Consider the following 230,686-nt stretch of genomic DNA (forward strand, 5'->3'; position numbering starts at 1 on the left):
GTCGAAGTTGTACCGGGCCACCAGGCCGGCCGGGGGCACCTCACCCGGCGCGGCGACCGCGGCCGGGGCGGCGAGGGCCGCGACGGAAGCCGGCACGGCCAGCAGGGCCAGAATCGAGTAGTTGAGGATCCTCATGCAGAAAAAGATCGCTCATTCCCACCGGAATACGGCATAACACCCCGGTGAAGTCGACCGTTCGGGGGTCAGAGCACTGCGGCCTCGACCGCGATCAGGCAGACGCCGAGCAGCCGCAGCAGCGACCACTCCGCGTCCAGCCACGCGGCGGCGGTGACCGGGGCCTCCCCCGGCGCCGGCAGGGTCCGGCCCATCCGGGCGACGCCGGCCGCGATCGACCGGGCGTACGCGGCCAGCCCCTCCGCGTCCACCTCCCGGTCGGCGCCGGCGAGGGCGTCGCGGACCGCGGCGGCGTGCTGGTCGACCCGGGCCAGCAGGGCAGGCGAGGCGAACGCGGCGGCAAGGCCGTCGACACCGATCCGGGCCATCATCTCGTCGAGGTGGACACCGGCCGGGCGGACGGCGACAGCGGCGGCGAGCGGGGCGACAGCGAGGTTCTCGTTCGTCATGCGGAGGACACTAGGGCCCCGTGACCAGCAAGGACAGGTGGGTAACCGAACCGCACCCGGTGCGCACCGACCCTGCTAGAGAGGCAGCGCGTCCATCGCCTTGTAGATCCGTTTGTCCGATATCGGGTACGCGGTGCCGAGCGTCTGCGCGAAGTAGTTGATCCGCAGCTCCTCGATCATCCAGCGGATCTCGCGCAGCCCCTCCTCGGCCGGTCCACCCGGATGCGCCTCGGCCCGCAGCTCGCGGTACTCCGACTCGATCTCGTGGATCTGCGTGGTCAGCTGCCGGTCCCGCCCGAGCCCGCCGCCGAGCCGGTCCAGCCGGTAGACGATGCCCCGCAGGTACCGCGGCATGTGGTGCAGCTGCCGCCACCCGGTCTCGGTCACGAACCCCGGATGCACCAGGCCCTTGAGCTGCTGCCGGATGTCGGCGAGCGCGGGCAGCAGGGCCGGGTCGCGCAGCGTGCGCACCCGCTGCTCGACGTCGTACGCGGTGGCCAGCACCGCCTGCACCTGGGTCACCACGTTGGCGACCGCGTCGACCAGGTCCTGCCGGACGTGGTCGCGCAGCGACGCGAACTCGACCGACGACCAGACCGGGCCGCCGTTGTCGGCGACCAGCCGGTCGACGGCGGCGCCCGCGCAGTCGTCGAGCAGATCCGCGATCGACCGGTACGGGTTGGCGCGGGACAGCTCCAGCTTCGCCTTGTTGTCGAGCCGGCCGCCCAGGTACTTCGCGGCCGGGGGCAGCGTGAGCAGCAGCAGGCGGCGGGTGCCGGCGATCATCGCGACGCGCTGTTCCGGCTCGGTCTCGAAAACCTTCACGGCGATCGAGGTGCCCTCGTCGACGAGCGCCGGCCAGACGTTCACCTCGTACCCGCCGCGGGTCTGCGCGACCTTGCGGGGCAGCGCGCCGAAGTCGTTCGTGGTGATGCCGCGGCGTTCCAGGTTGCCGGCCGCCCGGGAGATGGTGGCCTGCACCTTGGGGGCGAGTTGCCGGCGCAGCACGTCGACGTCACGGCCCTCGGCGACCACCTCGCCGGCCTCGTTCACCACCCGGAAGTTCATCCGCAGGTGCTCGGGCACCTGGTCGGGGCGCCACGCGTCGGCGGGCACCACGGTCCCGCTGAGCCGGCGCAGCTCGGCGCCGATCGCGTCGGGCAGCGGGCCGCGCCGGGCCGGCACCCGGTCGAGGACCGCTTCGGCCCAGTCCGGCACCGGGACGAACGACGTGCGCAGCTGCTTGGGCAGCGCCCGGATCAGCGCGATCACGACGTCCTTGCGGAAGCCCGGCACCGACCAGCCGAAGTCGTCGGCGTCGATCTTGTTGATCAGGTCGAGCGGCACCTTCACCGTGACGCCGTCGGCGTGCGAGTCGGGATTGAACTCGTAGTGCAGCGGGAGTTTCACCCCGCCGGCCAGCCAGGCGTCCGGGAACGCGTTCGGGTCGACGGTGTCCCGGCCCGCGTTGACGACGTCCTCGCGGGTGAACGTCAGCAGATCGGGATCGTCCCGCCGCGCCTTCTTCCACCAGCCGTCGAAATGGCGCGACGACACCACGTCGGCCGGGATACGCGCGTCGTACAGCGCGTAGACCGTCTCGTCGTCGACCGCGATGTCCCGCCGCCGGGCGCGATTCTCGATCTCGGTGATCTGTTTCAGCAGCCGGTTGTTCTCGGCGTAGAACTTGTGGTGGGTCTCCCAGTCGCCCTCGACCAGGGCGTGCCTGATGAACAGTTCCCGGGAGACGACCGGATCCACTTTTCCGTAACCGACGCGGCGGCGCGGCACGATCGGCAACCCGTAGAGGGTCACCTTCTCGAAGGCCATCACCGCGCCCATCTTGCGGTCCCAGTGCGGTTCCGAATAGGTGCGCTTGACCAGGTGCGGAGCGAGTTTCTCGGCCCATTCCGGCTCGATCCGCGCGTTCACCCGGCCCCAGAGCCGGCTGGTCTCCACGAGCTCCGCGGACATCACCCAGCGCGGCTGCCGCTTGAACAGCGCCGATCCCGGGAAGACGGCGAACTTGGCGCCCCGGGCACCGAGGTACTCCCGTTTCTCCGGATCCTTGAATCCGATATGGCTGAGCAGGCCCGCGAGCAGGGCGGTGTGCACCGGCTGTGCCGCGACCCCCGCTTCCCAGTCCTCTTTCACCGACAATCCGAGGGTACGGGTGACCTGCTTCAGCTGCGCGTAGATGTCCTGCCATTCCCGGACCCGCAGATAGTTCAGGAATTCGCTGCGACAGAGCCGCCGGAACTGATTGCCGGACAGTTCCTGCTGTTTCTCGCGCAGATAACGCCACAGGTTCAGGTAGCTGAAGAAGTCCGATTCCTTGTCGGTGAACCGGGCGTGTTTCTCGTCGGCCTGCTGCTGTTTGTCGGCCGGGCGCTCACGCGGATCCTGGATCGACAGGGCGGCGGCGATCACCATCACCTCGGCGACGCACTCCTGCCGGTCCGCCTCGATCACCATGCGGGCCAGCCGGGGGTCGACCGGCAGCTGGGCGAGCTGGCGGCCCAGCGGGGTGAGTTTGCGGTCGGTGAGGGCGCCGAGCTCCTCGAGGAGTTTCACGCCGTCGGTGATGTTGCGCCGGTCCGGCGGGTCGATGAACGGGAACTTGGCGAGGTCACCGAGACCGAGATTGGTCATCTGCAGGATGACGCTGGCCAGGTTGGTCCGCAGGATCTCCGGCTCGGTGAACTCCGGGCGCTGCTCGAAGTCCTCCTCGGAGTAGAGCCGGATGCAGATGCCGTCGGAGGTCCGCCCGCAGCGGCCCTTCCGCTGGTTCGCCGACGCCTGGGAGACCGGCTCGATCGGCAGCCGCTGCACCTTGAGCCGGTTCGAGTACCGGCTGATCCGGGCGGTGCCGGGGTCGATCACGTATCGGATGCCGGGAACGGTCAGCGACGTCTCGGCGACGTTGGTGGCGAGCACCACCCGGCGCCCGGTGTGCCGCTCGAAGACCTTGTGCTGCTCGGCCGCGGAGAGCCGGCCGTAGAGCGGGACGATCTCGGTGTTGCGCAGGTCCCGCTTGGTCAGCGCGTCCGCGGTGTCCCGGATGTCGCGCTCGCCGGAGAGGAAGACCAGGATGTCGCCGTCGGTGGGGAGCTCGTCGACGGCCGCCGCGATGCCGTCGATCTGGTCGATCGGCTCTTCGCGGATCTCCTCGTCGTCCCCGATCAGCCGGGTGGTGACCAGCGGCCGGTACCGCACCTCGACCGGGTAGGTGCGGCCGGAAACCTCGATGACCGGGGCCGGCGTCCCCGCGGCGTCCGCGAAGTGCGCGGCGAACCGCTCGGTCTCGATCGTCGCCGAGGTGATGATCAGCTTGAGGTCGGGGCGCTTCGGGAGCAGCTCCCGCAGGTACCCGAGGATGAAGTCGATGTTGAGGCTACGCTCGTGCGCCTCGTCGATGATGAGCGTGTCGTAGCGGCGCAGCATCCGGTCGTTCTGGATCTCGGCGAGCAGGATGCCGTCGGTCATCACCTTGATCATGGTGTCGTCGCTCACCTGGTCGGTGAACCGCACCTTGTAACCGACGGTGGCGCCGAGCGGCCGGTCCAGCTCCTCGGCGATCCGCTCGGCCACGGTGCGCGCCGCGATCCGGCGCGGCTGGGTGTGGCCGATCTGCCCGCGCAGGCCCCGGCCCAGCTCCAGGCAGATCTTGGGGATCTGCGTGGTCTTGCCGGAGCCGGTCTCACCGGCCACCACCACGACCTGGTGGTCGCGGATCGCCGCGGCGATGTCGTCCTTGCGGCCGCTGACCGGCAGCGCCTCCGGGTACGTCACCCGGGGCACCCGCGCGATCCGGGCCTCCAGGCGCAGCCGGGCCTGATCCACCTCGGCGGCGATCTCGGCGAGCGCGCCGGATCGGGCGGCGTCGTCGCGGATCCGCCTGGTCCCCTCCAGCCGGCGCCCAAGGCGGTGTTCGTCGCGGGGAAGGAGCTCGGAGATCCGGGAACGCAGCTCGGCTACGGCCGGAGTGGCAGGCGAAATCGACATGGCGTGGCAAGAATAGGCGGTACCGGTGCCGAACGCCCGGTGATTAACGCCGCCTTCAGGAGCCCGGCGCCGCCTGTCCGGGGTTCTCGGCCAGCCACTGCTGCACGGTGTCGTCGGCGACCGCCTTGAACAGCGACACCGACAGGTCCGGGTCGAGCTCGACCGCGCTGCCGGCCGGGGTGTCCAGGCTCGCGCCGGTGTCCGGGACGGTCAGGTAGTCGATGTTGTCCGGCCGCAGGTCGCGGACCTTGAAGGCCAGGTCCCGCAGGTCGAGGCGGTCGTCCACGGTGAGCGCCTCGGCCGCGATGCCGAGCAGGCTGTCCAGCTTGAGCGGGTTGGTCATCGCACCGCTGGACTGCACCTTGGCGACCAGCGCCTTCACCACGAGCTGCTGGTTGCGCATCCGGCCGAAGTCGCCGCCCTCGACGCTGTAACGCTGGCGGACGAAGTCGAGGGCCACCTCGCCGTTCATGTCGTGGCAGCCCGGCTCCCAGACCCGGCCGGTGTGCAGCGACGTCACCTTGGCGTAGGTGCAGACGTTCACCCCGTTCACGGCGTCGACCATCTCGCGGATGCTGGCGAAGTCGGCGATCATCGCGCCGTCCAGCGTGATGCCGGTCAGCTTCGTCACCGTCTCCGCGGTGAGCGGCGCCCCGCCGAAGGCGAACGCAGAGTTGATCTTGTTCTTGCCGCCCTTCCACGAGCCGCCGGCCGGCACCTCCACGTAGCTGTCCCGCGGGATCGACATGAGCGTCGCGTGGTCCCGGTTCTTCGAGATGTGCAGCAGCATGATGGTGTCCGAGCGCTCGCCGATCGGGCTGGTCTCGTCCGGCTCCTCGGCCCGCGAGTCGGAGCCGAGCAGCAGCAGGTTGAGCGGGCCGGAGTCCCAGTTCTCCTCGGACCTGGCGACGTCCTCGGCCGACCGGGAGGGCAGCAGCGACTCACGGGAGACCTTGTTGTCGTACCGCTCGTAGAGGTAGAAGCCGGTGCCGGTCAGGCCGCCGGCGATCACGAGCAGCAGCACCCCCAGAACGATCAGCGCCTTCTGCCAGCCGGCCAGCTTGCGGAAACCCGCGAATCGGCGGGGCTTCACCGGCTCAAGATCGTTCTCTGCGTCCACCAGGACACCCAACCGAAGGGCTGAGCGAAGGTCATCAACCGTTCAGGTGGAACTCGCCAAGAAGCGGTGGAAATCGCCGTTTCCCGGCGCGCCCTGGCTCGGTATCCCCACCGACAACGAAGTCGGCCCCTACGCGGGTGAACAGGGAACGAGGCGCGCTGTGATCGTAGTCGCGGAGGATCACGAGGACATCCGGTACGTGCTCAAACGGTCCCTGGAGCGTGCCGGTCACCGGGTCGTCGCGGCCGCCGACGGCGCCGCCGCCCTGGAAGCGGTCCGCGAGCATCGGCCCGACCTGGTCGTCACCGACGTGGACATGCCCCGGATGACCGGCCTCGACCTGTGCCGGGCGATCCGGGCCGACGACGACCTGCGGCACATCCCGGTGGTGGTGGCCAGCGGGTCGCTGCTGCCCGGCGACGAGTCCGCCGAGGCCGCGGGCGCTTCGGCGACGCTGCTCAAGCCGTTCGTGCCGGCCCAGCTGCTCGCCCTGATCGCCAGGCTGCTCGATCCCGCCCCGAGGGCCTGACCCCGCGCGACCTGAGCACCACCGCGCGACCTGAGCACCACCGCGCGACCTGAGCGCTGCCGCGCAACCCGGGACCGCCGAGCGACCTGAGCACCACCGCGCGACCTGAGCGCTGCCGTTCAGTCCTGGTGCTGGCGCTCCTGGCGCGGGGCGCGCCGCGGGCGTTCCTCAGCCGGGTGCGGCGCCAGTCCGAGGCCGGGCAGCTGCGCGGCCTCGATGATCGCGGCGCGTTCGGCGAGAGCCCGCTCCAGAGCCGCGCGCACGGCGGCGTCATCGCCGTCGTCGTGGTGAGATGTATCGGTCATGTCCGCCTCCTCGGCGTGCGGCAGGGTGAAGTAGAAACGACTCCCCCCGCCCGGGTTGTCGGTGACACCGATCTCGCCGCCGTGCCGCTCCACGATGCGGCGGCAGATCGCCAGGCCGAGGCCGGTGCCGGCGTATCCGGCCGCCTCCTCGGTCCGGTGGAACGTCTCGAAGACCTCCGCCCGGTCCTCCTCCGGGATGCCGATGCCGTCGTCGGCGACCTCCACCCGTACCCAATGGCCGGGGGTGAGGGAACCGGTGACGTCGACGCGCGGCACCGTGCCGGGACGGACGTACTTGATCGCGTTGCCCACCAGGTTGTCCAGCACGTGCCGGACCATCCGGGCGTCGGCCCGGACGCACGGCAGCGATCCGACCGACCAGCGCACCTCCCGATTCCCGGCCCGTTCCTCGATCACCTCGCGGGCCAGCGGCTCGAGGTCGACGGCGGCGAGCCGCAGTGGCGCGTTGCGGGCCGTGGTGTACGCGAGCAGCGTCTCGATCATGGTGTCCATCCGGTCCGCGGCCTGCACCATGCGTTCCAGGCGGGACCGGGCCGGGCTGTCGGCGGGCAGCTCGTCGAGCGCCAGCTCGGCGTGCCCGCGAGCCGCCGCCAGCGGCGCCTTCAGGTCGTGCGCCACCACGCCGGCGAAGACCCGCAGATCCGTCTCGTAGCGGCGCAGATCGGTGATGTCCCGGAACACGGCGACCGCGCCGCGCAGACCGGCGCTCGGGTCGAGCGGCCGACCGTCCACGCTGATCAGCACCCCTTCGGGCCGCTGGGCGTTCCGGATGACGATCTCCACGCCGTCGGAGGACTCGCCGTTCAGGGCGCGGATCAGCGGCATCTCCTCGACCGGCAGCGGCGTGGTCCCGTCCGGCCGGAAGGCGCCGTAGTGCTGCTGCCACTGCTGCGGATGGTCGTTCGCCTCGGTGGTGCCCATCAGCCGCTTGCCGGCCGGGTTCTCCAGCAGGTTCCTCCCGTTCTCGTCGACCACGCTGACCCCGTCGCTGATGCTGGCCAGCACCGCGCCGAGCAGCCCGGCCTGGCGGCGGCTCTCCGCCTCGGCCGCGCTCAGCTCCGCGGTGGCGACCGCGACCTGGTGCCGGGCCCGGGCACGGCCGGTGGCCAGCACGTGGACCAGCCAGGACAGCAGCGAGGTGAGCACCAGCCCGCCGACCAGGATGAGGACCGGAAGCTGGCCGCCGGCGCCCGGCAGCCGCCCGTAGTCGGCCCGGGTGACGAGCGTCCACGTCCGGTCGCCGACCGGGAACCCGGAGCTGCGCCGCAGGTCCGGATCGCCCGGCACCGACCAGTCGGCGATGGTGACCTGCGATCCGTCGCTGTCGGTGGCGATCAGATCCCCGGAGATCTGGCCCTGGCTGATCGTGTTCAGCACACCGGAGAGGAAGTTGCGCCCGCGCAGGCCGAGCACCATCCAGCCGCGGAACTCCGGCGTGTTGGCGCGGGTCCAGATCGGGGCCACGAAGACGAACGACTGCTGCTGGGCGGAGACCGGCTTGTCCCGGTCACGGAGCAGGACGTACGTGTCGGAGACCGTGGTGGCGTGGATGCGGCGCGACTCCTCGAGGGCGTCCATCAGCTCCGGAGCGTTGCGAAGGTCCACGCCACCCGGCGTCGCCGTGGCGTCCGCGAGAGGGCGTACGAAGATCGAGAAGAAGTGCTCGGGGCCGCCGCTCTCCGGATGCAGGGTGAGCCCGTCCGCTCCCCGCGCGCGCCAGAGGCGCTGCGCGGTGGCGATGTCGGCGGTGCGGACCGGCGCGACGAACGCCATCGCCGCCGCGCCGAACAGCTCGGCGTCCTCCAGCGGCGCGCTGGCGACGTCGAAGTCCTCCCAGGTGAGCTCGTTCTGGGTGGCGACGCCGGCGGCGAGCGCCTCCAGCAGCTGGCGGTACCGCCCGATCTCGGTCCGCACCGCCGCGAGGGCCATCGCGTGCCGCTGATCCATCACGCGTTCGGCCCGGTCCCGCTGCGCCGCGTGGAGCCCGGCCGCCACCAGCACGGTGACCAGCAGTCCCGTGAGCAGCATGCCGGTGGCGAGGAGCGGGCCGGCCACCCGGCGTTCTGAACCCCAACGTCGCCCCACCAGGAAAAGCGTAGGACGCGGGCCGGGGTTCGGTGCCTACTTCCAGGTGTCGTACCGGTAGAGGTCGTAGGTCTTCATGATGCCGGTGACCTTGGCGACGTACTTCGGGTCGGTCGCGTACCCGGCCTTCCAGATCTGCTCGATGAACTTGTCGGCGTTCCGGGTGTGGGCGAACGCCGGGGTGTACCGCTTGTTGACCTTCAGGAAGTGGCCGTGGTCGCGGAACGAGCGGGCCATCGTGCTGTAGGTGCGGAACGCGTCGGCGGTCTGGAAGCACTTGCCGGCCTTGGTGCACTCGGTCGTCGTGTAGACGTGGCAGCCGGTGGCGTGCGGGCCGTACGCGCCGTTCTGGCACTTGATCCCGAAGAAGTTCTTGTCGGCCGACGACAGGCCGCTGCGGCCCCAGCCGGACTCCAGGATCGACTGCGCGATGGTCACCGACGGCGGCACGCCGTAGTCGCGCCAGCCCTGCTGCGCGCCGGGCGCCGCGGCCGCGATGAACTCGGCGGGCGTCAGGATCGGAGCGGGCGCGTCCGGGCACGCCGTCAGCGTTCCGGACAGCATGTACGCATGCGAGATGTACCGCCCGTCGGACAGCCTGTCCCACTGCGCGGTGGTCCGGACCGTCCCGGTGACCTGGGTGCCCTGCGCGGAGCAGACCAGCTGCACGACGGTGTTGTTGGCCAGCATGCCGGCCGTGGCGTACGAGGTGAAGGGGCCGCTGCGGGTGTTCACCGGGCCGTCGGTGGTGCGGACCGTGCCGGTGACGGTCTTCGGCGTCTTCGGCGTCTTCGGCTTTTGAGCCGACGGCGGGCACGCCGGGATCTTGGCGCTGGTCCGCACGTAGCTGTGCGAGATGTAGGCGCCGCTGGTCAGCCTGTCCCACACCTTGGTGGTGCGGACCTTCCCGCGTACGGTCGTCCCGTTCACCGCGCAGGCAACCGAGATCTTCGCGCCGTCCTTGACCGTTCCGACGATCGTCGCGGCGGTGCTCGGTGCCGACCGGGTCTTCAGGGTGCTGCTCACGTCGACGGTCGCCGGGAGCCCGCCCGCGTACGCGGCGCCGGGCGCCATGCCGAGCCCGGTCCCGGCGGCGAGCACCAGCGCGGCGCCGGTGAGCAGTCGTCGGGTCGTGTGCCTCATGGAAACGTCTCCTTCGTAGCGGGCGGCGTCCGTACGAAGGTCCCGGCCTCGTGGTGCGGGCCCGGATTCCATCAGGGTGCGGCTGCGTTGCCGTGATGTGCCGTGAGTCCTCTGTGGCCGGGGTGACAGGTGTGCTTGAGAACCCGCGCGACGGGGAAAGCCGTGTCGGCATCACCCGCCGCACTTGGAGGTCCCGTTGACGACCGTCGCGCCGCAGCCGGCACGGACCGCCGTGGCCGCGCCCTCCCGCAGCCTCCGGCACACGGTCACGCCGCTGCTCGTCAGCGTGCTCGCCGCCGCCGGGGTCGCGGTCACCTACTACACGTTCGTCCGGACCCCGCTCGGCCAGGCCGTCGACACCGCCGTGATGTCCGGCGGCGACGTCGACCACCCGCGGGTGGCCGACGTGCTGAGCAAGGCCCTGCAGTACACCCACCTCACGCTGCTCGCCCTGGTCTGCGTGCTGGCCGCCGCGTTCGGTGTGCTCCGGCGCCGCCTCGACCTGTCGATCGGCGCCGCGTTCGTGGTGGGTGCCGCGAATCTGACGACCCAGTACCTCAAGTCGCACCTGACCCGGCCCGACCTGGACGGCCTGGCGATGCCGAACTCGTTCCCCAGCGGCCACGTCACCGCCGCCGCCTCGGTCGCGTTCGTGCTGGTGCTGGTCTTCCCCCGGGCGCTGCGCGGCACCATCGGCCTGATCGGCGCCGGCTACGTCACGCTCGTCGCGATCGCCACCGTCTGGGCCGAGTGGCACCGCCCGAGCGACGCCGTCGCCGCGCTGCTGATCGTCCTCGCCTGCGGCGGCGTGGCCGTCTGGGCCGTCCGGATGCGGCGGGCCGGCGCGCCCCGCCCGCTCCAGCTGCCGAACATGCTGGTCATGGCGGTCCTCGCGGTGACCGGAGCGGTGACCGCCGCGGCCGGCCTCCTCGGCCTGCTCGCCGTGGCCCTGGCCGAACGCGGCTCCCCCGGCTTCGTGTCCGAGCGGTTCGCGTTTCTCACCGGCAGTGCGGGCATCGTGGCCTGCGTCGCCGGTACGTTCATTCTCTGGGTGCGGCTCACGGCGGACGAACCGCCGGCCGGCCGGCCCAACCTGGGAGGCACCAAATGACACTGCCGTCGAACGATCCGACCACACCCGCACCCGGCGTTCCCGGTCCGGGCGCGCCCGCCGGCGGCTCGGTTCCGCCCGGGCCGGCCGGTGTGCCGACGCTGCCCGCACAGACCCCGGCCGCCGCGGCGCCGGCCGGTCCCACCGTGGTGGTCGGCACCTACCCGGAGTACGCGCAGGCCCAGCAGGCCGTCGACCACCTGTCGGACAACAAGTTCCCGGTCGAGCGGGTCTCCATCGTCGGCACCGACCTGCGCCTCGTCGAGACCGTGCTGGGACGGCTCACCACGGCCCGGGCGGCGGCGGCCGGCGCGGCCAGCGGCGCCTGGTTCGGCCTCTTCATCGGCCTGCTCTTCGGGATCTTCAGCGACAGCGGCTGGCTGGGCGTCATCCTCACCACGGTGATCATCGGCGCGATCTGGGGCGCGATCTTCGGCGCCATCGCGCACGCGGCCACCGGTGGGCGGCGCGACTTCTCGTCGCGGAGCTCGCTGCAGGCGGCGCAGTACGCGGTGATCGCCGACGCCGAGGTGGCGGACGAGGCACGGCACCTGCTGGTGCAGCTGAACTGGCGGGCCAGCGGGGCGCAGTGAGTCATCGGGGTTGCCGGGCCTGAGCGGCCCGGCACACTAGATCTCGCCGTCCAGCTGACGCCGCAGCTTCGTCAGCGCCTTGGTCAGCAACCGCGACACGTGCATCTGCGAGATCCCCACCTGGTCGGCGATCTGCGACTGGGTGAGATTGCCGTAGAACCGCAGCGTCAGGATCCGCTGCTCCCGCTCGTCAAGCATCGCCAGCGCCGGCCCGAGCGCGACCCGCGTCTCCGCGATCTCGTACTCGTGGTCCTCGCACCCGAGGGTGTCCCCCAGCTCGGTGTTCCCGTCGGCGGAGATCGGCGTGGACAGGCTGGTGGCGTTGTAGGCGCGGGCGCCCTCCAGCCCTTCGAGCACGTCCTCCTCGCTGATCCCGAGATGGCCGGCTATGTCCGGCACGGTCGGCGAGCGTCCGAGAGTGTGGGTGAGCGTGCTGTTCGCCTCGGTTATCGCCAGCCGCAGCTCCTGCAACCGGCGCGGCACCCGCACGGACCAGGTCCGGTCCCGGAAGTGCCGCTTGATCTCCCCGATGATCGTCGGGATCGCGTAGCCGGCGAAGTCGACCCCACGCTCCGGGTCGAACTTGTCGACCGCCTTGATCAGGCCGACGGTCGCGGTCTGGATCAGGTCGTCGGTGGGCTCGCCGCGACCGGAGTACCGATGGGCGAGATGGCGGGCGAGCGGAAGCCAGGCCTCGATGGCCCGGTCCCGCAGAGCCGCTCGGGCCGGATCGCCGGCCGGCACGGCCGCGAGGGCGGCGAGCCGGTCGGCCGCGCTGGTCGGCGCGGTGTCCAGAACTGTCATGTCAGGTCCTCCATCACAGCGGGCAGAGAGCCGTGCCCGCGAGCGGCGACCGTTCTGAAGTGCAACGCTATCCGAGAAGCCTACTCGCGCCTAGCCGAAAGGATGAGTGACGTTGCGTGAATGCGGGAACACCGGAACGAATTCATCCGGACGAGCCCGGAAAGCTCACCCGGAATCCGCGTGGTAGACACGCAACGGCAAGCACCTGAGCGGGAGAAGGAAGACGGATGACCATCCTCGGCATCGACATCGGCGGCTCCGGCGTGAAAGGCGCCCCGGTCGACACGGTGCGCGGTGAGCTGCTCGCTGAGCGGTTCCGCGTGCCCACCCCCCAGCCGGCGACCGTGGAGAGCGTCGTGGAAGCGGTGGCCGAGGTCGCCGAGAGGTTCGGCGACTTCGAGCGGGTCGGCATCACCTTCCCCGGCGTCGTCGTCGACGGGGTGACCCGCAGCGCGGCGAACGTGGACAAGTCGTGGCTCGACGCGCCCGCCGCCAAGCTCTTCACCGAGCGGCTGGGCAAGCCGGCCACCGTGCTCAACGACGCGGACGCGGCGGGCGCCGCCGAGGTGGCGTTCGGCGCGGGGCGTGACCAGTCCGGCCTGATCATGATGGTCACGCTGGGCACCGGCATCGGCAGCGCGCTGTTCCTGGACGGCGTGCTGATCCCGAACACCGAGCTGGGCCACCTGGAGATCGACGGCAAGGACGCGGAGCTGCTCGCCTCGGACCGGATCCGGGAGCAGAAGGAGCTGTCCTGGGAGCACTGGGCGCCGCGGGTGGAGAAGTACCTGCGGCACGTCGAGATGCTGCTCTCGCCCCGGCTCTTCGTGATCGGCGGCGGCGTGAGCAAGAAGTCGGAGAAGTTCTTCCCGCTGATCGACATCCGGACCCCGATGGTCGCGGCCACCCTGCTGAACAACGCCGGCATCATCGGCGCGGCGGTCAGCGCCGAGCAGGCCGCAGCCGGTCCCGGCGGGCAGGACCCCGGTGCGATCCAGGTGGATGCGGCGGCGCAGGCCGCCAAGAGCTGACAAACCGAGGGGGTACGGGGTAATGGCGCGCACCATCGCGACGAACAACCGGGTCGGCCGGGACGAGCTGCTCGCATTTCTGCGGCATCGGCACCACGCGATCCTGATGACCACCCGCAAGGACGGCCGCCCACAGTCGTCGCCGAACACGTGCGGCGTGGACACCGAGGGCCGGATCGTCATCTCCAGCTACCCGGAGCGGGCCAAGGTGGCGAACGTCCGCCGCGACCCGCGGGTCAGCGTCTGCGTGCTGTCGGACGAGTGGAACGGCGCGTGGGTGCAGGTCGACGGGGTGGCCGAGGTGATCGACCTGCCGGACGCGGTCGAGCCGCTGGTGGAGTACTTCCGGGTCATCTCCGGCGAGCACCCGGATTGGGACGAGTACCGCCAGGCCATGCGCGACCAGGGCAAGTGCCTGATCCGCGTGACGATCGAGTCGTGGGGCCCGATCGCCACCGGCGGCTTCCCGCCCCGCCTGGCCGACGACTGAGACAACCAAGCAAGGCCGGCACCCCAGGAGGACAGGAGGATGCCGGCCTTGCTCGTTCATGGGGTCAGCGCAACCCGAGTCGGATCGCGCCCGCCGGTGTCGAGGGCTCCGAAATCGGCGAGGCGGAGCCGTGGTCGATTTCGGCGCCCTCGACACCGGCGTCAGAGGGCGCGATCCCCGCCGAGCGGAGCGAGGCCAGCAGGCTCAGCGTCGAGCAGGTACAGCAGCGAGTCGCGGTGCATCGCCGCGATCGGCTCCAGCAGGTCGGGGTGGCGCAGCAGCACGGCGGCCTCGCGGTCGCGGGCGTCGGGCTGCAGCAACCGGCGGAACTCGTTGGGCAGGCCGCCGCCGCGCCGGGCGTGCGGGCGGGGCCGCGGGTCGGGGATGGCGGGCAGCGCGGCGATCACCGAGTCGACGCCGCGGCGGGCCAGCATCGGGTCGGCGAGCAGGCAGGCGGCCCAGCTGACGACGACCTCGTCGACCCAGGTGCGCCAGCCCTCGCCGTCGGCGTACTCGTCCTCGGGCTCGCTGCCGGCCTTCCAGTCGAGCAGGGCGGAGCCACCGGGGCCGGCGATCGCGACCAGCGCGGCGTCGATCTCGGTGGGGTAGCGCAGCCACGCGGCGACCGTGACGGCCTGGCGGGCCTGGAGCTCGGCGAGGGTGCAGGCGACCGTGTTTGACTCACCGCCGGGGTAGGCGCGGGCCAGCCAGTGGGTGCTGGCGGCGATCACCGGGGACAGTGCGGTCGACGGTCCGGCCACGTGTTGCTCTCCTCCCTCAGGCGCCTGCCGGGTCCGGCTGGCGTCAGGGGTATAGCTCGGGTGCCCGGGCCCGCTCTTGAGTAAGGTTCCTCGATGGCAACGCACGGCAACCGAGGCGCTCCCCTGGTCGTGACGGTGGCGTCCGGGCAGGCCGAGCTGCGGCCCGATCCGGCGCGTCCGCAGGGCTGGACGCTGCTGGTCAACGACGTGCCGCAGTCGTATGTCGATCTTGCTGACCCGGAGCGCCTGGAGTTCCCCTACGTGCGTCAGATCGGTCGCGCGCTGCGGGCGTGGAGCGCCTCGGGCCGGACTGCTTCCGGCGGGACTGCTTCAGGCGTACCCAATCGGATCCTGCATCTGGGTGGGGGTGCGCTGACCGTGCCGCGCCTGGCGGCCCGGTGGTGGCCGGGCGTCGCGCAGAAGGTGGTGGAGCTCGATCCCCTGCTCGTCGATCTGGTCCGGCGGGAACTTCCGCCGCCTCCAGGGGTGGAGATCGAGGTGGGCGACGCGCGCGCGATCCTGGAGACCGAGGACCCGCGGGGGTACGACCTGATCGTCGCGGACGTGTTCGACGGCGCCGCCACGCCGGTCTCCGTGGCGACGCTCGGATTCGCGTCCGCGGCGGCCCGCGCGCTGCGCCCCGGCGGACTTCTGATCATGAACGTGACGGATGTCCCACCTCTGGCGTGGACGCGGATCCAGGTGGCGACCGTGCGCGCGGCGTTCGACCGGGCCGGACTGCTCGGACCGGCCGCTGTGCTGCGCGGACGGCGGGCCGGCAACGTGGTGCTGCTGGCCGGCGCTGTCCCCCGGGTGCCTACCGAGCGTGACGAGCGCCTGTTGCGAGCAGGTGAACTTGTCGTGTTTTCCGGCGGCGCGCGGCCGCGTCTGGATGCGCCGCGGTAGGTGTGCTCCGGTAGGTTGAGACGCATCGGCGATCGGCCGGTTTCATCTCCTCCACTGCGGAGAAGTCATAGAGACGCCGGCGGTGGTTTTCCCGGTCGCCGAGTCCTCCCGCGCCCCTCTGACTACGGTGGAGATCATGACCGGACGCTTCCCGATCGAAGACGTGACACCGGCCGTTTCCGGTGGCCGCTACCCCGCGAAGGCGGTGGTCGGCGAAGTGGTCCCGGTTTCCGCCGTGTCCTATCGGGAAGGACACCACGCGCTCGGCGTGAACGTGGTATGGCGCGGCCCGGACGGCGAGACCAAGCCGTTCACCCGGATGGCCCCGGGCGCGCCGGGCCTGGACCAGTGGCACGCCACGATCCGCCCGGACCAGGTGGGCCGGTGGACGTTCACGGTGGAGGCGTTCGACGATCCGTACCGGACCTGGCGCAACGCCGTGGTCAAGAAGATCGAGGCCGGGCAGGGCCTGGAGGACCTGGCGAACGACCTGGCCGAGGGCGCCGAGATCCTGGACCTCGCCGTGAAGATCGTGCCGGCCGAGGACGAGGAGCGGGTCCGCGAGGCGGCCGCCGCGCTCCGTGACGAGCAGCGGTCGCTCTTCGCCCGGGTGACGCCCGGCGTGGAGCTGGAGGAGCTGCTCTGGCACAACCCGGTGCGGCAGCTGGTCACCACGACCCGCTCGTTCGCGCTCTGGGTGGACCGCAAGCGCGCCCTCTACTCCTCGTGGTACGAGTTCTTCCCGCGCTCCGAAGGCGCCGAGATCGGCCCGGACGCCACGCCGATCAAGCACGGCACCTTCCGGACCGCGGCCGAGCGCCTGCCGGCGGTCGCGGCGATGGGCTTCAACGTGGTCTACCTGCCGCCGATCCACCCGATCGGCAAGATCAACCGCAAGGGCCGGAACAACACCCTGGTGGCCCGCCCGGAGGACGTCGGCTCGCCGTGGGCGATCGGCTCGGACGAGGGCGGCCACGACGCGATCCACCCGCAGCTCGGCACGCTCGACGACTTCCGGTACTTCCGGGAGCGCACCGAGGAACTGGGCATGGAGGTGGCGCTCGACCTGGCGCTGCAGGCCGCGCCGGACCACCCGTGGGTCAAGCAGTACCCGCAGTTCTTCACCACCCGCGCCGACGGCACCATCGCGTTCGCCGAGAACCCGCCCAAGAAGTACCAGGACATCTACCCGATCAACTGGGACAACGACTACCGCACGCTGCGCGACGAGGTCTACCGCGTGGTGATGCACTGGGTGAACAACGGCGTGAAGATCTTCCGCGTCGACAACCCGCACACCAAGGCGGTCAACTTCTGGCAGTGGCTGATCCCCAAGGTCAAGGAGAGCGACCCGGACGTGCTCTTCCTGGCCGAGGCGTTCACCCGCCCGGCCATGATGAACGGGCTCGGCAAGATCGGCTTCACGCAGTCCTACACGTACTTCACCTGGCGCACCACCGCCTGGGAGATGCGGGAGTACATGGAGCAGCTGCTCACCACGCTCGACTGGATGCGGCCGAACTTCTGGCCGAACACCCCCGACATCCTGCACGAGTCCCTGCAGCACGGCGGCCCGCCGATGTTCAAGATCCGCGCGGTGCTGGCGACGATGCTGACCCCGTCCTGGGGCATGTACTCGGGATACGAACTGTTCGAGCACGTCGCCCGCCCCGGCGCCGAGGAGTACATCGACAACGAGAAGTTCGAGCTGAAGCCCCGCGACTGGGCCGGGGCCGAGCGGGCGGGACGGTCGCTCGCGCCGTACCTGACCCGGCTCAACCGGATCCGGGACGAGAACCCCGCCCTGCACTGGCTGCGCAACCTGCGCTTCCACGAGGTCGACAACGGCGCGATGCTCTGCTTCTCGAAGCGGGACGACGAGACCGGGAACACGATTCTGGTGATCGTCTCGTTCGATTCCAGCAACGTGCAATGGGGCAACACCACACTCGACATGGCGGCGCTCGGCCTCGGCTGGCACGACCGGTTCACCGTGGTCGACCAGATCACCGGGGCGACGTACGAGTGGGGTCAGTTCAACGCGGTCCGGATCGACCCGTACGTCGAGCCGGCACACATCTTCGTCGTGCAGACGGGGTAGGGGGAACACGATGGAGTTGACGAGCGAGCACGATCCGGTCGAGGGGAGCCACACCGAGGACGGTGTGGTCGAGCACCCGACCTCCGACGACTTCGGCCACGCCCGGGCGCTCCCCGCCGACCGCACCTGGTTCCAGCGCGCGGTCTTCTACGAAGTGCTGGTGCGCGCGTTCTACGACTCGGGCTCGGACGGCGGCGGCGACCTGCGCGGCCTGATCGAGCGGCTGGACTACCTGCAGTGGCTCGGCGTGGACTGCCTCTGGCTGCCGCCGTTCTACGACTCGCCGCTGCGCGACGGCGGGTACGACATCCGTGACTTCTACAAGGTGCTGCCCGAGTTCGGCACGGTCGAGGACTTCGTGGCGCTGCTGGACGCGGCGCACAAGCGCGGCATCCGCGTGATCACCGACCTGGTCATGAACCACACCTCGGACTCGCACCCGTGGTTCCAGGCGTCGCGGCACGACCCCGACGGCCCGTACGGCGACTTCTACGTCTGGAACGACACCAGCGACAAGTACAAGGACGCCCGGATCATCTTCGTCGACACCGAGGAGTCGAACTGGACGTTCGACCCGGTCCGGCGGCAGTTCTACTGGCACCGGTTCTTCTCGCACCAGCCGGATCTCAACTACGAGAACCCCAAGGTGCAGGAGGCCATGATGGACGTCCTGCGGTTCTGGCTGGACCTCGGCATCGACGGTTTCCGGCTGGACGCGGTGCCCTACCTCTTCGAGGAGGAGGGCACCAACTGCGAGAACCTGCCGGCCACCCACGCGTTCCTCAAGCACTGCCGCAAGGTGATCGACGACGAGTTCCCCGGCCGGGTGCTGCTGGCCGAGGCGAACCAGTGGCCGGCCGACGTGGTGGAGTACTTCGGCGATCCGCGCAGCGGCGGCGACGAGTGCCACATGGCGTTCCACTTCCCGCTGATGCCGCGCATCTTCATGGCGGTCCGGCGCGAGTCGCGGTTCCCGATCTCGGAGATCCTGGCGAACACGCCGGCCATCCCGGACAACTGCCAGTGGGGCATCTTCCTGCGTAACCACGACGAGCTGACGCTCGAGATGGTCACCGACGAAGAGCGCGACTACATGTACTCGGAGTACGCCAAGGACCCGCGGATGAAGGCGAACGTCGGCATCCGCCGCCGGCTCGCCCCGCTGCTGGAGAACGACCGCAACCAGATCGAGCTGTTCACCGCCATGCTGCTGTCGCTGCCCGGCTCGCCGGTGCTCTACTACGGCGACGAGATCGGCATGGGCGACAACATCTGGCTGGGCGACCGCGACGGTGTGCGTACCCCGATGCAGTGGACGCCGGACCGCAACGCCGGCTTCTCCACCGCCACACCGGGCCGGCTCTACCTGCCGGTCAACCAGGACCCGGTGTACGGGTACCAGGCGGTCAACGTGGAGGCCCAGCGGGACAGCGCCACGTCGTTGCTGAACTGGACCCGGACCATGCTGGCGGTCCGCCGCCGGCACGAGGCGTTCGCCGTGGGCACGTTCCGCGAGCTGGGCGGCTCCAACCCGTCGGTCCTGGCGTACCTGCGCGAGTACGGCGACGACGTCGTGCTCTGCGTGAACAACCTGTCCCGCTTCCCCCAGCCGATCGAGCTGAACCTGCAGCACTGGAACGGGTACACACCGGTCGAGCTCACCGGGCACGTCAACTTCCCGCGGATCGGGCAGTTGCCGTACCTTCTGACCCTTCCGGGACACGGCTTCTACTGGTTCCAGTTGTGCGGGTCGGAGGAGAAGCAATGACGCTGCCTTTCGCCGAGTGGTTGCCGAAACAACGCTGGTACGCGGGGCGCAGCCGGGTGCTCGCGTCCGTCAAGGAGGCGTCCGCGACGCCGCTGGGCGAGGAGCTGGACCTGGTCCTCGTCGACGTGGAGTACACCGACGGCAGCTCCGAGCGCTACCAGGTGATGGTCGGCTGGGGTGACGGCCCGCTGCCCGAGTACAGCACGATCGCCTCGATCGGCACGGCCGACGACGGCCGGGACGGCTACGACGCGCTCTACGACCCACGGGCCACCCGCCACCTGCTCGGGCTGGTCGACACCTCGGCCACCGCCGGCGACGTGACGTTCGAGAAGGAGCCCGGCGTCGAGCTGCCCCTGGAGGCGTGGCCGCGGGTCTTCGACGCCGAGCAGAGCAACACCAGCGTGATCTTCGACGAGGACGCGATCCTCAAGCTGTTCCGGCGGGTCACCTGCGGCGTCAACCCGGACATCGAGCTCAACCGGGTGCTCGGCCGGGCCGGCAACCCGCACGTGGCCCGGCTGCTCGGCTCGCTGCAGTCGGCCGACGACAGCGGCCCGTGCTCGCTCGGCATGGTCACCGAGTACGCGGCGAACTCGGCCGAGGGCTGGGCGATGGCGACCGCGTCCGCGCGGGACCTGTTCGCCGACGCGGAGATGCGCGCCGACGAGGTGGGCGGGGACTTCCAGGGCGAGTCGTACCGGCTCGGCGAGGCGGTCGCCTCGGTGCACCGGACCCTCGCCGAGGAGCTCGGCACCGGTCCAGCGCCGTTCCCGCTGGACGCCGTCCTGGCCCGGCTGCGCACCGCCGCCGCCGCGGTGCCGGAGCTGCAGCAGTTCGTCCCGGCGATCACCGCGCGGTTCGAGGCGCTGACCGGCGCGGAGGTGGTCGTCCAGCGGGTGCACGGCGACCTGCACCTCGGCCAGGTGCTGCGCACCCCGGAGGCCTGGCTGCTGATCGACTTCGAGGGCGAGCCGGGCCAGCCGCTCGACGAGCGCCGGATGCCGGACTCGCCGCTGCGCGACGTCGCCGGCGTGCTGCGCTCCTACGAGTACGCGGCCTACCAGTTGCTCGTCGACCAGGACGACGACGAGCACCTGGCGGCCCGCGCCCGCGAGTGGGTGGACCGCAACCGGGCCGCGTTCTGCGACGGGTACACCAACGTGGCCGGCGCCGACCCCCGCGAGCAGGGGGCGCTGCTGTCGGCGTACGAGCTGGACAAGGCGGTCTACGAGGCCGCTTACGAAGCCCGGCACCGCCCGGGATGGCTGCGGATCCCCCTGCGCTCCATCACCCGGCTCGTCGGATGACCACCCCGGAGGACAGAACCACCATGATCGGGAACACCACCTCGCGCCTCGCCGCCGACCAGCGCGCCATGGACAGCGTGATCTCCGGGGCGACCCACGATCCGCACGCCATCCTCGGCGCCCACCCGCACGGCGGGCACACCGTGATCCGGGCCCTGCGCAAGGGAGCGACGACGGTGGCGGTCCTGCACGACGGCGAGCGCACCGAGATGACCGCGGTGCACCCGGACGGCATCTTCGCGGCCGAGCTGGCCGGCACCGTGCTGGACTACCGGCTGGACGTGGACGGGACCCAGTGCGACGACCCGTACCGGCACCTGCCCACCCTCGGTGAGCTGGACCTGCACCTGATCGGCGAGGGCCGGCACGAGAAGCTCTGGAAGGTGCTCGGCGCGCAGCCGCGCGGCACCGGCGTGGCGTTCGCGGTCTGGGCGCCGAGCGCGCAGGGCGTCCAGGTGATCGGTGACTTCTCCGGCTGGGGGCCGTACGACGGGTGGCCGATGCGCTCGCTCGGCTCCAGCGGCGTCTGGGAGCTGTACGTCCCGAGCGCGCACATCGGCTCCAAGTACAAGTTCAAGATCCTCGGCCGGGACGGGGTGTGGCGCGAGCACGCCGACCCGGTCGCCCAGCACACCGAGGTGCCGCCGGCCACCGCGTCGGTGGTCTACCAGTCGTCCTACTCCTGGCACGACGAGCAGTGGATGCGCGAGCGCGCCCGCAAGTCCTGGCACCAGGAGCCGATCAGCTGCTACGAGGTGCACCTGGGCTCGTGGCGGCCCGGCCTGACCTACACCGAGCTGGCCGAGCAGCTGGTGGAGTACGTGCTGGAGATCGGCTTCACGCACGTCGAGCTGATGCCCGTCATGGAACACCCGTTCGGCGGCTCGTGGGGTTACCAGGTCACCGGCTACTACGCGCCGACGTCGCGCTTCGGCAGCCCGGATGAATTCCGGTTCTTGGTGGATAAATTGCACCAGGCCGGCATCGGCGTGATCCTCGACTGGGTGCCGGCGCACTTCCCGAAAGACGAGTGGGCGCTGGCCCGCTTCGACGGCACCCCGCTCTACGAGCACGGCGACTGGCGGCGCGGCGAGCAGCCGGACTGGGGCACCTACGTCTTCGACTTCGGCCGCAAGGAGGTCCGCAACTTCCTGGTGGCGAACGCCCTCTACTGGTGCGAGGAGTTCCACGCCGACGGCCTGCGGGTCGACGCGGTCGCCTCGATGCTCTACCTGGACTACTCCCGCAAGGACGGCGAGTGGACCCCGAACCAGTACGGCGGCCGGGAGAACCTGGACGCGATCAGCTTCCTGCAGGAGATGAACGCGACCGTCTACAAGCACCACCCCGGGGTCATGACGATCGCCGAGGAGTCCACCGCGTGGCCGGGCGTCACCCGCCCCACCCACCTGGGCGGCCTCGGGTTCGGCTTCAAGTGGAACATGGGCTGGATGAACGACACCCTCTCGTACATCGAGAAGGAGCCGATCTACCGGCAGTGGCACCACCACCAGATGACGTTCGCGACGGTCTACGCGTGGAGCGAGAACTACATCCTGCCGATCAGCCACGACGAGGTGGTGCACGGCAAGGGCTCGCTCACCGGCAAGATGCCCGGCGACACCTGGCAGAAGCTGGCCAACACCCGCGCCCTGCTCGGCTTCATGTGGGCGTTCACCGGCAAGCAGCTGCTCTTCATGGGCGCCGAGATGGGCGACGAGAAGGAGTGGAACGAGAGCGGCGGCCTGCACTGGGACCTGCTCGAGGACCCGCAGCGGGCCGGCGTGAAGACGCTGGTGAGCGACCTGAACCGGGTCTACCGTGAGTCGCCCGCGCTGTGGAGCCAGGACACCAACCCGGCCGGCTTCCGGTGGATCACCAGCGAGGACTCACAGCACAACACGTTCTCGTTCGTCCGCTTCACGCCGAACGGCGACACCCTGGCCTGCATCGTCAACTTCGCCGCGGTCCCGCACGAGGGCTACCGGATCGGCCTGCCCCGGGCCGGCCGCTGGACCGAGGTGATCAACACGGACAGTGAGATCTACGGCGGCTCCGGCGTCGGCAACATGGGCGCCGTGGAGGCCGAGCACGTGCCGTGGCACGGCTTCGACGCCTCGGCCGCGCTGCGCGTGCCGCCGCTCGGCGCGCTCTGGCTGCGCTACGAGGGCTGAGGTTCCTTCTGCTCGCCCCCGAGCCACTCGGGGGCGAGCAGGCCGTAGAGCAGGTCGTCGGTCCACTCCCCCTTGATGAACGTCTGCTGGCGCAGCCGCCCCTCCCGCTGGAAACCCAGCCGCTCCAGCAGCGCCGCCGACGCCGTGTTCCGCGCGTCGCACTCCCCCATCACCCGGTGCAGGCCCTGCTGCCGGAAGAGCCGGTCCAGCACCGCGCTGACGGCCTCAACACCGAAACCCCTCCTCTGGTACGGGGTGTCGACCGTGAAGCCGATCTCGGCCTGTCTGAGGTTGTCGTGCAGGCGCACGTAGACGTCCCCGATGAGCACCCGTTCGGCGGTGAGCTCCACCGCGTACTGGAAATGGCCGGCCTCGTCCGGTGAGCCGGCGGCGAAGTTGCGCACCGCGACCTCCGCCCGGTCGAGGGGGAACGGCGCGTCCCACGACTGATAGCGGGCCACGAGCGGATCCGACCGGTACTCCGCCAGCCGCGGCGCGTCGGACGCCCGGAAACGCCGCAGGGTGAGCCGTTCCGTCGCCATCAGCACGGGCACGACAATAGCGGCATGCCGACAGTGACCGACCGGGTGCGGGCGATCTGCCTGCGCCTGCCCGAGGCCGCCGAGCGCCCCAGCCACGGCGCCCCGGCCTTCTTCGTCCGCGACCGCAGGCAGTTCGTCATGCTCTGGCCGGACGGCCACCACGACCACGACTTCCCCCACCTGTGGTGCGCGGCCCCGCCCGGCGCCCAGGAGGAGCTGATCGCCGCCGACCCGGCCCGCTTCTTCCGCCCGCCCTACGTCGGCCACCGCGGCTGGCTCGGCGTCCGCCTCGACGCCGGCCCGGACTGGACCGAGATCGCCGAGCTCTGCACCGACGCCTTCCGCACCGTGGCCCCGAAGTCCCTGGTCACCCGCCTGGAGGAGACCTCGCAGCAGTGAGTCAGGCCTCGACGACGTCGGCGACGATGACCGTCACGTTGTCCGGGGCGCCGTTGTCCAGCGTCCGCTGCACCAGCCGGCCCGCGCACTCCTTGCGGTCGGCCACCTCGCGCAGCGTCTGGGCGATCACCGCGTCCTCCACGTAATCGGACAGGCCGTCGCTGCAGAGCAGATAGCGGTCACCCACCCGGGCCGGGATCATCCGGCCGGCCGGGCGGAACGGACCGCCCTGCACGGCCTGCGTCACGAGGGCGCGCTGCGGGTGGCGGCGGGCGTCGTCCGGGGTGAGCACGCCCTGGTCGACAAGCGCCTGGACGTAGGTGTCGTCCCGGGTGAGCTGCTGGAATTCGCCGTCGCGCAGCAGGTAGCAGCGGGAGTCGCCGACGTTCAGGGCGGCCAGGCGGTCGCCGGAGAGCAGCAGGGCGGTCACCGTCGTACCCATGCCGTCGCGCGCGTCGTCGTCGGCGACGGCGGCCTCGATGCGCTGGTTCGCGGTCTGCAGCGCGGCGATCAGATCCTGCAGCGGCTCGCCGGTGTCCGGCGAGGTGTCGACGGTGCTGAGCGTCTGCACGAGGATGTCGCTCGCCAGCTCGCCGGCGGGGAGCCCGCCCATGCCGTCCGCCACCACGAAGAGTCGATTACCGACGAAGACGGCGTCTTCGTTGTTGGACCGGACCAGGCCCTGATCAGTGGCGGCGACCGCCCGGACAGCAAGCGTCATGGTGCTAAGAGTGCCAAAGCCCAATTCCGTTGTCTCTAGTACCTCCTACGTAGTGTGCGCTGATGACGGCGGTGACACTGGTGGGTCGCGCACCGCCGCCGGACGGGCGCCGGCGCGCCGGTGCCCGCGTGCGCACCCGGGTGACACCGGTGATCGTGCTGGTCAGAGGCGATCAGGGGACCGGGAGTAGCGCGTCGGCGGGGGCTTTCCCGCGCGCCGGGGAGCCGATCGGGCCGCTGTCCGGCGGGGCACGGGCGCGTCCACCGGCGCCCGGCGACGGGGCCGGGCGCGGCCCCGGCCGATCGTGACATTCGCGACATCGGGGTACGCGAGGACGCTCCCGCCCGGTTCGAACCCGATCCCGGCGTCCCCCGCGAGCGGTACACGCCGGTGCGGCCGCGCACCGGGGTGGCGCCCCGCGCGATCCGCCACGACGCTCTACCACATCCGGGCGCGCCGGGCTCCCGGACCCTGGCGGCGTCGTCCGCGCGGTGACCCTCGAGAGCCCTCCGCGCGGGGCGGCGCGACAACGCACAGCGGCCTCGGTAACAATCGTCGGCGTGACGACAGCTATCCATCAGCGCATCGCCTCGGAACTCGGGGTCCGGGAAGGACAGGTCACCGCGGCCGTCGAGCTGCTCGACGGCGGCGCCACGGTGCCGTTCATCGCCCGCTACCGCAAGGAGGTGACCGGCACCCTCGACGACGCGCAGCTGCGCACGCTCGAGGAGCGCCTCGGTTACCTGCGGGAGCTGGAGGACCGGCGGGCCGCGGTGCTGGAGTCGATCCGCTCCCAGGGCAAGCTCGACGACGCGCTCGAGCAGCAGATCCTCGAGGCCGACACGAAGGCCCGCCTGGAGGACATCTACCTGCCGTTCAAGCCGAAGCGGCGGACCAAGGCGCAGATCGCCCGGGAGGCCGGCCTGGAGCCGCTCGCCGAGGGCCTGCTGGGCGACCCCTCGGTCGACCCGCGCGCGGCCGCCGCGGCGTTCGTGGACGCCGAGAAGGGCGTCGCCGACGCACAGGCCGCCCTGGACGGCGCCCGGGCCATCCTGATCGAGCGGTTCGCCGAGGACGCCGACCTGATCGGTGACCTGCGCGAGCAGATGTGGCGACGCGGCCGCCTGGTCGCCAAGGTGCGGGCCGGCAAGGAGACCGACGGCGCGAAGTTCTCCGACTACTTCGACTTCGCCGAGCCGTACGCGAAGCTTCCCTCGCACCGCATCCTGGCGATGCTGCGCGGCGAGAAGGAGGACGTCCTCGAGCTCACCATGGAGCCGCACCCGGAGGAGGACGAGGGCTACTTCGAGGGCCGCATCGCCGGCCGCAACGGCATCAGCGACCACGGCCGGCCCGGCGACAAGTGGCTGGTCGACACGGTGCGGTGGGCGTGGCGTACCCGGATCCTGATCCACCTCGGCGCCGACCTGCGGGTGCGGCTGCGCGAGGCGGCCGAGGACGAGGCGGTCCGGGTCTTCGCGGCGAACCTGCGGGACCTGCTGCTCGCCGCACCGGCCGGCACCCGCGCCACGATGGGCCTGGACCCGGGCTTCCGGACCGGCGTGAAGGTGGCCGTGGTCGACGCGACAGGCAAGGTGGTCGCCACCGACACGATCTACCCGCACGTGCCGCAGAACAAGTGGGACGAGTCGATCCACCGGCTGGCCGCGCTCGCCTCGAAGCACAACGTCGAGCTGATCGCGATCGGCAACGGCACCGCGTCCCGGGAGACCGACAAGCTCGCCGCCGACCTGATCAAGCGGCACCCGGAGGCGAACCTGACCAAGGTGGTCGTCTCCGAGGCCGGCGCGTCGGTCTACTCGGCGTCGGCGTACGCCTCGCAGGAGCTGCCCGGCATGGACGTGTCGCTGCGCGGCGCCGTCTCGATCGCCCGCCGCCTGCAGGACCCGCTGGCCGAGCTCGTCAAGATCGACCCGAAGTCGATCGGCGTCGGGCAGTACCAGCACGACATCTCCGAGGTGAAGCTGGCCCGGTCGCTGGACGCGGTCGTCGAGGACTGTGTGAACGGCGTCGGCGTGGACGTCAACACCGCCTCCGCGCCACTGCTCACCCGGGTCTCCGGGATCACCGCGGGCCTCGCCGAGAACATCGTGCTGCACCGCGACCAGAACGGGCCCTTCAAGAGCCGCCAGGAGATCCGCAAGGTGCAGCGGCTCGGCCCGAAGGCGTTCGAGCAGTGCGCGGGCTTCCTGCGGATCTCGGGCGGCGAGGACCCGCTCGACTTCTCCAGCGTGCACCCGGAGTCGTACCCGGTGGTCCGGACCATCGCGGCCGACGCCGGCGCCGACATCGCGACGCTGATCGGCAACAGCCCGCTGCTGAAGGCGATCCGGCCGGAGAAGTTCGTGACCGACACCGTCGGCCTGCCGACCGTCACGGACATCCTCAAGGAGCTGGAGAAGCCCGGCCGCGACCCGCGCCCGGCGTTCACCACGGCGACCTTCGCCGAGGGCGTCGAGAAGATCGCGGATCTTTCACCCGGCATGATCCTGGAGGGTCAGGTCACCAACGTGGCGGCGTTCGGCGCGTTCGTCGACATCGGCGTGCACCAGGACGGTCTCGTGCACGTCTCGGCGCTCTCCGACAAGTTCGTCCAGGACCCGCGCGAGGTGGTCAAGTCCGGTGACGTGGTGAAGGTCCGCGTCCTGGAGGTCGACCCGGTCCGCAAGCGGATCTCGCTCTCCATGCGTCTGCAGGACGACCCGGCGAAGGCCCGGGGCCCGCGCGAGGACCGGGGCGGCCAGCGCGGCGGCCAGGGCAGCCGAGGTGACCGGCAGGGCGGTCAGGGTGGTCAGGGTGACCGGCAGGGCGGTCAGGGCGGCCGTCAGGGCGGTCAGCAGCGTGGTGGGCAGCCACGCCAGCAGGGCGGCCAGCGCGGCGGTCAGGGTGGACGTCAGGGCGGCGGGAACAGCTTCGGCAACAGCGCCATGGCCGACGCGCTGCGCCGGGCCGGGCTGACCCGCGACTAGGAAGCGGTGACGATCGGGGCCGTCAGCCGGCGGCCCAGATCTTCACATCGGTGAACGCCACCTCGTAGGGGCCCTTCCGCGCGGCGTCGCGCTCGGTGAAGATGCCCAGCACCACCTGACCGCCGGTGATCTTCTTGTCGGTCAGCGTGGCCGAGCCGAGCAGCGTGCCGTCGCGGAACACCTCGAAGTAGTCCCCGGTGTAGGAGATCCCGATCCGGGTCGGCGCGGCGCCCAGCTGGATCCGCGCGTCCGCGATCGGGAACGTCTTCAGCACCTTGATCTTGCCGTCCCGGTGCACCCCGAGATAGACGTTCCGCTCGCAGATCCGCAGCTGGTACCCCACGTAGTCCTGGAAGCGGAACCAGATCGCCGCGCAGCTGTCCTTGGTGACCAGCCGCACCCCCACCTCGGCGCGCAGGTCGGCGGGCATCGCGTCGAGCGGGCCGCTGCACCGGTAGGTGCCCTCGATCTCCCGGTGCACCACCAGGGCGTCGTCGAACGAGCAGCTCGCCGTCTCGCTCGGCATCGTGGTCGGCCGCCAGAACAGCTGGCTGCGCAACCCGTCGTCGATCAGCGCCTGCCCCGGCGTGATCCCGCCGCCCGGGGTGGCGCCGTCGCCGTCGCCGCCCGGGTGGCGCAGCGACAGGGCCAGCATCACCGCGCCGGCCACCACCGCGGCGACCAGCACGGCGACACCGACGGGCAGCGCCCAGCGGCGGCCGGCCCGCGGCGGCGGCTTCGGCCCGGCCGGCGCGCCCACCATGGTCGGCGCCTCCGAGATCGGCACCGTGACGATCGAGTTCTCGTCGTAGCCGACCATCCCGGGCGGGATGCTGAGCAGCGGCGCGTACCCGGTCACCGACTGCGCCTCGACCGCCGCGGCCTTCAGGTCCGGCTGGTCGGCGAAGGCGGCCGCGGTGGCGGCCGGCCGCTCACCGGAGGAGACCAGCAGGTCCAGCAGCTCCCGGGCGCTCGGCCGGTTCGCCGGATCCTTCTCCAGGGCGTGTGCCACCAGGTCCCGCAGGGGTCCGCTGAGGCCGTCCAGCCGCGGCGGCTGGGTGAGGATCCGGGCCGCGGTGGCCGGCGGCGAGTCCGCGGAGAACGGCGTCCGCCCGGTGCCCGCGTACGCCACCACGCTCCCCCACGCGAACACGTCCGCGGCCGGGGTGACCGGGGCGTCCGCGTCGGTGCCGAACCGCTCCGGCGCCATGTACGCCACCGTGCCCACCATCTGGTCGGTACGGGTGTTCGCGCTCGTCGCCTCCATGGCCCGGGCGATCCCGAAGTCGATCACCTTGGGGCTGCCCGGCGCCAGCAGCACGTTGCGCGGCTTCAGGTCCCGGTGGATCACCCCGGCGCCGTGGATGGCGGTCAGCGCGGTGGCCACCCCGATCGCGACGCCGTGCAGGTTGGCGCTGGTCAGCGGCCCGCGCTCCTCGACCACCTCGGCCAGGGTGGGACCGTCCACATACTCCACGACGAGATAGGGGTGCTCGTGGTCGGGGTCGGCGTCGAGCACCTCGGCGGTGCAGAACGGCGGCACCTGCCGGGCCCGGTTCACCTCGCTGCGGAACCGGCGCCGGAACTCGTCGTCGTGCGCCAGGTCGGCACGCACCATCTTGACCGCGACGAGCACACCGGCGGCGGTCTTCGCCAGGTAGACCGTGCCCATCCCGCCCTCGCCCAGGCGACCCACCAGCTGGTAGTCGCCGAGGCTTTTCGGATCCCTCGGCCGCAGCGGCGCGGTCCGTTCCCCCGGCAGTGTTCCATCGACCATCGCAAACGCCCCCCGGCCGCTCTTTGTCGCCGGCTGCACTGTATAGGGCGGGATCTCCCGCGTTCCTCCCGGAGCCCTCTCCCCGGTGTCCCGGAGCAGTCTCTCAGGGTCGGATCCGGGCATCGCCGGATGGTTACGGCGGCCGGCGGGGCGCACGCTTGGTGCACAAGCCACTACCGGAAAGCGAGACCCACCATGAACGCCGTGCACGACTCGATGGCCCGCCAGGGCCTGGTCCGCCCGCAGGACGGCCGGATGATCGGCGGTGTCTGCGCAGGTCTGGCCCGCCGGTTCGGCCTGGACCCGTGGATCGCCCGGCTCCTCTTCGTACTGATCCTCTTCGTGATCCCGGGCAGCCAGATCCTGATCTACCCGGTCCTCTGGCTCCTGATGCCGGCCGAGAAGCCCGCCTGGTCCCCCACACCCACCCCGCCCGCCTCCTTCTGACCCCAGGCCCGACGTTGCCCGGCCCGCCCCCAGCGGCGGCCGGGCGAACCCGAGCGCCCGATATCCAGGCATCCGGCGCTGCCACGAGACGGCGAGGATCGGAGCTCCGGGTCGTGGTAGTCGTGTACCTCCGCGATCTCCTTGCCGGGCGCAGCGCGGACGACCCGCCCGGCACATCGGATCAGCAGGGCCGGCAGCGGCAGGCGGAGGAATGAGCCGCCGCTAGCGGTCCCCGTAGTGGTGACGACAGGACAGGATCTCGATCTGGCCGCGGGAGTCGGTCACGCGATACACGAGCCGGTGCTCATCGGTGATACGCCGTGACGCCCAGCCGGACAGGTCCCCCTCGATCAGCTCCGGCTTGCCGATGCCACCGCCATCACCCCGCTGGATGTCCCTGATCAGCGTGTTGATCCTTTTGAGGACCTTCCGGTCGCCGGACTGCCAGCCCACGTACTCGTCCCGCGCATCCGGGTGCCAGACGAGCTTCACGCGGCGCCTTGCTCTTCCGGTTCCACCAGATCGTGCTGGACGTGCGTGCCCTCCTCCATCTCCGTGATGCGGCGGCGTAGTTCTCGGCCGTTGGCGCCGCGGGAGAGATACTCCGTCTCGCGCCATGCGTCGTAGTCGCTCTTGGGCATCACGACCATCGGTTCGTGTCCGCTGCGTGTGACGACCAGGTGTTCCGCGTCATTCTCGATGGCGTCGAACACGTTCGCGAGGTTCGCCCGCAGGTCAGAAGCGGTGATCACCTTCATGGCCCCTCCCCATTTGTACGTCATATCGCACAACGGCTCCGCCGAGGCTGAATCGCTCGCCGAGTCTCGCCGATCCCGGAGCCGCCGCATCAGAATGACGGGAAAGACCGGACGCACGGAGGCGGCGATGGCCAAGATTCTGATTCTGACCGGTGACGCGGCGGAGGACCTGGAGGTGATGTACCCCTACCAGCGGCTCCTCGAGGAGGGGTACGAGGTGGACATCGCCGCGCCGGCGGCCCGGAAACTGCAGTTCGTGGTGCACGACTTCGTGGACGGCTTCGACACGTACACGGAGAAGCCGGGACACACCTGGCCCGCCGACGTCGCGTTCGCGGACGTCGACCCGGCCTCCTACGCCGCGCTGGTGCTGCCCGGCGGGCGCGCCCCGGAGTACATCCGCAACGACGAGCACTGCCGGCGGATCGTGCGGCACTTCTTCGACGGCGACAAACCGGTGGCGGCGCTCTGCCACGGTCCGCTGGTGCTGGCCGCCTCGGGGGTGCTGGCGGGACGCACCGTGAGCGCGTACCCGGCCTGTGCCCCTGATGTGCGTGCCGCCGGCGCCACGTTCGCGGACAGCGAGGCGCAGGTGGACGGCGTCCTGGTCACCGGGCGCGCCTGGCCGGACCACCCGGCGTGGATGCGCGAGTTCCTGACCGTGCTGCGGGCGAAGGCGCCGGGTGCCCTCAGCCGGGAAGACCAGTGATCTCGCGGACCTTCGCGGTGAGCTGCAGGTCGTCGAGGTAACCGCGGTGCACGATGGTGCCGTCCGGGTCGACGAAGACGTACCAGCTCTGCTGCGCGATCCCGAACCGCTGCCAGATCTTCCCGGCCGGGTCGCTGAGGTGGGTCACCGCCCCGACCTGCATCTCGTCCACGAACTCCTGCATCGCCTCGGTCGTGCCGAGCCCGCCGATGCCGAGCATGCCCAGCCGGTCGCCGTACTCCTCGTGCAGGTCGGCGACCGACTGGGCCTCACTCGCGCAGGTGGCGCACCAGGGCGCCCAGAACCAGAGCAGCGCGGGCTTGCCGGCCAGGCTCGCGGCGTCGAACGCGACGCCGCCGAGCGTGGTTCCGGTGAAGGCCAGCGCCTGCGGGACGCTCGCGGCGGCGGACGGCGCCGGCGCGCCCGCCTTCGGCAACGCGGTCTTCGCGGTGGAACAGCCGGCCGCGGCGGCAAGCGCCACGATCATGGCAAGAACCAGCGTGGGTACGCGCAAAGCCCGCTCCCGTCTCACTTGACAGCTGTCGGCTCGGTCAGTCGCAGCGCCAGTGCCGGGCAGACGTTGACGGCCTTGCGGGCGCCGTCCTCGAGCCACGGCGGCAGCGGTGTCTGCGGGAACGCCGGGAAACCGTTGTGGTCCAACCGGATGATCTCCGGGGCGACCGCGGAGCAGAGCCCGTGCCCGTCGCACCGGGACCAGTCGAGCGCCAGTTTCCGGGCGCCCTTCTCGGCCGTGTACGGCAGCGGCAGGATGCCCCGTACCTGTTTGCCGCAGCCCTCGCCGTTGGTGTGCGCCCGCACGTCCTCGGCGAAGACCTCCAGCGCGGAGAGCGCGAACCGGGAGGTGCCGTCCGGGTGGCTGCACGCGCCCCGGCCCTTGACCAGGCCGGCCGCCTGGCGCACGTTCTCCACCGCGTTGCCGCCGAGCGACACCAGGGTGACCGCGCGGGCCAGGTCCGGCAGGCCGATCCGGCACGGGCCGCACTGACCGGCGGACTCGCCGGCCAGGTACTGCACGACCTGGGCGACCTCGCCGAGAGGGCAGGTCTTGGAGCCGATCGGGATCAGCATGCCGGCGCCCAGGGTGCCGCCGACCTTGGCGAACCCCTTGCGGGAGATGGTGATGTTCTGCGCGGCCTCGGCGCTCACCCACTTGCCGTGGTAACCGCCGACCAGCAGGCCGGGGCCGAGGTCGGCGCCGCACATGTTCAGCACGTCCATGAGCGGGGTGCCGCTCGGCGCCTCCACCACGGCGGGCGCGGTGGCCGAGCCGCCGACGGTGAGCATGACCGTGCCGGGCTCCTCCGGGATGCCGACCGAGTTGTACTCCCACGGCCCGATCCGGGCGGCGATCGCCAGCTGCGAATAGGTCTCGGCGTTGGAGAGCAGGGTGGGCAGGCCCATCACGCCGTTGTCGCTGGACCGGACCTTGCGCCCGGGCGGGATGTGCGCCTCGCCGTTGATGCCGCGGACCAGCGCGCCGCCCTCACCGGAGATGAACCGGTGCGGCACCGTGACGATCCGGGTGGGGCACGGCATCTTCCGCTCGGCCAGCGCCTCGGTGATCGAGTTCAGGCCGACGCCGTCGTCGGCGACGCCGATCACGATCTCCTCGGCGTCCAGGGCGGCCGCCGCGAGCGCCGCGCCGTCGAGGATGAGGTGCGGGCCGCGGGTGAGCACGGCCTTGTCCTTCCAGGACGGCGGCTCACCCTCGGTCGCGTTGACCACGATGACCGGCGGCAGCTCCTGCCGGCGGCAGGAGTCGATCACCGCGCGGACCTTGCGGGCGAACGGGAAGCCCGCGCCGCCCCGGCCGCGGAGCTCGATCCGGTCGGCGAGCCCGACCAGCTCACCGGAGGAGAGCGCGGCGAATCCGCCGTGCACCTCCTGATGCGCGATGAGGTCGAGGCGGCCGTACTCGTCGAACCCCGCCGTGATGCGTGGCGTTCCGATCGCCGTGACCGGTGGAACCTGTGCGGTACTCAATTCGCTTCCCTGACGTCACCACGGAGCTGGGAGAAGTAGGACTCGTCGTCGTCGCGTCCCCGGCGGCTGCCACGGCTCTCCCGCTCCAGCGGGGCGGCGCGGCGGGACCGGCGGGACGCCATGTCGACGAGGGTGGGCGAGTCGTCGGGCTCGCCCCACTCGCCGTCGGCGACGTCGACGAATCCGCTGCGGCTGCTGTGCCGGCCGTCGGCGCGGCGGCGCGGCGGCTCCTCGTCGGCGTACCGGCCGCGCGGCTCCTCCTCGTAGCGGGCGGAGCGCTGACGGGGCACCTCGTCGTAGTCGTCGTCGCGGCGGCGGCGCGGACGGTCGTCGTACTCGGGCTCGCGGCGGCGCACCGGCGGCTCGTCGTCGGCGTGACGCCGCATCCGGGTTCCGGTGTCCTCCAGGTCGTCCCGCCGCATCCGGGTCCCGGTCGAGGCCGGGTCGTCGCGGCGCATCCGCGTGCCCGTGGACTCGATGTCGTCGCGGCGCATCCGCGTGCCGGTGGACTCAAGCTCGTCGCGGCGCATCCGCGTGCCGGTCGCGGCCGGGTCGTCGCGGCGGGAGCGGGGCGCCGGCTCGTCGTCCTCGAACCGGCGGCCACGGCGCGGGCTCTCGTCGTAGATCTCCTGCGACCGTCCACCCCGGGAGCGCGGGGCGGGCTCGTCGTCGTACCGGTAACGCTCGTCCTCGATGTCGCGCCGCGACATCGCCCGTGTCGACGTGTCGTAGCGGTCGTCGTCCTCGACGGCGCGCCGCTGCCGCGGGGCCGGGGCCTCCAGCTCGGCCTGCGGGTATCCCATCGGCGCCGGGCTGACCGGGTAACCGGTCGGCGCCGGGCTCACCGGGTAACCGGCCGGGGCCGGGCTCACCGGAGCGGCCGGGGCCGGGCTGACCGGGCGGGACACCGGCGGGGCGGGCGGCGCCGGCGGAGCGGCCGGCGTCCAGGACTGGGTGACCGGGGCGGCCGGGGCCATCAGGTCCACGGCGGGCTCACCACGCCGGCCGGGACGCCGCTTGGGCGCCGGCGAGCCGGTGGGCACCAGCTGGCCGACCGGCTTCAGGCCGGTGCCGGCCGCCGACGAGAAGTCCTTCTTGCGGTTGAGGCTGACCGTGAGGCGCACGGCCAGGCCGACCAGCACGCCGAGCACGCAGACGACGTAGCTGACGGTGACCCAGGTGGCCGCCGGGCGGCCCGCCGACAGGCCGTGGACCAGGGCGATCGGCCACATCAGGTACGAGATCGAGTGGATACCGCGCCACATCCACGGCTTGCCGCGGCCGATGAACTTCGACCGGGCGATGCCGGTCCACATCACCAGCATCATGATCCAGCCGGAGATGGTGCCGAGGCCGACGTAGAGGTTGTTCCCGGGCAGCAGGAACGGGATCGCGATGTCGATGAGCCGGATGTGCTCCTCGGCGTACTTCGTCCAGACGTGCACGACGAGAGCGGTCACCGCGATCAGGCCGGTGGTCCGGTGGGTGGACTGGAGCAGAACCCGCTGGCGGATGCTGAGCACCAGCCGGTCGGTCGCCACCAGGCCGACCATGATCGTGACCGAGAGCGACACCAGGCTGATCACGCCCATGTAGAACTCGGCGTAGATGAAGAAGTAGTAGTAGCCGACTCGGCCGGGCTTCGTCATCATGGCGACGGACCAGAGTGCGGCCAGGACGCTGAGGACGAGCAAGACGATCGCGGTTCTCGAGGCCGGTCGCGTGCCGGTGGATCCGACGTCGACCGCCACCCGACTGGCAGCTCGCTGATTGTTCTTCGACCGGGCCATTGACTCCTCGTTTTCCTTGCGTGCGGGCACGTCCCGTGGGCGGTGGGACGCGGCGTCCGTGGGGGACGCCCCGCGCTCAAGCTCTGCCGGACCCGATCCGTGGCCGTGCTTTCCCCTGCCGTGCCCCGGTCCGTGTCCTCCCCGGATTACGTGGGCGGCCAGGGTTCGGATGAACACCGTCGGAATTTTTTCCGTAGTCACCCCGCTACCCTTCGCACACGGCAGCTGAGCTGCCGAAACGGCGAGAAGGTTGCTCTGTTAAGGAAGATTTAAGGAATCTCGTGCGGGTGACCCGGGACACCGGATGAACCATTCCGGCGCCGCGGGCGAACTAAGTAGTGCGGGCGCGGAGCCCGCCCTGCCGGGAAAGGGGTCACCCATGCGTCACTGGACTGCACGGAGAGGTGCCAGCCTCGTCGGTGCGGTGCTGGCCGGCGCCGCGCTGAGTACCAGCCTCGAAGCGCCGGTCCGCGCCGACGAGCCGGGATTCAGCGTACGGGTGACAGCGCCGGACACGTTCACCGCCGGGCGCTCGGCGCAGACCGTCACCGCCGTCGTCACCTCGGAGAACCGCCGCTGCCGGAAGGTCCGCTGGGCGCTGCTCGTGCACTCCGGCCTGCAGGACGACCAGCTCCGGGTGGTCCGGGTCGAGGAGGACGGCGCGTTCCGGACGACCACCAGCACCGAGGGCGTCACCACCACGATCCTCGACGCCCAGCTCGACCCCGGCACGCTGTGCCGGGGGCGGACCGTCACCGGCCGCTGGCAGATCGCCTTCACCGGCCCGGACGCCGGCCCGGTGCAGTTCGAGGCGCGGGCCTTCGACGCCCGGGACACCCTGCTCACCGCCGGTGGCGCCACCACGCAGGTGGAGAGCGACACGCCCGAGTCGCCCGCACCGCCACCGTCGCGATCCGCGTCCCCGGCGCCGCAGCCGGAACAGGACGAGGAGTCCACCGAAGCGCCGGTCACCGAGGCCCCGGCCGCCGGCGCGGACGGCACCGAGTCCGGCGATCCGCAGGCCGCCCTGGTCTCCGAGGACTCGTTCCTGCTCGGCCCCGGCCTGATCGTCGGCGGCGTCTTCGTCTTCCTCGGCGTGCTCCTGCTCCTGCGCATCCGGTCCCGGTCGCGGGCCGCCCGGCTGCGGGCCCAGCAGGTGCCGACCGGCTTCTACACGATGCCCGGATCGCCCCGGTAGGTGACTTCCTGCGGGTGATTTCCCGACTGAACGGGCCGGTACCCGCAGGCGGCCCGTTACGGTGAGGCCCGGTGACACCGTCCACTGGGGAGGGCCTCGTGACCAGCCGTTCTGTGAAAATCTTCGGCGCGTTCGGCGCCATCGCGCTCGTCGCGGTAGCGGCGCCGGCCAGCGTCTCGTTCGCCGCGACCGAGGGCCTGCCCGCGGCGGCGCCGGCCACGGCCGTCCGGGCCGGTCAGGTCTCCGCCGGTGGCGTTCCCGCCGCGCCACGGGTCCCGCCCGAGCTGGCACCGCCGGCCGGCCACGTCGTCAACGCGGTCCTCAAGGCCCGGGGCGTGCAGATCTACGGGTGTACGGCGGGAGCGTGGACGCTCATCGAACCGGCCGCCACGCTGACCGGGATGCGGCTGCAGCCGCAGAAGAAGGTGACCGCCCTGCACTACCGCGGGCCGAGCTGGCAGTCGGACCAGGACGGCTCGCTCGTCGAGGGTGACGGCGCGTCCGCGGTCCGGGCGCCGTCGACGCACCCGGACAGCATCCCGCAGCTGCGGATCACCGCGAAGTCGACCCGCGGCGACGGCGTGTTCGGCGCGGTGACCTACATCCAGCGGCTGGACACCGTCGGCGGGATCGCGCCGGCCGGCTCCTGCTCCGGCAGCGCGACCACGGCCGTACCGTACCGGGCGGTCTATCGGTTCTTCGTCGCGAGAAAGTAGAACCCGGCGGACACAGAGCAACCGGCCGGCGCCCGAGATGACGCCGGCCGGTTGCCGGATGGGGAACGTGGATCAGAGAGCCGGGTAGGCGTTCGCCATCAGCTCGGCGAACTGCGCCGGGAACCAGGCGCCGGAGATCGGCGCGCCGGCCAGCGCACCCGACATGCTGTTGCCGTTACGGGCGTTGCCCGTGTAGGTCGGGTCGCACATCCGGTCGAAGCCCTTGCCCTCGTCGTTCGGGATCAGCGTGGACGAGCCGTCCGACTCGCCCGGGGGCTTCACCCAGACGTAGGCGTCGATACCGGAGGCCGGAGCCGCGGTCGGACGCTCACCGAGGCCGGCGCCGGCCTGGTTGCACCAGTTGCCGGCGTGGATCCGCCGGTCGACGCGGGACTGGTTGACGAAGGTGTTGACGTCGGTCGAGGTGCTCGCCGCGGTGGGCCGGGCCGAGCCGCCCCAGCCGTTGCGGGAGGTGTCGATCAGCATGCCGATGCCGGAGTCGAAGCCGATCGAGACCAGCTTGTTCCGGAACGCCTGAGCGAAGGAGAGCTCATCGGTGTACTGGTTCCAGTCCACCCACTTCGACTGCCGCACGCTCTGGCCGCCCACCGTGGTGGTCGGCTGCACGAACGGCTCCCGCAGCGCCGAGTAGTTCGCGGTGTTGGTGATGAAGCCGTGCACGTTCTTCACGTTGCCGGACGCCTTGGCGGCCTCCAGCATGATGTCCGCGGACGGGCCGAAGTTGGAGTCCCAGCCGATCCAGCCGTGGTGCGCCGCGTCCACGTAGTTGTAGACGTTGCCGAGCGCGCCCAGCTTCTGCAGCGCGTACCCGATGCCCTGGACGTATCCGCCGTTGGCCTTCATCGTGTCGCACATCGCGGTGCCGCCGGCCTGGCCGGAGGTGTTGGTGACCAGGTTCGGCAGCGAGTCGATCTCGACGATGTTGATGATCCGCAGGCTGGCGTACTTCGGGTCGCCCTGGATCGCCGCGATCGGGTCGATGTAGTCGGTCTTGTACTTCGGCAGGTCGTTCGGGCCGAGCTCACCGTTGGAGGCGAGCGCGGCGCAGTCCCGGCCGGGCAGGTTGTAGACGACGAACTGGATGTAACCGGCGCCCTGCGCGAGAGCCGCGTCCAGGTGGTCACGCACGCCCATGGAACCGTTCGAGCTGCTGCCCGTGGTGCCGTTGATGGCGGCGATCCGGTCGATCCAGACGGCGGTCGGGTTGTTGGAGACCCGGCTGCCACCGGTCACCGACTCGGCCTTCGCCTTCCACTCCGGGTTCACGTAGCCCTTCGCCCCGGCGTACGGGTTGTCGGCCTTGGTGCCCGGCTGCTGCGGGGACTGGGAGGTCGACGGGGACGTGGACGGGGAGCTGGACGGCGACGACGACGGGCTGCTCGACGGGCTGGTCGGCACGTTGCCGGTGCAGACCGTGCCGTTCAGGGCGAAGGAGGCAGGCGCGGTGTTCGTACCCGAGTAGTTGGCGTTGAAGCCGAAGTTGGCGGTGCCGTTCGTGGCGAGCGACGCGGCCCACGTCGGGTTGGTGGCCGTGACGTTCTGCCCGGACTGGGTGATCGTCGCGCTCCAGCCCTGGGTGACCGTCTGGTTGCCGGCGTAGGCCCACTTCAGGTTCCAGCCGCCGCTGATCGGGTCGCCCAGGTTGGTGACGGTGACGTTGGCGGTGAACCCGGAGTTCCACTGGTTCACCGAATAATCGACGCGACAACCGGCCGCCGCACTGGCGCTACCGGCCACTGCGACGGCACCGGCGCCGGCCACGATGCTCACGGCAGCGGCCGCCGTGAGAGCCCGGGCACGGGTGGGGATGGGTCTCATGAGGACTCCTCGAGACGGGGGCGGCGCAAGCGCGCCAGGGAACGGCGGCCAACACATCGGTGGGGATCGCTGGCCGATGGGGACAGCATTACATGGGAGCGCTCCCAGCGCAATGATCCGGAAACAGAGCGGCAATAGGCAGTTCACGCCGGATTTCGCGGCCGTCATCACCGCCCCGCCGACGGCCCGGGGTCGCGGGAAACATCAACCGGGCCGCACCTGAATTGCGACCCCGCGGCGCGGCCGGCGGCTCAACCGGCGCGGCGCGGTGCCGACCCTAGGACCATGACCGCAGGCAGCGCAGTGGACACAGCCGGACTCCCGATGGGGATCCCCGGCGAAGCGGCCATGACCCCGGACCGGCAGAGCCTCCTGCTCGCCGAACTCGTCGCGTTCATGACCAGGGACACCCCCTCGGTCCAGCACGTGCTCGACCTGACCGAACCGCACCTGCGGGAGATCGCCGGGCTGACCGCGGCCACCGTCTACGAGCTGGACTCGGAGACCGGCATGATGACCGCGACCGCGCAGGTCGGCGAGCCCGGCCGGCGTGACCAGATGGTCGCCGGCAAGGTGTTCCGCACCCCGGCCGGCGGCAAGCCGGTGGTCAGCGGCGAGCAGATGGCGATCCGGCTGCGCATCGGCGGCCAGACCGTGGGCGTCCTGCTGCTCACCGGTTCGGCACTCGGCGAGCTGCAGCAGGACACCATCGCGACGATGGCGCTGCACTTCGCCACCACCCTGCAGGGACTGGCCGCGGAGAAGGAGCGGCAGTTCGTCGCGCACAGCAGCGCCACCATCCAGGGGCTGTTCGAGCAGGGCATGACGGCCGGCAGCGTGGAGGCCGCCGCCGAGCTGCTGGCCCGCGCCGCCACGGCCGCGTTCCGCACCGAGCACGCCGGGATGCACCTGATCGACGGCGAGGGCCGGATCCGGTACGTGCACGGCGTCGGCTTCACGCCCGAGATCCGCGAGGGCCTGGTCGACAGCCTGCTCGGCAAGGCGGCCACCGACTCCCCGCTGTGGCGCGCGGCCGCCGAGGCGGGCGAGCCGCTGCTGGTCGCCGACGCAGCCGGTTCCAAGACCCGGTCCAACGGGTTCGTGCAGTCGATCGGCATCCGGTCGTTCATCGCGATGCCGCTGATGTCACGGACCGGCGCGGTCGGCATCGTGGTGTGCGGCGACTCCAGCACCAGCCGGGAGTGGAGCGCCCGGGACCGGATCCTCGCGCAGCAGCTGGCCGCCGAAGGCGCACTGATCATGGACAGCGCCCGGATGCGGCAGGCCGCCCAGGTGCACGTCGACGAGCTCACCCACCACGCCTTCCACGACTCGCTGACCGGCCTGCCCAACCGCAAGCACCTGCTGGACCGGGCCGAGCAGGCGGTGGAGGCCGCCTGCACGACGGGCACCCGGATCGCACTGCTGCTGCTCGACCTGAACGGCTTCAAACAGGTCAACGACACCGTCGGGCACCACGCCGGCGACGTGCTGCTGCAGCTGGTCGGCAAGCGGCTGCAGGACTCCGTCCGCGGTCCGGACCTGGTGGCGCGCCTCGGCGGCGACGAGTTCGCGGTCCTGCTCACCGGCGGCCCGGACGAGCACGCCGCGGTCGCCGCCGGTGAGCGGATCTGCGAGCGGCTGCGCGAGCCGTTCGACATCGAGGGCCAGGAGGTGCGCATCGGGGCGAGCCTCGGGGTGGCCCTCTGCCCGGACCACGCGACCGATTTCGGGGCCCTGATGCGCGACGCCGACGCGGCCATGTACGAGGCCAAGCGCGGCGGCGGCGGGGTGCGCGTCGCGGCCCGGTGACGCGCCGATCATGACCAACAAATCCGGATAAATCAGGTTGAGGGTGATAACTTCGGGCGGCAACCGACCCGGAAGGACCGCGAGATGTTCGGGACCCACCTGTTAGTGGCCGCCACCGTGCTGGCCACCGGAGCGCCGGCCCCGGCACCGCGCGGCCCACTGACCGCCCCGGCGCCGCTGGGCCCACTGACCGCCCCGGCGCCGCTGGGCCCGCTGACGGCTCCGGCGTCGCGCGGGCCGCTCACCGAGATCGCCTTCGCGATCTCGCCGGATCAGGTCACCCAGGGGTCCCGGGTCGTCCTTGCCGGTTACGCCGGCTCCGGGGACAGCGGCAACGCGGCCCCGGTCGACGTCTACTTCCGCAAGACCGAGAACGATCCGTACGTCCGGATCGCGCGCACGGCCGCGGCCAGTTCGGGACGGTTCAGCACCACGGTGACGGCGGTGGCGTCCGGTGACTACGAGGTGCTCTACCGGGGCAACAAGCGGCGCGGCCCGGCCTCCGCGAGCGACTACCTGGCGGTCTACACGACCCGTACCGTGACGCGGCTGGTCTATGCCTGGACCGCTACCCGGCTGCAGTGCCACCCGGTCTGCCGGACGCACGGCCCGGAGCTGACGCTCGGCACCGGGCCGGTGCATCTCAGCTTCCAGCGGGACTGCGGGCCGACCCGGTCCGGCGGCAGCCTCGGCTTCACCCGGGACCCGTGGAACAAGCACGCGGCCGGTGACCCGGGCTGGCGCGACTTCAAGGACGGCGCCGGGCCGGTCGAGTTCGACCTGGCGCCGCCCGAGCGGAACGGGCACTTCTATCTGACCTGGTCCAGCGTGCAGCGCGCGCGCGGGCAGGCCACCCTCTGCGACCTCAGGTTCACCGCCACGCAGACGGCCAACGAGATCACCTACGTCTGAGCGGGCTCAGACGAACGCGCCGTGGCCGGTCACCGCCCGGCCCACGATCAGCGAGTTGATCTCGCGGGTGCCCTCGTACGAGTAGAGCGCCTCGGCGTCCGCGACGAACCGGCCGATGTCGTAGTCGAGGACGATGCCGTTGCCGGCGAGCAGCTCCCGCGCCCAGCCGACGACCTCGCGCATCCGGGTGGTGCAGTACGCCTTCGCCAGCGCCGAGTGCTCGTCCTTGTAGACGCCCTCGTCCTGCAGCTGGGCCAGCCGCACGCACATCCCGAGCGACGCGGTCACGTTGCCGACCATGCGCACCAGCAGGTCCTGGACCAGCTGGAACTTGGCGATCGGGCGGCCGAACTGCTCCCGTTCCTTGGCGTAGTCGAGGGCGATCTCGTAGGCCGCCAGCATCACGCCGACCGCCTGCCACGCGACGCCCGCGCGGGTCTGCCGGAGGACCTTCGCGGTGTCCTTGAACGAGTTCGCCCGCTGCAGACGGTCGGCTTCCGGTACCCGTACCCCGTCGAGGGTGATGTCGGCGTTCTGCACGATGCGCAGCGCGATCTTGTTCTCGATCTTGGTGGCGGTGAGACCCGGCGCGTCACCGGGCACCACGAACCCCTTGACCTGATTGTCCGAAGTATCGCGGGCCCAGACCACGATCAGGTCGGCGAACGTGGCGTTGCCGATCCAGCGCTTCGCGCCGTTCAGCACCCAGGTGTCCCCGTCGCGCGCGCAGGTCGTGCGCAATCCGGCGGCCACGTCGGAACCACCCGTCGGCTCGGTCAGCGCGAACGCCCCGATCTGATCAAACGCGGTCATTGCCGGCAGCCACCGTTCCTGCTGCTCGGGCGACCCGCAGGTCTGGATGCTGCCCATGGCGAGGCCGGCGTGCACGCCGTAGAACGTCGCCATCGACGCGTCCGCGTGCCCCATCTCCAGCGCGAGCCATCCGTTGAGCAGCGAGGACCGTTCCACCCCGGCCAACCCGAGCCCGGCGAACCGCTTGACCAGGTGGGTCGGGAACTCGGCTCTGGACCAGTATTCGTTCGCGATCGGCGTCACCTCGGACGCCAGGAAGTCCCGCACGCGCTGAACGATTGCGGACTCGTCGTCCGTCAGAAGGCCCTGAAAGGCGTAAAGATCTCCGGCAAGCATGTTCGGTTCGTACCCCCGCGACGCCGCACCTAGACTTCGGTCCCATGCTCACCATGCAGGACGCGCTGGCCCGGTTGACGGCGTATTGGACAGATCAGGGCGCGCTCGTCGTCCAGCCGATGAACACCGAGGTCGGCGCCGGCACCCTGAACCCGGCGACGTTCCTGCGCGTGCTCGGCCCGGAACCGTGGAAGGTCGTCTACGTCGAGCCGTCGGTGCGCCCCGACGACTCCCGGTACGGCGAGAACCCGAACCGCCTCCAGACGCACACCCAGCTGCAGGTCATCCTCAAGCCCGACCCCGGCAACCCGCAGGAGCTCTACCTCGGCAGCCTCCGCGCGATCGGCATCGACGTGGCCGCGCACGACGTGCGGTTCGTGGAGGACAACTGGGCCTCCCCCGCGCTCGGCGCCTGGGGCCTGGGCTGGGAGGTCTGGCTGGACGGCCTGGAGATCACCCAGTTCACCTACTTCCAGCAGGCCGGCGGGCTGAACCTCGACCCGGTCAGCGTCGAGATCACCTACGGCATCGAGCGCATCATCATGGCGCTGCAGGACAAGACCCACTTCAAGGAGATCGAGTACGCGACGGGCGTCAGCTACGGCGAGGTGTTCGGCCAGTCCGAGTACGAGATGTCGCGCTACTACCTCGACGACGCCGACATCGAGGCCAACCGGAGGCTGCTCGACCTCTACGCCGGCGAGGCGCAGCGGATGATCGACGCCGGTCTGCCCGTCCCGGCGCACACCTTCGTCCTGAAGTGCTCGCAGGCGTTCAACGTCCTCGACGCGCGCGGGGCCGTCTCCACCGCCGAGCGGGCCGCCGAGTTCGCCCGGATGCGCCGCCTCGCCGGCGACGTCGCGAAACTCTGGGTGGCCCGCCGCGCCGAACTCGGCCTTCCCCTCGGCACGACGCCGGCCCTCGACCCCGCCCGGCCGGCGGCGAGCACGCAGACCAGCGACGACGCGCGCACCCTGGTCTTCGAGATCGGCACCGAGGAGCTGCCGCCGGGCGAGCTCCGGTCCGCCCGGGCACAGCTGTTGCGGCTGGTCACCGAGGGTCTGGCCGGCACCCGGCTGGCCCACGGCGAGATCCGGGTCTACGGGACGCCACGCCGGCTCATCGCCGTCGTTCCCGGCGTCGGGGCACGCGAGGACGATCACGTGCGCCTGGTGAAAGGACCCAAGACCACCGCCGCGTACGGCGGTGACGGCGCACCGACGAAGGCACTCGAGGGCTTCGCCCGTTCTCAGGGGGTTTCCGTCGACGCGGTCACGACCGTGGAGCTCGGGGGCGTACCCCATGTGGTCGTCGAAAAGCACGAAGCCGGCGGCGCGGCGCCCGCCGTGCTCGCCACCGTGCTCGCGCAGGTGGTCACCGGGCTGCGGGCCGCCAAGAACATGCGGTGGAACGACCCGAAGCTCTCGTTCAGCCGGCCGATCCGCTGGCTGACGGCGCTCTGGGGCGACGACGTGGTGCCGGTGACCGTCTCCACGCTCGCGGCCGGGCGCACCACCCGGCTGCTGCGCACCGCCGCCGAACCGGTGATCGCCATCGAGTCGGCCGAGACGTTCCTGGAGACGCTCGGGGTGAACGGCATCGTCGCCGACCACGAGGACCGCCGGGAACTCATCGTGATCGGCGCGCAGGATCTCGTCTACCCGGACGGGAAGATCGACGTGAAGGGCGAGTCGTCGCTGATCGACCAGGTCACCGACCTGGTGGAGCAGCCGTTGCCGCTGCTCGGGACGTTCGACGAGGGATACCTGGACCTGCCGGACGCGGTGCTCACCACGGTGATGCGCAAGCACCAGCGCTACCTGCCGGTGCGGGACGCGGACGGCGCGCTGCTGCCGATGTTCGTGACCGTGGCGAACGGGCCGGTCGACGTCGAGCTGGTCCGGGCCGGCAACGAGGCGGTGCTGCGCGCACGGTACGAGGACGCGGCCTTCTTCTACCGCGCCGACCTCGCGACCTCGCCGGCGGACATGCGGGCGCGGCTGGATCGGCTGACGTTCACCGACAAGCTGGGGTCGATGGCGGATCGGGCCGCACGGATCTCCTCTCTCGCGCATGCCCTGGCTGCGGATCGCGGAATCTCGTCGGGTGTGCTGGAGCGGGCCGCGGCGCTGGTGAAGTTCGACCTCGGGTCGCAGCTGGTCACCGAGATGACCAGCCTGGCCGGGGTGATGGCGCGGGACTACGCGCTGCGCGCCGGTGAGGACCGGGCGGTCGCCCAGGCCGTGTACGAGGCGGAGCTGCCCCGCAACACCGGGGACGAGTTGCCGCGTACCGTCGCGGGCGCCCTGCTCTCGGTGGCCGACCGGCTCGACGTGATCGCCGGGCTGGCCGCCACCGTCGGGCTGCCCACCGGCAGCAGCGACCCGTTCGCGCTGCGCCGCGCGTTCCTCGGGCTGATCGCCGTGCACCGGGCGACGCCGGCGCTGGCCGGGCTGGACCTGGTGGAGGCGCTGCGGATGGCCACGGCGGCGCAGCCGGTTCCGGTGGCGGACGACGTGGTGCCGGCGTGTGCGGAGTTCCTCGCGAAGCGGCTCGAGCAGGTGCTCACCGAGGAGGGCCAGCCGGTGGACCGGGTCCGGGCGGTGCTCTCCGCGGAGAGTCGGCCGGCGCGGGTGGACCTCCTGCTGGCGCAGTTGAACACGGCGGTCGGCGACCCGGGTTTCCGGGCGGTGGCGGCGGCGATTCAGCGTGCCCGGCGGATCGTCCCGGCGGGCACCGAGGCGTCGTACCCGGCTGCGGCGTTGAAGGAGCCGGCTGAGCTGGCGTTGCACGCGGCGGTGGGTGAGGTCTCCGCTTTCACGGACATCTCCGGATTCGTCGGGGCGACGCGGGGGCTCGTCGCGCCGCTGAACACGTTCTTCGACGAGGTGTTCGTGATGGCCGACGACCCCGAGCTGCGGGCCGCCCGGCTGGGCCTGCTGGCCACCGTCCGGGATCTCGGTGACGGGCTGCTCGACTGGTCCCACCTGCGCCTTCAGTAAGTGTCGTACCCCCGCTCTAGGTTGTCGGGCATGGCTCTCACCTGGGCGGGGTTCGACAGGCTCGTGCACGAGGGGGACACGCGTGGCGTGTTCACGATGCTGCTCGAGGCGGACGAGGCGCAGCGCCGCGCGTTCGGGGCCGAGCTGGAGTCGCGGATCCGCTCGGCCGCGCCCGCCGGGCGCGGCTGGGGCCGGCAGGAACCGGGCTGGTCCCCCGCGTCCTATGCGCTCGCCGTCATCGCGTGCGCCCCCACGGCGGCCCGCGCCGCCGCGCTGCTGAGCCGGCGCGAGATGCGGCAGTGGCACACCATCCACGTCGACCGGTTCCTGGAGCTGGCCCGGGCCCGGCAGCTGCCCTGGGTCGGCGAGCTCGGCGTGCGGCTGGCCCAGCGGTCACGTCCCGGCGACATCCGGCTGGTGACCGAGTGGGAGTTCCTGGCCGCCCTGTTCGACGAGGGCAAGGCCGACCCCCCGGTGACCGAGGCCGTGGTCGCCAGCTGGCTCCGGCAGATGCACACCGGCCGGCCCGCCGCGCTGCTGAGGAACCTGCGCGCCTCCCCGTTCCTGGACCGGCTGCTCCCCGGCGTCTTCGCGATCGACGGCCTGGGCGCCCACGTGCGGCTCACCCCGTGGGACGGCGAGCCCGCATCGGTCTTCTCCGTCGCCGTGGCCCGGCTCTGCGCCGAGGGCCGCCTGGACCGCACGTCGATCCTGGCCGCCACGGTGGACCGTCTGCTGCGCGGCGACCGCCCGGCCGCCCTGCGCCCGTTCGCCCGCCTGCATGAGGAGCTGGCGCCGGCGCCGTCCGAGATGGTTCCGCTCGCGACGTCCTACCTGCGGCTGCTGGCCGCCGCGCCGTCGCCGGTCGCCGGTCTCGCGCAGCGGGCGTCGCGCAGTGCGTGGGAGTCCGGGGAGCTGGAGTGGGAGCGGGTGCTGGAGGTCAGCGGGGAGGTGCTGGCCCGCCCGGAGAAGGCGCTGGTGAAAGCGCAGCTGTCCTGGCTGGACAGGGTGGCGCGGCGCGATCCGGCAGCAGCGGGTGATGTGGTGGCGGTGGTGGAGGCGGCGTCGGAGAGTCCCGTTCTGGACATCCGGGAGCTGGCCCGCGCGGTGGCCGAGCGTCACCGTCCCGCGCCGACGGCGGCCAGTCCCGCCCTTCGCGCACCGGTCGCGGGCGAGGCGCAGCCGGCTTCGTCCGCCACGCCCCTCGTGTCCGATGTCCACCGCAGTTCGCCCGCCGCGGTGATCCCTGCGGCGATCGGGAGTGCTGCTGAGCTGGCGGAGGAGTTCGTGGCGCTGCTGCGGGAGCGGACGGCGGTGCGCTGGGAGCGGGTGATGGCGGCGCTGGTCGGCCTGCCCGCGGAGGGGCTCGGCGAGGCGCTGGAGCCGGTGCTGAACCGCAACGACCGCACCGGACGCACCCGCTTCACGGCCCTCGACGCGGCGATCCGGGCCCTCGACGCGGCGATCCGGGCCCTCGACGCGGCGATCCGGGCGCGCGCCGGGCTGCCGTTCGACCCGCACGAGCAGCAACGCCTGCACGACGTGGTCCAGCATCCGAGGTCCCTCGTCCACACCCCGGCCGACCTCCTCGATCTCCGGCTCGCCGAGATCGCCGTCCGGGTGACCCGGTCACCGATTCCCGAGCTGCTGGCGACGCCCACCCACCTGACCGGCAGCCTCGACGCCGGCGTGCTGATCGACAGGCTGACCCGGCTGGAGGCGGCCGGGGCCGAGCCGTGGCCGCTGGACTTCCAGCAGGCGCTGCTCCGGGTGGCCGTTCCGCAGCCGGAGCGGCCGGCGGAGGATGCCGGGATCCTCGCCCGCGCCGACGCGCTGACCGGCCCGCACGGCCGCCGGCTCGCCGCCTGGCTACGTGCCGGCGGCCTCCCCCAGCCGATCAGCATCCGCTTCGAGCAGCGCCATCCGCTCAGCCCCGACCGTCGCGTGGTGGTGAACCTGCAGCCCGGCCCGGGCGATCTGAGCGGCCTGGGCGACCTCACCGGGCTCAGCGGTCTCAGCGGTCGCCCGACTTTCGGCGGCCTCGGCGGCCTCGGGCGAGCCGGTGACTTCCCGGAGGACGGCGATCGCGGAGACCCAGAGGTTCCCGGCGGGCTCGAGGATCTCGATCTGGAGGACGCCGTGGTGAGCCTGTCCAGGGCGGCCGAGCCGGATTACCAGGGATGGCTCACCTACCGGCCGGACGTCCTCGCGATGGTGCTCCCCCACCATCGGGAGGCCGCCGCGGCCTGGGCACTGCCGGACCTGGCCGCCCTGGCCGACCAGGACGACCGCGACGCCAGCCTGCTTCCGCTGCTGGCCGACGCGGGAGGTCCGCCCGGCCCGGCCGTGGCGCTGGCCGTCGCGTACGGACTGGGCGCCCGCCACGCGGCGGACCGCGTCGCGGCGATCGACGCCTTCCTGGCGCTGACCGAACGGCCCGGCGCCGTCACGGTGGCAGCCGGCGACGTTCTGCCGTCCACCGGCCCATCCGCTGCGGGATTCGCGGCGGCTGTCGGCGCGGAGCTGGGTGATCTGTGCTCGGACGGGACGGTCAAGCTCGCCCGCGTGGTCGAGGCCCTGACCGACGCCCAGGTCGCGGGTGCCACCGGAGCGGTCTGGCAGCTCTTGACGGCGGCCCTGCCCCGGTTGCTGCCCGCCGGCCCGCGCGGGCTGCCTGACATGCTGCAACTGGCCACCCTCACCGTTACCGCCGGGGCCGCGGAGACCGGCGGTGGCGCCACTGCTGCGGACATTCCGGGGCTGGAAGAACTCGCCCGGCGTTCAGGAGGCTCTCGCTTGCTTCGCGAAGCAAGACGTCTGGTCGCAGCGCTCGGCAAGACCTGACAACCGTCGCGCGGCCGCCGGGGGGCGACTGACCGCCGCAGAGCGGGACGCGCCAGGCCGCGACGCCGCAGAGCGGGACGCGCCAGGCCGCGACGCCGCAGAGCGGGACGCGCCAGGCCGCGACGCCGCGGAGCGGGAGCGGGGCGCCCCAGGCCGCGACGCCGCGGAGCGGGAGCGGGACGCCGCAGGCCGCGACGCCGCGGAGCGGGACGCCGGACCACGCTGACGGGCGCGACGCCCATGCGGATCGCCGCAGCTGATCGCCTGATTCATCCCGGTTTGCATCCCCACGTGGGGACGGGCGTCTGCGTAGGCTCCGCGGGACGAGTTCAGGAGGGCGAGAGGGGCGGTTACCCGTACCGCAAATGATTCTCCTCGTTCATGAGGGCTTCTCTCTCCCGACGAATCGGTCACCTGGACTTTCGGCGGACAGTTCGGCGGCACGCGCCGGACCGGAGAACTTCGTGGAGGAGAACGTGGCAGATCGCCGTCAGGTGCTGCGCATCGGAGTCGCGGCCGCCGCCGCTCCCGCGCTCGCCGGCACCGTGGCCGCACCCGCGCTGGCCGGACCCGGTGAGAAGGCCGCGCAGACCGGGGCCGCGCAGACCGCGACCACGCCGGCCGGCAACGGCCGGAAGGCCGCGCTGCTGATCGTCGGGCACCGGGGCGCCTCCGGCTACCGGCCGGAGCACACGCTCGCGTCCTACGAGCTGGCCGCCCGGATGGGCGCCGACTACATGGAACCCGACCTGGTCATCACGAAGGACGGCGTGCTGGTCTGCCGGCACGAGCCGGAGATCGGCGGGACCACCGACGTGGCGTCGCGGCCGGAGTTCGCCGACCGCAAGCGGACTGTGGTGCTCGACGGGGTCAGCGTCACCGGCTGGTGGACGCACGACTTCACCCTGCCCGAGCTGAAGACGCTGCGGGCGACCGAGCGGATCCCGGCGATCCGGCAGCAGAACACGCTGTACGACGGCCGGTTCGAGGTGCCGACGTTCCAGGAGGTCCTGGACCTGCGCAAGCGGCTGTCGAAGGAGCTCGACCGGGAGCTGGGCGTGTTCCCGGAGACGAAGCACCCGACGTACTTCAAGAATCTGGGTCTTGCTCTGGAGGGGCCGCTGGTGCGCACGCTGCGCCGCAACGGCCTGGACCGGCGGGGCGCGAAGGTGTTCGTGCAGTCGTTCGAGGCGACGAACCTGCGGGAGCTGGCCGACCGGTACCGCATCCAGGTTCCGCTGGTGTTCCTGACCGGCGCGTCCGGCGGGCCGTTCAACGACCCGCGCAGCTACGCGGACTACCTGACCCCGGCCGGGCTGCGGGAGCTCAACGACTACGTGAGCGGCCTCGGCCCGGAGAAGGGTCAGATCATCCCGCGGAAGGCGGACGGCACGCTCGGCACGCCGACCAGCCTGGTCCGGGACGCGCACAGGGCGGGGCTGAAGGTCATCCCCTACACGTTCCGGGCGGAGAACTCGTTCCTGCCGGCGGAGCTGCGGGTGGGTGCCGACCCGAGCGCCTACGGCAAGGCGATCGACGAGCAGGTGACGTTCCTGCGTACCGGAATCGACGGCCTTTTCACCGACAACCCGGACGTGGGCGTCCTGGCTCGCACCCTGGTGTAAGAGAAAGGGCCCGGCAATGCCGGGCCCTTTCCGAGTTATTTAGCCACTAATGTCGGGAAGAATCCCGAGAAGTCGAGCTTGTAGCCGAAACCGCTCGACACGATGAAGAGCAGGCCGAGCAGCACGCCCAGCACCACGACGGCGAAGAGCAGGTACCCGATCACGGTGCCGAGCGGGCGGCGGCTACCCGCCACGGTGACGCCGCTCTCGCTGACCCTGGCCTCGCCGGCGCCCCAGGCGAGCGAGCGGATGCCGAGGGCGAAGAGCACCGGCAGGCCGGCGCCGAGGACCAGACCGGCGAGGAGTACCCGCCAGGCGCCGTCGAGGGCGAATCCGAGGTTGTGCATGGTCGCCTCTCTCAGCTGGCCGGAGCCGGGACGGGCTTCTCGGAGATCGCGGGGATCTCGCTGCTGTCCCACTCGTCGTTGACGTTGTCGGCGTCGACCCGGCCGGACCGCGAGCGCATCCACATCGCGACGGAGACCAGGACGAGCAGGGTGAACACCACGAGCGCGCCGGCCATCCCGCCGACCGCGTCACCGATCCACCACATCAGCGCGCCGACCAGGCCGGCCGCGGGCAGCGTGATCATCCAGGCGGCGACCATGCGTCCGGCGACCGCCCAGCGGACCGTGGCGCCGGGGCGGCCGAGGCCGGAGCCGAGCACCGAGCCGGTGGCGACGTGCGTGGTGGAGAGCGCGAACCCGAGGTGGCTGGACGCCAGGATGACGGCGGCGGCGCCGGACTGCGCGGCGGTGCCCTGCGGCGGGCTGATGTCGGTCAGACCCTTGCCGAGGGTACGGATGATCCGCCACCCGCCGAGGTAGGTGCCGAGCGCGATGGCGAGGGCGGCGGACACCTTGACCCAGAGCGGGATGTTGTCGGTGTCGCTCCAGTGGCCGCTGGCGATCAGGGCGAGGGTGATCACGCCCATCGTCTTCTGCGCGTCGTTGGTGCCGTGCGCCAGCGAGACGAGCGAGGCGCTGCCGATCTGGCCCCACTTGAAGCCCTTGTCGGTGAAACGCGCCGCCACACCCGCCGTGATCTTGAAGATGATCCAGGTGCCGACGGCGGCGACGAGGGCCGCGATGACCGGGGACAGCACCGCCGGCAGGAGCACCTTGCCGACCACGCCGTCCAGCTTCGAGCCGTCGCCGTTCCAGTTCACGCCGCCCCAGCCGAGGCCGGCGATGGTCGCGCCGACCAGGCCGCCGAAGAGCGCGTGCGAGGAGCTGGAGGGGAGGCCGACCAGCCAGGTCAGCAGGTTCCAGACGATGCCACCGACCAGACCGGCCAGGATGATCAGCAGGAGGCCGCTGCCGCCGTCGGCGAGGAGCTCGGTCTTCGGCGCGCCGGTCTTGTCCTGGATCTTCACTACGGCGTTGGTGACGGTGAGCGCGACCTCGACGGAGAGGAAGGCGCCGACCAGGTTCAGGATGCCGGAGAGCGCGACGGCGGTTTTGGGCCGTAGCGCCTTCGTCGCGATGGAGGTGGCCATCGCGTTCGCGGTGTCATGGAACCCGTTGGTGAAATCAAAGGCCAGTGCCGTGAGGACCACCAGCGCCAAGATCACGGATGTTTCTGTCACGCCGTGATCGTGACCGACGCACCTGGGCGGCGGCCAGAGGGTGAGCGTCACATGTACAAGGTTCCGCTCGCGTTTACCTCTCGTTTTCCAAACATGGACACAGAGTGAGCGAATGGGCAGCGCTCTGTGATGTCAACGCACGACGCATGAACATTTCTTTATGTACGTTCGGACAGCAACGCAACACCGGCCGGACCTCACGGTCCGGCCGGCATCGACGAGCAGCGATCACTCAGTGGGTTCCAGGACCACCTCCGCGGTGCCGGTCTGCGGCGGGGTGCCGGTGTCCGTGTACGAGGCCACGAAGACCGCCGTCAGTCCCTCCGCCCCGGCGTGACCCGGGTCCACGAACGTGGTGATCGATCCGGTGCAGCCGGCCGACGTGGAGAGCGGGTGCCCGTGCTCGGCATGGCCCAGGATGTACGTCACGGTCACCCGCGCGCAGTCCACCGGCTGGTCGTCGGTGACCTGGACCTCGTAGTTCACCGTGTCACCGAACTGGAACGGCTGCCCCTCGACCGGCGTCACGAACTCGACGGCCGGGGCGAGCGTGCCGACCGGCAGGATCACCTCGGCGGACGCGGACCGCCCGGTGCTGTCGGTGACCTTGAGAACCGGCCGGTAGTTGCCGTTCTCGGTGAAAGTGTACGTGCCGTTCGGCTGCCGCGAGTCGACCCGGCCGTCGGCGTCGAAGTCCCACGCGTACCGCAGGGCGTCGCCGTCCGGGTCGACGGTGCCGGCGCTGGAGAAGGAGACGGTCAGCGGCGCCTCCCCCGAGGCGGGCGTGGCGGTGATCCGCGGGATCGGCGTCCGGTTGCCGCGCACGAAGTCGAACCGGGAGAGCTGGGCGTCCGGGTTCTCGGCGAAGTACCCGTCGCCGTACTCCAGGACGTAGAGCGCGCCGTCCGGGCCGAACTCCAGGTCCATCGGGTTGTCGAAGACCAGCTCCGGCAGGACCGGGTCGATCTGGGTGACCTGGTTCCGGCGGTCCAGGTGGAACGCCTTCACGTAGTCACGGGTCCACTCGGCGAACAGCGGCAGCCCGTCATATTCGGCAGGCCACTTGATCGGCGACCGCGACCACCTGTTGTAGTCGTAGGCCGGCCCGCCCATCGGGCCGATGCCACCGGTGCCGAGCTCCGGCCACTGCGCGCTGGCCCCGTACGAGTAGATGACCTCGGCCCGCTCCACCGGAGGCAGGTTGCGCAGCCCGGTGTTGTTCGGCGACTCGTTGACCGGCGCCGCGCAGTTGAACGGCGCGCCGGAGACCTCGGTGGCGAAGTCGAAGTCGACGTAGGGCATGTCCGGCGCCACGCAGTACGGCCAGCCGTAGTTCGCCGGCTTGTCGATCGCCATCCACCGCCCGTGGCCGGCCGGTCCGCGCGCCGGGTTGGGGTTCTGCGCGTCCGGCGAGTAGTCGGCCATGTAGATCACGTTCGTGTCCGGGTCGACGGTGAACCGGAACGGGTTGCGCAGGCCCATCGCGTAGATCTCGGGCTTGGTCTTCGGCGTGCCCGGCCTGAACAGGTTGCCCTTCGGCACGGTGTAGCGACCGTTGTGACCGACCTTGATCCGCAGCAGCTTGCCGCGCAGGTCGTTGGTGTTGCCGGAGCTGCGCTGGGCGTCGAAGACCGGGTTGCGGTTCGCCCGCTCGTCGATCGGCGTGTATCCGCTGGAGAAGAACGGGTTGCTGTCGTCACCGGTGGAGAGCAGCAGGTTGCCCGCCCGGTCGAAATCGATCTTGCCACCGACGTGACAGCACTGGCCGCGGTCGGTCGGCACCTGGAGGATCTTCTGCTCGGTGTTCAGCTTCAGCGTGTTGCCGTACAGCTTGAACCGGGACAGCTGGAGGTGACCCTTGAACGGCGCGAAGTCGGCGGCGGTGCCCTCCGACGGCGCGTCGCCCTCGTTGACGCCGGGGGTGGCCGGGTCGTCGGTCGGCGTGTTCAGCACCGGCGAGTAGTAGACGTAGACCCACCTGTTGTGCTGGAAGTCCGGGTCGATCGCGATGCCCTGCACGCCCTCCTCGTCGTGCAGGTAGACCGGGATCTTCGCGGCGAGGACGTTGCGGCCGGTGGAGGGCTCGTGGATGCGCACCTCGCCGGTGCGGGCGGTGTGCAGCACCCGCCGGTCCGGCAGCACGGCGAGCGCGATCGGCTCGCCCGGGAAGTCGTCGAGGGTGACCTTCTGGAAGTCGGAGGACGGCGGGAGGTCGTGCCCGGGATGGGCGGCGGCCACGGACGGGGCGACCAGGGCGGCCGCTCCGGCGATGGTGAGAACTGCGAGTCGGCGCAACATCAGAAACGAAGCCCCTTCAGGTACGCGTATCCGCGCTCAGCGGTGACCAGGGCGTCGGCCGGGGTCCGGGGCGGCGAGCCGGCGTCGTCGCGCTCCACGATGTACTCGACCAGCCCCGCCTCACGGGAATGCTCGAAGATCCGGCCGAAGTCGATCAGGCCGTCACCGGGGTCGGCGAAGCTGGCGTTGGCGTCCAGGTCCTTGACGTGGACCTGGCGGATCCGGCCGCGATGCTCCCTGATCAGGTCGACCGGGTCGCTGGCGCCCCGGTACGCCCAGAACAGGTCGACCTCCAGGTGCACGAGACGCGGGTCGGTCTCGCCGGTGAGGATGTCGAAACCGGTCACCCGGGTGCCCGGCCTGACGTTCTGGGTCTGCGGGAAGAACTCCGCGTGGTGGTTGTGGTAGCCGAAGCTCAGCCCGGCCCGGCGGGCCAGCGCGCCGGCCTTGTTGAGGTCGGCGGCGAACGCCCGGTAGACCGCGGCGTCCCGGATCGGGCCGTTCGGGCCCTGGCCGAAGAACGGGTGGACGATGAACTTGTTGCCGACGATCGCGGCGTCCTCGAGGGCACGCTTCCAGGTGTCGGCGTCGAACGGCTGCGGGATGCCGACGTGCCCGGAGGTGGCCCGGATGCCGGCGTTGTCGAGGGCGGCGCGGAACTGCGCGGCGGTGCGGCCGACGAAGCCGGCGTGCTCGATGCGGGTGTACCCGATCTCGGCGAGCTCGGCGAGGCTCCCCTCCAGGTCGATGGCGAGCTGGTTGCGCAGCGTGTAGAGCTGCACGCTGATCTGGTCACGTGGTACGCGGCTGAGCCGTCCGTGTCCCCCGGAACCGGCCGTGGCAGCGGCCGCGGGTGCGGCGAGCGCACCGGCGGCGCCGGCCGCCGCGGCGGCGCCGAGCAGCCCGCGACGACTGAGTGACTGCGGCATTGCGGTCCCCCTCTAATCGATCCATCTACATGAATCGAGAGGTTACCGAGGTGTTTCGTCCACAGTGAAGCTAAGTTTCTTCAGATCAAGCAAAAGTTCCCGCACACACAGCAAAACCCCGCAGCGCCGCTGCGGGGTTCACCGTCTCTGATCAGGAGATATGCGCTTCCGCGTCGGTCGCGGTGATCGCGTCGGTCAGCACGGAAAGGCCCGTGCGGGCCTCCTCCTCGGTCAGAGTGAGTGGCGGGCCGATCCGGATCACGTTGCCGTGGAGGCCGCCCTTGCCGACCAGCAGACCGCCCTCCCGGCACCGATCGAAGACCCGCAACGTGGCGGCCGGGTCCGGCTCGGTGGTGCCGGGACGGACGAACTCGATGCCGATCATCAGCCCGCGCCCGCGCACCTCGCCCACGATCGCCGCGTCCAGCGAGCGCAGCCCGCCGAGCAGGATCGATCCGACCCGCTGCGCGTTGCCCTGCAGGTCGTGGTCGAGGACGTAGTCGAGCACCGCGTTGCCGGCCGCCGCGCTGACCGGGTTGCCGCCGAACGTGGAGAAGCTGATCGCCGGCACCGCGTTCATCACCTCGGCCCGGCCGACCACGCCGCCGAGCGCGAACCCGTTGCCGATCCCCTTGGCGAACGTGATCAGATCCGGGGTGACGCCGTGCGCCTGGTACCCCCAGAAGTGCTCGCCGGTGCGGCCCCAGCCGGTCTGCACCTCATCGGCGATCAGCAGGATGCCGGATTCGGCGAGGACCTTCTGGTACGCGCCGAGCAGCCCGTCCGGCCCGTGGACGAACCCGCCGACACCCTGGATCGGCTCGGCGATCAGCGCCGCCACGTCCCCGGCGGTGACCGTGGCGAGCACCTCGCGCAGGTCGTCGACGGCCGCGTCGAGCAGGTCCTCGGCGCCGAGCCCGGCCATCCGACCGCGCAGCCGGTCGGCGGACGACAGCCAGTTCACCGTGAGCGGGCTGAGCGAGCTCGACGACCAGCTCCGGTGGCCGGTCACCGCCATCGTGGCGAACGTCCGGCCGTGATAGCTGTTCTTGATCGCCAGGATCTGGTTGGAGCGGCGCACGTTCGCGGCGAAGAGCAGCGCCGACTCGTTCGCCTCGGACCCGGAGTTGGTGAAGAAGACCCGCGCGTCCGGGATGCCGGAGACCCGGGCGATCTTCTCGGCGAGCTCGACCTGCTGGCGGATCAGGTAGAGCGTGGAGGTGTGCGCGACGCCGGTGCCGATCTGGCGGCGGACCGCGTCGCTGATCTCGGCGATGTCGTAACCGATCATCGTGGTCAGGACCCCGCCGAAGAAGTCCAGGTACGTGCGCCCGTCAGCTCCCGTGACGTGACGACCACTTCCGGACACGATCTCGATCGCGTCGTCGCCGTAGTACACCGGCATCCAGCCGGGCATGACCGCTCGGTGCCGATCCAGCAGACTCATCGAGGGCTCCTTTTCACGAGTTCTCAGCGCCAGCCGCGGGGGTGCCCCTGGCCGCGCCGGCCGCTGCCGCGGCTGGCCTGGTAGGCGGCCGAGGCGAGCACCCCGGCCAGGTCGTCGTAGCCGCCGGCGACCAGGCCGGCGGTGATCCGCAGGTGGTCGTCGGGAAGCGGGCCGACACAGAACGGCGCGCCGGGCGCCGCCGCGACCCCGTGCGCGGCCAGCGCCACCATCGCGTTCTGCTGATCAGGAACGGTCATCCACATGTTGATTCCGTCGGCCGCGGTGGCCTGGACGCCGCGGGCGTGCAGCACCGCGAGCAGCGCGGCGCGCCGCGCCGCGTAGGTCTCCCGGGCGGCGGCGACCTGGGCGATCACCCGCCGGTCGGTGAGCAGATCCAGCAGTACGCCCTGGAGCAGCCGGCTGGACCACCCGGGACCGAGCAGCCGCCGGTCGCAGACCGCGTCGATCACGTGCGCCGGCCCGCCGACCGCCGCGAGCCGCAGGTCGGGGCCGTGACTCTTGGAGAAGCTGGCGACGTGCACGGTCCGGCCGGGCAGGTGTGTGCCGATGCTGACCGGCGGCGCGGTGGCGATGTCGCCGGCATGGTCGTCCTCGACGACCAGGAGACTCGGCGCGTGCAGCAGGATCTCGGCGAGCGCCCGCGCCCGGTCCGGATCCATGCTCGTGCCGGTCGGGTTCTGGGCGCGGGGCTGGAGGAAGAGCGCGACCGGCCGGTACTCGCGCAGCATCTGCCGCAGCGCTCCCGGGTCAAGTCCGGCGGCGTCCAGCGGCACACCGATCACGGTGGCGCCGACCGCCTGGAGCAGGTCGAGCAGCGGCGCGAACGCGGGGTTCTCGACGAGCACGTGGTCGCCGAACCGCAGCGTCGCGCCGGCGATCCGGTCCAGGGCGTCCATCGCCCCGTCCACCACGGTGAGGCGCTCCGGAGGGTACGGCCAGCGCTCCCGCAGCACCGATTCCAGCTCCGGCAGGACCGGGTCGTCGAGATAGCTGCCGGCCCACCGCCCGTCGCCGATCCGGCGCAGCGCGCCGCTCAGGTCGGGCAGCAGCGCCGGGTCCGGCACGCCGGTGGAGAGATCCTTCGGCAGGGTCACGTTCACCCCGCTGAGCTGGGTGTACCGCAGGCGCTCCCGCGGCGGGAGCGGACCCGAGACGAACGTGCCCGACCGCCCGCGGGTCTGTATCGCCCCGGCCAGGATCAGGTTGCGCCACGCCTCGCTCACGGTGGTGGGGCTGACCCCGAGCTCGGTGGCGACCGAGCGCACGGTGGGCAACCGGATCCCGGCCGGCAGCCGGCCGGCGGTGATCAGCCGGCTCACGGCCGCCGCGATGCCGCGCGCGCTGCGGTCCTGAACCGCCCCGCTGATCAGAGTCAGCAAATTATCCTCTCCGAAACATTCCGTAACGTTCGGGCAATTGTTCGCCTCAATGTGTGTCGTTAGTGTCCTACGGCATCCGGCACTGAAGAGCAACCCCTGGCGCCGGACACCAAACGAGGAGTAAACACACGATCACAGGCGCTTTTCCTGGCGCACTGCGCGTGCCAAAGATCAATATGAGAGGGGCCGCCATGACGACCGGATTCGTCCGCGCCGCCCTCGTCCAGACCACCTGGACGGGCGACAAGGAATCCATGATCAAGGCGCACGAGGATTACGCTCGTGAAGCCGCCGCCCAGGGCGCGAAAGTGATCTGCTTCCAGGAGCTCTTCTACGGCCCGTACTTCTGCCAGGTGCAGGACGCGGCGTACTACGAGTACGCGGAGTCCATCCCCGGTCCCACCACCGAGCGGTTCCAGGCCCTCGCCGCCGAACTCGGCATGGTGATGGTCCTGCCGATGTACGAGCAGGAGCAGCCCGGCGTCCTCTACAACACCGCGGCGGTTGTCGACGCCGATGGAAAGTATCTTGGCAAATACCGCAAGAACCACATTCCCCAGGTCAAGGGATTCTGGGAGAAGTTCTACTTCCGGCCCGGCAACCTCGGTTATCCGGTATTCGACACCGCGGTCGGCAAGGTCGGCGTCTACATCTGTTACGACAGGCATTTCCCGGAGGGATGGCGGGCGCTGGGCCTGAACGGCGCACAGATCGTCTTCAATCCGTCGGCCACGAGCCGGGGCCTTTCCTCGTACCTCTGGCAGTTGGAACAACCGGCGAGCGCGGTGGCGAACGAGTACTTCGTCGGCGCGATCAACCGGGTCGGCGTCGAGGACCTCGGTGACAACGACTTCTACGGCCAGACCTACTTCGTGGACCCGGAGGGCAAGTTCGTCGGCGACGTCGGCGACACCCACAACCCGGAGCTGATCGTCCGTGACCTGGACCTGAGCCTCCTCGAAACGGTCCGCGACCGCTGGCAGTTCTACCGGGACCGCCGGCCGGACGCCTACGGGGACCTGGTGCGGCCATGAGCAAGCTGATCAAGGGCGGGACGGTCGTCGGGCCGACCGGCGCGATCCTGGCCGACGTGCTGATCGACGGCGAGACGATCGCGGCGATCTACGCGCCGGGCCGCGGCCCCGAGGGGGTGGAGACGATCGACGCGACCGGGAAGTACGTGATCCCCGGAGCGGTCGACGCGCACACCCACATGCAGCTGCCGTTCGGCGGCACCGCGGCGAGCGACACCTTCGACACCGGCACCCGGGCGGCTGCCATCGGCGGGACCACGACGATCGTGGACTTCGCGGTGCAGCGCTACGGCGAGGTGGTGCAGGACGGGCTCGCCGCCTGGCACGGCAAGGCGGACGGCAACTGCCACATCGACTACGCGTTCCACATGATCCTCGGCGGGGTGGACGACGAGTCGCTCAAGGCGATGGACCACCTGGTCACCAACGAGGGCATCAGCAGCTTCAAGCTGTTCATGGCGTACCCCGGCGTGTTTTATTCGGACGACGGCCAGATCCTGCGCGCCATGCAGAAGGCCCGCGACAACGGCGCCATGATCATGATGCACGCGGAGAACGGGCCGGCCATCGACGTGCTGGTCAAGCAGGCCCTGGAACGCGGCGAGACCGACCCGGTCCACCACGGCCTGACCCGGCCGCAGGAGCTCGAGGCGGAGGCGACCAGCCGGGCGATCTGGCTGGCCAGCGTCGCGGCGGACTGCCCGCTCTACATCGTGCACCTCTCCGCGTCGAAGGCCCTGGAGCAGGTGGCCGAGGCCCGCGACCGCGGACGCAACGTGTTCGCCGAGACCTGCCCGCAGTACCTCTACCTGACCCTGGAGGACCAGCTCGGCGCGCCCGGATTCGAGGGCGCCAAGTGGGTCTGCTCGACGCCGCTGCGCAGCAAGCACGAGAGCCACCGGGCCGACCTCTGGCAGGGCCTGCGCACCAACGACCTGTCGGTGGTCTCGACCGACCACTGCCCGTTCTGCTTCAAGGATCAGAAGGAGCTCGGCCTCGGCGACTTCTCCAAGATCCCGAACGGGATCGGCACCGTCGAGCACCGGGTCGACCTGATCTACCAGGGCGTGGTCGACGGCAAGCTGTCGCTGGCCCGCTGGGTGGAGACGATCGCGACCACCCCGGCCCGGATGTTCGGCCTCTACCCGAGGAAGGGCGTGATCGCGCCCGGCTCGGACGCCGACATCGTGCTCTACGACCCGAACGGGCGGACCCGGATCAGCGTCGAGACGCACCACATGAACATGGACCACTCCGCCTGGGAGGGCTGGGAGATCGACGGCAAGGTCGACACGGTCATCTCCCGCGGCGCGGTGATCTCCGCCGGCGGCGAGTACACCGGCCGGGCCGGCCGCGGCCGGTACGTCAAGCGCGGCCTCAGCGACTACCTGGTCTGAAGGAGGCTCTGCTTGCCCCGCGGCGGAAAACCCATGGAAAACCGGAGTTGAACGTGGACATCGGAGTGGTATTACAGAACGATCCACCGGCCCTCGCGCTGGTGGACTGGGCGAAGAAGGCCGAGGCGGCCGGGTTCAGCCACTTCTGGACCTTCGACTCGCACGTGCTCTGGCAGGAGCCGTACGTGGTCTACTCGGCCATCCTCGGCGCCACCGAGCGGATCGTGGTCGGCCCGATGGTGACCAACCCCGGCACCCGGGACTGGACGGTCACCGCCTCGCTCTTCGCCACGCTCAACGAGATGTACGGCAACCGGACGGTCTGCGGCATCGGCCGCGGCGACTCCGCGCTGCGGGTGCTCGGGCTGACCCCGCAGACCCTCGGCCAGCTGCGCGAGAGCGTGCAGGTGATCAAGGGTCTCGGCAACGGCGCGAAGGTGACCGTCCGGGGCAACGAGATCCAGTTCGCGTGGGCGGCGGACAGCCGCCTGGAGGTCTGGGTCGCCGCGTACGGCCCCAAGGCCCTGGCGATCACCGGTGAGGTGGGCGACGGGTACATCCTGCAGCTCGCCGACCCGGACATCGCCGAGTGGATGATCGGCACGGTCCGCAAGGCCGCGAAGCGCGCGGGACGGGACCCCGACGCGATCAAGTTCTGCGTCGCGGCGCCGGCCTACGTCGGCGACGACCTGGACCACCAGCGGGAACAGACGCGCTGGTTCGGCGGCATGGTCGGCAACCACGTCGCGGACATCGTGGCCCGCTACGGCGGTGAGGGGACCGTGCCGCAGGCGCTCACCGACTACATCAAGGCGCGCGAGGGATACGACTACAAAGAGCACGGGCGGGCCGGCAACAGCCACACCACGTTCGTGCCCGACGAGATCGTGGACCGGTTCTGCGTGCTCGGCCCGGTGGAGAGCCACCTGACCAGGTTGCAGCAGCTCAAGGAACTGGGCGTGGACCAGTTCGCGGTCTACCTGCAGCACGACGCCAAGGACGAGACCCTCGCCGCGTACGGCGAGAAGATCATCCCGGCGTTCGCATGAGGAGAGTCCTCTCGGTACTGGCCGGGCTGCTGGCAGCGGGACTGCTCTGGGAAGGCTACAAGGCAGTCGGCAACCCCGAGGGGACGGTGCTGTTCGGCGTGCGGGTGCTCCCGCGCGCCGACGACCTCTCCATGCCGCACCTCTGGACGGTCGCCGACCGGCTCGGATCGCCCGAGCTGGCCGGCGGCCGCCCGGTCTGGCAGGTGGTCCTCGACGCCTGCGTGTTCACGCTCGGCATCACCGCCGCGGGCTTCCTGGCCGGCGCGCTGATCGGGCTCGTCCTCGCCGTCGCGATGCAGCGCTTCCGGATCGTCGAGCGCGGGCTCCTGCCGTACGTGATCCTGTCCCAGACCGTGCCCCTGGTGGCGCTCGCGCCGCTGATCGCCGGCTGGGGCGGCGTGCTCATGCCGCCCTGGGCGACGGTCGCGGTGATCGCCGCCTACCTCGCGTTCTTCCCGGTCGCGGTGGGCATGCTGCGCGGGCTCCAGTCGCCGTCCGCCAGCGGCGCCGAGCTGATGCGCAGCTACGCCGCGGGGTGGTGGCGCACGCTGGTGAAGCTCCGCTTCCCGGCGGCGCTGCCCTACCTCTTCCCGGCGCTGCGGCTGGCCGGCGCGGCAGCCGTGGTCGGCGCGGTGGTCGGCGAGATCTCCACCGGCACCCGCGGCGGCATCGGCCGCCTGATCATCGAGTACTCCCGGGAGGCCACCTCGGATCCCGCCAAGGTCTACACGGCCATGCTCGGCGCGGCGCTGCTCGGCCTGCTCGTGGCCGGGGCCGTCAGTCTCCTCGAACTGCCGCTGATGCGGCACCGGCGCCACGTGGAGGTGGTGACACTGTGACCGCTGTTCACGTGGAGAACGTGACAAAGGTGTTCAACCAAGGGCGGAGTGACGAGGTCACCGCCTTGTCCGACGTCGACCTGTCGATCGGGCAGGGCGAGTTCGTCTCGCTGATCGGGCCGTCCGGCTGCGGCAAGAGCACGCTGCTCCGCCTGATCGCCGACCTGATCCCGCCCACCACCGGCACGGTCACCGTCGCCGGGAAGCCCGCCGCCGCGGCGCGCAAGGAGCAGGCATACGGCATCGCGTTCCAGCAGGCCGGCCTCTTCGAGTGGCGGACCGTCCGGAGGAACGTCGAACTGCCCCTGGAACTGCGCGGCGTCGGCCGGGCCGAGCGCAGGGCCAAGGCCGAGGAGATGCTGGAGCTGGTCGGTCTCGCCGACTTCGCCGCCCACTATCCCGGGCAGCTCTCCGGCGGCATGCAGCAGCGGGTCGCGATCGCCCGGGCGCTCGCGGTGCAGCCGCCGCTGCTGCTCATGGACGAGCCGTTCGGCGCGCTCGACGAGATGACCCGCGAGCGCCTGCAGTCCGAGCTGCTCGCCATCTGCGCCACGACCGGCACCAGCACCGTCTTCGTCACCCACTCGATCTCGGAGGCGGTCTTCCTCTCCGACCGGGTGGTGGTGATGTCGGCCCGTCCCGGCCGGATCACCGCGGCGATCGACGTCAAACTGCCGTCGCGGGACGAGGCAGGACGGCAGGCGCCGGCCTACTTCGAGAAGATCACCGAGGTACGCAAGGCCCTGCGCTCATGAGGAGGGTGCTGCCGCCCGTGATCGTCGGCGTCCTCGCCCTCGTGCTCTGGGAACTCGTCGTCACGCTCGGCCGGATCGCGCCGTTCATCCTGCCGGCCCCCTCGGCGATCTGGCGGGAGCTGGTCACCCAGCGGACGAACGTGTGGGAGGCCGCCCTCGCCAGCGGGACGAACGCGCTCGTCGGCCTGGTCTGCGGGAGCCTGCTCGCGATCCTGGCGGCGCTGCTCACCAGCCGGTCCCGGATCCTCGGCGAGATCTCCGTCCCGTTCGCCGCCGTGATCAACGCGCTGCCGATCATCGCGCTGGCCCCGATCCTCAACAACATGTTCGAGTCGACGAGCAGCGTGCCGCGCCGCCTGGTCACCGCGATCGTGGTCTTCTTCCCGGTCTTCCTGAACCTGCTGCGCGGGCTGCGCGAGGTGAACCCGGTGCACCAGGAGCTGATGCGCACGTACGCCGCCTCTGGCTGGACGTTCGCCCGGAAGGTGCGGTTGCCCGGCGCGCTCCCCCATCTCTTCACCGGCCTGCGGCAGGCGTCGTCGCTGGCCGTGATCGCCGCGGTGGTCGCCGAGTACTTCGGCGGCCTGCAGGACGGGCTCGGCGCGCGGATCACCTCCGCCGCCGCGTTCACCGCGTACCCCCGTGCCTGGGCCTTCGTGGCCGGCGCCTGCCTCCTCGGACTGACCTTCTACCTCGCCACACTGCTGCTGGAACGGCTCGCCATGCCGTGGCGGCAGCAGCTCATCTCCTGAGAGGTTCCCCTATGCGCCTTGCTTCCCTCGTCGCCGCCTCGGTCCTGGTGCTGGCCGGCTGCGGCACCGCCGACGCTCCCACCACCGCCACACCGGGCGCGAGCGGCGCGCTCACCCCGATCAAGCTTCAGCTCCAGTGGTTCTACCAGGCGCAGTTCGCCGGTTACATCGCCGCCGTGGACCAGGGGTTCTACTCCGAGCAGGGACTCGACGTCGAGCTGCTCGAAGGCGGCGTCGACATCGTGCCGCAGACCGTGCTCGCCCAGGGCAAGGCCGACTACGCGGTGGCCTGGGTGCCGAAGGCGCTGGCCTCCCGCGAGCAGGGCGCCGGGATCACCGACGTCGGGCAGATCTTCGCCCGCTCCGGCACCTACCAGGTGGCCTGGGCGGACAGCGGGATCACGACGGCCGCCGATCTGAAAGGCAAGAAGGTCGGCAACTGGGGCTTCGGCAACGAGTTCGAGCTCTTCGCCGGCATGACCAAGGCCGGGATCGATCCAGGCAAGGACGTCACGCTGGTCCAGCAGCAGTTCGACATGCAGGCGCTGCTGAAGAAGGAGATCGACGCCGCCCAGGCGATGAGCTACAACGAGTATGCGCAGCTCCTGGAGGCGAAGAACCCGGCGACCGGCAAGCTGTACACCGCGGACGACTTCTCGATCATCGACTGGAAGACCGAGGGGTCGTCGATGCTCCAGGACGCGGTCTGGGCGAACACCGAGAAGCTCGACGACCCGGCGTACCAGCAGCAGACCGTGAAGTTCCTGACCGGCACCATCAAGGGTTGGGCGTTCTGCCGGGACAACGCCGAGAAGTGCCGTGACCTGGTCGTCGCGAAGGGCTCGAAGCTCGGCAAGAGCCACCAGCTCTGGCAGATGAACGAGGTCAACAAGCTGATCTGGCCGTCCACCGGGGGCATCGGCGTGATCGACGAGGCGGCCTGGAAGCAGACCGTGGACATCTCGCAGACCACCAGGAATCAGACCGGCGACACCGTGCTGACGAAGGCCCCGGAGGGTCTCGCCTACACGAACGACTACATCACTCAAGCCGTCGCCGCCGCGAAGGCGGCCGGCGTGGACGTCACGGGCTCCGGCTTCCAGCCGGCGACGGTGACCTTGGAAGAGGGCGGCGCGTAAAGAAGGGCCGGGGCGACGGTGAAGGCGTCGCCCCGGCCCTTTCGGTCAGAGGAATGGATCAGAGGGGGATCAGGCGGGCGGCGAGGGCCACCGCGGTGAGGTCGCCCTCGCGGAGCAGCTGGGCGGCGTTGCGTTCGTCGAGGGTCTCCAGGCGGGTGGCGGACGCCTCGATCAGCGCCGCCTCACCGGCGAGCAGCCGCCGCGCGATGCGGGCCTGCGCCGGGCTCAGCTCCGCGTACGCGCACCTGTCGAGGGCCTCGACCGTCTGCTCGTCGAGCCGGCCCTCCATGGCCCGGTCCCGCACCACCTTGGTGAGCCAGCTGGGCCACCAGCTGTACCGGCCGACCACCGAGCCCGAGGCGAGAGCCACGCCCGGGGAGTGCCCGGCCGCGAGCATCCGCACCGCGAGGTCGTTGTCGAAGCGCTCCATCCGCAGCGCGCCGACGAAGACCCGCAGGATCTGCTGCGTCGTGAGGAAGTCCTCGGCCTCCGACGCGGCGTCGGCGACCCGGCCCTCGAGCAGGTGGCAGGCGGCGTGCGCCGCCGCCAGCTCGAACGCGTCGCCGGAGCGCTCCTCCAGGCGCTGCACGGTCTGGACGAGCCGGTCGACGGCCTTGTCGGACCGCTCGGTCAGCTCGGCGCTGTTCGGCTTGTTCAAGTGACGGACAACGATGTCCGTGGCTATCTCGGCCTCGCGGCGCAGCAGCGGCGACGCGATCTTCGCGTTGATGAGATCGCCGAGTCCCTCGGTGAGGAACGCGGTGTCGAAGCGCTCGGAGGCCTCGTGGAACTGCGCCCACCACGACGCCGGGTGTCTCCGTTGTTCAGTCACGCCACTAAGCGTGACTGATCAGTAACGGACTGACAACTCCGTTGGCGGTGCGACTTTTCACGCCGCCGAATCCTCAGACCGAACGCCGCGACCCCAGGCTCGCCGGGTTCAGGAAACCGGCCTTGACCAGGGTGCGGCTCATCGGGCGGGTAAGCTCGGCAAGACGCAGGCAACCCGTCTCCCCGAGCACGCGATAAGCGGACTCGGCCAGCCGATCGGTGCGCTCCTCGATCACGGCGCGCAACTGCCGGCCCGCGTCGGAGAGCCCGTCGCCCTCCAGCAGGCCCCGGGCGCGCAACCCGTCCGCGGCCGCCGCCCACGCGTCCCGGCTCCAGCCCCGGGTGCCGCGCAGGAACCGCTCGTCGATCTCGCCGCTGGCCACGTGCAGCACGATCGCCTCCAGTCCACTGATCTCCGCCGCCAGCAGCGCCGCCACGTGCCCGTCCCCGCGGAACTCGCGGAGCAGCATCTGCGCGTGGAAGAGCACCAGGTGCGGCTCGTCCGGCCACGGCAGCTCGGCGTGCGCGGCGAACAGCGGCCGCCCCTGCGGCATCGCGGCCGCCGCCTCCGCCGCGGTCCGGGCGAGCGCGGCCGCCTCGGCCACCTCCGGGCCGGCGATCGTCGCGGCGCCCAGGCCGCGGGTCAGCGCCGCGCCGGCCGCCTCCAGGCGGGCCGCCAGCATCGCGGCCGGGGTGGTCTTCGCCCAGACGGCGGGCAGGACCTTGGCCACGAGCGCCGGGTTGAAGTTGTAGAAGGTGGCGGCGACGATGCCGGGACCACAGGCCCCGAAGACGGCGCCGCGGGACGCGAAGTACCCGGCGTTCGGATCGTCCAGCCCCGCCCGCTCGTACGCCTCCGGCGCCTCCGGCACGAAGTAGACCATCGCGTGGATCGGCTCGGTGACCCGCCAGGCCAGCCGGTAGGGGCTCTCGGTCATGTCTCCTCCAGGGGCAGCTCCGCGACGTTACCGGAGAGTAACGTCTCGGAGTGCCGCGGCGCAGGCCGGTCCGCGACGGTGTGCCACCGGCCGGAGCGGCGAGCCGCCTCCCGGGTCACCAGATGCACGGGCAGCGGCGGGGGCGGGAACGGGCCGGCGCCCCACCGGACCCAGATGGCGAGACGGCCCGCGGCGGCCTCGGCGAGCAGCTTGTCGACCGTACGCTGACGGTCGGTGCGGTCCACCTCGATCGCGATCGGCGGTCCGCCGGGGCGCGCACAGGCCACGTCGAGCACCGAGTTGCCGCGCAGCGGTGGCGGCAGCGGGAACACGCTCGGGGCACGCCGGTAGACCCGCCACCCCTGCTCCTCGCCCCACTCCGCGATCGCGTCCACGATCCGCGCCGTCGCCTGGCTCTCGGTGAGGTCGGCGAAGGTGAGCCGCTCCAGCCGGGCCGCGAGCGATCGGGCCGTGCCGGTGCCGTCGTCCGCCGTGTCCATCGCCGTACCTTAGACCGGCACGGGCCGCGGGCGGTCAGGAGGCGTAGGCGCGTTTCTCCTCGTACATCCGGAGGTCGGCGGTGTTGAGCAGGTGGTCCGGGTCGCAAGCCGGGCCGCACGCGACGCCGATGCTGGCGCCGACCGTCACCGGCTTTCCGTCGATCGTGACCGGGCGGGTCAGAGCCGTGCGCAGGCGCGCCGCGAGCAGATCGGCCGCCGGGCCGCCGCCGCGGACCAGGACCGCGAACTCGTCACCGCCGAGCCGGGCCGGCACGTCGTCCGGGTCGGCGCATTCGATCAGCACGGCCGCCACGTGCCGGAGAACCGCGTCGCCGGCGGCGTGCCCGTACCCGTCGTTGATCTGTTTGAAGCCGTTGAGGTCGATCAGGAGCACCGCCGCGTCACCCGGCACCCCGGCGGTGGCCGCGGTGAACTCGCGCCGGTTCGCGAGCCCGGTCAGCTCGTCGTGGCCGGCCTGGAAGCGCAGCCGTTCGTGCAGCTCACGGGACTCGGTGATGTCCCGGGCATTGCAGATCACGCCGCCGATGCCGGGCTGGTGGCTGAGGTTGACGGCATGCACCTCCAGCCAGCGCCAGGTGCCGTCGGACCGCCGGTACCGTCCCTGATAGGTCATCTCGGCGCCGGGCGTGCGGTACAGGTGATCGAGGCCGGCGCCGAGCCGCTGCTCGTCCTCGGCGTGCAGGATCTCCCGCGACGACCGGCCCAGCACGGAGCCGACCGGCAGCCCCAGCAGCCGTTCCACGGCCGGGCTCACATAGCGGAACGTGCCGTCCTCGCCGGCTATCGAGATGATCTCGCTGGAGTGCCGCAGCATCGACTCGAGCAGCTTCTCGCGCCGGCGGATCTCGTCGACCAGGCGGTTGTTCTCGCCGAGCGACACGATCTGCCGGGCGACCACGAGCGCCACGTTCAGCACCAGACCGATCAGCGCGCCGGTGGTCCCGGTGAGAACAAGAGCAACGACACAGACCACCGTTCCCAGGTACGGCAGGAGCAGGTGCCACCGGCGGCCCGGCGGCACGTCGTCACGTGCCCGGTCCGCACGCTCGCCGCCGCGCAGATGAACGCGCGCGACCGCCGCGGACAGCAGGGACGGCGCGAAGATGAGGACGTACTGCAGATGGGGGTGCCCGGCGCCCGTCGCCGACACCAGGGCCGTCGCCATGACCTGCACGAGCACGCTCGCCACCAGCAGGACGGCGGCCGGGGTGGACATCGGGCTGTGACCGCTGACGCCCATCCGGACCACCAGGAAGACCGCGCAGAACAGCAGGCCGGAGCCGAGGGCCACCGGCAGGTAGAGGTCCCGGCCGCCGCCGGTGGCCAGGCACCAGGTCACCGTGGCGGCGGCAGTCGCCACGATCCCCGCGTCGAGGGCGAACCGGATGCTCGCGGAGCTGGTCCAGGACGCCGCCGGATAGCGCAGCGCCGCCACGCAGACCAGGAGCATCCCGATCAGCGCGGCGGCGCTCTGCACCGGATGGAAGGTCAGGCCGTCCGACTGCGGAGCGGCGATCAGCACCAGGCACTGCACCGTGTCGCCGCAGAGGAACACCAGGCCGGCGGCGGCCAGAGCCCACCAGAAATGCCGGGCCGGTCGGGGCAGGCCGGGAGTGCGGGCCACCGTCCGGGACCACAGGAACAGCAGCAGGTCCATCACCGGGAGGACCAGCCAGGCGACCAGGGCCTGTGCCCGGTGGCCGCCGAGGTCCAGCGCGTAGGCGCCGGTCAGCAGCGTGCCACCGAGCAGGAGCAGGAGGAGAACCGGATCCCGGCCGCGCATGTCCGTCCCCCTTTTGCCGCGTGTCTCTGCCAGCGATCGGCGGGGAGTGGCGCGGTCTTAGATTTTCGCTACGCGGTGACTTCCGGCTCCGGGGTCTCGGTGAGGGCCGGCGTGGCCGGCGTCTCGGTCGGCTCGGGCGTCGTGGGCTCGGGCGTGGTCGGCTCGGGGGTGGTGGGCTCGGGGGTGGTGGGCCCGGGCGTGGTGGGGGTCGTGGGCGTGGGGGTCGGCGTCGGCTTCGGCTTCGGCTTGGCGGTGGCCTTCTTCTTGCCGGTCACCACGATCTTCCCGGCGGTGTACGCGGTGTCCACCCGGGTGCCGGTCACCTGGATCTTCTGCGGCGCGCCGAGGGCGCTCAGCGCGGCCTTCTTGCCGTTCAGCTTGATCGCCACGCTCGACGGGACGGTGATCGTCACGGTCTTGCCCTTGACGTCCTTGGTGCCACTGGTGACCTTGACGGTGACCGTGCTCTTCGCGGTGTCCACGGCCGTGACCGTGCCGAGCGCCGAGAAGCTGACCTTCTTCGCGGGCTTCTTTGCCGGAGCCTTGGCGGGGGCTTTGGTGGGTGCCTTGGCCGGGGCTTTGGTGGGTGCCTTCGTCGGGGACTCGGTCGGCGTCGTGGCCGGCTGCTTCGCCGCCGGCTGCTTGGTGGCCGGCTTCTTCGCGTCCGGCTGCTTCTTCGTGGCGGCGACCGACGCGGCCGGCGCGGCGGCGGTGGCGGCCACGCTCGTGCCGGCGGCGGTGACGGTGACGGCCGCGACCATGACGACGGCGGCGGCAGTGCGGCGCATACGCATGAAACTGAACTCCTCGGTTCTGGGGAGTTCCCACGATCGGTAGACCGGGGTTCAGTCCGGTAGCGGTCCCGGTTGCGAGCCGGTTGCGGTCCTTTCCGGCCCCGCGGTGCCCGTAGCGGTTGACATGTCCGCCCGACTCGGCGAATGTCCTGGCATGCACGATGTCTGGCCGGCCCCGGGGATCCTCCTCGCCTCGCGGTACCGCCTCGTCACCCTGCTGGAGACGGGCGGGATGGCCCAGGTCTGGCGGACCACCGACGAGCTGCTCGACCGCCCGGTCGCGGTCAAGCTGCCGGCCGGCGACACCCGGGCCGCCCACCTGGCCTGGCGGGAGGCGCGGCTCGCGGCCCGGCTGTCGCACCCCGGCATCGCCGCCGTCCACGACTACCGCGAGGCGGTCCGCCCGGACGGCTCGGTCGCGCCGTTCGTGGTGATGGAACTGCTCAGCGGCGAGACCGTCGCGGCCCGGCTGACCGACGGCCCGATACCGTGGGGCGAGGCCGTCTCGATCGGCGCCGCCGTGGCCGAGGCGCTGGCCGCCGCGCACGCCGCGGGCGTGGTGCACCGCGACATCAAGCCCGGCAACGTGATGCTCTGCCCGGGCGGGGTGAAACTGCTCGACTTCGGGATCAGCGCGACCGCAGGCGAGCCGGACGACGACGACACCGGGGCCACGTTCGGCACCCCGGCCTACGCGGCGCCGGAGCGTCTGGACGGCAAGCCCGCCGAACCCGCCACCGATCTGTACGGGCTGGGCGTGCTCCTCTTCGAGATGGTGGCCGGTGAGCCGCCGTACTCGGTGGACACCTGGGAGGAGCTGGCCGCCGCACAGGCGCGCGGCCCGGCGAGGCTGCCCGACACGCTCCCGGTGCGGCTGCGGGACCTCATCGGCCAGTGCCTGGACGACGACCCGTACCGCCGTCCCTCGGCCGCCGAGGCGCGCCGGGCCCTCGCCCGGCTGATCCCCTCGACCGGCAGCCGGCGGACCATCCCGCTGCCCGGCCCGCCACCGACCGGCAGCGCCCGCGTCGTCCCCCGGCTGACCGGCGACCCCGCCGTGAACCGCCGCCGGATAGCGGTCGGCATCGGCCTGGCCGTGGTCGCCGGATCGTTCGTGGTGCTGGTCAACTCGGTGCAGCAGTCCGGCGGCGACGACGCCCAGTTCGCCGCGCCGCCCAGCGCGTCACCCGTGGTCAGCAGCCCGGCACCGGCCACCCCCGCCCCGGAGCCGCCCGCGCTCAGCCCGTCCGCCCTCAGCCCGTCCGCGAAGGCGTCGGCGCTGACCGTCGAGGCGGCGGTGAGCCGGGTACGCGACGCCGTTCAGGAAGGTGAGCAGGCCGGTGAGATCAGGCCGGACGTCGCGCTCGACTTCCTCAACCTGATCGGGCAGCTGGACGGAGTGTCCGGGGTGGACCTGGACGATCGGGCCGACCTGCTCAGCCGCAAGGTGCGCCAGCGGCTCGGCGAGGGCGGGCTGACCTCGGACCAGGCGGCGGTGCTGCAGGACCGGCTCACCGAGCTGAAGGGCGCGGCGGCCTGAGATCTCCCCCGGGCCGGGCGGCGCCGCCCGGGGTCTCACCCACGGATCAGGCGGATCCGCGCAGGATCAGCCGGGTCGGCAGCACGGTCTCCCAGTCGGCCGCGTCCTCGCCGTCGATCTTGTTAAGCAGCAGCCGGACCACCTCCTGACCCATCTGCTCGATCGGCTGGTAGACGCTGGTCAGCGGCGGGTCGGTGTGCCGGGCGATCACCGAGTCGTCGAAGCCGATCACCGCGACGTCCTGCGGCACCCGGCGGCCCGCGCGGCGCAGCACGCGCAGCGCACCGGCCGCCATCATGTCCGAGGCCGCGAACACGCCGTCGATCTGCGGGTACTGCTGGAGCAGCCACTCCATCGCGGTGGCGCCACTCAGCTCGCCGAAGTCGCCGCGAGCGGCCGGGCCGTCGCCGACCACGTCGCGGTACCCGTCGTACCGCGCGATGCCGGCCGCCATGTCGAGCGGGCCGGTGATCGTGGCGATGCAGCGGCGTCCCTGCTCGCGCAGGTAGGTGACGGCCGCGCGGGCGCCGCCCCGGTTGTCCGCGTCGACGAAGCTCACCGCTTCCGGGTGGGCCGGGCGGCCGACGCGCACGGTCGGCACGCCCCGCTCCTCCAGCACCGTGGGCAGCGGGTCGTCGCCGTGCAGCGAGAGCAGCAGCGCGCCGTCGACGTGCTGGCGGGTCAGGTATCCCTCCAGCTGACGCCGCTCCTCGGGCGCCTGCGCGATCATCAGGACCATCTGCAGGTTCCGGGCGACAAGCACCGAGGAGATGGACTGCACGATCCGGCCGAAGAAGGGCTCGGCGAAGAACCGCTCACCGGACTCGAAGATCACCAACGCGATCGAGTCGGTCCGCTGGGTGACCAGCGCGCGGGCCGCGCGGTTCGGCACGTAGCCAAGCGCTTCGATAGCGTCCTGGACCGCTGCCCGGGCCCGTGGGCTCACCTGCGCCGACCCGTTGACGACACGCGACACCGTGCCCCGGCCGACGCCGGCCCGGGCCGCGACCTCCTCCAGCGTCGGGCGCCCCGTGGAGCGGCTCCGTTCGTCCCGCATCGCCGGCCGTCCTTTCCGCGTCGCCGCACGCAACCGACACACGGTACACGTGCATATGCGTCACGAGGGTAGTCCGGTTGGCGGGATCCTTGCGTACCCTGTCCTCCCCGCCAGTTCCGTGGCGTGACCCGGACCGGCAAGGTGGAGACGTGACCGGAAATCCCATCCCACCGCCCCACCCACCACCCATGAAGCGGACTGAAGGCCATAAAATCGCTGTCCTGGTGCTCCCGGGCGCCGCCCCGCTCGACGTCGGCATCACCTTCCAGGTGTTCACGCCCCGCGACGGCGTGCCGACCTACCAGCTGACCCACTGCTCCCTGGCACCCGGCCCGGTGCCCGGCCGCGACGGTCTCGGCTTCACCGTCGAGGCCGGCCTGGAGGCGCTCGCCGACGCCGACACCGTGATCGTTCCCGGCTACCGGTTCCCGCTGCGCCCGCTCGACCAGCGTGTTCTCGACGCGCTGCGGGACGCCGCCTTCCGCGGCGCCCGGATGGTCTCGATCTGCACCGGCGCGTTCGCGCTCGCCGCGGTCGGCCTGCTCGACGGCCGGCGCGCCACCACGCACTGGCGGATGGCGCCGGCCCTGGCCCGCGAGTACCCGAAGGTGCAGGTCGACGGCAGCGTCCTCTTCGTCGACGAGGGGCAGGTGCTGACGTCCGCCGGGGTGGCCGCCGGGATCGACCTCTGCCTGCACATCATCCGGCGCGACCACGGGGTGCAGGCGTCCAACGCGGTGGCCCGGGTGCTCGTCGCGGCGCCGTACCGCAGCGGCGGGCAGTCGCAGTACGTGCCGCGCACTATCCCCGAGCCGCTCGGCGACGTGTTCGCGGCGACCCGGGAGTGGGCGCTGCAGCATCTGGACGAGCCGCTCACGCTCGCCGCGCTGGCCCGGCACGCCCGGGTGTCCGAGCGCACGTTCGGCCGGCGGTTCGTCGAGGACACCGGGTACACGCCGATGCAGTGGATCCTGCGGGCGCGCATCGACCTGGCCCGGGAGCTGCTCGAAGGCAGCGAGCTGAGCGTGGACCAGGTGGCCGGGCGGGTGGGACTGGGCACCGGGGCGAACCTGCGGCTGCACTTCCAGCGGGTGCTGTCGACGACGCCGACCGAGTACCGGCGGACGTTCCGCTGGCGGGATCCTGCCGCTTCCTGACGCTCCACCACCTTTATCCGTCTTTATCGTGATCGGAGGATGAAGGCATGACACGAGTTGCCATCAACGGCTTCGGCCGCATCGGCCGCAACGTCCTGCGGGCCGCCGGAGACCTCGAGATCGTCGCCGTCAACGACCTCGCCGACACCCGCACCCTCGCCCACCTGCTGCGGTACGACAGCACCCTGGGCCGCTACCCCGGAACGGTGGAGGCCCACGACGACCATCTGATCGTGGACGGCCGGCGGATCGACGTCCTCAGCGAGCGCGACCCGGCCCGGCTGCCGTGGAAGGATCTCGGCGTGGACGTGGCAGTCGAGTCCACCGGCCGGTTCACCGCGGCCGCCGACGCCCGCGCCCACCTCACCGCCGGCGCCCGCAAGGTGCTGGTCAGCGCGCCGTCGAAGGGCGCGGACATCACCATCGCGTACGGGCTGAACCACGGTGACTACGACCCGGCCGTACACGATGTGGTGTCGAACGCCTCGTGCACCACGAACGGACTCGCTCCGGTGGCGGCCGTCCTCGACGATCTGGCCGGGATCGAGACCGGATCGATGACGACCATTCACGCGTACACCCAGGAGCAGAACCTGCAGGATGCCCCGCACCGGGACCTGCGGCGCGCTCGCGCCGCGGCCCTGAACATCGCGCCCACCACGACCGGCGCGGCGACCGCGATCGGCGCCGTGCTGCCCCGGCTCGCCGGCCGCCTGACCGGGTACTCGGTGCGCGTGCCGGTTCCGGTCGGATCGCTTGTCGAGCTGAACGCGCTGGTCGAGCGCCCGGTCACGACCGAGGAGATCAACAGCGCGTTCGAGGCGGCGGCGGCCGGCCCGCTGCGCGGCATCCTGGAGTTCTCCGCGGACCCGCTGGTCTCCACCGACATCACCGGCAATCCGGCGTCGTCGATCTTCGACTCGTTGCTCACCGCCGCGCAGGGGCGGCTGGTCAAGGCCGTGGCCTGGTACGACAACGAGTGGGGCTTCGCCAACCGGGTCGTGGACACGCTGCGTCTTCTCGGCCGGGGATAATCTCTAGACTGTCCCGATGGCGGTCACCTTGGCAGATGTGGCCCGGCTCGCCGGGGTCTCCCCCGCGACCGTTTCCCGCGTCATCAACGACAGTGCGAAACCGGTCAACGAGGATCTCCGCGAGCGGGTCCTGGCCGCCGTCGCCGAGCTGCACTACGTGCCGAACGCGCACGCCCAGCACGTGGCCCGGCCCCGGCAGGCAGCCGTCGGCGTGATCGTCCACGATGTCTCCGACCCGTACTTCGCGGAGATCACCCGGGGGCTGCAACGACAGGCCGCCGACCACGGCCGGCTGCTGGTGATCTGCAACAGCTACCGGGTGCCGGAACGCGAACTGGCCTACGTCGCGCTGCTCCGCGCCCAGCAGGTGCACGCCCTGATCCTGGCCGGCTCCGGCTATCACGACGACGCGTTCACCGCGACGCTCAACGCCGAGCTCGCCGCCTACCAGCACTCCGGCGGCCGGGTCGCGGTGATCGGCCGGCACCGGCTGGTCGGCTCCGCGGTCCTGCCGGCGAACGAGGCCGGCGCGCACGCCCTCGGCCTGCGCATCCTCGGCCTCGGTCACCGGCGGGTCGGCGTGATAGCCGGCCCGCGCACGCTCACCACGACCACCGACCGGCTGACCGGATTCCGTCAGGCCTTCGACGAGTGCGGCGTCGAACTCCCCGCGCGCCGGGTCGTGCACGCCGACTTCACCCGCGACGGCGGCGTCACCGCCACGACCACCCTGCTCGACAGTGATCCCACGCTGACCGCCCTGGTGGCGCTGAACGACTCGATGGCCGTCGGCGCCCTCGCCACCCTGCGGGAGCGGGGCGTGCGCGTCCCCGAGGACATCTCGGTGACCGGTTTCGACGACATGCCGATCGCCCGGGACGTGACGCCGGCCCTGACCACGGTCCGCCTGCCGCTGGTCGAGATGGGTGAACGCGCGATGGCGCTGGCGCTGGGCGACGATTCGAGTCCCCGAACCGAGCCTGCGCCGGCCACCATCGCCTGGCGCGCCAGCTGCGCCCCGCCCACCCCCTGACCCCGCGTGCGGATCTGCGGCGCGTTCCACACACTCCCCGGCGTGTTGAGTTCCGGCGCGCTCCGCACCCCCACTCCACACACTGCCCGGCGGCACCCTCAGCGTGTTGACTTCCGGCGCGGTCAGGTGTCCAGGTGGACCCGCTCGCCGTCGTGGTCGAGGATCGCTATCACCTCGGCCGGGCCGCCGCGCGCGCCGAACGCGTGCGGAACCATCGTGGAGAACGCGGCCGCCTGACCCGCCTCGACGAGGATCGTCCGGTCGCCCAGGATCAGCTCGACGGTTCCGGAGAGCACGGTGAACCAGTCCCGGCCCGGATGCACCCGCAACGCGTCCGGCCCGCGCTCGGCCGGCTTGGTGACACGCATCCGGGCGACGGTCATCCCCTGCCGCCCCGGCTCATGGGTGAGCACCCACGTGGTGATCCCCCGCTCCGGATGGTGATGCGGCGTGATCACCACTTCGTCGCCGGGCGTCTCCACCAGCGAGTCGAGGCTGGCGCCGAGCGCGCGGGCGATCGCTGTCAGCTGATCGAGGCCGATCCGCCGATGTCCGGTTTCGATCCGGCTGAGCGTGGACGGGCTGAGGTAGCACCGCGCCGCCAGCTCATCCAGCGACCACCCCTTGGCGATCCGAAGTCCGCGGATTCGTGCCCGGACGAGAGCATCCACCTCAGCATCTTGCGTCATACGCAAGAGTGTATGCGCTTCGAGCAAGAGCGACGTATGGTCGACTCATGCCACACGATCACGACCAAGCCTCCGTCCACGACCACGCCTCCGCCCACGGACACGGACACGGACAGGGACACGGAGACGGACACGGCCACGGGCACGGGCACGGCCACGGCGGGCATCACGGCGGCGACATGCTTCCCAGCCTTCTGGACATCGACGCCGAGGTGGCCCGCCCGCAGATCGAGGCCCTCACCGCCCACATCGCCGAGATCGCCACGAACCACCCGGTGAAACACATCCTCGATGTCGGCAGCGGCACCGGTACGGGCACGTTCGCCCTGCTCCGCCGCTTCCCGGACGCCACCTCCACTGCCGTCGACACCTCCGCCGACATGCTGCGTCACCTCACCGGCGCGGCCCGGCAGCACGGCTTCGGCGATCGTGTCCGCACCCTGCAGGCCGACCTCGACGCGGGCTGGCCCGCCGTCGGCCCCGCCGACCTGATCTGGGCCTCGTCCTCGATCCACCACATGGCCGACCCGGACCGCGTGCTCCGTGAGATCCGGTCCACCCTCGCGCCCGGCGGCCTGTTCGTGATGATCGAGATGGAGGCGATGCCGTACTTCCTGCCGGCCGGCCACGCCGACGGCCTGGAGGGTCGCTGTCAGGCAGCCGCCTCGGAGGCCAAGGCCGAGCACCTCCCGCACATCGGCTCGGACTGGCCGGCCCGCCTGGAGGCCGCCGGTCTGTCCGTCCTGGAGGCGCGCCTCATGACCGTCGAACTGCCGGCCCCACTGTCCGAAAAAGCCCAGCTGTACGCCGCCACGGTGCTGGGCCGTTACCGCACCACCCTCGCCGACCGCCTGTCCGTCGCGGACCTCGCCGCCCTGGACGAGCTGCTCGCCCCCGGCGCCCTGGCAGCCCTGCCCGGAGTGACGGTCCGCAGCACCCGGGACGTCTACTTCGCCCGCTGACGCAACCGGTCCCGAGCAGCCGGTCCCGAGCAACCGGAACCCGCGCGACCCGAACCCGCGCGACCCGAACCGAGCAACCGGAACCCGCGCGACCCGAACCGAGCAACCGGAACCCGCGCGACCGGACCCGAGCAACCGGGACCCCGTCAGGAGACGGGGACTCCCAGGCGCTCCTCGAGGATCGCCTTGATCCGGTCGGCCTGCACGCGGCTCTTGACACCGGTGATCGACTGAACGCGGTTGCGGGTGATCCGGCCGTTCGCGCGGAGGTACTCCTCCAGCTGCCCGCCGTAGACCTCGAGGATCTCCTCGTCCGTGGCCGAGCGGGTGCTCCGCGGGCGGGGCAGCAGGTGCTGGTACGGCTGCGCACTCCCGGAACCGCCCTGCCCGCTGAGCGCGAGCACGTAGTCCCCGATGAACGCGCGGATCGTGTCCTCGTCGAGGCGGGGCGCGCTGGGTGCGAGGAGTTCGGCCAGCTCGTACGGGTCGGCGGGCAACTCGTCCTGGTTGAGCTCCTCCTCCAGGGCGTTGCGCAGCTCCTCGATCGCGGCCAGCCACGTGGCGGACCCGGGCGTGGCGGTGGCCGGCTCCGGCAGGAAGTCACGCCACGGGTACGCCACGTCGCCGTACTCACCGTTCAGCTCGCGGATGTAGTCGTTGACGAACGCCTTGATCACGCCCTCGCCGAGCTCGGAGTTGCGGGCGGCGAGGTTGCGGACGAGCTCGGTGACGCGCGGGTAGGTCATGTCGGGCAGGTCCTCGACGCTGATCTCCATGGCCACCTGCTTGCTGAGGCGGTCCACGGCGAGACGCCACCACGGCGAGCCGACGATGCTGACCGCCGGCCGGGCGCCGGTGCCGATCGACGCCCAGGCCGGGATGGCGGGAGCTGGGGAGACCGGTGCCGCCGGGGTGGCGCTCACGACAGGCGAGAACGACTCGACGGCCGGCGGCATCGCAGCGACCGGCGGCGCGGGCACAACGGCAGGCACGGGACTGGCGGGCACAGGGCCGGCGGGCGCGAGGCCGGCAGGCACAGGACCGGCAGGCGCGAGGCCAGCGGGGCCGGCGGACGCGAGGCCAGCGGGGCCGGCGGGCACAGGACCGGCCGGCGCGAGGCCAGCGGGGCCAGCGGACGCGGGCGGAACGTCGTCGGCCGGGCGGCGCTGCATCGGCACGCCGGCCGACCCGTTGCGCTGCGCCGCGAGCGCCTCCGCGATCGCCTCGGTCACCAGATCGTCCGGCGCGTCGGCGACCACCGGCGGCACGAAGCGAACCTGAGGAGCGGCCGGTGACACCGGCGCCGGAGCCTCCGGCGGTGCGGCCGGCGCGGGCGCCGCAGTGCTGGGGGCCGGCACGGGGAGCAGGGCGGGCGCCGCCGGCTGCTCGGGCGGAACGGCGAGCCGCACCGCGCCCGGCACCAGCAGGTCCATCACGCGCTGGATCCGGTTCAGCTGCTGGACCACGTCCGCCACGACCGGCTCACCGGCGGTGCGCGCGTCCTTGAGCAGCCGCGACTTCCACCACGCCTTCGGCCAGCGGCCGCCGCTGACCCGGTGGTAGTTCACGACCATCCGCCGCACCTGCCGCTCGGACGCCATCCGAACCAGGTCGGGGTCGTCGTCGGGGATCAGCCAGCCCCAGCGCTCGGCCATCCGGCGCGGGCTGTAGGCGAAGCGACCGCGGCGCACCCGCTGACCGGCGGCGGTGAGCGCCGCCCACCACATCAGGAAGATCACACAGGGTACGGCCAGACGCAGCAGCTTCTCGGTGCCGGTGACGGCGTTGCTGGCCACGATGATGCCGGAGATCGCGGCGATCAGGGCGGCGATGTAGAGCATCGGACCGGGGTGACCGGGCGTGAGGATCTTGCCGTCCGGGCCGTAGACGGTGGTGCGCCGGTACTGCTCGGCGGCGAGGGACGTCGCGGTCAGGAAACAGATCTCGAAGACCGCGAAGACCAGCACCGCGAAGATCTTCGGCAGCTTGAGCTGGTCGACCGCGATGACCCACATGCCCTCGGCGTTGAGCAGCAGGGCGAGGTTCATGCTGAACGCGAGCGCGATCGGGCGCAGCGGCTTCTGTGACTTCTTGGCCCAGATGAAGAGCCCGATCAACGCGATCACGCCGAGCAGACCGCCGCCGAGCAGCACCAGCGCGGCGTAGTCCTGCCAGAACTCCGCGACCAGGTCGTTGAGCTGCTTCACGCGGGGTGCCCCTCTCGTACAACGTCGCCGCGCTTTCTACCACGCGGATGTGACATGCGGCGACGAACGCTACCGGACGCCGAGTGGCGGGAACGAATTGATCACCTTACGGTCGGGAAAAGGGGAAGGATCGAACGAATGGGATGGACCCTCGTGGTCGCCGCCGTCGTCCTGGCCGCGTTGCTCGGCGGCTGGGTGATCGCCAAGACCCGGCCGCGGACGGCGGGAACAGCGGAGATCGGGACACTGCCGGAGGATCGGGGAGCGGTGGCGGACGAGACGGAGGCGGAGGCGGTCCGGGCGGCGGCGGAGCGGGCCGTGGTGGCGGCCGACGAGGCGCGGCACCGGGCGGAGCACGTGGAGCGGCTCACCGAGGAGGCCGAGCAGCGCTATCTCGCCGCCCAGTGGGAGGCCCGCTCGGCGGCCGGGAACGAGTCGGACCGGCTGGTGCAGCGGGCGGCTCTCGATGCGTACCGCCGGGGTGATCTTGATGTGTCGCAGCTGAACACCATCTGGGAGCACGCGGGGGCGTCCACGGTGGAGCCCGACCCCGGGCGGGTGGACGCGGCACGCGACGAGTACGACCGGGCGCTCGCCGCCACCGCGCAGGTACGCCAGGAGGCGCACGTCGCCGAGGTGGCCGCCGAGGCGCTGGTCGAGGAGACCCGGATCGTCGCGACCGAACGGCCCCGGACCGGCCTGGACGACCTGCTGAGCTGACGGCCCGCCCGCTCACACAGCGCGAAACAGCCCGGTCACGGCCGTGACCGGGCTGTTTCACAGGACTCAGTTCACGCGTTCAGGGTGCACGGGGCGAGACCCTCGGCGTTCAGGTTCGGCTTCGCGGCGGCGCGCCCGATCGCCGTCTCCATCCGGTTGATCGCGGCGACCCGCTTGTCCTCCAGCGGGCCGAGGATCGCGTTCTGGATGAAGTTCGGCCCACCCTGACCCTGCGTGCTCACGATCCGGGCGTTCGCCTCCCGGATCTGGGTCTGCAGCAGCTCCAGGTTGCGGGTGATCTCGGCCTGCGCGGACGCCGGGATCGCCACGCCGATGTTCACGGCCGGGCAGTTCACGGTCGGGACCGCGGCGTTGCCGTTGCCGGCGTTGCCGCCGCCGTTGCCCGGGTTCGCGGTGGCCACCGCGGTGGGCTGGGCGGCCGAGGCGCCGCCGTTCTGGTTGAGGCTGCACGTCGAGAGTCCCTCGGCGTTCAGGTTCGGCTTCGCGGCGGCGCGCCCGATCGCCGTCTCCATCCGGTTGATCGCCGCGAACCGCTTGTCCTTCAGCGGGCCGAGGATCGCGTTCTGGATGAAGTTCGGCCCGCCCTGACCCTGCGTGCTCACGATCCGGGCGTTCGCCTCCTGAATCTGCGTGTTCAGCAGCTGGAGGTTCCGGGTGATCTCGGCCTGCGCCGACGCCGGCACCGCGACGTTGATGTTCACCGTCGGGCAGTTCACCGTCGGCACACCGGCAGCGTTGCCGCCGCCGTTGTTGTTACCGGCGTTGTTGTTGCCGGCGTTGTTGTTGCCGGCCGCGGCGCTGGGTACCGCCGTCGGCTGCGGGCGGGACGCGCCGCCGTTCTGGTTGAGGCCGCACGTCGAGAGTCCCTCGGCGTTCAGGTTCGGCTTCGCCGCGGTCCGCCCGATCGCCGTCTCCATCCGGTTGATCGCCGCGAACCGCTTGTCCTTCAGCGGGCCGAGGATCGCGTTCTGGATGAAGTTCGGCCCGCCCTGACCCTGCGTGCTCACGATCCGGGCGTTCGCCTCCTGAATCTGCGTGTTCAGCAGCTGGAGGTTCCGGGTGATCTCGGCCTGCGCCGACGCCGGCACCGCGACGTTGATGTTCACCGTCGGGCAGTTCACCGTCGGCACCGCGGTGTCCGCGGCCGCCGCCACGCCGAGTCCGACTCCGACCAGGGCCACCGCGACACCCGCCACGCCGGCCACGCGCCAGCGCCGGACGTTCGTTCCCCCGTTGCTCCGGTAGCTCCGGTAGCGCCTCATCTTCGTGCCTTCCTGTCGGACCGCCTTCTCGACGGTCCATACGGGAACGCTCCCAGGAGGGATCGAAATAAAGCGAAACTTAAGGTTCGACGGGCTGCCCTCTTAAGAAACCTGTCCGTTCCTGATCAGCCCGCGGGGCTCTCACCAGCTACTTCACGATCATGGGCCCCCGCCGCGTGCGCGAGAGCCCATGACGAGCGGTGCCGGGTCAGATCCGGCCGGCGCCGGCTCCCGCGGTCACCACGGCGGGCACCAGCGCGGTCGGGGTGACCGGACCGGCGCGCAGGACCGGGGTCCAGCCGGCGTCCGTGCCGAGGTCCGGGTCGTGGGTCGCGTTGTACTCACCGAGCAGGCTGACCGCGCGGACCGGCCCGGTGCCGACCCGGGTCAGCGTGCCGATCTCGGTCATCGCCGTGCCGCCCCAGTCGTAGACGAACTCGTCCAGGTCGATGTCGGCGCTGCGCAGCAGGAAATTGTTCTCCGCGTAGATCGCCGAATAGACCCCGGCACCCCAGGAGTACGAATAGGAGTCCTCGTCGGTCAGGTAGTAGTAGTTGTTGTAGACGTCCACCTGACCGAACCGCACCCGCGGAACCCGCTGCCCGACATTGGCGAACCTGTTGTGATGAATCGTCACCCGGAGCTTGCCCGCATCGGCGCCGACCGTGTTGGTCGAGCCGATCAGCATCGTCTTGTCGTGCTCCTGGAAGACGTTCCAGGAGACCGTGACGTAGTCCGAGGCCCGGATCACGTCGAGTGCCCCGTCGTGCACCTGGTACGGCCGCCCGAAATAGCGTGGCTGCGTCGCGTCCACGTTGTTCCCGTCGCTGAACGTGTTGTGATCCGCCCAGACGTGGGTGGCGCCGGTGAGGGTGATCAGGTCGTAGTTCGAATTCCAGTTGCCGGCTGATCCGTCGGTCGGATCCCAGAGCGGGAAACAGTCGGCGGCGTCCTCCAGGCGCAGATTGCGCACGATGACGTTGTCGACGTTCTGGATCAGCAGATTGGCGCCGACGAGGCGGGCGTTCGGCAGGCCCAGAATGGTGGTGTTCGCGCCGACGCGCAGCTGGATCCGCGCGGCCTGGTTGCGCGCCGAACGCACCCGGGCCTCCTCGAGGGGTCCGCTCGGGCGGGTCGCGGTGCCCCACACGGCCGGGTCGTAGGCCGCCAGGTAGGCGTCCAGCGAGTACGCCGGGTCGGCGTAGTCGGCGCAGGTCAGCGTGTTGCCGGCGTCGTCGGTGTTGGCGTTGATGGTGCCCGCGACCAGCACGATCCGCGGCGTGGGATCGGTGCCGCCGGCGAGGGCGGCGGCCAGTTCGGCGCGGGTGCGCACGACGAAGACGTGCGCGTCGTCGGCTGCGGAGCCGCCGGTGGTGCCGGTGGTGGCGGCGGCCCATCCGTCGTTCGCGGGCAGCGCCTGCCGGGCGGCGGCGGGAAGAGCCGCGGCAGTGCCGGCGACGGAGAACGGGGTCGCCGAGGACAGGGTCGCCGAGGACAGGGCGCCGGACGGGAGAGCGGCGGACGCCGCCGGGGAGAACGGGACGGTGGTGACCGTGGCGGCGAGGACGATGCCGGCGGCAGCAGAGAAAAGGGAGCGCATCATGGGCTTACTCGACCGGTTCCGCGGTGACCGGCTCGAGGTGCATCCACGTGAAGACCAGCGGGTCGGTCCCCCGGCTGATCAGATGGTGGTCCTCCCCCGGCTCGAAGACGATCGCCTCCCCGGCCTCGAACGTGTCGACCTCGGCGCCCTCGATCTCGATGACGCCGCTGCCCTGCACGATGACGAACACCTCGGGAACGGTGTGCACGTGCCGGCCTGGCTCGTCGTGGGTCCGGAAACCGGGCTGGGCGTAGACCCGGAACCCGCCCCGCTGCACGACGTGCCCGGGAAGAACACTGGTGAACGTGGCTCCCCGATGATGGTCCTGCAATTGTTTGACGGCTAATTTGCGCACGGACGATCCTCCTCTTGATCTCTCACAGCGGGATGAGCTGAGCCCGGGACGCCCAGCCGGCGCCGAGCTCGGAGGGCAGTTCACCGGTGGTGGCGACCTGCCGGACCAGCTCGTCGATGCCGGGCAGCACCGATCCGCCGCCCTCGGGATGCGCGACGAGCCATTTCGATCCGATCTCGATCGGTGGCGCCGACCCCACGATCGCCGCGCCGACAGCGGTGAACGTCGCGGTCCGGGCCAGCGGCGCGAGCAGCGGCACGGCGGGGTCCGCGCGGTGGTCGAGCAGGTTCTCCAGGAGACCGGTCCGGCCCGGCACCTCGCGGGACGTCTCCTCGCCGGGCAGCCGCAGCCGGTCGGTCGGGTATTCCAGGGCCGCCCCGCCGACCCGGATCTCACCGGCCAGGAAGACTGCCGACGCGAGCGTCACGCCCACCGTGATCCGGCGGCCGTCCCCGGCGGTGACCCGCAGGAACGTGGTGTCGTCGGTCTCGATGTCCCGGGTGCGGTACGCCTCCAGCTCCAGGTGGCGGGGCCGGAAACCGGGACCGGCGACGACCAGCGCCTGCATCAGCGCGTGGGCGAACGGGTTGACCAGGGCGCCGTCGAAGACCGGGCGCCCGCCGACCGACCGGCGCCCGGCCCAGGGCGCCCGCCGGTAGTAGGTGTCCGGTCGCCACCAGGCCCCGAACACGCCGATCGGACCCGCCGGGGCGGCGTCCACCAGCCGGGCCAGGGCCGCCGATCCGAGCGCCTGGAAACCCACCTGGCAGAGCCGGCCGGACTCGGCGACCGCCGCGGTGAGCCGCCGGTGCTCGTCGAGAGACATCACCGGCGGCTTCTCCAGCAGCAGGTCGGCGCCGCAAGCCAGCGCGTCCAGGGCGATCGGCAGGTGGGTGTGCGGTGGCGTGCAGATCACCACCACGTCCGGGCGGACCGCGGCGAGCAGCGCGGTGTGGTCGGTGAAGAACGGCACGCCGTCCAGGGACGCCGCGTCGTCCGGGGCGAACGGCTGCCTGTCGCAGAGGCCGGCCACCTCGATCCGGCCGGCGTCCCGGAGGCGGCTCAGCACCCGGCGGTGGGACAGGCCGTGCCCGCCCGCGCCGATCAGTGCGACCCGGGGCGTCATCGTCCCGCCTCCCGGATCGTGGCCGCGGCGCCGTGCCGGTCCAGCTCGCCGTACCAGCGCACCACCTCACGCCGCAGCACGTCGTCGCCGGCCAGCCCGGGTGGGAACACCTCGCTGAGACCGGTCAGCGCGCTCGTCACACCGTTCGGCGTGTCCGGCATCGCGGCGAGCGCCTCCCGGATCCGCCCGCTGAGTGGATCGTCCAGCGGCAAGCGGGCGCCGCTGTCGGCGTACCCCCGCGCGAAGCGCATCCACGCGGCCAGGAACAGCCCCGCCCAGCAGGGGTTCCCACCCTGATCGCGCAGGTCCTGGATGGTGCCGAGCAGGCGGTGCGGCAGTTTCTGGGTGCCGTCCATGGCGACCTGGATGTTGCGGTGGCGTAGCTCGCGGTTCGCGAACCGGGTCAGGACCGTCGCGCCGTACCCGGTGACGGTCACGCCGGGCGGCGGGGTGACCGTGCGCGCCACCTCCTCGGCGAGGAACCGGCGCAGCACCTCGCTCATGCCGGGCATGTCGAGCGAGTCGGCGATCAGCTCGTGCCCGGCGAGCGCGCCCAGATAGGCGAGGGCCGAGTGGACGGCGTTGAGCGCCCGCAGTTTGAGCGTCTCCCACGGGGTCACGTCGCTGGTCAGGACCACGCCGGCGGACGGCCAGTCGGGACGCCCGCCGGGGAACCGGTCCTCGATCACCCACTGGGTGAAGGGTTCGGCGACGACCGGGACGGCGTCGTCGGCGCCGAGCGCGAGCGCCGCCCGCCGCCGGTGGTCCGCGGTCGTGGCCGGGACGATCCGGTCGACCATGGTGGCCGGGAACGCCACGTCGTCCGGCAGCTGTGCGCCGGCCACCTCCAGGGCCCGCGCGACGAGGGCACGGATCCGCGGGCCGTTGCCCTGCAGGTTGTCGCAGCACAGCACGGTGAGCGGGCCGGCGCCGGCCGCGCGGCGGGCGAGCAGGCCACGGGCGAGCAGCGCGGGCACCGACACCGGCGGGGCGTCGCCGGTCAGCTGTGCCCGCATGTGGTCGTCGCCGGTGAGCCGGTACGCCTTCTCGGTGACGGTGAGCGAGACGATCCGGATGGCGGGGTCGGCAATCGCGGCCAGTACCCCGTACGGGTCGCCGGCGGCGTGCCCGAGCCCGGACAGGATGCCGACCGCCCGGGCCTCGTCGGCGTTCCCGCCCACGGTGAGCACGCTGTAGAGCCGGTCCTGCTCGCGGAGCCGGTCCACGATCTCGCGGGAGCGCGGCGCGATCCCGACGATCCCCCAGTTCCCGCCGGAGGCCGCGACCGCCGCCTCGGTGTAGACGGCCTGGTGTGCCCGGTGGAACGCGCCGAGTCCGAGATGGACGATGCCGGGACGGACCTCGCCCGGCCGGACCAGCGGGCGGGCGGCCGCGGGAAGCCCGGCGGCCGCGGCGAGGCCGAGCCGATGGGTCACCGCCATGCCGGGCCGTCCGGGAAGCGGAACCGGGCCGTCGAGGCGGCATACCCGATCATGACCGGTCCAGGCGGAAGACGCGTTTCGGCAGGTGGTAGGCGAGATCCGCGATCGTCTCGGCCGCCTCGTCGAGCGGCAGCCGGTCCTCGGCGACCAGGCGGGCCAGGAAGCCCGCGTCGATCCGGCGGGCCACGTCGTGCCGGGCCGGGATCGAGCAGAACGCCCGGGTGTCGTCGGCGAACCCGGCGGTGTTGTAGAAGCCCGCCGACTCGGTGACCGCCTCGCGGAACCGGCGCAGACCCTCCGGGCTGTCCAGGAACCACCACGGCGCGCCGAGGTAGAGGGCCGGGTACCCGCCCGCGAGCGGCGCCAGCTCCCGGGTGAACGTCGTCTCGTCCAGGGTGTAGAGCACGATCCGCAGGCGGGGGTCGTGGCCGTACGCGTCGAGCAGCGGCCGCAACCCGTGGACGTAATCGGTCGCGGAGGGGATGTCGCCGCCGACGTCCCGGCCGTGCCTGCGGTGCAGCGCGCCGTCGTGGTTGCGCACCGAACCCGGGTGCAGCTGCATGACCAGGCCGTCGTCGAGCGACATCCGGGCGAACTCGGTCAGCATGTGCGCGCGGAACGCCTCGGCGTCCCGGGCGTCCGTGCCGCCGCCGAGGGCCTTGCGGTAGAGCACCGCCGCCTCGCCGTCGTCCAGCACCAGGGTCGCCGCGGTCGGGTGTCCGTGGTCGGAGCTCGTCGCGCCGGCCGCGACGAAGAGCTCGCGGCGGGCCCGCAGGGCGTTCAGGAAACCGGCGTACGTGCCGACGTCGGTCCCGGTGAGCGCGCCCAGCGCCGCCACCCGGTCCGCCCAGCCCGGCCATTCCGGGTCGACCAGGTTGTCCGGGCGGAAGGTGGTGATCACCCGGTCGCCCCAGCCGTCGGCGGCGAGCTTGGCATGGGCGGTCAGCTCGTCGAGGGGACTCTCGGTGGTGGCGAGGACCTCGATGTTGAAGCGGGTGAAGAGGGCGCGGGGGCGGTAGTCGGCCTGTCGCAGCTTGTCCGAGATCTCGTCGTAGATGGCGTCGGCGGTCTCCCTCCGCAGGCGTTTCTCCACGCCGAAGACCTCGCGGAAGACCTTCTCCGTCCACAACCGCGACGGCGTGCCCCGGAACAGGTGCCAGTTCTCGGCGAGGAGCCGCCAGATCGCCCGCCCGTCGGTCTCCACCGGCGAGCCGTCGATGCTCGGGACGCCGAGCCGGCTCTGCGGGATGCCCTGGCTGGCCAGCATCCGGGTGACGTAGTGGTCGGGCACCACGAAGAGCCGGGCCGGATCCGGGAACGGGGTGTCGTCGGCGAGCAGCGCGGGGTCGACGTGGCCGTGCGGGCTGATCAGCGGCAGGTCCCGGGCGTGCCGGTAGAGCTCGCCGGCGATCTGCCGCTGCGCCGGGTCGGAGGGGAAGAGGTGGGTCAACGGATCTCCTCGATGTTCAGGACGTCCTTCACCGGCACTGCCGCGCCGGTCCTGATCGACTCGTTGGCGGCGAGGCCGGTCAGCAGGGCGCGGGCGCCGTCGCGCGCGGTGGCGCTGCGGCCCAGCGGATCCTCCGGCCGGTCCGGCCGGATCAGGTCCGCGAGCATCCGGACGTCACCGCCGCCGTGCCCGCCGCGGGACAGGCCGTCGACGACGACCTCCCTCGGCGGGGACCAGTACGGCCGTACCAGAAGGCGCTTGAAACCCTGCTCGGCGGTGGACTCGGCGCCCGGCTCGCCCTTGACCGCGCCGGCTGCCGCGGGCGCGACGTGGTCGCTCTCCACCACCTCCAGCTCGAGACGGCCCCGGCTGCCGTTGATCATCATGCGGTAGCCCTCCCACGGCGCGTACGCGGTGAGGTGATAGCTCATCGACGCGCCGCGGGCGTAGCGGACCAGCACCGCCATGTCGTCCTCGATAGACACGCCGGGGGCGAAGACGTTCTGGTCGCGGTGGTAGCCGTCGTGGTGCTCGGCGTCGAGATAGAGCTCCTTGAGCCCCGGTTCGTCAGCCAATTTCAGGGCAAAGGGGTCATCCAATGCTTTATCCGACAAATGCGCACGCTGGTAGTCACGTGCGTAACCGTGCCGTGCGCCCTGATCACCGTAGAAGAAGAGCCGCCCGGCCGCGAAGACCTGCTCCGGCTCGTCGTCCAGCCACCAGTTCACCAGGTCGAAGTGATGACTCGCCTTGTGCACGAGCAGCCCGCCCGAGTTCGCCTTGTCCCGGTGCCAGCGCCGGAAGTAGTCGGCGCCGTGCCGCACGTCGAGCAGCCACTCGAAGTGCACCGAGCCGACCTCGCCGATCTCCCCGCCGCGGACGATCCTCTTCACCGCCTCGTGCAAGGGGTTGTAGCGGTAGTTGAAGGTGACGCGCACGTCGCGGCCGGTCCGTTGCTGCGCCGCGAGGATCCGCCGGCAACCGGCCGCGTCCACCGTCATCGGCTTCTCGGTGATCGCGTCACAGCCGGCCTCGAGAGCCGCCACGACGTACTCGTCGTGGTAACGGTCCACGGTGGTGACCAGGGCGACGTCCACCCGCTCCCGCTTCAGCATCTCGGTGAAGGCGTCCGCGTCGTAGACCGGCGCCGGTGGCACGCCGAGGCGTTGCAGGCGGGCGTTGTGAACCTCGGCGCGGGCCGGGTTGGTGTCGGCCAGGGCCACCAGCTCGGCCACGTCGGCGTGGTCGGTGGCGAGCGCCCGGAGAAAGAGACCGGCCCGGGCGCCGGCGCCCACGAGGGCGTAGCGCCGGCGGGGTGGTTGCGTCATTCCGTCGCCTCCAGTGTCCGCGAACGATGGCATCGGCAAACGTTTGCAGCAGGTTACCGGCCTCGTCTCGATGAAAGTCAATATGCTGTCGGTATTTGCCCGCATTCATGGCGGTTGTGTAACCCCGCCGCCACAAGATCGACATAGATGGGCGTTGACACCTCAGCAACCGTTTGCATTAATGGCTTCCACCGGAGAGATCCGGGTCACATTGAGGGAGGCATCGTGGCAGTCACGATCCGGGACGTCGCCCGAGCGTCCGGAGTGCACATCTCCACGGTGTCGCGCACCTTCTCGGCACCGCATCTGGTCAACCCCGAGACCCGTTCCCGGGTGCTGGCCACCGCGGAGCAGCTCGGTTACCGTCCCAACCGGGCGGCCCGGGCACTGATCACCGGACGTACCCACAACATCGGCCTGATCGTGGCCGACATCGCCAACCCGTTCTTCCCGCCGCTGATCAAGGCGGCCGAGACACATGCCCGGCGGCGGGACTACCACGTCTTCGTCGCCGACACCGATGAAGACCCGATCGTCGAGGCCGACCTGGTCCAGGCCCTGGCGAAACAGGTCGACGGGATTCTGCTCTGCAGCCCCCGGATGAGCGACGACCAGATCGAGCAGCTCCGGCGCGAGGTGCCCCTGGTCGTCATCAACCGCATGATCACCGGCCTGCCCGCGGTGGTCATGGACGTGGGGCAGGGCGCCCGGTCCGCCGTGCGCCACCTGCTCGACCTGGGTCACCGCCACCTGGTCTACCTGTCCGGACCACGTGGCTCGTGGACCAACCGGGAGATCCGCCGGGCCGCCGGGGCCACCGCCCGGGCAGCCGGCGCGGATCTCACCGTCCTCGGTCCGCACCAGCCGGTCACCTCGGCCGGCGCCGCGGCCGCCGAGGCCGTGCTCGCCACCGGCGCCACCGCGGTGCTGGCCTACAACGACCTGATGGCGATCGGCCTGCTCCAGGCGCTCCAGGACCGGGACGTCTCGGTTCCCGGAGAGGTCAGCGTCGTCGGCATCGACGACATCGCGGCAAGCGAACTGGTCCGCCCCCAGCTCACCACGGTGGCGAACCCGACCGCGGCCGCCGGACGGGCCGCCGTCGACATGCTCCTGCAGCAGGGCGACGACGGCTCCACCGGACAGATCAACCTGCACACCGACCTTGTCATCCGCAACTCCACCGGTCCGGGCCCCTTCCTTCCGGCCGGTGCGACCACCGCTGAGGTCGCCGCATACGTCAAGGAGTGACGACTAGCCATGACCGCAACGCACCCGCCCCGGCGCCGTTTCCTGCGCACCCTCGTCGCCGGCATGCTCGCCCTTCCCCTGGTCCTCGGCGCCTGCGGCGGCGACGACTCGGGCGGTGACGACGGCAAGACCGAGCTGAGCTTCTTCTGGTGGGGAGGCGAGGCCCGGGCCGAGCTCACCGCGAAGGCGCTCGACCTCTACACCGCCAAGCACCCGGACGTCACGTTCAAGAAGACCTGGCAGGCCAACCAGGGCTACTTCGACAAGCTGGCGACGCTCACCGCCGGCGACGACGCGCCGGACATCTTCCAGATCGACGACAACTTCCTCTCCGAGTACGCGACCCGCAACGTCACGCTGGACCTCACCTCGTACCAGTCGGACGGCAAGCTGGACACCACGAAGTTCCCCGAGGGCCTGTGGAAGTACGGCGTCGTCGACGGCAAGCTGGCCGGCCTGGCGTTCGGCGAGAACACCCAGGGCCTGGTCTATAACAAGTCCAAATTGGAGGCTGCCAAGCAGCCGCTGCCGAAGACCGGGATGAGCTGGGAGGAGCACATCGCCTGGGCGCAGAAGGCGGGCCCCGCGACCGGGCTGGCCGGGACCCAGGACCCGAGCGCCGACTACAAGGCGTTCTGGGTGTGGCTGCGCCAGCAGGGCAAGGAGATGTACAACGGCAACCAGCTCGGCTTCACCGCCGCCGACGTGCAGGCCTGGTTCGAACTGTGGAAGGGCGCCCGGGACGGCAAGGCCACCCCGTCCGCCGACGTGATCCACGAGGGCAACCAGACCGACATCACCAAGCAACTGGTGGTCACGAACAAGGCGCTCACCTCGTGGGTGTGGGCGAACCAGATGCCCGAGCTGCAGAAGAACACCAAGGACGAGCTCGGCGTGGTGGCGTACCCCGGTGACGCCAGCAAGCAGTGGCCGCGCGCCTCGATGTACTTCTCGGTCTTCCGCGGCACCGAGCACAAGGACATCGCGGTCGACGTGATCAACTTCCTGGCGAACGACCCGGAGGCCGGCAAGATCCTCGGCACCGACCGCGGCCTGCCGTCGAACCTCGACGTCCGCGCCTCGGTGGCGGCCTCCACCGACAACGCGTCGATGAAGCAGACCATCGCCGCCATCGACGAGCTCTCCAAGAACTACGGCCCGTCGCCGTCCGTCCCGCCGCGCGGCCACAGCACGGTCCGCAGCGAGCTGATCAAGGCGGCCGAGGAGGCCCAGTACGGACGCGCCACCCCGGCGCAGGCCGCCGAGCAGTTCTTCGCCGCCAGCCAGGCGGCAGTCAGCCGGTGAGTCCCGTGGCAGTAACCCAGGCGCCGTCGCCAGCGCCGCCCGCCGGTCCCGCCGCCCCTCGGCGGCGGGGCCGGCCCGCCCGGCACAAGTCGGACGGCGCGGCCGGCTACATCTTCCTCTCCCCCTGGCTGCTCGGCTTCGCCGTCATCACGGCGATCCCGATGCTGATGTCGCTCTACCTCAGCTTCACCAACTACGACGTGCTCAGCGACTGGTCGTCGACCGAATGGGTCGGGCTGGACAACTACCGCCAGATGTTCACCGAGGACCCCTCGTTCTGGCACGCGGTCCGGGTCACCATCACGTTCGCCCTGATCGCGACCCCGCTGAAGCTCGCCGCCGCGCTCGGTGTCGCGCTGCTGCTGAACCGCTCGTTCCGCGGCGACGGCCTGTTCCGTGGCCTGTTCTACCTGCCGTCGCTGCTGGGCGGCAGCGTCGCGGTCGCCATCGTCTGGAAGAGCATGTTCAACGGCGACGGCTCGTTCAACGCGTTCCTCGGCTGGTTCGGCATCGAGGGCAAAGCCTGGGTGAACGACCCGGACTACGCGCTCGGCACGCTGATCCTGCTCGCGGTCTGGCAGTTCGGCGCCCCGATGGTGATCTTCCTGGCCGGCCTGAAGCAGGTGCCGCAGGAGCTCTACGAGGCGGCGTCGGTGGACGGCGCCGGGCCGGTACGCCAGTTCTTCGCGGTGACCCTGCCGATCCTCTCCCCGGTGATCTTCTTCAACCTGGTGCTCGAGACGATCAACGGGTTCCAGGGCTTCACCTCGGCGTTCGTGCTCTCCGGCGGCACCGGCGGCCCGGTCGACTCGACGCTCATGTACACCCTGCACCTCTACAACAAGGGCTTCACCGAGTACCAGATGGGCTACGCGTCCGCGATGGCCTGGGTCTTCCTGCTCTCGATCGGCCTGGTCACCGTGCTCATCTTCCGCACCGGCAAGTTCTGGGTGCACTACTCGGACGGGGACGACTGATGCGTCGCTCTGTGGTTCTGGTCGTGCTCACCGCGATCGTCCTCTATCCCCTGGTCTGGATGCTGGGCAGCTCGCTCAAGGCGCCGCAGGAAGTCCTCAACAACATGTCGGTGTGGCCGCAGGAGTTCACCCCCGGCAACTACACCGACGGGTGGAGCCACTTCGACGTGGTGTTCGGGCGGTTCTTCCTGAACAGCGCGATGGTCGCGGCGCTCACCGTGGTGGCGAACTGCGTCTCCTGCCTGCTCGCCGCGTACGCCTTCGCCCGCCTGCGCTTCCGCCTGCGCGGCTTCTGGTTCGCCATCATGATCGGCACGCTGCTGCTCCCCGGCCACGTGCTGATCGTCCCCCAGTTCGTCATGTTCAAGACGTTCGGCTGGGTCGGCGGCGACTGGCCGTACGCCCCGCTGATCGTCCCGCAACTGCTCGCCACCGAGGCGTTCTTCGTCTTCCTGATGGTCCAGTTCATGCGCGGCGTCCCGCGCGAGCTCGACGACGCCGCGAAGATCGACGGCTGCACCGCCTACGGCGTGTTCCGCCACGTGATCCTGCCGCTGTCCCGCCCGGCCCTGGTCTCCACCGCGATCTTCTCGTTCATCTGGACCTGGAACGACTTCTTCCGCCAGCTCGTGTACCTATCCGACCTGGAGAAATACACCGCACCGGTGGCGCTGACCCTGTTCATCGACTCCAGCGGCCAGTCCGCCGTCGGCCCGATGTTCGCGATGTCGGTGCTGTCGCTGGCACCGGTCTTCCTCTTCTTCGTGGCCTTCCAGCGCATGCTCGTCGAGGGCATCAACACGACCGGCCTGAAGGGATGAACTGGCCGGTCGAGCACCATGTCGTCCCCCGCCCGGACTGGCGCGAACGCCTCGCGCTGGGCACCGACATCGCCCTGATCGGCATCGTCACCACGGTGGTCGCGCTGCCGATCCTGACCGCCCCGGCGGCCCTGGCGGCGGGTTCGGCGGCGGTCCGGCACCGCTACACCATGGGCGGTCTCCCCCGGATCGCCCCGCTGCTCCGGCAGTTCCGGCACGGCCTGCCCCGAGGCCTGCCGGTGGTCCTGGCCACCGCGGTGCTCCTGCTCGACCTGACCGCCGTCGGCCGCGGCTGGGTACCCGGCGGCCCGCCGCTGCTCCTCGTGACGGCGCTCGCCGCAGCCTGGCTGGGCGGCCTGGCCGGCCTCACCCTGGCGCTCCTGGGCCGCGAACCCGCGCTGCCCTGGCGCCGCGCCGCCCGCACCGCCTGGGAACGCCCCCGCGCCACCGCCGCCATCGCCGCCACCGGCGCCCTGGCGTTCTTCCTGTCCCTCACGATCCCGGCGACGATCCCCCTGCTGGTGGGCCTCCAGCTGTTCGCCGCCCATATCCTCACCGACCGCTTCCGCTGACCCCCGTTCCCCACCCCCGTCCCCCGCGGCTCTTTCCCACCGCCGTTTCCGCAGTCCCTCCCGCCGTCGTTTCCGCAGTCCCTCCCGCCGTCGTTTCCGCAGTCGCCGTCCCCGCCCAGCCGCCGCGCGAGGCCGTTCCATCCCGGCCCCGTGCGGCGGCTTCCTCTTCCCCATCGGGTACGCGGCGCCGGCACTCCCCAGCCCCACCCCCGCAGTCCCCACCTTTTCCGGGCGACTGACGACCACGGTCCGGCGCGACCCGCCGCCGGCCCCGGCGCCACCCCAGCCCGGCCCGGCCCGGCCCGGCCCGCCGGCCGTCGCCCATACCGGTCTCACCACCGTGATCACGTGCCTGAACTACGGCCCGCACCCGCCAGCCGTCGCCCACGCAGGCAAAACCAGCGTGATCACACGCCTCCGCTACGACTCACGCCCGCCGGCCGGGGCGGCCTCAGGCGCCTCTTCGGTGCTCGAAGATCAGATAGGTCTCGGTGCCGGCGACCAGCCGGGTGCTGCTCAGCCGCTCGGTGATCACGTTGCGCAGGTCGTCGACGTCGGCGGCCGCCACGTGCAGCAGGAAGTCGTAGGAGCCGGAGACGAAGTAGACGTCGCGGACCGCGGGGATCCCGGCGAGCGACTCGGCGAACTTGCCGATCCCGTCGCGGGCGTCGGACCGGATCCGGACCGCGATCATCGCCTGGATGGGCCGGCCGATCCAGGCCGGGTCGACGTCGGCGTGGAACCCGCGGATCGCGCCGATCTCGCGCAGCCGGCGCACCCTGGTCAGGCAGGTCGACGGGGCGATGCCCACCCGGTCGGCGAGAGCGTTGTTCGGCATCCGGCCGTCGGCGCGCAGCAGGCTGAGCAGTTCCAGGTCGATCTGGTCCAGGCCTCGAACATCCTTCGGCAGATCGGTCATCGGGACGGCTCGGCGCGCAGAATCTGCCCCTGACACGTTACAGACAGAATCATCTTCGCTCGTCTTGCCCGATCCCTGCACATCGTTCCACCCTATCGCCACAGCTACGCGACAGTGCCGTCGGAAGGAAGTCCCCCCATGCGCATCGGTGTGCCGACAGAGGTCAAGAACCACGAGTACCGGGTGGCCATCACCCCGGCCGGCGTGGTGGAGGCGGTGCGTCACGGCCACGAGGTGCTCGTGCAGGCCGGCGCGGGGACGGGTTCGGCGATCACCGACGAGGACTACGTGGCGGCCGGCGCGCGGATCGCCCCCGACGCCGACGCCGTGTGGGACGCCGCCGACATGATCCTCAAGGTGAAGGAGCCGATCGCCTCGGAGTACCACCGGCTGCGCGCCGGGCAGGTCGTCTTCACGTACCTGCACCTCGCGGCCGACGCCGAGGGGACGAAAGCGCTGCTGGAGAGCGGCACGACCGCCATCGCGTACGAGACCGTGCAGCTCCCCGACGGATCACTTCCGCTGCTCGCCCCGATGTCCGAGGTCGCCGGGCGACTGGTGCCGCAGGTCGGGGCGTACAGCTTGATGCGCAACAGCGGCGGCCGCGGCGTGCTGCCGGGCGGGGTGCCAGGCGTCGCCCCGGCCCAGGTCACCGTGATCGGCGGCGGCGTCTCCGGGGTGAACGCGGCGACCATCGCGCTCGGTCTCGGCGCCGACGTGACGGTCCTCGACCTCAGCATCCCGCGGCTGCGCCAGATCGACGCCCAGTTCGGCGGGCGGGTCAAGACGCTGGTGTCCAGCTCGTACGCGATCGAGCAGTCGGTCCTCGCCGCCGACCTGGTGATCGGCGCGGTGCTGGTGCCCGGCGCGAAGGCTCCCACCCTGGTCAGCAACGACCTGGTGAAGCGGATGAAGCCGGGCTCGGTGCTCGTCGACATCGCGATCGACCAGGGCGGCTGCTTCGAGGACTCGCGCCCGACGACCCACCAGGACCCGGTCTACACGGTCCACGGATCGGTCTTCTACTGCGTCGCCAACATGCCGGGCGCGGTGCCGAACACATCGACGTACGCCCTGACGAACGCGACCCTGCCCTACGCGCTGCGGCTGGCCGACCTCGGGTGGCGTGAGGCGCTGCGCGCGGACCCGGCCCTCGCCGCGGGCCTGAACGTGCACGACGGCGTGCTGACCAACGAGTCGGTCGGCGCCGCGCTCGGCCTGCCCACCGAGACGGTCTCCTCGATCCTGGCCTGATCCTCGCCCGATCCGGCCGCACCCCGCGCCCTCCCGCCGCTCCCCCGGCGCGGAGGGCGCACCCCTTCCCTGGCTCAGCCTCCGGTCCCTGGCTCAGCCGCCGGCGGGGATGGCGATCTGCTGGGCCTCGCTCATCGCGGACGCGGGGCGGCCCTCGGAGGCCGACCAGGTCGTCCGGGCGGATGCGGGGTGGCAGGGCGCCGAACGCCGCCTTGCGCTGGGCTTCGATCACGGCTTCGTCCTGGCGGCTCGCCTCGTCCATGGCGTCAGTATGCGCCGGGCATGCCCGCGACGGAACTGAGAGGAAAGGGGCGCGACCACGCACGCGGGCCGCGCGGTGTGTGGCCCGCGGTCCGGACGCGCCAGCGGCCGGCGGGCAACGCCGCGCCCTCGGCGGGAGCGACGGTCCGCACCCACCACCCCGATGCGACATCTGGATTTTGATCTTGCGGGTCTGCCTTTTCTGTTAGGAAAGTTTGCTTTATATTTCTGTCACATCCATCAATCGACAAGCGTCATTGGAGAGTGACATGCGGAAGTTGCTCGCCCTGCTCGCGGTCTCCCTGGTCGGCGCCGCCGGATCGCTGCTGGCGGCGTCCCCGGCGGCGGCACACGGGTACGTCTCCTCACCGCCCAGCCGACAGGCGCTCTGTGCACAGGGCGTCATGTCGTGCGGGCAGATCAAGTACGAGCCGCAGAGTGTCGAAGGACCGAAGAACCTGCGGACCTGCAACGCGAACGTGCCCCAGTTCGCGGAGCTCAACGACGACAGCCGGGGCTGGCCGGCCACCAGCGTGGGCACCTCGCTGACGCTGACCTGGGTCAACACGGCGCGGCACGCGACGGCGAACTGGGAGTACTACATCGGGAACACCCGGGTCGCGTCGTTCAGCGGCAACAACCAGCAGCCGCCCGCGACGCTGTCACACACGGTGAACCTGAGCGGCTTCTCCGGGCGTCAGAAGCTGCTGGCGATCTGGAACATCTCGGACACCGCGAACGCGTTCTACTCGTGCATCGACATCAACATCGGCGGCGGTGGCGGTGGGACCACGCCTCCGCCGACCGGGAACTGCGGCGGCGTCGGCGCGTGGGCGAGCTCGACGGTGTACGTGGGCGGCAACATGGCCACCCACAACGGCCGCAAGTGGCGCGCCCAGTGGTGGACGCAGGGCGAGACACCCGGCGCGGCAAGCGTCTGGGTGGACCAGGGCGCCTGCTAGACCGACAACCCGGTTGAAGCGCAAGGCAAGTCGCATTGCGCCCGCCGACGAGTTGAGCCCCGGAAACGACCACGCTTCGCTAGCCGTTTCCGGGCTCAACTCGTCGGCCCCGAAGGGCGCAATGCCGCCGAGCGCAGCGAAGGCAATCTAGAAGGCGGCGAGCACGGAGCCCTGGTACTTGTCCTCGATGAACTTCTTCACCTCGGCGGAGTGCAGCAGCTTCTCCAGCTTCACCACCCGGGCGTCGGTCTCCTCGCCGGTGCGGACGACGACCAGGTTGGCGTAGGGGTTGTCCTCGCCGGTCTCCAGCGCGAGCGCGTCGGTGGCCGGCTTGAGGCCGGTCTCGATAGCGTAGTTGCCGTTGATCACGGAGATCGCGGTGTCCTCGAGGCTGCGCGGCAGCTGCGCCGCTTCGAGGGCCTTGAACTGCAGGTTCTTCGGGTTGGCCGTGATGTCCTTCTCGGTCGCCTTGACGCCGACGCCGTCCTTCAGCGTGATCAGGCCGTTCTTGGCGAGCAGGTTCAGGGCGCGGCCCGAGTTCGACGGGTCGTTCGGGACCGCGACGACGCCACCGTTCGGCACGTCGGCGATCGCCTTCACGGTCTTGGAGTAGACGCCGAGCGGCTCGATGTGCACCGGCTTGAGCGCGGTGAACTTGTAGCCCTTCGACGCGACCTCCTCCTCCAGGTACGGGATGTGCTGGAAGTAGTTGGCGTCGATCTGCTTCTCGCTCAGGGCGACGTTCGGCTGGATGTAGTCGTTGAACTCGACGATCTCCAGCTTGAGGCCCTCGGCTGCGGCGAGGTTGTCCGCGACGTACTTGAGGATCTCGCCGTGCGGGACCGGGCTGACGCCGACCTTGAGGGTGTCGCTGCTGGCCCCGGAGGAAGAGTCGTCGGAACCGCAGGCGGCGAGGCCCCCGAGGAGCAGCGAGGCAGCGGCGAGCACGGCGAGGGAGCGGCGGCGCATGATCAAAAGACCTTCCTGAACTATCGGTGCGAAAGCCGGCGGACGAGGACGTCGCCCACCATCTGTACGAGTTGGACGAAGACCACCAGGGCCACCACGGTGGCGATCATGACCTCGGTCTCGAAACGCTGGTAGCCGTACCGGATCGCCAGGTCGCCGAGACCGCCGCCGCCGACCGTGCCGGCCATCGCGGAGTACCCGATGATCGCGATCACGGTGATGGTCAGGCCGGCGATCAGGGCGGGCAACGCCTCGCGGAGCAGCACCTTGCCGACGATCTGCCGGCGGGTGGCGCCCATCGCGACGGCCGCGGACACCACGTCGCCGGGCACCTCCCGCAGGGCGGCCTCGACGATCCGGGCGAAGAACGGGATGGCGCCGACGGTGAGCGGGACGATCGCCGCGTCGGTGCCGATCGTGGTGCCGACCACGGCCCGGGTGAACGGGATGATCGCGACCAGCAGGATGATGAACGGCAGCGACCGGCCGACGTTGACGATCAGGCCGAGGACCGCGTTCACCGGGGGCGCGGCGAGCAGCCCGCCCTTGTCGGTGAGCACCAGCAGGACGCCGACGAGCAGGCCACCGATCGCGGTGAGCAGCGTGCTGACGCCGACCATCCAGGCGGTCTCCTGGAATCCGGTGCCGAGCAGTTCGAGGACTTCCGACCAGGTCACGCGTGCACTCCCACCTGGGCGCCGGATTTACGCAGGAAGTCCAGGGCGGCCTCGTTGTCGTCGCCGTCGAGCGCGAGACGCCACCGGCCGGCGCGGGTGGTGGCGAGCGTCTCGACGTGCCCGCCGAGGATCCGCACGTCGGTGTCGAAGCGGCGGGCCAGGTCGGCCAGCAGCGGCCGGTCCGCGTCCTCGCCGCTCACCGTCACGTCGACGACCGTCGCGCCGGGCACCGACGTCGGCGCGTCGATCGGGAACAGGTCACGGGCCAGCTCGGAGTCGCTGCGCAGCAGGTCGGCGACCCGCCCGGACTCGACGAACCGGCCGTCGCGCATCACCGCGGCCGACGTGCAGATCCGCTTCACGACCGTCATCTCGTGGGTGATCAGCAGGATGGTCAGCCCGAGCCGGCGGTTCAGATCGAGCAGCAGGCGCAGGATCGACTCGGTGGTCTCCGGGTCGAGCGCGGAGGTCGCCTCGTCGGAGAGCAGCACCTTGGGCCGGGCGGCGAGCGCACGGGCGATGCCGACGCGCTGCTTCTGCCCGCCGGAGAGCTGGGACGGGTACGCGTCCGCGCGGTCGGAGAGCCCGACGAGGTCGAGCAGTTCCGCGACCCGCGCCGCGCGCTGTGACCGCGGCGTGCCGGTGACCTCGAGGGCGAACGCGACGTTGCCCGCCACGGTCCGCGACGACAGCAGCGCGAAGTGCTGGTGGATCATCCCGATGCCGTGCCGGGCGACCCGCAGCCGCTTGCCGCTGAGCCGGGTCAGGTCGACGCCGTCGACGGAGACCGTGCCGGCGTCCGGGCGCTCCAGCATGTTGACGCAGCGCAGCAGCGTGCTCTTGCCGGCGCCGCTGCGGCCGAGAACGCCGTAGACCTCGCCCTCGCCGACGGTCAGGTCGACACCGTCGACGGCGGACACGGAACGCTTGCGTGAGCGGTACGTCTTGCGAAGACCGCTGATTTCTATCACGTAAAACACCCTGGTCAGCCGATGTGACGAGCGTCGCAAAACCTACTCATCCGATGGGTTTTGCACCGCGGCCAAACATAGCGTTCAGGGTGCCGGGACGCCAATCGGTGTAATCACCCTCACCTTTGCCGGGCCTCGTGCACCAGGATCGCCACCTGCACCCGGTTGGCGCAGCGCAGTTTCTCCAGCAGCCGGGAGACATATGCCTTCACGGTGGGGACGCTCATGTGCAGGTCACGGCTGATGTCGGCGTTCGACGCCCCGGTGGCGACGGCCTCGGCGACCTCGCGCTCGCGCGGGGTCAGCACCGCCAGCGGATCGGCGCCGCCGGTGGACGTGCCCCGGCCGACGGCGTGCTGGATCAGCCGCGGCACCACGGCCGGCGCGAGGATCGACTCGCCCGCCGCCGCTTTCCGGACCGACTTCAGGATCTCGGTGGGCGCGATGTCCTTGAGCAGGAACCCGTTCGCCCCGAGCCGCAGCGCGCCGAGGAGGTGCTCGTCGGTGTCGAACGTGGTCAGCACGACGATCGCCGGCTCCGGCCCGTCGCGGCGCAGCTCGGCCGTCGCGGCGAGACCGTCCATCCGGGGCATCCGGATGTCCATCAGCACCACGTCCGGCCGCAGGCGCCGGGCCGCCTCGACCGCCTCGGCGCCGTCACCGGCCTCACCCACCACCCGCAGGTCGGACCCGGCGCCCAGCACCAGGGAGAGCCCGACGCGCACGAGCGGGTCGTCGTCGGCGATCAGCACACGGATCAGGTCGGCCACGGCAGCCAGGCTTCCAGATCGAAGACATTCCCGAGGTCCGGGTCGGCGCGAATGCCGTGCCGCAGCCGGCCGCCGACCAGCTCGACGCGCTCGGCGAGGCCGAGCAGACCGGCGTGCGACCCGGGGACCCGGCTCGTGGCGCCGGTGACCGCGTTGGAGACCAGCACGTGCAGCTCGCCCTCGCCGGTGCGCTCCAGCAGCAGCCGGACCGGGGCGCCGGACGCGTGCTTGCCGGCGTTGGTGAGCCCTTCCTGGACGAGCCGGTACACCGTGCGGCCCAGCGACGGCGCCACCGGCGTCCCGTTCAGGTGGTTCTCCGCGCGCACGTCCACCCCCGCGCCCGTCGCCTCGGCGATCAGGTCGCCGAGGTGGCCCAGATCGGGCTGGGGGCGCAGGCCGGGCTCGGAGCGCGGATCGCCCTCGCCACCGCCGGCCCGCAGCACGCCGAGGATCTCGCGCAGGTCCTCCAGCGCGTGATGGGCACTGTCCCGGATCGTCGCCGCCGCTTTCGCCACCTCGTCGCGGGTGAGGTCGGGACGGATCTGGAGGGCGCCGGCATGCAGGCTCACCATCGAGATGCGGTGGGCCAGCGCGTCGTGCATCTCGCGGGCGATCCGCTCCCGCTCCAGCGCCCGCAGCCGCTCGGCGCGCAGCCGGGCGTGCGACTCGGCCTGGTCGGCGCGCTGGCGCAGCGACTCGATCAGGTCGTGCCGGAAGCGCACCGCCACGGCGACGGCGATCGTCACCACGATGAAGCCGCCCGTGATCATGAGTTCGCCGGCCAGCGGGAGCTCCGGGTCCGGGCGGCGCCACGAGTACACCCCCGCGGTGACCAGGCTCAGCGCCACCATCACCGCGACCGCGCGGGTCCGGCGCTGGACCACGAGCGTGTAGAGCAGGGCCACCCCGGTGTAGGCCGCGGCGTCGGTGAACGCGCCGACCGGCGCCAGCAGGATCATCATGGCGACCGGGTGGGTGCGGCGCCACCAGAGGGTGAGCGACGCGGCGCAGCCCGCGACGACCGAGAAGAACGTCTGGTCGGCGCTGAGCCGGCCGGCCGACTCGGCCTCGCCGGCCAGGACCAGGGCGCAGAAGCAGGAGATCACGATCGCGGCGACGTCGAGCAGGCGATCCCGCAGCCAGGGCCTCTCCGGCTGCCGTTGCCGGTGCTGCGTCACGATCGGACCAGGGGACGCCAGAACTGCTTGTCGCCGTCGTCGCGCACGGTGTACCCCAGGTTCTCCACGATGGCGCGCAGCTCGGCGGCCTCCTTCGCCGCCTTCTTCCGCAGGGCCACCTCGCGGGCCGACAGCACGGCGGCCACCTCGGCCGGCAGCACGCCGGAGTCCGGCAGCCAGCGGTGGTAGAGCTCGCCGAACGGATCCTCGTCGTGCCACGGATAGCCGTGCCGGCGGAACGCCTCACCCAGCCTGTCGCGGCTCGCGCCGGGCTCGCCGTGGAAGAGGTGCCGCGAGTCGCGGTCGAGCAGGATCAGCAGGTCGCGCTCCGGGTAGAGCGCGCCGATGTCGAGCCGGGCGAAGGTCCGCCGATCGCCCGCGGTGCGCAGCTCCACCTCGTCGTCGGCGACCGTGATCCGGGTGACCCGGTGCAGGATCGCGGCGCTCGCCAGCGCGCCGACGGTCATGAAGATCGCCGCCTGCACGGCCAGCTGCCACCCACCGCCGACGCCCGCGGCAGCCCTGACGACGAAGCCGAACGGCACCGGGCCGCCGAAGCCGGCGAGCCAGCGCGCGACCGGCGGCAGGATCAGCGCGAGGAGCAGGCCGAGCACCGCCGGGCCGCACAGGATCAGCACCCGGTCGGTCCGGGAGAGGGCGAGGACTGTCGGTTCGCTGGTCACGGGAACGACGGTATGCGCGGCGGAAAACGGGGGCCAGACGACTTTGGTATATGACTTAGGACTCGGGCACGGCCAGAGCGATCGTGAGCGCCAGTACCCACTCCGGGTCCTTCAGCCGCTCGCCGTAGAGCTCGCGCAGCCGGGCCATCCGGTACCGGACCGTCTGCGGGTGCACGAACAGATCCGCCGCCACGTCCTCCCGCCGGCCGTGGTGCAGCAGCCAGCTGCGCAGCGTCTCGACCAGTTTCGCGCCGCTCGCGCCGCGCTCACCGGCCAGCGGCGCGAGCGCCCGGGCCCGCAGGTCGGCGAGCGCGCTCGGATCGGCGGTCACCACCACGCTGGCCAGGTGGTCCTCGGTGTCGACCACACCGCCGCCGCCCGGCCGGCACAGCTCGTGGACCCGGATCACCCGGTCCACCGAGCTCTTCGCCTCCATCCACGGCCGGGCCGGTCCGATCGTCGCGCTGTGCCCGGTCAGCAGCCGGAACAGCAGCGGGCGGGAGGTGCCCTGCGGGTCGGGGACCAGCAGCACGGTCATTCCCGGCAGCTCCGGCACGGCGTCGACGAGGTGCAGCGTCCGCGGATCCAGCAGGTCGATCACCCAGCGCGCCGCGCGTTCCGGCAGGATGATCGCGGTGAGCGTCTGCGGCGGCGTCCACTCGGCCTGCTCGGCCGCGGCCTGCACCACGTGCGGCGGCTCCCCGGCGACAAGCATCTGGGCCAGCTCCTGCAGGTGCCGCAGCCGGATCCGGCCGGAGGCGGCGAGCTCGTCGGCGTGCCCGGCCACGCTCGCCGCGGAGAGCTCGTCGATGTAGGCGAAGACCAGCTCGGCGAAGTCGGCGATGATGGCGGCCGGCTGCCCGGTGCCGACGCTTATCGCGGCCAGCTCCCGCCAGGACACCCGGGCGCCCACCCGGTACGCCGCGAGAAGCGCGTCCAGGCTGCGGCCGGAGCGCGCCTCGCCCCGGCCCAGCGCGTACGCCCCGTCGAGCGCCGCCTGCAGCGGGGTGCCCGGATCACCGCCCGGACGGGACACCAGCTTGAAGAAGGTCCCGAGCGCGGCCTGCACGGCCCGCTCGATCTTGTGCCCCAGCTCGCCGGCGAACGCCTCGGCGTACGCCGGGACCTCCATCGTGATGGCCGCGATGGTCTGCACCGCCACCTCGGGCAGCCCGTTCAGCAGCGGGACGACGACCTCTTCGGGAAGGCGGTACGACCGCACGTCGCGCAGCGGCTCCTTCACGCGAGTTCCTCTCGTTTAAAGTCCATCCCTTGTCCCCGCCGAACAATTATGCGGCTCCGGATTCACTTCTCCTGGTCATGCTTTCGCCCGGTTGAGGTAGCAGGCTTGGTGACGTGCCAGTAACTCAGACATTGCGCAACGGCGCATGGCGTGTCGTCGAGCTGCTCACCACTCCGGTGGTGCCCGCCGACTATCTCGACGTCATCGCGCCCCTCCGCAATCCCGACGTCCTGCGCGCCCGGATCGAGGCGGTTCGTCCCGAGACGGCGAAATCGGTCACCCTGGAGCTGCGTCCCGGCCGCAACTGGCAGCCGCACCAGCCCGGACAGTATGTCCGCCTCGGCGTCGACGTCGACGGCGTCCGGCTCTGGCGCGCCTACTCGGTGAGCAGCGCGGCCGGCCGCCCCGGTGGCACGTTCACGGTCACCGTCAACGCGGTGGCCGACGGCGTCGTCAGCTCCTACCTGCTGAACCACGCCCGGCGCGGCATGATCCTCACGCTGGATCTGCCGACCGGCGACTTCGTGCTGCCGGCCCGGCGACCGGGCAAGGCGCTGTTCGTGACCGCGGGCAGCGGCATCACCCCGGTGATGGGGATGCTGCGGACGGCGGCGCACGAGCTGCCGGACGCGGTGGTGGTGCACTCCGCCCGTACCGAAGAGGACGTGGTCTTCGGGTCTGAACTGCGTGACCTGCACCGGCAGGGCAAGATCCGCCTGATCGAGCGGCACACCGGCGCCGACGGGCGACTCAAGCCCGCTGACCTGTCCGAGCTCGTCCCCGACCTGTTCGAGCGGGAGACCTGGGCCTGCGGGCCGGGCGAGATGCTCGACGCCCTGACCGAGCACTGGGCCGACGCGGGTGCCGAGGACCGCCTGCACGTCGAGCGGTTCCGGCCGACCGTGCTGGTCGCCGGCGACGGCGGCACGGTCGCCTTCGAGCGGTCCGGGATCTCCACCGAGGCGCCCGCCGGCGTCACGGTCCTGGACGCCGGCGAGGCGGCCGGCCAGCTCATGCCGTCCGGCTGCCGGATGGGCATCTGCTTCAAGTGCGTGCTGCCGATGCGCGAGGGCATCGTCCGCGACGTGCGCGACGGCTCGGTCACCACCGTCACCGAGCTTGACGAACCCGTCCTGATCCAGACGTGCATCTCGGCCGCCGCCGGGCCGTGCCGCCTGGACGCCTGATCGACCTCCCCCCGGAAAGACCAGAGAAAGACTGAGGAACACCGTGACCACTCTGCAGCGCAAGGATGTCAACCCGATCGCCCACCTCACTCCGGAGGACATCGAGGCGATCGGCCGTGAGCTGGACGCGATCCGCGACGAGTTCATCGCCAAGCGCGGCGAGAAGGACGCCACGTACATCCGCAACATGATCAAGGTGCAGCGCCGCCTGGAGGTGGGCAGCCGCGCCGTGCTGCTCTTCTCGCTCTTCCCGCCGGCCTGGATCATCGGCACCCTCGGCCTCTCCATCTCCAAGATCCTGGAGAACATGGAGATCGGCCACAACATCCTGCACGGCCAGTACGACTTCATGCGCGACCCGAAGATCCACTCGACCACCTGGGAGTGGGACTCGGCCTCCCCCGCCGAGCAGTGGAAGCACTCGCACAACGAGCTGCACCACAAGTACACCAACGTGATCGGCCGCGACAACGACCTCGGCTACGGCATCATGCGCGTCGACGAGCAGCAGAAGTGGGTGCCCGCGCACCTGGGCCAGCCGCTCTACAACTTCATCAACGCGATCTTCTTCGAGTACGGCATCGCCGCGTACGACCTGGAGCTCGGCCGCAACCTGAAGACCAAGAAGCGGCGCAGCAACCCGGCCTTCCGGGCCGCTCTCCGCCAGGTCGGCCGCAAGATCCGCAAGCAGGCGGCGAAGGACTACCTGGTCCACCCGCTGCTCTCGGTGCCGGTCGGCCTCGCCTTCGGCAACCCGCTCGGCGCGTTCCTCGGGACCCTGAGCGCGAACGCGGTGGCCAGCGTGGTCCGCAACCTGTGGAGCCACTCGGTCATCATGTGCGGCCACTTCCCGAAGGGCGTCGAGACCTTCGAGCGCACCTCGATCACCGGCGAGACCCGCGGCGAGTGGTACCTGCGTCAGATGCTCGGCTCGGCCAACATCTCCGGCAGCAAGCTGATGCACATCATGACCGGCAACCTGTCGCACCAGATCGAGCACCACCTCTTCCCCGACCTGCCGGCCAGCCGGTACGCGGAGATCGCCCCGCGGGTGCGGGAGCTCTTCGAGAAGTACGACCTGAACTACGTCTCCGGCCCGCTGGTCGTGCAGGTCGCGTCGGCGTGGTCCAAGGTCTTCCGGCTGGCGCTGCCGAACCGCAAGCCGGCCAACGACATCGACCACAGCATCCCGCCGCGCCCGGCCCCGGCGGAGACCGTCGCCGCCTGATCCGTCCCGACGATGCCGCCCGCCGTCACCGGCGGGCGGCATCACCTCATCTGAGGTAACTCAGCTCGGCGAACTCCGCACGGTAACCGTCGATCAGCCGCTCGGCGATCGGCGCGGAGTCCACCAGCGGATGCGCCGCCATCGCCCGCATCGCCGCCGCCCGCGACCCGGACGCGGCCGCTTCCAGAACCCCCCGCTCGGCCGCCTTCACCGACCGCACCAGGCTCACCCCGTGCTCCGGCAAGGGCAGGATCTCATCGGGTACGGCCCCGCGCGCGTCCACCGTGCACGGCACCTCGACCACCGCGTCGTCGTCGAGCACGGTGAGCGTGCCGCGGTTGCGCACGTTGAGGATCAGCCGGGCCGGCTCGTCGCGGGCCAGGGCGCGCATCACCGCCAGGGCGACCCCCTCGTAACCGGCCGGCCGGGACTCGTCGTGCTCCCGCTCCCCCGCCCCGGCCAGCTCCCGGTTCTCCGCCATGTAGGTGGCCTCGCGCTCCCGCCACGCCCCGAGCCAGGCGTCCAGCGGGTCGGCGGCCGAGGCCAGCGACGTGTAGCACCGGTGCTGCTGCTCCAGCAGGAACTCGCCCCGGGTCCGCGGCGCGCCCCGGACCGCGGCCAGGGTGCCCGCCGGGTCGTAGTAGTAGTGCAGGTATTCGTTCGGGATCGCGCCGAGCTGCCGCAGCCGGTCCGCCCCGAACAGCCGGCCCTCCTCGATGGACTCCAGCCGCTGCGGATCGGCCAGCAGGCCCGGCAGCAGATCGCCGGCGCCGTAGAGCCAGCCCAGGTGGTTCAGCCCGGCATAGTGGACGCGGGTGGTCGCCGGGTCGGCGCCGAGCACTCGCAGCACCCGGTCGGCCAGCCCGGACGGGGAGTCGCAGATGCCGATCACCCGCTCGCCGAGCTCGGCGGTCATCGCCTCGGTGACCAGGCCCGCCGGGTTGGTGAAGTTGATCGTCCAGGCGTCCGGGGCGAGCCGGGCGATCCGGGCCGCGATGTGGTGCGCCACCGGGACGGTACGCAGGCCGTACGAGATGCCGCCGGCGCCGACCGTCTCCTGGCCGAGCACCCCGAGCTCGAGCGCCACCCGCTCGTCGCGCACCCGGCCGCGCAGGCCGCCGACCCGGATGGCGCAGAACACGAACGCCGCCCCGGTCACCGCCTCGTCCAGGTCGGTGGTGGTGACCAGCGCCGGGGCGTCCGGCACGTCTCGGGCCAGCGCGGACAGCACCCGGCCGATCCCGTCGAGCCGGCCGGCGTCGACGTCGTGCAGCGCCACCTCGGTGATGCCGGTGCGCCGGTGGTCGGCGAGCAGGGCACGGTAGACCAGTGGCACGCGGAAACCGCCGCCACCGAGGATCGTCAGTCGCATGCGGGTCCCATCACGAGCGCATTTCAGTGGTCGGCCCGGGCGTCGGAGAGCCGGGCGATGGTGGCGGTGGCCCGGTGCACGGCGGTGCGCCGGCCGGGCGGGATCACGTCGTCGAGGAATCCGTACCTCCGGGCCAGCGCGGACTCGGGCGCGTCGTCGTGCCGGCGGGCGCCGGCGCGGCGCACGGCCTGCCACCAGTCGGCGATGTCACCCCAGCCGGGCGCTGAGAGCGATCCGCCGAAGTGCTGCACGGAGAGCGCGGCGACCAGGTTGGCGAAGGCGAGCCGGTCGGCGAGCGGCCAGCCGCTCAGGGTGCCGGTGATGAACCCGGCGGTGAACACGTCGCCGGCGCCGGTCGGGTCGAGCGCCTCCACCGGAACGGCCGGCACCGCGGCCACCTCGCCGGTGCCCGCGTCCACCGCGAGCGCGCCGTCGCCACCGCAGGTGACCACCACGACGGGGGCGAGGCCGGAGAGTTTGTCGAGCGCCTGCCGGGGCTCGTCGGTTCGGGTGTACCGCATCGCCTCCACCGCGTTCGGCAGGAAGGCGTGGCAGTCGGTCAGCGCCGCCAGCACGTCCCGCGACCAGGCCTCGGTCTCGTCCCATCCGACGTCCGCGAAGACCAGCGTGCCCCCGGCCTTGGCCCGGTGCACCCAGTCCGTCCCGGAGCCGGCCAGGCTGACCGCCGCGCTGCGCGCCGGGGGCAGGCCGTTGACCAGGCCGTCGGCGTCGGTCGGCAGCGGGTGCCCATGCGTGATCATGCTGCGGTCCCGGTCGTACGCCAAGGAGACCGTCACCGGCGAATGCCAGTCGTCCACCCGCAGCGAGGCGGAGAGGTCGATGCCCTCCTGCCGGCTGAGCACCTGGTGGCAGAACTCCCCGTAGGCGTCGGTGCTGAGGGCGGTGCCCAGCCCGGTGTGCAGGCCGAGCCGGCTCGCCGCGACCGCGAGGTTGGCCACCCCGCCGGGGCACGAGCCCATCCCGGGCGCCCACACCTCGGTGCCGGGGCCGGGCAGCTCACGCAGGCCGGTGAAGATGACGTCGAGGTACACCACCCCCGGCACGAACAGATCGAGCTGCTCAGGCATCGTCCGATCTTACCTCCGTGCCGATAGGCCGGATATCCATTGATCAGCGTGCCGGGTGATCAGCGTGCCGGGTGATCAGCGTGGCGGGCGCAGGTCGGCGTGGGCGGCCCGCAACGCGTCCACCACCCGATCGGTACCCGCGGGGCGGGCCGTGTCGAGCGCCGCCCACGCCTCGTCGAGAGCCCTGGTCAGCTCGCGGATCCGGCCGGCGTGCTGGCGGCGCACGTCCTCCCGCACCTTCTCCACGCGGCGCAGCCAGCCGTCGTTGCCGGGCGGCGCGTGCACCGGCGCGACCGGCCGGGCCGCAGCGGGCGGCCGGGCCGGGGCGGAAGGAGGAGGGGCAGGCGGCGGAGGCGGGGGCGGAGGGCTGAACTCCGGCAGGTCGGTGACCGGCACGATCGCGGCGATCGGCCGGCCGTTGTCGACCACGACGGTGACCTGACCGGTCAGGCCGGTCACCCGCACGAGTTGCTGGAACCGCAGGCGCGCCTCGGCGATGGTGAGCTCGATGCGGCGGCGGATCGGTGTCGCTGGTTCTCCCATGTCGCGATGATGCCGCGCACCTACGACATTTTTCGCCGTCCCGTCACACCCGGTAGGCCCGCATCAGCTTCATGATCTTCTCCGCGCCGTCGGTGAGCACGGCCAGGTCCACGTCCGTGAAGATCCGGCGACGGGTGTCGATCACGCAGTGCGCGCCGATCACCTGGCCGGCCTCGCCGGTCAGCGGCACCCCGAGGTAACTGCGCAGTCCGGTCATCGTGAGAAACGGGTTGCCGGCGTGCTTCGGGTCCTTGCGGCCGTCGATGACGCAGTACGGCTCGCCGGCGAGCACGGTGTGGGTGCACATCGCCCACTCCGCCGGCGTGCCCTGCGCCTCCTGCACCCAGCCGGAGACGCCGTGCCCGCCGATGATCATCTGGGAGGTGTCCAGGACCACCGAGACCAGCGACACCGGCGCCTCCAGCAGCGTGGCGCTGCGCTTGGCCACCTCGTCGAGGCTGGTCCGCAGGTCGGCATTGAGCAGGTCGAATCCGGCGATCTCGAGCATCCGCTCCGGGGTGCCCAGCCGGTCGAACAGGTCGGTGTTCACGTCAGCTCCTGACAGTGGTGTGTGCGGCGGCGAGCTGGGTGTGTGAGGTGACCCGGATCTGCAGGGCGAGCCCGCAGAGCCGGGTGATCGGGTCGGCGCCGGCCATCACGGGCAGCAGCCGTTCCAGGGTTGGATCGGACCCGGCGGTCCGGACCAGCTGGTCCCAGACCCGGGGCCCGTCACCGCCGTGCACGCGCAGCACGGCGGCCCGCGCGTCCTCCACGGTGGGACGCGACAGCCCGTAGGGCGAAGGCTCTGTCATCCACGGCTCCTGCTTGATGGGGAGATGTTTCGTCCGGCGAAGTAATTGATCGGCGGCAGGAACGCGGAATTCAATGGAATCGGGGCCAGGTAATCAGTGCCGGAACCCGCCGACGAGGTTGGCCAGGTCCCCGGCGAGCCGGGTCAGGTCGGCCGCGGCCTGCTGGGTGGCCTTGGCGCCGTCGGCGGTGGCGCTCGCCACCTCGGCGACCCCGGAGACGGTACGCGCGACGTCTCCGCTGCTCGTGGCGGCGTCCGCCACCGAGCGGCTCATCTCCCCGGTGGTGGCGGTCTGCTCCTCCACGGCCGAGGCGATCGTGGTGGTGTAGTCGCCGATCTGCTGGATGACGCCGGTGATCTCCCCGATCGCGGTCGCCGCCGAGGTGCTGGACTCCTGGATCGCGCCGATCCGGTGGGTGATCTCCTCGGTCGCCTTGGCGGTCTGCTGGGCCAGCTCCTTGACCTCGCCGGCCACCACCGCGAAGCCCTTGCCCAGCTCACCGGCGCGGGCCGCCTCGATCGTGGCGTTCAGCGCGAGCAGGTTGGTCTGCTCGGCGATGCTGGTGATCAGCCGGACCACGTCACCGATCTCCGCGCTCGCCTGGCCCAGCTCGGCGACCTGGTTGTTGGTGCGCTCGGCGACCGCCATGCCCTCCTGGGCGACCCGGGCCGCCTCGGAGGCGTTCGTGGCGATCTCGGTGATCGAGGCGCTCATCTGCTCGGCGCCGGCCGCGATCGACTGGACGCCGGTGTTGACGTCCTCGCTGGCGACGCTGGCCGAGCTGGCCTTCGAGGCCGCGTCGGCGGCGCCGCTCTGCAGTTGGGCGCTGACCGTGGAGAGCTCCTCGGATGCGCCGGCCAGGGTGGCGGCGGATCCGCCGATGGTGTTGACGGTGTCGCGCAGCCGGAGGACGGCGGCGTCCAGGGCCCGGCCCATCCGGCCCGGCTCGTCGCTGGAGGTGAGCCCGCTGCTGCGGGTCAGGTCGCCCTCGGCGAGCCCTTCGCAGACGTCGGTGACCCGGCGCAGCGACCGGACGATGCCCCGGGCCACCAGGAACCCGAGGGTCATCGCGGCGGCGATGCCGGCCGCCAGCAGCACGATCGACTGGATCCGGTTGGACTCGTAGGACGAGCGGGCGTCCGCGGCGTCGGCGGCGGCGTCGGCCTTCTCCATCGCGGTCATCTCCGCGAGGTGTTCCTTGATCTCGGTGACCGTGTCGGCCATGTCGCCGTTGCGGATCGCGAGCCAGGTGGTGAGGTCGTTCTTCGCGGAGGCCGGCAGCAGCTGCTCGTTCGCGATCGTCACGAACGAGTTCCAGTCGGTCCGGGTGTCCTGGATCATCGCGGCCGGCGGCACCGGGCCGGTCGACTCGTACTCGTCCCACGCGGCATCGACCGCCTCCACATCGGCGGCGTACAGGTCGGTGAATTTCTGCTTCGTCGTGGCGTCCCGGTTCATCGCCGCGTTCGACAGGTCGAGCCGGGCCTGGGTCATGGTGTTCTGCAGGCTTCCCAGCGCCGAGACGCCCAGCAGGTTGCTGCTGTAGATCGCCTGGGCGGAGTCACTGGCGCCGCTGAGCGCACGCAGGCCCAGCACCCCGACCAGGAGGGCGACCACCGCCGCGACGCTCACCGCCACCAGGACCTTGATGTTGACACTGAGGTCCGCCCAGTAACCCCGGCCCTTGTCCGGGGTCACCACCGCCTCCGCCGTCATCGCGCTCATGTCTAACCAGTCGGCACCCGGGCCGCTCCTGCTGAGCGCGGACGAGCGGGCCTTTTCCGACGAAAAGGCCCGCTCGTAACCGGTGTTACTGGTGTGCCGGGGTCCCCCTGCGGATGCCCGCCACGGCGACGATCGCGCCGGCGAAGCAGATCACCGCGGCGACCAGGGCGGCCACGTGCACGCCGTTCATGAAGGCGGTTCCGGCGCCGTCGACGACCGCGGCCCGTACCGCGTCGGTCATGTCGGCCGAAACCGGTGCGACTCCCATGGACACCGCGTCCTTGGCCTCGGAGAGGCCCTGCGCCATCGGCGCGGGCACCCCGGCGCCGGTGAGCGATCCGGCAAGCGTCGCGCCGACCTTGCTGCTGATCAGCGAGATCAGGACCGAGGTGCCGAGCGCGCCGCCGATCTGCAGCATGGTGGCCTGCAGACCGCCGGCGACACCGGCGTCCTTGATCGGGGCGTTGCCGACGATCGCCTCGGAGGAGGCGGCCATCACCATGCCGACGCCGAGGCCGAGCCCGATGAAGGACGGCCACATCGCGTGGTAGGAGGAATCGGTGCCGAGACCGAGCAGTCCGAGCGAGGCGGCGCCCTGCAGGACCATGCCGAGCGGCATGGTCAGGCGCGGGCCGAACCGGTCGGTGAGCGCCGCGCCGAGCGGTGAGGCGACGACCGAGGCGAGGCTGAGCGGCAGCGTGAGCACACCGGCCATCACCGGCGTGTACCCGCGGACGTTCTGCAGGTACAGCATGATGTAGAAGATCGAGCCGAGCAGCGTGAAGAAGTTGATCGCGGTGATGACCGCGCCGATCGTCAGCGCCGGGCTGCGGAACAGCCGCATCGGGAGCAGCGGGTGTTCCTGCCGGGTCTCGTACCAGCCGAACAGCGCCAGGATCAGCAGACCGGCGACGATGGTGCCGATCGTGGACCCGGCGGTCCAGCCCCAGGTCTCGCCCTTGACCACGCCGAAGACCAGGACCAGCAGACCGGCCGCGAGCAGCAGCACGCCTGCCACGTCGAACTTGTGCCTGCCGGTGGAGTTCTTGCTCTCGGCGAGCACCAGCGCGCTGAAGACCAGCGCGATCACGCCGATCGGCGCGTTGATGTAGAAGACCGACTCCCAGTTGACGTGCTGCACGAGCAGGCCACCGACGATCGGGCCGAGCGCGGTGGAGACCGAGGAGACCATGGCCCAGATGCCGACCGCCATGCCGAACTTCTTCGGCGGGAAGACGGCTCGCAGGATGCCGAGCGTGTTCGGCATGAGCAGCGCGCCGAAGAGGCCCTGAGCGGCGCGGAAGGCGATGACGCCCTCGATCGAGCCGGCCAGCCCGATCGCGACCGACGCCACGGTGAAGCCGGCGACACCGATCAGGTAGTAGCGGCGCCGGCCGAACCGGTCACCGAGTTTGCCGCCGAGGATCAGCGCGGCGGCCAGCGCGAGCAGGTAGGAGTTGGTCACCCACTGCAGCTCAGCGGTGCTGGCGCCCAGGTCACGCCCGATCTCCGGGTTGGCGATCGAGACGACGCTGCCGTCCAGGCCGACCATGAACAGGCCGAACGCGACAGCGATCAGGGAGAGCCAGGGGCTGCCGCGGCGGCCTGCGGCCACCGGCGGCGAATGGGCAGGGGTGGGTGTTGCGACGATTGCCGGCGGCATCGGGGGTGCTCCATCTTGGTGCGAGATCGATTGGGTACGGGGTGAAGTCAGCGCCCGTCCGACCGCAGCAGGCCGGACAGCTCCGTGAGACCGGGCAGAGCGGCGCGCACCGCGGCCCGCTGCTCGGGGGCGAGCCGTTCCAGCGCGCTCAGCAGATAACCGGTGAAGAGCTCCTGCACCTGGTCGATCCGGCGCCGGGCCTGCTCGGTGGTGTGCAGACGCACCACCCGCCGGTCCCGCTCGTCGGGTTCCCGGCGCAGCAGGCCGGCCGTGACCATGGCGGTGACCAGCGCGCTGGCGTTGTTCGGCCGCAGCTGGAGCTCATCGGCGAGCTCCCGGACCGTCAGGCCGGGCCGGGCCCGGACCTGCCACAGCGCGACGGTCTGCAGCTCGGGCGGCTTCGGATGGGTGAAATCGGACTGGAGGCGGCGCTCAAGATTGCGATGCAGCTGGTGGGCCAGGTGCATCAGCGCCACGGCGTCGTCCGATTCCGTCATGAACCCATTATTAGGTATGACGGCATACCTATTTCTAGCCGATGCGTGACGCGTCACTTTCCCTGAAGTCCCGGTAGGGCCGTCCGGCCCCTGCCCGGTACCGCACGCGCGGGGTGATCCGCAGGCGGCGCAGCGCCGGCCCGAACGGGTCCCCGAACGTGCGCGCGGCGGTGTTCAGCAGCAGCGCGGCCGCGACCATGCCGACCGCCGGGACGCCGATCAACAGGGCGATCACCGAACCGGTCAGACCGCCCCAGACCATCACGCGCAGGCCGATGTCGGCCACCGGGATGCCGCTGGGCCGCTCCCGCGTCCAGATCGGCAGGAACGAGGTGGCCAGGGCGAGCCCGACCGCCCCGAGCACGGCCGCAACCGTGAGGAACGCCTGCGACCAGTGGTAGTGACGGCCGGCCGCGTAGGCCCCGGAGAGCACGCAGCCGAACCAGACCTTGCCCAGCGCCCACCGGCCCAGCCGGACCAACGGGTCGTCGGAGTTCGTCGCCATCGCCAGCTCCTGCCGGGCGGATTCCTGGTGTCAGGTTACCGGGATCGGGCGCCGTTTCCGGGGCGTCTCGCCGGATTCGGCCACGCGCGGCCGGACCTCCACACCGGACCGCCTCCACAGTGTTCGGCCACCTCGAACAGTCCGCAATGACCGTCCGTTCCCGCCGTCCGATGTGGCATCCGTGTGGGCAAATGTTCGCATCCGACGATCCGCGATACTCGCGGGATGACATTGCTTCTGGTCGCTGTGGTGGAGATGGTCGCCGGTCACGAGGAGGCCGGCCGGCGGTACGAGGACGACGTGCTCACGCTCCTCGGCCGGCACGGCGGCGTCCTGGAACGGCGGATGCGCGACACCACCGGCGGCGCCGAGGTGCAGGTGATCCGCTTCGACGAGCGTTCCGGCCTGGACTCCTTCCTGGCCGATCCGCGCCGGGCGGCGCTGCGGGCGGAGGTGGGCGAGGCGGCGCCCGCCACCCGGGTGCTGGAGGTCCGCGACGTCTAGCCCGGCGGGCTCCCGGCTTTCGCGGCGGCGCGGCCTTCTGCGCGGCGCGGCCTTCTGAACGGCAAGGCCTGCTAAGCCGCGAGGCGGAACAGCTCGGCGTGGATCTGGCGGGACGGGACGCGCAGCGATCGCAGGCTCGCCACCACCGCGCGGGTCAGCGGCGCCGGCCCGCACACATAGGTGTCCCGGTCGGTCACGTCCGGGACCAGCGTGGCCAGGTTCTCCGGCTGGAACGGCTGGTTGCCGCCGCCGGTCCGGCCGGTGAGCACGTGCAGCCGCGCGCCGCGGACCCGCGCCAGGTTGCGCAGCTCACCGAGGAGGACGGCGTCGGCCGTGGAGCGCACCCGGTAGAGGACCACCACGTCGGAGCCGATCGCCGGGTCCTCCAGCAGGGCGCGGATCGGCGTCACCCCGATCCCGCCGGCGATCAGCAGGACGCCGGAACGGGACCGCTGCGCCAGGGTGAAGGCGCCGTAGGGCCCCTCGGCGTAGACCCGCGTCCCGATCGGAAGATCACGGAGCCCGGCGCTGGTCGTACCGATGGCCTTCGCCGTCAATCGCAGGGAGCGACCGTTCGGCGCGGCCGAGAGGGAGAACGGGTTGACCTGCCACCACGACTGGTGCTCGGGGAACCGCCAGAGGAAGAACTGACCGGCGGCGGCCTGCAACCGCTCCAGGTGGCGACCCGTCACGTGCACCGACACCACGTCGCCGGACTCCGGCACGACCGCGGCGACCCGCATCCGGTGCCGGGCGTTGCGGGCCAGCGGGACGATCAGGCGGCCGGCCAGCAGCGCTCCGAGGGCGAACGTCCACAGCCCCCACCAGTACACCTGGGTCCAGATGTTGATTTTGAATGCGGTGCCCTCGTAGACCTGGTGGATCACGCCGAGCACCACCACCGCGTAGAGCAGCAGGTGTACGGCGTGCCACGTCTCGTAGGAGAGCCGGCGGCGGGCGGCGCGTACCGACAGCGCCACGACCAGCACGATCAGGCAGGTGGCCAGCACGCCGAGCAGCACCGGGAGCTGCCCGGCGAGGCTGAGGAAGGTACGCGCGTACGACGCCCGGTCCTGCTGGGCGAATCCGAGGACCACGAACGCGGGGTGCAGCAGCACGAGCCAGAGGACGGCGAACCCGGTCCACCGGTGCCAGGTGGTCAGCCGGTCCATCCCGATCCCCCGGTCCAGGATCGGCAGGCGGGCGACGAGCAGCAGCTGCAGCGCCATCACGAACGCGAGGTAGAGGCCGAGCAGCCGGCCGATCGAGCCGGCGAGGTTGTGCGCGGGACCGGCCAGGACGTACATCGCCTGCACGACGGCCAGGTTGACGAGGAGAAAGGCCCAGAGCGCCACGTGCGCGACCCGGGCGGAACGACGGACGGCTATCACCTGCGGATGGGTCACGGCGATCATCCCGGTCTCCCCTGCTGAACATCGGCGTGTACCGGGTGTACCGCCGCCGTCACTCTCCGGTTCAGTCCGGGGGTGACGGCGGCGGCCCGGGTCACTGCGGAGCGCCCAGGTCGTCGAGGGCCTTGGTGGCGCCGCGGTGCAACGGCACCGGGTCGGTGGCCCGCGCGGTGTCCAGGCTGATCTCCTTGGCCGCCGCGTTCGCCTGTTCCAGCTGGGTCTTGCGCTCGAAGAGGGTCCGGGTCAGCACGCAGGCCACGTCCGGGTCGAGGTCCTCGCGGACCAGCAGGACGTTCGGCACCACGATCGTCTTCACGTCGGCCGCCGTCTTGTAGGTGGCGGCCGGGATGGCGCCTGCCTGGTAGACCTCGTTGATCTTCTGCATCTCCGGCAGCAGCGGCGTGATGTCCAGGAATTCGACCTTGTCCCCGGACGTGGTGAGCAGATCGGTGATGCCCGGCGTGGGCAGGCCGCCGGACCAGAACAGCGCGTCGATCGTGCCGTCCTTCATCCCGTCGACGGTCTTGGCGAGGTCCAGCTTCTGCGCGCTCACGTCCGCCGCGGGGTCGAGGCCGGCGGCGGTGAGCACCCGCTGGGCGATCACCTCGGTGCCGGACTTCGGGGAGCCGGTGGAGACCCGCTTACCCTTCATCCCGGCGACGTCGGTGATGCCGGCCGCCTTGCGGACGATCACCTGGGTGTAGTTGGTGTGGATCCGGGACAGCGCCGCGATCGGCTGCTTCTCGGTGAAGCTGCCGGTTCCGTTGATCGCGTTCGCCGCCGTGTCGGCGAGCGAGAACGCCACGCCGTAGGTGCCGGCCACCAGCTGCTGGATGTTCTGCACCGACGCGCCGGTCTCGGACGCCGTCGCCTGGACGTTGCCGCCGGCCATGTTGACCTGTTCCGCGTACGCGTTACCCAGTGCGAAGTAGACACCTGTGGCGTTGCCGGTCGCGATGCCGATCCGGGTGGACTGGCCGACCTCGCAGGTGACGTCGCCACCGGTGTCGGTCGCGGCGCTGTCCTGCCGGCCGCCACAGGACACAGTGGCCGCCGCCAGAAGGCCGGCCAGGGCGATGCTCAATGTCCGTCTCATGCACTCCTCCGGGGGATCAGGTCGGGTTTCGCGGGCCGCTCGGTCCCCTCGGGCACCTCGGGCCGGTCTTTCCTACGGCGCAGAGCGGCCATACCGACCGCCAGGAGCAGGGCGCCCACCCCGAGCGCCACGGCCACCGGCTCCAGGTAGAGCAGCAGCACCCCGGCGACGGCGGCGAGGACCCGGCTCGGGGTGCCGGCCGGGCCGACGCCGAGCACCCAGCCGCCGGTCGCCACGGCCAGCCCCAGCACGGCGAGGGCCGCCACCACCGTGGTCCCGGCGACGGCGGCGACCGATCCGCGGGCGAGCAGGTGCTCACCGTTGCCGGTCAGCACGAACGCGATCGGGGCGAGGAAGGCCGGCAACGCGTACTTCAGGGCCTGCCACATGGTCGGGATCGCCCGGCCGCCGGTGATGGCGCTGGCGCCCACCGCCGCCAGGGCGGTGGGCGGGGTGACCTCGGAGAGCACCGAGTAGTAGAAGACGAACATGGCCGCGGCCGGCGCGGGGACGCCGAGCGCCAGCAGGGCCGGCCCGATGATCACCCAGCCGATGATGAAGCTCGCCGTGACCGGCACCGCCAGACCGAGCAGGGCCAGCGCGAACGCGGCCAGGACCACGGTCAGGCCGAGCACCATCTGGGGGTTGTCGGTGACCGCCCGCGCGCCGTTGACCAGCAGCGACGCCAGCTGGGCGCCGAGGCCGGTCTTCGTGGTCGTCGCGGTGATGATCCCTGCCGCCGCGCAGACCGCGACCACCGGCAGCACGCCGCGCACCCCGGCGGAGAGCGCCTCGAACGCCCGCCGCGGGGTGAGCCAGGACCTGCGGTCCAGGAACGACAGCGCGGCGGCGAGGATCGTCGCGTAGACGACCGCGCGGGTCGCGGACTCCCCGATCGCGAGCAGCACGACGATCAGCACGAGCGACGAGAAGTGGTACCCGAATCGCCCCAGCAGCCGCCACGCGCCGGCCGACTCGACCTCGACCGGGCGGACCCCGTACCGCCGGACGTCGATCTCGACGGCGAGCAGGATGCCGAGGTAGTAGAGGACGGTCGGGATCATCGCCCAGCCGAGGACGGTCAGGTAGGCGACGTTGAGGTACTCGGCGACGATGAACGCGGCGGCGCCGAGGGTGGGCGGGGAGAGGATCGCGCCGACGCCCGCCGCGGCCAGCATGCCGCCGGCCTGTTCACGGGGGTAACCGGCACGCCGCAGCATGGGCCAGGTCACCGCGCCGACACTGACCGCGGTCGCCGTACCCGATCCGGAGACCGTGCCGAGCAGGAAGCCGGCGGCCACCGCGGTGCGCCCGGCGGCGCTGCGCGACCTGCGGAAGGCGGCGACCGACAGGTCGACGAAGAAGCGGCTCGCGCCGGAGAGGTCGAGCACCGCGCCGTAGATGGTGAAGAGCACGATGTACGTGGCCGCGACGTCGAGCGGCGTGCCGTAGAAACCGCTGCCGGAGTTGTAGAGCGCGTCGACGATCTGGGCGAAGTCGAGTCCGGCATGCGCGATCGGCCAGTGCTGGGGAAGCAGGCCACCGTAGTAGCCGTACCCCAGGAAGATCGCGCAGACGATCGGCAGCGCCCACCCGGTGGTCCGCCGGCAGGCCTCCACGACCAGGAGCAGCAGCACCGCACCGAAGATCACGTCGAGCGGTTCGAGCAGGCCCTGCCGGTCCAGGAACGCGTTGTAGCCACCGGCGAACGGGTTCACCGGATAGAGGCACACGACAAGGGCAGAACCGGCCAGGATCAGGTCCGGCCAGGTGGGCCGATCACGCTTCCCACCAAACCCGCTGTGGTACGCCAGGAAGACGAGCGGCAGCGTGCCGGCCAGAAAGATGATCAGGTAGAACTGGCTGCCCTGAGCGAGGGGCCGGAACACCTGCACGAGCACGAGCACGGCGACCGCGAAGGCGACGCTCGCGACGACCGCGCGGAACCGCCCGGTGAGCTCGCGGGCTGGGCGCTCCTCCTCGTCGTAGTGCAGCTCGATAGATCGATCAGCGCCCATGAAACGGACAGTACTATGTCCGCTCTCCTCTGTAACGACCGAATACCCGTGTGAGTTATCGGCGGCTGATCTCGAACCTCCGGACCGCGCCGGTCAGCTCGTCGGCCATCCCGGCCAGCTCGTGGGCCGCCGACCGGGAGCCCTCCAGCCCCGCCGTGGTCGCCTGCGCCGCGTCCGCCACGTCGCTGATGTTGCGGGCGATCTCCTCGGCACCGCCCGCCGCCTCGGTGACGCTGCGGCTGATCTCGCCGGCCGTCGCGGTCTGCTCCTCCACGGCCGAGGCGATCGTGGTCTGGTAGTCGCTGATCCGCACGATGACCTCGGAGATCCGCTCGATCGCGATGACCGCGCTGGACGTGTCCGTCTGGATCTCCTGCACCCGCTGGCTGATCGTCTCGGTCGCCTTCGCGGTCTCCTGCGCCAGCTCCTTGACCTCACCGGCCACCACCGCGAAGCCCTTGCCCAGCTCACCGGCGCGGGCCGCCTCGATCGTCGCGTTCAGCGCCAGCAGGTTCGTCTGCTCGGCGATCTGATTGATCACCTTGACGATGTTGCCGATCTCGTTCGACGACTCGCCCAGCTTCGCCACGATGCTGCTGGTCTCCTGCGCCACCGAGACCGCCTCGCCGGCCACCCCGGCCGCGTCCGAGGCGTTCGTCGCGATCTCCCGGATCGACACGCCCATCTCCTCGGCCGCCGCGCTCAGCGTGTGCACGTGCCGCGCCACGTCCTCGGCCGCCTGCTGCGCGGCGGCGGCGCGGTCCGAGGCGGTGGCTGCGCCACCGGCGAGGTTCTCGTTCACCGAGTTCAGGTTCCGCGACGATTCGAGTACGGTCGCCGCACTCCCGTTGATGACCCCGACGGCGTCCCGCATGCTCGACGTGGCCTGTCGCAGGGCGTCCGCCATCTGTCCCACCTCGTCGCGGCTGCGCACGTCCGGATCGCGGGTCAGGTCACCACCGGCGACCGACTGCAGCACATCGGTGACCTTGCGGACCGGCCCGACCACGGCCCGCACCGCGAGCACCGCGACGAACAACCCGATGATCAGCCCGAGCAGGCCGATGACCAGCACCTGCGTAGTGACCGAACTCCGCGCGTCGGCGACCTCGTCGGTCGCCGCGACCGCCTCCGCGGCGTGCGCCTGCTCCAGGGTGGCGAACTCCTCGTCGATCTCGGTGAAGACCGTGGTGGCCTCGTTCCACCCGCTCCAGAACCCGGGCAGGTTGCTGGAGTTCGACGCCGGCAGCATCACGTCGTCGCGCAGCTGCAGGAACTTGTCGTAGTTGGCCTTCAGCGCGGTCGCGGTATCCGCGTCCGCGGTGAGCGGCGCATACTTCGCCCAGGTGTCCGCGACCTCGTCGTCCAGGTCCGCCACCTGCGTGGTGATCTTCTCCCGGAACGCGGCGCCGGACATGAAGTAGTTCAGCGCGAACATCCGGGTCCGCAGCACGTCCTGGTGCAGGCTGGCGAGCAGGGAGATCGGCGTGACCCCGTGGTCGTAGACCACCTTCGACTTGGACTCGACGGTCCGCAACCCACCCACGGCGATGCCGATGACCACGGCGCACGCCACCGCCACGGCCACGACCGAGGTGAGCATCTTGACCGCCAGAGGCAGGTCGGCGAGCCGCTGCCACGGCGAGCGAGACATGCAGTGGTCCCCTTCCGAGCAGTCGTTCCTCCCCAATCCCTAGTTCGGCAGCCCTCTCCCCCGGCTGAGCGTCACGAACGGTTACCCGCGATGAAGGAAACGCTGAACCGCGCAGCACACCGTGCCGGGCTCGCCGCCTGCTCCGGCCATGACGACGAGTCGTGAGCGGAGCAGGCGGCCGAGGGCTCAGCTCGGGTGTTCGACGGTGATGGTCCGGGGCTGGACGTCGATGGCGGTGATCTCGAGGAGCTGGTCGTCGACGGCGGCGAGGCGGTCGCGGGCGTCGGCGGGGAGGTGGACCGGTGAGCCGGACGCCAGGGGCAGCAGGTGCAGGGTCACCTCGGCGTCGGGGTGGTGACCGGCGTCGATCAGGTTGACGATCCAGCGCGCGCCGTCCCAGAAGCGGTCGGTGACGGTACGGCCGTCGATGCGCAGCTCGCCGACGTCGCCGGCCCAGTCGATCCGGAGCAGCGGGTCGAGCGCGGGGTCGGCGGCCCACTCCGGCAGCGGCAGGCGGTAGACGGCGGCCAGCTCGTCGAAGACGTCCGGGGTGGGTGCGGAGGGGCGGCCGTCGTGCTTGCCGTAGCTGACCGGAACCGCCGTCGCCGCGGGACGCACCAGCACGGCCGCGACCGGCGACGTCGCGGCGGGAGAGGCGGCGACCGGCGAAGGCCCGCCGGGAGAGGCGACGACCGGCGAAGGCGCACCGGGAGAGGCGGTGACCGGGGAGGCCGCCGGGAGGGGCGCGGGCACCGGAGGACCCGTCTCCACGGTGGTGAACGTCCGGGTGGCCGGGTCGTATCCCCGTACCCCGGTGGGGCCGGCGGCCTTGACCAGCACCCGGCCGGCGGCGTCCCACTGCAGCTCGTCGTGGCTGAGCAGGAGGCGGCGGACGGCGGCCTCCACCACCCAGACCGACCCGGCCGCCGAGGCCGGGAGGACGAGCACGTCGAGCGTGCCGTAGCGAACCGGTTCGAGGCCGGGCACGATCTCGTGGACCTCGATGCCGCCGGGGCCGTCGACGGCCACCTCCGGGGCGATGCCCTCGTCGGCGATCAGGACCAGCGTGGGGATCTCGCCGGGCAGCAGGGTGAGTGCGGTGGCGGTGGCCCAGGCGATCCGGACACCGCCGGCGGTCAGGCCGACCGGCCAGCGGGCCAGGGTTCCGGGCGGGATGCGGACCGGCCGGGACGGGAACTCGACGACGCGATCGTCGAGCCCGACCCGGAAACGGGCATGCTCATAAACGGACAGCGGGAAGTGCGGCTGGTGCCACGCCACGAAGACGAAGCCGGACGTGCCGTCGCTGCGCAGCGCCCAGCGCAGCGTCGTGCCGTCCTCGACGCCGATCGGGCGCGCGTCGGGCAGGGTGGACGGCATCTCGGCGAGCCGGTCGCCGAACGCGGCGAGGAACGCGTGCTGGCGGCGCAGCTCGGCGTGGCTGGCGGCGAGCGCCCCGGCCTCCCCGATCGGCGCGTGGAAGTCGTAGCCGAGGCGCGGCAGATCGTTCGGGTACCCGGTGGCGTGCGACTCCTGCATGCCCTCCGGGGACGCCGGGTTGGTGCCGCCGGCATACATGTAGTAGCCCTGCCAGGCCGAGCCGTTGCCGATCTTGCAGTGCGCGATGGCGGCGACGTCGAGCGCGTCCGGGCGCGGCCGCCGGTGGTAGGCGGTCGCCATCCCGCCGGCGAGTTCGCAGGTCGCGGCCGGGAAGAGGTCGGACGGGGTGCGCGGTCCGCCCTTGGCCGCCTCGATGTTCTGCGCGCGGCGCACGTCCGCGCCGATGCCGGGGTCGTCCCAGACGTGTGAGAAGAAGTAGTGGTCGCGGAAGTTCGGCGCCCACGGCGCGTCGGTCTCCACCCAGAAGCCGTCGCCGTAACCGCCGTAGAGCGGCAGCACCTCGCCCTCGGGCAGTTCGGCGCTGTCCCAGGCCGTCGCGGTCCAGATCGGCGCCGACATGCCCGCTTCGCGGGACAGGCGCTTGAGGGTACGGAGATGGCCCGGCTCCGTGTACAGCTCGTTCTCGATCTGGATGCCGAGCACCGTCCCGCCGTCGCCGGCGCGGCCTCGCAGCGCGGCGCCGATCTGGCCGAACCACTCGGCGACCAGCTCCAGATAGGCCGGATCGTCGGTCCGGTGCCGGACCGGCGCGTGCCGCACCCAGTCCGGGAAGCCGCCGTTGCGGGACTCGCCGTGGCACCAGGGACCGATCCGGAGCACCACGTCGAGGCCGGTCTCGACCGCGAGGTCGACGAACGCAGCGACGTCGAGGTTGCCGTCGAAGCGGGCCTCGCCCCGGCGCGGCGAGTGGTGCAGCCAGAAGAGGTAGCTGGCCACCACCGTCACGCCGCCGGCCCGCATCTGCCGCAGGCGCTCGGCCCATCGCTCGCGGGGCACCCGCGAGTAGTGCAGCTCGCCGGAGACCGGGATGACCGGCACGCCGCCGAGCTCCAGGTAGCGGTTGGTCAGCGAGACCCCGGGCCGCGCGTCTTCCTCGTTGCTCATCCGCGGCCGGCGCAACGGCGTCGCCCAGGTGCGGTGGCGAACGGAGAGCGGCTCGGGCCACTTCGTTGGTTCAGTGGGCACGAGAACCCCTCCTCGGATTTTGACTGTAACCGGTCACAGCCCGGCGTGGCCGAACGATACACAGCGCTCATGGGTCAGACGCAAGGTCTTGACACATGGCCGTAACACCAGCACTGTAACCGGTCACAGGACCCAACACGCTTCGATGGGTCCGTCCCCGGCTTCCGTCCCCCCGGCTCAGCCGATCAAGGAGGATCGATGAAAACGAAACTCGTCCCGCTCATGGCGGCCCTCGCTTTGTTCACCGTCACCGCCTGCTCCAGCTCCGACTCCGGCTCTCCCTCGTCCGATCCCGACGAGAAGGTCGCGCTGACCTACTGGACCTGGACCCCGAACATGGACAAGGTGGTCGCGGCCTGGAACGCGGCGAACCCGAACATCCAGGTCACGGTCAACAAGCAGGACGGCGGCGACCCGGCCGTCACCAAGCTGCTGACCGCGATCAAGGCGGGCTCCGGCGCGCCGGACATCATGCAGGCCGAGTACCAGAAGATCCCCACCCTGGTCTCCGCGGACGCGATCGCCGACATCGCCGGCGAGGCCGGCTCGCTCAAGGACAAGTTCCCGTCCGGCTCGTGGAACGGCGTGACCCTCGGATCCGAGGCCGTCTACGGCGTCCCGCAGGACTCCGGGCCGCTGATGTTCTTCTACCGCGCCGACGTCTTCGAGAAAAACGGCCTCGCCGCGCCGAAGACCTGGGACGACTACGCCGCGGCCGCCGAGAAGATCCACAAGGCGAACCCGAAGCAGTACGTCGGCACCTTCTCCGCGAACGACGCCGGCCTCTTCACCGGTCTCGCGCAGCAGGCCGGCGCCTCCTGGTGGGGCGTGAACGGCGACGCCTGGAGTGTCGACATCAACGACGCGGCGACGCAGAAGGTCGCCGCGTACTGGGGCGGCCTGGTGGAGAAGGGCGTCATCGACAACAAGCCGATGTACACCCCGGAGTGGAACGCCGCCCTCAACGACGGCACCCAGGTCGGCTGGGTCAGCGCGGTGTGGGCGCCGGGCGTCCTGGAGGGCAGTGCGAAGGACACCAAGGGCAAGTGGAAGGCCGCGCCCATGCCGCAGTGGGACGCCGCCAGCCCGGCGACCGGCAACTGGGGCGGCTCGGCCACCAGCGTCACGACCCAGACCAAGCACAAGGCGCAGGCCGCCGCTTTCATCACCTGGCTCAACAGCGACCCCGCCGCGCTGAAGCTGCTCGCCTCCGAGGCCAACATCTACCCGGCCGCCACCGACGCGAGCGCCGCGCTCAGCACGCCGCCGGCGTTCTTCGCCGACCAGGCCGACTTCTGGGCCATCGCCGCCGAGGCAGCCAAGACCACCAAGCCCTTCACGTACGGGCCGAACGTCAACGTCGCGTACAGCGCCTTCAACGACGCGTTCGGCAAGGCGGCCGAGGCGAAGAAGGCGGCCGCCTTCACCGCGTCCCTGGCGACCATGCAGCAGACCACCGTCGACGATCTTAAGAACAGCGGCTTCACCGTCGCCGGATGAGTTCGCGGGCCCGGGCGGTTCGCCGTCCGGGCCTCTCGGAGAAAGGTTCGGCGATGTCGCTGACTATGGACCGGCCCGCGGTGGCCACGTCTCCGGTGGTTTCCCGCCCCCGGACCAGACGGACAGGCGTCCCCTACGCCTTCCTGGCCCCGGCCCTGGTCCTCTTCACGCTCTTCCTGGCCGCGCCGATCCTCTACGCCGGTTACCTGAGCCTGCGCAAGACGCAGGTCAGCGGCCTGGGACTGGGCAAGGCCTCGCGGACCGAGGTCTGGGCCGGGCTGAGCAACTACGCCCGCTCGCTCACCGACCCCGACTTCCTGCCGAGCGTGTGGCGGGTCGGGGCGTACGGCCTCATCGTCGTGCCCACCATGCTCGGGCTGGCCCTGCTGATGGCCCTCCTGCTGGACGCGGCCCGGACACGGGAGTCGATCAGCAAGTTCGCCCGCATCTCGATCTTCCTGCCGTACGCGGTGCCGGCCGTGGTCGCCTCGCTGCTCTGGGGCTTCCTCTACCTGCCCCGGGTCAGCCCGATCACCGACCTGTTCGAGTCGGCCGGGATCGCCGCGCCGAACCTGCTCTCCAACGACCTCACTCTCTGGGCGGTCGCGAACATCGCGGTCTGGGGCGGCACCGGCTTCAACATGATCGTCATCTACACCGCGCTGCGGGCCGTGCCGACCAGCCTGTACGAGTCGGCCCGGATCGACGGCGCCTCGGACGTCACCATCGCGCTCCGCATCAAGATCCCGATGGTGATGCCCTCCCTGGTGATGACGTTCGTCTTCTCGATGATCGCCACCCTGCAGGTGTTCGCCGAGCCGATGACGCTCAAGCCCCTCGCCAACACCATCTCGACGACCTGGACGCCGCTCATGAAGGTGCACCGGGACGCGTTCACCCGCAACGACCTGTACGCGGCCGCCGCCACCTCGGTGATCATCGCGCTGGCCGCCTTCATCCTGTCCTTCGGCTTCCTGAAGCTCGTCGGGCGCCGGGCCTTCAGCCAGGAGGACTGATCATGGCTCTCGTCGCTTCCGCGCGGCCCCGGCAGGGGCGCAGCGTCCTCGCCACCACGCTCCTGCTGCTCGGCGCCGCGTACTGCCTGCTGCCGGTGCTCTGGGTGCTGATCGCCTCCAGCAAGAGCGCGGGCGAGCTGTTCTCCACGTTCACCCTCGCGCCGAGCACCCACCTCTGGGACAACCTGGTCGGCCTCGACGACTACCGGGACGGCCTGTACTGGCGATGGATGGCGAACACCGCCCTCTACGCCGGGGTGGGCGCGGCCGTCTCCACCTTCGTCTCGGCGATGGCCGGGTACGCCCTGGCGAAGTTCGAGTTCCGCGGCAAGAGCCTCGTCTTCAACCTGATCCTCGCCGGCGTCCTGGTGCCCGGTGTCCTGCTGGCGATCCCGCAGTACCTGCTGCTCGCGAAGGCCGGCATGACCAACACCTACTGGGCCGTGCTGCTGCCGAGCTTCATCAGCCCGTACGGCATCTATCTGGCCCGGATCTTCGCGGCCGCGTCGGTGCCCTCGGAGATTTTGGAGGCCTCCCGGATCGACGGCGCGGGTGACTGGCGGACCTTCACCCGGGTGGTGTTGCCGATGATGCGGACCGGCCTGGTGACCGTCTTCCTGTTCCAGTTCGTGGCGGTCTGGAACAACTTCATGCTGCCGTACATCATGCTCGGCGACGACCGGCTCTACCCGATCACGGTCGGCCTGAACGGGCTGCTCAACCAGGGCGCGAACCAGCCGGCCATGTACACCGCGGTGGTCACCGGCGCGCTCGTCTCGATCGTCCCGCTGATCGCGCTGTTCCTGGCGTTGCAGCGCTACTGGCAGGTCGACCTGGCCGCGGGTGGCGTGAAGGCATGACTATGATCCCGAACGTGTCGTCGCGTAAACGCCCCACCATCCGCGACGTCGCCCGCGAGGCCGGGGTGTCCTACGCGACGGTGTCGCGGGTGCTCAACGGCCGTGACTGGGTCAGCCCGGAAGCCGTCCGCGCGGTCACCGACGCGATCCAGCGCACCGGGTACACCACGAACCAGCACGCCCGCTCGCTGGCCACCGGCCGGTCCGGCTCGATCGCGTTCCTGCTCACCGAGCCGCAGCACCTGCTCTTCGAGGACCCGAACTTCTCGGTGCTGCTGCGCGGGGTGGCGCAGGCGCTCTCCGACCGGGAGCTGACGCTGATCCTGATGATCGCGTCGACCCCGGAGGAGCGGAACCGGACCCTCGCCTACCTCTCCGGCGGTCACGTCGACGGGGTGCTGCTGGTCTCCCCGCACTCCGGGGACCCGCTGCTCAAACAGCTGGTCCAGGCCGAGGTGCCGATCGTGGCGTGCGGTCAGGTGCTCGGCTTCGAGGACTCGATCAGTTCGGTCTCGGCCGACGACTGGGGTGGCGCCCGGACCGCGGTGGAGCACCTGCTCGCCGCCGGGTGCCGCCGGATCGCCACGATCACCGGGCCGCAGGACACGTTCGGCGGGGTGTTCCGGCTGCGCGGGTACAGCGACGCGCTGACCGCGGCCGGCATCACGGTCGACCCGGACTACATCGTGCACGGCGACTGGAGCCGGGAGAGCGGCGCGGCCGGGATGCGCGCGCTGCTCGGCCGGGTCCCGGAGGTGGACGCGGTGTTCGCCGCGTCCGACGCGATGGCCGCGGCCGCCCTGCCGGTGCTGCGCGAGGCCGGCCGGGACGTGCCCGGCGACGTCCGGATCGTCGGTTTCGACGATTCCGGGCTGGCGGCGACCACCGAGCCGCCCCTGACGACCGTCCGGCATCCGCTGGAACGGATCAGCGAGGAGATGGTCCGGCTGCTCACCGATGTGATCGCCGGCCGTACCCCGCTCTCGATCACCGTGCCGACCAGCCTGGTGATCCGCTCCTCCTCCCCCGCCTGATTCCCGGGCTTCACGGCACCACTCCAGGTTCATTTCGCCCCTTTTGTCCACAAAGGAGTGTCATGAGATCCGTCCTCGCGATCGCCGCCGTCCTCGCGGCGATCCTCCTCCCCGCCCCCGCCCCCGCGTCCGCGTCCGCCGGTCTTTCGATGCGCGGCGCCGACGTGTCCACCCTCCCCCGCGCGCTCGACCTCGGCGCCAGGTACTACGACGTCCGCGGTCACCGCGACAACCCCTACGACATCCTCAAGCAGGCCGGGGTCAACTACGCCCGGCTGCGCATCTGGAACGATCCGACCAGCGGGTACAGCAACAAGGCGCAGGTGCTGAAGCAGGCCCGCGCGATCAAGGCCAAGGGCCTCAAACTGCTGATCGACTTCCACTACTCGGACACCTGGGCCGACCCGGGCAAACAGTTCACCCCGGCCGCCTGGGAGGGCCACGACCTGACCCAGCTGACCAAGGACGTCTACGACTACACGTACGACGTGTGCACCTCGCTGAAGCGGCAGGGCACCACGCCGGACAGCGTGCAGATCGGCAACGAGATCAACGTCGGCATGCTGTGGCCGGCCGGCTATGTGAACAACAGCGAGTTCGGCCCGGTGTCACAGCTGCTCACCGCCGGTTACGACGCCACCAAGGCCTGTCACCGGCCGACGAATGTCATGGTCCACACGGCCCTGGCCGGCAACATCGACGCGGCGCACTGGTTCTACGACGGGATCACCGCGGCCGGCGCCCGCTGGGACATCACCGCGCTTTCCTACTACTGCATGTGGCACGGCTCGCTCGCCAACCTGGCGACGGTGATCACCGACGTGCGGACGCGGTACGCCAAGCCGGTCGTGATCGCGGAGACCGCGTACCCGTGGACCACCGAGAACTTCGACCACCTGGAGAACATCATCCTGACGCCGGCCCCGTGCGACGGCATCCCGGCGACGCCGCAGGGTCAGGCGCGGCAGTTCCGCGCGGTGCAGGAGACCGCCCGGTCGGCCGGGGCGATCGGCGTCTTCTACTGGGAGCCGACGTGGACCGCGATCGACGGGAACGGCTGGGACACCGAGGACATCGCGAACTCCGGCAACGCCTGGGAGAACATGGCGACGTTCGACGACGGCGGGCGGGTCAACCCGTACATCAGGTGGGTGAAGTGATGGGTCTTCTCCGGATGCTCCTGATCGCGGCGGTGCTCGTCACCCTCACCCCGTCGCCCGCGCAGGCCGCCTCGCTCACCATGCTCGGGGCCGACGTCTCGTCCCTGCAGCGCAGCCTCGACCTGGGCGCGAAGTACTACAAGAACGGGGCCGCCACCGACCCCTACGACATCCTCAAGGGCGCCGGCGCGAACTACATGCGGTTACGTGTCTGGAACAACCCGGCGAGCGGGTACAACAACAAGGCCAAGGTCCTCCAGCAGGCGAAGGCGATCAAGGCGAAGGGCCTGAAGCTGCTGATCGACTTCCACTACTCGGACACCTGGGCCGACCCGGGCAAGCAGTACCCGCCCGCGGCCTGGGCCGCGCACTCGCTCAGCCAGCTGCGGACCGACGTCTACAACCACACCTACGACGTCTGCACCGCGCTCAAGGCGCAGGGCACCACACCGGACAGCGTGCAGATCGGCAACGAGATCAACGTGGGCATGCTCTGGCCGCGCGGCCAGGTCGAGGGCAGCGACTTCGGCCCGCTCGCGTCACTGCTCAAGCAGGGCTACAACGCCACCAAGGCCTGCAACGGCTCGACCCAGGTCATGATCCACACGGCGAACTCGGACAGCCTCACCAACGCCCGCTGGTTCTACAACGGGATCACAGCGGCCGGCGTCACCTGGGACGTCACCGCCCTCTCCTACTACTGCATGTGGCACGGCACCCTCGCGAACCTCTACAACGTCATCACCGACCTGCGCGCCCGGTACGCCAAGCCGGTCGTCGTGGTGGAGACCGCGTACCAGTTCACCAGCGCCGACGCCGACAGCGAGAAGAACTCCATCCCCGGCACGGTGCTCTGCGACAACATCCCGTCCACCTGGGCGGGGCAGGCGCAGCAATTCTCCTGGGTGCAGAACACCGCCCGCAACGCCGGCGCGATCGGCGTCTTCTACTGGGAGCCGACCTGGTACGCCGTGAAGGGCAACGGCTGGGATCCGGCGAACATCAACGGCACCGGCGACGGCTGGGACAACATGGCCACCTTCGACTGGACCGGCAACGTCAACCCCGGTCTGAAGTGGACGCCATGACCCTCGGGGGAATCGTCACAGCGTAGATCCGGCCAGTTCCTGCCAGTCGGCCCGCGCGCCGTCCCGGACCGCCTCGGCGAACCCCGTGTCGCCGAGGCGGCGGCGTGCCTCCCGCTCGATGCGGTCCACGTCCGGGTGGGACGCGTCCCGCATCCCCCGCACGGCGGTGCTCGCCCCGAGCAGCCGGGCCGCCTGTTCCGGCAGGTCCCGGCGCAGCGCCAGGTCGGCGACGCCGATCAGGATCCCGGCGATCAGCGTGGCGTGACCCGCCTCGGCCGCCGCCCGGCAGGCCGACGCGTGATGTGCCCGGGCCGCACCGAGATCCGCGGCGATCCGGCCGCGCAGGTCGTCGGCGACCGCCCGGACCGTCGCCTGCTCCGCCTTGTCGCCCAGCACCGAGGTCGCCCTCTCGATCTGCCGGCGGGCCTCGGCGGTGTCGCCGCGCAGCCGGGCCAGATTAGCCCTGGCCAGGGCGAGTTCGGCGAGGGCGTCCGGCCAGGTGACCCGCTCCGCGCAGCGCTGCGCCTCGGCAATCGCCGCCGCGCCGGCCACCTCGTCACCGAGCATCCAGTACAGCTCGGCCTGCCGGCCCCGCATCTGAATGACGTCCTCCAGGGCGCCGACCTCGGTCACCACGGCGATCGCCTGCTCGTAGAGCTCACACGCGCGGGCGAGCTCGCCCCGCACCGCGATCCGGTCCGCCAGCTCGGTGAGCGCGAAGTAGATGCCGAAGCGTTCACCCTGTGCCCGGAACTCGGTGAGCGCGTCCTCCAGGTAGGCGTCGGCGTCGGCTCCCGCGTACCCCAGATTGATCCTGGTCTTGCCGATGTGCAGCCGGGCGAGCGCCCGGACCCAGGGGTCGGGATTGGACAGCAGCGACTCCCAGGCCGGCAGCGACGCCGCCAGCCCCTGCAGCAGCCGCTCCAGCGGCACGACCAGATCGAGCAGCGGGCTGGCCGGCCCGATCCGCTGCCGCAGCTCGAACGCCTTGCGGATCCACGCGGCCGCCTGGTGCTCGTCCGCGCGCCCGGAGCCCGCGAAGTGCACCACCAGGGCGTACACCGGCGCCTGGATCTCGTCCGGGACCGCGCCGGGCACCTCGGTGGCCGCGGTGATCAGCTCGACGCCCTCGGCCTTGTGCCCGCTGAACCACCAGTACCAGCCGGCGGCTGCCGCGAGCCGCATCGCCTGCTCCGCCTCGCCGGCGGCGATCGCGCCGCGCATCGCCGACCCGATGTTCTCGTGCTCGGCCTGCAGCAGGGCCAGCCATCGCAGCTGGTCGGCGCGGCGCAGATGCGGTTCCGCGGTCTCGGCGAACGCGGTGAAGTAGGCGAGGTGCGCCCGCCGGGCCGACTCCAGCTCCCCTGCCTCGGCGAGCCGCTGCGCCGCGTACTCACCGATGGTGCCGAGCATCCGGTACCGCGGCGCGGTGTCGCCCTCGATGACCAGCAGCGACTTCTCGGCGAGTGAGGTGAGCAGCTCGAGCACGTCCGCCGGCTCCACCCCGTCGCCGTCGCTCGTGCCGGCGCCTTCGCTTTTGCCGGCGCCTTCGCTTTTGCCGGCGCCTTTGCCTTCGTCGGCGCATACCTGCTCGGCTGCCTCCAGGCTCGCCCCGCCGGCGAACACCGCGAGCCGGCGCAGCACCGTCCGCTCCGCGCCGGTGAGCAGCTCCCAGCTCCAGTCGACCACCGCGCGCAGCGTCCGGTGCCGGGGCAGCGCGGTCCGGCTGCCACCGGTGAGCAGCCGGAACCTGTCGTCGAGCCGGTGCGCGAGCTGGTCCAGCGTCATCGTGCGCAGCCGGGCCGCGGCCAGCTCGATCGCGAGCGGCATGCCGTCCAGCGCCCGGCAGACATGCGCCATCGTGGCAAGTGACCCGAGATCCTTGCGTACGGCCTGAGCCCGCTCCCGCAGCAGCCGGACCGCGGGCGAGGACGCGATCTCCTCGGCCCCGGCGTCGCGTCCCGGCAGCCCGAGCGGCTCGACGTGCCACAGCGCCTCACCGGTGATGCCGAGCGGCTCCCGGCTCGTCGCCAGGATCCGCAGCCGGCGGCACTCGCCGAGCAGCCGGTGCGCCAGCGTCGCCGCCTGCTCGATCACGTGCTCGCAGTTGTCCAGGACCAGCAGCAGCTCCCGCTCGCGGATCGCGGTGGCGAGCCGGTCGGTGAGGTCCATGTCCGGCGCGCCGGCCAGCAGCGCGTCACGCAAGCCGAGCCCGGTGATGGTCGCCTGCGCCACGTCCCCGTCGCCGCCGATCGGGGCGAGCTCCACCAGCCAGACGCCGTCCGGCAGGTCCGCGACGAGCGTGCGCGCCGCCTCGGTGGCGAGCCGGGTCTTCCCCGAGCCGCCCGGCCCGATCAGCGTGGTGAGCCGGTGCCCGGCGATCAGCTCGCGGACCGCCGCGACGTCGGCGCCCTTGCCGACGTAACTGGTCAGCTCGGCGCGCAGGTTGGTCCGGCGGTCCACCTCGCGCCGGCCGCCGTCACCGCGCAGCAGAGCCACGTGCAGGGCGGCGAGCTCCGGCGACGGGTCGACGCCGAGCGCGTCCGCCAAGGCCTCCCGGGTCCGCTGGTAGACCTCGAGGGCCTCACTGCTCCGGCCGGCCGCGACGAGCGACCGCATCAGCGCGGCGACCAGCCGCTCCCGCAGCGGGTGCGCGGCCACCAGGGCGGTCAGCTCGGTGACCAGCTCGGGGCCGGCCTCGGCCGCGTACCGGTCCTCCAGCGCCGCCAGCCGCAACCCCTCCAGCCGGGTGACCGCCGCGGCGAGCGCCATGCTGTCCGGCAGGCCGACGTCCTGCATGGCGGCGCCGCGCCAGAGCGCGAGGGCGGCCCGCAGCCGGTCCAGGCGCTCCGGGCCGTCCGTGTCCCTGACCAGCCGCTCGAACCTCACCGCGTCCACGGCGTCCGGGGCCACGGCCAGCCGGTACCCGTCGGCCTGCCCCTCGATCGCGCCCTCCGGCAGGAGTTTGCGCAGGCGGGAGACGAGGCGCTGGAGGGCGTTCGTCGCATCGGCGGGCGGATGATCGCCCCAGATCCAGTCCACGAGCGTCGCCCTCGGCACCACCCGGCCCGGTTCGAGCGCGAGCGCGATCAGGAGCCCGCGCAGTCGCGCGCCCGGAACGTCGGTGAGGTCGCCGTCGTCCGTGCGAACCTCGAACGATCCGAGTACGCCGATATGCACCAGCAGATTTTGCCACGCACCGGCTTTCCGGCCGCGAGCGCGACCGCTTCCCTTGTCGCCCGGCGCGCTGGATCGTCTCGGCGTCACTCGGAGCGCTGCATCGTCTCGGCGTCACTCGGAGCGCTGGATCGTCTCGGCGTCACTCGGAGCGCTGGATCGTCTCGGCGTCACTCGGAGCGCTGGATCGTCTCCGCGATCTGCTTGATCCGGCGCAGGCGGGCGTCCCAGGCCGCGCCGACCTCGGTCAGCTGGCCCACCGCGCGGGCCAGCTGGGCGTCGTCCACCCGGTACCGACGCTCCCGGCCCGCCGGCGCCGAGCGGACCAGACCGGCCCGGTCCAGCACGACGAGATGTTTCGCGACCGCCTGCCGGGTCACCGACATCTGCTGGCTCAGCGACGTGGCCGTGCCGGTGCCGTCGACGAGCATCAGGTCGAGCATCCGGCGCCGGGTCGGGTCGCCGATCGCCGACCAGAGGTCGTCGTCGATCCCGGCTGGAGTCGTTCCGGCTGGAGTCGTTCCGGCTGGAGGCGTTACGGCCGGAGGGGTCACGGCTGGAGGCGCAGCGTCGCGGCGTACGGCGCGATCCGCGGCAGGAAGTGATCCCAGCCGGTGACGTGGTCGCGGTAGCACTGCTCCACCGTAGCGGCCTCCCAGCCGCGCTCCCGGAAACCGGTCTCAGTCATCCTCAGCAGGGTCCCGGCCCCGGACGGGCTCAGCTCGAACGTCACGAGCATCGAGTTGCCGGCCGCCGCCACCTCGCCGGGACCGTGCGTCCACCGGAACCGGAACACCTTCGGCGGCTGCACGTCGACCACGGTGAGCCGCTCGGACGTGTCACCGAAACTGATCACGCCGTCCGCGCCCGGGGCCAGTTCGTAGCTCGCCTCGTCCGGCCACCAGCCCCTGATGTGCTCGGGGCTGCTGACCACCTCGAAGACCACCTCGGGCGTCGCCTCGACGTAGATCTCCCGCTCGATAGATCCGAATTCCATCTCATCCTCCTGCAACCATTGGTTGCATATCACGTTAGTCGCCACCGCGTCATCACGCAACCATTGGTTGCGTTTGATCTCCGGGGCGGTGTCGTCCGTACCATCGGGCACGCACGTCACGGGAGGACAGCACCATGGTCAGCATCGGCACGGCACGAACCCGGCGGCCGGACGCGGTCAGCGGCTCCGCGATCGTCCTCACCGCCAACGCCGGGGTACTGGCGTTCCTCACCGTGATCGGCGCGTTGTTCCTGCTCTTCCTCTTCGGCGACGAGGACGGCACATGGCAGCGCCTGTGGCCGCTCGTCGCCGGATGGGTGGTCACCGCCGGGCTGGCCACCGCCAACGCGATGGTGACGATCCGGTTCGCGCGGCGGCCCGCGGACGCGCCCCGCCCGTCGGACGCCGCGGTGGCGCTGATGACCTCCGTGGTGGCGGCGCTGCTGCTGGCGTTCTCCGCCTCGACGCCGGGTCTGCTGCTGGCGGCGGCGCCGTTCGCGCTGGCCAACGCGGCGGCAGCGTGGTTCCTGTACAGCGCGGCGCGGGTCGCGGAGCCGGTCGCCGCGTTCCCGTTCCCGTTCCCGGACGATGGTGCCTTCACCGAGTCCGACCTGGACCTGCTCACCGGCGGCGACCCGCTCCCCGAGGACCCCGACGCGCCGAACCCCGACGCGCCGAACCCCGACGCGCCGAACCCCGACGCGCCGGGCCTCGGCCTGCCGGACCTCGACGCGCCGGCGGGGGACCTCGATGCCGAACCCGCGGTGATCCCGCCGCCGATGATCGCGTCCTCGGCTCTCCCCCGCCGTCCCCGCCGCCGCAGCCGGGCCGCGCTGCACACGCTCCGCGGCATCCAGCTCCCGCGCCGCGCCAGGATCCGCTAAACTCCCGTGAGCTCCGGGAACGTCCCGAACGGCCCGACCGGCCCGGACGCCATGGTCATCCGCAGGCTGCCGGCCGGTACCCGCTCCAGCGGCGGCAACGCCGGCGGCTGCGTGGTGACCCCGAGCGTGATGTGCGGCCGGAAGTCCTCCCCCACCAGCCCGAGCGCCGGCATCCCGAGCCCGAGGAACTCCCGGTGCAGCTCGTCCAGGCCGGGCCGCCGGATCACCTCGAGCCCGAAGTAGTACCCACCCGACGGAACGTAGTAGTCACCAGGCGGCACGACCGCATACAGCAGTCCGATCACGGTCACTTCAAAAGACCTTTCCCGGTACGGGTGAGCAGCCGTCACCATCTCCGGGATCCGGTCGTCCGCACAGTCGGCATGAAGCACCGACACATGCGGCGGGGCATCGTCACCGAGCAGCATCAGCGGCTCCCGGCCGGCCCCGATCTCCTGCGACAGATCCACCAGCGCCCGCGACACGCCCGCGTCGGGCACCAGCACCACTCCGTAAGCCACAACGATCACGCCTTCCCGCGCCGAGGCGACCATTGTGTCAGCCGGAAGAGGTGCCGCCCGCCGCGTGGGACGCGACGGGCGGCGTGGTGCAACACTGTCCCGGACTCAGACGGACGTGGACTCCGACGCGGTGTCCGCGGAATCCGCGTGCGGCTCCGGGGTGACGCGAGTGCCCGGCGACCCAGCCGACGACCCCGCCGACGCGGAGACCGACGAGCCGGCCGACGACGCGCCCGACGGCGAGGCCGACCGGGAGGCCGACGACTCCGACGACGCCGAGGCCGACGGCTTGCGCTCCAGCGCCGCGCCCTCCACGTCCAGCTCCGGGAGCCACCGCAGCCACGACGGCAGCCACCAGGCGGACCGGCCGAGGAGGGCGAGAGCCGCCGGCACCGCGATCATGCGGACGATGAACGCGTCGAAGGCGATACCGACGGCCAGCGCGAACGCGATCGGCTTGATGGTGTCGTTGCCCTCCGGGACGAACGCCGCGAACACCGCGAACATGATGGTGGCGGCGGCCACCACCACCGGGGCGGCCTGGCGGAAACCGGTCACGATCGCGTCCCGCGGCGACGCGCCGTGGGCGTGCGCCTCGTGCATGCGGGAGACCAGGAAGACCTGGTAGTCCATGGCCAGACCGAAGAGGATGCCGACGATGATGATCGGCGCGAGGCTCAGGATCGGGCCGGTGGAGCCGGCGTTGACCGCGTCGGCGGCCCAGCCCCACTGGAAGACGGCGACCGTGGCGCCGAACGCCGCGCCGATCGTGAGCAGGAAGCCGAGCACGCCGACGACCGGCACCAGGATCGAGCGGAAGACGAGCACCAGCAGCACGAACGCGAGGCCGACGACGAGCGCGAGGTAGACCGGGAGCGCGTCGTTGAGCTTCTGCGACACGTCGATGCTGACCGCCGTGTTGCCCGTCACGTAGACCTCGGCGCCGTCGGCGTCCGGAACGGTGTCCCGGATCGCGTGCACCAGGTCGACGGTCTTCTGGTCCTCGGGACCGGACGCCGGAATGATCGTGATGAGGGCGGCCGACTGGTCCTGGTTGGGCTGCGCCGGGGTGGCGAGCGCGACGTCCGGCAGGGACGCGACCTGCTTCTGCACGGTGGTCGCATACTGCACCGCGTCCGGGCCGTCGACGAGCACGAGCAGCGGGCTGCTCACGCCCGGGCCGAACCGGCTGTCGATGATGGCCTGCGCCTTGGCCTGGGTGCTGCCCTCGGCGGCGCGCTGGTTCAGCGTGGTCTGCATCGAGAAGAACGGGATGGCGATCACGGCGAGCGCCGCGACGGCGAGGACCAGGCTGATCGTGCGCTGCCGGGTGACGAGGTCGGCCCAGCCCTTGATGAAGCCGCGACCGTCCGGGAGAACGTCACCGTGGACGCCGCGCTGCTTCTTCGGCAGGGCACGCAACCCGATGAAGCCGAGGATCGCCGGGACCAGGGTAATCGCGACCAGCACCGCGATCACGATCGTGGCGGCGGCGGCCAGACCCATCTCGGTGAGGAACGGGATGCCGACCACGGAGAGACCGGCCAGCGCGATCACCACGGTGAGGCCGGCCGTGACGACGGCGGAGCCGGCGGTGCCGACGGCCATCGCGGCGGACTCCTCGACCGGCAGGCCGCGGCGCAGCTCGTGCCGGAACCGGGTGACGATGAAGAGCGCGTAGTCGATGCCGACGGCCAGGCCCAGCATGACCGCGAGGATCGGGGTGGTGGACTGCAGGTCGACGAAGCCGGTCAGGGTGACGATGCCGGCCGCGCCGATGCCGACGCCGACGATCGCGGTCAGCAGGTTCATGCCGGCGGCGACGAGCGAGCCGTAGGTCAGCGCCAGCACGATCAGCGCCACCACGACGCCCAGGATCTCGGAGGCGCCACCGATGTCGGCCGGGTTGCTGAGCGCCTCGCCCTCGGCCTCGACGGTCATCCCGAAGGAGCGGGCGTCCTCCACCTTGTCGATGATCGACTCGCGTTGCTCGTCGGTGACCAGCGAGGGCTGCACGTCGAAGGTGACGGTGCTGTACGCGGCGACCTGGTCCCGGGAGACCGCCGGGTTGGCCTCGTCGAGCGGGTTGCTGACCGACACCACCCCCGGCACCTGGCCCAGCGACGCGACCGTCTTGGCGATCTGCGCCGCGTTGTCCTGGCTGGTGACTGTCTCACCGGCGGGTGCCTCGAACACGACCTGCACGGTGGCGCCGGCCGACGCCGCGCCGAACTTCTCCTTCATCAGGTCCAGGGCCTTGGTCGACTCCTGGCCGGGGATGCTGAACGTGTTCGCGGTGGTGCCGGAGAGGGTGGCCGCGCCGACCCCGACGGCCACGAGAGCCAGCAGCCAGACGACGGTGACGACGATTCTGTGCCGTACGGACGCCAGCCCGAGGCGATGCAACAACGTTGCCATGAGGGTTCCCTTGTTCAGTGTGTGCTGTGTCCGAGAGCGTCGTAACCGACCTCGGCGAGGCCGGACAGGGCATCGGGGCCGAAGACGTCGCGCAGGGCCACGCTGGCCACCGCGATCGCGCCGAGCGCGCCGACCTTGCGCAGCGCACGGACCGGGTCGCAGAGGAACTCCTCACCGAACGCGGCGGTGATCGCCGCGCCGATCTCGGTGAGCGCCTGACCCATCTCACTCTCCGGTTCGCTGACCAGGGAGGAGAGCAGGAGCGCCACCGCGCCGGGCTGGGCGAGCGCCAGCTCGGCCACGGCGGTGATCACGGCCCGGTCCCGCTCCGGCCCGACCGGCAGATCCGACACCCCGGCGGCGGTGTCACGGATCTGCTCGACGCAGCGCCCGATGACCGCCTTCTGCAGGGCCTCCTTGCTGGGAAAGCGGTGCAGGAGCCCGGTCTTCGAGTAGCCCACCGTGTCGGCGATGCGCTGCACCGACGTCTCCCGGAAGCCGTGGCGGGCGAAGAGCCCGGCGGCGGCGTCGAGGATCTCGTCGTCGATCTGCTGCTTGGTGGGGCGGGGCATAAGGACCACGGTAGTCCGCGATGGACCAGGATGGTCGGTGAGGGACCGTGGTGGTCCCCACACCGTGTTCTGCTAGGTTTCGGGGTTCCCGCCGAGGAAAGGGATAAACCCGGCGAGGTACGGGTCCGGCCCGTCCAGTGCCTTCCCGAACACCACGTCGTCCCCGTCGCACTCGACGTGGTAGACAGGCAGATGGATCGGATATGTCCGGGTGGTCGTGGCGGTCACCGGTTCGACCGGCCCGGTGAAGTCGCCGGCGTCCCGGCGCGCCAGCAGCCGGTCCACCGCGTCGTCCGGCAGCGGCCGCCCGCCGACCGCACGGAAGACCGTCCCGTCCAGCGTCAGCGACGGCGCCGGCAGCCACACCGAGCGGATCACCGTCGGGTACGGCACCGGCTCCCCCCGGAACCCGTCGAACCGCAGCACCATCCGCCGTCCCGGGGACAACCGGTACCGCCGGCCGTCCGCGACCGAGCGGCGGCCCAGCGCGGTGAGGCTCAGCTCGTCACCGTCCCCGACCAGGTGACCGATCCCGGCCAGGTGGCGGACCGCCCGGGCCACGAGCGGCGGCTCCACCCCGAGGAACTCGGCCAGCTCGGCGGTCCGGGTCAGGCCGCCCTCGGCGACCGCCCGGGACAGGTAGCGGTCCAGCACGTCGTAGGACTGGGACTCGCGCACGGTCGCGGTGACCTCGACGGCCCACATCGGCAGCAGCAACGGGACGATCCGCCGCGGCCGGATCCCCGGAAGGGCGTCCACCCGTCGCGCGATCTCGGTCAGCGGCAGGTGGGCCGGTTCGGTCATGGCGCGCTTCGCAGACGTACGCGATTGGCGGCCGGCGCCCTTTCCAGGAGACGGTTCAGCACGCTCGTGGTCAGCAGCCCGGCCACCTCGTCCGGCACCAGCGCCGCGCCGACGTCCCGCAACGGCCCGCGTCCCGTGTCACCGGCGAGCACCGCCCGCCGGGCCCGGACCAGCGGCACGAGCGCGGACGGCAGCGCGGTCCGGCCCGCGTCCACGAGCACCACCAGGTCGAACTCCAGCTCGCCGTGATCGGGCCGGCCCGCGCCGAGGCAGGTCGTCGCCACCACGTCGGCGTATCTGAGCAGCTCGGCGTGGAGCTGACGGCTCGGCCGCGCGGCCCGCTGACGCCACTCGCGCAGCAGCCCGGCGCGGCTGCGCAGCATCGGCTCCAGGCCGGTGCAGTGCTCGGCAAAATCGGACAGGCCCGGCACGTCAGCGGTCCACGCCGGCTCCGGGGCCACGCCGTCGAGGAGCTGGCACACCCGATGCGCGGAGCGTTCGGCGGACTCCAGGGCACGGTGCGCGGCCAGGCCGGCGAACGCGGCACGGTCGGCGGCGGCCCGGACCGCGGCGTCCTGCTCGACCTCCTTCTTGAGGCGGTCGTGGTGTTCCGCGTACTCCTGGCGGGCCCGTGCCAGCGCCTCCCGCGCCTGGTCCGCGGCGGGGATCGCCACGGCCAGCCGGGCACGCAGGCGCCCGGCCCGCCACCTGCCGAACCGTGATCCCTCCGCCCGGCGCAGCGACGCGCCGAGCCGTTCCACCGCGTGACCGGCGAGCGCGGCGGCCCGCTCGGCGGCCTCGACGGCCTGCCACCGATCCCGGACCGGGCCACCGAGTCGCTGCCGGGTCTCCTCGGCGATCGTGTCTCGCTCGGCGCAGGCCCGGTCGGCGCGCTGCCGCTCCTGATCGGCTTCGGCGAGCGCGCTGGTCAGGCGTTTCAGCCAGCCCATCGCGGGCGACGGCTCGCCGAGCCACGGTTCGAGCCGGTGCGCGGCGGCCTGCGACCGGGCCAGGATCCGCCGCTGCGTCTCGGCCGCCGCCGCGGCGACGGTGCCCGGTCCCCCGCCGGGCAGGTCCGCGCGCACCACGATCGGCCCGGGCGGCAGCCGGGTCATCACGGCATCGACGGCCGCCGTCTCCGGGGCAGTGATCAGCACCCGCTCACCGCGCTCCGCGGCGGCGCGCACGATCTCCACGACGGTCAGGGTCCGGGCCGCACCGGGCGGCGCGACAAGACAGAGCAGATCCGGTACGGCCAGCGCCCGCCGCACCGCCTCCACCCGGTCCGGGGCCGTCCCCTCCCCGGCAGAGCGGCGCCCCGCCCCGCCGGAGGGCTCGGCCGGCGGGGGCACATCCGGCCCCGCCCCGCCGGACGGCTCGGCCGGCGGGGGCACATCCGGCGCCGGGCAGCCGGGCGACGCGGCCGGCCAGGGTGGGCCGGGTGGAGCGAAGCGGCCCTCGGCCACCAGCGCGAGCAGGCCCGGATTGGCGGTGGCACCGGCGCGCAGGCGGACGATCGCGTCGCGCTGGATGCGTTCGGCCAGGCCCGGGTCGATGAGGCCGGCGCCGGACTCGGCGAAACCGGCGCTGCGCTCCACGAAACCGGCGCCGGGCTCGACGGAACCGTCACCGCGCTGCGCCGGGACCCGCTCGGCTGCCGCGTCGAGCCCGTGAGCGGCGGCCACCGCGAGTTCCAGGGTGGCGCAGAAGCGGTCGTTCCGGTACCGGACCGGCTGTTCTCCACCGCCCGGTCCCGGCGCGGGCCGGCGCTGCGCCGGACGGCCCGCAGCGCCGCTCCCCGGCCCGCCGGATCGCTGTCCCGCGCCGGAGAAGGCATCGACACCGATGGAACCGTCGCCACCCGGCTCGTGGCGATCGCGGTCATCGCGATCTAGATCGACAGGGGTCGACGCCATCCGCTCACCATAGATGCGCTCCGGCCGCCCCAACAAACACGCTTTGTGCGCTTTCCTTCACCGCGAACGCCCGGAAAGCGCTCCCATCCCACGATCACCGGCCTGCCGCGCACCCCGGGGCACCCCTCGTCAATTCACGCGTCCGGGTGACGTGCGGGGCAGGACGCCGGCCCGCCCCGGCGTACCTGAATCTCTGTTTGACGGGCTCTTCCGCCTGGTGATTCGATCAACTCTCCCGAACAGATCGGACCTGGAGTCATGCCCGTGGTTCTTCCCTCAGCTGACCTGCTCTTCGTCGGCGGCCGGGTCTTCACCGCCGATCCGGCCCGCGGCCACGCCACGACGGTCGCGGTGCGGGACGGCCGGATCCAGGCGGTCGGCACCGACGAGGTACGCGACCTGGCCGGCCCGGACACCGAGATCGTCGACCTGCGCGGCCGGCTGCTGCTCCCCGGCTTCCAGGACGCGCACGTGCACGCGGTGATGGGCGGCGTCGAGCTGAACCAGTGCGACCTGACCAACACCACCGATGTGGAGGAGTACCTGCGGCGGGTCCGGGCGTACGCCGACGCGCACCCGGAGCTGGAGTGGATCTCCGGGGGCGGGTGGGCGATGGAGAGCTTCCCCGGCGGGGTGCCCGGGCGGGAGCTGCTGGACCGGGTGGTGCCGGACCGGCCGGTGTTCCTCTCCAACCGCGACCACCACGGCGCCTGGGTCAACAGCCGTGCCCTGGAACTGGCCGGGATCACCGCGGACACCCCGGACCCGGAGGACGGCCGGATCGACCGGGCGCCGGACGGCTCCCCCGCGGGCGGCCTGCAGGAGGGTGCGATGCGGCTGGTCACCGACCTGCTGCCGGAGACCACCGCCGCGGACCGGCTGGCCGGCCTCCACCGGGGGCAGGAACTGCTCTTCTCGCTCGGCGTCACGGCCTGGCAGGACGCGATGGTGTGCGCGACCAACGGGTACCCGGACGTGTCCGACGCGTACCTGACCGCGGCGCGGGACGGGTCGCTGCGGGCCACCGTGGTCGGCGCGCTCTGGTGGGACCGGGACCGGGACGCGTCGCAGATCCCGGAGCTGGTCGCGAAGCGGGAGACGTTCACCGTCGGGCGGCTGCGCTGTGACAGCGTGAAGCTGATGCTCGACGGGGTGGCGGAGAACTTCACGGCCGCGATGACCGCGCCCTACCGGGACGGCTGCGGCTGCGCCACCACGAACACCGGGCTCTCCTTCATCGACCCGAAGGCGCTGCCGGACTACGTGACGGCACTGGACGCGCTCGGCTTCCAGGCGCACTTCCACGCGCTCGGCGACCGGGCGGTGCGCGACGCGCTCGACGCGGTGGCCGCCGCCCGGGCAGCGAACGGGTTCCGCGACACCCGGCCGCACCTCGCCCACCTGCAGGTGGTGCACCCGGACGACGTGCCGCGCTTCCGCGAGCTGGGTGCGAGCGCGAACCTGCAGGCGTACTGGGCGTCGCACGAACCGCAGATGGACGAGCTGACCATCCCGTTCCTGGACCCGGCGGCCGCGGTGCACCAGTACCCGTTCGGCGATCTGCTGCGGGCCGGCGCGCACCTGGCGGCCGGCAGCGACTGGCCGGTCACCACCCCGGACCCGATCGAGGCGATCCACGTGGCGGTGAACCGGGCGCACCACGGCAGCGACTACCCGCCGTTCCTGCCGGGGCAGGAGCTGGACCTGGCGACGGCGCTGACCGCGTACACGGCGGGGTCGGCGTTCGTGAACCACCTGGACGACCGCGGGGTGATCCGCGCCGGGAACGTGGCCGATCTGGTCGTGCTGGACCGCGACCCGTTCGCCGCGCCGGCCGCTGAGATCGGCGCGGCGTCGGTGGCGCGCACCTACGTCGACGGTCAGGTCGTCTACGCGGCATGAGATGACAGCCGCATGAGACGACAGCCGCATGAAGAAGGCCCGGGGAGATCCCCCGGGCCTTCCGCTCACTTCTCGGTGGGCTCGTCCGCGTCGTCGGGCTCGTCCGCGTCGTCGGCGTGCCGCGGCTGCGCCGGCGCCTGCGACGCCTCCAGCTCCTCGGCGACCGGCTCCTCGTCGATCACCTCGGCGGCGATCTGCGGCGCGTCCATCCAGAGCGCCCGCAGCTGGCTCTGCATGAACGCGGTGAGCCGGCCCCGGTAGTCGCGGTCGAAGTCCTCCAGGGCCTCGATCTGCTGCTGGAGCGCCTCACGCTTGGCGCCCAGGCTGCCGACCACGTCGTCGTAGCGCTGCTGTGCCTGGTGGCGCAGTTGCTCGGCGCCGGCCATCGCGTCCGCGCCGATCGTCTCGGCCCGGGCGCGGGCGTCCGCCACGATCTTCTCCCCGGTGCGCCGGGCCTCCTCGGCGCGGGCCTGCGCGTCGCGGGCCATCTGCTCGGCCGCGGCGCGCGCCTCGGCCAGCACCCGGTCGGCCTCCCGGCGTACGTTGTTCGCGTGCGCCTGCGCGTCCCGGGCGATCTGCTCGGCAGCGGCCAGGGCATCCGTGCGGATCTTGTCCGCGTGGTGCTGGGCGCTCGCCACGTGCTCCTCGGCGGTGCGCTGAGCCAAGGCCAGCACCTGGAGCGCCTGGTTCGGCAGGCCGGGGTTGGGCGCGATCATCGCGTGCTCCGAGGTCTCATTGTCGGTCCCATTGAGCAGCACTTCGACACGTTCCTTATCTCATTGTCAGCAGTCCGGCCCCGGGGTTCCCGACGGAGCACGTCCATGATCGGCGGATGCTACCAAGCTGAGCTGCCCGGATGCGAGATCGCAGCGGTGAACGAACGATCACGCCGAGCGGTCTATTTCCGGAAGCGAGCACAAAAGGGATACGGCTCCCCATAAGCTCAGGAAACTTCTGTTCTCTCTCCCCTGAGGTTGAGCCATGCGATGCCGCCGCGTGCTGGTCACGGTCCTCACCACCACGGTGGCCGCCGGTGTCGCGCTGCTCCCGGCGCCCGCCCGGGCCGCCGGCCTCACCGTCGCCTTCTGGCCCATGAACGAGGCCCGCGGCGCCCACCGGATGATCGACACCAGCGGCAACGGCCGGCACGGCCGGATCGGGAACGAGGTCGCCATCGGGGAGTCGCTCGGCGACGACGGCGGTTACCGCTTCGAGCGGCTGGAGCCGGACACCCCGCCGCCCCACCCCGGCCATCTGGTCGTGGTCCCGGACGACTCGTCCCTCGATCCCGGCACCGACGACTTCGCCGTGACGGTCCGGCTCCGCACCACCAACAAGTTCGGCAACATCATCCAGAAGGGCCAGGCCACGGTCGCCGGCGGCAACTTCAAGCTGCAGATACCGAGCGGGCGGGTGGAGTGCACGTTCCGGGGGCCGAAGGCATTCCTCGAGGTGGTCGCGCCGTACGCGATCAACGACGGGGATTGGCATGTGGTGCGGTGCGTCCGCGTACCGGAAGGGGTGTTCCTGACGATCGACGGCCGGGAGGTCGCCTCGCGCAGCGGATGGACCGGCCCGATCGCGAACTCCTGGCCGATCACGATCGGCGGCAAGCTGGACTGCGACCAGGTGGAGGTCGGCTGTGACTACTACGCCGGCGACCTGGACTACATCATGATCGAGGCCATGCGCTCCCACTGGTGAAACGCATGGCCTCGCTCGCTGATCGTTCCCGGGCTATCGGCCGAAGCCGCGCGCCAGACGGTGGTACGCCTGGTTCCAGCGCACCTCCTTGGCGAACGACCGGGTCGTGGTCGCCGCGTCGATGACCAGCAGCTCGGTGCCGGCCATCTCGGCCAGGTCGGCCAGCTCCTCCGCGCCCACCGACGACGACAGCACCGTGTGGTGCGGGCCGCCGGCGGTCAGCCAGCACTCCGCCGACGTCTCCAGCGACGGCGCCGGCTTCCAGACCGCCCTTGCGACCGGCAGCTTCGGCAGCGGCGCGGTCGGCGGAACCACCTCGATCTCGTTCGCGACCAGGCGGAACCGCTCACCCAGGTCGGCCAGGCCGAGCACGACCGCCGGGCCGGGCGCGGCGTCGAAGACCAGCCGGACCGGGTCCTCGCGGCCGCCGATGCCGAGTGGGTGGATCTCCAGCCGCGGGGTGCCGGCCGCGATCGACGGGCAGACCTCGAGCATGTGGGCGCCGAGGATGACCTCGTTGCCCGGCGTGAGGTCGTAGGTGTAGTCCTCCATGAAGGAGGTGGCGCCGCCGGGGACCATCGCCTTGAGTGTGTGCACCAGCACCGAGGTCTTCCAGTCGCCCTCGCCGCCGAACCCGTAGCCGTCGGCCATCAGCCGCTGCACGGCCAGGCCGGGCAGCTGCTTGAGGCCGCCGAGGTCCTCGAAGTTGCTGGTGAACGCCTTGAAGCCGCCCTCGGTGAGGAACTGCCGGAGGCCGAGCTCGATCCTGGCGCCGTAACGAAGTGACTCGCGCCGGTCGTTGAGCAGCTCGGGCGCGATTTCGTACATGTCCTGATATTCACGGACTAGCTTGTCGATGTCCTCGTCGAGGATCTGGTCGACGACCGCCACCAGGTCGTTCACGCCGTACGTGTTCACCGAGACGCCGAACTTCAGCTGGGCCTCGACCTTGTCGCCCTCGGTGACGGCCACGTCCCGCATGTTGTCGCCGAAACGGGCCAGCTTCAGGGAGCGCATGGCAGCGTAGCCGCGCGCCGCCCGCACCCAGGTCTCGATCTTGTTGAGCACGGCAGGGTTGCCGGCGTGGCCGGCGACGGTCTTGCGCGGGACGCCGAGCCGGCTCTCGATGAACCCGAACTCGCGGTCGCCGTGCGCGGCCTGGTTCAGGTTCATGAAGTCCATGTCGATCTCGGCCCAGGGCAGCTCCACGTTGTGCTGGGTGTGCAGGTGCAGCAGCGGCGCCCGCAGCGCGTCCAGACCGGCGATCCACATCTTGGCCGGCGAGAACGTGTGCATCCAGGTGATCACGCCGAGCACGCCCGGCGTGGACGAGGCCCGCCGGCAGACGTCCAGGATCTGCTCGGCGGAGGTGAGCACCGGCTGCCAGACCACATCCGCGTCGAGCGCCGCGTCCAGCGTGGCGGCGATCTCCCGGGACTGGCTCGCCACCTGGTCCAGGGTCTCCGGGCCGTACAGGCCCTGGCTCCCGGTCAGGAACCACACTTCCCCGTTGCTCATCTACTTCACCTTTCTCGTCACGAGTCGCTGCAGGACGATGAAGGCGAAGAGCAGGACGCCGACGATGATCCGGGTCCAGGCCGCGTTCAGGTCACCCTGGAAAATGATGATTGTCTGGATGAGACCGGTGACCAGCACGCCGAGCAGCGCGCCGAAGACGTAACCGGAACCACCGGTGAGCAGCACGCCGCCGATGACGCAGGCGGCGATCGCGTCGAGTTCCAGGCCGTTGCCCTGCAGCGCCCAGCCGGACGTGGAGTTGATGCTGAACAGCACGCCGCCGAGCGCGGCGCAGAAGCCGCTCAGGGTGTAGACAGCGATCCGGGTACGGCCGACCGGCAGGCCCATCAGCAGCGCGGAGTCGGCGCTGCCACCGATCGCGTAGACGTTGCGCCCGAAGCGGGTCCAGGCCAGCACCGCCGCGGCGATCAGCACCGCGGCGATCGCGACGAGCGCGACCGGCTTGGTGACCACGCCGTCGGCGAGCGGGATCCGGTACTCCGAGATCGCCTTCCACGTCTCGTCCCGGATCGGGATCGACGCCTGGTTGATGAAGAGCGCGATGCCGCGGGCGAGGAAGAGCCCGGCCAGGGTGGCGATGAACGGCTCCACCTTGAAGAAGTGGATCACCGCGCCCTGTCCGGCGCCGAGCAGCGAGCCGAGCAGCAGGACCAGCACCAGCACGACGAGCGGCGGCCAGCCGCCCTGCAGCAGCGTGGCGGTGAGCGTGGTGGTCATCGAGATGACCGCGCCGACCGACAGGTCGATGCCGCCGGTGAGGATCACGAAGGTCATGCCGACCGTGACGACCAGCAGCACCGCGTTGTCGCGGAACAGGTTCACGATGACGCTCGGCTGCCCGAAGTTCTCGTAGTTCGCCACGCCGGCGCTGTACATGATGACCAGCAGGGCGAGCGTCGCGAGGATCGGGATGTACTTCGCGTTCGGCCGGTAGACCCGGCTCCGCGGGTTGACCGGCGAGCCCTTCTTGCCGCCGGTCTCCGGGGTGACGTCGACGGTCGTCATCACGCGGTCGCCTCCGCTCGCACAACGGGCTTGGGCTTGAATCGCCCGAAGACCTTCGCCCGGAACTCCGGGGACTGGGACAGGCAGAGCGCCACCACGACGACGGCCTTGAACAGCAGCGTCGCGTCGGACGGCACCCCGATCGCCACGACCGTGACGCCGAGCGCCTGGATGAGGACGGCGCCCAGGACCGTGCCGGCGATGGAGAACCGGCCGCCGATCAGGGCGGTGCCGCCGATCACCACGGCCAGGATCGCGTCGAGCTCGATCAGGTTGCCGGCCGCGATGCTGTCGGCGCTCTTGATGTTCGCGCTGTAGATCAGGCCCGCGAGCCCGGCGAACCCGCCGGACACGACGTAGACCATCACGGTGATCCGCTTGGCCCGGATGCCGGCCAGGCGGCTCGCGGTCGGGCTTCCGCCGACCGATTCCAGCAGCAGGCCGAGCGCCGTACGCCGGGTCAGCAGCGTGATCAGCACGACCGCCGCGACGGCGATCAGGAACGCCACCGGCAGCGCCAGGAAGAAGCCGGTCGCGATCGTCGCGTACGGCCCGGACTGCACGTTGATGATCTGACCGTCGGTGATCAGCTGCGCGATGCCGCGGCCGGCCACCATGAGGATCAGCGTCGCGATGATCGGCTGGATCCCGATGATCGCGACGAGCGTCCCGTTCCAGAGGCCGGCCAGCAGCGACACCCCGATCGCGACCAGCATGATCAGCAGGACGCTGCCCACGCTGTTCTGGTTGCCGAGGTCACTGATCAGCAGACACGCGACGGCGCCGGAGATCGCCATGACCGAGCCGACCGAGAGGTCGATGCCGCCGGTCGCGATCACCAGCGTCATGCCGAGCGCGACGAGCACGAGCGGGGCGCTGCCGCGCAGGATGTCGATCAGGCTGCCGAAGAGGTGCCCGTCCCGGACCGTGACGAACTGGTTGGACGTGAACGCGTTGATGACCAGCAGGACCACCAGGATCGCGGCCGGCCAGAACAACCTGTTCTTGAGGATGGTCATGAAGTCGCTCCGCTGGCGATGGTTTGCATGATGCGGTCGGCGTCGACGTCCGGCGTGTTCTCCAGCTCCTCGACCAGCCGGCGGTCCCGGAGCACCTCGATCTTGTGGCTGAGCCGGAGCACCTCCTCCAGCTCGGCGCTGACGAAGAGCACCGCCATGCCGCCGTCGGAGAGCTCGGCGACCAGCTTCTGGATCTCCGCCTTGGCGCCGACGTCGATGCCCCGGGTGGGCTCGTCGATGATCAGCAGCCGGGGCTCGGTGATCAGCCAGCGGGCGAGCAGCACCTTCTGCTGGTTGCCGCCGGAGAGGTTGCGGACCTGGCGCTCCGGGTCGGCCGGGCGGATCTGCAGCGCCTTGATGTACTTGTCGACGATCTCGTCCTGCTTGCGGCGCGGGATCGGCCGGGTCCAGCCGCGGGAGGCCTGCAGCGCCAGGATGATGTTCTCCCGGACGCTGAGCTCGCCGATGATGCCCTCGGTGCGGCGATTCTCCGAGGAGAAGGCGATCCCCCGCTTCATCGCCACCTGCGGGTCACGCAGGTTCGTCGCCTTGCCCTCGAAGAGCAGCTCACCGGAGTCCGGCTTGTCGGCGCCGAAGAGCAGCCGGGCCAGCTCGGTGCGGCCGGAGCCGAGCAGGCCGGCCAGGCCGACCACCTCGCCGGCGTTGATGGTCAGGTTGAACGGCGCGATCGCTCCGGTCCGGCCGAGTTCCCTCGCCTCGAGGATGGGCTCGGCTCCGGCCGTCCGCTCCCGGTTTCGCTGCGCCTTGTCCTCCAGGGACTCCAGGGCCGCGAGCTCCTTGCCGATCATCTTCTCGACCAGGCGTACCTGGGGAAGCTCCTCGGTCTTGAACTCGCCGATCAGCTGACCGTTGCGCAGAACGGTGAGCCGGTCGGAGACCTCGTAGATCTGGTCCAGGAAGTGCGAGACGAAGAGGATCGCCGTGCCGTCCTCCTTGAGCCGGCGCATGACCGCGAAGAGCTGCGCGACCTCGGAGGCGTCCAGGCTGGACGTGGGCTCGTCCAGGATCAGCACGCGCGCCGAGATGTCTACCGCGCGCGCGATGGCGACCATCTGCTGGATCGCCAGGGAGTACGTGTTCAGCGGCGCGGACACGTCGATGTCCAGGTCGAGCCGGGCGAGCAGCTCGCTCGCGCGCTTCCGCATCAGGCCCCACTGGATCCGGCCGAACTTGCGCGGCTCGCGCCCGATGAAGATGTTCTCCGCCACCGAGAGGTTGGTGCAGAGGTTGACCTCCTGGTAGACGGTGCTGATGCCGGCCTGCTGCGCCTGCAGCGGGCCGTTGATGTGCACCACCTCGCCGCCGAGTCGCACCTCGCCGCCGTCGATCGTGTACACCCCGGTCAGCACCTTGATCAGGGTGGACTTGCCGGCGCCGTTCTCGCCCATGAGCGCATGGATCTCGCCCGGGAACAGCCGGAAATCGACGCCGTCGAGGGCGACGACGCCGGGGAAGACTTTTCGGATCCCGGTCATCTCGAGGACCGGGGACTGCTCGCCCATTCGTGCTCCACTTCGAAGCTCCGCGGCGCCCCGGCCGGGCCGGCCGGGGCACCTGCGGATCGATCGATCAGTACTGGCGGGTGGGGAGGGCTTCCTTGGCCTGCTCCTGGGTGAAGGTGGTCTCCTCGGTGAGCACCCGGGCGGGGATCTCCTCACCGGCGTCGGCCTTCTTGACCAGATCCATCAGCTGCGGGCCGAGGAGCGGGCTGCACTCGACGATGAAGTTGATCTTGCCCTGGGAGAGCGCCGTCATGCCGTCCTTGACCGCGTCGACGGTGATGATCTTGATGTCGGTGCCGGGCTTCTTCCCGGCCGCCTCGATCGCCTCGATGGCGCCGAGACCCATGTCGTCGTTGTGGGCGTAGAGCACGTCGATGTCCGGGGTGGACTGCAGGAAGGTCTCCATCACAGTCTTGCCGTCCGCGCGCTTGAAGTCACCGGTCTGCGACTTCACGATCTTGAAGTTCGGGTTGCCCGCGATCTTCTCCTGGAAGCCCTTCTGCCGGTCGAGCGCCGGCGCCGAGCCCGTGGTGCCCTGCAGCTCCACGATGTTGACCGGCTCGTTCTTGCCCTCGTACTCCTTGACCAGCCAGTCGCCTGCCTTCTGGCCCTCGACGATGAAGTCGGAGCCGATGAAGGACTTGTAGAGCGACTTGTCCTGCGAGTCCACCGCGCGGTCGGTCAGGATCACCGGGATGCCGGCGTCCTTGGCCTCCTGCAGCACCGCGTCCCAGCCGGAGGTGACCACCGGCGAGAAGGCGATCACGTCCACCTTCTGCGTGATGAAGTTGCGGATCGCGGTGATCTGGTTCTCCTGCTTGCCCTGGGCGTCGGAGAACTGCAGGTCGATGCCGGCCTTGGCGGCCGACTCCTGGATCGACTTGGTGTTCGCGGTACGCCAGCCGCTCTCGGCGCCGACCTGGGAGAACCCAAGGGTGATCTTGCCGTCGTCGTTGCCTCCCGAACCGCCGTCGCCGCCGTCGCTGCCGCCGCACCCGGCGAGCGTGGAGACGGCCAGAACGCCGGCCAGAGCAGCCGCGGACCAGTTCCTGCGCACCATAACCTCCCGAAACTGTTACCGTTCACAAATTGACTCGCGGCAGGCAGACAGCGCCGTCACCGCAGGGATAGTCGGTTCGCTGCGACCGCCGTCACAGCTTGCGTTTCGTGAGTGTTACCGTTCTCAACGTGATCGTCAAGAGATCCCGATCTTTGTTTCAGCCTGATTGCAAGAACGGCGGTATCGCCCACGGTCATCGCCCGGTCACCTGCTAGATATCGTCCAATGGCGACACCAGCAGCGGCGCCGGGTCCGGAACCCGCAGCCCAGCAGCGATCCTCAGCCCCTCGTTCGCGTCGGCAGACGCGCACCGGCAAGGAGCGCGGCACCGTCATGCGCGACGTCGCCAAACTCGCCGGGGTGTCCCACCAGACCGTCTCCCGGGTGATCAACGAACATCCGAACGTGCGCGCCGAGACCCGCGAACGCGTCCTGGCCGCGATGCGCTCGCTCAACTACCGCCGCAACCTGGCGGCCCGCACCCTCGCCACCCGCGAGTCGCACACGCTCGGCATCATCGGCTTCGAGACCACCCTGTTCGGCCCGGAGTCCATGCTCTACGGCATCGAGAGCGCCGCCCGGGCCGCCGGTTACCTGGTCAGCGTCGCCACCGTCCGCGACCTGGAACACCGGCCCGTGCTGGAAGCCGTCGACCGGCTCGCCCAGCACGACGTCGACGGGATCATCGCGATCGCGCCCAAGCCCTCGGTGCTCACCGCCCTCACCCACGCGCCGGGCGGTCTCGCCTGCGTCGCGGTCGGCGGAGCCTCCGGCTCCCTGGAGGAGCCATTCCCGACGGTACGGGTGGACAACACCGCCGGGGCCCGCCTCGCCACCCGTCACCTGCTCGACCTCGGTCACGCCACGGTCCACCACGTCGCCGGGCCACCGGACTGGCCCGAGTCACAGGCCCGCGTGGAGGGCTGGCGCGAGACGCTCTACGCGGCCGGCGCCGTCGTCCCGCCGGTCACCTCCGGCTGGTGGGACGCGGCCGCCGGCTACGAACAGGGCCGCCGCCTCGCCGCCGACCCGGCCGTCACCGCGATCTTCTGCGCCAACGACCGGATCGCCCTCGGCGTGCTGCGCGCCCTCCAGGAAGGCGGCCGCCGGGTGCCGGAGGACGTGAGCGTCGTCGGCTTCGACGACATGCCGGACTCGGGATACTTCCTGCCCCCGCTCACCACCGTCCACCAGGACTTCGCCGAGCTCGGCCGGCGCGCCCTCGCCCTGCTCCTGCGCCACCTCGGCCGGCCCGGCGCCGCCCCGCCGGAGGACGTGCTTGTCGCGCCCTCCCTCGTCGCCCGGGCCAGCTCCGCCCCGCCGATCCGGCGGCGGTGACTGTCCGAGATCTTCCAGTAGCGCCGTGACCAGTGGTGATGTGTACCCGTACCGGTGACAGAACCGGGATCGGAGTCGATGGGCCGTTACAGTCCGAGGGGTGCTCAACGACGACACGACGCAGAGGCCCTGACCGATGGGCAGCGGATGGCTGGGCCGCCGCAGGAGCCCCCGACTCTCCGGCACCCTGCACCTCCGCGACGCCACCGGTCGCGAGGTCGCCGTGCCGCTGCGCGGCCGGGCGACGGTGCTCACGGCGGGCGGCACAGGCCTCATCGGGTACGCGGAGGTGTGGGCCGTCCACACGGAGGCCGGTCGAGCGGCCACCAGCCTGATGATCAGTTACGGACCGGACGGCGCGGAGGGTGACCGGGCGTCAGGCTTGTGCGCGCCGGGTGGGACGGTGGCCCTCGGCGGAGTGTCGTTCACGTGGCGTCACCAGCCGGCGGTCGCCCTCCGTCCCCCCATCGCACCGGACCCCATCGACATCTCGGCCATGCCGGCAATGCCGGGCGCACCGATCCCCCGGCAGCGGGAGAACATGCCCCGCGTCGCCGGAGCGAGCCAGGCCGCCAACATCAGACCGGAGCCGAGCGGGGCGAACCCGCTGCACAACATGCTCCGCCTGGTGAAACAGGTCAGCCGGGGCAAGCGCTCCGCCAGCCCCGCGCCGTCCTCCCCACCCGCACCACCGCCATGACCTCACCCACCGGCCGAGCCCACGGCGAATACGACCGCAGCACCCACGCCCGCGATCCGGGGAACGCCGGTCAGGGCTTGGGGTTGCCGTAGTAGGCGCCCGGACCGTGCTTGCGCTTGAAATGACGCTCCTGCAGGTGCTGCGGGATGACCGCCGCCGGGTTCAGCGCCAGCGTCTTCAGCGCCATCTCCGCCACCGCCTCGCAGATGATGCCGTGCTGCACCGACTTGATCGGGTCGCTCCCCCACGTGAACGGCCCATGGTTCGCCACCAGCGCGGCGGGCATCGCCTCCGCCGCCGCGTCGTCGCCGATCGTCTCGACGATGACGCGGCCGGTGTTGAGCTCGTAGTCGGTGGCGCACTCGTCGGCGGTCAGTCCACGGGTCACCGGGATCGGGCCGTTGAACGTGTCGGCGTGCGTGGTGCCGAGCAGCGGGATGTCGAGCCCGGCCTGCGCGAACGCGACAGCGTTGGTGGAGTGGGTGTGGGTGACGCCGCCGATCGAGGGCCAGGCCAGGTAGAACGCCCGATGTGACTCGCTGTCCACGGAGGGGCGCAGGTCGCCGGCGAGCACCTTGCCGGTCGCCAGGTCGACGGGCACCAGGTGGTCCTCGGTCAGATCGTCGTAGGCGACCCCGGACGGCTTGATCAGGTAGAGCCCGGCCTCACGGTCGATGCCGCTGACGTTTCCCCAGGTCAGCTGGGCGAGCCCGGCCTCCGGGATCATCTTGTTGGCCCGGAGCACGGCCCGGCGCAGCGCCTTCGACCCGTAAGTCACGTCATCTCCCCACACGCCCGCGAATGTTAGCGCTCACCCTAACCGACCTCAGCGATCACCTGACAAGGGCCGGAAACGCTAAGTTAACGCCAACACGGCTGACTCGACCCGGAGGCGCAGGGCGTCCGGCAGGGCCGCGTACCCGGCCGCCTCCGCCACCCGCTGCCCGCCGCTTCCGGCGGCGTAGGCCAGGAAGTCGCGGGTCAGCGCGGGCGTGCCGGTGCGGCACACGATCTCATAAGAGACCATGACGATCGGGTACGCGTAATCAGCCGTCCCGTCGTATCGCAGCTCGATCCGGAGGTCGTCGCCGATCCGCGCGTCAGCGATCGCCAGCCCGGCCGCCGAGTTCGACGGCGCGGTGAACGGCCCGTCCGCGTCGCCGACCTCCACCACCGGCAGGTCGTGGACGGTGGCGTAGGACCCTTCCACGTAGCCGATCGCCCCGTTGGTCCGGGCCACCGCGGCGACCACCCGGTGACTGCCCCGCTCCCCCGTCCCGCCGGGCGCCCGCCACGCGCTGCCACTGCCGTGCGGCCAGACCGGGCCGGCGGCCGCGGCCAGATAACGGGTGAAGTTGTCCGTCGTTCCCGAATCGTCCGAGCGGTGGATCGTACCGATGGGGGTGGAAGGGAGCGCAGCGACCGGATTGTCCTTCGCGATGGCCGGGTCGTTCCAGACCGTGACCGCGCCGCTGAAGATCTTGGCGATGGTCGCCGGCGTGAGCCGGAGCCGGTCCACGCCCGCCACGTTGAAGGCGAGCGCGATCGGGCCGGCGACCAGCGGAAGGTGCACGACCGGGCCACGGCACCGCTGCTCGGCCCGCTTCCGCCCGGCCGCGTCGAGGGGCGCGTCGGTGCCGGCGAAGTCCCCGGTCCCGTCCGCGAACGCGCGCACCCCGGCCCCCGAGCCGGTGCTCGCGTAGTCGATCGACGCGGCGGGACAGGCGATCTGGTACGCCTTCATCCACGCCTGCAGCACGCTGGTCTGCGCCGACGAGCCCTGCCCGGCGGTCGTCCCGGCGCCGCAGGCAACCGGCTCCGGGGCCGGCTCGGGAGCCGCCGTGCAGCCGGCCACCGCGAGCAGCAGGGCCAGAAGGACCGGAACGGCTCTCATCGGTACTCCGCCAATCGCCGTCGCACGCCGATCGGAATCAGCAGGATGACCAGGACGAGCAGCGTCACCGGGACGGTGACCGCGCCGGTCAGGGTGCGTTCCGCATCGGCCAGGCCCCGATCGAACTCGGCCTTGCTCGCGTCGGTGGCCGCGGCGAGCGCCGCGTCGAAGTACGCGAAGTCGAACGCCGCGTCGCCCCGCCGGATCCCGGTGAGTGCGGTGACCGCCTGGTCCCGCTTGCCGTGATCGGCGAGGGCGAGGATCCGTTCGTGACCGCGCTGGTAGGCCACCCACCGCTGCCCGGCGTCCCCATCCAGCGCGGCGAGCAGCTTCGCCTTCCACGTGAAGTCGTCCCGGTACGCACCGAGGTTGCCGCTGACCAGGTAGCGGCTGGTGTCGGCGGCCGCGTCGTAACCGATCGCCCGCAGTTCGGACAGTTCCAGGTAGGGCCGCAGGCCGCCGGCCCGAGCCTCGGTGAGGCGGCTCTGCTGCGCGCCGAGCACCACCGTGACGCCTGCGAGCAGGAGCAGGGTCAGCGCGGTGGCGGCGATCAGGGCCGGGTTCCACAGCCGGCGGAACCGGCGGGCCAGCCACACCTGCAGGGTCACCAGCAGCACCAGCAGGGCGCCGCCGAGCAGCACGACCACGCCGCTCGCGGTCGCTTCGGTGGAACTCTTCGCCGCGTACGCCCGATCCAGCCGGTCCTCGGCGGTGAGCCGGAGCCGGCGGGCGTCCGGGAGCAGCCGAAGGTGCAGCACGGTGGTGGCCTGCGTGTAGTAGCCGAGCGCCTCACCCGCGGAGTGCGGTTGGGCGGCCAGGGCCTGACCGACCCGCTGGCGGTAGACGGCGAGCCCGTCGAGGAGGTCGAGCACGAGCCGCCGTTCGGTGTCCGTGAACGAGCCCGACGAGGAGGCCTCCATGCAACGCTGCAGGCCGGCATCGACCTGGCGGCCCCGCTCCCGGTACGCGGCGAGCGCGTCGAGGCGGCTGCCCGCGAGCGCGTCGCTCTCCGCGGTCAGCAGGATCCGGGTGGTCTGCGCGTCCAGGTCGCTCAGTGCGAAGTAGAGATCGGCCGTGGTGGCGGCCTGCGGGGCCGCCTCGTGACCGATCACCCGTACCTGATCCTGGATCGTCGCCATCACCGGGCCGGCGGCGAGCAGCAGAGCGGCGGCGGCACCGGCCGCCAGCACGGTGAGCAGCTTCAGGCGGACGGGGGTGTCGCGCCGGACGGCGTTGCTGATGGCTTCCATGACCACGGCCACGCCGTCACGGTAGGCACTCGTCACCATCGGCGAATCACCGCAAACCGTCGCGAAGGGACAGGTGCGCCCCGGCTCTTCACCGGGACGCACCCTGAAGTTCACTCAGCGGAGGACCCGCTTGTCCGGGTGCAGCGACTCGGGCAGCGCGATGGTGATCCACTCGTTGTTGTCGGCGGCACCGGCGGCGCGGCCGGAGGAGAACGGGAAGTTGTTGTCGTTCAGCACCGCGATGGTCTTGTCGTCCAGGATCACCACGTCCTCGATGGTCTGGAACGGGAAGGTGAACGTGGTGCCGAAACCGCCCAGCCGGCGCGGGTTGGCGATGTTCATCAGGTCGACGACGAGCTTCTTGGCGAGCATGCCGTTGGAGCGCTTGGTGGCCAGGTAGATCTTCTTGTGCACCGCGGTGGCGCCCTGGCCGCCGTCCCGCTCGATGATCAGGAAGCGGTCCTTGTCGACGGCGATCGCGTCACCGATGGCGTGCGACGGCGAGTCGAGCTGGTAGGTCCAGCGCTTGCCGGTGTACTTGCGGGTGCGCAGGTCGAACTGGTTGAGCCGCAGGCTGCCGGCGGTGTCACCGGTGACCGTGCCCTCCAGCAGCGGGTAGAGGTACCGGCCGTCGGGCGACGCGGCCATGCCCTCGAAGCCCTTGCTGCCGCCCAGGGTCGCGGGCACGCCGGTCCGGGCCGCGGTCTCCGGCGCCACCACGCCGTCGAGCGGCGCGGGCGCGGCGAGCAGGCGCCCGGCACGGTCGAAGTGCATCAGGTACGGGCCGAACTCGTCACCGATCCAGTACGAGCCGTCCTTCGCCTTGACGATCGACTCCACGTCGAAGTCGGCGCCGGTCAGGACCCGGTCCGCGCGGGTCAGCTTCCACGGCACGAAACCGTCCGGGTCGGTCAGGTTGACGCCGCCGAGCACGTCCACGGAGTTGTCCCGGAACACCGGCGCGAGACGCTGGACGCGGAGCAGGAAGTCACCCGAGTTGGCCTGGTTGCCGTACCCGTTGTCGGAGAGCACGTCGAACGTGCCGTCACCGTTGTCGGCGATCCCGGAGAAGCCCTGCACCGGCTGGTCCGCGAAGGGCGCGGTGAAGCCGTTCAGGTTGCCGGTGACCAGGCTGCCGGACGGCTCGCTGCCCGGCACGAACGTCCCGGCGGGCAGCGAGGCCCAGCCGGTCAGGGTCGGGGTGGTGACCCGGGAGTGGTGACCGCCGGCCACCGAGGCGGTCCCGGCCAGGGTCACGGTGAGCGCGACGGCGCCGGCGCCCGCCAGCGCACGTTTGATGATCTTTCCCATGTGGCCGGACGGTAGGGCTCCCGGGTGAACCCCGTTTCACTTCCGGCTGGCCGCCGACCGTCGCGGCCGTGACGCCTTCTTTCCTTTCGCGGCCTCGTGGTGGGGCAGGGTGGTCGCGTCCGGCAGGCCGTGCGCAGTGGCCAGCCCATCCGCCTGGTGGATCAGGTGTCCCTCGTCGACCAGGTCCGCGATCAGCGTGGTGAGCCGGGCGTCCACCTCGGGCGATCGGCGCGCGGCCCAGCCGTAGAGCCGGCCGGTGGCGGCCAGCAGCTGGTCCACGGTGAGCACGCCACCGTCGTGGACCAGGTGTTCCAGGGCCACCCGCAGCTCGGCGTCGGCGATCTGGTCGGCCTTGCGGGCCACGTCCTCGGCCCGGAACCGGACCATCGGCACGAGCTGGCCGGGGTCGCTCAGGAACGTGCCGTCCCAGGCAAGCCCGGCATCGGTGATCGACTCTTCGATGGCCGCCCGGGCCTGCTTGGTGATCCGGGCGAGACCCCACTGCTCGCGCATCCGCTGCAACGCGATCGCGATGTGCACGGGTCCCTCCACCTGCGCCAGCTGCCGCACGGCGTCGATCAGCTGCAGGCGGGTGTCCGGGTCGGTCAGTCCGGCGCCGGCCGGGAGGGGCTCCAGCTCCGCTTTCTGGTACGGGACGGCCCACTGCTCGCTGAGGTGCGCGGCGACCGGGATCTCCTCCTCGGCCGGTTCCGGCTCCTCCTGGTGCTCCGGCTCGGGATACTCGGCCTGCGGCTGCTCGTGGTATTCCGGCTCGTAGGGCTGCTCGTGCCCGGCGACCGGGTGCATGTCGACCGGGTCGATCTCGGCGCGGTGCAGCTGCTCGAAGATCGCCGGGACGACGACGTGCTCGTAGTCGCTGACCGCGGCCACCACGTCGGGCTGGCCCTCGAACGACACGGCCTCGCGCTCGGCGTCCTCCACTCCGGCGAGGTAGGCGCCGGCCTCGTCGATCAGGTAGTCGGAGGCCAGGTACCACGGCTCGGGGCCGGCCGGCTCGTCGTACTGGTAGACCGGTCCGGCCGCGGCCGCCGCCTGTTCCGCGCTGATCTCGATGGTGACCTCGGGGCTCTCCACCGGCTCGGGCTCGCGGACCGCGTACACCTCGGGCTCGGTCTCGGCGTACACCTCGGGTTCGGTGACCGCGTACACCTCGGGCTCGGTGTGCGCGTAGACCTCGGCGAACGCCTCGGCGAAGGCCTCCTCCTCGGCATCGGCCTCGGCGAACACCTCGGCCAGCCCGTCGTCGGCCAGCGGCTCGACCGACTCCAGCGACTCGATCGGGTCCTGCGACTCGACCGGCTCCCCGGCGGCCTCGGCCACCGGGCTCTCGTCGCCGGTCAGCTCCGGCGCCGGCTCGGCGGGGTACTCGGCGAGGGCCTCGTCGATGGCGATCCGCAGCCGCTGCTCCTCGTGCTCGCGGTCCAGGTACCAGGCCGTGCCCCAGATCCGGTGCAGCCGCCAGCCCAGCCCCTGCAGGACCTGCTCACGCAGGCGGTCCCGGTCCCGGGCGGCGGGCGCGGAATCGTACGTGGTGCCGTCGCACTCGATGCCGAGGACGTAGGGGGCGCTGCGCCGGGACGAGAGGCGGACCGCCAGGTCGACCCGGAAAGCGCCGGTGCCGACCCGGGTCCGCACGTGATAGCCCCAGGCGGCGATCACGTCCCGCACCGAGTCCTCGAACGGCGCCTGCGCGTCGGCCGCCGGATCCGTCAGCTCGAGCGCGTCCTCACCGCGTACCGCATAGTCCAGATAGGCGGCGAGATGCCGCACATTTTCGCGGTCCGCGAGGTCCCGGCCGCGCACCGAGGAGACCACCTCGAGGCGGCGGGCCGCGCGGGTCGTCGCGACGTTGAGCCGCCGCCACCCGTCCGCGCCGTCCAGGCCGCCCAGGTCCGTGCCGATCGCCAGGATCATCACGTCCCGCTCGTCGCCCTGCACCGCGTCGAGGTCCTTCACGAAGAAGCCGCGCAGCCGGTCGTCGTCCGGTGAGCCGACCATGTCGGCGACCGCGGCCTCGATCTCCCAGCGCAGCTCCGGCGTGCAGGTGACCACGCCGAGCGTACGGTCCGGGCGGGTGACCAGGTGGTGCGCGACCCGGCTGGCGACCTCCTCGGCGAGCGACTCGTCGCCGTCGGCCCCGTACAGCTGCACACCCGAGTCCGGACCGGCCGGCGCGGCGGCCGGGAACGTGTTGAGCTGTCCCGCGTAGAAGCTGTGGTTGGCGAACGCGATGAGCGACTCGTGCCGGCTGCGGTAGTGCGTGGTCAGGTCCAGCACCGGGAACGCCCCGCAGTGGATGGCCAGGCCGAGGATGGACTGGCCGTCGCCGCCGGGCAGCGGCGCCGCCCCGAGCTGCCGGTCGTCACCCACCACGATCATCGAGCTGGCCCGGTACGCGCAGGTGATCGCGTCCGCGACCGGCACCCGGGACGCCTCGTCGACGATCACGACGTCGAAGTAGAGGTCGGACGGGATCAGCCGGCTCACGTCGGCCGGGATGGTCAGCATGCACGGCTTCACCGCGAAGGTGGCGTTGCGGGTCTCGGCGAGCAGGTCCCGGACCGCCGGCCGGCGGCCCTGCTGCGCGGCGGCGGCCCGCAGCACCGCGGCCTCGGCGACCGCCGTGCCGGACGGCTGCATCTCGTCGACGGCGTTCATCACGTCGGCGGCCGCGGCCCGTTCCAGCAGCGTGTCCCAGAGCCGGAACTCGCGGATCAGCCGGTCCCGGGACGCCGCGTCGAGCGGGGGCAGCCGCTCGTCCTCGCGGATGATCATGTCGGCCCAGGACTGGAACAGCGCCCGTCCCAGCACCGGCAGCAGCTGGTCGACGGGCAGGTCCTCGTGCGCGCAGAACTCCACGACCGGGTCCAGGCCGTGCTCGCCGAGCACCGCCCGCGCCGCCTGGTAGTCGAACCACTCCTGCTGGCCGTGGCTGTCCTCGAGCAGCGCGGTGATCAGCTCGCGGGCGCTCTCGTGGTCGTCGAGGGTCGCGGTCAGCGACGGGTGCCGGCGCGGCGCGAAGGCCCGCAGGATCCAGTCCCGGGCGGCCTGCCACTCCGCGACCCGGGACGGCAGCGCGTCGGTGGGCCGGACCTCGGCGAGGGCGGCCGCCTGCTCCGGCGTGAACGCGATGTCGGCGCCGGCCCGTACCCGGCGTGCCTCGGACGCCCAGGACATCGCGCCGGCCAGGGCGTCCACGTCGGTCTGGGTGCCGCGGTAGAGCGGGCCGAGCACGTCGGCGTACTCGGCGGCGTTCGCGGTGAGCGCCGCCGCCGCGTCCGAGGCGGTTTCCCGGAGCAGGCCGATCGCGGCCGACTCGGCGAGCGTGAAGTCCCGCCCGGCCGCCGTGCTGTACGCCTGGACCAGGTCCGCGGCGGCGGTGAGCGGCTCCACGTGCGCCCGCAGCCAGGTGACCGCGTCGTGGATCGGTCCCGCGGCGAGTTGCGGCCGGGGCGCCGGCTCCGGCGGCGTGCGCAGCGCCGCGGTGAACCTGTCGAACTCCTTGCGCGCCTCGGTGACGATCCGGATGATCGCGCTGTTCGGGGTCGGCGCGCAGACCCGTTCGATGACGCCCGGCAGCGCCTCCGGCGGGGTGATCCGCAGCGCCTCCTCGGCGGTCTTCAGCGCCTCCTGGATCGCGTCGAAGTCGGTGTCCAGGTGCCGCCAGTGGCTGCCCAGGTTCCGGGCGTACTCCTGCTCGGCCTGCTCCAGCTCCCGGATCGACCGCTTCCAGGCGGCCGCCGCGGCGAGGTTGGCGACCGCGTCCGACCGCTTCACGTCGGTGCGCGCGATGCCGGCCGCGATCCGCTTGTCCCGCCGGTACGGCGCCCGCAGCTTGCGCATCCCCTTGTGCTGGGTGGCGAACCGCTCGGCGAGCTCGTCCACCGGCTCCACCAGCGCCGCGTCGTTGAAGTGCTCGCGCGCCCGGGACTCGGCGGCCTTCACCACGTCGACCGCGCGCTGCAGCACCCGGGCGGCGGCCCGCGCGGACGCCATCCCGGTGGTGTCGAACCAGGTCGGCTCCGGTTTGTCCGGCCGGCTCAGCAGGTCGACGATCGCTGCCACCCGGCCGATGTCGGTGAACGCGACGACGTTCGGCAGGCCGAGCCGGGCGGTGACCCGGTCCAGGCTGTGCTGGTGCTGCTCCAGGCGGTCGGCCTCCTCGGCGAACCGGCGGGCCAGGCCACGGGCCTGCGCCGAGGTCAGCGGCAGCAGCTCGACCGGTGGCGGGTTCAGGTGCACGAGCGTGGGCACGACCGGCAGCTTCGCCGGCGAGGGCAGCGCCGACCAGGTGACGCCGGCCTTCGCGCGGACCACCTCCTCCGCCCGGTGCAGCGACCGCAGGTGGGTGACCAGGCTCTCGGCCGCCTTCGCGACGGTCTCCAGGCTGTCCAGGGTGAGCCACTCGCCGGGCACCTCGGCGGGCCGGCGGGCGGCGTGGCCGACGAGCGTGGTCAGCGTGATCGCGTCGGACAGCGCCTGCGCGTCGAAGACGGCCGCGAGCCGGTCGCTGGCGACCGCCTCGACCAGGTGCTCCAGGGCGGCCTGTGCCTGGTGCAGGCGGGCGTCCAGGCGGTTACGGTCGATCACGTCCCGCCAGAGGAAGTCGTCGCCCTCCAGCGCCGGACGCCAGGCGCGGCCCAGGCTCGCCGCGGCGTCCCGGACGCGCTGCAGCGACTGGGTGGTCAGCGGCACCGGCAGCGCCGACGGCACCGGACCGGCCGGGAGGTCGGTCATCTGCGCGCACATGCCGAGCACGTCGTGCAGCCGGTGGCCGAGCGGCTCGCGGACCTCGTTCATCGCCTCCGCGTACGCGTTCAGCCGGATCCGGTGCTGCCGCAGCTCCTCGCGTTCGTCGGTGGAGAGGCTGGGCGGCGGCAGCGGGATGAAGTCCAGCGCGGCGGCGAGCGTGGCGGCGACCTGCAGGCGGCCGATCCGGTCGCTGTGCAGCTCGAGGAGGTAGTCGTCGAGGCCGACCCGCCCGAGCCGCTCCTTCACGCCGTCCAGCGCGGCGGCCTTCTCGGAGACCAGCAGCACCCGCTTCCCGGCATGGATCAGGCAGGCGATCATGTTCGCCACGGTCTGGGTCTTGCCGGTGCCGGGCGCGCCCCGCAGCACGAACGTGCGGCCGTCCACCGCCGCCGCGATCGCGGACCGCTGGGCGGCGTCGGCGTCCAGGACCAGCGGGACGTCGTCCGGCGCGGCCAGCTCGTCGATGCGGCGCACCGGCACGGGCTCGAAACGCAGCGCGTCCGGCTGGGCGAGCGGGTCGGTGGCGAGGGCCCGGATCACCGGGTGGGCGAGGATCTGCCGCTCGTTCTCGACCAGGTCGGTGTACATCACCTCCCGCTGCACGTCGAAACGGGACAGCAGCACCGCCTCGTCGGAATGCCAGTCCGGATGCTCGCTGATCGCGGCGTCCAGGCGGGCCCAGAAGACGGTCAGGTCCAGGCCGGCGATGGTGTTCACGGCGGGGAGCTCGACGCCGTACGCGCGGAGCCGCACCGCCAGCGCCGGGTTCACGATCGGGTCGTCCGGGCGGGCCCGCAGCCGCGGGTAGTCGAGCGGGTCCGGGCAGACCAGCTCGACCGGCAGGAGCAGGATCGGGCTGGCGAACTGCTGGCCGCCGTCCTGCCAGTGCAGTGATCCGAGCGCCAGGTAGAGCGCGGAGATGCCCTGTTCGTACTGGTCACGGCGGGCCGTGCGACGCAGCGCGTGCAGCGTCGCGTCCATGTCCGCGTCGATCATCTCGGTCTGGAAGACGTTCGCGGCACGCGGCCGCGGCCCTTCGGCCTGCTCCTCGATCCCGAGGAAGCCGCACTCCCGGCCCTGATGGAGAGCTTCGATGATGGTACGAGGGGTGGGGCTCACGATCGCCACGACGCCCGGCCCCGAGGGATCCACGTCGATCAGCGGATTGCTGCCGGTGAAGTCCAGCAGACCGGCACGCCAGGACTCCAGCACTCCGCGAACCCGCGCATCCGGCCGTCCGGTCAGCCCGTCAGCATCATCCCACCGCATTGGAACATTCCAGCAAGGCAAGGTGGGTCACCGTGGCGATTTTCCGGGTTAATACGACGTTCCGGACGTCAACCGATCGAATTCGGCCTGTCGAAGAAAGGGCTGGACGTGCTCAGCCCGCTACAAAAGCCCACAAACGGAACAATAACGACAGCCAGTAAACCTCGGGCGTGGCGAATTCCACCAGCCCGCCCCCAAGCCCACACGCAGCAACAGCACCTCCCCCGCGCGTGGAGTTCGGGTGCGCTCCGCACCTGGACTCCACACGCGGGGATGGGCGTGTGCGTCAGTCCCAGATGGGGACCCACCACTGCCAGCCGGCGGGGGCGAGCGGCCAGCCGGGGTCGGGGCGCCAGCCGTCGGGCGGGTACCAGCCGTCCGGCGGGACCGGCCAGCCCGGCGGCACCACGAACTTGATGCCGGTCGGGGCGCCGGGGATGGGCGGGTGCGGGTTCGGCTCGGGGGCCGGGGAGACCGGTGCGGCGCCGGAGCGGCGGGCCGGGTTGCTCTTCACCACGGCGGCCAGGGCGGGGATCACCGTGGTCTCGGCGATCTCCGCGCCGGCCGGGGCGGGGCTCACCGGGTTGCCGAACGAGTCCGACGATCCGGTGTCACCGAACGCCGGCGCCCCGGAGGACGGCACCGCCGACAGCGGCGAGGACGGCATCGGCGCCACGGAACCGGCGGCGGACGACGCGGGCTGACCCGACGTGGGCCGCAGAGCCCCCGGCACGGACGACGCCGGCACGGCCGCGCCCGACAGTGACCCCGGGAGCGACGAGCCCGGCGCGGACGACCCCGGCAGAGCGCCCGGCGACGTCGGCGCGGACGAACCCGGGAAGGCGCCCGGCGACGTGGAGGCGGGTGAGCCCGGCAGGGCACCCGGGGATGCCGGCGAGGGCGCGCCCGGCAGGGTGGCGGGCGATCCGGACAGGGTGCCGGGCGAGCCCGGCAGGGGTGAGTCGGCCAGCGATGTCCCGGCGTGGGCCGGGGAGGACGGGCGGGACGCCGCGTCGTCGCCGGACTGGTCCAGGCGCGGGGTGGTGCTGCCCGGCAGGGAACCGGTGGACGGCAGGGTCGGCAGCGCCGAGGCGCTCGGCACCGCCCAGGCCGGCACGCCGGTGCTCGGCTTGGCCCAGCTGGGGACGGCGTCACCCGGCGCAGCCCAGCTCGGTATCGCTTCGCCGCCGGCGTTCCAGTTCTGGCCCGGCTCGCCGGACGCCGCCCAGCCCGGCGCGGGCTCGTTGGAGGCGGCCCAGCTCGGGGCGGGTTCGCTGGACGCGGCCCAGCTCGGCACGGTCTCCCCCGGCGCGGCCCAGCTCGGCACGGCCGTTCCCGGTTCGCTGCCCGCGGGCCGCACCGGCAGCCCGTCAGCGGCGGAGCCACGCCCGAGCCCGGGGTCACGCCCCGGCCCGGGGTCACGCCCCGGCCCGAGGTCCCGCCCCGGCCCGAGGTCCCGCCCCGGCCCGCCGCCGGGTGCCGCATCCCGGCCGAAGCCGGCATCGCGCCTCGAGGTGGTGTCCGGAGCAGGGCGGCCCAGGCCCGCGTCGCTGGCGATGCCGAGCCTCAGGCCCGACTCCCCCGCGGACCAGCCGGAGGTCGACTCGCCGGAACCGCCGGGCGTCCAGCCCGGCGTCGCGTCGTCGCGCGCGGCCCAGCTCGGCACCGCCTCACCGGGCTGCGACCAGGCGGGCGCGATCCCGCCGGCCGCGCCCGGCACCGCGTCAGCCGCCGGCGACCAGGTCGGCGAGATGCCGCCGGGCGCGGCCGGTGTGCCGCCGGTGGGCTGAGAAGGGGTGGGGTCGCCGGGCTGGGCCCAGGTGGGTGCGATGCCCCCGGCCGGACCGGGTGCCGCGCCTGGAGTGGCCGGCCCCGTGGAGGTCGCGCCGGACGCGGGTGCACCCGCCGCGGCCCAGCCGGGGGTCGACGATGCCGGAAAGCCGGGGGCCGACGGGTCCGCGGCGTCCGGGGACGGCGCTCCCGCGTACCCGGAAGGGGCCGGCACCGGATCGCCGAAGCTGGTGGGCACCGCGGAGTAACCCGCGGACGCCGCCGCCGCGTACCCGGAAGGGGCTGCCGGGAAGCCGGCGGCGGGGGTCGTTGCGGCGGGGAACGGCGCGGGCGTGCCCGGGAAGCCGGTGGTGGACTGTTTGCCCTGCCAGGCTTCGGGGAGGTCCTGCACGCGGGCGATGTAGAGCATCACGCTGGCCTCGCCGGCGTTGCCCTTCACGATGGCCCGGGCGGCGGTCACCAGGCCCTGCTCGGAGAGGTGACGCAGGGTGGGCAGCAGCTCGCCGCTCATCTTCGGGCTCAGGTCGCCGACCCGGGCGTCGCCGATGCGCACCTCGACGAGGTGGTCGGCCATCTCGTGCAGGGTCACATACGCCCAGCACTCGCCCTCGGGACGCAGCAGCGGGCGGAGCGCGTCGAGGAGCTGCTGCTGGCCGTTGACCTGCACGGCGGAGCCGGAGGGCAGCAGCCGGTGCTCGGCGAGCGGCGGGTCGTTCGCCGGGAACAGCATGTGCGGCTCGGCCAGGTCGAGCCGGATGGTGCCGACGAACGCCGCCGGGCGGCCGTCGTACTCACCCCACTCACGGCCGTGGATCTGGGCGTTGACCTCGGGAGTCAGGCCACGCTTAGTGAGCGCGGTGAGCACCTTGACGTAGCGCGCGGCCTCCGGCCGGGGCAGGTGCCCGAGCAGGCTGGCGTCGGACCACACGCCGACCGCGTTCCGGTCGTGACGGTTGTTGCGGTCGGGTATCAGCTGCAGGGGGATGGTTATGTCGGTGCCCTGGGGGTTGAAGTCGGAGCCGAAGAGAGCACGTATCGCTTTCGCGTAGTGCGTCTCGCCGACCACCTCGGCACTCGCCCAGCCTGCTTGTCCCCAGAGTTGGAACCGATTCGCCACACGGGAACGCTAGTGTCTGCTTTCCGTCAGTGACCTCGTCCGTACGGACGAGTGCGATCAACCGTACGTTCCGTATCGCGATCAACCGCACCGCGCGACCGAATCATCGTTCAGGATCCGGCAAATCGTCAACAATCACACAGAGTGACCGGGTGCGGATCGGGGTCCCGCCCGGAGCAGGACCCCGATCACCCGTACACGAATGATCAGGAACGGACAGTGGGCAGATCGCCCACCTTGCCCCTCTCCGCGACCTTGACCACCATCTTGCCGGTGTTGTCCCCGCGAAGGACGCCGAGGAATGCCTCGGGCGCGTTCTCGATGCCCTCGACGACGGTCTCGCGGGCGGAGATCCGGCCCTCGCGCAGCCAGCCGCCGACCTCGGCGAGGAAGTCGGGCATCCGGTGGTTGTGGTTGCCGACGATGAAGCCGCGCAGGTTGAGCTCCTTGCCGATGGCGAGCGCCAGGTTGCGCGGGGCCGACGGAGCGCTGGTGTCGTTGTACTGCGCGATCGCGCCGCACATCGCCACGCGCCCGAATTTGTTCAGCTGGGAGATCGCCGCCTCCAGGTGGTCGCCGCCCACGTTGTCGAAGTAGACGTCGATGCCGTCCGGCGCCGCGGCGCGCAACTGGTCGCGCACCGGAGCCTCCTTGTAGTTGAACGCCGTGTCGAAACCGAGGTCGTCGACGAGGTGGCGGGCCTTCTCCGCGGAGCCGGCGCTGCCGATCACGCGCTTCGCCCCGCGCAGCTTGGCGATCTGGCCGACCACGCTGCCCACGGCACCGGCGGCGCCCGAGACGAAGACGGTGTCACCCTCCTTGAACTGCGCGATGTCCAACAGGCCGACGTACGCCGTGAGCCCTGTCATGCCGAGCAGGCCGAGGTACGCGGAGAGGGTCGGCGCCGCGGCCGGGTCCACGACACGCACCCGGTTCCCGTCCGCCACCGCGAACTCCCGCCAGCCGAGCCCGTGCGCCACGACGGCGCCGACCGGAACCGCGGAGGAGTTCGACGCGACCACCTCGCCGATCGCGGCGCCGTCGAGCGGCGCGCCGAGCACGAACGGCGGCACGTAGGACTTGACGTCGTTCATCCGGCCTCGCATGTACGGGTCGACCGACATGTAGACGTTGCGGATCAGCACCTGACCGTCGCCGGGCACCGGCGTCTCGACATCGACGATCGCGAAGTTCTCGGCGGTGGGCCAGCCGGAGGGACGGGACGCGAGGCGGATCTCTTTCACGAGGACTCCCCAATCGGAAACGGGCTGTCGTTGCTTCTCGACAGTATGTCGAGAAAGTCGACACCGTGTCGACTCTAGCCTGTTAACCGCGTTACGGTGAGTGCATGAACGCACCGGGAAGGCGCCGCGGGCCCAGCAAGGGCGACCGGCGCGAGCAGGCGATCCTGGAAACCGCCCGGACGCTGCTGGCGAGCAAGCCGCTCGCCGACATCACCATCGACGACCTCGCCGCCGGTGCGGAGATCTCCCGGTCGAGCTTCTACTTCTACTTCGACTCGAAACTGGCAGTCGTGGTCGCCCTGCTGCACGACCTCACCGGTGAGCTGCTCGCCGACGCGGGGCCGTGGCTGGACGGCGCCGGTCCGGACGAGGAGTCGCTGCGTACCGCGCTGGCCGGTCTCGCCACGCTGTGGCGCAGCCACGGGCGCCTGCTCACCGGCGCGCTCGCCGCCGCGCCGGGCTGCCCGCCGATCGCGCAGTGGCGGGCCGGGCTGCGGGAGGCGCACGTCAGCCGGCTGGCCGCCCGCATCGAACGGGACCGCGCCGCCGGGCTCGCCCCGCACGGCCCGGCGCCCGCCGTCCTGGCCGGGATGGTCGACGACCTGCGGCTGGCCACGTTCGTGAGTGCGGGCGACCCGGACGCGATCGTCGGCGACCTGGTCACCGTCGAGCTGCGGATGCTCTACGGGGATTTGCCGATTCGGCGGTCCGGCGGGTGATTCAGGAGGCACCCTGAGGTCATGCGTATCGGTGTCATTGGGGCAGGTCAGCTCGGCGGCACTCTGGCGACCTGGTGCGTCGAGAGCGGGCATGACGTGGCGGTCACGTCCCGGCACCCGGAGCGGCTGCGCGAGCAGGTGGACCGGATGAACGGGAAACTACGCGTCATGCCGGTCCCGCAGGCCGCGGCGTTCGGCGAGATGGTGATCTTCGCACCGAACTGGTCCGGCGCCAAGGAAGCCGTCGACGTGACCCGGAGCGCCCTGGAGGGCAAGGTCGTCATCGACGTCACGAACCCGGCGGACGGCGCGCCCGTCGCGGCCGGCGCCGGCGCCGGCGCGTTCACCGGCAGCCACCTCACCGGCGCCAGCATCAAGGACCCGATCCTGGTGGCCGCAGCGATCAACGGCCCGCCGAGCGAGGCCGCCGATCGGATGCTCGCCCACGCCGGCGGGAAGAGCGGCCTGGAGACACTCATCGAATGGGCGCCGGGCGCGCACTGGGTCAAGGCGTTCAACACCATCTCCACCGACGTGCTGAGCCGGCGGCGCGGGCACGACCCGCTGCTCGCCGAGTTCGTCTGCACCGACGAGCGGGACGCCCGCGAGGCCGCCTGCCGGATCATCCGGGACCTGGGGTTCGCGCCGTTCTACGCCGGCGGGGCCAAGGCGGCCCGGCTCACCGAGACCGGTGGGCCGCTGCAGTCGCGCGAGGTGGACGTCCGGGATGCCACCGATGCGCTCGCGGAGGCGCTGGCGGCGCTGCGCTGAGGCGGGTCCGGGCCGCCCGTGATCACCCAGCCGTGATCGCCCGGCCGCGCTGAGGCCGGTGGGGCCTACACTCCCGCCATGCCGGAGATCGTGGAGCTGCTCGCCTCGCCCGTGCACCGCTTCGAGGGGCGTCCCTCCGACGGTCCGGCGCCCGCGCCGCCGGGCGAACTCGTCTCCGAGATCCACGTCCGGGCCGGGCTCGGGATCACCGGGGACCGCTACTTCAACCACCCGGCGCACCGCGACGCGAGCATCACGGTCATCGCCGGCGAGTCGCTGCCGCCGGGCGCCGGGCTGGCCCGGGTGCGCCGCAACATCCTGGTCACCGGGATCGCCGTGGACGATCTGGTCGGGTCGGTGCTGAGCCTCGACTCCGGTGCCGGGCCGGTGCTGCTGCGGGCGCGCCGGCGGGCCAACCCCTGCGCGTGGATGGACGTGACGGTCGGCCCGGGCGCGTTCCGGGCGCTGCGCGGCAAGGGCGGGATCCGCTGCGTGCCGCTCAACGACGGAGTGCTGCGGGTCGGGCCGGTGGTTGTCGCCGTCCTCGAGGATCAGGCCATCTCCGGCTGAAGGTCCCGCCGCTCCTTCGCGGCCGCGCGCTCGCGCGACACCCAGTTGGACGGCAGGTCCTCCTCACGGCGGCGCAGCCACGCGGCGTGCGTGTCGCGGGTGGTGGGCGGGGTCGAGGTCCCGATGCTCATGCTCATGACGACTCCCGTCGGCTTGATCAGCTAAGTGCCCCGTTGATCGGCGGCGGGCGGGCGCTCTGCAGGGAAATCCGTTTCCGCACCCACTCCGCTACCACCTTGCGACCGGCCGTCACGATGGCTAACGTACAACCACATGGTTGTAGGTCACCTGTCCGAGGCAGATGCGGATCGCGTCTTCCACGCCCTCGCGGACGCCACCCGGCGGGACATCCTCACCACGGTGATCCGTTCCGGGCAGTCCGTCTCCGAGCTGGCCCGGCAATACCCGATGAGCTTCGCCGCGGTGCAGAAACACGTCGCGGTGCTGGAGCGTGCCGCTCTCGTCAGCAAGACCCGGCGAGGGCGGGAGCAGATCGTGCACGGGGAGGTCACGGCACTGCGCCGGGTGGCTCTCCTGCTCGATGCGTACGAGGCGATCTGGCGGCATCGCGCCGACCGGATCGCCGGCATCCTCAACGACGACTGAGGGGAGACCGGCCGTGCCGGTGATCAGCGCTACCAAGGACGTGGACACACTCACCATGACGTTCGTCGCCGAGTTCGAGGCGACGGTGGAGAGGGTCTGGCAGATCTGGGCCGACCCGCGCAAGCTGGAGCGCTGGTGGGGGCCGCCGGCCTGGCCGGCCACCTTCGAGCGGTTCGAGTTCGAGCCGGGCGGGCAGGCGCGCTACTACATGACCGGCCCGGACGGGACGAAGGCCCACGGCTGGTGGACGATCACGGCGATCGAGGCGCCGCACCGTCTGGAGTTCGACGACGGGTTCGCCGACGAGAACGCCGAACCGATCGACCCGAAGGACGCCATGCACGACACGGTCACGATCGAGGCCGCCGGCGACCGGACCCGGATGACCACGGTGACCTCGTTCAGCAGTGTGGAACAGCTGGAACGGATGGTCGAGATCGGCGTGGAGGAGGGCATGCGGGAAGCCCAGAACCAGATCGACGAGCTGCTCGCCGCCTGACCGCCGCCCGCCACTTCACCAGGCGGCGGGCGCCGGGCGGGGCGGCGGGCGCCGGGCGGGGCGGCGGGCGCCGGGCGGGGCGGCGGGCGGCGGGCCGGGGGCACCGGGCCGGGGGCGCCGGGCGGGAACCGGCCACGTGAAGCGCCCGCTGCGGGTAGCGTCGGGGGCGTCCGACGTGCCGGATGGGAGGCCGACCGTGATGCCGCCGACCGTGATGCCGATGACGGCCGCGTGCCCGGCATGACGCGCGGCCTGCTGGGGCTCCTCGGTTCGCAGGGTGACGGCTCGCCCGCCGACGCCCGGGAGCGGATCGCCGAGTTGACCGCGGCCCTCGCCGAGCGGGACGCCGAGCTGGAGCGGCTGCGCGCCGACCGGGAGGCCCGGGCGCAGAGCGCTCAGGTCGACCAGGTGCGGCTCAACCAGCGGCTGCGCCGGCGGGCGAAGGAGGCGATCGACAGCACCGCCGCGGTGATCGGCGGGAAGCTGGAGGACGTGGTGGTGCAGGTCGGCGCCGCGCGGGACTCGGCGGCCGCCACCCAGGAGCGGGTGACGATCACGAATGTGGCGGCCGAGGCGCTGGTGCAGCGGGCGCACAGCGCCGACGAGGCGGCCACCGCGCTCAACGCCAGCCTGCGGCAGGTCGCCGGGATCGCCGGCGTGATCTCCCGGATCGCCTCGCAGACCCGGCTGCTCGCGCTGAACGCCACCATCGAGGCGGTCCGGGCCGGTGCGGCCGGCAGCGGGTTCGCCGTGGTCGCCGACGAGGTGAAGGGCCTGGCGGACACGACAGCGGACTCGACCGAGCAGATCACGAGCACCGTCGCGGCGCTGGAGGCGGACGTCGCGCAGATGGGCGAGACGCTCACCGCGATCATCCGGGACGTCGGCGAGATCGAGGACGCGATGCGTCAGCTGGGCGGGATCGCGGACCGGCAGAACGACATCGTGACGCAGCTGCACCAGAGCGTGGACGCCACGATGGCGCAGATCGGCGATCTCTCCGACGTCGCCGAGCGCTTGGAGCGGCGCAAGCACGACCGCCTTCCGGTACGGGGTCAGGTCCTGCTCACCACATCGGGCCGGACGATCACGGCGGAGGCGGTGGATCTCAGCGCCGACGGAGTGGGCTGCACGACGCCGGCCGGGTCGCCGTTCACGGTCGGCGACGAGGCCCGCGCCGAGTTCGCCTTCGACGGCCTCCGGGGGGCCGCCGAGGCACGGGTGGCCCGCCGCGTGGTGCGGGGCGACGGGGCCGTCGAGCTGGGGCTGGAGTTCCTGGACGCGCCGGACGACCTGCGCGCCGCCATCGAGGACTACCTGGCGAGGCAGGGCGCCGCTCGATCGTGAGGAGAGCGGGGCTGGGCGCCGCTCGATCGTGAGGAGAGCGGGGCTAGGCGCCGCTCGATCCCGCGAACGAGCCGTTCTTCGCGAAGTACGCGTCCATCGTGTCGGTGAGCAACGCCGCGAACAACTCGCCGCACGCCTCGGGCACCAGCCGGTTCGCGGTGCCGGCGGCGCTGCGCACGTACCCGTCGGACGGCAGCGTGGTGAACGACAGGTCGTCCGGCCGCAGACCGGAGAGGTCGCGGGCCACGCCGGCCAGGTTCATCCCGGAGTCGACGACGAGGGAGCCGGCGATCGCGGTGACGAACTCGTCCATCTTCAGCGGGTGGGCCAGGACGCCCAGCGAGGTGACCTTCTCGGCGAGCGCGCGCAGGTACTGCTGCTGCCGCTTGACCCGGTCGAAGTCGCCGTTCGGCAGGCCGTACCGCTGGCGGACGTAGACCTCGGCCATCCGGCCGTCGAGGTGGTGCCGCCCGGCCCGGAACGTCACGCCGGTCCGCTTGTCCCGGACGGTCCGGGCGACCCGCACGTCGACGCCGCCGACCACGTCGGTGATCCGCCGGACGCCGGCGAAGTCGACCCGCACCACGTTGTCGATGGTCACGCCGGTGAGGTGGCTGACCACCTGCACCATCAGGGGCGCGCCGCCCCACGCGTACGCTGCGTTGATCTTGGTTTTGCCGCCCGCCCACTTGCCGGCGACCGGTGGGATGTAGACGTAGGAGTCGCGCGGGATCGACACGACGGAGGCGTCCGATCCGTCGCCGTCGACGTGCACCAGCATGATCGTGTCGCTGCGGGACTGGGCGGCCGTCCAGCCCTTGCGGGTGTCCACGCCGAGCACCAGGAAATTGCGGGCGTGCCCCGCCGCCGCGGGCAGATCCACCGACGAGGAACGCGCCGACTTGCGGATCCACGACTGGTACTCCGGCGGCGCCGTGATCGGTGGCAGCGCCGCCGCGTCGGCCAGCACGTCGTCGCGCCCGATCAGATCGTTGAACCGGTACGCGAGCACGCCGCTGGTCACCACGACCGGCCCGGCGACGAGCGCGAGCAGCGCGCAGAGAACGGTCAGGACCTTCCCCCAGCGGGGCATTCGCCTCCAGCGCGACAACGGGGCACCTTCCGACGGCGGGCGGGCGGACACTCCGAAGATCGGCAGGGTGCCCGGAATCCCTGAGCGTCAGCCCTCCACGCCCGTCGCCTCGTCGGAACTACCCACCGGCTTCGACTCCGGTGACCCGCGCTGCCGCAGGTAGATCGAGAGGATCACCATCGAGGCGACGGCGAGCAACTCGGACTGCCAGTTCTGCAGGGTGCGATTCCAGAAGTCCGGTTCGGTGAGGTACTGCGCCCAGGTGACCGGCTCCTGCAGGTCACGCAGCCGCTCCTCGTTGAACGCGGCCGTCCCGGCGATCGACTGGGTCAGCCAGGAGAGCACGAAGAGCGTACCCATGACCAGGCCCAGGGAATTCGCGAAGAGTGACCCGCGCAGGCCGCCGAGGTGCGCCCAGCGCGGCGAGGCGTCCGTGGCGAACGCGCCGGCCTTCTGATCACGGTCGGACTCGGGCCCCTCCTTGCCGAGCTCCTTCGACTCCGGCGACCCCTTCTGCACGAGCCAGACCGTCAGCCAGATGTAGAGGAAGAACTGGAGGTACTCGGACTGCCAGTTCTCGGCGACGTCGACGCCGAAGCTGGCCGAGGTGAGGTACCGGCCCAGCGAGATCGGCTCCATTCCGGCCGCGACCTGCTGCTGGTTGTAGTCGGCGTGCCCGGCGAAGGCCTGCCCGACGAGCACGATCAGGAAGAGCGCCCCGAAGACGAGACCCAGGGAGTTCTCCCTCAGGAAGCGTCTCATCGGTGCAGCACCCCCAGCGTGGCGAAGTACGCCAGACCGCCGACCACGATCATCAGAAGCAGCCAGAACTGAAACCGCATCATCCCTCCACGACACAGTCGTAGGGACGGTCGCCCTGCGGCGTGCAGCCGGCCGCCACCACACGCCAGCCGCCGGGGAACATGCCCAGGAAAACCGTCTCGTCGCCGAGCCGGACGAGAGCGCGCTGGCCGTACACCCGGGCGTCGGTGACCGGCGACGGCGCCGGCAGCGGCTCGCTCAGAACGCCCTCCGCGCAATCCTCGCCGATCTTCTCCGCGGTGGCGGGCGCCAGGACGCCGCAGGCGGCCGCGCCGTCGCGTTCGGCGACGGCCGTGAGGAAGGACGACGCCACCGCTGCGGCCGCGTCGGAACGATCCTCGACAAACCCGCAGCCTGCGATCAGAAGCAGACACACGGACACAGAGAGCCATCGCACGCCGGGAGGGTGCCCCTGTTCAGCGCCGTGGAAACACTCCGGGCATCGGATCGGTGAGGTACCGCTGCACGGTGGGGCCGATCGCCGCCACCACCACCTCGGGCGGCGCCGACGCCAGCGGCTCGACTTTGATGACGTAGCGGGCCATCGCCATCCCGACCATCTGACTGGCCGCGAGGGTGACGCGGAGCTGCCCCTCGGCCTCGTCGAGACCCAGTTTCGGCACCGCCCGGCGCAGGATCTGGGTGAGGATGAACTCGCGGAACAGTTTCGTGGTCCACTCGGTGCCGACCACCGAGCGCAGCAACGCCACCCCGGCCGCGCCGCGCGGGCCGTCCCAGATCTCCAGGAAGACCCGGACGAACCGCTCGCCCACCTCGGACCGGTCCCCGGCCGCCGCCTCGGCGATCACGTCGAGCGGGTCCATCGGCGAGTTCATCGCCGCCAGGAAGAGCTTGTCCTTGGCGCCGAAGTAGTGGTGCACCAGCGCCGGGTCGACCCCGGCACCGGTGGCTATCCCCCGGATCGAGGCGCCGTCGAACCCCTTCTCGGCGAACGCGGCGCGCGCCGCCGCAAGGATCGCCTCACGGGTGTCCGGGTTTCCGGGACGGCGTCCGGTCCGTCGCACCACTCAACAGCCCCCTATCCCGTCCTGCGGCGCAGGGTCGCCGCGCCGAGGATCAGCGCCACCACGATCGCGCCGACCACCACGATGAGATCACGCCACATCGTCGCGGTCGCCTCCGCATGGGCGCCCACCTCGGTCAGCGCCTCCACCGAGTAGGAGAGCGGCAGCACGTTGCTGATCGCCTGCAACCAGCCGGCCATCTGGTCACGGGCCACGAACAGCCCGCAGAGCAGCAGCTGCGGCGCGGCCACCACCGGCATGAACTGCACGGCCTGGAACTCGGTGCGGGCGAACGCGCTGCACAGCAGGCCCAGGGCGACGCCGAGCACGGCGTTGGCCACGGCGATCAGGATCACCAGGCCGACGCTGCCGGCGGTCGTCATGCCGAGCATCCAGTAGGCGAACCCGGCCGCGACCGACGCCTGCAGGGTCGCCGCGAGACCGAACGCCACCCCGTACCCGAAGAGAAGGTCGAGTTTGCCGACCGGCGTGGTGAAGAGCCGTTCCAGGGTGCCGTTGGTGCGCTCGCGGAGCATCGCGATGCTGGTGATCAGGAACATCACGATGAACGGGAAGACGCCGAGCATGATCAGGGCGATCCGGTCGAAGGCGCCGGGGCGTCCCTCGTACATGAAGTAGATGAGCGTGATCAGCAGCGTGGGGACCACGACGATCATCGCGATGGTCCGCGGGTCGTGCCGCAGCTGGTTCAGGATCCGACGGATCGTGTTGAGGAGAATCACGCCGTCACCTCCTGTCTGCGGATCAGGCGCAGGAACGCCTCGTCGAGGTCGTCGGTGCCGGCGGACTGCTTCACCGCGGCCGGGGTGTCGTCGGCGATCAGCACGCCCTGGCGGATCAGCAGCAGCCGGTCGCAGCGGTTCGCCTCGTCCATCACGTGGCTGGAGACCAGCACCGTGGCGCCGTCCGCGGCGAGCCGGCGGAAGTGGTTCCAGAGCTCGTCGCGCAGCACCGGGTCCTGTCCGACGGTCGGCTCGTCGAGGACCAGGACCTCGGGCCGGCTGACGATCGCGCAGGCCAGCGAGGCCCGGCTGCGCTGCCCGCCGGAGAGGTCGGACACCAGCTGGTCCGCGTGGGTCTCCAGACCGACCGCGGCCAGCGCCTCATCCGATGTCCGCGCGGAGATCCGGTACAGCGACCCGAAATATCGGATGTTCTCCCGCACCGTCAGGTCCGCGTAGACACTGGGCGCCTGCGTCACATACCCGATCTTGCGACGCAGCGGCGCGGACCCGGCCGGGTGACCCAGCACCGTCACCGTGCCCGCCGCGACGACCTGCACCCCGACGATCGCGCGCATCAATGTCGTCTTGCCGCTGCCGCTGGGCCCGAGCAGGCCGGTGACGCTGCCTCGCGGTATCTCACAGTCGAACGCGTCGAGCACGACGCGTCTGCCTCGCTTGACCACGAGGCCCTTGACTTCGATCATGCGTGCCTCCCCTGAAACTCATCACTTGATGAGTTTCACGGTAGACCTCCCGCACGGCAGATTTCAACACGTGATGAATTCCGACAGCACCGCCTTCACGTCCTCGTCGGTGAGCTGGGCGAAATCGTCGTACCACTGCCCCACGGCGGCGAACCGGTCCGGCGCGGACAGGCAGACCACCTCCGCCTCCGCGCTCAGCGCGTCCCGCGCCGACGGCGCGCCGACCGGCACCGCCAGCACCACCCGCTCCGCGCCGTGCCCGCGCAGCCAGAGGATCGCGGCCCGGGCCGTCACCCCGGTCGCCAGCCCGTCGTCGACCAGCACCACCGTCCGGCCGCGCACCGCCGGCGCCGGCCGGTCACCCCGGTAGTCGCGGATCCGCCGCTTCAGCTCCACCCGTTCCGCGGCCAGGGTCGCCGCCATGCCGGCCTCGGTGGCGCCGGCATAGCGAAGGTTGTCCCGGTCGAAGACGGGCGGCCCGTCCTCGGCGATCGCGCCGACGCCGAACTCCGGGTGCCCCGGCGCGCCGATCTTGCGGGCCACCACGATGTCCAGGCCGGCCTTGAGCCGTTTCGCCACCGGCTCGGCGACCGGCAGGCCGCCGCGCGGCAGGCCGAGGATCAGCGGATGGTCCAGCTCCGCGGAGACCAGCCGCTCCGCGAGCGCGATCCCCGCCGCCGTGCGATCCGCGAAGATCATGGTGACACCGGCACGGCGAGGTGCATCTGGAAGAAGCCGGCCGCCTCCTCGGCGACCTGCTCCAGCGCGCCCGGCTCGGAGAACAGGTGCGTCGCGCCCGCGATCACCCGCAGCTCGGCGCTGATCCGCATGGTGTTGCGCGCCTGCTCGTTGAGGTCGACCACGTTCACGTCACGCTCGCCGACGATCAGCATCGTGGGCGCGCGCACCTCCAGCAGCGCCGGGCCGGCCAGATCCGGGCGGCCGCCACGGGACACGACGGCGCGTACCGCCTCCGGCCGGGCCGCCGCCGCCACCAGGGCCGCTCCCCCGCCGGTGCTCGCACCGAACAGGCCGAACGCCAGCGCGGCGGTCGGCGGATGGTTCCGCGCCCAGTCGATGATGCCGATCACCCGGTCGGCGAGCAGGCCGATGTCGAACCGCAGCAGGCCGGTACGCTCGTCGGCCACCTCCTCGTCCGGCGTCAGCAGATCAGCGAGCAGGGTGGCGAACCCGTACTGGTTCAGTTCCGCCGCCACGATCTGGTTCCGCGGGCTGTGGCGGGAGCTACCGCTGCCGTGGGCGAAGATGACCAATCCGGCCGGGTGCTCCGGCAGAGTCAGGTCGCCGTCCAGCCGTACCCCGCCGGCGTTGATCCGTTCTTGGGTCTTCCAACTGGTCATGCCCTGGGGAGTACCCGTCCGAGCTGCGGATACGCCTCACCGGTTTGCCTCAGCAGCGCCCCGCGCGCACCGATCAGGAGAGAGAAGAATGTCCACGGGGGTCGGAGCCGCCATGTCCATTTCCCGTTTGAACCGCAGCCAGCCGGCGCCCCCGGTGACAGGCGCCCGGCCGGTCCGGGCCCGTAGCCAGAGCGCCCGCGAGGACGCCGCCTCGCTGACCGACCGGGACCGGGAGCTGATCCTGCAGGCCACCGGCCAGAGCATCAAACCCGGTGAGCCGAACGCCGGCTGGATCAACTCGCTGGCCGCCGCGATCGCCGCCGACCGGACCGCCGGCCGTCTCGCGCCCGGCCAGGAGGTGACAGCCGCCTATCTGCGGGATCTGTCCCGGCGGTACGACCGGGCGGGCGGCCGCAACCCGGTCGCCGGATATCTCGAACCCGCGCTGCGGCACCTGGAGAAGCAGGGCGCAGGCGGCGGGCGGCTCGACGTGAGCGCCTGACCACCCCCGTCGGGACAGGCGCCCCGCCCGTCAGGGTGCGCGCTGGGTCCGCTCGACCAGCGCCGCCGCGACATCGCGCAGCTTGCGGTTGCTGTCCTGGGAGACCTTGGTGAGGATGGCGAACGCCTCGTCCGGCGAGCACCGCCGCTCGCCCATGATGATTCCCTTGGCCTGCTCGATCACGGCCCGGCTCTCCATCGCGGCCTGCATGTGCTGGGCCAGGCTCGCGGTGCTGTCGTAGAGGTGGGCGTTCGCGAGCGCCACCGACGCGTACCCGGCGAACGTCCCGGCCAGCGTCACACCGTCGTCGTCGAAACCGTGCGGCCGCTCGCCGTACAGGGTGAGCGCCCCCGCCATGCTGTCGCCGATCGGCAGGCCCGCCGAGAGCACACTGCCGAACCCGGCCTCGGCGGCGAGCCTCGGCCAGCCGTCCCAGCGCTCGTCGTTCGCGGTGTCCGGAACCGCGACCGTGGTCCGGTGCAGCGCCGCGTCGAGGCCGGGTCCGGCAGCCCCCGCGTACTGACGCTCGTCGAGCAGCAGCGCCGCCGGGCCGGTGTGCGCCCCGGCGTACGCGTCCCCGTCGCGGATCATGGTGATCGACACCTGCCCGGCGCCGGGCAGGGTCCGCCGGGCGAGGTCCGCGACCTGATGCAACACACCATCGAGGTCGGTCTCACCCAGCTTGATGCGGCCGAGTTCAGCGAAGATGCGACCGGTTTCCGCGGAATCGGTCGGGTCGTGCGCCTTCAACGTCAGAGGATCCCCGCAGCGGTGCGCGATCCGCCGCCGGCGGGTCGCGTGGGTAACGGTGTCGCTGCCCGGAGGACCACACGATCCCCGGACCCGCGCCGCTGCTTGACGCCGGAAGGCCCTCGTCGATGAACGACTCCGGCCGCAGGAGCCAGATAATACCCAATGGGTTATCCCCGCGCTCATCCGGGAAATCTCCGGTGCCGGGCACTCACCTGAGGAGAAACTCGATGCCATGACGCCCGAGCTCGCCGACCCGACCGCAGCCCTGCACGAGCTGGGCCGGATCGCGCTGAGCGACACCGATCTCGAGGGCGTCCTCGAGCAGGTGGCGACGCTGGCGAAACGAGCGGTGCCGGGCGCGTTCGAGGTGTCCGTGACGCTGATCCGCTCCCCCGGCCCGCGCACCGTGGCATGCACCGGCGACGCCGCCCTCTGGATCGACAAGTGGCAGTACGAGAACGCCCGCGGCCCCTGCCTCGCCGCCGCCGCCACCCAGACCACGCTGCTCGTCGACGACGTCCGCGCCGAAGTTCGCTGGCCCGGCTGGCAGGACCACGCCGGCTCGGTCGGCGTGCACAGCGTCCTCTCGGTCGGCCTGCCCGTCCACGAGACGGTGACCGGCGCGCTCAACATCTACGCCACCACCGTGCGCGCCTTCGGCGAGGACTCGCTGCTGCTCGCCGAGACGTTCGCCGGTTACGCCGCGGTCTGCCTGGCGAACGCCTGCCTCTACGACACGACCGCCGCCCTGGCCCGCCAGATGCAGGTCGCGATGGAGAGCCGGGCCGTGATCGAACAGGCCAAGGGCATCATCATGAGCCAGCGCCGATGCACCGCGGACGAGGCCTTCACGATCCTCGCCAAGGCGTCCCAGAGCGCCAACCGCAAACTCCGCGACGTCGCCACCACCCTGGTCGAACGAGCTTCCCGCCCCTGAGGTTCTCCCATCGGGTACGCCGTGACCCGCCCCCAGCCGCAGCCGACCCGTCCCGCCCCCGCCGGCACGAGACCCGGGTGCGACGCAGGGCCGCGGGGCCCCCATCCGGCCGAGGTCGATCCCGCCCCTGCACGGTGATGCCCCGACGCACTCCCCGCGCAGCCGCCTCAAACCCGAGCCGCACGCCAGCGGTGGCGTGGATGAGGTCACACGCAACGGCTGTGCCACGGGATCAGGTCACACGCAACGCCGGTGCCACGGGATCAGGTCACACGCAACGGCTGCGTGGCGATCCATCAACGCCGGGGCCGGGATGGAAGCACACGAACCGTTTCCGTGCGACCTCATCGCGGCCGGCATGAGCCTCGGTGCGCCGCAGCCCTCGCGACAGAGCCGCATCGTGAGCCGCCACCCACGCACGAGCCCACCCTGAGCCGCCCCGCCGTTCACCACCCGAACGGGAGATCAACGCAGCCCGAGTGGCATCATGCGCGCCAGCCGTAGCCGGCGCAGGGTTTGCGGGCGGGGAACCTGCGTCGGCTACGGCTCGGGGACGGCGGGTCAGGACTTGCGGAGGCGGACGGCCACCGTGTCGTTCTGCTGGATCAGCTCGGCGTGGTAGCCGGGCGTGGTCACGACGACCCGGGCGAAGCGGCCGCGGATCTTGCGGGCCTTCAGGACCGGGACGGCCTTGTCCCGGTCGTACTTCTTCGGCTCGACGGCGATCTCCAGGACGGTCCGGGCGCCGATCACGGCCTCCTCGTGCACGGTCAGCGGGGGCGCGCCGTGCGGGCGGACCGTCGCGGCGAGGGTGCCGGCGCTGAGCCGCAGCGCGCCGCCGATGTGGACCTTCTCGGCGTCCAGGCGCAGGGTGCCGCCGGTGACCGTGACGGAGCCCGAGCCGAGGGCGTTCTTCGCGGCCGCGACCAGGGTGCCCTGCGCGACGGTGGTCCCGCCCTTGAACTCGTTGTCGCCGGTCAGGGTCAGCGCGCCGGTGCCCAGCTTGATCAGGCCGCCGCGGCCGACGATGTCGTTGCGCCACGTGTCGGCGGCCGCGAACCCGCCGGCGGCGGCGTCCAGGCTGACCGCGACCGTGGTGTCGAACGCGCCGTAGCCGTCGGCCGCGGTGAACAGGTCGAGCCGGCCCCACTGCTCGCCGCCGTCGAGCAGCGGGTTGCCGGCGGCCAGGGCGGTGGTGCGCAGGACCTCACGGCGCTGCGCGGCGTCGAGGTACGGCATACGGGTCTCGAGCAGCACCTCGGCGCCCTTGGGGACGACGAACGGAGCGCGGGAGGCGGCGCTGTTGCGGGTGCGGGGCAGCCCGTAGGTCTGCTTCGGCTTGACGATCGCGGCGTTGCGGGAGCGGTCCCCGTACCCGTCGGACGTGGGGGAAGAGTGGGCGAAGGCGCGGACGTCCGTACCCACCCGGGCCTGGAAATAGGCGAGCGCCTGGGCGCGCGCCTCGGCCTTGAGCGTCGCGTTGGCCGCGTCGCCGAGGATCGCCGCGGCCAGCGCGGTGCCGAGGATGCGGCCGCCGATCACGTCGACCGGGGAGTGCATGCCGGCGACGATCCGGGTCTCGGCCAGGTCGTACGCCGCCGTGATCATCTCCTGGAAGCGCTCCGGCACGGCGTAGGCGAGCGCGATCGAGGCGAGGTAGAGCGCGTTGGTGTGGCCGCTGACGTAGCCGCCGTCCTCGGCCGGGTTGGTGCTGCGCTGGCGGAGCAGTTGCGGGACCACGATGGTGTCCGCGTCGTAGACCGGGTAGCCGAGCGCGTCGGTCGCGCCGGTGGGCACGACCTCGCTGTCGGCGGTCATCCGCCACGGGCGCGGGTACTGGTACGCGAACTTCGCCGGGTTGCCGGAGGAGTAGTTGCCGCGCAGCGTGTTGACCAGCGTGACGACCTTGCCGAGCGCGGAGCTGGTGGAGCCGGCGCCGATCGCCGAGCCCGCGGGCGCGCCGGCCGGGACCGCGTCGCTGACCGTGGTCGCGGGGGTCGTGGCGGGCGCCGACGTGATGCTGGTGACGGCGAGCGCGCCGGCCTTGTAGACGTCGGCGAGCGGGCCGAGACCGGCGATCACCGAGTAGCTCTGGTGCTGGCGGTCCACGACGAACGCGCGGGCGGCCTCGGCGTCGGTGCGCTCGTGCGTGGTCTTCACGCAGTAGCGGACGTTGGCGCGCAGGAACGCCTCGTCGAGCACGGTCCCGGTGTTCCACGCGGTGCCGGTGGCCCAGACCTGCTTCATGCCGGACAGGATGCGGACCGCGGCGTTGGTCTCGGCGGTCAGGTTCGCGGTGATGTTCGTCTGGTAGCTGTCCACGAAGGCGGGAAGAATCGCCTTGTCAGCCGCGACACCGGCGGAGGAGAGCAGCGAGGGGCCGGCGATCAGGCCGGCGGTTCCGGCGGCGGAAGCGCGCAGCAGAGTACGGCGGCTGAGGTTCATGTGCGGGGCTCCGAGGCATGCGGGGGCAAGATCGCGCCCAGCTTTCGGGTACCCGGCGAAGATCATCCCAACTCTCCGTGTTGTGAGCGTGAACAACGGAGAAAACGGCTGATCGGCCCGGTTCCGTAACTCGACGTCCGCCGATATCTTCCGGACATGCTCCGACAGGGAATCCTCGCGGCCGGCGTCCTCGCCGCCGCCCTGCTCGCCGCCCCCGCCCCGGCGCACGCCGCCGGCGGCTCCTTCGACGTGCTCACCTACAACATCGCCGGTCTGCCCGAGCTGCTCTCCAGTGCCGAAGTGGACCGGAAGACCGCGACCACCGCGATCGGGCAGCGGCTCGCGCCTTACGAGGTCGTGCACGTCCAGGAGGACTTCAACTACCACGCCCACCTGTACGCGGCGGACACCACGCACGCCCACCGGACTCCGACCAGTGGCGGCGCGGGCATCGGCTCCGGGCTGAACAGCCTGGCCACTGTCCCCTACGACACCGACGACTTCGAGCGCGGCGACTGGGACTCCTGCCAGCTCGACTCCGGCGACTGCCTCACCCCGAAGGGCTTCACGTTCGCCCGGCACCGGATCGCCGGCGGCGTCTTCGTCGACTTCTACAACCTGCACACCAACGCCGGCACCAGCGCCGGCGACCAGGAGTCGCGCGCCGGCAACCTGCGCCAGCTCAGCGCGTTCATCGCCACCCACTCGGCGGGGAACGCGGTGATCGTCATGGGCGACACGAACACCCGGTACACCCGGGCCGCCGACACCATCCGGGAATTCGTCGCGGCGAACGGCCTCACCGACGCGTGGGTGAAGCTGGAACGCGGCGGGACCGCCCCGGCCGCCGGGTCGGACGCGCTGCTCTGCGACGCGGCGGCGATCACCGACAGCTGCGAGGTCGTCGACAAGGTGCTCTACCGGAGCAGCCGGGCGGTCACGCTGACGGCGACCGGGTACCACAACGAGCACGCCGGGTTCGTCACCGCCGACGGGCTGATGCTCTCCGACCACTTCCCGATCAGCACGTCGTTCAGCTGGACGGCCAACCCGGCGTACCAGGTCGGTGATCCGTTCGGCGGGCCGCACGGCAGCCACTTCACCGACATCGACGCGGCCGGGCCGCTCACCACGATCGGGCTGCGCGCCGGGTCCCGCGTCGACCAGGTGTCGGCGGGCCTCGCGGGCGGAGGCACGCTGGTCCACGGCGGCAGCGGGGGCACCGCCACGTCGCTCACCCTGCGCAGCGGGGAATACGTGACGAGCGCCCGGTTGTGCCGCGGCAAGCACAACGGACAGACCCGGATCTTCTCCGCGACGTTCACGACCAGCCTCGGCGCCGGCGTCACCGGCGGGACGACCACTGCGGACTGTGTGACCAGCACCGCGCCGGCCGGATGGCAGATCGCCGGCTTCCACGGCCGGGGCGGCGACGAGGTGGACAGGCTCGGGTTCATCTACACCCGTCGCTGACGTGTACGTCACTTCCCGTGTCAGCGGGCATCCGGCCGGGGTAACCGGGTGCCCGCCGACGACGCGCGGGAGGCGCAGATGTACGAGATCACCGAGACCCGGACACCGCAGAAACGGACCTGGCTGCGGGTCTTCCTGACCGGGCTCGGCCTGTGGCTGCTGACCGTCGTGGTCACGTTCGCCACCGGCAACCCCAATCTGGTGCCCACCCTGGTCCTGCTCGGCAGCTTCCTGGTGCCCGTCACGTTCGTGCTCTGGGCGTACGGCCGGCGGCACAGCAGCGAGGTCACCTCGGAGCTGCTGTTCAGCACGTTCGTCACCGGCGGCGTGCTCGGCGTGCTGTCGGCGTCGCTGCTCGAGACGTACCTCCTGCACCCGTCGCCGTTCCTGTTCGGCGGCGTCGGCCTGATCGAGGAGGCGGCGAAACTGGCCGCGCTCGCCTTCCTCTGCCGCGGACTGCAGCACAAGTACGCGATCGACGGCGTGATCCTGGGCGCCTCGGTCGGCTTCGGTTTCGCCGCGTTCGAGTCCGCCGGGTACGCGTTCACCGCGCTCTTCACCGAGAACGGCCTCTCCGTCGTCACGCTCGTCCAGACCGAACTGCTGCGCGGCGTGCTCGCCCCGGTCGGTCACGGACTGTGGACGGCCATCCTCGGCGGCGTGCTCTTCTCGGCGAGCGGACGGCGGCACTACGCGTTCACCGGGCGGCTCGTCCTGACGTACCTCGGGGTGGCTCTGCTGCATGCGCTCTGGGACGCCATGCACAGCATCGCGCTCGTCGTCACGCTGGTGCTGACCGGCACGCCGTACGAGGTGGAACTGCTCGGCCGCGGCTACGAACCGTCGTTCACCAGTTCGCAGGCGCACGTGTTCACCGTGCTGTCCTGGGGCGGGCTCGTGCTGGTCTCGCTGATCGGGGTGCTCTGGCTGGTTCGGGTGCGCCGCCGCGCGGACCGGGAGGACCGGGGCCTGTACTGGCGGTTCTGAGCTTTCGCAAGCCAGCCTCCTCCAGGTGGACCGCGACAGGCCGCCGGCGGCGAACCTACGTTCTACAGACGTGGACCCCTTACTCGCCGGCGACCTCGCCGCCCTCCCCGAACTGCTGCAGGCGACCCGCGACTACGCGACACGGCTCCTCGCCGGACTCGGGGAGCGGCCCGTCGCCCGTACCCCCGAAGCGCCGAGCCCGGCCACCCTCCCGGCGCACGGGGTCGGCGCCGCCGGCGCGCTGGACCTCTTCGACAAGCGCTGGGCGCCCGGGTTCTCGGCGAGCGCCGGACCCCGCTACCTCGGCTTCGTCACCGGCGGCGCGACACCCGCCTCACTCGCCGGTGACTGGCTGACCGGCGCCCTCGACCAGAACGGCTCCAACCGGTCCGGCTCGACCGCCGCCGACCTGGAGGACGAGACCGCCGGGTGGCTGCGGGACATGTTCGGGCTCGGCGACGGCTTCACCGGCGCGTTCGTCTCCGGCGCCACCATGTCGAACGTCGTCGGCCTCGCGATCGCCCGGGAATGGCTCGGCGAGCAGCTCGGGGTGAGCATCGCGCAGCAGGGGGTGGGCGCGCTCGGCGAGGTGACCGTCCTCTCCGGCACGCCGCACTCCAGCACCGTGAAAGCCCTCGCCATGCTCGGCATCGGCCGCGACGCGCTGCGCCTGGTCCCGACGCTGCCGGACCGGGAGGCCGTCGACGTGGCCGCTCTGGAGGCGGCGCTGCGGGACCTCGGCGGGCGGCCGGCGATCGTGGTGGCGAACGCCGGAACGGTGAACACCGTGGACTTCGACGATCTGCGGGCGATCGCCGCGCTCCGCTCCGAGTATCCGTTCTGGCTGCACACGGACGCCGCGTTCGGCGCGTTCGCGGCGCTGTCCCCGGAGCACGCGCACCTGGTCGACGGGCTGGACGCGTCCGACTCGGTCTGCGTCGACCTGCACAAATGGCTCAACGTGCCGTACGACTCGGCGGTCCAGTTCACCCGCCGCCGTGACCTGCAGGTCCGGGTCTTCCAGAACGCGGCGTCCTACCTCGGCGAGCCCGGTCCGCGCCCCGACCACGTGCATCTCACGCCGGAGAACTCGCGGCGCCTGCGTGCCCTGGCCGCCTGGTTCACCCTGACCGCCTACGGCACCGAGGGTCACCGGGAGATCGTCCGGCGCGACATCGCGGCGGCACACCGGCTGGGCGCGCGGCTGGCGGCTCTGCCGGGGGTCCGGCTCCTCTCCCCGGTACGGCTGAACGTCGTCTGCTTCACCTTTCCCGGTGATGTGGCCGCGGCCGTGCGGGCGATCGCGGACGCGGGTGAGGCGTTCCTGACGCCGACCGTCTATCGGGGGGTGCCGGGGTTGCGGGCCGCCTTCAGCAACTGGCGAACCACGGAAGCCGACGTCGACCGAGTAGTCGAGACCCTGCGCGAACACCTGGCGTGACACCGGGGCGGGCCGTCCATGGAATGGGTCAGCCCGAGTGAGCGAGCTTCGCGTGCGGGCTGTGGTGGAACGCATCATGTCGGGCCACGGCGCGTTGTCCGGAGGGCGGGGCGTCCGCAGCGCTTCGCGGAAGTCCGTGGACGCGCTGGGCTCGTAGAGTCCCTAAAACCGACAAGTCGGGAATATGAAGGGCTATGAGCGCACACGGAAAGCGATCGTGTGCGCTGACCACCGCCATAGGGACGATGAACGACCACAAACCGCCAACGTGTGCGCTGGTCGCCGCTGCGGGGCGACGCCGTGAAGTGAGGCGATCACCTATGCCGGCAACGCCCGTCCCCGTGGTCAAAACAGCCGCACCGACACTGCGGACCGGCCGGCCAGGGCGCGCAGGGCACGGCCCACGCCGTTTGCGGAACAGCTTGGCGCGCTGCCGGGCGGTTCAGTGCGGGCGGCGGGCGGCGGGCGGCGGGCGGCGTGGACCTTGCGCGGGCGGCGCGGGCGGCGTGGACCTTGCGTGGGCAGTGGCGCGCGAGGGGCCGGACGGCCCTGCGCCGCGCCGGGGTCGCCGCGGACTCTCGGGGACGGGTCGGGTGCGGTTGGGGGCGGCGTCACGCGTACAAGATGGGGGTTTGTTGCAGTTCGATCAGGACCGGGTGGGTGGGGGCGGCGTCGGTGATGATGCCGCTGACGTCGGTGACCGGGAGGACCTCGAACGGGGAGGCGGCGCCGATCTTCTCGCTGCTGGCGAGGACGAACGTGTCGGCGGCGCGGGAGGCGAGGGTGCGTTTCATGGCGGCCTCGTCGGCGTCGCCGGTGGTCAGGCCGGCCTCGTGGTGGACGCCGGTGACGCCGAGCAGGAAGAGGTCGGCGGTGACGCGGCGGGCGGCCTCGGCGGTGGCGGCGCCGGAGGTGACCGCGGAGTGTTTGAAGAGGCGGCCGCCGAGGATGTAGACCTCCACGGACGGGTGGCTGACCAGTGCGGACGCCACCGTCGGGCTGTGCGTGACGATGGTGGCCTCGAGGTCCGCGGGCAGCGCGGCGGTGACGGCCAGCGCGGTCGTGCCGCCGTCGAGCAGGACCGTGGCGCCGGGGCGGATCAGGGCGGCGGCGGCCCGGGCGACCCGCTCCTTGCCGGCCGCGGCGACAGTGGTCCGGGTCGCATAGTCGGCGGCGGCCGGGGAGATAGGCAGCGCCCCGCCGTAGACCCGCTGGCACAGACCCGCAGCGGCCATCTCGCGCAGGTCGCGCCGGATGCTGTCCTCGGCGATGCCCAGCTCAGCGGCGACATCCTTCGCCACGAGTTTGCCGTCGGCCTGCAGCCGGGCCAGCAGGTAGTCACGTCGCTCCGCCGCCAGCATCCGTGTTTCTCCTCATTATTATCGACTCTTGCGCGTTTCTGACTGTACAGTGCTCCGCATGATGATTCTTATCGCGGGGCCCTACCGCTCCGGTACCGGAGATGACCCCGAGCTGATGGCCGCGAATCTGGCCCGGCTCGAGGAGGCGGCGTGGCCGATCTTCCAGGCCGGCCACGTGCCGATGATCGGTGAATGGGTGGCGCTGCCGGTGCTGCGCGGTGCGGGGCCGGAGCGGGCTGACGAGATCTTCTACCCGACCGCGCGCCGGCTCCTGCAGCACTGCGACGCGGTGCTGCGCCTGCCCGGCGAGTCGACAGGCGCGGACCAGGACGTGAAGATCGCGCAAGAACGCGGAATTCCCGTCTACTACGACCTCGCGGAGATCCCGGCGTGACGGGGTAACGAGGCGGTCACTGAGGGCTACGGTCACGCCGGTCGGCCGCGGCCAGCAGTCGCCGAGCGAGGTCGGCCAGACCGGCTTTCATGAGCAGTTCGCTGAACTCGAGGATCTCGGCGCGGTGGCGGGTCTGCGGAATGCGGTTGATCGCTCTGCGGACCTCATCGTCCTGCCCGCCGGCCAGCAAGGCGAAGACGACCTCAAGCAAGGCGTAGGCGGACCGCCCGTGCCTGAAGGCGTAGAACTTGCGTTTGTCGACGATTTCGGAGAGGAGGAAGTCGGCATCCCGATCCTGCCCCCGGTGACGGAGATCCTGAAGTGCGATGGCGAGGATCTCAGGGAGTGTGCGCGAGAAGGAAACCTCGGTGAGGACGGCGTCGGCATGACCGTCGAAGCCGGCCTTGCGCAGGTTTGCCACCAGCTCGCCGAGCTGCCATGTCGCGTCGATCACGAACAACCAATGGATCGAGTCGAGCGGCGACAGGGCCCTGATCACCATGGACAACGTCGGATTGCCCGCCCGGGCTGCTTGGAAATACAACTTCCGGATGTCGGGGCGAGGTAGGTCCAGGAGGAATCTGCCGAGCCCGTCGGCTCCCAGCCTGTGGATGAGATACTGCAGCAGGGCCGCCAACGCACCGAAATCCCAGGGGGGCTTGAGGTCTGCGATAATGGCCCTCAGCCCGGCCTCGTCCGGTTCACCGGTCAGAGTGCCGATCTGCGCGGGAGTCAGGACGGCGCCGAGCTCGCCGAGTGCTTGCAACACTGCCGCGGCATCGCCCTGCCGGCGCTGCCCAGCGCTGGACAACACGGTGGACCATTCGGCGCGCCGGCCTCTATCGTGGAGAATCGACAGCAGCTGGGCCAGCTCCTTGGGCGGCATGGTGACCGCCGCGACTTTGAGGAGTTCGACCGCATCGACGGGCCGGCCCACCTCGCGCAGCGCGTCGATCAGGCGCAGGGTGCTCGCCGCCGGCCGTACACCGACGGCCGTACTCAGGAGGTGGAGAGCGGCGTCCTCGTGGTTCGCATCGCGCAGTGACCGGGCCAGCTCGGCGATCTCCTCGTCGGTCATGCGCTCGGCGCTGCGGTCCAGGGCCGCGGCGGAGTCAGCAGGTGACGCCATGTCGGCCACCGGACCGGATGGCCCTGCACCCGACGGCTCCGCCATGGCGTAGAGCCGGCTCGACGCGTCTTCTCGCCCCGCGGTCCGCAACTCGTCGGCGAGGGCAAGGACGTCTCCGGACGACAACGCGGGGGCGACCTGCTGGACGAAGTAGTCCACCTCGTCACGCAGCCCGGCCATCCAGAGTTCGCCCACCAGCGTCGTACGCGACGCAACGTCCGGCGAGTTACGCAGCGCGGCGTCGACGAGGCTTTCCAGATGCTTGCCGAGACCCTCATAACGCAGCTCCTTGGCGAGCCGAGCGGTTTCGGCCGGTGGCCCACCGGCGAAGGCCTCCATGAATCCGCGCGCCACGTCCGGCGCGTCGATGATGTCGAGAGTGCGGAGCAGTTCCAGCAGATTCGAGGTCGACCGGCGGGCCACGTACTGCGCGAAGGTGCGAAAGTCCTCGATGAGTCCCTCCCGGAGAAGCAGCGCGCCGAGCGCAGCCACCTCCTGGTTGCGGCGGTGGGTGGCGGCCACGGCGAGCAACTCGTCCGCCTGCCTGCTGTCGCCGCTCCCGCGCAGTGCCCGCAGCCGGGCGAGGGTCGCGAGCGGAGTCAGTTCGGCGGCCTGCCGCATCTGCGCCGGCAGCGCGGGAGGCGGTGTGGGAGCGGGCGCAGGCGGGTGGGACGCGATCGTGTCGCCGGCGTCGCCGCCTGCCTCGCGGTAGGCAAGGTTGCGCACCAGTGCGATGGCGCTTCCGTCGTTGCGTGACCGCTGCTGCGGGACGGGAAGCCGTCGCGCGAGGAGATCGGCGCGCAGGTGGTAGAAGAGCGTCTCGAGGTCGAGTAGTTCGGGACCGTCGAGGATGCCAGCGCTGATCTTGTCGATCAGCGCGCCGGTGAACGCGGTGTAGTCGGCACCGGGCGGGGCGAGCGCCTTGCTCGTCTCCGCGGTGGCCGTCATCAGATAGGTTCCGGCGATCCGTGTCTGTTCCGCGACGTCGAGCACACCCATCGCACCCTGCATGGCGCGCCCGCTGTAGCAGCAGTCCAGGATGACGACCTTGCTGCGGCAGTTGCGCGCTGTCTCCACCACCTCACGGCGCAGATCGTCGTAACGGATCGTGCGGTAGAGACGCTTACGGCTGGCCAGGGAGAGAGCGAGGTGGAGCTCGTCCCGGTGGTCGAGCAACCCGTGCCCGGCAAAATAGACGATCAAGGCGTCGGTCGCCTGGTCGGCCGCGGTGTTGACGGCGTCGAGAACATCTTCGTCACTCTGCGGGTTGTGCAGCGTGACGCAGTGCTGCGTCCGCAACCCCCACAGGTTCGGTGCGGTCAACAACTCACTCAAGGCCGACAGGTTGCGTTCCACCGCCGGCAGAGCCTCCAAGTGGTCGTAGGCGGAGACCCCCACCAGAACGGCCCGGGACCTGTGTGGGTCCGGCAGCCAGGTCGCGGGCTGGTGCGGCCGGGCCATGCCGCTAGCGTCCTTCCACTTCGGGGCTCGCCGGCGACGAGAGAGCCGCTACGATCCGATCGATCGTCTCCGGCGAGGCGTCCTTCACGGTGATCGACCTGCCGTCGCACGTGAAGGTGACCTCGGTCGTGTCGTCGTCGCGCGACTGCCGCCACGTCGCATACGCGATCACCAGATTCGCCAGGGCGGTACCATGCGTCAGCACCACGTCGATGAACTCGATCGCGCCCATCGTGCCGGTCGGCCGGCCGTCGTCGCGCATCTCGACCGCATGCCCGGCAAGGTTCTCGTCGTCGCGGAACCACCGGTACATTCCCAGCGTGGCCTGCTCATCCTCGGCCGCCACCACAGAAATTCTCATTCGACCGCCTCATTCTCGGACCGCCGCTCCGTTGCGGCTGGCGTCCAGTGTGGTCCAGCCGATGGGCACCGCCAATAGGACGACACATAAGAAGAGGGCTCGTCGCAGAGCCTGCCGGCAGGATCGCGGCAGCTATCACGAAACGGCAGCGCCCTTGACATCGACCTGAGTCGACCCTTGGATGTTACCGGGAGGTAACGCCATGATCGGTCGTGTCCTGCTCGCCCTCGCTCTGCTCGTCCCGGCCGCACCGGCGCACGCGGCCGCGCCCACCTGCGACCCACCCGTGCCGGGGCGGCCCGGATACACGGTGGCCGACCCGGACTGCGAGCTCGACGGGACGCCGTTCACGGCCCTGCCCGGCGCCCAGGTGTGGACCGGCGTGCGGGACGGCGCGGCGTACCGGATCGAGAAGCCGAAGCGCTGGAACGGGCGGCTCGTCGTCTACGCCCACGGCTACCGGGGCAACGGCACCACGGTCTTCGTCGACAACCCGGCGCTGCGCGCCCACTACATCGAACGCGGCTTCGCGTGGGCGGCCTCCAGCTACGCCACCAACGGGTACGACGTGAACCAGGGCGTGACCGACACGCACGCCCTCATCGACGTGTTCCGGCAGGCCACCGGCCGGGCGGCGCGGAAGGTCTACATCACCGGCGCGTCGATGGGCGGGCACGTCACGGGCGTCGCGATCGAGAAGTACCCGCGCACGTTCGCCGGCGCGATGCCGACCTGCGGGGTGCTCGGCGACGTCGAGCTCTTCGACTACTTCCTGGACACCACGGTCACCGGCGCGGCGCTCGCCGGGGTGGACGTCGACTTCCCGGCCACCGCGGAGTTCGGCACGCAACTGGGTCAGATCGTCGCGGCGCTGGGCGTGCGGTCCGGCCTCACCGCGGCCGGGCGCACCTGGGCCGGCGTGGTCGAGCGGCGCAGCGGCGGCGAGCGGCCCGGATTCGACGCGGCGCTCGCCTACTGGAACGCGGCGTCGCAGGGCGGGGCACCGTTCCTGTTCAGCTTCTACCCGAGCCTGACCGCCGGCAGCGTCGACAACAAGCACACCCTCTACCGCTCGACCGACGCCTGGCGGCTCAGCCTTCAGGAGTGGAAGCTCAACGCCGAGGTGCTGCGCGTCCGCCGGACCACCACCGCGGACGTCCCGGTGATCGCCGGCAAGCCGCGGATCCCGGTCCTGTCGCTGCACGGGATCGGTGACCTGTTCGTCCCGTTCTCGATGGAGCAGTACTACGCCCGCGAGTCCGGCGGCCGCAACTTCGTCTCGCGCGCCATCCGGGACATCACGCACTGCGGCTTCACCCAGCCGGAGCTGAAGCAGGGCTTCGACGACCTGGTGCGCTGGGTGGAGACCGGCCACCGCCCCACGGGCGACGCGATCCTGGACCGGCGCGCGGTGGCCGCCGCGACGTTCGGCTGCAAATTCACCATTGGGGTACGGGGTGGTTACTCGCCCTGCCCGGCGTAGGGGCTCGCGGTTTCGGGGGTGGAGTGGGGGTGCGATCCGTGACCGGGCTCCACACGCTGGAACTGCGCTGAGCGCCGGCCGGTCCGGCCGGCCGCCAGCGCTGACACCCTCAGCACCAGCCGGTCCGGCCGGTTGCCAGTGCTGTCACGCTGAGCGCCGGCTGGTGCGCAGTGCTGCCGGACCGGGCCGGCGACAGCGCTGCGAGCCAGCTCGTGTTGGCCGGCTGGCTTTCCGTGCTGTCTGAGGGCTGGTCGGACGACACTGAGCGCCAGCCGGCACGCGACTTTCCACGATCCCCGGGCGGGCACGACGAAAAGGCGCGCCCGGCGCCTCAACTTCACGCGCGGGCGTTTCACGGGAGGGTGCGGGGACGCCGGTGCCGGCGGCTGCGGGCGCCGGCGGAAGGGGCGTCAGGGTTGGCGGTGGCGGGACAGCGGGGTTTGCGGGGACGGGGTCGCGCGTACCCGGAGAATCTCATCCGACCGACTCGCCGAGGATGTCGCGGAAGGCCCGGGCCGCCGGTGATGCCGCGCCGGCCAGGCGCTGGGCTGTGAAGATCGTGCGGCGGGGGCGTTCGCCGAGTTCCAGCAGGCGGCACAACGTGGGGCGCCCGGCCCACACCAGGTCGGGGATGAGCGCCACCGCGTTGCCCGACTCGACGAGCCGCATGTGCGCCTGGAGGTCGGCCGTCTCGTAGCGGACGTCCGGCTCGAACCCGGCCCGCCGGCAGACCTGCTCGGCGTAGTGCCGGGATGCCGCGCCGCGCGGTTCCATCACCCACGGCATGTGGCGGGCGGCCGTGAGGGAGTCGACCGGGCGCAGGGAGACGTCCTCGGCGGGCAGCGCCAGCCGGATCGCGTCGGTTGTCAGATCGCGCCGATCCAGCCCGGGATGGTGCGGAGCGGCGTGTGCCGGGTATTGCTCAGCAATGACCATGTCGAAGTCGCGCGCCCAGGTCTCGCGCAGCGCCTCTTCGGGCTCCCGCTGGACCATCTCGACCCGGACGTCGGGGAAGCGCGCCGCCATGGCGCGCAGCGTGGCCGGCATGAACGCGAGCGCCGCCGACTGGAAGACCGCGACCCGGACCCGCCCGGTGACCCGGGTGGCGGCGGCCTGCAGCCCGGCCTCGGCCCGCTCCAGGGTGTCCAGGATCTCGCCGACCGAGGCGACCAGGACCTCGGCCTGCGGGGTCAGCCGGACCCGGCGGCCGGCCTTGCGCAGCAGCTGGGTGCCGGTCTCCTTCTCCAGGAGGCTGAGCTGCTGGGACACCGCGGACGGGGTGAAGTTGAGCGCCTCGGCGACGGCCGCGATCGTGCCGCGGACGGCGAGCTCGCGGAGCAGGATCAGGCGGCGGATCTCCAGCACGGTCCACAGATTAGCTGAACTTAAGAGTACCGCTCATAAAGCGTCGCTTTTCCTAACCGGATCCCCCGGCCCACACTGTTGCCGAAACCGGAAGGAGCATCCCGATGTCTGAGATCGCCGAAGAAACGATCGCCCTGGTACGGCGCTGGCTGCGCGAGGCGGCGGACGTTCCCGTCGGCGGATCCGCGAAGCAGCTCGCCGGAGTGCTGCGCGACCCCAAGGGGCTCGCGTTCACGGTCGGCTTCGTGGACGGGGTGATCCGCCCCGAGGACACCCGGGTCAGCGCCCGCGCGCTGCGCTCGCTGTCGGCCGACATCCCGGCGTTCCTTCCGCTGCACCTGCGGGCCGCCGTCCGTGCCGGCGGGTTCTTCGCGCCGCTGATGCCCGGCGTGGTCGTCCCGATCGCCCGCCGCGCGCTGCGCCACATGGTCGGTCACCTGATCGTCGACGCGACCGATGCCCGCCTGGGCAGGGCGATCGCCCGGATCAAGAAGCGCAACGTCCGGCTCAACGTCAACCTGCTCGGTGAGGCCGTGCTCGGCCGGGGCGAGGCCGCGCAGCGCCTCAAGAGCACCGAGCGCCTGCTCGCCCGCCCGGACGTCGACTACGTGTCGATCAAGGTGTCGTCGACCGTCGCGCCGCACAACCCGTGGGCCTTCGAGGAGTCGGTCGCGGACATCGTCGACGAGCTGACCCCGCTCTTCACGCTCGCCGCCGAGACCGGCAAGTTCGTGAACCTGGACATGGAGGAGTACAAGGACCTCGATCTCACGATCGCGGTCTTCACCCAGCTCCTCGACCGGCCCGAGCTGCTCAAGCTGGAAGCCGGCATCGTGCTGCAGGCGTACCTGCCGGACGCGCTGGACGCGATGATGCGGCTGCAGGTCTGGTCCGCAGCCCGCCGCGAGCGTGGCGGCGCCGGGATCAAGGTGCGCCTGGTCAAGGGCGCGAACCTGCCGATGGAACGGGTGGAGGCGGAGCTGCACGGCTGGCCGGTCGCGACCTGCGACAGCAAGCAGGCCACCGACACCAACTACAAGCGGGTCCTCGACTACGCGCTGCACCCGGACCGGATCGGCAACGTCCGGCTCGGCGTGGCGGGTCACAACCTCTTCGACGTCGCGTACGCCTGGGTTCTGGCCGGCCGGCGCGGCGTCCGGGCCGGCATCGAGTTCGAGATGCTGCTCGGCATGGCCGAGGGCCAGGCCGAGGCGGTCCGCCGCGAGGTCGGTGGGTTGTTGCTCTACACCCCGGTGGTACGGCCGGAGCAGTTCGACGTCGCGATCGCCTACCTGATCCGGCGGCTCGAGGAGGGCGCCAGCTCGGACAACTTCATGTCCGCGGTCTTCGAGCTGCACTCGGACTCGGCGCTGTTCGCCCGCGAGGAGCAGCGGTTCCGCGCCTCGCTGGCCGATCTGGACTCCCCTGCGCCGCAGCCGCACCGGGTCGCCGACCGCTACGCGGCGGTCCCCCGCTCCGAGCCGGGACTGTTCGTCAACACCCCGGACACCGACCCGGCCGTGGCCGTCAACCGGACCCGGTTCCGGGCGATCCTGGAGCGTTCCGCCTCCTCGTCGCTGGGCCTCTCCCTCGTGAAGATCCACTCCCGGGAGGAGCTGAACGCCGCCATGGAGAAGGCCGCCGCCGCGTCCTGGGGCGGCGCCGACCGGCGGGCCGTGCTGCACCGGATCGGCGCGGCCCTGGAAGCGAACCGCGACACGTTCCTCGAGGTGATGGCGGCCGAGGCGGGCAAGACCGCCGACCAGGCCGACCCGGAGATCTCCGAGGCCGTCGACTTCGCCCACTACTACGCCGAGCTGGCCGCCGGGCTGGCCGAGACCGACGGCGCCGTCCCGGTGCCGGCCCGGCTCACCCTGGTCACGCCGCCGTGGAACTTCCCGGTCGCGATCCCGGCCGGCTCGGTGCTCGCCGCCCTGGCCGCCGGCTCGTCCGTGGTGCTCAAGCCGGCCGGACCGGCGGAACGCTGCGGCACCGTGCTCGCCGGCGTGATCCGCGACGCCCTCGGCACGGCCGGCGCCGACCCCGACCTGGTCACCCTGCTGCAGGTCGAGGAGAACGAGCTGGGCCGTGAGCTGATCGCGCACCCGCTCGTCGACCGGGTCGTCCTGACCGGCGCGTACGAGACCGCCGAGCTGTTCCGGTCGTTCCGCACCGACCTGCCGCTGCTCGCCGAGACCAGCGGCAAGAACGCCATCATCGTGACCCCCAGCGCCGACCTGGACCTGGCCGTCAAGGACGTGGTGTCGTCCGCCTTCGGGCACGCCGGCCAGAAGTGCTCGGCCGCCTCACTGGTGATCCTCGTCGGCAGTGTGGCGCACTCGGACCGGTTCCGGACGCAGCTGCTGGACGCGGTGTCGTCGCTCGAGGTCGGTTACCCGTCCGACCCGCGCAGCCAGGTCGGCCCGCTGGTCGAGCCGGCCGCCGGCAAACTGCTCGACGGCCTGACCACGCTCGGTCAGGGCGAGAAGTGGCTGCTCGAGCCCCGCGCGCTGGACGACTCCGGCAAGCTGTGGAGCCCCGGTGTCCGGGACGGCGTGCGGCGCGGGTCCGCCTACCACCGCACCGAGTACTTCGGGCCGATCCTCGGCATCATGACCGCGGACAGCCTCACCGAGGCGATCGACGTGGTCAACGAGGTCGACTTCGGTCTCACGTCCGGCCTCCACTCGCTCGACGGCGACGAGATCCGCACCTGGCTGGACCGGGTGCAGGCCGGCAACCTGTACGTGAACCGCGGCATCACCGGCGCGATCGTCCGCCGCCAGCCGTTCGGCGGCTGGAAGCGCTCGGCGGTCGGCCCCGGCACCAAGGCCGGCGGTCCGAACTACCTGGCCGGCCTCACCGGCTGGGAGTCCCGCCCGTCCACCGCCACCACCGCGATCACCGATCTGGGCGTGCGCACGCTGCTCTCCGCCGCCTCGGCCTTCCTGACCGAGTCCGAGGTAGCCCGGGTGGAGCGCGCCGCCCGCAGCGACGCCGCGTTCCCGCTCGCGGCCGGTGACGTCTCCGGGCTGGAGGCCGAGCGCAACGTGCTGCGCTACCTGCCCACCCCGGTCACCGTCCGGCTCTCCGCCGACGGTTCCCTCGCCGATCTGGTACGGGTCCTGGCCGCCGGCATCCTCGCCGGCGCTCCCGGGCAGCCGTTGCTGCGCGTCTCCAGCGCCCAGCCGCTGCCGGCCGAGCTGGCCGCCCGCTTCCCGGACGCGGTGATCGAGGACGACGGCGCGTTCGCCGCGGGTCTCGGCGCCGGCCGGGTACGCCTGATCAGCGGCTCGCCGGCCGCGGGCAGCGCCCTGATGGCGGCGACCGGCGGACGCCCGGACCTGGCGATCTGGGCCGGGCCGGTGACCGAGTCGGGGCAGGTGGAGCTGCTGCCGTTCCTGCACGAGCAGGCGGTCAGCATCACCGCACACCGCTTCGGGAATCCGCTCGTGCTGGCGGCCGAGGTTCTGTGACGCATCGCCGGGAGTAGTGCACGGGGCGCCGGCCGGTCCGGCTGGCGCCCCGTGGCTGGGCGGCCACCGGCGACGGCCGGCGAGTCCCGCTGGACGGCCTGACCGGCTGGGCCGAGGAGGCCCGCAACCGCTGGTGACCGGGCCGCCCCGCGCGCGCCCTTGTCAGGCGGCCGCCGCGGCCTGCGAGTTCCACCACGTGATCATGACGCCGACGATGAAGATCTGCACCGGCAGGGGCAGCCCCGGCAGGTCGGCCTCCAGGTCCCCGCTCCACGAGCTGGTCCGCCGGATCGTGCCGACCGCCACCCCGTTGTGCAGCAGCTCCTGGTCGTTGCGCCAGATCGAGGTCCGCCGGAACTCGTAGGCCGCGTCCCCGGCCTGGACCGTCCAGTTCTTGCGGCCCACCCGCTTGGCCTCGGCGAGCACCGTGCCGTGGGCGTCGGTCATCGAGAACGTCGAGCCCCAGCCGTGGGCACGCACCTCGAACTCCTGGCCGTGCAGGGCGAAGCGGCCACCCGTCTTCCACACCTTGGGGTCCCACTCGGCGACCGGAGCGCCGTCCAGCGCGAGCTGGTACTGCGACTTCCACATGCTTGTGCGTCCGGCTGTCAGCATGCTGCCAGGGTAAGCCGACGGCACAAATCCCGGCGTCCCTGGGCCGCTCTCAGCGTTCCCCGGCCGCCCTCAGCATTTCCCGGGCGGCCTTCAGCGTTCCCCGGCGGCTCTCCGCATTCCCCCGGCCGCCCTCAGCATTCCCGGGCGGCCCTCAGCGTTCCCAGGGCGGCGGGACCCGGACCGCGGTCATGCCCGCCGCCGTGGCGGCCTGCACGCCGAGCTCGGTGTCCTCGAAGACCAGGCACTTCGCCGGGTCGGCACCGAGCAGTTCGGCCCCGCGCAGGTAGGCGTCGGGGAACGGTTTCGGCCGCGGGTACTCACCGGCGCAGACCAGCACCTCGAACCGGTCCAGCAGATTGAGCGCCTCCAGCGACGCGGTGACGGAGAGCCGGGTGCTGCCGGAGACGACGCCGATCGGCAGCCGCCCGTACGCGTCCTCGATGTGCTCCAGCACCCCCGGAACGCCCTTGATGCTGGGCAGCCCGGCCCGGAACATCTCCTCTTGGCGTGCGGCGACCTCGTGCACCGGCATGGCGAGGCCCTGCTGCTCGTTCAGCGACGCGACGATGTCCGCGAGCGGCCGGCCGCCCCAGGCGTAGAACAGCTCCTCCGGGAAGTCACAGCCCCACTCGGCGAGCGTCGCCTGCCACGCCAGGTAGTGCGCCGGCATGGAGTCGGTGATCGTTCCGTCGCAGTCGAAGAGGTAGGCCTGGTATTCGCCGTCCGGCACCTGTAGCAGCACCCGCGCAGGGTATCGACGCTGGCTCGCCCGTCCCGCCGCCGCATGGCAGGTTGGTGACATGGACTACCGCCGCACCTACCGTTCCGCCGCCATCGCCTTCGCCGACCTCGTCTCCCGGATCCCACCGGACCGCCTCGACGGGCCGGGCCTGGGCGGGTGGACGCTGCGGGACCTGCTCGGGCACACCGTGAGCTCGGCGTTGCGCCAGGTCCCGGAGGTGCTCGGCCGTCAGGCGCCGATGCTGATGGTCCCCGGCCCGGAGTACTACTTCGCGGCGGTCCGCCGAGCCCCGGCAGCCGAGGTGGCGGCGGCCCGGACCGCGTCGGCCACCGACGCCCGCGACACCGGCAAGGCCCTGGGAGAGCGCCCGGCGGACGCGGTGAGCGGCTTCGTCGGCCAGGCCACCGGCGCGCTGGCCTCAGCGAGCGACGACGACCTGGTGGCGACGCCGGTCGGTGGCATGCGCGTCGCGGACTGGCTGCCGACCCGCACGTTCGAGCTGGTCGTCCACGGCACCGACGCGGCGGTCGCGGCAGGCGTCCCGATCTCCCTGGACCAGGACACTCTCGCCGAGTCAGCCGCCCTGGCGGCCCGGGTGGCGGTCGCGGTCGGCGACGGCGCAGCCCTGCTGCGCGCCCTGACCGGCCGAGGAACCCTCCCATCAGGCTTCACCATCCTCTGATTGCCGGCCGGGTCCGGAGCGCGCTCAGCGCACCGGGACCTGGCCCACCGTGAAGACGCCGGACGGATCGAAGCGGCGCGCCACCTCCACCAGCCGGGACAGGGTCTCCGGACGGTACGACCTGGCGATCCGCTCCGCCCCCACCGCGGCCCCCAGATTCGGCAGGGTCGCGCCGGTCGACCAGGGCTTCAGCGCGGCGCTCACCTCATCGGCGTGCGGGGCGACCGCGCCGGCCACCGGCGGGACCAGGACCCCGATGGTGATCAGGCTGAAGGCCGCGTCCCGGTGGTCGAGCGCGCTCGGATGCTCGCCGGGAACGGCGAAGGCCCCGCCGAGCTGCCGCAGCTCCACGATGACCTGCGGCGAGCCCGCGTCCGGACCGGCCACGCCGAGCAGCGCGTCGACCGCCTCGGCGGGGAGCTCGCGCAGCAGGTCACTGGTCTCGTGGACCGGCATCGGGTCGACCGGGTCGGCGTGGATCATGCCGATCGCGGCGTACGGGATCACCTGCACAGCGTCGATGAGCGGCGTCGCCACCGCCCGCAGCGGCGCGAGCGTGGCCTCGCCGGTGGCCGGATCGCCGGTCCAGGCGAAGCGGACCGCCACACTGAACCGGCCGGCCAGCGGCTCGGGGACGCCCGGCAGCGGCGGCAGCTGGAGCAGCGCGACCGACGTGGTGGCCTCGGCCGGCAGGCCCGCCGACCACTCCCGCCAGCGGTGCAGCACGGTGGCCGCGTCGGCGCCCGCGAAGTAGAGCGCCCCGGCGTGGAGCCGCTCCTGCCGGACCAGGTCGAACTCCATCGCCGTGACGATGCCGACGGCGCCCTTGCCGCCGCGCACCGCCCAGAACAGGTCCGGCTCGGTCTCCGCGGTGACCCGGCGCAGCACCCCCTCACCGGTCACGATCTCGGCGGCGCGGACCCGGTCGGAGGCCCAGCCATAGGTGCGGCCGACCGGACCGAGACCGCCGCCCGTCGTGTAGCCGACCACGCCCACTCCGGGCGCCGAGCCGGAGAGCGGCGCCAGGCCGTGCGGCGCCGCCGCGTCGAGAACCTGCTGCCAGCGCACGCCGGCGCCGACCCGGGCCCAGCCGTCGGCATGCACGACGCACTCGTCGAGCCGCCGGGTGTTGATGAGCAGCGCGCCGTCGAGGCTGTCGGCGATGCCGTGGCCGGTGGCCTGGACGGCGACCGGGATGCCGGACCCGGCGGCGAACGTGACGGCCTCCACCACGTCCTGCGGGTCACGGGCCTCGACGACGGCGGCCGGCGTCGCGGTGATCGCGGCGTTGAAACCGGCGGTCAGCTCCGCGTAGCGCGGGTCGGCGGGCTCCACGAGCTCACCGGTGAGGCGCCTGCGCAGAGAATCCATGGGTCTTTCCCTTCCCCCGAAGTTTCGTCGCTCCCGACTCTGCGCCGGGCACCTTCGAAAGACCTTGCAATCCGCTTGAGCCGCTCTAAAGGAGGCTCTCAGCGCTCGCGAGCCGTAGCCCAGGCAGGCAAAACGCCTCTCGGGAAACCTGCGCCAGCTACGGCTGGCATCCACGTGGCGTCCGCGAGCCGTAGTGCGCGCGAGTACAAACGGCCGGGAAGCCTGCGCCGGCGACGGCTCGCGGGGCCGCGCGGGGCCGGGCCGTAGCGGAGCACGGTGATCAAGCCGGATCAGCCTGCGCGCACGACGGCTCGCGGGGCCGGGCCGTAGCGGAGCACGGTGTTCAAGCCGGTTCAGCCTGCGCGGGCTACGGCTCGCGGGGCCGCAATGGCACTCAGCCTCAGTTGATCTCCCATTCGGGACGGTGAGCGACAGGGCGGATCCCGGTGGGCTCGTGCCCGGGGTAGCGGCTCACGATGCGGCTCTGTCGCGGGGGCGGCGGCGCACCGCAATTCACGCCGGCCGTGATGAGGTCGCACGGAAACGGTTCGTGTGCTTTCATCCCTGCCCTGCCGTTGATGAATCGCCACGCTGGCGTTGTGTGTGACCTCGTCGATGCGGCGCCGGCGTTTCGTGTGGCCTCATCCACGCCGCCGACGCTGCGGGCCGTTTACGGGCAGGGCTCCGCGACTGCAGCGGGCCGGCCGATACGACGGTCCGGTCGCTCCGCCCCAGCAAGCGAAGCGGCACGTCATCGGAGTGATCAACTTAAGCGAAGTGGCATTGAGCGCTGGATCTCAGTGCCGCCGGCCGCCCGATTTGTCCGCACTGAGCACCAGCCGGCGCCGGCGTTTCCAAGATCCGCGAGCCCGGGGACCGCACGCCCGGGGACCGCAGGACGCCACTCGGGACCCCACGACGCGACCCACGGCGCGCTCAGAACGGGTCGCTCAGAACGGGTCGCTCAGAACGGGTACGGCCTCGGCCCCTTCCGCGCCGTCACCCACTGCACCTCGGTGAACTCCTCAGCCGCGAACCCCATCCCGAACCGGCCCGACCCGCTCTCCTTCACCCCGCCGAACGGCATCTGCGGCTCGTCGTTGACCGGCTGGTCGTTGACGTGCACGATGCCGGCCTGCAGACGCCGGGCAAGATCGAGACCACGGTACGGGTCACCCGTGATCACGCCCGCGGTCAGCCCGAAGCTGGACGCGTTGGCCCGGTCCACCGCGTCGTCCGCGGACGACGCCTCCTCCACCATGACGACCGGCCCGAACGTCTCGTCGAAGGCCAGCTCGGCGGCGGCCGGCACGCCGGTGAGCACGGTCGGCGGGAAGCACCGCCCGACCGGGGCGCCGCCGGTGAGCAGCGTGGCGCCGAGCTCGACCGCCTCGCGCACCCGGCGTTCGAGCAGGGAGAGCGCCCACTCGTTGATCACCGGGCCGATCACGGTGTCGGGGTGGGACGGGTCGCCGAGCGGCAGGGCGGCGGCGCGCTCGACGAAGCGGGCGGTGAAGCCGGGGGCGATCGCGCGGTCCACGATGATCCGGCGCGCGCACATGCAGGTCTGCCCGGCGTGCACGAAGGCGCCGTAGACGGCCGCGTCGACGGCGTGGTCGAGGTCGGCGTCGGCGAGCACGAGCAGCGGGTTGTGGCCACCGAGCTGCAGGACCACGCGTTTCAGGTGGCGGCCGGCGAGTTCGGCGAGGCGGCGGCCGGTCACGGTGGACCCGGTGAAGCTGACCCGGCGTACCCGGCTGTCGGCGATCAGCGTCTCGGCTATCACACCGGCCTCGCCGGGCGCGTGGGTGACCACGTTGAGCACGCCGTCCGGGAGGCCGGCTTCGGCGAGCAGCCCGGCCCAGAGGGCGCCCCCGGTGTACGGCGCCTCCTCGGACGGCTTGAGCACCACCGTGTTGCCGACCGCGATCGGGGCGACGACGGCCCGGCCGGCCAGGACCAGCGACGCGTTCCACGGGGCGATCGCGGCGACCACCCCGGCCGGGCGGCGCATCGCGAGGGCCCGCGTGCCGTCCAGGTCGGAGGGGAGGATCTGGCCGGTCGGCGCGTACGGCAGTCCGGCCGCCTGCCGGAGCATCGTCACGCAGAAGTCGATCTGGATCTCGGCGAAGACCGCGGCGCACCCGGTCTCCGCGGCGAGCCGGCGGCGCACCTGGAGGCGGCGGCCGTCGAGCAGCGCGGCGGCCCGCAGCAGGATCTCCTGCCGCCGGCCGGGCAGGCTGAGCGACCAGGGGCCGAACGCCTCGGACGCGGCGGTCACGGCCGCCGACGCGTCCTCGGTGTCGCCGGCCGCGACGACCGCGAAGACCTCGCCGGTCCAGGGGTCGCGTTTCTCGAACATCCGGCCGTTGACGCTGCCGGTCCAGGCACCGCCGATGTGGTGCCGCACGGCACTGAGCTCCGGGTCCATCGCGCTCCAGATGGTAGCCGACCGGGAACGCGTTTCACTGGCTCGGACACGACGTTACGATGCGGCATGGCCGTCGATGACGACAGCACCACGAGCAGATCTCTCGAGCGCGGGCTGGCGATCCTGTCGTCGTTCAGCGAGTCGCGGCCGGTGCTCGGGGTCGCCGACCTGTCCCGCTCGGTGGAGCTGACGAAGAGCACCACCTATCGGTACGTGGCGACCCTGGCCCGCCTCGGCTACCTGCAGCAGGACCCGGAGACCCGGAAGTACTCGCTCGGGCCGCGCGTCGTCGACCTGGGGTTCGCCGCGATCAACTCGCTGGAGGTGACCCGGGTCGCGGCACCCTACCTGCAGGCGCTGGCCGACGAGACCGGGTACACGGTGAGCATGGCCGTGCTGGACGGCGCCGAGATCATCTACGTGGAGCGCCGGCGCAGCAGCCGGTCCGCCGGCGGGTTCGCGATGACGCTCGATCTGCACGTCGGGTCGCGGCTCCCGGCGTACTGCACGGCCATGGGGAAGGTGCTGCTCGCGCACCAGGAGCCGGCCGTGCTGCGCGGGCTGCTGGACCGGACCGACTTCGCCCGGCGCGGTCCGCGGACCATGACGAACCGGGAGCAGCTGACCGCGAGCCTGGCCCGGATCCGGCAGAGCGGGGTGGCGGTCAACGACGAGGAGCTGGTGGCCGGCCTGCGCTCGGTGGCGGCCCCGGTGCGGGACCGGACCGGGCGGGTGGTCGCCGCGGTCAGCGTCGCGGTGCATCTGACGGTCTGGTCGACGACGGCGGACGCGGTGGTGAGCCGACTGGAACGGCCACTGCGGCAGGCCGCCACCGAGGTGTCGAACCGCCTCGGGTACCGATAGCCGGCATCGCGTTCCGATCAGCCGAACACTCCGTTGATCTGCCGGAAACATGGGCCTACCGTCAGCGCACCCAGCACGCAGGGAGGCGAGCCCATGCTCCTCGACGAGAAGACCTGGACCGGCAACATCTTCATCGGCGGCTCCTGGCGGCCCGGCCGCGGCGCCGGCTACGACGTGGTGGAGCCGGCGACCGGCGACGTCCTGGGCCGGATCGGTCAGGCCACCCCGGCCGACGTCGACGAGGCGGCCCGCGCGGCCGCCGACGCGCAGAAGGTGTGGGCCGCGATGCCGCACCCGGAACGCGCCGCGGTGCTGCGCCGGGCCGGCCGGCTCTGGGCCGAGCACGCCGACGAGATCGGCGGCTGGAACGTGCGGGAGGTCGGCTCGATCCCGCCGATGGCCGGGTTCGCCCTGCACACCGCCGAGCAGGAGTGCTATGAGGCCGCCTCGCTGCCCGGCCGCCCCTACGGCGAGCTGCTGCCCAGTGAGGAGCAGCGGCTCTCGATGTCCCGGCGCTACCCGGCCGGCGTGGTCGCGGTGATCGCCCCGTTCAACGTGCCGATCATCCTGGCGATCCGCTCGGTCGCGCCGGCCCTGGCGCTCGGCAACGCGGTGATCCTCAAGCCGGACCCGCGCACCGCGGTGACCGGCGGCGCCGCGCTCGCCCGGATCTTCGAGGAGGCCGGCCTGCCGCCGGGCGTGTTCCAGGTGCTGCCGGGCGGCGCCGACGTCGGCGAGGCCCTGGTCGTCCACCACCTGATGCGGGTCATCTCGTTCACCGGGTCCACCGCGGCCGGCCGCCGGGTCGGCGCACTCGCCGGCGAGCACCTGAAGCGGGCCCACCTGGAGCTCGGCGGCAACTCGGCGCTGATCGTGCTGGACGACGCGGACGTCGACGCGGCGGTGAACGCGGCCTCCTTCGGCTCCTGGTTCCACCAGGGGCAGATCTGCATGACGACCGGCCGGCACCTGGTGCACGAGCGGCTCTACGACGACTTCGTGGAGCGTCTCGCCGCGAAGGCCGCCGCGCTGCCGGTCGGCGACCCGCACCGGGAGGAGGTCGTGCTCGGCCCGATCATCGACGCCGGCCAGCGCGACAAGATCCACAACGTGGTGACCCGGTCGGCCGGTTACGGTGCTCGGGTCGCGGCCGGCGGCACCTACCGCGATCTCTTCTACTCGGCGACCGTGCTCGCCGACGTCGCCGACGACACCCCGGCGTTCGTCGAGGAGATCTTCGGTCCGGTGGCGCCGGTGCTGCGATTCTCGGACGAGACCGAGGCGGTCCGGCTCGCCACCGCGAGCGAATACGGACTGTCACTGGGCATCATCACCCGAGATGTCATGAAAGGTCTCGCGCTGGCGGATCGCATTCCCACCGGAATCGTGCACATCAACGACCAGACCGTCAGTGACGAGGCGAACAGTCCGTTCGGCGGCGTGGCGGCGTCCGGGACGGGGTCACGGTTCGGCGGTCCGGCCGCGAACATCGAGGCGTTCACCGAGACCCGCTGGGTCACGATGCGTGACAAGCCGCCGGCGTACCCGTTCTAGCCGAACTTGTTTCCACGCCGTTAAAGGGCGGCCGGGAGGCTTGCATCAGATGCACGTTCATCAATAATGAGCGCCATGAATCGAGCCGAGGCGATACGGGTTGCCGGATCCCGGAGCACGACCCCGTCGCCACCCCCCGAACCCCCCATCCAGGGTACGGAGGAAGCAGCGCTCCCGCCGCTTCCCCGTGTCCGGCCGCCGGCGCCCGTGCCGGCTTCGCCCGGCGCACGGCCGATGGCCGCCGGCCCACCGTCACGCCGCGCGGCGGGCGCCACCCGACGACTGGTCGGGTTGTGAGCCCACCCGCGCGGCAGCCGGACCCCCATCCGGCCGGCCGCGCCACCGCCGCCCTGCTCCCCCGGCCGGCCTCCGCCGCCGCACCGCCCCGAAGTCCCCGCAGTCCTCGCCCCGGCAGCCCCCGCCCTGTCAGCCCTCCCCCCGGCAGCACCGCACCCTGCCGGATCGGCCGCGGCCTGATCTCCCGCACCAGCCCCCGAGGGGCCACCGAACGCCGGATCGCACGCCTGGCCCACGGCAGCGCCCGCCCACGGGTGACCCACGGCAGCGCCCGCCCACGCGTCGCTCATGGCAGCGCCCGTCCGCGCGTCACCCACGGCAGCGCCCGCCCGCGCGTCACCCACGGCAGCGCGGGTCCTGCCGGGCCGCCGCCACCGCCCGCGCCGCAGCCCGGCTCCCGCGCCGATCGGCCGGCCCCGCGCCGCCCCGCGCTCCCGAGTGTCAGCTTTGCCGCCGAGGCGGTGGGCGCCGTAACCGGAATCGGACGGGTGCCCGCTCAGTCCCGTACCGGAAAGGGAATCCGCGGTGCCGCGGCGCCGCATCCACCTCGCCCACCACCCGGGCCGCGGAATCGCTTGTTGATCATCTGCTTTTCGGGGTATGCGTAGAGCGCGCCCTCACCGGCCACCGCCGGTGCGGCAGGCGCGCCCGCACGCACGCAACCCGGAGGCGAACGCATGGCCGGCATCCCCGCCATCACCTTGAACAACGGCGTCACCATGCCGCAGATCGGCTACGGCGTCTTTCAGATCCCCGAGGCGGAGACCGCCGCCGCGGTCACCACCGCGCTGGAGGCCGGTTACCGCAGCATCGACACGGCCGCCGTCTACGGCAACGAGGCCGGAGTCGGCGCCGCGCTGCGCGACGCGAGCATTCCGCGCGACGAGCTCTTCGTGACGACCAAGGTCTGGAACAGCGATCAGGGGTACGACGAGACGCTGCGCGCGTTCGACGCCAGTCTCGCCCGTCTCGGGCTGGACCAGCTGGACCTCTACCTGATCCACTGGCCCACGCCGAAGCACGGGAAGTACCTGGACACCTGGCGGGCCCTGGAGTCGCTCTACGAGCAGAAGCGGATCCGCGCGATCGGCGTCTCCAACTTCCTGCCGGAGCACCTGCGGGCGGTGGCGGACCTGGGCGGCACCGTCCCGGCGGTGAACCAGATCGAGGTGCACCCGGCCCTGCAGCAGCGCGACGTGCAGGAGGCCGGCACGCAGATGGGCGTGGTGACCGAGGCGTGGAGCCCGCTCGCGCAGGCCGGCGTGCTGGACGACCCGGCGATCACCTCGATCGCCACCACGCACGACCGCACGCCGGCGCAGGTGGTGCTGCGGTGGCACGTGCAGCAGGGACGCGTGGTGATCCCGAAGTCGGTGACGCCGTCGCGGATCCGGGAGAACCTGGCGATCTTCGACTTCGAGCTGACCGCGGACGAGCTGGCCGCGATCGACGCGCTGGAGTCGGACGGGCGGACCGGGCCGCACCCGGCGCACTTCAACTGACACGACTCCGCCCCTGAGGATGGCTCAGGAAACGTAAAGGAAGCGCACAGGAAGCCGACTCATAGTTGAAGCACATCCCCCGGAGTTGGAGGTTCCGATGCTCCTCGGTCTCGTCAGTCTGGCACTGTTGCTCTTCCAGTTCCTGCTCATCGCCCGTGCCGTCCTCGACTGGAGCGTGACCCTGGCCGGACCCGCCATGCCGGGATCGTTCCGGTCCCGGGCGCTCAGCGGCGTCTACTCGGTCACCGAGCCGGTACTCGCGCCGGTGCGCCGGGTCATCCCGCCGCTGCGCGTGGGTGGTGTCGCCATCGACCTGTCGTTCATCCTGGTCTTCCTGGCGATCGGCGTGCTGCGCGCGCTGATCTGACGCGGTCTGCGCGCACCGGGCCCGGTCCTGCGACCGGGCCCGGTCGCGTCAGTTCAGGATGTCGTCGACGAACTCGCAGGCGAGGGTGTCGAAATGGGTCCGGCCACCCTCGTGCCCGTCCCACTCGTAGACCTCGATCTGCTTCGAGCCGGGCAGCGTGTTGTACGCCCCGAACACCCCGGACGGCGGGCAGACGTCGTCCATCATGCCGACCGAGAGCAGCGCCGGAGCGGTCACCCGGCGGGCGAAGTTCACCGCGTCGACGTGGTCGAGCGTCGCCAGCGTCCGGTCCGCGAGGTGGGGGTTGGCCCGCAGGAACCGGACCACTTCCGCGTACGGGTTGACGTCGGTCACCGTGACCGCCCGCCGGATGTCGCAGAGGAACGGCACGGCCGACACCACCGCCGAGACCAGGTCCGGGACCAGTCCCGCCGCGGCCAGGGAGAGCGCGCCGCCCTGGCTCTTGCCGGTGACGACGATCCGGGACGCGTCCACGCCGGGCAGTTCCGCGGCGGTCTCCACGGCCCGCGCCGCGTCGGTGATCAGCCGGCGGTAGTAGAACGTCTCCGGTGACTGCACCCCGCGGGTCAGGAAGCCGGGCGCGGACGGCCCCGCGCCGGACTCGTCCGGGTCCGGGGTGTCGCCGCCGCGCCAGCCGCCGCCCTGACCGCGAGTGTCCATGATCAGGTGCGCGTATCCGGCGCTGGCCCAGATCAGCCAGTCGATCGGCAGGCCGCGGCCGCCGCCGTAACCGATGAACTCGACGATCACCGGCAGCGGACCGGTCGCGCCGGCCGGGCGGTTCAGCCAGGCCCGGACCGGCTGGCCGGCGTACCCGCTGAACGTCACGTCGTAGGTGGTGACGCCGCGCAGCGGGGTGGTGTGCTCGGCCACCTTCGGCGGAAGGGCGGCCCGGCGGGCGGCGGCCAGGGTGCCGGACCAGAAGGCGTCGAAGCCGGCCGGTTCCGGGTGAGAGGGACGGTACGTGCGCAATTCGTGGAGCGGGAAGTCAAACAGCGCCATGGTCGATCACGCTATGCCCTGCCGCTGATCGGTTCCAGACCACGAGGCACGATGACGTGGTGTCCAAGGCCCCCGTGTCGAAGTCCCCCCACGTCCTGGAAGCGGTCCTCGAGCGGCTCACCTACGTGAACGAGGAGACCGGTTACACCGTCGCCCGGGTCGCCACCGGCTCCGGCACGGATCTGCTCACCGTGGTCGGATCGCTGCTCGGCGCGCAGCCCGGGGAGAGCCTGCGGCTGAGCGGCTGGTGGTCGTCGCACCCGCAGTACGGGCGGCAGTTCGAGGTGATCTCGTACACCACCGTGCTGCCGGCGACCATCCAGGGCATCCGCCGCTACCTCGGGTCGGGCCTGGTCAAGGGCATCGGGCCGGTCTTCGCCGAGCGGATCGTGGACCACTTCGGACTGGACACCCTGGACGTGATCGAGGAGTCGCCGGAGCGGCTGATCGAGGTGCCCGGCCTCGGCCCGAAACGCACCGCGAAGATCACCTCGGCGTGGGCCGAGCAGAAGGCGATCAAGGAGGTGATGGTCTTCCTCCAGGGCGTCGGGGTGTCCACGTCGATCGCCGTGCGGATCTACAAGAAGTACGGCGACTCGTCCATCGCGGTGGTGAAGAACTCGCCGTACAAGCTGGCCTCGGACGTCTGGGGCATCGGCTTCAAGACGGCGGACACGATCGCGCAGGCCGTCGGGATCCCGCACGACAGCCCCGAGCGGGTGAAAGCCGGCCTGCAGTACACGCTGTCGCAGGCCACCGACAACGGGCACTGCTTCCTGCCGGCGGACACGCTGGTGTCGGAGGCCGCGAAGATCTTGGACGTTCCCGAGGGCCTCGTCCCGTCGTGTCTCACCTCCCTCGTCGAGGAGGAGGGGGTGGTCCGCGAGGACGACGCCGTCTATCTGGTGCCGTTCCACCGGGCGGAGCAGTCGCTGGCGTCGTCGCTGCTCCGGCTTCTGTCGGACAACTCCGACAGGCTGGGGCAGTTCGCCGCCGTCGATTGGGACAAGGCGCTCGCCTGGCTCCATCAGCGCACCGGGCAGACGCTCGCCCCCGAGCAGGAACAGGCCGTCCGGCTCGCGCTCACGTCCAAGGTCGCGGTGCTCACCGGCGGCCCCGGATGCGGCAAGAGCTTCACGGTACGGTCGATCGTCGAGCTCGCCGCCGCGAAACGCGCCAAGATCCAGCTCGTCGCTCCGACCGGCCGGGCCGCGAAACGGCTCGCCGAGCTGACCGGCCACCCCGCCGCCACCGTCCACCGCCTGCTCAAGCTGCAGCCCGGCGGGGACGCCAGTTACGACCGGGACAACCCCCTCGACGCCGACCTGCTCGTCGTCGACGAAGCCAGCATGCTCGACCTGATCCTGGCGAACAAGCTGGTCAAGGCCGTCCCGCAGGGCGCGCACCTGCTGCTGGTCGGCGACGTCGACCAGCTCCCCTCGGTCGGGGCCGGCGAGGTGCTGCGCGACCTGCTCGCCGCCGACGCGATCCCGCGCGTCCGGCTCACCCAGATCTTCCGGCAGGCCGCGCAGAGCGGCGTGGTCACCAACGCGCACCGGGTCAACCAGGGCCGGCCGCCGCTGCTCGACGGCATGACCGACTTCTTCCTCTTCCCCTGCGACGACACCGAAGCCACCGCGGCGCTCACCGTCGACGTGGTCTGCACCCGGATCGGCCGCAAGTTCGGCCTCGACCCGCGCCGTGACGTGCAGGTGCTCGCCCCGATGCACCGCGGCCCGGCCGGCGCGGGCGCGCTCAACGGCCTGCTCCAGCAGCAGCTCACGCCGGGCCGCGAGGGCCTGCCGGAGAAACGGCTCGGCGGCCGGGTGTTCCGGGTCGGCGACAAGGTCACCCAGATCCGGAACAACTACGACAAGGGCGCGGCAGGCGTCTTCAACGGCACCGTGGGCGTCGTGACCGGACTGTCCCCCGAGGAACAGACCCTCACCGTCCGCACCGACGAGGACGAGCTCATCGAGTACGACTTCGACGAGCTGGACGAGCTGGCACACGCCTACGCCATCACGATCCACCGGTCCCAGGGCTCGGAGTACCCGGCCGTGGTGATCCCGCTGACCACCAGCGCCTGGATGATGCTGCAGCGCAACCTCCTCTACACCGCGATCACCCGCGCCAAGAAGCTGGTCGTGCTGGTCGGCTCCCGCCGGGCCCTGGCCGCCGCGGTCCGCACCGTGAGCGCGGGGCGCCGGCACACCGCCCTGACCCGCCGCCTCGGCTCATAGCACACCGCGGCGGCGGCCGTGCGGCGATTGGCTGAATCGGGCCGAATGGTCGCCTTTACCGGACTTCCGTTCGACTGTTTCCTGGGCGGGCAAGGCCGTTCCGGGAAATCACTATGGTGAGCAATGGAAAACAATTCCGCGCTTCGCCGAATGGTTTCACAAAAGAACGGAGCAATACTCATGTTGCGCACTCTCACCGCCGGGGCGGCAATGCTCGGCGCGCTGGCCGTGGCCGCTCCCGCCCAGGCCGGGCCCACCCCGGACGAAATGATGATCATTGACGTGGTCAACGCCAACGGCTCCGGCTGCCCGGACGAGTCGAAGGCCATCTCGGTGGCGAAGGACAACAAGGCCTTCACCGTCACGTACGCGGAATACACCGCCCAGGTCGGCCCGGAGGCGACGCCCCTGGACTTCCGGAAGAACTGTCAGCTCGCTCTCGACATCAAGGTTCCGAACGGATTCACGTTCGCGATCGCGACCGCCGATTACCGCGGTTACGCGAACCTGCAGAAGGGCGCCCGGGCCGAGCAGCTCGCCAGTTACTACTTCCAGGGATATACCCAGACGACGCGCAGCTCGCACCCATTGCGGGGCCCGATGGACGACAACTGGCAGCGCACCGATCACGTCGGAATCGCCTCGATGAACTGGCTGAAGTGCGGCGACCGGCGGGTCCTCAACATCAACACGGAATTGCGCGTCAACCGGGGGACATCGGACTCGCGGAAGCACACCAGCTTCATCTCGATGGACTCCACCGACGCGGCGATCAACACCGTCTACCGCCTGCAGTGGAAGAAGTGCTCCTGATCCCGCGCGGTCAGCGGCGATCGACGAACGCGGCCCAGGGGTCCTCCTCCGGCGGACGCCGTCCCCCACCCTCGGCGGGGGCGGCGCCGCCGCCCGGCGCACCCTGCGCGGAACCGCCCGGCCCCGTGAACGGCGCACCCTGAGCGGAGCCACCCGGCCCCGTGAACGGCGCGCCCTGAGCGGAGCCGCCCGGCCCCGAGAACGGCGCACCCGGCGCGGAACCGGCCGGTTCAGCGGACTGTGCCGGGACGGACGCCCGGGAGGCCAGCAGCGCCGCCAGCGCCGTGGTGATCGGCACGGCGGCGACCAGGCCGATCGTGCCGACCGCGCTGCGCACCAGTTCCTGGGAGATGAGCTGCGAGGTGAGCAGCTCGCTCACCGGGGTGTTGCCGGCCGCGAAGAGCAGCATCAACGGCAGCGAGGCCCCGGCGTACGCCAGGACGATCGTGTTGATCACCGAGGCGATGTGGGCCCGGCCGATCCGGGTGGCGGCGCCGTAGAGCCGGCGGAACCCGTACCGTGGATTGGCGATGGCCAGCTCGGAGACGGTGGCGGACTGGGTGACGGTGACGTCGTCGAGCACGCCGAGCGAGCCGATCACGATGCCGGCCAGCAGGAGGCCCTGCATGTTCACGTCGCCCTGGGTGATCGTCAGGTAGTTGGACGTCTCGTCGGCCACCCCGGTGAGGTGCACCGCGGCGGTCGCGGCGGCGGCGAGCACCGCCGTGATCGCGAGGCTGGCCAGGGTGCCGGCCACCGCGATCGTGGTGGTCAGCGTGAACCCGTGGGTCAGGTAAAGCACGATCAGCATGATCGCGGCGGCGCCGACCACCGCCACCGCGACGGGTGAGCGGCCGTCCAGGATCGCCGGGACGATGAAGAAGAGCAGGATCGCGAACGTGACGGCGAGCCCGCCGAGCGCGGTCAGCCCACGCCACCTGCCGAACGCGACGACGGCGAGCGCGAACGCCGCCCCGAGCAGCCAGAGCCCTCGCGACCGCTCGTGGTCGGAGATCGAGTAGCCGAGGCTGCCGTCCTCGTCCGCCAGGACCAGCAGGACCACCCGGTCGCCGGCCTCCACCTCGGGCGCGCCCGGTCCGGACGGGATGTCCGTGGTGATCACCGTGCCGTCGCCGAGCCGCACCGTGACCGTCCCGCAGCCGGTCAGCGGGGTCTCCCCCTCCGGCACCTCCGGGCAGGCCTCCGGGACGATCGACACGATCTCGCCGGTGGCCCGCTGCGGACCCTCGCCCTCGACCGCCGTCGGCGCGTCGCGCGGCCAGAGCAGCAGCATCCCCACCACGGTGAGCAGGACCGCCGGCAGCAGCAGCCAGAGCGTGATCCGGCGGGCCCGGGGCGACATCGGCTGCGCCGTGCCCGGGGTGTGGTGGTGCTGGTGGTCGGCCGGGCTCATCTCGCTCCTCGTCACGGTCGGCGGTGGTGCTGCCGCACCGAACCGTACCCGTGGAGCGTCATGTCACGGGCGGGCGTTCCCCTTCGCGCCGGGGTGGAGCGTCATGTCACGGGCGGGCGTTCCCCTTCGCGGCAGGGTGGCCGGCCCGTGCCCGGTCCTTCGGGGTGCGGCCGAAGACGAGCCAGAAGTCGGTGATCGCGAGGCTCAGCACGGGACGCCGGCCGGCCAGGTAGCCGAGCGGGCCGGCCGGGTCGGCACGCCACGCCGCGTCGGCCGTACGCAATCCGCCGCGGCCTCGCACCGGTGTGCGCCGGACCGCGTCGCCCAGAGCCTGGGCCACCGTGAAGCCCAGCGGGAAACGGCCCGGCAGCCGCCCTTTCAGCCGGACCAGCGCCGAGCCGATCGGCCCGCCGGCGCCGGAAGCGGACGCGACGGAAGAGGACGCGATGGAAGAAGACGTGCCGGAGGAGGACGTGCCGGAGGAGGGCGCGACGGAGGCGGACGCGTCGACGAGCGGCTCGGTGTCGGCGTCGAGCTGGAGCTCGGCCATCTCCTTGGGGATGCCCCAGAGCCGCCGGCCGCCCTCCCGGGACGCCACGCTGTCCACCCAGATGTCGGTGATGCTGACCCGGGGACGGCCGCGCTCGTGCACCAGCACCGCGCTGAGCAGTTCCCGGTAATGCAGGACGCCGCCCGGCTCGTAGGAGACCCAGGCGGCGCCGACCGCGACCCGGCCGCCGACCGTGACCGGGCGGACCGTGTCGCGCAGGACCGGGGGAAGCTGCGGGAGCTTCCCCCGGGGGACGAGGAAGAGCGAGAGGTACATCTGACCGCGCAGGTGCCAGGGTTCGGGCGGATACATGCCCTTAGATTGACACCTGCGGTTCGGTATCGAAAGGACTAGTAACGGAAGCGGGAGACCACCGACTGGAGCTGCGCGGCCGTGACGTTGAGGTCGTCGGCGGCGGTACGGGTGTCACCGACCGTCTCGGTGGTGCGGCGGGTCGCGTCGGAGACCGTCGTGATCGTCACGGCGATGTCGCCGGCGCTGCTGGCCGCCTCGGTGAGGGTCCGGTTCATCTCCTGGGTGGTGGCGGTCTGCTCCTCGACCGCGGACGCGATCGTCAGCTGCAGGCCGTTGATCCGCTCGATGATCGCCGAGATCTCGCCGATCGCGGTGACCGCGCCGCTGGTGTCGGCCTGGATGGCGGAGACCCGCTGGGAGATGTCCTCGGTCGCCTTCGCGGTCTCCTGGGCCAGGTCCTTGACCTCGCCGGCGACGACCGCGAAGCCCTTGCCGACCTCACCGGCGCGGGCCGCCTCGATCGTCGCGTTCAGGGCGAGCAGGTTGGTCTGCTCGGCGATGCTGGTGATCACCTTGACCACGGTGGCGATCTCCTCGGAGCTCTCGCCGAGACGCGCCACGATCGCGTTGGTCTGCGAGGCGACCTGCACGGCCTGGGCCGCGACCTGGGTGGCCTCCGACGTGGAGACGCTGATGTCGCGGATCGCCGAGCCCATCTCCTGCGAGCCGGCCGAGACGAACTGCAGGTTGTTGGAGACCACGTCGGCGGCCGACGCGACCGTGCCGGCCTGGGAGGAGGCCTGCTGGGCGGCGGCGTCCACGGCGACCGAGACCGAGCTGAGCTGGGCGGCGGCGGACTGGATGGTGCCGGCGTTGCCGGCCAGCTGGACGACGTCCTCACGCAGGCGGGCGATGCCCTTGTCCAGGGCGGCGGCCATCCGGCCGATCTCGTCCTGGGTGGTCACCCCGGAGGTACGGGTCAGGTCGCCCTCGGCGAGCCCTTCGGCGATGTTGGAGACGCCGCGGACGGTCTGGCCGACCCGCGCTGCCACCCGGAAGCCGATCAGCAGGCTGAGCAGCACACCCGCCGCGAGCAGGCCGGCGATCAGGTAGGCGGCCTCGCGGCCGGCGTCCTCAGCGTCGGCGATCTGCGCCTCGGCGAGCGCCGTCGCCTGGTCCTGCAGGGCGGTCTGGTCGTCGCCGAGCGCCTCGTGCAGCGCGGTGTACTGGGTCAGCGCCTGGGTCAGCTCGGCGGCGCTGGCGCCGGACCGGTCGGTGCCGACGAACTCGATGAAGTCCGCCCAGTCCTGCTTCGCCTTGGCGACGTTCGCGTCCCCGGGCAGCGCCGCCTCCAGGTCACCGAGCGCGGCTTCGACGGCGTCCTTGTTCGCCTCCATCGCGGCGCTGAGCTGCTTCGCGATGTTCGGGTAGAGCTGCAGGGCGGAGTTGCCGCCCACGTACGCCTCGATGTTCTTGCTGAACGTGCCGACCGACGTCGCGATCTTGATCGACTGGCGCTGCGCGGTCGCGGCGTCCTCGTTCAGGTCGAACACCGTCTTGATGGCGACGCCACCGACGATCAGACCGCTCAGGGTCGCGACCATCGCGGCGGCGCCGATCTTCGTACGCAAGGAGCGGTTGTCGAACGCACCACTCAAGCCCATCACAAGCCTCCTCATCTCCGCCCGCTCTGGGCTCTGCCCCGCGCAATCGGCACGCCGGGGCGCGGGTTGAGGAGGTACGGAGCCACTCTTTCCTCATATTGTGGATTTCGAGTGACCCCGAACGAGGGAACTATCCGGAATTGCCTGTCTGCTCGCTCAGTGCCCGGAACAGCAGCGCCGCCGAGGTCGCGCCCGGGTCCTGATGTCCGACACTTCGCTCACCCAGATAGGAAGCCCGTCCCTTGCGCGCGAGCAGGCCGGCGGTGGCGCGGGCACCCTCCCGGGCCGCCACCGCCGCCTCCCCGGCTGCCGCGGTCAGGTCGCCGCCGGCCGCCACCGCCGCCTCGAAGGCGTCCGCCGCGGGCTTCCAGGCATCCACGATCGTCTTGTCGCCGGGTTCCGCGCCGCCCAGTTTGCGGACCGCCTCCAGCCCGGCGTGCAGGCCCGCAGCCAGGTCGGCCGGGGTGACCGTCGGGCCGGGCGGCAGCGCCTTGCCGAGCGATCGCAGCGCGCTGCCGTAGAGCGGTCCGGACGCCCCGCCGACCTTGGAGATCAGCGTGCTGCCGGCCTTCACGAACACCTCGCCGGCGCTCGTGAAGCTCCCGGCCTCCAGGGCCGCGGCCACGGCCGTGAAGCCGCGAGTCAGGTTCACCCCGTGGTCGCCGTCCCCGATCGCCGCGTCCAGCCGGGTCAGCTCGTCCGACGCCGCCGCGACGGCGTCCGCGGTGGCGCGCATCCACCCGATGGCGAGATCCACCTCCACGTCAGGCGCCCCACCGCAGGCCCGGCGTGACAACCGGGGCGTCCCAGAGCCGGAGCATCTCGTCGTCCACCCCGGTCAGCGTGATCGACAGACCAGCCATATCCAGACTTGTCACATAATTTCCTATCAACCGGCGTTCTATCGTGATGTTCCGTGCTTCGAGGAGCTTCGTCAGCTCGCCGTAGACCAGGTACAGCTCGATCAAGGGTGTCCCACCCAGTCCGTTGACCAGCACGATCACCCGGTCACCGGGTTCCTTCGCCGTCACGATCGCGTCCAGCGCCGACGCCACGAGCTCCCGGGCGGGACGCAGCTTCTCCCGGCGGCGGCCCGGCTCGCCGTGGATGCCGACGCCGACCTCGATCTCGTCCTCCGGCAGGTCGAACCCGGGACGACCGGCGGACGGCGTGGTGCCGGCCGTCAACGCATACGCGAAGGACGCGGATCTCTCGTTGACCCGCCGCCCGATCGCCGCGACCTCGGCCAGCTTGCCGCCCTCCTCGGCCCGCGCCCCGGCGATCTTCTCGACCAGCAGGGTGGCGCCGGTGCCGCGCCGCCCGGCCGTCCACGTCGAGTTCTCCACCGCCACGTCGTCGTCGACCAGCACCGTCTCGACGGTGATGCCCTCGTCGGCGGCCATCTCGGCGGCGAGCTGGAAGTTCATCACGTCGCCGGTGTAGTTCTTGACCACGTGCACGACACCGGCGCCCCCGTCGACCGCCTTGGTGGCGGCCAAGATCTGGTCCGGCACCGGCGAGGTGAAGATCTCGCCGGGACAGGCGGCGTCGAGCATCCCCGGTCCGACGAAACCGCCGTGCAGCGGCTCGTGGCCGGAGCCGCCACCGGAGACCAGCGCGACCTTCCCGGCGCGGGGCGTGCCGGCGCGTGCCACGTACTGCTCGGCTGCGTCGACGCGCAACTCGGGATGGGCGGCGGCGAGCCCGGCGAGCGCCTCGGCCACCACGTCGGCGGGATCGTTGATGAATTTCTTCACGGCCGGCTCCTCCCTGTCGGGCGACGGTGCCCTGGGGATCAGCATCGTCGCGTTGAGCGATTCCGCCAACCCTTTCGGTGACTAACATCCATTCCCATGGCGCTTGTCGGGATCGTGCTCGTGTCGCACAGCGGCACACTGGCGGACGGGGTTCGGGACCTGCTGCGGCAGGTGGCGACCGAGGAGGTACGGGTGGAGCCGGCCGGCGGACTGCCCGGCGGCGGGCTGGGCACCGACGCGGAACTGATCGCGGCGGCCATCGGGCGGGCGGAGACCGGGGCCGGGGTGCTGGTCCTCGCCGATCTCGGCAGCGCGGTGCTGACCACCCGTACCGTAATCGATGATCTTGACCCTGGCCCGATCCTGGTGGACGCGCCGTTCGTGGAGGGCGCGGTCGCCGCGGCCGTGCTCGCATCCACCGGCGCCGATCTGGAAACGGTCGCCGCGGCAGCCCGGGAGGCGCGCGATGTCCCCAAGTTCTGAGATCGAGGTCGTTCTGCCGGCGGCCTTGCACGCCCGGCCGGCGGGTGCGGTGGTCCGGGCCGTCGCCCCCTTCCAGGCCTCCGTTCAGGTACGCCGTGACGACCGCGCCGCCGACGCCCGCAGCGCCCTGCGCCTGATGTCGCTCGGTGCCGAGGCCGGCACCGCGGTGACCGTGGTCGCGACCGGCGACGACGCCCCCGAGGCGGCGGCCGCCGTGGCCGAGGTCCTGCGCACGGCGTCGTAGTTTCCGGAGCCGGTCACCAGGCGACTTGATCGACGTTCACCAATGTTCGGCTCGCCCGCCTCGGTGACCCATCGTCACGACCGGATGCGGCTCGCTCGCCTCTCAGTGAGCGGCGGAAACCCCACCCGCGACCTCAGCGCTCCAGGATCGCCACCACGCCCTGCCCGCCCGCCGCGCAGATGGAGATCAGGCCGCGGCCCGACCCCTTCTCCGCGAGCAGCTTCGCCAGAGTCGCCACGATCCGCCCGCCCGTCGCGGCGAACGGGTGGCCCGCCGCCAGTGACGAACCATTGACGTTCAGCTTCGCGCGGTCGATGGCGCCGAGCGGCGCGTCCAGCCCGAGACGCTCCTTGCAGAACTCCGGCGACTCCCACGCGGCGAGCGTGCTGAGCACCTGCGACGCGAACGCCTCGTGGATCTCGTAGTAGTCGAAGTCCTGCAGGCTCAGCCCGTTGCGGGCCAGCATCCGGGGCACCGCGTACGCCGGGGCCATCAGCAGACCCTCGTCCCCGTGCACGTAGTCGACGGCCGCGGTCTCCGAGTCGACGAGGTACGCGAGCGCCGGCAGCGAGTGCGCGGCCGCCCACTGCTCGGAGGCGAGCAGCACGGTCGACGCGCCGTCGGTGAGCGGTGTCGAGTTGCCCGCCGTCATGGTCGGGTTCTCCGTGCCGTACACCGTCTTCAGCCCGGCGAGTTTCTCCAGGGTGGTGTCGGGGCGCAGGTTCTGGTCGCGTGTCAGTCCCAGGTAGGGCGTCAGAAGATCGTCGAAGAACCCGCGGTCGTACGCGGCGGCGAGGCGCTGATGCGACGCCAGCGCCAGCTCGTCCTGTGCTTCCCGGCTGATCTGCCAGCGCAGGGCGGTGATCGCCGCGTGCTCGCCCATGGAGAGCCCGGTCCGCGGCTCGGAGTTGCGCGGCAGCTCCGGCTGGAGCGCCTGCTGCGGACGCAGCCGGGCGACGGCCTTGAGACGGTCACCCAGCGTGCGGGCCCGGTTGAGCGACAGCAACGCGCGGCGCATGTCCTCGTTGACCTGCAGCGGCGCGTCCGACGTGGTGTCCACGCCACCGGCGACACCGGCCTCGATCTGGCCGAGCGCGATCTTGTTGGCGACCAGGATGGCGGCTTCCAGGCCGGTGCCGCAGGCCTGCTGGATGTCGTAGGCCGGGGTGCGCGGGTCGAGGCGGGACCCGAGCACCACCTCGCGGGTCAGGTTGAAGTCCCGGGAGTGCTTGAGCACGGCGCCCGCGACCACTTCGCCGAGCTGCTCGCCGGCCAGGCCGAACCGGGCGATCAGCCCGTCCAGCGCGGCGGTCAGCATGTCCTGGTTCGACGCCTCGGCGTACCGGCTGTTGGACCGCGCGAACGGGATCCGGTTGCCACCGAGCACCGCCACCCGATTGATCTCCGGCACGACCATCCTCCACCTCGATTACCCAGCACAGCGATTACGCAGCACAGTGATTACCCAGCACAGCGATCACCCGGCAAGCTACTGACGAGTAGGCTACTCGCATGGCTGACAGGTACGCGAACTTCGCCAACTCCGGCCTCGGCCGGACCGTGGTCAAGCGCCTCGGGCTGCCTGATCCGCCGCGTCTGCGCCGGCACCGTCCGGGCGACCCGCTCGTCGACGGGCCGGTCCTGCTGGGCGCGGCGCCGGGCGGCCGGCTCTCCGAGCCGGTCCGCAAACAGCTGGGAGACGCAGGCGTCGAGGTCGCGCTCTCCCCCACCGAGGGTACGCGTCATGGCGCGCTGATCTTCGACGCGACGGGCATCGGTGACTCCGGTCAGTTGCGGGCTCTCTTCGACTTCTTCCACCCGTACGCCCGATCGGTGAAGGTCTCCGGCCGCGTGATCGTGCTGGGCACCCCACCGGAAGCGACGCCCGGCCCGAAAGAGGCGACCGCGCAGCGGAGCCTCGAAGGTCTCACCCGGAGCATCGGCAAGGAGTTCGGGCGCGGGGTGACCAGTCAGCTGGTCTACGTCGCGCCCGGCGGCGAGGCGGCGCTCGACTCCACTTTGCGGTTCCTGCTGAGCGGCCGGTCGGCCTACGTCTCCGGGCAGGTCGTGCGGATCGGCGCCGGCACTCCCCCGGCGCCGGCCGACTGGCAGCGGCCGCTCGACGGCAAGCTCGCCCTGGTCACCGGCGCGGCCCGGGGCATCGGCGCGGCGATCGCGACGACGCTGGCCCGCGATGGCGCCGACGTGATCGCGCTGGACGTGCCGGCCGCCGGTGACGCCCTCGCCGACGTGGCGAACTCCTGCTCCGGCCGCGCGCTGCAGCTCGACCTCACCGCGCCGGACGCCCCGGCCCGGCTGGCCGGCTATCTGGCGGCCCTGCCGCACGCGGGCGCCGACATCGTGGTGCACAACGCCGGCATCACCCGGGACAAGACGATCGCCCGGATGTCCGAGGACCGCTGGGACTCGGTGATCGGGGTGAACCTGACCGCGCCGGAGCGGGTCAACGACGTACTGCTGGAGAGGGATCTGATCCACACCGGCGGCCGGATCATCGGGGTCGCCTCGATCGCCGGCATCGCCGGGAACCGGGGGCAGACCAATTACGCGACGAGCAAGGCCGGCGTGATCGGCATGGTGCAGTCCTCCGCGCCGCTGCTGGAACCGCGCGGCATCACGATCAACGCGGTGGCGCCCGGCTTCATCGAGACCGCGATGACCGCGAAGATGCCGGTCGGGCTCCGGGAGGCGGGCCGGCGGCTGAACAGCATGTCCCAGGGCGGCCTGCCGATCGACGTGGCCGAGACGATCGCCTGGTTCGCCTCACCCGGCTCGCAGATGATCACCGGGAACGTGGTCCGGGTCTGCGGCCAGAGCCTGCTGGGGGCCTGACGTGGTGGCGGTCGTCGAGCTCAGCTCGGGTCCGGGCACCGGCGCGGCGTACGCGCGGGCGGCGCTCGGGATGCTCCCCGGCGCCCGGCGGGGCAGCGCCCTGCCGGAGATCGAGATGGTGCACCGGGGCGTCGTGGTGGACCGGGGGCACCTCGCCGCGTACGACCGGGTGTGCGGGTTCCGCCTCTCCGACACGCTGCCGGCGACGTACCCGCACGTGCTGGCGTTCCCCCTGGCGATGCGGCTGATGACGATGCCGGAATTCCCGCTCCCGCTGATCGGCCTGGTCCACGTGGCGAACCGGATCACGGTGAGCCGGCCGCTCTCCGCGGACTCCCGTCTCGACCTCTCGGTCCGGGCGGCGGATCTGCGGGACCATCCGCGCGGCCGCCGGTTCGACCTGGTCACCACGGCGGCGGTGGACGGGGCCGAGGTCTGGCGGGAGGTCTCGACCTACCTGCGGGTGACGAAACCGGCCGCCGCGCGGGAGCATGCCGGCGCCGCCACGGCCACCACGCCCGGCGCCGCCACGACGCCCGGCGGCGCGCGGACCGGCGGCGCGCTCTGGCGCGTTCCGGCCCGGGTCGGCGGCGACTACGCGGCCGTCTCCGGCGACCGCAACCCGATCCACACGTCCCGGCTCGGCGCCCGGCTGTTCGGCTTCCCCCGCCCGATCGCCCACGGCATGTGGACCGCCGCGCACGCGCTGGCCGGGCTGGAGGGCCGGCTGCCCCCGGCGTACACGGTGGACGTCGCCTTCAAGCAACCCGTCCTGCTCCCCGCGAAGCCGGCGTTCACGGCCACCCGGACCGCCACCGGATGGGAGTTCGCCCTGTCCTCGAAACGGCCGCACCTGACCGGCTCGGTCATCGCCGCCGCGTCCTGATCCATCGATGGTGGTTGTCAGGAATCGGGCGCGCTCCTAAAGTTACCGGCGAGTTAACCAGCGCGCGGGAGGCGGATCCGACGTGGAGTTCTGGCTCGACCTCAACGAGGAGCAACAAGACCTGCGGGAATGGGTCCACGGCTTCGCCGCGTCGGTGATCCGGCCGGCCGCCGCCGAGTGGGACGAGCGCGAGGAGACGCCGTGGCCGGTGCTCCAGGAGGCCGCGAAGATCGGGCTCTACGGGTTCGAGTTCCTGGTCAACACGTGGTCGGACACCTCCGGGCTGAGCCTGCCGGTCGCCAACGAGGAGCTCTTCTGGGGTGACGGCGGGATCGGCATGGCGATCTCCGGGACGTCCCTGGCGGTCGCCGCGATCTACGGATCGGGTACGCCGGAGCAACTCGTCGAATGGGTGCCGCAGTGCTTCGGTGACGCCGCCGATCCGAAGGTGGCGGCGTTCTGCAGCACCGAGCCGGAGGCCGGGTCGGACGTCGCCTCGATGCGCAGCCGGGCGGTCTACGACGAGGCGTCCGACGAGTGGGTGCTCACCGGGCAGAAGGCGTACGCCACGAACGGCGGGATCGCGAACGTGCACGTGGTGACGGCCAGTGTGGACCCGTCGCTGGGCGCCCGCGGGCAGGCCGCGTTCGTGGTGCCGCCGGGCACGAAGGGGCTGGCCGGCACCCGCAAGCTGAAGAAGCTGGGCCTGCGCGCCTCGCACACGGCCGACGTCTTCCTGGACGACGTCCGGGTGCCCGGCAGCTGCCTGCTCGGCGGCAAGGAGGCCCTCGACCAGCGGCTGGCGCGGGCCCGCGAGGCACGGGACCGGCCGCGCGAGGGGCAGCGCCGATCCGGGCAGGCCGCGATGCGCACGTTCGAGCTCTCCCGCCCGGCCGTCGGCGCGCAGGCGATCGGCATCGCCCGGGCCGCCTACGAGTACGCGCTGGACTATGCCAAGACCCGGGTGCAGTTCGGCCGCCCGATCATCGAGAACCAGGCCGTGGCGTTTGCGCTCGCCGACATGCGTACCGAGATCGACGCGGCTCGCCTGCTGGTCTGGCGGGCGGCCTGGATGGGCCGGGCCGACCGCCCGTTCGACGCGGGCGAGGGCTCGATGTCGAAGCTGAAGGCCGGCGAGGTCGCGGTCGCGGTCACCGAGAAGGCGGTGCAGATCCTCGGCGGCGCCGGGTACCTGCGGGACCACCCGGTGGAGCGGATGTACCGGGACGCCAAGATCTACACGATCTTCGAGGGGACCTCGGAGATCCAGCGACTGGTGATCGCCCGAGCCATCTCCGGAGTCCAGATCCGCTGAGAGGGGCCCGCATGGACCTGCCGTTCATCGCGACGACCATGGCCCGGCGCGGGCTGCTCACACCGGGCAACCCGGTCCGGATCGTCCGCCAGTTCGGCGCGCTCGGCCGCTGGGGCTTCGGCCTCGCCGGCGAGCTGCGCCAGGCCGCCGCCCGCAGCCCGCACCGGGTCGCGGTGGTCGACGACGACCGGCGGGTGACCTATGCCGAGTTGCTGGCCGGCGCCGAGCGCATCGCGGGCGCGCTGCGCGACGAGGGCGTCGGGAGCCGGGACCGGATCGGGCTGCTGATGCGCAACTCGGCCCGGATGATCGAGACGCTGATCGGGATCACCACGCTCGGCGCCGACCCCGTACTGATCAACACCGGTCTTTCGGCGAGCCAGCTGGCGGCTGTCGGGGGCGACCAGGAGCTGCGCGCGGTGCTCCACGACGACGAGTTCGCCCCGCAATTGGCCCCGCTGACGATCCCCACCCGGGACGAGCGCTGGCCGGGCGAGCGCACCCGCTCCGGCGACCTCCGGCCGCCGGAGCGGCCCGGGCGGACCATCGTGCTCACGTCCGGCACGACCGGGACCCCCAAGGGCGCGCGCCGGCCCACCCCCGGCGGTTTCCGCCCGCTCTGCTCGGTGATCGACCGGATCCCGCTGCGCGCCGGCGACCGCGTGCTGATCTCCGCGCCGCTCTTCCACACCTGGGGCTTCGCCGGGCTGCAGATCGCCCTGGCGCTGCGCGCGACGATCCATCTGCACCGGCGGTTCCAGCCCGAGCGGGTACGGGACACGATCGCCGGAGGGGGCGTGGACGCGCTCATCGCCGTACCCGTCATGGTGCAGCAGCTGATGGATCTCCCGGCGCAAGCGGGATCGCGGACCTTGCGGGTGGCCGCGGTCAGCGGCTCAGCTCTGCCGGGTGGCCTCGCCACCCGGTTCATGGACCGGTACGGGGACGTCCTCTACAACCTCTACGGCTCCACCGAGGCCTCCTGGGTCTCCATCGCCACCCCGGCCGACCTGCGGGCCGCCCCGGACACCGCCGGACGGCCGCCCACCGGGACCACCGTGAGGATCCTCGACGAGGACGACCGCGAGGCGCCTCCCGGGACGGTGGGCCGGATCTTCGTGACCAACGAAATGATCTTCGAGGGGTACACGAACGACGCGGCGACCCGCAGGCGCCACGGGCTGCTCGGCACCGGCGACCTGGGACACGTCGACGCGGCCGGACGGGTCTTCGTCGACGGCCGGGAGGACGACATGATCGTCTCCGGTGGGGAGAACGTCTATCCGGCCGAGGTCGAGGACCTGCTCGCCGCGCTGCCGCAGGTGCGCGAGGTCGCGGTGATCGGGGTGCCGGACGAGGAGTACGGCCAGCGCCTCGCCGCCTATCTGGTGCTGCGCGAGGACGAGAAGCTGGACCCGGACGTGGTGCGCGAGCACGTGCGCCGCAACCGGGCCCGGTTCTGTGTGCCGCGCGACGTGATCTTCCTGGACGCCCTGCCGCGGAACGCGACCGGCAAGATCCTGGCCCGCGAGTTACCTCGTCCCGCGGCGGGGTAACCGGCAGGGCATGCCGCAGCGTGAGAGTTATGACCGGGTCGCGATCGTCACGGGCTCGGATTCCGGGATCGGCGAGGCCACCGCCGTGGCGCTCGCGAAGGCGGGCTTCGACGTGGGCGTGACGTTCCGCTCCGACGAGCAGGGCGCCGCGGAGACCGCCGCGAAGGTCCGGGCGGCCGGCCGCCGCGCCGAGGTGCGGCGCCTCGACCTGTCCGAGCTGCCCGGCGCGGCGGACGTGATCGACGAACTGGCGGACGCGCTCGGCGGCCTCGGTGTGCTGGTCAACTGTGCCGGGACCGGGATCGCCACACCGGTGACCGAGACGTCCTGGGAGGACTGGCGGCGGGTGCTCGCGGTCGACCTGGACGGCCCGTTCCTCTGTGCGCAGCGGGCGGCCCGCCGGATGCTGGCGGGACGGCGCGGCGGCCGGATCATCAACATCACCAGCGTGCACGAGCACGCGCCGCGGGTCGGCTCGGGCGCGTACTGCGCGGCGAAGGGCGGCCTCGGCCTGCTCACCAAGGTGATGGCGCAGGAGCTGGCGGCCGACGGGATCACGGTGAACGCGGTGGCGCCGGGCGAGATCGCCACGCCGATGACCGGCAACGAGGACGTCGACCCGCACACGGTGAGCCGTCCCGGCATCCCGGCGGGCCGGCCGGGCGACGCGAACGAGGTGGCCGCGGTGGTGGCGATGCTGGCCGGCCCGGACGCCGGCTACGTCACCGGGGCCTCCTGGGTGGTGGACGGCGGCATGCTGCTGATGGGCCCGCAGGCGGGATCCCACCTGGAGTCCGGCGACTGGCGCAACGGCTGAGGACAGTTTTCCTGCAACTTGCAGTTTTCACGCTGTGGAGTGGACCTAGGCACCGTCGGTGACCATCGTGGACCGCATGCAGTTGCTCCTGAACGGAGCGTTCGAGGCGACCTTCCGCAGTTTCGAGCGCTCCGCGTTCCATCTCGAGGTCGCGGACGTCTACGACATCGCCGAGGAGTCCGAGCCGATCCGCCGGTACCTCGCCGGCGAACCCGACGACTTCGCCTGGCAGGAACCGTGGCTCGACCTGATCCGCCGGACCACCGCGACCGGGCGCAGCGTGCGGCGGCTCCGCGTGGTCACCGTGCCGCACGGGCTCTACACCCGCTGGCTGCTGAGCGTCTCGCACCTCAACGTGGACGCCGGCGAGCGGATCCGCTGGCTGCCCCGCGACGACCTGAACGGGCTGCCGGTCACCGCCGACGACTTCTGGATCTTCGACGACCGGCGGGTGGTGTTCACGCTCGTCGCGCCGGACGGCTCGTTCACGGCCGGCGCGGCCACCGAGGACCCGGCGATCGTCGGGCACTGCGCGCGGGTCCGGGACGCGCTCTGGCCGCGCGCCGTCCCGCACGAGGACTACGTCAGGCCTTGACGTCCTCCCGGCGGATCGCGTCGGCGCGGTGCGGCAGCGTCGCCACGTCCGGCAGGTCCAGCAGATCCTCCTCCGGCGCGGCGATCAGCCCGCTGCGGTGCGCGATCAGCCGGCCGGCCGAGACCAGGTCGTCGAGCATCGCGGCGAGCCGGGACGCGCCGGCCCGGTTGCCGCTCCACCCGAACAGCCGGCCGGCGGCCGCCAGCAGGTCGTCCCCCTCGACCAGGCCGGCGTCGAGCACGAGGTATTCGAGCGCGAGCTGCAACTCCGGCTCGGCGACCTGGTCCGGTTTCCGGTTCACCCCGTCGGCGGGCACCCGCACGGTCGGGATCGGCGCGTCCGGCGAGGTCACGAACGTCCCGTCGAATCCGACGGCGGACGCCCGGATCGCCGCCTCGATCGCGGTCTTCACGCCCTGGGTGAGCCGGCTGATCCCCCACGCCTCGCGGATCCGGCGGGTCAGGATCTGCAGGTGCACCGGCCCCTCCACCTCGGCGATCCGCTCCACCGCCCGGATCAGCAGGGTCCGGGCCTCGTCGTCGTTGGCCCGCGCGCTGGCCGGCAGCGCGCCGACCGTCGCCCGCTCGTAGGGCAGCGCCCACTCCGGCCGCGGCGCCGGGCGGACCGCCAGCTGCTCCTCGTCCGGCTCGGCGAAGACGTCCGGCTCGGCCAGGGCGTGCTCGATCGCGGTGCGCAACCGGGTCTCCTCCGCGGCGCGGTCCCGGTACCACGGGACGCTCCAGATCCGGTGCACGGTCCAGCCGTGGCCGTGCAGCACCTGGTCGGTGAGGCGGTCCCGGTCCCGGGCGACCGGCGAGGCGTGACCCGGCCCGTCGCAGAGGACGCCCAGGGCATATCCGGCATCGGCGTCGGCCTCGTTCGACCGTACCCCCACCGCGACCCGGCCCGGACCCGCGCCGACCTGGCCGCGCGCCGCATAACCCCAGCCCACGATGGTTTCGAGGACGGAGTCCTCGAGAGCGGTGGCGCCGTGCGCCCGGTCGCCTTCCGCACCCTGGGCGTCACCCGAGGCCGATTGCTCCAGGTACGCGGCCAGTTTGCGCTCGCCCTCGGCGGCCGGCTCCGCCCGCGCCGGGATCCCGCTGACCACCTCGACCCGCTGGCGGGCCCGGGTGATCGCGACGTTGAGCCGCCGCGCCCCGGTCGGCCCGCCCGCCGCGTCCAGGCTCGGCCCGGTGGACAGGATGATCACGTCGCGTTCGTCGCCCTGCGCGGTCTCGGCGTCCTTCACGAACACGTCGCCGAGGAACCGTTCCAGGTCCGGGTCCGCGGCGAGGGTCTGCTCGACGGTGTCGGCGATCGTGTCGGCCTGGGCGGCGGTCAGCGTGACCACGCCGATCGAGAGGCTGGGCCGGTGGTTGAAGTGGTGGACGACCCGCTCCGCGACGAAGTCGGCCTCGCTCCCGGCCGCGCCGATGGTGAACAACTCCACGCCGACATCCGCTCCCGCGGGCAGCGCGCCCGGGAACGTGACGAGCCGGTCCTGGTAGAAGTTCTCGTTGGCGAAACTGATCAGCCCCTCGTGGCGACTGCGGTAGTGCCGGGTCAGCCCGATCCGGGTGAACCCGCCGCAGTCGTTCGCCACCACCAGGACCGACGGCCCGTCACCGGGCGGCGGCAGCTGCGCCGCGTCACCCGCGATGATCAGCGAGGCGCCGCGCCGGGCGCTGCAGACCGCGGCGGCCGGCGTCATCCGGGACGCCTCGTCGATGATCACCACGTCGAAGCGTGCCTCGTCCGGCAGCAACCGGCCGGCCGCGGCGGGCGACGCCAGCACGCACGGCTTGAGCGCCGCCGCGATCTCCCAGGTCTCCGCGAGCAGGTCGCGGACCGGCAGGTGACCGCTCTGCTTCTGCCCCTCGGAACGGATCAGCGCGATCTTCGGCGGGGTCTTCTTCGGGGTCCGCGGACGGCGGCGGTCGGTCGTGCTGATCACCGCGCTGGCGGCGTCCTGGAGCAGCGCCGTGTCCAGGCGGCGGAACTCCTCGACCAGGTCGCCGCGCTCGGCGGCGGAAAGCGGTTCGAGCCGCTCGTCCGAGGCGATCACGTCGTCCACCCACGCCCGGTACGCGGCCCGCTCGATCACGTCCGGCACCCGGCGGACGTCCACCGCGTGGTCGGCGCAGAAGTCCACGACCGCGTCCAGGCCGTGCTCGGCGAGCACCTCCCGGGCCGCCAGGTAGTCGAACCACTCGCGCTGCCCGGTGTCGTCCTCGCGCAGGTCGCGTAGCAGGTCACGGGCCGTCTCGTACCGGTCGAGGGTGGTGGCGAGCCGCACCTGCCGGGCCGGGCCGAACGCGTCCAGGATCCGCTGCCGGGCCTCCTGCCACGCCTCGATCAGCGGCAGCAGGTCCGCCGGGCGGGCGCCGCCGGCCGCGAGCGCGTGCACCTGCTCGGTGGTGAGCGCCGCGTCCGTGCCGGTCCGCAGCGTGCGGGCCCGGGCCGCCCACTCGATCGCCGCGCCGAGCGCCCGCAGATCGGTCCGCCGCCCCTGGTACGCGTCGCCGAGCACGGCCCGGTACCCGGCCGACGCCGCGTTCAGGGCCTCCTCGGCGTCGAGCACCGCCTGCCGCGCCTGCAGCACCGTGGCGGCCTCGGCGACGTTCAGGTCCCGTCCGACGGCCCGGCCCAGCTGGTCGAGCAGCCGGGCGGTCTCCTGCAACGGGACCACCTGGGCGCGCAGCCAGCCGATGCCGGCCTGCACGCTGCCCTGGCCGAGCTCCGGGCGGGCCGCCGGCTCCGGCTCCGGGCGCAGCGTGGCCCGCCAGTGCCGGAACACGTCCCGGGCCTCGGTGACCGCGCTGAGCAGCTCCTCCCCGGCGCCGGTGGCCGGCTCGGCCGTCACGAAGCTGATCACGGATTGCAGGGCCTCGGCGGGGGCCACCCGCAGCACTTCGGCCGCGGTCTCCAGCGCCCTGCCGATCGCCCGGAAGTCGGTGTCGAGCCGCTTCCAGTACCGGCCGAGCAGACCGGCGTGCTGCCGTTCCGCGGCGATCAGGCCCTCGTGGGCGCGCCGCCAGGCGACCGCCAGATCGAGGTGGGTGACGGCCTCGTCGACGGTCACCTCGGGCTGGGCGAGCCCGGCCACGGCCTCCTTGTCCCGGCGGTGCGGGGCGAGCAGCTTGCGGGCGCCGCGGTGCACGGTGGCGAAGCGTTCGGCCAGGTCCTCGACGGGCGCGGAGAGCACCGCGTCGGTGAACCAGGGCGTCGCCTCGGTGCGCGCGGCGGACACCGCCTCGACGTGCCGGCGCAGCTGGGCGGCGGCGCCGTGCACCGCGCTCTGCGCGCCCGGGGAGAACCAGGCCGGCAGCGGCTTGCCCGGCCGCCCGCCCAGGTCGGCGATGAGCGTGACCAGTTCGACGTCGGTGAACATCACGACGTCCGGCAGCCGCAGCCGGGTGGTGACCCGGTCCAGCCGCTGCTGCTGGTGCTCCAGCTCGTCGGCGTCCGCGGCGAACCGGCCGGCCAGCGACTTCGCCTCGGCGGCGGTGAGCGGTTCGAGGCGTACCGCGGGCGGGTCCAGGCGCGGCGGCTCCGGGATGCGGGTGGCATCCAGCGGCGCGGCCAGGGTCTCCCAGCTCACCCCGGTACGCGACTCGGCCTGCTCGACCGCCCTGGTCACCTCGTCCAGCAGCCGTTCCAGATCCTCGGCGGCCTGGCGGACCGGGCGCAGCGCCATCGCGGTCAGCCAGGAGTCCTCGACGCCGCGCGGCCGGCGGGCGGCGTGCTCGGCGGCCTCGGCCAGCGCCGGGGCGTCGGACGGCAGCCGCAGGTGGAACGCGGTGGCGATGGCCGCGTTCGGAGTGGACGCGCCGGCCAGGTCGTCGAGGGCCATCTGGGCCAGCTCCAGCACCTCGTCCAGCGGCGCCCGCTCGATCACCTCCCGCCAGCGGTAGCCGCTGCGCTCGTTCGCCGGTCGCCAGGCGTGTTCCAGGCGAGCGGCGGCCCGGCGTACCCGGTCCAGGGTCTCCTCGGTGATCGCGGCGGGCTGGATACCGGCGGTCGGCGCGTCCGGCACGTCGCTGAGCTGCGCCAGGGTGCCGATCACGTCGTGCAGACTGCGTCCGAGCGGTTCCCGGATCTCGTTCACGGCCCCGGCGTACGCGTCGAGCCGCTCCCGGATCCCGGCGAGCCGCTCCCGGTCCTCGGCGGTCATGCCGGGCGCCGGTGCGGCCGGGGCCGCGTCCAGGGCCGCGGCGAGCGCACCCGCCACGTGCCGGCGGGAACCCTTCGCGCCGTGCAGGTCCAGCAGATAGTTGCCGAGGCCGGCCGCGGAGAGCCGATGCTGGACGGTGTC

The 230,686-nt window shown here is 71.7% G+C and carries 194 protein-coding genes (2 of these 194 running past the window's edge); 85 read left to right on the top strand and 109 right to left on the bottom strand.

All coding sequences use genetic code 11. The features are described from left to right. The 4 genes from AMIS_RS26755 to AMIS_RS26770 form a co-directional block, all read right to left on the bottom strand. A protein-coding gene (locus AMIS_RS26755; RefSeq protein ID WP_014445549.1) for a LamG-like jellyroll fold domain-containing protein crosses the window boundary here: on the bottom strand, positions 1-135 show its beginning. The gene continues 615 nt to the left of window position 1, outside the view; the window shows 135 of its 750 coding nt (coding positions 1-135); its start codon is at positions 133-135; its stop codon lies beyond the left edge, outside the window. Between the two features lie 68 nt (positions 136-203). Continuing rightward, complete coding sequence (locus AMIS_RS26760) at positions 204-584, bottom strand: DUF6401 family natural product biosynthesis protein (protein ID WP_014445550.1); 381 nt, start codon at positions 582-584, stop codon at positions 204-206. Positions 585-659: 75 nt separating this feature from the next. After that, positions 660-4,589 carry an ATP-dependent RNA helicase HrpA gene (gene hrpA / locus AMIS_RS26765; RefSeq protein WP_014445551.1) on the bottom strand — a complete coding sequence of 1,310 codons (3,930 nt, stop codon included), beginning with the start codon at positions 4,587-4,589 and terminating at the stop codon, positions 660-662. Between the two features lie 55 nt (positions 4,590-4,644). Further along, positions 4,645-5,709, bottom strand: a complete 1,065-nt coding sequence (locus tag AMIS_RS26770) for an LCP family protein (protein WP_014445552.1) — start codon at positions 5,707-5,709, stop codon at positions 4,645-4,647. Between the two features lie 160 nt (positions 5,710-5,869). Between AMIS_RS26770 and AMIS_RS26775 the strand changes: the two genes are divergently transcribed. Further along, positions 5,870-6,238, top strand: coding sequence for a response regulator (locus AMIS_RS26775; RefSeq protein WP_041830086.1), 369 nt, complete (start codon positions 5,870-5,872; stop codon positions 6,236-6,238). A 119-nt stretch (positions 6,239-6,357) separates the two neighbouring features. Here AMIS_RS26775 and AMIS_RS26780 read toward each other — a convergent pair whose 3' ends face one another. Together AMIS_RS26780 and gsmA are read right to left on the bottom strand one after the other, a co-directional pair. Then, on the bottom strand, positions 6,358-8,649 hold the full coding sequence (locus tag AMIS_RS26780; protein WP_231859095.1) for an ATP-binding protein: 2,292 nt from the start codon (positions 8,647-8,649) through the stop codon (positions 6,358-6,360). Positions 8,650-8,685: 36 nt separating this feature from the next. Further along, entirely contained in the window at positions 8,686-9,792 is a 1,107-nt protein-coding gene (gene gsmA, locus AMIS_RS26785) for a sporangiospore maturation cell wall hydrolase GsmA (RefSeq protein WP_014445555.1), read from the bottom strand. A gap of 196 nt (positions 9,793-9,988) precedes the next feature. Here gsmA and AMIS_RS26790 point away from each other — a divergent pair, with 196 nt between their 5' ends. Beyond that, positions 9,989-10,903: a phosphatase PAP2 family protein gene (locus tag AMIS_RS26790; RefSeq protein ID WP_231859096.1), complete on the top strand. Its 915-nt coding sequence runs from the start codon at positions 9,989-9,991 to the stop codon at positions 10,901-10,903. Next, a complete protein-coding gene (locus tag AMIS_RS26795; protein WP_014445557.1) occupies positions 10,900-11,496 on the top strand; it encodes a general stress protein in 597 nt (198 codons plus the stop codon). Before AMIS_RS26790 ends, AMIS_RS26795 begins: the two co-directional genes overlap by 4 nt. A 36-nt stretch (positions 11,497-11,532) precedes the next feature. Here the strand turns inward: AMIS_RS26795 and AMIS_RS26800 are convergent, their stop codons facing one another. After that, positions 11,533-12,300: an RNA polymerase sigma factor SigF gene (locus tag AMIS_RS26800; protein WP_014445558.1), complete on the bottom strand. Its 768-nt coding sequence runs from the start codon at positions 12,298-12,300 to the stop codon at positions 11,533-11,535. A 227-nt stretch (positions 12,301-12,527) separates the two neighbouring features. On the opposite strand from AMIS_RS26800, the gene ppgK reads away from it, so the two are divergent. Both ppgK and AMIS_RS26810 read left to right on the top strand, forming a co-directional pair. Next, a complete protein-coding gene (gene ppgK, locus AMIS_RS26805; protein ID WP_014445559.1) occupies positions 12,528-13,331 on the top strand; it encodes a polyphosphate--glucose phosphotransferase in 804 nt (267 codons plus the stop codon). Positions 13,332-13,353: 22 nt separating this feature from the next. Beyond that, positions 13,354-13,821, top strand: a complete 468-nt coding sequence (locus AMIS_RS26810) for a PPOX class F420-dependent oxidoreductase (protein ID WP_014445560.1) — start codon at positions 13,354-13,356, stop codon at positions 13,819-13,821. 161 nt (positions 13,822-13,982) lie between these two features. Here AMIS_RS26810 and AMIS_RS26815 read toward each other — a convergent pair whose 3' ends face one another. Next, entirely contained in the window at positions 13,983-14,582 is a 600-nt protein-coding gene (locus AMIS_RS26815; protein ID WP_014445561.1) for a hypothetical protein, read from the bottom strand. 93 nt (positions 14,583-14,675) lie between these two features. Between AMIS_RS26815 and AMIS_RS26820 the strand changes: the two genes are divergently transcribed. From AMIS_RS26820 to glgB, 5 genes are all read left to right on the top strand, one after another. Beyond that, on the top strand, positions 14,676-15,488 hold the full coding sequence (locus tag AMIS_RS26820; RefSeq protein WP_014445562.1) for a spermidine synthase: 813 nt from the start codon (positions 14,676-14,678) through the stop codon (positions 15,486-15,488). A 136-nt stretch (positions 15,489-15,624) separates the two neighbouring features. Continuing rightward, positions 15,625-17,589 (top strand): alpha-1,4-glucan--maltose-1-phosphate maltosyltransferase, encoded by a 1,965-nt coding sequence (locus tag AMIS_RS26825; protein WP_014445563.1) that lies wholly within the window; start codon positions 15,625-15,627, stop codon positions 17,587-17,589. A 10-nt stretch (positions 17,590-17,599) separates the two neighbouring features. Then, the gene (gene treS / locus AMIS_RS26830) at positions 17,600-19,357 is read left to right on the top strand and encodes a maltose alpha-D-glucosyltransferase (RefSeq protein ID WP_014445564.1); all 1,758 of its coding nucleotides are present in this window, start codon (positions 17,600-17,602) and stop codon (positions 19,355-19,357) included. Further along, entirely contained in the window at positions 19,354-20,667 is a 1,314-nt protein-coding gene (locus AMIS_RS26835) for a maltokinase N-terminal cap-like domain-containing protein (protein WP_014445565.1), read from the top strand. The genes treS and AMIS_RS26835 overlap by 4 nt, the downstream gene beginning before the upstream one ends. 68 nt (positions 20,668-20,735) lie before the next feature. Then, a complete protein-coding gene (glgB, locus tag AMIS_RS26840; protein WP_041831310.1) occupies positions 20,736-22,841 on the top strand; it encodes a 1,4-alpha-glucan branching protein GlgB in 2,106 nt (701 codons plus the stop codon). On the opposite strand, the gene AMIS_RS26845 is transcribed toward glgB, so the two are convergent. Further along, positions 22,829-23,383: a GNAT family N-acetyltransferase gene (locus tag AMIS_RS26845; RefSeq protein ID WP_014445567.1), complete on the bottom strand. Its 555-nt coding sequence runs from the start codon at positions 23,381-23,383 to the stop codon at positions 22,829-22,831. The two genes, glgB and AMIS_RS26845, sit on opposite strands and share 13 nt — an antisense overlap. 24 nt (positions 23,384-23,407) lie before the next feature. Here AMIS_RS26845 and AMIS_RS26850 point away from each other — a divergent pair, with 24 nt between their 5' ends. Further along, entirely contained in the window at positions 23,408-23,782 is a 375-nt protein-coding gene (locus AMIS_RS26850; RefSeq protein ID WP_014445568.1) for an MmcQ/YjbR family DNA-binding protein, read from the top strand. A gap of 1 nt (position 23,783) precedes the next feature. Here the strand turns inward: AMIS_RS26850 and AMIS_RS26855 are convergent, their stop codons facing one another. After that, the gene (locus AMIS_RS26855; RefSeq protein ID WP_014445569.1) at positions 23,784-24,503 is read right to left on the bottom strand and encodes a PP2C family protein-serine/threonine phosphatase; all 720 of its coding nucleotides are present in this window, start codon (positions 24,501-24,503) and stop codon (positions 23,784-23,786) included. 560 nt (positions 24,504-25,063) lie between these two features. On the opposite strand from AMIS_RS26855, the gene AMIS_RS26860 reads away from it, so the two are divergent. Next, the gene (locus tag AMIS_RS26860) at positions 25,064-27,493 is read left to right on the top strand and encodes a Tex family protein (RefSeq protein WP_014445570.1); all 2,430 of its coding nucleotides are present in this window, start codon (positions 25,064-25,066) and stop codon (positions 27,491-27,493) included. A 22-nt stretch (positions 27,494-27,515) separates the two neighbouring features. Here AMIS_RS26860 and AMIS_RS26865 read toward each other — a convergent pair whose 3' ends face one another. Next, entirely contained in the window at positions 27,516-29,270 is a 1,755-nt protein-coding gene (locus tag AMIS_RS26865; RefSeq protein WP_014445571.1) for a serine/threonine protein kinase, read from the bottom strand. 195 nt (positions 29,271-29,465) lie between these two features. Between AMIS_RS26865 and AMIS_RS26870 the strand changes: the two genes are divergently transcribed. Then, on the top strand, positions 29,466-29,717 hold the full coding sequence (locus tag AMIS_RS26870; protein WP_041830088.1) for a PspC domain-containing protein: 252 nt from the start codon (positions 29,466-29,468) through the stop codon (positions 29,715-29,717). 222 nt (positions 29,718-29,939) lie between these two features. On the opposite strand, the gene AMIS_RS26875 is transcribed toward AMIS_RS26870, so the two are convergent. Both AMIS_RS26875 and AMIS_RS26880 read right to left on the bottom strand, forming a co-directional pair. Next, positions 29,940-30,209, bottom strand: coding sequence for a Txe/YoeB family addiction module toxin (locus AMIS_RS26875; protein ID WP_014445573.1), 270 nt, complete (start codon positions 30,207-30,209; stop codon positions 29,940-29,942). Continuing rightward, positions 30,206-30,475 carry a type II toxin-antitoxin system Phd/YefM family antitoxin gene (locus tag AMIS_RS26880; protein WP_014445574.1) on the bottom strand — a complete coding sequence of 90 codons (270 nt, stop codon included), beginning with the start codon at positions 30,473-30,475 and terminating at the stop codon, positions 30,206-30,208. The genes AMIS_RS26875 and AMIS_RS26880 overlap by 4 nt, the downstream gene beginning before the upstream one ends. 127 nt (positions 30,476-30,602) lie before the next feature. Here AMIS_RS26880 and AMIS_RS26885 point away from each other — a divergent pair, with 127 nt between their 5' ends. Next, entirely contained in the window at positions 30,603-31,184 is a 582-nt protein-coding gene (locus tag AMIS_RS26885) for a DJ-1/PfpI family protein (protein WP_041831311.1), read from the top strand. Here the strand turns inward: AMIS_RS26885 and AMIS_RS26890 are convergent. Genes AMIS_RS26890 through AMIS_RS26900 form a run of 3 tightly spaced genes read right to left on the bottom strand, consistent with a single transcriptional unit; the run spans position 31,165 to position 34,882 of the window. Next, positions 31,165-31,698: a redoxin domain-containing protein gene (locus tag AMIS_RS26890; RefSeq protein WP_231859097.1), complete on the bottom strand. Its 534-nt coding sequence runs from the start codon at positions 31,696-31,698 to the stop codon at positions 31,165-31,167. The two genes, AMIS_RS26885 and AMIS_RS26890, sit on opposite strands and share 20 nt — an antisense overlap. Positions 31,699-31,712: 14 nt before the next feature. Then, positions 31,713-33,188 carry an NADH-quinone oxidoreductase subunit NuoF family protein gene (locus tag AMIS_RS26895; protein WP_014445577.1) on the bottom strand — a complete coding sequence of 492 codons (1,476 nt, stop codon included), beginning with the start codon at positions 33,186-33,188 and terminating at the stop codon, positions 31,713-31,715. Next, a complete protein-coding gene (locus AMIS_RS26900; protein ID WP_231859098.1) occupies positions 33,185-34,882 on the bottom strand; it encodes a translation initiation factor III in 1,698 nt (565 codons plus the stop codon). Before AMIS_RS26900 ends, AMIS_RS26895 begins: the two co-directional genes overlap by 4 nt. Positions 34,883-35,357: 475 nt before the next feature. Here AMIS_RS26900 and AMIS_RS26905 point away from each other — a divergent pair, with 475 nt between their 5' ends. Then, on the top strand, positions 35,358-36,176 hold the full coding sequence (locus AMIS_RS26905) for a hypothetical protein (RefSeq protein WP_157435096.1): 819 nt from the start codon (positions 35,358-35,360) through the stop codon (positions 36,174-36,176). Positions 36,177-36,274: 98 nt separating this feature from the next. Further along, positions 36,275-36,892, top strand: coding sequence for a DUF3455 domain-containing protein (locus AMIS_RS26910; protein WP_172666630.1), 618 nt, complete (start codon positions 36,275-36,277; stop codon positions 36,890-36,892). Between the two features lie 72 nt (positions 36,893-36,964). Here the strand turns inward: AMIS_RS26910 and AMIS_RS26915 are convergent, their stop codons facing one another. Next, entirely contained in the window at positions 36,965-38,731 is a 1,767-nt protein-coding gene (locus AMIS_RS26915) for a glycoside hydrolase family 6 protein (protein WP_014445581.1), read from the bottom strand. 285 nt (positions 38,732-39,016) lie between these two features. Between AMIS_RS26915 and AMIS_RS26920 the strand changes: the two genes are divergently transcribed. Both AMIS_RS26920 and AMIS_RS26925 read left to right on the top strand, forming a co-directional pair. Beyond that, positions 39,017-40,543 carry a sensor domain-containing diguanylate cyclase gene (locus AMIS_RS26920; RefSeq protein WP_014445582.1) on the top strand — a complete coding sequence of 509 codons (1,527 nt, stop codon included), beginning with the start codon at positions 39,017-39,019 and terminating at the stop codon, positions 40,541-40,543. 84 nt (positions 40,544-40,627) lie between these two features. After that, positions 40,628-41,455, top strand: coding sequence for a hypothetical protein (locus AMIS_RS26925; RefSeq protein ID WP_014445583.1), 828 nt, complete (start codon positions 40,628-40,630; stop codon positions 41,453-41,455). Positions 41,456-41,461: 6 nt separating this feature from the next. Here AMIS_RS26925 and AMIS_RS26930 read toward each other — a convergent pair whose 3' ends face one another. Next, positions 41,462-42,604, bottom strand: a complete 1,143-nt coding sequence (locus AMIS_RS26930; protein ID WP_014445584.1) for an acyl-CoA dehydrogenase family protein — start codon at positions 42,602-42,604, stop codon at positions 41,462-41,464. A 44-nt stretch (positions 42,605-42,648) separates the two neighbouring features. On the opposite strand from AMIS_RS26930, the gene AMIS_RS26935 reads away from it, so the two are divergent. The 3 genes from AMIS_RS26935 (at position 42,649) to AMIS_RS26945 (ending at position 50,075) form a co-directional block, all read left to right on the top strand. After that, a complete protein-coding gene (locus tag AMIS_RS26935) occupies positions 42,649-45,606 on the top strand; it encodes a glycine--tRNA ligase (protein ID WP_014445585.1) in 2,958 nt (985 codons plus the stop codon). Between the two features lie 30 nt (positions 45,607-45,636). Continuing rightward, complete coding sequence (locus AMIS_RS26940) at positions 45,637-48,450, top strand: DUF6493 family protein (protein WP_014445586.1); 2,814 nt, start codon at positions 45,637-45,639, stop codon at positions 48,448-48,450. Positions 48,451-48,926: 476 nt separating this feature from the next. Next, positions 48,927-50,075: a glycerophosphodiester phosphodiesterase gene (locus AMIS_RS26945; protein ID WP_041831316.1), complete on the top strand. Its 1,149-nt coding sequence runs from the start codon at positions 48,927-48,929 to the stop codon at positions 50,073-50,075. Positions 50,076-50,110: 35 nt separating this feature from the next. Here the strand turns inward: AMIS_RS26945 and AMIS_RS26950 are convergent, their stop codons facing one another. The 6 genes from AMIS_RS26950 to AMIS_RS26975 form a co-directional block, all read right to left on the bottom strand. Beyond that, complete coding sequence (locus AMIS_RS26950) at positions 50,111-50,422, bottom strand: hypothetical protein (RefSeq protein ID WP_014445588.1); 312 nt, start codon at positions 50,420-50,422, stop codon at positions 50,111-50,113. A gap of 11 nt (positions 50,423-50,433) precedes the next feature. Beyond that, positions 50,434-51,663, bottom strand: coding sequence for an inorganic phosphate transporter (locus tag AMIS_RS26955; protein ID WP_041830089.1), 1,230 nt, complete (start codon positions 51,661-51,663; stop codon positions 50,434-50,436). Between the two features lie 228 nt (positions 51,664-51,891). Then, positions 51,892-53,961: a PQQ-dependent sugar dehydrogenase gene (locus AMIS_RS26960; protein ID WP_014445590.1), complete on the bottom strand. Its 2,070-nt coding sequence runs from the start codon at positions 53,959-53,961 to the stop codon at positions 51,892-51,894. After that, positions 53,961-54,890 carry a sugar phosphate isomerase/epimerase family protein gene (locus AMIS_RS26965; RefSeq protein WP_041830090.1) on the bottom strand — a complete coding sequence of 310 codons (930 nt, stop codon included), beginning with the start codon at positions 54,888-54,890 and terminating at the stop codon, positions 53,961-53,963. Before AMIS_RS26965 ends, AMIS_RS26960 begins: the two co-directional genes overlap by 1 nt. Positions 54,891-55,041: 151 nt before the next feature. Then, positions 55,042-56,337, bottom strand: a complete 1,296-nt coding sequence (locus AMIS_RS26970; protein WP_014445592.1) for an aspartate aminotransferase family protein — start codon at positions 56,335-56,337, stop codon at positions 55,042-55,044. A gap of 23 nt (positions 56,338-56,360) precedes the next feature. Continuing rightward, entirely contained in the window at positions 56,361-57,737 is a 1,377-nt protein-coding gene (locus AMIS_RS26975) for an aminotransferase class I/II-fold pyridoxal phosphate-dependent enzyme (protein ID WP_014445593.1), read from the bottom strand. A 191-nt stretch (positions 57,738-57,928) separates the two neighbouring features. On the opposite strand from AMIS_RS26975, the gene AMIS_RS26980 reads away from it, so the two are divergent. From AMIS_RS26980 to AMIS_RS27010, 7 genes are read left to right on the top strand one after another with little or no spacing between them, the layout of a single operon-like run. After that, positions 57,929-58,771 (top strand): nitrilase-related carbon-nitrogen hydrolase, encoded by an 843-nt coding sequence (locus tag AMIS_RS26980; RefSeq protein ID WP_041830091.1) that lies wholly within the window; start codon positions 57,929-57,931, stop codon positions 58,769-58,771. Then, positions 58,768-60,168 carry a dihydropyrimidinase gene (gene hydA, locus AMIS_RS26985; protein ID WP_014445595.1) on the top strand — a complete coding sequence of 467 codons (1,401 nt, stop codon included), beginning with the start codon at positions 58,768-58,770 and terminating at the stop codon, positions 60,166-60,168. Before AMIS_RS26980 ends, hydA begins: the two co-directional genes overlap by 4 nt. Positions 60,169-60,221: 53 nt before the next feature. Next, complete coding sequence (locus AMIS_RS26990) at positions 60,222-61,217, top strand: TIGR03842 family LLM class F420-dependent oxidoreductase (RefSeq protein ID WP_014445596.1); 996 nt, start codon at positions 60,222-60,224, stop codon at positions 61,215-61,217. Continuing rightward, complete coding sequence (locus AMIS_RS26995) at positions 61,214-62,056, top strand: ABC transporter permease (RefSeq protein WP_014445597.1); 843 nt, start codon at positions 61,214-61,216, stop codon at positions 62,054-62,056. Before AMIS_RS26990 ends, AMIS_RS26995 begins: the two co-directional genes overlap by 4 nt. After that, positions 62,053-62,811, top strand: coding sequence for an ABC transporter ATP-binding protein (locus AMIS_RS27000; protein WP_014445598.1), 759 nt, complete (start codon positions 62,053-62,055; stop codon positions 62,809-62,811). The genes AMIS_RS26995 and AMIS_RS27000 overlap by 4 nt, the downstream gene beginning before the upstream one ends. Further along, a complete protein-coding gene (locus AMIS_RS27005; RefSeq protein WP_014445599.1) occupies positions 62,808-63,563 on the top strand; it encodes an ABC transporter permease in 756 nt (251 codons plus the stop codon). The genes AMIS_RS27000 and AMIS_RS27005 overlap by 4 nt, the downstream gene beginning before the upstream one ends. An 11-nt stretch (positions 63,564-63,574) precedes the next feature. Beyond that, complete coding sequence (locus AMIS_RS27010; protein ID WP_014445600.1) at positions 63,575-64,702, top strand: ABC transporter substrate-binding protein; 1,128 nt, start codon at positions 63,575-63,577, stop codon at positions 64,700-64,702. A 58-nt stretch (positions 64,703-64,760) separates the two neighbouring features. On the opposite strand, the gene AMIS_RS27015 is transcribed toward AMIS_RS27010, so the two are convergent. The 5 genes from AMIS_RS27015 to AMIS_RS27035 all read right to left on the bottom strand — a co-directional run bounded on the left by AMIS_RS27015 (position 64,761) and on the right by AMIS_RS27035 (position 69,569). After that, positions 64,761-65,534 carry a hypothetical protein gene (locus tag AMIS_RS27015; RefSeq protein ID WP_014445601.1) on the bottom strand — a complete coding sequence of 258 codons (774 nt, stop codon included), beginning with the start codon at positions 65,532-65,534 and terminating at the stop codon, positions 64,761-64,763. A 73-nt stretch (positions 65,535-65,607) separates the two neighbouring features. Continuing rightward, the gene (locus AMIS_RS27020; RefSeq protein ID WP_014445602.1) at positions 65,608-66,471 is read right to left on the bottom strand and encodes an SCO6745 family protein; all 864 of its coding nucleotides are present in this window, start codon (positions 66,469-66,471) and stop codon (positions 65,608-65,610) included. Then, positions 66,468-66,971: a hypothetical protein gene (locus AMIS_RS27025; protein WP_014445603.1), complete on the bottom strand. Its 504-nt coding sequence runs from the start codon at positions 66,969-66,971 to the stop codon at positions 66,468-66,470. Before AMIS_RS27025 ends, AMIS_RS27020 begins: the two co-directional genes overlap by 4 nt. 34 nt (positions 66,972-67,005) lie before the next feature. Then, positions 67,006-68,775 carry a diguanylate cyclase domain-containing protein gene (locus AMIS_RS27030; protein ID WP_014445604.1) on the bottom strand — a complete coding sequence of 590 codons (1,770 nt, stop codon included), beginning with the start codon at positions 68,773-68,775 and terminating at the stop codon, positions 67,006-67,008. 68 nt (positions 68,776-68,843) lie between these two features. Next, positions 68,844-69,569 carry a hypothetical protein gene (locus tag AMIS_RS27035; protein WP_014445605.1) on the bottom strand — a complete coding sequence of 242 codons (726 nt, stop codon included), beginning with the start codon at positions 69,567-69,569 and terminating at the stop codon, positions 68,844-68,846. A 154-nt stretch (positions 69,570-69,723) separates the two neighbouring features. On the opposite strand from AMIS_RS27035, the gene AMIS_RS27040 reads away from it, so the two are divergent. Beyond that, positions 69,724-71,109 (top strand): serine/threonine-protein kinase, encoded by a 1,386-nt coding sequence (locus tag AMIS_RS27040; RefSeq protein ID WP_051042150.1) that lies wholly within the window; start codon positions 69,724-69,726, stop codon positions 71,107-71,109. A 46-nt stretch (positions 71,110-71,155) separates the two neighbouring features. On the opposite strand, the gene AMIS_RS27045 is transcribed toward AMIS_RS27040, so the two are convergent. Further along, positions 71,156-72,166, bottom strand: a complete 1,011-nt coding sequence (locus AMIS_RS27045) for a LacI family DNA-binding transcriptional regulator (RefSeq protein ID WP_014445607.1) — start codon at positions 72,164-72,166, stop codon at positions 71,156-71,158. Positions 72,167-72,354: 188 nt separating this feature from the next. On the opposite strand from AMIS_RS27045, the gene AMIS_RS27050 reads away from it, so the two are divergent. Genes AMIS_RS27050 through AMIS_RS27060 form a run of 3 tightly spaced genes read left to right on the top strand, consistent with a single transcriptional unit; the run spans position 72,355 to position 75,390 of the window. Then, positions 72,355-73,323, top strand: coding sequence for a GlxA family transcriptional regulator (locus tag AMIS_RS27050; RefSeq protein WP_014445608.1), 969 nt, complete (start codon positions 72,355-72,357; stop codon positions 73,321-73,323). A 47-nt stretch (positions 73,324-73,370) separates the two neighbouring features. Next, positions 73,371-74,357: a type I glyceraldehyde-3-phosphate dehydrogenase gene (gap, locus tag AMIS_RS27055; RefSeq protein ID WP_014445609.1), complete on the top strand. Its 987-nt coding sequence runs from the start codon at positions 73,371-73,373 to the stop codon at positions 74,355-74,357. 16 nt (positions 74,358-74,373) lie between these two features. Further along, positions 74,374-75,390: a LacI family DNA-binding transcriptional regulator gene (locus AMIS_RS27060; RefSeq protein ID WP_014445610.1), complete on the top strand. Its 1,017-nt coding sequence runs from the start codon at positions 74,374-74,376 to the stop codon at positions 75,388-75,390. Positions 75,391-75,512: 122 nt separating this feature from the next. Here the strand turns inward: AMIS_RS27060 and AMIS_RS27065 are convergent, their stop codons facing one another. Further along, the gene (locus AMIS_RS27065) at positions 75,513-76,079 is read right to left on the bottom strand and encodes a helix-turn-helix domain-containing protein (protein WP_014445611.1); all 567 of its coding nucleotides are present in this window, start codon (positions 76,077-76,079) and stop codon (positions 75,513-75,515) included. 179 nt (positions 76,080-76,258) lie between these two features. Between AMIS_RS27065 and AMIS_RS27070 the strand changes: the two genes are divergently transcribed. After that, entirely contained in the window at positions 76,259-77,041 is a 783-nt protein-coding gene (locus AMIS_RS27070; protein ID WP_014445612.1) for a class I SAM-dependent methyltransferase, read from the top strand. A 146-nt stretch (positions 77,042-77,187) separates the two neighbouring features. Here AMIS_RS27070 and AMIS_RS27075 read toward each other — a convergent pair whose 3' ends face one another. Beyond that, the gene (locus tag AMIS_RS27075) at positions 77,188-79,248 is read right to left on the bottom strand and encodes a hypothetical protein (protein WP_014445613.1); all 2,061 of its coding nucleotides are present in this window, start codon (positions 79,246-79,248) and stop codon (positions 77,188-77,190) included. A 138-nt stretch (positions 79,249-79,386) separates the two neighbouring features. On the opposite strand from AMIS_RS27075, the gene AMIS_RS27080 reads away from it, so the two are divergent. Continuing rightward, complete coding sequence (locus AMIS_RS27080) at positions 79,387-79,968, top strand: hypothetical protein (protein WP_014445614.1); 582 nt, start codon at positions 79,387-79,389, stop codon at positions 79,966-79,968. Positions 79,969-80,039: 71 nt separating this feature from the next. On the opposite strand, the gene AMIS_RS41925 is transcribed toward AMIS_RS27080, so the two are convergent. The 7 genes from AMIS_RS41925 to AMIS_RS27115 all read right to left on the bottom strand — a co-directional run bounded on the left by AMIS_RS41925 (position 80,040) and on the right by AMIS_RS27115 (position 88,555). Then, on the bottom strand, positions 80,040-81,251 hold the full coding sequence (locus AMIS_RS41925) for a hypothetical protein (protein ID WP_014445615.1): 1,212 nt from the start codon (positions 81,249-81,251) through the stop codon (positions 80,040-80,042). A gap of 208 nt (positions 81,252-81,459) precedes the next feature. Continuing rightward, positions 81,460-82,854 (bottom strand): pectate lyase family protein, encoded by a 1,395-nt coding sequence (locus AMIS_RS27090; RefSeq protein ID WP_014445616.1) that lies wholly within the window; start codon positions 82,852-82,854, stop codon positions 81,460-81,462. A 4-nt stretch (positions 82,855-82,858) separates the two neighbouring features. Then, the gene (locus AMIS_RS27095) at positions 82,859-83,209 is read right to left on the bottom strand and encodes a cupin domain-containing protein (RefSeq protein ID WP_041830093.1); all 351 of its coding nucleotides are present in this window, start codon (positions 83,207-83,209) and stop codon (positions 82,859-82,861) included. A gap of 22 nt (positions 83,210-83,231) precedes the next feature. Then, positions 83,232-84,335: a Gfo/Idh/MocA family protein gene (locus tag AMIS_RS27100; protein ID WP_014445618.1), complete on the bottom strand. Its 1,104-nt coding sequence runs from the start codon at positions 84,333-84,335 to the stop codon at positions 83,232-83,234. Then, positions 84,332-85,777: a mannitol dehydrogenase family protein gene (locus AMIS_RS27105; RefSeq protein WP_014445619.1), complete on the bottom strand. Its 1,446-nt coding sequence runs from the start codon at positions 85,775-85,777 to the stop codon at positions 84,332-84,334. The genes AMIS_RS27100 and AMIS_RS27105 overlap by 4 nt, the downstream gene beginning before the upstream one ends. Positions 85,778-85,826: 49 nt before the next feature. Next, entirely contained in the window at positions 85,827-87,227 is a 1,401-nt protein-coding gene (uxaC, locus tag AMIS_RS27110) for a glucuronate isomerase (RefSeq protein ID WP_014445620.1), read from the bottom strand. Continuing rightward, positions 87,224-88,555 carry a Gfo/Idh/MocA family protein gene (locus AMIS_RS27115; protein WP_041830094.1) on the bottom strand — a complete coding sequence of 444 codons (1,332 nt, stop codon included), beginning with the start codon at positions 88,553-88,555 and terminating at the stop codon, positions 87,224-87,226. The genes uxaC and AMIS_RS27115 overlap by 4 nt, the downstream gene beginning before the upstream one ends. 225 nt (positions 88,556-88,780) lie before the next feature. On the opposite strand from AMIS_RS27115, the gene AMIS_RS27120 reads away from it, so the two are divergent. The 5 genes from AMIS_RS27120 to AMIS_RS40850 are packed head-to-tail and all read left to right on the top strand — an operon-like array spanning position 88,781 to position 93,481. Continuing rightward, complete coding sequence (locus AMIS_RS27120; protein WP_014445622.1) at positions 88,781-89,806, top strand: LacI family DNA-binding transcriptional regulator; 1,026 nt, start codon at positions 88,781-88,783, stop codon at positions 89,804-89,806. Between the two features lie 9 nt (positions 89,807-89,815). Next, positions 89,816-91,111, top strand: coding sequence for an ABC transporter substrate-binding protein (locus AMIS_RS27125; RefSeq protein ID WP_014445623.1), 1,296 nt, complete (start codon positions 89,816-89,818; stop codon positions 91,109-91,111). Between the two features lie 5 nt (positions 91,112-91,116). Then, complete coding sequence (locus AMIS_RS27130) at positions 91,117-92,088, top strand: carbohydrate ABC transporter permease (protein WP_041830095.1); 972 nt, start codon at positions 91,117-91,119, stop codon at positions 92,086-92,088. Continuing rightward, on the top strand, positions 92,088-92,909 hold the full coding sequence (locus tag AMIS_RS27135; protein ID WP_051042152.1) for a carbohydrate ABC transporter permease: 822 nt from the start codon (positions 92,088-92,090) through the stop codon (positions 92,907-92,909). Before AMIS_RS27130 ends, AMIS_RS27135 begins: the two co-directional genes overlap by 1 nt. Continuing rightward, the gene (locus AMIS_RS40850; protein ID WP_014445626.1) at positions 92,906-93,481 is read left to right on the top strand and encodes a hypothetical protein; all 576 of its coding nucleotides are present in this window, start codon (positions 92,906-92,908) and stop codon (positions 93,479-93,481) included. The genes AMIS_RS27135 and AMIS_RS40850 overlap by 4 nt, the downstream gene beginning before the upstream one ends. 451 nt (positions 93,482-93,932) lie before the next feature. Here the strand turns inward: AMIS_RS40850 and AMIS_RS27145 are convergent, their stop codons facing one another. Beyond that, the gene (locus AMIS_RS27145) at positions 93,933-94,400 is read right to left on the bottom strand and encodes an Lrp/AsnC family transcriptional regulator (protein ID WP_014445627.1); all 468 of its coding nucleotides are present in this window, start codon (positions 94,398-94,400) and stop codon (positions 93,933-93,935) included. Positions 94,401-94,538: 138 nt separating this feature from the next. On the opposite strand from AMIS_RS27145, the gene ald reads away from it, so the two are divergent. Both ald and AMIS_RS27160 read left to right on the top strand, forming a co-directional pair. Then, entirely contained in the window at positions 94,539-95,654 is a 1,116-nt protein-coding gene (gene ald, locus AMIS_RS27150; RefSeq protein WP_014445628.1) for an alanine dehydrogenase, read from the top strand. Between the two features lie 530 nt (positions 95,655-96,184). Further along, positions 96,185-96,877 (top strand): lytic polysaccharide monooxygenase, encoded by a 693-nt coding sequence (locus AMIS_RS27160; protein WP_014445630.1) that lies wholly within the window; start codon positions 96,185-96,187, stop codon positions 96,875-96,877. Positions 96,878-97,024: 147 nt separating this feature from the next. Here the strand turns inward: AMIS_RS27160 and AMIS_RS27165 are convergent, their stop codons facing one another. The 7 genes from AMIS_RS27165 to AMIS_RS27195 all read right to left on the bottom strand — a co-directional run bounded on the left by AMIS_RS27165 (position 97,025) and on the right by AMIS_RS27195 (position 103,368). Beyond that, complete coding sequence (locus AMIS_RS27165; RefSeq protein WP_041830096.1) at positions 97,025-97,846, bottom strand: MetQ/NlpA family ABC transporter substrate-binding protein; 822 nt, start codon at positions 97,844-97,846, stop codon at positions 97,025-97,027. A gap of 20 nt (positions 97,847-97,866) precedes the next feature. Continuing rightward, entirely contained in the window at positions 97,867-98,523 is a 657-nt protein-coding gene (locus AMIS_RS27170) for a methionine ABC transporter permease (RefSeq protein WP_014445632.1), read from the bottom strand. Continuing rightward, positions 98,520-99,494, bottom strand: a complete 975-nt coding sequence (locus AMIS_RS27175; RefSeq protein WP_041831323.1) for a methionine ABC transporter ATP-binding protein — start codon at positions 99,492-99,494, stop codon at positions 98,520-98,522. The genes AMIS_RS27170 and AMIS_RS27175 overlap by 4 nt, the downstream gene beginning before the upstream one ends. A 119-nt stretch (positions 99,495-99,613) precedes the next feature. Beyond that, positions 99,614-100,264, bottom strand: coding sequence for a response regulator (locus AMIS_RS27180; protein ID WP_172666631.1), 651 nt, complete (start codon positions 100,262-100,264; stop codon positions 99,614-99,616). Then, a complete protein-coding gene (locus AMIS_RS27185) occupies positions 100,252-101,442 on the bottom strand; it encodes a sensor histidine kinase (RefSeq protein ID WP_014445635.1) in 1,191 nt (396 codons plus the stop codon). Before AMIS_RS27185 ends, AMIS_RS27180 begins: the two co-directional genes overlap by 13 nt. Next, positions 101,439-102,125: a YqeB family protein gene (locus AMIS_RS27190; protein ID WP_014445636.1), complete on the bottom strand. Its 687-nt coding sequence runs from the start codon at positions 102,123-102,125 to the stop codon at positions 101,439-101,441. Before AMIS_RS27190 ends, AMIS_RS27185 begins: the two co-directional genes overlap by 4 nt. A 55-nt stretch (positions 102,126-102,180) precedes the next feature. After that, the gene (locus AMIS_RS27195) at positions 102,181-103,368 is read right to left on the bottom strand and encodes a PucR family transcriptional regulator (RefSeq protein WP_014445637.1); all 1,188 of its coding nucleotides are present in this window, start codon (positions 103,366-103,368) and stop codon (positions 102,181-102,183) included. A 113-nt stretch (positions 103,369-103,481) separates the two neighbouring features. Between AMIS_RS27195 and AMIS_RS27200 the strand changes: the two genes are divergently transcribed. Beyond that, positions 103,482-104,555: a ferredoxin reductase gene (locus tag AMIS_RS27200; protein WP_014445638.1), complete on the top strand. Its 1,074-nt coding sequence runs from the start codon at positions 103,482-103,484 to the stop codon at positions 104,553-104,555. 43 nt (positions 104,556-104,598) lie between these two features. Next, on the top strand, positions 104,599-105,783 hold the full coding sequence (locus AMIS_RS40855; RefSeq protein ID WP_014445639.1) for a fatty acid desaturase family protein: 1,185 nt from the start codon (positions 104,599-104,601) through the stop codon (positions 105,781-105,783). A gap of 46 nt (positions 105,784-105,829) precedes the next feature. Here AMIS_RS40855 and AMIS_RS27205 read toward each other — a convergent pair whose 3' ends face one another. From AMIS_RS27205 to AMIS_RS27245, 9 genes are all read right to left on the bottom strand, one after another. Beyond that, positions 105,830-107,155 (bottom strand): family 4 glycosyl hydrolase, encoded by a 1,326-nt coding sequence (locus AMIS_RS27205; RefSeq protein WP_014445640.1) that lies wholly within the window; start codon positions 107,153-107,155, stop codon positions 105,830-105,832. Between the two features lie 23 nt (positions 107,156-107,178). Next, positions 107,179-108,243: a carbohydrate kinase family protein gene (locus tag AMIS_RS27210; protein ID WP_014445641.1), complete on the bottom strand. Its 1,065-nt coding sequence runs from the start codon at positions 108,241-108,243 to the stop codon at positions 107,179-107,181. Between the two features lie 75 nt (positions 108,244-108,318). Beyond that, positions 108,319-108,786, bottom strand: coding sequence for a hypothetical protein (locus AMIS_RS27215; protein WP_014445642.1), 468 nt, complete (start codon positions 108,784-108,786; stop codon positions 108,319-108,321). A gap of 43 nt (positions 108,787-108,829) precedes the next feature. Further along, a complete protein-coding gene (locus AMIS_RS27220; RefSeq protein ID WP_014445643.1) occupies positions 108,830-109,336 on the bottom strand; it encodes a GAF domain-containing protein in 507 nt (168 codons plus the stop codon). Position 109,337: 1 nt separating this feature from the next. Next, a complete protein-coding gene (locus tag AMIS_RS27225; protein ID WP_014445644.1) occupies positions 109,338-109,598 on the bottom strand; it encodes a hypothetical protein in 261 nt (86 codons plus the stop codon). Between the two features lie 93 nt (positions 109,599-109,691). Then, on the bottom strand, positions 109,692-111,323 hold the full coding sequence (locus AMIS_RS27230) for a methyl-accepting chemotaxis protein (RefSeq protein ID WP_014445645.1): 1,632 nt from the start codon (positions 111,321-111,323) through the stop codon (positions 109,692-109,694). Between the two features lie 85 nt (positions 111,324-111,408). Next, positions 111,409-112,938 (bottom strand): MFS transporter, encoded by a 1,530-nt coding sequence (locus AMIS_RS27235; protein WP_014445646.1) that lies wholly within the window; start codon positions 112,936-112,938, stop codon positions 111,409-111,411. A 95-nt stretch (positions 112,939-113,033) separates the two neighbouring features. Then, positions 113,034-113,483, bottom strand: a complete 450-nt coding sequence (locus AMIS_RS27240) for a MarR family winged helix-turn-helix transcriptional regulator (RefSeq protein ID WP_014445647.1) — start codon at positions 113,481-113,483, stop codon at positions 113,034-113,036. 34 nt (positions 113,484-113,517) lie between these two features. Then, positions 113,518-113,988: a hypothetical protein gene (locus AMIS_RS27245; RefSeq protein WP_014445648.1), complete on the bottom strand. Its 471-nt coding sequence runs from the start codon at positions 113,986-113,988 to the stop codon at positions 113,518-113,520. Positions 113,989-114,213: 225 nt separating this feature from the next. Between AMIS_RS27245 and AMIS_RS27250 the strand changes: the two genes are divergently transcribed. Beyond that, positions 114,214-114,492: a hypothetical protein gene (locus AMIS_RS27250; RefSeq protein WP_014445649.1), complete on the top strand. Its 279-nt coding sequence runs from the start codon at positions 114,214-114,216 to the stop codon at positions 114,490-114,492. 71 nt (positions 114,493-114,563) lie between these two features. Here the strand turns inward: AMIS_RS27250 and AMIS_RS27255 are convergent, their stop codons facing one another. From AMIS_RS27255 to AMIS_RS27275, 5 genes are all read right to left on the bottom strand, one after another. After that, a complete protein-coding gene (locus AMIS_RS27255) occupies positions 114,564-115,907 on the bottom strand; it encodes a ferredoxin reductase family protein (RefSeq protein ID WP_014445650.1) in 1,344 nt (447 codons plus the stop codon). Positions 115,908-115,998: 91 nt separating this feature from the next. Next, entirely contained in the window at positions 115,999-117,000 is a 1,002-nt protein-coding gene (locus tag AMIS_RS27260; protein WP_014445651.1) for a TAXI family TRAP transporter solute-binding subunit, read from the bottom strand. Continuing rightward, positions 116,997-119,018: a TRAP transporter permease gene (locus AMIS_RS27265; protein ID WP_014445652.1), complete on the bottom strand. Its 2,022-nt coding sequence runs from the start codon at positions 119,016-119,018 to the stop codon at positions 116,997-116,999. Before AMIS_RS27265 ends, AMIS_RS27260 begins: the two co-directional genes overlap by 4 nt. 55 nt (positions 119,019-119,073) lie before the next feature. Beyond that, positions 119,074-120,672 (bottom strand): methyl-accepting chemotaxis protein, encoded by a 1,599-nt coding sequence (locus tag AMIS_RS27270; protein WP_014445653.1) that lies wholly within the window; start codon positions 120,670-120,672, stop codon positions 119,074-119,076. 186 nt (positions 120,673-120,858) lie between these two features. Next, positions 120,859-123,258 (bottom strand): beta-galactosidase, encoded by a 2,400-nt coding sequence (locus AMIS_RS27275; RefSeq protein WP_231859100.1) that lies wholly within the window; start codon positions 123,256-123,258, stop codon positions 120,859-120,861. A 198-nt stretch (positions 123,259-123,456) separates the two neighbouring features. On the opposite strand from AMIS_RS27275, the gene AMIS_RS27280 reads away from it, so the two are divergent. The 6 genes from AMIS_RS27280 (at position 123,457) to AMIS_RS27305 (ending at position 129,916) form a co-directional block, all read left to right on the top strand. Continuing rightward, positions 123,457-124,758, top strand: coding sequence for an ABC transporter substrate-binding protein (locus tag AMIS_RS27280; protein ID WP_014445655.1), 1,302 nt, complete (start codon positions 123,457-123,459; stop codon positions 124,756-124,758). A 53-nt stretch (positions 124,759-124,811) separates the two neighbouring features. Then, positions 124,812-125,774, top strand: a complete 963-nt coding sequence (locus tag AMIS_RS27285; protein ID WP_014445656.1) for a carbohydrate ABC transporter permease — start codon at positions 124,812-124,814, stop codon at positions 125,772-125,774. Between the two features lie 2 nt (positions 125,775-125,776). After that, complete coding sequence (locus tag AMIS_RS27290; protein WP_014445657.1) at positions 125,777-126,634, top strand: carbohydrate ABC transporter permease; 858 nt, start codon at positions 125,777-125,779, stop codon at positions 126,632-126,634. Next, on the top strand, positions 126,631-127,668 hold the full coding sequence (locus tag AMIS_RS27295) for a LacI family DNA-binding transcriptional regulator (RefSeq protein ID WP_231859101.1): 1,038 nt from the start codon (positions 126,631-126,633) through the stop codon (positions 127,666-127,668). The genes AMIS_RS27290 and AMIS_RS27295 overlap by 4 nt, the downstream gene beginning before the upstream one ends. 62 nt (positions 127,669-127,730) lie before the next feature. Then, positions 127,731-128,828, top strand: coding sequence for a glycoside hydrolase family 53 protein (locus AMIS_RS27300; RefSeq protein WP_014445659.1), 1,098 nt, complete (start codon positions 127,731-127,733; stop codon positions 128,826-128,828). Next, positions 128,828-129,916, top strand: coding sequence for a glycoside hydrolase family 53 protein (locus tag AMIS_RS27305; protein WP_157435098.1), 1,089 nt, complete (start codon positions 128,828-128,830; stop codon positions 129,914-129,916). Before AMIS_RS27300 ends, AMIS_RS27305 begins: the two co-directional genes overlap by 1 nt. Positions 129,917-129,931: 15 nt before the next feature. Here AMIS_RS27305 and AMIS_RS27310 read toward each other — a convergent pair whose 3' ends face one another. From AMIS_RS27310 to AMIS_RS27320, 3 genes are all read right to left on the bottom strand, one after another. Then, positions 129,932-133,096 (bottom strand): BTAD domain-containing putative transcriptional regulator, encoded by a 3,165-nt coding sequence (locus tag AMIS_RS27310; RefSeq protein WP_014445661.1) that lies wholly within the window; start codon positions 133,094-133,096, stop codon positions 129,932-129,934. Between the two features lie 167 nt (positions 133,097-133,263). Continuing rightward, complete coding sequence (locus tag AMIS_RS27315; protein WP_041831330.1) at positions 133,264-133,584, bottom strand: ArsR/SmtB family transcription factor; 321 nt, start codon at positions 133,582-133,584, stop codon at positions 133,264-133,266. Between the two features lie 59 nt (positions 133,585-133,643). Next, the gene (locus AMIS_RS27320; protein WP_014445663.1) at positions 133,644-134,090 is read right to left on the bottom strand and encodes an SRPBCC domain-containing protein; all 447 of its coding nucleotides are present in this window, start codon (positions 134,088-134,090) and stop codon (positions 133,644-133,646) included. A 134-nt stretch (positions 134,091-134,224) separates the two neighbouring features. On the opposite strand from AMIS_RS27320, the gene AMIS_RS27325 reads away from it, so the two are divergent. Beyond that, a complete protein-coding gene (locus tag AMIS_RS27325) occupies positions 134,225-134,974 on the top strand; it encodes a hypothetical protein (RefSeq protein WP_014445664.1) in 750 nt (249 codons plus the stop codon). Here AMIS_RS27325 and AMIS_RS27330 read toward each other — a convergent pair. The 5 genes from AMIS_RS27330 to AMIS_RS27350 all read right to left on the bottom strand — a co-directional run bounded on the left by AMIS_RS27330 (position 134,971) and on the right by AMIS_RS27350 (position 140,974). Continuing rightward, on the bottom strand, positions 134,971-135,495 hold the full coding sequence (locus tag AMIS_RS27330) for a 2'-5' RNA ligase family protein (protein ID WP_157435100.1): 525 nt from the start codon (positions 135,493-135,495) through the stop codon (positions 134,971-134,973). The two genes, AMIS_RS27325 and AMIS_RS27330, sit on opposite strands and share 4 nt — an antisense overlap. A gap of 105 nt (positions 135,496-135,600) precedes the next feature. After that, positions 135,601-137,913 carry an MMPL family transporter gene (locus tag AMIS_RS27335; RefSeq protein WP_014445666.1) on the bottom strand — a complete coding sequence of 771 codons (2,313 nt, stop codon included), beginning with the start codon at positions 137,911-137,913 and terminating at the stop codon, positions 135,601-135,603. 14 nt (positions 137,914-137,927) lie between these two features. Then, the gene (locus tag AMIS_RS27340) at positions 137,928-138,485 is read right to left on the bottom strand and encodes a TetR/AcrR family transcriptional regulator (protein ID WP_014445667.1); all 558 of its coding nucleotides are present in this window, start codon (positions 138,483-138,485) and stop codon (positions 137,928-137,930) included. A 72-nt stretch (positions 138,486-138,557) separates the two neighbouring features. Further along, a complete protein-coding gene (locus tag AMIS_RS40860) occupies positions 138,558-139,289 on the bottom strand; it encodes a helix-turn-helix domain-containing protein (RefSeq protein WP_014445668.1) in 732 nt (243 codons plus the stop codon). Beyond that, positions 139,286-140,974 (bottom strand): AAA domain-containing protein, encoded by a 1,689-nt coding sequence (locus tag AMIS_RS27350; protein WP_041830098.1) that lies wholly within the window; start codon positions 140,972-140,974, stop codon positions 139,286-139,288. Before AMIS_RS27350 ends, AMIS_RS40860 begins: the two co-directional genes overlap by 4 nt. Between AMIS_RS27350 and AMIS_RS43455 the strand changes: the two genes are divergently transcribed. Continuing rightward, a complete protein-coding gene (locus AMIS_RS43455) occupies positions 140,960-141,184 on the top strand; it encodes a hypothetical protein (RefSeq protein WP_041830099.1) in 225 nt (74 codons plus the stop codon). The genes AMIS_RS27350 and AMIS_RS43455 overlap by 15 nt on opposite strands. Before the next feature lie 279 nt (positions 141,185-141,463). After that, positions 141,464-143,107, top strand: a complete 1,644-nt coding sequence (locus AMIS_RS27360) for an amidohydrolase (protein WP_014445670.1) — start codon at positions 141,464-141,466, stop codon at positions 143,105-143,107. 65 nt (positions 143,108-143,172) lie between these two features. On the opposite strand, the gene AMIS_RS27365 is transcribed toward AMIS_RS27360, so the two are convergent. Then, positions 143,173-143,823 carry a hypothetical protein gene (locus AMIS_RS27365; RefSeq protein WP_231859103.1) on the bottom strand — a complete coding sequence of 217 codons (651 nt, stop codon included), beginning with the start codon at positions 143,821-143,823 and terminating at the stop codon, positions 143,173-143,175. Positions 143,824-144,088: 265 nt separating this feature from the next. Here AMIS_RS27365 and AMIS_RS27370 point away from each other — a divergent pair, with 265 nt between their 5' ends. Further along, a complete protein-coding gene (locus AMIS_RS27370) occupies positions 144,089-144,811 on the top strand; it encodes a LamG-like jellyroll fold domain-containing protein (RefSeq protein WP_014445672.1) in 723 nt (240 codons plus the stop codon). A gap of 33 nt (positions 144,812-144,844) precedes the next feature. On the opposite strand, the gene araA is transcribed toward AMIS_RS27370, so the two are convergent. The 5 genes from araA to AMIS_RS27395 all read right to left on the bottom strand — a co-directional run bounded on the left by araA (position 144,845) and on the right by AMIS_RS27395 (position 150,957). Beyond that, positions 144,845-146,329, bottom strand: a complete 1,485-nt coding sequence (gene araA, locus AMIS_RS27375) for an L-arabinose isomerase (protein WP_014445673.1) — start codon at positions 146,327-146,329, stop codon at positions 144,845-144,847. After that, positions 146,330-147,358: a galactofuranose ABC transporter, permease protein YjfF gene (gene yjfF / locus AMIS_RS27380; protein ID WP_014445674.1), complete on the bottom strand. Its 1,029-nt coding sequence runs from the start codon at positions 147,356-147,358 to the stop codon at positions 146,330-146,332. Beyond that, entirely contained in the window at positions 147,355-148,374 is a 1,020-nt protein-coding gene (locus tag AMIS_RS27385; protein ID WP_014445675.1) for an ABC transporter permease, read from the bottom strand. Before AMIS_RS27385 ends, yjfF begins: the two co-directional genes overlap by 4 nt. Next, on the bottom strand, positions 148,371-149,897 hold the full coding sequence (locus AMIS_RS27390; protein WP_014445676.1) for a sugar ABC transporter ATP-binding protein: 1,527 nt from the start codon (positions 149,895-149,897) through the stop codon (positions 148,371-148,373). Before AMIS_RS27390 ends, AMIS_RS27385 begins: the two co-directional genes overlap by 4 nt. 67 nt (positions 149,898-149,964) lie before the next feature. Then, positions 149,965-150,957: an ABC transporter substrate-binding protein gene (locus tag AMIS_RS27395; RefSeq protein ID WP_014445677.1), complete on the bottom strand. Its 993-nt coding sequence runs from the start codon at positions 150,955-150,957 to the stop codon at positions 149,965-149,967. Between the two features lie 333 nt (positions 150,958-151,290). On the opposite strand from AMIS_RS27395, the gene AMIS_RS27400 reads away from it, so the two are divergent. After that, positions 151,291-152,295 carry a LacI family DNA-binding transcriptional regulator gene (locus AMIS_RS27400; RefSeq protein WP_014445678.1) on the top strand — a complete coding sequence of 335 codons (1,005 nt, stop codon included), beginning with the start codon at positions 151,291-151,293 and terminating at the stop codon, positions 152,293-152,295. Positions 152,296-152,431: 136 nt separating this feature from the next. Then, on the top strand, positions 152,432-152,995 hold the full coding sequence (locus AMIS_RS27405; RefSeq protein ID WP_014445679.1) for a hypothetical protein: 564 nt from the start codon (positions 152,432-152,434) through the stop codon (positions 152,993-152,995). Between the two features lie 70 nt (positions 152,996-153,065). Here the strand turns inward: AMIS_RS27405 and araD are convergent, their stop codons facing one another. From araD to AMIS_RS27440, 7 genes are all read right to left on the bottom strand, one after another. Beyond that, positions 153,066-153,773 (bottom strand): L-ribulose-5-phosphate 4-epimerase AraD, encoded by a 708-nt coding sequence (araD, locus tag AMIS_RS27410; RefSeq protein WP_014445680.1) that lies wholly within the window; start codon positions 153,771-153,773, stop codon positions 153,066-153,068. Positions 153,774-153,851: 78 nt separating this feature from the next. Further along, the gene (gene pstS, locus AMIS_RS27415; protein WP_014445681.1) at positions 153,852-154,889 is read right to left on the bottom strand and encodes a phosphate ABC transporter substrate-binding protein PstS; all 1,038 of its coding nucleotides are present in this window, start codon (positions 154,887-154,889) and stop codon (positions 153,852-153,854) included. After that, positions 154,886-156,178, bottom strand: a complete 1,293-nt coding sequence (locus AMIS_RS27420) for a hypothetical protein (RefSeq protein ID WP_014445682.1) — start codon at positions 156,176-156,178, stop codon at positions 154,886-154,888. Before AMIS_RS27420 ends, pstS begins: the two co-directional genes overlap by 4 nt. Positions 156,179-156,253: 75 nt before the next feature. Further along, a complete protein-coding gene (locus AMIS_RS27425) occupies positions 156,254-157,450 on the bottom strand; it encodes an esterase-like activity of phytase family protein (protein WP_014445683.1) in 1,197 nt (398 codons plus the stop codon). Positions 157,451-157,486: 36 nt separating this feature from the next. Continuing rightward, positions 157,487-163,492, bottom strand: a complete 6,006-nt coding sequence (locus AMIS_RS27430) for a DUF4011 domain-containing protein (protein WP_014445684.1) — start codon at positions 163,490-163,492, stop codon at positions 157,487-157,489. A 286-nt stretch (positions 163,493-163,778) separates the two neighbouring features. Beyond that, positions 163,779-166,400 (bottom strand): hypothetical protein, encoded by a 2,622-nt coding sequence (locus tag AMIS_RS27435; protein ID WP_157435102.1) that lies wholly within the window; start codon positions 166,398-166,400, stop codon positions 163,779-163,781. A gap of 206 nt (positions 166,401-166,606) precedes the next feature. Next, a complete protein-coding gene (locus AMIS_RS27440; RefSeq protein WP_014445686.1) occupies positions 166,607-167,644 on the bottom strand; it encodes an NADP-dependent oxidoreductase in 1,038 nt (345 codons plus the stop codon). 104 nt (positions 167,645-167,748) lie between these two features. On the opposite strand from AMIS_RS27440, the gene AMIS_RS27445 reads away from it, so the two are divergent. From AMIS_RS27445 to AMIS_RS27455, 3 genes are all read left to right on the top strand, one after another. After that, positions 167,749-168,363 carry a TetR/AcrR family transcriptional regulator gene (locus AMIS_RS27445; protein WP_014445687.1) on the top strand — a complete coding sequence of 205 codons (615 nt, stop codon included), beginning with the start codon at positions 167,749-167,751 and terminating at the stop codon, positions 168,361-168,363. A gap of 21 nt (positions 168,364-168,384) precedes the next feature. Continuing rightward, positions 168,385-169,134, top strand: coding sequence for an NADPH-dependent F420 reductase (locus tag AMIS_RS27450; RefSeq protein ID WP_014445688.1), 750 nt, complete (start codon positions 168,385-168,387; stop codon positions 169,132-169,134). A gap of 78 nt (positions 169,135-169,212) precedes the next feature. Continuing rightward, entirely contained in the window at positions 169,213-169,704 is a 492-nt protein-coding gene (locus tag AMIS_RS27455; RefSeq protein ID WP_014445689.1) for a molybdenum cofactor biosysynthesis protein, read from the top strand. Here AMIS_RS27455 and AMIS_RS42990 read toward each other — a convergent pair. Continuing rightward, positions 169,686-169,841 carry a hypothetical protein gene (locus AMIS_RS42990; protein ID WP_014445690.1) on the bottom strand — a complete coding sequence of 52 codons (156 nt, stop codon included), beginning with the start codon at positions 169,839-169,841 and terminating at the stop codon, positions 169,686-169,688. The two genes, AMIS_RS27455 and AMIS_RS42990, sit on opposite strands and share 19 nt — an antisense overlap. A gap of 136 nt (positions 169,842-169,977) precedes the next feature. Between AMIS_RS42990 and AMIS_RS27460 the strand changes: the two genes are divergently transcribed. From AMIS_RS27460 to AMIS_RS44700, 3 genes are all read left to right on the top strand, one after another. Then, the gene (locus AMIS_RS27460; protein ID WP_014445691.1) at positions 169,978-170,310 is read left to right on the top strand and encodes an ArsR/SmtB family transcription factor; all 333 of its coding nucleotides are present in this window, start codon (positions 169,978-169,980) and stop codon (positions 170,308-170,310) included. Positions 170,311-170,323: 13 nt separating this feature from the next. Continuing rightward, positions 170,324-170,809: an SRPBCC family protein gene (locus AMIS_RS27465; protein WP_014445692.1), complete on the top strand. Its 486-nt coding sequence runs from the start codon at positions 170,324-170,326 to the stop codon at positions 170,807-170,809. Between the two features lie 240 nt (positions 170,810-171,049). Continuing rightward, positions 171,050-172,156: a methyl-accepting chemotaxis protein gene (locus AMIS_RS44700; RefSeq protein WP_014445693.1), complete on the top strand. Its 1,107-nt coding sequence runs from the start codon at positions 171,050-171,052 to the stop codon at positions 172,154-172,156. Between the two features lie 43 nt (positions 172,157-172,199). On the opposite strand, the gene AMIS_RS27475 is transcribed toward AMIS_RS44700, so the two are convergent. From AMIS_RS27475 to AMIS_RS27510, 8 genes are all read right to left on the bottom strand, one after another. Continuing rightward, complete coding sequence (locus AMIS_RS27475; protein ID WP_014445694.1) at positions 172,200-173,249, bottom strand: LCP family protein; 1,050 nt, start codon at positions 173,247-173,249, stop codon at positions 172,200-172,202. An 87-nt stretch (positions 173,250-173,336) separates the two neighbouring features. Then, complete coding sequence (locus AMIS_RS27480; protein ID WP_014445695.1) at positions 173,337-174,011, bottom strand: DUF6766 family protein; 675 nt, start codon at positions 174,009-174,011, stop codon at positions 173,337-173,339. Positions 174,012-174,090: 79 nt separating this feature from the next. Further along, on the bottom strand, positions 174,091-174,447 hold the full coding sequence (locus tag AMIS_RS27485; RefSeq protein WP_231859105.1) for a hypothetical protein: 357 nt from the start codon (positions 174,445-174,447) through the stop codon (positions 174,091-174,093). A gap of 40 nt (positions 174,448-174,487) precedes the next feature. After that, the gene (locus AMIS_RS27490; RefSeq protein WP_014445697.1) at positions 174,488-175,099 is read right to left on the bottom strand and encodes a TetR/AcrR family transcriptional regulator; all 612 of its coding nucleotides are present in this window, start codon (positions 175,097-175,099) and stop codon (positions 174,488-174,490) included. Positions 175,100-175,110: 11 nt separating this feature from the next. Continuing rightward, complete coding sequence (locus AMIS_RS27495; protein WP_014445698.1) at positions 175,111-175,839, bottom strand: ABC transporter permease; 729 nt, start codon at positions 175,837-175,839, stop codon at positions 175,111-175,113. After that, a complete protein-coding gene (locus tag AMIS_RS27500) occupies positions 175,836-176,546 on the bottom strand; it encodes an ABC transporter ATP-binding protein (RefSeq protein ID WP_014445699.1) in 711 nt (236 codons plus the stop codon). Before AMIS_RS27500 ends, AMIS_RS27495 begins: the two co-directional genes overlap by 4 nt. 63 nt (positions 176,547-176,609) lie before the next feature. Continuing rightward, positions 176,610-177,245 carry a phosphoribosyltransferase gene (locus AMIS_RS27505; protein WP_014445700.1) on the bottom strand — a complete coding sequence of 212 codons (636 nt, stop codon included), beginning with the start codon at positions 177,243-177,245 and terminating at the stop codon, positions 176,610-176,612. Further along, the gene (locus AMIS_RS27510; protein ID WP_014445701.1) at positions 177,242-177,907 is read right to left on the bottom strand and encodes a dienelactone hydrolase family protein; all 666 of its coding nucleotides are present in this window, start codon (positions 177,905-177,907) and stop codon (positions 177,242-177,244) included. Before AMIS_RS27510 ends, AMIS_RS27505 begins: the two co-directional genes overlap by 4 nt. A 112-nt stretch (positions 177,908-178,019) precedes the next feature. Between AMIS_RS27510 and AMIS_RS27515 the strand changes: the two genes are divergently transcribed. Continuing rightward, complete coding sequence (locus AMIS_RS27515) at positions 178,020-178,409, top strand: hypothetical protein (protein ID WP_157435106.1); 390 nt, start codon at positions 178,020-178,022, stop codon at positions 178,407-178,409. Positions 178,410-178,439: 30 nt separating this feature from the next. On the opposite strand, the gene AMIS_RS27520 is transcribed toward AMIS_RS27515, so the two are convergent. Then, positions 178,440-179,159 carry a GAF and ANTAR domain-containing protein gene (locus AMIS_RS27520; RefSeq protein ID WP_014445703.1) on the bottom strand — a complete coding sequence of 240 codons (720 nt, stop codon included), beginning with the start codon at positions 179,157-179,159 and terminating at the stop codon, positions 178,440-178,442. Positions 179,160-179,394: 235 nt separating this feature from the next. Between AMIS_RS27520 and AMIS_RS27525 the strand changes: the two genes are divergently transcribed. Beyond that, entirely contained in the window at positions 179,395-180,099 is a 705-nt protein-coding gene (locus AMIS_RS27525) for a GAF and ANTAR domain-containing protein (RefSeq protein ID WP_014445704.1), read from the top strand. 561 nt (positions 180,100-180,660) lie between these two features. Here the strand turns inward: AMIS_RS27525 and AMIS_RS27530 are convergent. Then, complete coding sequence (locus AMIS_RS27530) at positions 180,661-182,544, bottom strand: phosphatase PAP2 family protein (protein ID WP_014445705.1); 1,884 nt, start codon at positions 182,542-182,544, stop codon at positions 180,661-180,663. Between the two features lie 156 nt (positions 182,545-182,700). Between AMIS_RS27530 and AMIS_RS27535 the strand changes: the two genes are divergently transcribed. From AMIS_RS27535 to AMIS_RS27545, 3 genes are all read left to right on the top strand, one after another. Beyond that, positions 182,701-184,017, top strand: a complete 1,317-nt coding sequence (locus AMIS_RS27535) for a jacalin-like lectin (RefSeq protein WP_014445706.1) — start codon at positions 182,701-182,703, stop codon at positions 184,015-184,017. 48 nt (positions 184,018-184,065) lie between these two features. Then, on the top strand, positions 184,066-185,004 hold the full coding sequence (locus tag AMIS_RS27540; RefSeq protein ID WP_231859106.1) for a PrsW family intramembrane metalloprotease: 939 nt from the start codon (positions 184,066-184,068) through the stop codon (positions 185,002-185,004). 70 nt (positions 185,005-185,074) lie between these two features. After that, complete coding sequence (locus tag AMIS_RS27545) at positions 185,075-186,445, top strand: pyridoxal phosphate-dependent decarboxylase family protein (RefSeq protein ID WP_014445708.1); 1,371 nt, start codon at positions 185,075-185,077, stop codon at positions 186,443-186,445. A gap of 611 nt (positions 186,446-187,056) precedes the next feature. Here AMIS_RS27545 and AMIS_RS27550 read toward each other — a convergent pair. Then, complete coding sequence (locus AMIS_RS27550) at positions 187,057-187,806, bottom strand: DeoR/GlpR family DNA-binding transcription regulator (RefSeq protein ID WP_014445709.1); 750 nt, start codon at positions 187,804-187,806, stop codon at positions 187,057-187,059. 58 nt (positions 187,807-187,864) lie between these two features. On the opposite strand from AMIS_RS27550, the gene AMIS_RS27555 reads away from it, so the two are divergent. Then, positions 187,865-188,200, top strand: coding sequence for a hypothetical protein (locus AMIS_RS27555; protein ID WP_014445710.1), 336 nt, complete (start codon positions 187,865-187,867; stop codon positions 188,198-188,200). A 16-nt stretch (positions 188,201-188,216) separates the two neighbouring features. Here AMIS_RS27555 and AMIS_RS27560 read toward each other — a convergent pair whose 3' ends face one another. Both AMIS_RS27560 and AMIS_RS27570 read right to left on the bottom strand, forming a co-directional pair. Further along, positions 188,217-190,790: a caspase, EACC1-associated type gene (locus tag AMIS_RS27560; protein ID WP_014445711.1), complete on the bottom strand. Its 2,574-nt coding sequence runs from the start codon at positions 190,788-190,790 to the stop codon at positions 188,217-188,219. Between the two features lie 4 nt (positions 190,791-190,794). Next, a complete protein-coding gene (locus AMIS_RS27570) occupies positions 190,795-191,136 on the bottom strand; it encodes an effector-associated constant component EACC1 (RefSeq protein ID WP_157435108.1) in 342 nt (113 codons plus the stop codon). Positions 191,137-191,353: 217 nt separating this feature from the next. On the opposite strand from AMIS_RS27570, the gene AMIS_RS27575 reads away from it, so the two are divergent. After that, positions 191,354-192,634, top strand: coding sequence for a prolyl oligopeptidase family serine peptidase (locus AMIS_RS27575; RefSeq protein WP_231859108.1), 1,281 nt, complete (start codon positions 191,354-191,356; stop codon positions 192,632-192,634). Between the two features lie 474 nt (positions 192,635-193,108). Here AMIS_RS27575 and AMIS_RS27580 read toward each other — a convergent pair whose 3' ends face one another. Beyond that, positions 193,109-193,999, bottom strand: a complete 891-nt coding sequence (locus AMIS_RS27580; protein WP_014445714.1) for a LysR family transcriptional regulator — start codon at positions 193,997-193,999, stop codon at positions 193,109-193,111. A 104-nt stretch (positions 194,000-194,103) separates the two neighbouring features. On the opposite strand from AMIS_RS27580, the gene AMIS_RS27585 reads away from it, so the two are divergent. Continuing rightward, the gene (locus AMIS_RS27585; protein ID WP_014445715.1) at positions 194,104-197,475 is read left to right on the top strand and encodes a proline dehydrogenase family protein; all 3,372 of its coding nucleotides are present in this window, start codon (positions 194,104-194,106) and stop codon (positions 197,473-197,475) included. 162 nt (positions 197,476-197,637) lie between these two features. Here AMIS_RS27585 and AMIS_RS27590 read toward each other — a convergent pair whose 3' ends face one another. Then, positions 197,638-198,090 carry an LURP-one-related/scramblase family protein gene (locus AMIS_RS27590; protein WP_014445716.1) on the bottom strand — a complete coding sequence of 151 codons (453 nt, stop codon included), beginning with the start codon at positions 198,088-198,090 and terminating at the stop codon, positions 197,638-197,640. A 151-nt stretch (positions 198,091-198,241) separates the two neighbouring features. Then, positions 198,242-198,832, bottom strand: coding sequence for an HAD family hydrolase (locus AMIS_RS27595; protein WP_014445717.1), 591 nt, complete (start codon positions 198,830-198,832; stop codon positions 198,242-198,244). Between the two features lie 58 nt (positions 198,833-198,890). Here AMIS_RS27595 and AMIS_RS27600 point away from each other — a divergent pair, with 58 nt between their 5' ends. Further along, a complete protein-coding gene (locus tag AMIS_RS27600) occupies positions 198,891-199,514 on the top strand; it encodes a maleylpyruvate isomerase family mycothiol-dependent enzyme (protein ID WP_014445718.1) in 624 nt (207 codons plus the stop codon). A 24-nt stretch (positions 199,515-199,538) separates the two neighbouring features. Here AMIS_RS27600 and AMIS_RS27605 read toward each other — a convergent pair whose 3' ends face one another. Beyond that, on the bottom strand, positions 199,539-200,885 hold the full coding sequence (locus AMIS_RS27605; RefSeq protein ID WP_014445719.1) for an FAD-binding oxidoreductase: 1,347 nt from the start codon (positions 200,883-200,885) through the stop codon (positions 199,539-199,541). A gap of 964 nt (positions 200,886-201,849) precedes the next feature. After that, positions 201,850-203,316 (bottom strand): aldehyde dehydrogenase family protein, encoded by a 1,467-nt coding sequence (locus AMIS_RS27610; protein WP_014445720.1) that lies wholly within the window; start codon positions 203,314-203,316, stop codon positions 201,850-201,852. Between the two features lie 66 nt (positions 203,317-203,382). Here AMIS_RS27610 and AMIS_RS27615 point away from each other — a divergent pair, with 66 nt between their 5' ends. From AMIS_RS27615 to AMIS_RS27630, 4 genes are all read left to right on the top strand, one after another. Next, a complete protein-coding gene (locus tag AMIS_RS27615; RefSeq protein ID WP_014445721.1) occupies positions 203,383-204,180 on the top strand; it encodes an IclR family transcriptional regulator in 798 nt (265 codons plus the stop codon). A gap of 93 nt (positions 204,181-204,273) precedes the next feature. Beyond that, on the top strand, positions 204,274-205,734 hold the full coding sequence (locus tag AMIS_RS27620; RefSeq protein ID WP_014445722.1) for a benzaldehyde dehydrogenase: 1,461 nt from the start codon (positions 204,274-204,276) through the stop codon (positions 205,732-205,734). 974 nt (positions 205,735-206,708) lie between these two features. Continuing rightward, positions 206,709-207,533, top strand: coding sequence for an aldo/keto reductase (locus AMIS_RS27625; RefSeq protein WP_014445723.1), 825 nt, complete (start codon positions 206,709-206,711; stop codon positions 207,531-207,533). Between the two features lie 97 nt (positions 207,534-207,630). Further along, positions 207,631-207,900: a YggT family protein gene (locus AMIS_RS27630; RefSeq protein ID WP_014445724.1), complete on the top strand. Its 270-nt coding sequence runs from the start codon at positions 207,631-207,633 to the stop codon at positions 207,898-207,900. 48 nt (positions 207,901-207,948) lie between these two features. Here the strand turns inward: AMIS_RS27630 and AMIS_RS27635 are convergent, their stop codons facing one another. Next, positions 207,949-208,923 (bottom strand): acetylxylan esterase, encoded by a 975-nt coding sequence (locus tag AMIS_RS27635; RefSeq protein WP_014445725.1) that lies wholly within the window; start codon positions 208,921-208,923, stop codon positions 207,949-207,951. Between the two features lie 56 nt (positions 208,924-208,979). On the opposite strand from AMIS_RS27635, the gene recD2 reads away from it, so the two are divergent. Next, a complete protein-coding gene (gene recD2, locus AMIS_RS27640) occupies positions 208,980-211,166 on the top strand; it encodes an SF1B family DNA helicase RecD2 (RefSeq protein WP_014445726.1) in 2,187 nt (728 codons plus the stop codon). A 180-nt stretch (positions 211,167-211,346) separates the two neighbouring features. Then, a complete protein-coding gene (locus AMIS_RS27645) occupies positions 211,347-211,979 on the top strand; it encodes a DUF4360 domain-containing protein (RefSeq protein WP_041830103.1) in 633 nt (210 codons plus the stop codon). Between the two features lie 10 nt (positions 211,980-211,989). Here AMIS_RS27645 and AMIS_RS27650 read toward each other — a convergent pair whose 3' ends face one another. From AMIS_RS27650 to dhaK, 5 genes are all read right to left on the bottom strand, one after another. Then, complete coding sequence (locus AMIS_RS27650) at positions 211,990-213,393, bottom strand: YibE/F family protein (protein ID WP_014445728.1); 1,404 nt, start codon at positions 213,391-213,393, stop codon at positions 211,990-211,992. A 106-nt stretch (positions 213,394-213,499) separates the two neighbouring features. Then, entirely contained in the window at positions 213,500-214,255 is a 756-nt protein-coding gene (locus AMIS_RS27655; protein WP_014445729.1) for an acetoacetate decarboxylase family protein, read from the bottom strand. Positions 214,256-214,293: 38 nt separating this feature from the next. Next, entirely contained in the window at positions 214,294-215,862 is a 1,569-nt protein-coding gene (locus tag AMIS_RS27660) for a methyl-accepting chemotaxis protein (RefSeq protein ID WP_041830104.1), read from the bottom strand. 130 nt (positions 215,863-215,992) lie between these two features. Continuing rightward, complete coding sequence (gene dhaL / locus AMIS_RS27665; RefSeq protein ID WP_014445731.1) at positions 215,993-216,625, bottom strand: dihydroxyacetone kinase subunit DhaL; 633 nt, start codon at positions 216,623-216,625, stop codon at positions 215,993-215,995. Between the two features lies 1 nt (position 216,626). Continuing rightward, positions 216,627-217,619, bottom strand: coding sequence for a dihydroxyacetone kinase subunit DhaK (gene dhaK, locus AMIS_RS27670; RefSeq protein ID WP_014445732.1), 993 nt, complete (start codon positions 217,617-217,619; stop codon positions 216,627-216,629). Between the two features lie 96 nt (positions 217,620-217,715). Here dhaK and dhaM point away from each other — a divergent pair, with 96 nt between their 5' ends. Together dhaM and AMIS_RS27680 are read left to right on the top strand one after the other, a co-directional pair. Then, the gene (gene dhaM, locus AMIS_RS27675) at positions 217,716-218,102 is read left to right on the top strand and encodes a dihydroxyacetone kinase phosphoryl donor subunit DhaM (RefSeq protein ID WP_014445733.1); all 387 of its coding nucleotides are present in this window, start codon (positions 217,716-217,718) and stop codon (positions 218,100-218,102) included. After that, on the top strand, positions 218,086-218,346 hold the full coding sequence (locus AMIS_RS27680) for an HPr family phosphocarrier protein (RefSeq protein WP_051042156.1): 261 nt from the start codon (positions 218,086-218,088) through the stop codon (positions 218,344-218,346). Before dhaM ends, AMIS_RS27680 begins: the two co-directional genes overlap by 17 nt. A 133-nt stretch (positions 218,347-218,479) precedes the next feature. Here AMIS_RS27680 and AMIS_RS27685 read toward each other — a convergent pair whose 3' ends face one another. Further along, positions 218,480-219,757: an acetyl-CoA C-acetyltransferase gene (locus AMIS_RS27685; protein ID WP_157435109.1), complete on the bottom strand. Its 1,278-nt coding sequence runs from the start codon at positions 219,755-219,757 to the stop codon at positions 218,480-218,482. Between the two features lie 101 nt (positions 219,758-219,858). Between AMIS_RS27685 and AMIS_RS27690 the strand changes: the two genes are divergently transcribed. The 6 genes from AMIS_RS27690 to AMIS_RS27715 all read left to right on the top strand — a co-directional run bounded on the left by AMIS_RS27690 (position 219,859) and on the right by AMIS_RS27715 (position 226,368). Next, positions 219,859-221,199: a 3-oxoacyl-ACP reductase gene (locus AMIS_RS27690; RefSeq protein WP_014445736.1), complete on the top strand. Its 1,341-nt coding sequence runs from the start codon at positions 219,859-219,861 to the stop codon at positions 221,197-221,199. Between the two features lies 1 nt (position 221,200). Then, positions 221,201-222,085 carry a MaoC/PaaZ C-terminal domain-containing protein gene (locus tag AMIS_RS27695; protein WP_014445737.1) on the top strand — a complete coding sequence of 295 codons (885 nt, stop codon included), beginning with the start codon at positions 221,201-221,203 and terminating at the stop codon, positions 222,083-222,085. A gap of 82 nt (positions 222,086-222,167) precedes the next feature. Next, positions 222,168-223,400, top strand: a complete 1,233-nt coding sequence (locus tag AMIS_RS27700; protein ID WP_014445738.1) for an acyl-CoA dehydrogenase family protein — start codon at positions 222,168-222,170, stop codon at positions 223,398-223,400. Positions 223,401-223,411: 11 nt separating this feature from the next. Further along, positions 223,412-224,956, top strand: a complete 1,545-nt coding sequence (locus AMIS_RS27705) for an AMP-binding protein (RefSeq protein ID WP_014445739.1) — start codon at positions 223,412-223,414, stop codon at positions 224,954-224,956. A 10-nt stretch (positions 224,957-224,966) separates the two neighbouring features. Next, positions 224,967-225,773 (top strand): SDR family oxidoreductase, encoded by an 807-nt coding sequence (locus tag AMIS_RS27710; protein WP_014445740.1) that lies wholly within the window; start codon positions 224,967-224,969, stop codon positions 225,771-225,773. A gap of 76 nt (positions 225,774-225,849) precedes the next feature. Continuing rightward, positions 225,850-226,368: a DUF6879 family protein gene (locus AMIS_RS27715; RefSeq protein ID WP_014445741.1), complete on the top strand. Its 519-nt coding sequence runs from the start codon at positions 225,850-225,852 to the stop codon at positions 226,366-226,368. Here AMIS_RS27715 and AMIS_RS44705 read toward each other — a convergent pair. Continuing rightward, on the bottom strand, positions 226,358-230,686 hold the 3' portion of the coding sequence (locus tag AMIS_RS44705; protein WP_014445742.1) for a DUF3320 domain-containing protein. It continues 1,101 nt past the right edge of the window; only the last 4,329 of its 5,430 coding nucleotides appear in the window; its start codon lies beyond the right edge, outside the window; the stop codon is at positions 226,358-226,360. The two genes, AMIS_RS27715 and AMIS_RS44705, sit on opposite strands and share 11 nt — an antisense overlap.

Source organism: Actinoplanes missouriensis 431, from assembly GCF_000284295.1.
Classification (GTDB): Bacteria; Actinomycetota; Actinomycetes; order Mycobacteriales; family Micromonosporaceae; genus Actinoplanes; species Actinoplanes missouriensis.

Coding starts and splice junctions, on each gene's coding strand:
- AMIS_RS27405 (WP_014445679.1), top strand. CDS start 152,432: ATGGGCAGCGGATGGCTGGGCCGCCGCAGGAGCCCCCGACTCTCCGGC.
- AMIS_RS27145 (WP_014445627.1), bottom strand. CDS start 94,400: ATGACCGATCTGCCGAAGGATGTTCGAGGCCTGGACCAGATCGACCTG.
- AMIS_RS27645 (WP_041830103.1), top strand. CDS start 211,347: ATGTTGCGCACTCTCACCGCCGGGGCGGCAATGCTCGGCGCGCTGGCC.
- AMIS_RS26795 (WP_014445557.1), top strand. CDS start 10,900: ATGACACTGCCGTCGAACGATCCGACCACACCCGCACCCGGCGTTCCC.
- ppgK (WP_014445559.1), top strand. CDS start 12,528: ATGACCATCCTCGGCATCGACATCGGCGGCTCCGGCGTGAAAGGCGCC.
- AMIS_RS27365 (WP_231859103.1), bottom strand. CDS start 143,823: ATGATCGCGCCCAACCCCGGCCTGCCGAACCAGGCGCTCCAGGTGCTG.
- AMIS_RS27290 (WP_014445657.1), top strand. CDS start 125,777: ATGGCTCTCGTCGCTTCCGCGCGGCCCCGGCAGGGGCGCAGCGTCCTC.
- AMIS_RS27250 (WP_014445649.1), top strand. CDS start 114,214: ATGACATTGCTTCTGGTCGCTGTGGTGGAGATGGTCGCCGGTCACGAG.
- AMIS_RS27550 (WP_014445709.1), bottom strand. CDS start 187,806: ATGCTGGCGGCGGAGCGACGTGACTACCTGCTGGCCCGGCTGCAGGCC.
- AMIS_RS27710 (WP_014445740.1), top strand. CDS start 224,967: ATGCCGCAGCGTGAGAGTTATGACCGGGTCGCGATCGTCACGGGCTCG.
- AMIS_RS27650 (WP_014445728.1), bottom strand. CDS start 213,393: ATGAGCCCGGCCGACCACCAGCACCACCACACCCCGGGCACGGCGCAG.
- AMIS_RS26835 (WP_014445565.1), top strand. CDS start 19,354: ATGACGCTGCCTTTCGCCGAGTGGTTGCCGAAACAACGCTGGTACGCG.
- AMIS_RS27270 (WP_014445653.1), bottom strand. CDS start 120,672: ATGTCTCGCTCGCCGTGGCAGCGGCTCGCCGACCTGCCTCTGGCGGTC.
- AMIS_RS27655 (WP_014445729.1), bottom strand. CDS start 214,255: ATGTATCCGCCCGAACCCTGGCACCTGCGCGGTCAGATGTACCTCTCG.
- AMIS_RS26920 (WP_014445582.1), top strand. CDS start 39,017: ATGACCGCAGGCAGCGCAGTGGACACAGCCGGACTCCCGATGGGGATC.
- AMIS_RS26845 (WP_014445567.1), bottom strand. CDS start 23,383: ATGGCGACGGAACGGCTCACCCTGCGGCGTTTCCGGGCGTCCGACGCG.
- AMIS_RS27005 (WP_014445599.1), top strand. CDS start 62,808: ATGAGGAGGGTGCTGCCGCCCGTGATCGTCGGCGTCCTCGCCCTCGTG.
- AMIS_RS26935 (WP_014445585.1), top strand. CDS start 42,649: ATGCTCACCATGCAGGACGCGCTGGCCCGGTTGACGGCGTATTGGACA.
- AMIS_RS27320 (WP_014445663.1), bottom strand. CDS start 134,090: ATGGAATTCGGATCTATCGAGCGGGAGATCTACGTCGAGGCGACGCCC.
- AMIS_RS26930 (WP_014445584.1), bottom strand. CDS start 42,604: ATGCTTGCCGGAGATCTTTACGCCTTTCAGGGCCTTCTGACGGACGAC.
- AMIS_RS27605 (WP_014445719.1), bottom strand. CDS start 200,885: ATGGATTCTCTGCGCAGGCGCCTCACCGGTGAGCTCGTGGAGCCCGCC.
- AMIS_RS27060 (WP_014445610.1), top strand. CDS start 74,374: ATGGCGGTCACCTTGGCAGATGTGGCCCGGCTCGCCGGGGTCTCCCCC.
- AMIS_RS27160 (WP_014445630.1), top strand. CDS start 96,185: ATGCGGAAGTTGCTCGCCCTGCTCGCGGTCTCCCTGGTCGGCGCCGCC.
- AMIS_RS27525 (WP_014445704.1), top strand. CDS start 179,395: ATGACGCCCGAGCTCGCCGACCCGACCGCAGCCCTGCACGAGCTGGGC.
- AMIS_RS27705 (WP_014445739.1), top strand. CDS start 223,412: ATGGACCTGCCGTTCATCGCGACGACCATGGCCCGGCGCGGGCTGCTC.
- AMIS_RS27210 (WP_014445641.1), bottom strand. CDS start 108,243: ATGCCTGAGCAGCTCGATCTGTTCGTGCCGGGGGTGGTGTACCTCGAC.
- AMIS_RS27295 (WP_231859101.1), top strand. CDS start 126,631: ATGACTATGATCCCGAACGTGTCGTCGCGTAAACGCCCCACCATCCGC.
- AMIS_RS26865 (WP_014445571.1), bottom strand. CDS start 29,270: ATGGTCGATGGAACACTGCCGGGGGAACGGACCGCGCCGCTGCGGCCG.
- AMIS_RS27045 (WP_014445607.1), bottom strand. CDS start 72,166: ATGCGGGACGAACGGAGCCGCTCCACGGGGCGCCCGACGCTGGAGGAG.
- treS (WP_014445564.1), top strand. CDS start 17,600: ATGGAGTTGACGAGCGAGCACGATCCGGTCGAGGGGAGCCACACCGAG.
- AMIS_RS27100 (WP_014445618.1), bottom strand. CDS start 84,335: ATGACGCCCCGGGTCGCACTGATCGGCGCGGGCGGGCACGGCCTGTCC.
- AMIS_RS27025 (WP_014445603.1), bottom strand. CDS start 66,971: ATGGACACGGCGGACGACGGCACCGGCACGGCCCGATCGCTCGCGGCC.
- AMIS_RS27510 (WP_014445701.1), bottom strand. CDS start 177,907: ATGACCAGTTGGAAGACCCAAGAACGGATCAACGCCGGCGGGGTACGG.
- AMIS_RS27205 (WP_014445640.1), bottom strand. CDS start 107,155: ATGCGACTGACGATCCTCGGTGGCGGCGGTTTCCGCGTGCCACTGGTC.
- AMIS_RS26995 (WP_014445597.1), top strand. CDS start 61,214: ATGAGGAGAGTCCTCTCGGTACTGGCCGGGCTGCTGGCAGCGGGACTG.
- AMIS_RS26880 (WP_014445574.1), bottom strand. CDS start 30,475: ATGAAGGTGATCACCGCTTCTGACCTGCGGGCGAACCTCGCGAACGTG.
- hydA (WP_014445595.1), top strand. CDS start 58,768: ATGAGCAAGCTGATCAAGGGCGGGACGGTCGTCGGGCCGACCGGCGCG.
- gap (WP_014445609.1), top strand. CDS start 73,371: ATGACACGAGTTGCCATCAACGGCTTCGGCCGCATCGGCCGCAACGTC.
- gsmA (WP_014445555.1), bottom strand. CDS start 9,792: ATGAGGCACACGACCCGACGACTGCTCACCGGCGCCGCGCTGGTGCTC.
- AMIS_RS27620 (WP_014445722.1), top strand. CDS start 204,274: ATGCTCCTCGACGAGAAGACCTGGACCGGCAACATCTTCATCGGCGGC.
- glgB (WP_041831310.1), top strand. CDS start 20,736: ATGGACAGCGTGATCTCCGGGGCGACCCACGATCCGCACGCCATCCTC.
- AMIS_RS27715 (WP_014445741.1), top strand. CDS start 225,850: ATGCAGTTGCTCCTGAACGGAGCGTTCGAGGCGACCTTCCGCAGTTTC.
- AMIS_RS27065 (WP_014445611.1), bottom strand. CDS start 76,079: ATGACGCAAGATGCTGAGGTGGATGCTCTCGTCCGGGCACGAATCCGC.
- AMIS_RS26885 (WP_041831311.1), top strand. CDS start 30,603: ATGGCCAAGATTCTGATTCTGACCGGTGACGCGGCGGAGGACCTGGAG.
- AMIS_RS27475 (WP_014445694.1), bottom strand. CDS start 173,249: ATGCCCCGCTGGGGGAAGGTCCTGACCGTTCTCTGCGCGCTGCTCGCG.
- AMIS_RS27505 (WP_014445700.1), bottom strand. CDS start 177,245: ATGATCTTCGCGGATCGCACGGCGGCGGGGATCGCGCTCGCGGAGCGG.
- araA (WP_014445673.1), bottom strand. CDS start 146,329: ATGAGCAACGGGGAAGTGTGGTTCCTGACCGGGAGCCAGGGCCTGTAC.
- AMIS_RS27165 (WP_041830096.1), bottom strand. CDS start 97,846: ATGCGCCGCCGCTCCCTCGCCGTGCTCGCCGCTGCCTCGCTGCTCCTC.
- AMIS_RS27555 (WP_014445710.1), top strand. CDS start 187,865: ATGATGATTCTTATCGCGGGGCCCTACCGCTCCGGTACCGGAGATGAC.
- dhaM (WP_014445733.1), top strand. CDS start 217,716: ATGGCGCTTGTCGGGATCGTGCTCGTGTCGCACAGCGGCACACTGGCG.
- AMIS_RS26970 (WP_014445592.1), bottom strand. CDS start 56,337: ATGAGTCTGCTGGATCGGCACCGAGCGGTCATGCCCGGCTGGATGCCG.
- AMIS_RS27360 (WP_014445670.1), top strand. CDS start 141,464: ATGCCCGTGGTTCTTCCCTCAGCTGACCTGCTCTTCGTCGGCGGCCGG.
- AMIS_RS27400 (WP_014445678.1), top strand. CDS start 151,291: ATGCGCGACGTCGCCAAACTCGCCGGGGTGTCCCACCAGACCGTCTCC.
- AMIS_RS27090 (WP_014445616.1), bottom strand. CDS start 82,854: ATGATGCGCTCCCTTTTCTCTGCTGCCGCCGGCATCGTCCTCGCCGCC.
- AMIS_RS26940 (WP_014445586.1), top strand. CDS start 45,637: ATGGCTCTCACCTGGGCGGGGTTCGACAGGCTCGTGCACGAGGGGGAC.
- AMIS_RS27020 (WP_014445602.1), bottom strand. CDS start 66,471: ATGACCGAGAGCCCCTACCGGCTGGCCTGGCGGGTCACCGAGCCGATC.
- AMIS_RS27035 (WP_014445605.1), bottom strand. CDS start 69,569: ATGCGTATGCGCCGCACTGCCGCCGCCGTCGTCATGGTCGCGGCCGTC.
- AMIS_RS27395 (WP_014445677.1), bottom strand. CDS start 150,957: ATGGTGCGCAGGAACTGGTCCGCGGCTGCTCTGGCCGGCGTTCTGGCC.
- AMIS_RS27690 (WP_014445736.1), top strand. CDS start 219,859: ATGGCTGACAGGTACGCGAACTTCGCCAACTCCGGCCTCGGCCGGACC.
- AMIS_RS40850 (WP_014445626.1), top strand. CDS start 92,906: ATGAACTGGCCGGTCGAGCACCATGTCGTCCCCCGCCCGGACTGGCGC.
- AMIS_RS27215 (WP_014445642.1), bottom strand. CDS start 108,786: ATGGGAGAACCAGCGACACCGATCCGCCGCCGCATCGAGCTCACCATC.
- AMIS_RS27240 (WP_014445647.1), bottom strand. CDS start 113,483: ATGACGGAATCGGACGACGCCGTGGCGCTGATGCACCTGGCCCACCAG.
- AMIS_RS27010 (WP_014445600.1), top strand. CDS start 63,575: ATGCGCCTTGCTTCCCTCGTCGCCGCCTCGGTCCTGGTGCTGGCCGGC.
- AMIS_RS27515 (WP_157435106.1), top strand. CDS start 178,020: ATGTCCATTTCCCGTTTGAACCGCAGCCAGCCGGCGCCCCCGGTGACA.
- AMIS_RS27030 (WP_014445604.1), bottom strand. CDS start 68,775: ATGCGCGGCCGGGATCCGGTTCTCCTCCTGCTCCTGCTCGGTGGCACG.
- AMIS_RS27040 (WP_051042150.1), top strand. CDS start 69,724: ATGCACGATGTCTGGCCGGCCCCGGGGATCCTCCTCGCCTCGCGGTAC.
- AMIS_RS41925 (WP_014445615.1), bottom strand. CDS start 81,251: ATGAGGCGCTACCGGAGCTACCGGAGCAACGGGGGAACGAACGTCCGG.
- AMIS_RS27480 (WP_014445695.1), bottom strand. CDS start 174,011: ATGAGACGCTTCCTGAGGGAGAACTCCCTGGGTCTCGTCTTCGGGGCG.
- AMIS_RS27680 (WP_051042156.1), top strand. CDS start 218,086: ATGTCCCCAAGTTCTGAGATCGAGGTCGTTCTGCCGGCGGCCTTGCAC.
- AMIS_RS27560 (WP_014445711.1), bottom strand. CDS start 190,790: ATGGCCCGGCCGCACCAGCCCGCGACCTGGCTGCCGGACCCACACAGG.
- AMIS_RS44700 (WP_014445693.1), top strand. CDS start 171,050: ATGACGCGCGGCCTGCTGGGGCTCCTCGGTTCGCAGGGTGACGGCTCG.
- AMIS_RS27420 (WP_014445682.1), bottom strand. CDS start 156,178: ATGGTGACGAGTGCCTACCGTGACGGCGTGGCCGTGGTCATGGAAGCC.
- AMIS_RS26810 (WP_014445560.1), top strand. CDS start 13,354: ATGGCGCGCACCATCGCGACGAACAACCGGGTCGGCCGGGACGAGCTG.
- hrpA (WP_014445551.1), bottom strand. CDS start 4,589: ATGTCGATTTCGCCTGCCACTCCGGCCGTAGCCGAGCTGCGTTCCCGG.
- AMIS_RS27600 (WP_014445718.1), top strand. CDS start 198,891: ATGGACTACCGCCGCACCTACCGTTCCGCCGCCATCGCCTTCGCCGAC.
- ald (WP_014445628.1), top strand. CDS start 94,539: ATGCGCATCGGTGTGCCGACAGAGGTCAAGAACCACGAGTACCGGGTG.
- AMIS_RS26800 (WP_014445558.1), bottom strand. CDS start 12,300: ATGACAGTTCTGGACACCGCGCCGACCAGCGCGGCCGACCGGCTCGCC.
- AMIS_RS26915 (WP_014445581.1), bottom strand. CDS start 38,731: ATGAGACCCATCCCCACCCGTGCCCGGGCTCTCACGGCGGCCGCTGCC.
- pstS (WP_014445681.1), bottom strand. CDS start 154,889: ATGAGAGCCGTTCCGGTCCTTCTGGCCCTGCTGCTCGCGGTGGCCGGC.
- AMIS_RS26905 (WP_157435096.1), top strand. CDS start 35,358: ATGCGTCACTGGACTGCACGGAGAGGTGCCAGCCTCGTCGGTGCGGTG.
- AMIS_RS26760 (WP_014445550.1), bottom strand. CDS start 584: ATGACGAACGAGAACCTCGCTGTCGCCCCGCTCGCCGCCGCTGTCGCC.
- AMIS_RS27260 (WP_014445651.1), bottom strand. CDS start 117,000: ATGAGACGGACATTGAGCATCGCCCTGGCCGGCCTTCTGGCGGCGGCC.
- AMIS_RS27625 (WP_014445723.1), top strand. CDS start 206,709: ATGGCCGGCATCCCCGCCATCACCTTGAACAACGGCGTCACCATGCCG.
- AMIS_RS26925 (WP_014445583.1), top strand. CDS start 40,628: ATGTTCGGGACCCACCTGTTAGTGGCCGCCACCGTGCTGGCCACCGGA.
- AMIS_RS27305 (WP_157435098.1), top strand. CDS start 128,828: ATGGGTCTTCTCCGGATGCTCCTGATCGCGGCGGTGCTCGTCACCCTC.
- AMIS_RS27430 (WP_014445684.1), bottom strand. CDS start 163,492: ATGCGGTGGGATGATGCTGACGGGCTGACCGGACGGCCGGATGCGCGG.
- AMIS_RS27630 (WP_014445724.1), top strand. CDS start 207,631: ATGCTCCTCGGTCTCGTCAGTCTGGCACTGTTGCTCTTCCAGTTCCTG.
- AMIS_RS27280 (WP_014445655.1), top strand. CDS start 123,457: ATGAAAACGAAACTCGTCCCGCTCATGGCGGCCCTCGCTTTGTTCACC.
- AMIS_RS27455 (WP_014445689.1), top strand. CDS start 169,213: ATGCCGGAGATCGTGGAGCTGCTCGCCTCGCCCGTGCACCGCTTCGAG.
- AMIS_RS27535 (WP_014445706.1), top strand. CDS start 182,701: ATGCTCCGACAGGGAATCCTCGCGGCCGGCGTCCTCGCCGCCGCCCTG.
- AMIS_RS27500 (WP_014445699.1), bottom strand. CDS start 176,546: ATGATCGAAGTCAAGGGCCTCGTGGTCAAGCGAGGCAGACGCGTCGTG.
- AMIS_RS27070 (WP_014445612.1), top strand. CDS start 76,259: ATGCTTCCCAGCCTTCTGGACATCGACGCCGAGGTGGCCCGCCCGCAG.
- AMIS_RS27230 (WP_014445645.1), bottom strand. CDS start 111,323: ATGAGCGCGATGACGGCGGAGGCGGTGGTGACCCCGGACAAGGGCCGG.
- AMIS_RS26870 (WP_041830088.1), top strand. CDS start 29,466: ATGAACGCCGTGCACGACTCGATGGCCCGCCAGGGCCTGGTCCGCCCG.
- AMIS_RS27425 (WP_014445683.1), bottom strand. CDS start 157,450: ATGGGAAAGATCATCAAACGTGCGCTGGCGGGCGCCGGCGCCGTCGCG.
- AMIS_RS27585 (WP_014445715.1), top strand. CDS start 194,104: ATGTCTGAGATCGCCGAAGAAACGATCGCCCTGGTACGGCGCTGGCTG.
- AMIS_RS27390 (WP_014445676.1), bottom strand. CDS start 149,897: ATGGGCGAGCAGTCCCCGGTCCTCGAGATGACCGGGATCCGAAAAGTC.
- AMIS_RS27590 (WP_014445716.1), bottom strand. CDS start 198,090: ATGCTGACAGCCGGACGCACAAGCATGTGGAAGTCGCAGTACCAGCTC.
- AMIS_RS27285 (WP_014445656.1), top strand. CDS start 124,812: ATGTCGCTGACTATGGACCGGCCCGCGGTGGCCACGTCTCCGGTGGTT.
- AMIS_RS26855 (WP_014445569.1), bottom strand. CDS start 24,503: ATGACGCTTGCTGTCCGGGCGGTCGCCGCCACTGATCAGGGCCTGGTC.
- AMIS_RS27050 (WP_014445608.1), top strand. CDS start 72,355: ATGAAGCGGACTGAAGGCCATAAAATCGCTGTCCTGGTGCTCCCGGGC.
- AMIS_RS27105 (WP_014445619.1), bottom strand. CDS start 85,777: ATGGCGGTGACCCATCGGCTCGGCCTCGCCGCGGCCGCCGGGCTTCCC.
- AMIS_RS27610 (WP_014445720.1), bottom strand. CDS start 203,316: ATGGACCCGGAGCTCAGTGCCGTGCGGCACCACATCGGCGGTGCCTGG.
- AMIS_RS26965 (WP_041830090.1), bottom strand. CDS start 54,890: ATGCCGCAGTCACTCAGTCGTCGCGGGCTGCTCGGCGCCGCCGCGGCG.
- AMIS_RS27245 (WP_014445648.1), bottom strand. CDS start 113,988: ATGGCGACGAACTCCGACGACCCGTTGGTCCGGCTGGGCCGGTGGGCG.
- AMIS_RS26825 (WP_014445563.1), top strand. CDS start 15,625: ATGACCGGACGCTTCCCGATCGAAGACGTGACACCGGCCGTTTCCGGT.
- AMIS_RS27635 (WP_014445725.1), bottom strand. CDS start 208,923: ATGGCGCTGTTTGACTTCCCGCTCCACGAATTGCGCACGTACCGTCCC.
- AMIS_RS27615 (WP_014445721.1), top strand. CDS start 203,383: ATGGCCGTCGATGACGACAGCACCACGAGCAGATCTCTCGAGCGCGGG.
- AMIS_RS27660 (WP_041830104.1), bottom strand. CDS start 215,862: ATGGGCTTGAGTGGTGCGTTCGACAACCGCTCCTTGCGTACGAAGATC.
- AMIS_RS26980 (WP_041830091.1), top strand. CDS start 57,929: ATGACGACCGGATTCGTCCGCGCCGCCCTCGTCCAGACCACCTGGACG.
- AMIS_RS27335 (WP_014445666.1), bottom strand. CDS start 137,913: ATGGCAACGTTGTTGCATCGCCTCGGGCTGGCGTCCGTACGGCACAGA.
- AMIS_RS42990 (WP_014445690.1), bottom strand. CDS start 169,841: ATGAGCATGAGCATCGGGACCTCGACCCCGCCCACCACCCGCGACACG.
- AMIS_RS27080 (WP_014445614.1), top strand. CDS start 79,387: ATGGGATGGACCCTCGTGGTCGCCGCCGTCGTCCTGGCCGCGTTGCTC.
- AMIS_RS40860 (WP_014445668.1), bottom strand. CDS start 139,289: ATGACCGAACCGGCCCACCTGCCGCTGACCGAGATCGCGCGACGGGTG.
- AMIS_RS27445 (WP_014445687.1), top strand. CDS start 167,749: ATGAACGCACCGGGAAGGCGCCGCGGGCCCAGCAAGGGCGACCGGCGC.
- AMIS_RS27340 (WP_014445667.1), bottom strand. CDS start 138,485: ATGCCCCGCCCCACCAAGCAGCAGATCGACGACGAGATCCTCGACGCC.
- AMIS_RS26960 (WP_014445590.1), bottom strand. CDS start 53,961: ATGTTGCGCCGACTCGCAGTTCTCACCATCGCCGGAGCGGCCGCCCTG.
- AMIS_RS27575 (WP_231859108.1), top strand. CDS start 191,354: ATGATCGGTCGTGTCCTGCTCGCCCTCGCTCTGCTCGTCCCGGCCGCA.
- AMIS_RS27450 (WP_014445688.1), top strand. CDS start 168,385: ATGCGTATCGGTGTCATTGGGGCAGGTCAGCTCGGCGGCACTCTGGCG.
- AMIS_RS27265 (WP_014445652.1), bottom strand. CDS start 119,018: ATGGGCGCTGATCGATCTATCGAGCTGCACTACGACGAGGAGGAGCGC.
- AMIS_RS27115 (WP_041830094.1), bottom strand. CDS start 88,555: ATGACGCAACCACCCCGCCGGCGCTACGCCCTCGTGGGCGCCGGCGCC.
- AMIS_RS27125 (WP_014445623.1), top strand. CDS start 89,816: ATGACCGCAACGCACCCGCCCCGGCGCCGTTTCCTGCGCACCCTCGTC.
- AMIS_RS26950 (WP_014445588.1), bottom strand. CDS start 50,422: ATGCACAACCTCGGATTCGCCCTCGACGGCGCCTGGCGGGTACTCCTC.
- AMIS_RS27255 (WP_014445650.1), bottom strand. CDS start 115,907: ATGATCGCCGTGACCCATCCGCAGGTGATAGCCGTCCGTCGTTCCGCC.
- AMIS_RS26850 (WP_014445568.1), top strand. CDS start 23,408: ATGCCGACAGTGACCGACCGGGTGCGGGCGATCTGCCTGCGCCTGCCC.
- AMIS_RS27385 (WP_014445675.1), bottom strand. CDS start 148,374: ATGACCATCCTCAAGAACAGGTTGTTCTGGCCGGCCGCGATCCTGGTG.
- AMIS_RS27530 (WP_014445705.1), bottom strand. CDS start 182,544: ATGAACCTCAGCCGCCGTACTCTGCTGCGCGCTTCCGCCGCCGGAACC.
- AMIS_RS26820 (WP_014445562.1), top strand. CDS start 14,676: ATGGCAACGCACGGCAACCGAGGCGCTCCCCTGGTCGTGACGGTGGCG.
- AMIS_RS27300 (WP_014445659.1), top strand. CDS start 127,731: ATGAGATCCGTCCTCGCGATCGCCGCCGTCCTCGCGGCGATCCTCCTC.
- AMIS_RS27370 (WP_014445672.1), top strand. CDS start 144,089: ATGCGATGCCGCCGCGTGCTGGTCACGGTCCTCACCACCACGGTGGCC.
- AMIS_RS27325 (WP_014445664.1), top strand. CDS start 134,225: ATGGTCAGCATCGGCACGGCACGAACCCGGCGGCCGGACGCGGTCAGC.
- AMIS_RS27135 (WP_051042152.1), top strand. CDS start 92,088: ATGCGTCGCTCTGTGGTTCTGGTCGTGCTCACCGCGATCGTCCTCTAT.
- AMIS_RS27460 (WP_014445691.1), top strand. CDS start 169,978: ATGGTTGTAGGTCACCTGTCCGAGGCAGATGCGGATCGCGTCTTCCAC.
- AMIS_RS27225 (WP_014445644.1), bottom strand. CDS start 109,598: ATGACAGAGCCTTCGCCCTACGGGCTGTCGCGTCCCACCGTGGAGGAC.